This window comes from Nocardia sp. NPDC058176, from assembly GCF_042883805.1.
Lineage (GTDB): Bacteria > Actinomycetota > Actinomycetes > Mycobacteriales > Mycobacteriaceae > Nocardia.
In genome coordinates this window covers 146,333-377,018 of sequence record NZ_JBHVVA010000002.1, presented here as the reverse complement: position 1 = coordinate 377,018, position 230,686 = coordinate 146,333, and the positions used below count along the sequence as shown (strand labels likewise).

Sequence of the window (230,686 nt, the reverse complement as noted above, 5' to 3'; positions counted from 1 at the left end):
GGAGCGCGAGGCCGTCACCGACGGTGAGCGCGCCCTGACCTACCGGGAGCTGGACCGGGCGTCCTCGCGCCTGGCCCGAGTGCTCATCGACGCCGGTGTCGGCCCCGATGACGTGGTCGCGGTGGGCATTCCGCGTTCGGTCGAATCGGTGCTCGCGATCTGGGCGGTCGCGAAGGCCGGTGCGGCCTGGCTGCCGGTGGATCCGAGCTATCCCCGCGATCGGATCTCCCATATGGTGACCGATTCCGGTGCGCGACTGGGTCTTACGGTGTCCGAGGTGCAGTCCGCGCTGCCCGGTCCGATCGACTGGCTGGCACTCGACGAACTCAAGCTGATGGCCGAATGCGCCTTGCGCGCCAGCGATCCCGTCACCGATCTCGACCGGGTGCGCCCGCTGCTCGCCCAGCACCTCGCCTACGTCATCTACACCTCCGGTTCCACCGGTCTGCCCAAGGGTGTGCTGGTGACCCAGGCCGGGATCGCCGGTTTCGCCGCCGAGGAGACCGACCGCATGTTCGGCACGCCCGACGCGCGGGTGCTGCAGGTCGGATCGCCGTCGTTCGACATCTCGGTGATGGAGTTCCTCCTCGCCGTGAACTCCGCCGCCACCCTGGTGATCGCCCCGGTCGGCCGGCACGTGGGTGCCGAACTGGCGCAACTGCTTTCGGAGCAGCGCGTCACCCACGCCCTGATGACCCCGTCGGGCCTGGCCGTGCTCGACCCCGACCAGCTCGACGACCTGCGCATGGTGATGGTCGGCGGCGAGGCCTGCCCGCCCGACCTGGTCGCCCGCTGGACCACCGGCGCGGTCCCGCGCGCCTTCGTGAACGCCTACGGCCCATCCGAGACCACGGTCGCCACCAATATCAGCGCCCCCCTGACCGCCGATGCCCCGCTGACCCTTGGTACACCCCTGCGCGGCATCACCCAGTGGGTCCTCGACAACCGCCTGCGCCCGGTCCCCGCCGGGGTCGCCGGTGAGCTCTACGTCGCCGGTGCCCAGCTCGCCCGCGGCTACCGCGACCGCTCCGCCCTCACCGCGACCCGCTTCGTCGCCTGCCCCTGGGCGCCCGGCCGGCGCATGTACCGCACGGGAGACCTGGTCCGCTGGACCCCCGATGGCACCCTCGACTACCTGGGCCGCAACGACGACCAGGTCAAACTCCGCGGCTTCCGCATCGAACTCGGCGAGATCGAAACCGCCCTGCTCGCCCAGCCCGCGGTCCGCCAGGCTGTCGTGCTGGTCCGCTCCGACGCCCACCGTGGTGATCAACTGGTCGCCTACCTCGTCCCCGACGCGGACGGTGTCGCCACCGCGGACCGGCTGGATGTCGTCGCGAACGCCACCGGCCGCCGCGCCGCCGCCGTCGCTATCGGTACCGGCGCCGTCCAGCGTGCCGTCTCCGACATCGCTGCCGAGGACGCGCCCACCGGTCGCGGCGAGACGATCTCCGGCGCAGCCGCTCAGCCGGTCGGCGCGACCGGCGACGCGGACTCCGTCGCTCCGCACGGCGTCATGACGCCGGATACCGTGGGCGCCGCGACGGGGCCGATCGCGATCGATGTCGACGAGATCGCGCTGGCGCTGCGCGGCACGCTCGCCGCGCACATGGTGCCGTCGGCGTTCGTCGTAATCGACGCGCTGCCGCTCACGCCCAACGGCAAGCTCGATCGCAGGGCGCTGCCCGAACCGGTGTTCGCCGCGCGGGAGTTCCGCGCGCCCGCCGAGGGTGCCGAGGCCGTGGTGGCGCGGGTGTTCGGTGAGGTGCTCGGGGTCGAGCGGGTCGGTGCCGATGACGATTTCTTCGAACTCGGCGGGAACTCCCTGGTCGCCACGCAGGTCGTGTCGCGGCTCGGGGCCGCGCTCGGTGTGGCGGTGTCGCTGAAGACGCTGTTCGAGGCGTCGACGGTCACCGCGCTGGCCGCCGCGCTCGGCGAGAGCGAGGTCACCGTGGGCAGGCTTCCGCTGGTGGCCGGTGCACGGCCGCAACGGATTCCGCTGTCCTACGCGCAGCAGCGCATGTGGTTCCTCAACCAGTTCGACGGCGACTCGGTGGCCGACAACATCGCCGCCGCGGTCCGCCTCACCGGCGACCTCGACCACGCGGCCCTCGCTGCCGCCGCCACCGCGGTCTTCGCCCGGCACGAGGCGCTGCGTACCCGCTACCCGGCCGTCGACGGCATCCCCTTCCAGGAGGTGCTCTCCGCCGACCAGCTCACCATCACCCTCGAGCCCGAGCCGATCGACCCCGCCACCCTCCACGACCGCGTCCGCGCTCTCGCCGCGGTGCCGTTCGCGGTCGACAGCGAGCCGCCGGTGCGCCTGCACCTGCTGCGGACCGGCGCGGTCGACGGGAGCGTGTCCGAGGCTTCCGTGGTCGCCCGCGCCGTGCCCGTCGGTCGTGCCGCTGGGATCAGTGACGATGCATCCGAGGCGTCGGCACGTTCTGCGCTCGCCGATCGCGCGGTTGTCGGCGGCGATGATGCTTCCGACGCTGCCGCCCGGTCGCGGTCCGATCGCGCTGACGAGTACGTGCTCGTGCTGGTGGTGCACCACATCGCCGCCGACGGCTGGTCCGTCGCGCCACTCACCCGCGACCTGATGCTGGCCTATGCCGCGCATCTGGCCGGGACCGCACCGCAGTGGACACCACTTCCGGTGCAGTACGCCGACTTCGCACTGTGGCAGCGCGAGGCATTGGGCGCCGAGGACGACCCGGAGTCACTCATGGCGCGGCAGATCGCCTTCTGGACAACGGAACTCGCTGATCTGCCCGATCTGCTCGCCCTCCCCACTGATCGCCCCCGTCCGGCAATTGCTTCGGGCCGCGGCGCGCGCCACGCGTTCACCATCCCCGCCGCCGTCACCGATCGGCTCCGCGCTCTCGCCGCCGACACCCAGTCCTCGCTGTTCATGGTGCTGCACGCCGCCTTCGCCACGACTCTGGCGAAACTGTCCGGCCAGCAGGACATCTCGATCGGCACGCCGGTCGCCGGTCGCGGCGATCAAGCCCTCGACGACCTCGTCGGCATGTTCGTCAACACCCTCGTACTGCGCACCCTGGTCCGCCCCGACGCGACCTTCACCGACCTGCTCGGCACGGTCCGCGACGGTGACCTGCGCGCTCTCGCCAACACCGAGGTCACCTTCGACCGCCTCGTCGAGGTGATCGACCCCGAGCGCTCGACCGCGCGGCACCCGCTGTTCCAGGTGATGCTCGACTTCCAGAACACCGCGCACACCGAACTCGCGCTGGCCGGGATCACCGCCTCGGAAATCGAGATCGACACCCGCTCGGCGAAATTCGACCTCCAGCTGACCCTGCGCGAGACCACCGACGGCCTGCTCGCCCGCTTCGAGTACGCGACCGACCTGTTCGACGCGCAGACCATCACAGATTTCGGCATCCGCCTTGTGCGGCTGCTGGATACGGTGACCGCCGATCCCAGCGTCGTGATCGGCGACATCGACCTGCTCGGCGCCGCGGAGCGCACCCGCCTGCTCGACACCTGGAACGACACCGCCTACCCGGTCGACGAGCGCATGACGCTGGTCTCGCTGTTCGCGGCCCAGGCCGCGCGCACGCCGGACGCGATCGCGCTGACCTTCGAGGACGAGTCGCTCACCTACGCCGAGTTCACCGCCAGGGTGAACCGCCTTGCCCGCCTGCTGATCTCGATCGGCGTGCGACCCGATCGCACCGTCGCCATCGGTATGCGCCGATCGACGGATCTGGTCGTGGCCACCTACGCGGTGCTCGCCGCGGGTGGCGCCTACGTGCCGCTGGACCCGGATCACCCGGCCGAGCGCATCGCCCACGTCATCGATGCCGCGGCACCGGTGTGCGTGCTCACCCGCGCGGTCGACGAACTCGACTTCGCCACCGGGGATTCGGCCGACCACCTCGCCGTCCTCGACCTCGAAGAGCTCGACACCACCGACTACTCGCCCGCCCCCCTCACCGACGCCGACCGGCTCGCCACCCTCACCCCGGCCAATGCCGCCTACCTGATCTTCACCTCCGGCTCCACCGGCAAGCCCAAGGGCGTCGTCGTCTCGCACGCCGCGATCGTCAACCGCCTGATCTGGATGCAGGACACCTACCGCCTCACCCCCGCGGACTCGGTCCTGCAGAAGACCCCGGCCACCTTCGACGTCTCGGTCTGGGAGTTCTTCTGGCCCTTGCAGATCGGCGCCCGCCTGGTCCTGGCCCGCCCCGACGGCCACCGCGACCCGGCCTACCTGGCCGACCTCGTCGACGCCGAGTCGATCACCGTCGCGCATTTCGTCCCGTCGATGCTGGCGGTCTTCGTCGGCGCGCTCGCCGCGCGGACTGCCGAGCGCACGGCGAACGTGGCCGCGGTCGTCGATCCCACAGGTCGGTGCTCCTCGCTGCGCCTGGTATTCGCCTCGGGCGAGGCCCTGCCGCCTGACCCCGCACACCTCCTGCGTCGGCTCACCGGGACGGCTGTGCACAACCTGTACGGCCCCACCGAAGCGGCCGTCGACGTCACTTTCCACGAGGTCGTCGATGCCGACCTGCTCACCGTGCCGATCGGTGAACCTGTGCACAACACGCAGGTGTACGTCCTCGACGGTCGCCTGCGCCCGGTCCCCGCCGGTGTCCCCGGTGAGCTGTACCTGGCCGGTGCGCAACTCGCCCGCGGCTACGCGGGCCGCACGGACCTGACCGCGGACCGTTTCGTCGCGAACCCGTTCGCCGACGGCGAGCGCATGTACCGCACCGGTGATCTCGTCAGGTGGACCGCGGTGTTCGACGGTGCCCCTGAGGACGCCACGACGTCAGATGAAGGAAGCATCCCGCGCGGCGAACTGGAGTACCTGGGCCGCACCGACTTCCAGGTGAAGCTGCGCGGCCTGCGCATCGAACTCGGCGAGATCGAAGCGTCCCTGGCCGGGATGCCCGAGATCGCGCAGGCTGCCGTCGTCGTGCACGACGGTGACACCCTGGTCGCGTATGTCGTCGCGGCACAGGAACTCGACGTGGACACAGTGAAGTCCGCACTCGCCCGCACCCTGCCCGCCTACATGGTTCCCGCCGCCTTCGTCGTGCTCGACGAGTTCCCGCTCAATGCCTCGGGCAAGCTCGACCGCAAGGCCCTGCCCGCCCCCGTCTTCGAGACCGCCGTCTTCCGTGCCCCGGTCACCGAGGTAGAGCAGATCGTGGCCACCACCTTCGCCACCGTCCTCGGCTTCCCCGCCGACCGCGAAGTCGGCCTCGACGACGGCTTCTTCGGCCTCGGCGGCAACTCCCTCAACGCCACCCAGGTCGCGGCCCGCCTCGGCGCCGCCCTCGACACCAAGGTCCCGGTGCGCCTGCTGTTCGACACGCAGACCGTCCAGGGCCTCGCCGAACGGTGCGCGGAACTGCGCGGCACCGGCGGTCGGCTCGAACTCGCCAAGCGCGAACGCCCACAGCGAATTCCGCTCTCGCCCGCCCAGCGGCGGATGTGGTTCCTCAACCGCTACCTCGCCGACGCCGACGGCATCGGCGACGCCGTCGACAACATCCCCGTCGCGCTGCGCCTGACCGGCGACCTCGACCTCGCCGCACTCGACGCCGCCCTCCGCGATGTCATCGCCCGGCACGAAACCCTGCGTACCAGCTACCCGGAGGGCCCGGACGGCGCCGAACAGTCCATCGCCGACGCCGTCGACATCACGCTGCGAGCCGAGCCGATCACCGAGGCGGAACTGCCCGCCCGCCTGCTGTCCTGCGCCGCTGTCCGTTTCGACCTGACCACCGAGATCCCGCTGCGCGCAGCACTGTTCGCGGTGGGCGCCGAGCATGTCCTCGTCCTGGTGATCCACCACATCGCCGCCGACGGCTTCTCCCTCGGCCCGCTGGCCGCCGACCTGATGACCGCCTACGCCGCCCGCACCGCGAGCACGGCCCCCGGCTGGGCGCCCCTGCCCATCCAGTACGCCGACTACGCCCGCTGGCAGGACGAGAACCTCGGCGACCCCACCGATCCCGCCTCGCTCGCCCACACCCAGCTGTCCTTCTGGCGCCGCGGCCTGGCCGGTCTGCCCGAGCAGCTCGAGCTGCCGACCGATCGGCACCGCCCGGTCGAGTCCAGCTTCCACGGCGGCGTGCACCGCTTCCAGATCGACTCCGATCTGCACAGCGAGCTGCGCGAACTGGCCCGCAAGCACGAGGCCACCCTGTTCAGCACCGTGCACGCGGCACTGGCCGTGCTGCTGGCCCGCCTGTCCGGCGGCAGCGACATCGCCATCGGCACCCCGGTCGCCGGACGCGGTGAGGCCGCGCTCGACGGGCTGATCGGCATGTTCGTCAACACCCTGGTCCTGCGCACCCAGATCGACCCGCGCGCGGAGTTCGAGACCACCCTCGACGCCGTCCGCGCCGGTGACCTCGACGCACTGTCGCACGCCGACATCCCGTTCGAGCAGGTCGTCGAGGCCATCGACCCGGCGCGGGCCCGCAACCGGCACCCGCTGTTCCAGGTGGCGCTGGTCCTGCAGAACTTCACCGTTCCCGAGCTGGCCGCGGCCGGCCTGCGCGCGACACCGGTCGACTTCGACGCGGCGGTGGCGAAGTTCGACCTGCAGTTCACCGTCACCGAATCCGACGACATCGACGGCCGCGCCGACGGCATGGGTATCGAAATCGCCTATGCCACCGACCTGTTCGACCCGGCAAGCATCTCGGTGCTGGCTCGCCGATTCACCCAGGTGCTGGCCGCGGTTGTCGCCGATCCGACCGTGGTCGTCGGTGACATCCAGCTGCTCAGCGCCGAGGAACAGCAGCGCACCCTGCACGACTGGGCCACCACGGGCGCCTCGGTGGCCGACAGCGCGGAGACCATGGTCGACCGCTTTGCCCGTGCCGCGGCGCTCGACCCGGACGCCGTCGCGGTGAAGGCGGGCAGCGACACGCTCACCTACGCCGAACTCGACGCCTGGTCCAACCGTCTCGCCCGCCGCCTCGTCGGCGCCGGGGTCGGGCCGGAATCGCTGGTGGCCGTGGCACTCCCGCGCACGGTGGAACTCACCGTCGCCCTGCTGGCCGTGCTCAAGGCGGGCGGCGGGTACCTGCCGATCGACCCGAACTACCCGGCCGACCGCATCGAGTACATCCTCGACGACGCCCGCCCGCTGTGCGCCATCGCGAGCGCGGGCACCGGCCTGGCCCGCGACTGGTTCGGCGGCCCGGTGCTCGATCCCACCGCCGACAATCTGATCGACTTCGCCGCCGACGCCCTCACCGCCGCCGATCGACGGGCACCGCTGGTTCCGGCGCACGCCGCCTACGTCATCTACACCTCCGGCTCGACCGGACGGCCCAAGGGCGTGGTGATCCCGCACGCGAATGTGCTCGCGTTGCTGGACAATTCGGCCCGCCATTTCGCGTTCGGCCCCTCGGACGTGTGGACGATGTTCCACTCCTACGCCTTCGACTTCTCGGTGTGGGAACTGTGGGGTGCCCTGCTGCACGGCGGCTCGGTGGTCCTGGTCGACTACTACACCTCGCGTTCACCCGAACAGTTCCGTGAGCTGCTGCTCGCCGAGCGCGTGACCGTGCTCAACCAGACGCCGTCGGCGTTCTACCAGCTCATCGCCGCCGATCTGGCCACCGAGCCCGCGGACTACCCGCTGCGCACGGTGATCTTCGGCGGTGAGGCGCTCGAACCGCAGCGGCTGGCAGGCTGGTTCGCCCGCTATCCGGAGTCCCCGCGCCTGGTGAACATGTACGGCATCACCGAGACCACGGTGCACGTCTCCTACCGCGAGATCACTCCGGACACCGGTTCGGCCAGCGTGATCGGCGGCGCCATCGCGGGATTGACCGTGCGCGTGCTCGATTCGCGCCTGCGCCCGGTCCCGGTCGGCGTGCCCGGCGAAATCTATGTCTCCGGTGCGCAATTGGCGCGCGGCTACCTCGCCCGTCCCGACCTGACCGCGAGCCGGTTCGTCGCCGATCCCTACGGTGCGCCCGGCACCCTCACCTACCGCTCCGGTGACCTGGCGCGCTGGACCGTCGACGGCGATCTCGAATACCTCGGCCGGGCCGATCAGCAGGTCAACCTGCGCGGCTTCCGCATCGAGCTCGGCGAGATCGAGGCCGCGCTGCTGGGCAGTTCGGTGGCCCCGCGCGAGGTCGCGGTGCTGGTGCGGACCGACCTGGTGGACGAGCCGCGCATCGTGGCCTACCTGGTCGCCGGTCCGCAGATCGTCGACGCCGCCGCGCTGCGGCAGGAACTGGCCCGCACCCTGCCCGAGCACATGCTCCCGGCCGCGGTGGTGCCGGTCGAGCGCATTCCGCTGACCGTCAACGGCAAGCTCGACCGTGCCGCACTGCCCGCGCCGGTCTTCGAGACCACCACCTACCGCAAGCCCGCCACGGTCACCGAGGAGATCATCGCCGCGGTCTACGCCGAGGTGCTCGGCCATGATCAGCCGATCGGCGCCGACGACGACTTCTTCGCCCTCGGCGGCAGCTCACTGCTGGCCGCCAAGGCCGGCGCCCGCATCGGCGCGGCACTGGACCGGCGAGTCGGCGTGCGGACCCTGTTCGAGGCGCCGCGCGTGGGTGAACTGGCCGCCGCGGTGGATGCCAAGGCGAAGGTCGACCGGCCCGTTCTGGTCGGGCGGGCCCGTCCCGAGCTGCTGCCGCTGTCTCCGGCGCAGCAGCGGATGTGGTTCCTCAACCGTTTCGACCGTGCCTCGGTGGCCTACAACATCCCGTTCGCGCTGCGTCTCTCGGGCGATCTCGATGTCGCCGCGCTGCGGGCGGCGATGGCCGATGTGGTCGCCCGTCACGAGTCGCTGCGGACGGTCTACCCGGAGGCCGACGGCGCTCCCGTGCAGGCGATCGTCGCTCCCGCCCAGGCCATCCCGGTGCTGGAGCCGATCGCGGTCACCGAAGACGAACTGCCGCAGGCAATCCGCGAGCTGGCCGAAACCACCTTCGACGTCACCACCGAGATCCCGGTGCGGCTGCGCCTGTTCCAGGTGCGCGACACCGAGTTCGTGCTCGCCGCCGTGCTGCACCACATCGCCGCCGACGGCTCCTCGATCGCGCCGTTCGTCGCCGATCTGATGCGGGCCTACACCGCCCGCCTCGCCGACACCGCGCCCGGCTGGGCCCCGCCCGCCGTGCAGTTCGCCGACTACGCGCTGTGGCAACGCGACCTGCTCGGTGACGAAGCCGATCCCACGTCGATCGCCGCCCAGCAGGTCGCGTACTGGTCGACCCAGCTGGCTGGACTCCCGGACCAGCTGGCCCTGCCGACCGATCGCCCGCGTCCCGCGCGCCAGAGCCTGCGCGGCGACAAGGTGAGCTTCACCGTCGACGCGGACCTGCACGCCGCGCTGCTCGCCCTCGGTCGCGGCAACGGCGCCACGCTGTTCATGGTGGTGCACGCGGCCTCCGCGGCCCTGCTGGCCCGCCTCTCGGGAACCGAGGACATCGCCGTCGGCACCCCGAACGCGGGCCGTGGTGAAGCCGAACTCGACGAGGTCATCGGCATGTTCGTCAACACGCTGGTCCTGCGCACGCGGGTCGCGGGGGACCAGCCGTTCGCCGAGCTGCTCACCGCGGCGCGCACCGCCGACATCGCGGCGTTCTCGCACGCCGACGTGCCCTTCGAACGACTGGTCGAGGTGCTCAACCCGGCCCGCTCCACCGCCCGGCACCCGCTGTTCCAGGTCGGCTACTCGTTCCAGAACCACGAGCGCGGCCGGCTCGAGCTGCCCGGGCTCACCGTGTCCGACATCGAATTCGATTCCGGTGTGGCGCAGTTCGATCTGCATCTGTTCGCCCTCGATCACTACACCGAGACCGGGACACCGGCCGGCATCGAGATGGCGCTGGGTTACGCCACCGATCTGTTCGACGCCGAGACGGCCGAGCGGTTCGCCACCCAGCTTCGACGAGTGTTCGAATCCGTCGTCACCGCACCGGAAACGATCGTCGGCGATCTGGATCTGCTCGGCGCGGACCGCGCACTGGTGCTCGACACCTGGAACGCCACCGCGCACCCGGTCGGGCCCACGACGCTGGCCTCGCTCGGTGCGCGTCAGGCGGCGCGCACGCCGGAGGCTCTCGCCCTGGTGGACGCGGAGACCGGCGAGTCCCTCGACTATGCCGCCTTCGAGGCGCGCGTCAACCGCATCGCCCGGCTGCTCATCGCCGAGGGCGTCGGCCCGGAGCGCACTGTCGCGCTGGCCATGCGGCGCGGTGTCGACCTGGTGATCGCGATGCACGCGGTGGTGCGGGCCGGTGGCGCGTACGTGCCGATCGATCCCGATCATCCGGTCGACCGGATCGCCTACATCCTGTCGACGGCCGCCCCGCTGTGCGTGCTGACCACCGCCGCCGACAGGCTGCCGATCACCGTCGACGTGCCGGTCTTCGAACTCGACCACCGCGCGCTGGACGGACTCTCGACCGAGGTGGTGACCGATGCCGAGCGCATCGCACCCCTTCGCCCCGAGCATCCCGCGTACATCATCTTCACCTCCGGCTCCACCGGCCTGCCCAAGGGCGTCACCGTGCCGCACGCGGCGATCGTCAACCAGCTGGCCTGGCTGCACGACCGCTTCGCCATGACCGGTGCCGACCGGGTCCTGCTGAAGACCCCCGCCACCTTCGACCTGTCGGTCTGGGAGTTCTGGTCGCCCCTGACCTCCGGCGGAGCACTGATCGTCACCCGCCCCGGCGGCGAACGTGATCCGGATCGCCTGCGCACCATCATGACCGAGTACGGCGTCACCGTTCTGCACGCGGTGCCTTCTCTGGTCGCCATGCTGCTGGCCGCCGAATCCGCTCCCGCTCTGCCGGATTCACTGCGCGCGGTCCTCGCCATCGGCGAAGCGCTGCCTGCTGCGACGGCCACCCAGTTCCGCGCCAGCGGCACCAACGCCGTCTTGCACAACCTGTACGGCCCGACCGAAGCCGCAGTATCCATCACCGAATACGAAGTGACGCAGGATCCGTCGCACGTGGTGCCCATCGGCGCCCCGGCCTGGAACAGCGCACTCTACGTCCTCGACGCCCGCCTGCGACCGGTCCCGATCGGTGTGGCAGGAGAGCTCTACCTGGCTGGTGACCAACTTGCCCGCGGCTACCACGGCCGCCACGCCCTCACCGCCGACCGCTTCGTCGCCAACCCCTTCACCGCAGGCACTCGGATGTACCGCACCGGCGACATCGTCCGGTGGCGTGCGGACGGGGCGTTGGAGTACCTGGAGCGCGCCGACTTCCAGGTGAAGATCGGCGGCTTCCGGATCGAGCTCGGCGAGGTGGAGACGGCCTTGCTGCGCTGCACCGATGTCCGCGCGGCGGTCGCCGTGGCCAAGACCGACGAGCGGGCCGGTGCCCGGTTGATCGCCTACGCCGCAGTGGCCGATCTCGAGCCCGGCGACGAACCCGCCGTCGCGGCCCGGCTGCGTGGTGAACTCGCCGCCGACCTGCCCGCCTACATGGTGCCCGCTGCGCTGGTCGTCCTGGATGCCCTGCCGCTCAATGCCAACGGCAAGGTCGACCGGGCTCGGCTGCCCGAACCGGAGTTCGCGGAGGCGGCCTTCCGCGCCCCGGTCACCGCCATCGAGCAGCTGGTCGCGCAGACGTTCGTCGAGGTGATCGGTTGCGCGAGTGCCGGTCTCGACGACGACTTCTTCGCCCTCGGCGGCAACTCGCTGATGGCGACCCGCCTGGCCGCCCGCCTCGGTGCCGCACTCGGCGCCCAGGTGCCCGTCGCCGCGGTCTTCGACGCACCGACCGTGGCGGCCCTCGCCGAGCGCCTCGGTGCGGCCGATCGCGCAGGCGCCCGCCCGCCGCTCACCCGCCGCGTCGACGACGGCCCGGCCGTCCTCTCGCCCGCCCAGCAGCGCATGTGGGTCCTGCACCAGCTGTCCCCGCAGTCGGCGGCCTACCACATCCCCGCCGCCATCCGGCTCACCGGCGACCTCGACCTGCCCGCCCTCCAGTCGGCCATCGGCGACCTGCTCGGCCGCCACGACACCCTGCGCACCCGCTACCCCGACACCGCGAACGGCCCGGTCCAGCAGGTCATGCCGGCCTGGTCGGCGGCGGTCGACCTGACCCCGATCCCGGTCGCCCCTGACGAGGTCGAGGCCAGGATCGCCGCACTGGTCGCCCAGCCGTTCGACATCACCGCCGCCCCACCGGTGCGCGTCGCGCTCTACGGTCTCGGCGCCGGCGAACACGTGCTCGTCGTGGTGGTGCACCACATCAGCGCCGACGGCTACTCCATCGCCCCGCTCACCCGGGACCTGGTGCGCGCCTACGTCGATCGCAGCGAAGGCCGCGAACCCGGCTGGGCTCCACTGGACATCCAGTACGGCGACTTCAGCGTCTGGCAGCGCGAGCTGCTCGGCGCCGCCGACGACCCGGACAGCGTCCTCGGCCAGCAGCTCACCTACTGGACCCGCGAACTCGCCGGCGTGCCGGAACTGCTCGCCCTGCCCACCGATCGCCCCCGGGCGACTCGCCGCGAGATGCGGGGCGCGGCTGTGGAATTCGAGATCGACGGCGAACTGACCCGCCGCCTCGACGAGATCGCCCGCACCAACGGCACCACGCTGTTCACCCTGGTCCACAGCGCGCTGGCGGTCCTGCTGGCCAAGCAGTCCGGCAGCGCCGACATCACGATCGGCGCCCCGGTGGCCGGGCGCGGCGCCCGCGAACTCGACGACCTCGTCGGCATGTTCGTCAACACCGTGGTGCTGCGCACCGAGGTGGACTCGCGCGCGCCGTTCACCGACCTGCTCGCCCAGGCCCGCCGCCGCGACCTCGCCGCCCTCTCGCACGCCGACGTGCCGTTCGAGCAGATCGTCGATGCGATGGGCCGCAACAGATCCGGCGCCTACACCCCGCTGTTCCAGGTGATGCTCACCTTCCAGAACATGCCACCGGGCGGTGTCGAGCTACCGGGCTTACGGGTGCAGACCCTTGACCCGGGACTGGGGGAAGCCAAGTTCGACCTGCACCTGACCGCCCTGCAGCGCTACGCCACCGACGGCACCCTCGACGGTCTCGACCTGCACTTCGGCTACGCGACAGACCTTTTCGACGTCTCGACCGTCCGCGCGCTGACCGAGCGACTGGGCAAGATCCTCACCGCCGTCGCCGCCGACCCGACCGTGGTGGTGCGCGCGATCGACGTGCGCACCGACGCGGAGAAGGCGCCGCGACCGCGCACCTACACCATCGCCGATCTGCCCGGCCTGGTCGGTTCCGCCGCCCGGCTCGCCCCGGCGACAGTGGCCTTCGCCCACGGCGAGCACGCCATCTCCTTCGGCGCGCTCGACGCCAAACTCACCGCGGTGAGCCGGGCGATGGGCGCCAAGATGAAACCCGAAGCGCTGGTGAACGTCGCGCTGGCCGGGCTCGTGCCCGGCGTGCTCGCCGCTCTCGGCGCGTCGGGGCTCAGCACCACGTTGCACACACTGGTGACCGATGCCGCCGCGGTGATCGCCGGGTCGGGATCGGCCGACGACTCGGAAGGACAACTCTGATGTCGCATACGGATTCGGTCACGGCCGCTGTCTCACTCGACGCGCTGCTCGCCGACCCGGCGGGCGAACGCCCGCGTGACCCGGCGACCCTGCTCGCCGCGTTCACCCACCACACCAGGCACGACCCCGATGCCGTCGCGGTCGTCGACGGCGCGGACCGGCTCACCTACGGTGCGCTGGCCGAACGGGTCGACGCGCTGGCGGCCACCCTGGCCGAGCGCGGGGTCGGCCCCGAGACCACCGTCGCGGTGTCGCTGCCGCGTTCGACCGAACTGGTCGTCGCCCTGCACGCGGTGCTCGCCGCGGGCGGCGCGTTCGTCCTGCTCGATCCCGAAGCACCCACCGACCTGCAGCGCCGCACCGTCACCCTGGCCGCGCCGGTGCTCATGCTCACCATGCCGGGCGCGCCCCACCCGACCGGCACCGGCGTCCCGGTCCTGCGCACCGACACCGCGGCCACCGATCCGGAGCCCGACGAGCTGCCGGGACCGGGCGCCGACAACCCGGCCTACCTGGTGGTCGACATCGCCGCGTCCACCGCCGTGGTGGTCGGACACCGTGCCGCACAGGCCAATTCGATCTGGCGGCAGCGACTGTGTGGCATCGGACCCGGCGACTCGGTGCTCTGGCACGCGCCGCTCACCGGCCAGGCCGCCGTGGGAGAGATGCTGCTCGCCCTGCAGACCGGCGCCGCACTCGTCCTCCCGACCGGTGCGACCCTCGCGAAGTCCATCGCCGAAACCGGCGTCACCGCAGCCTGTTTCGACCCCGGCCAGCTCGCAGAGTTGGCCGCGCTGCCCGATGCCGAGGAGCGCCTCGATTCGTTGCGCGTCGTCCTCAGCTGCGGTGCCCCGCTGCCCGCGAAGACCGGCGCCGCCCTGCGCGCGGTGAGCGGCGCGACCCTCTGGCACGTGTACGGCAGGCCGGAGACCGCCGGTGAGGTCGTCGCGCACGAGGTCACCGGCGCCGATCTCGAGGTGGTGCCGATCGGCTCGGCCGCCGACGACGTCGAACTGCTGATCCTCGACGAGCACCTGCGCCCGGTCGCCGACGGCGAGATCGGCGAACTCTACGTCTCCGGTGTGCAACTGGCGCGCGGGTACGTCGGCAGGCAGGCCACCGCCGCCACCTTCCTCGCCAACCCCATCGGCCCGGTCGACGACCGCATGTTCGCCACCGGTGACCTGGTCCGGCGCAGGCCGCCGGGCGCGGACTGGACCGCCGAGATCGAATTCGTCGGCCGCGTCGACGACCGGCCCGACCGGCTCGTCACCGAACCCCGCCACGGCGGCCTGCCCGGTGAACTCCTGCTCGACGAGTTCGAGGCCCAGGCGGCCGCGACCCCTTTCGACCCCGCGGTCGTGCACGCTCCCGGCGCGGCGGGCACGACCGCGATCATCACCTATGGTGACCTCGACCGGCGGACCAACCAGCTGGCCCGGCACCTGAGCGCGCTCGGCGTCGGACCGGAATCTGCCGTGCTCATCGACATTCCGCGCTCGGTCGAACTGGTCGTGGCGATGTACGCCGTGCTCAAGGCGGGTGGCGCGGTGGTTCCGGTCGACACCGGCACGCCTGCCGTACTCCCGCCGGTCGCCGACCCGGCGCTCGTGCTCACCGTCGCCGACCGCAATCACGGTGCCGTGTACGACATTCCCACCGTCGTCGTCGACGCGGTGCCGCTGTCGGACTACTCCGACGAGCCGATCCTGCGCACCGAACGCCGCGCGCCCGTGCTGCCGCAGCACCCGGCCTTCGTGCTGTACCCGTACGGCGCCACCAAGGGCATCACCGTCAGCCATGCCGCCGCGGTACACCGGGTGACCGGCATGCAGGGCCGCCACGGGTTCACCGGCCGCGATGTCTACCTGCACCAGGCGGGCGCGGGCGAAGTCACCGAATGGCACGGCTATCTGCTGCCGTTGCGGGTCGGCGCCACCGTGGTGCTGGCCGAACCACCCGACCCGGCGACCCAGGCCGAGATCATCGCAGACTATGGCGTCACCGCCGCCGACTTCACCCCGCAGCGTCTCGCCGCGTTCACCGACCATGTCGAGCGGGCGGGGCTGCGGACCGAGATCGCTTCGCTGCGTAGCGTTGTCGTGCTCGGCGCTCCCTTGTCCGCCGCCGAGGTCCGGGCGTTCGGGGCTGTCGTCGGTGCGCGACTGCATCACGATTACGGTCGCGCCGAGGCGACCGTCACCCTGACCTATCCGGTCGCGCCTCGTCCCGACGCGCCGGAACCCGCTGTGCGGGTGCGCGAATGGAATCGGCGCGTCTACGTACTCGACCGGCGGCTGCGGCCGACGAGTCCCGGCGCCGCCGGTGAGCTGTACCTGGCGGGCGCCCAGCTGGCCCGCGGCTACCGCGACGATCCGGCCCCGACCGCGGATCGCTTCGTCGCCAACCCCTTCGGCATCCCCGGCGAACGCATGTTCCGCACCGGCGAACTCGCGCGCTGGGAGATCGACGGCACCACCGCGGCCCTGGTCCGCCTCGGTCAACTGGTGAAACCCGTTGCCGTGGAATCGGTGCGAGGACGTAGCGCGAGCATGCGCGCCAGGGTCGGTGCCGGAATCGGGGCGCGAATCGCGGAACTGGCCCGCCGGCACGCGGTTCCGCCGTTCGCCGTCGTCCGGGCCGCGGTGACGGTCCTGCTGGCCTGGCAGGCGGGCGCCGCCGTCGCGGGTGCCACCACCCTCGCCGAGATCCTCTGCGCCGAACCCGATCCCATGGTGTCCGCGACCGCCGCGGCCACCAGCGAGGCCTGCGCGCTCGCCGGCCCGCTCGGCCCGGTGACCCTGAGCTACCTCGACACCGGCGCCGACACGTTCACCGTCCCCGGCCTCGAACTCACCGCGATGCGCTTCGACACCCCGCGCCCCACCGACGGCGTGCACTTCATCGTCTCCGCACCCGCCGACCCCGACGGGCACCTCGGCCTCGAACTCGAGTACAGCACCGACCGTTTCGACGACGACACCGCGGCCACCCTGCTCCGCCGCTTCTCCCGCACCCTCGGTCTGCTCACCGCCGACCCCGACGCACCGAGCGACTCCTTCGACCTGAGCACCCCCGCCGAGCGCGCGGCCCACTGAAAGGCACCCCCATGAGCAACCCCTTCGACGACGACAACGCCCAGTTCTACGTCCTGGTCAACACCGAAGGCGAACACTCCCTCTGGCCCACCTTCGCCGCCGTCCCGGGCGGCTGGACCGTAGCCTTCGGCGCCGCCCCCCGCACCTCCTGCCTCCACTACGTCGAATCCCACTGGCTCGACATGCGCCCGAACTCCCTCATCGCAGCCATGGCCAACGAACCCTGACCATGTCGATCAGGGCCGTGGCCGGGCGTTGCCCAGCCGTATCCCACTGAAGCCGACGGTGCTGGTGGTCGCCGCGTCCCAGAACTGCCAGAGATTGGCGAGGACACGGAGTTGGACGCCTGCCTGCTCGTGGAGCTGTAGGAGGTCGCCGACCGGCTCGGCTGGTCCGAGCGGTTCGACCGGTTCGGTGGCGACGTGGGCGTGCGGTGTGGGTGTGCCGAACGGCCGGAAAGGCGCCGCGGGAAGCCGGTAGGCGAACAGAGTGACCGTCCGTAACGCGTCCAGCCAGCCGTACTCGATGGCGTGGACACGGTGTCCGCTGCCGCTGCCGATGATCCGTTCCCGGTCGGCGTCGGTGGTGGACGGCGTGGCCCAGGCCATCGCCCGCGGGCACTGACGGGGGAACCAGTAGTCGGGGCAGCGCGCGGCGTCGACCGCCCAGACATACGGTTCCGGCTGCCGCGCGGTCGTCGCGACCCGGGGCGCGAAGCGGGTGATCGTCGGGTCTTCGGAGAAGTGCAGCACCTGGCCGGGTTCGGGTCGCATGAGTTCGTTGTATCAACACCGCATCGAGCTAGGAGTGTCACACTCTCGCGGACGAGATCCGTACAGCCTATGACCCTCTTCATTCTGCATAAATAGCGAGTGCGTTGGGATGGCTGGAGACGCACCTGGCTGTGCCGCTTGGGGTCAATACTGGACCACGAAGTGAGTTCAATAAGATCAAGAAATATGGTGACCGCGCCTGGCAGAATCCGAACTAGAGAATTGGCGACATTGTGATGGCTGAGATCTACGTGGTTGATCATTGGTATGAGCTCGAAGATGGGGAAGACATCGTTCGAACGATAGGACTGTACTCGTCGGAGTCGAAGGCATTGGAGGCGATAGAACGCGCTACGCGGTTGCCTGGATTCTGCAATCGTCCGGAAGATTTCTGTGTGAATCGATTTGATATCGGAAAGGACAACTGGACCGAAGGCTTCATTACCATGGGAGGATGACCGGGTGATCCTGTTGAGGTGCTATGAATTCTGTATTTCTTCTCGAGCATTCCTATCGAACCGTCGATGGGGTAGATGAACAGAAACGTATCGGCGTTTATGCATCGGAAGAAGATGCCCGCGCTGCGATTGATCGTCTGATTTCCCAGCCGGGGTTCCGTGACCATCCTGACGATTTTGTCATCGAACGCTATGTGGTCGATGCCGACCGTTGGACCGGAGGCTATGACGACAGCGACGATGAGCGCTGACAATCCGCCGCGCCGACCAGTGCTGTTGACCTCGGACGGTGGCTCGGTCAGGCGTCGAAGAGCAGGTACAGCCCCAGGAAGGTGAAGCCGACCATCACCAGCATCAGGGCGAGTTGGCCGGTGAGGCGGTGGGATGGGGGGAGTAGGCGTAGGCAGCGGTCGTGGGCGGCGGCTACGCCGAGGATGTGGCCGGTGAGGACGGCCAGGACCTTGATGGTGGCGAGGAGACCGGGGTGTTCGGACAGGACGTAGGAGACTTCGAGGTCGGCCAGGCCTGCGAGGTTCCAGCCGCGGCCGAAGGGGTCGGCGCAAAGAACGAGGGTGGTCTGGCCCTTCTCGACCAGGAAGCTCAGGTAGTGGGCGACGATGTAGCCCGCGATGATGGGGGTCAGGCTGTGTGCCAGGCGGATCGGGAGCAGGGCTCGTTCGGTGCGGGTGACGCCGCCGGTGGCGCGGGTGGCCAGTTCGAAGAGTCCGGCGACCACGGCGACGAAACCCAGGAGCCCGGCGGTGCGCACCAGCGTCGCGGTGCTGCCGCCGCCGGTGCTGTCCACCAGGTCGCGCCAGACGGGGAACATGGAGAAGCTGTCGAAGGCGGTCGAACCCAGCAGGGTCGCGGCCACGGCTACCGAGCCGACCAGTGCGGGAGTCCCAGCGAGATTGTCCAGCGGCCAACGCAGTACGGGTTCCCCGGACGTCCGCCTGCTGAGGGGACTCAGCCGTCCCAGCAGGCTGCTGTAAGCCTCCATCGGATCACCGCGTTCGGCCCACGTGGTGCCGAAGGCGATCGTGCCCGCCAGGGTGACCAGCAGGTAGGCCGACAGCCAGATCGTCACCGCGCGTACCGATCCCGGTTCCGGCGACGCCAGTTCCAGCCAGACGAAGCTGAGCAGACCCAGTGCGGCAGGGCGGTACCCCCAGGACTTCGGATACGGCAGGAACCCCTGTGCCGGTGAGCGTTTCGCGATCCGGCACAGCACACGATGCACGGCCCGCGTCGGCGACAGCACCTTCCACAGCGGCCCCACCACCAGCGACGCGACCATCACGCCGACCCACAGGTAGATGTAGACGATCCCGGGCACGGGACTGCGCGACGGTTCGTCCGGTCCGAAGAACCCCGACGCCAGCACGGCCAGCGTGAACACCACGCTCAACGCCGCGAGCACGATGCGCAGGACTCGCGAGTCGATCACCGCCCGCACGCCACGGCCGAGGAGCACGCCGGGCGTATCGGCGTCCAATCGCGGTGTGCGCCAGGCGAAGGCGAGGATCGCGAAGGAGAACGTCAAGGCCCACGCCGCGCCGATCAGGGCGTAGGTCAACGGGATCGGCAGGTCGGTCGCGCCGCCGATGCCATGCGCCAGCACGGTCACGGACGGACGAGGATGGTCGCCACGGTGCGGTGCGAGCCGTGCAGTTCGATCTCCACCCGGCCCGGCACCTCGACCGTGAACCGGAACTCCTGGCCGGTGGTCGGCGCCACCGCGAAGGTGTGTTCGGGTGTGGCGTGCACGTGCAGTTCCTCGGTGACGTCGCTGTCGACCCGAAGCACGAGTTCCTGGCCGACCTTCGCCTCGAGGCGGTCATTGGCCGGGGTCACCGAGGAACCCGCGATGCGGACATCGATGACCAGCGCGTCCGTGGCGGGCGCGGCCGGTTCCTCGGCGCTCGTGGTGGTCGCGGTGGCGGGCGTCGCGGGTTCCTCGGCCGACGAGCAGCCGAGAACGGCCACCCCGGCGGCCAGTACGAGCACGCCGAGTCGGGTGCGGATCATGGATTCTCCTCGTCGAGAGCGGATTCCGGCGCGACCGACCCCTCCTCGCTCTCGCGCTTCTCCGCACGCCGATCGCGCACGGCGATGAACACGATGATGCCGACCACCACCAACGCGGGCGCGAAGGCGGGCACGGCGAGGATCAGTGGATGATCCGCGAGGATGTCGACGTCGGCCGGAACCGAGTTCATGGGGTGGACGTGGGTTCGGGCGTCGCGGCGGGCGGTGTCGTCGGGTAGCGCTCGTTGATGCGGGCCGCGCCCCACGACAGCGCCCAGATCAGAATGAGGCTGCACACCAGCACCACCAGCGACGCGGCGGCGAACAGCCAGTCCGGGTGGTCGAAGTTGCGCTCGCGCTGCAGGACGGTGATCTCGGCGACGAACGGCCGGGTGAACTCGGCGGGCGCGGCGACCTCGGTGGCGCCGATCCCCGGGTCGGCGGGCATGAAGATCGGCAGCGCCGTGAGCGTGCGACCGTCGTGGACCCGCAGCACCGTCTTCCACGTGCCGTGTGCCGGAACGGGTGTGGTGGAGCGGTAGTGGCCTTCGCCGACGCGCTCGAGCTGGTCGACGATCAGGCCGCGGCCGGGAGTCTGGGTGTCGGCGCCGCCCTGCCAGGCCAGGATCTGCACCCATTCGGGGTCGCCGCTCACCAGGTCGTCGGGGGAGAGACGGATGTCGGCATCGACCATACGGCCGCCGGGGACAGGCTCGGCCTCGGTCAGCGTGACGGTCGCGGTGGCGTTCTCGGGCACCGTCACCATGAGGCCGTTCGCCACGGCCGCGGAGACGATCAGCACCGAGGCGACCATGATGCCCCGCCGAATCGGCGGCCGCGGCAGCTTCTCCCCACGCAGGACGATGCCGAGCAGCGCGCCGACCACACCACCCGCGATACCGACCGGCACACAGGTGAGCAGGAGTTCGGGCCACAGGGCGGTGGGCCACGGATCGACGAACATGGCCTCGACCCACAGCGATTCGAGCCACAGACCAACGGTCGCGATGCCGAGACCGGCGAGGGCGCCCCACAGGATCGGGCGACGGGCCAGCGGGAGCAGCGCGAGCAACTCCACCACCACCGCCGCGCCGAGGTAGAACGGGAAGACGTTGTAGGGCGCCTCGAAGGGCACGCTGACCAGCCACGCGGTCAGCGTGCGCACGGCGGCGGCGAACAGGACCACCACGATGGTGCTGAACGGGCCGAGCACCGAACGCGCCGCGACCAGGGTGATGGTCGCCGCGATCACGATCAGCAGCGGCTGGAAGAGCAGGCTGAACTGCGCGACACCGAAGTCGAACTCGACCTGGAACACCGACATGCCGATGATCAAGCCGCCGAAGATGAAGCAGCGCAGCCACCAGATCGCGGGACCGTTCGTGTGATCCGGATCGACCGGATTACGGCTGCCCTCGAACCACAGCAGCGCGATGGCGATCAGCGAGAGTCCCGCGCCGCCGATGAGCATGAGGTGCGTCGGCCCCCACAGCGTGACGTCCTGGCCGAACAGCCGGTGCCAGATGTCGTCGAGCGGGAAGCCGATCAGCGCGTAGAGGCCGGCGCCCGCGATGAGGATGCCGCTGACCGGGGCGTACCAGGTGCGGGTGATGCGCACGGCCGCCGGGCCCGGCTTCTCGTCCAGCGGCAGCACGACCGCGGCCATACCGCCGGTGAACAGGAAGAACAGCCCGACCAGGATGAAATAGTGCGCCGGATTGGCCAGCGGACCTTCGTCGCGACCGTCACCGATGTGCAGGCTGACATCCCAGATGAAGCCGAGGAACGCGGTGAGGATGGTGCCGATGAAGATCAGGATCGGCAGTCCGACCCAGCCCGGCATGTTGACCAGCCCGCCGACCCGGTCCGCGAACCTGCCGAGCCAGGTGATCTTGCGCGTGCGGTGCAGGTACCCGACCCACAGCAGCACCAGCGCCACCACCCCGGCAGCCCCGGTCATGATCGCGACCTGATCGAGCGCCGCGCCGCCCCCTTCACCGCCGGACTGCGCGAGAACACCGCTCGCTCCATGGATCGTGTCGACCACGAGAACCTCCAGTCGAACTGAGTTTACACCTACGCCCAATTAAGTGTGACGAAAAGTATCATACAAGTCCGACGAGTGGGGTAGCTACGATTCCGTCCCGATATCACCGCAGTTCATCAGCGCTGAACTGCGGATGTCGCTCGCCCGCTACGCGATGTCGGCTGAGGGTTCATAGATTCTTGGAGAAGTGTACAAGTGTTCACTGGAAACCTCGTTGAGTGAACAATCTTGGTCTATGCCCCTCGGTCGGCGCTAAAGTAGCGCTATAATAGCGCCGTGGCTACGATTCAGATCAGGGATCTACCGGACGAGGACGCTGAGGTGTTTCGTCGGCGGGCCGAGGCCGCGGGGATGTCGTTGCAGGCCTACATGCGCCGCGAGTTGATCGCGACAGCCAGGCGCCGGTCGAAGGCCGAGACCATGGCGGCCATCCGTGAGGCGCTCGAGCGTGACACCAAGCCCGGTGCTGACCGGGACTCGATCCTGGCGGCGTTGGAAGATGCCCGTGGCGAGTGACGAGTATGTCATCGACGCATCGGCGGCATCGACTGCCATCCTGCGTAAAGACGCGGTCGGCAAGGCGGTCGGGCGTCTGATCGAAACCGCGACCTGCCATGCTCCGCATCTCATCGACGCCGAGGTCGGGAATGTCCTGCGGCGCCATGAACGCAAAGAACTCGTCGACCCCGCGACGGCCGCCATCGGCCAGCGCATGCTGGCAACGATGATCGACCGTCGTTACGCCATCCACGGATGGTTGTCCGAGGAGGCGTGGAAACTACGTCACACCATCTCCTTCTATGACGGTCTGTATGCCGCATTGGCTGCGCGGCTCGATGTGCCTCTGCTGACCAGCGACGCGAAATTGAGCAGAGCGCGTGGGCTCCCATGTCGAGTCGAACTGATCGACTGAGGTCGAACCTTCCCGCAACTCCTGCCGCCATTACGTCGAATCGCGCTGGCTCGACATGCGTCCCAACTCCCTCATCGTCGCCATGACCAACGAGCGCTGACCGACCGCACTCCTACTTCACGGGGCGCAGGAAGGGATCGGACCCGGGAGCATGGACGGGCGCCAGCAACGTATCCGGCTTGACGATCTTGGTCCGTGAGGTCATGAAGTCCAGATCGCGGTCATTCGGATAGAACCAGTGAACCGCCTGTACGGGCTTCTGCTCGCGAACGAACAGATAGTAGGCCGCATGCGGTGTGTCGTCACCGTACGGTCCGGGCAGATTCTCCCAGCAGACGGCGGATATGCCGCCGTCCTTGTTCAAGGCATCGGCCTTGGTTCCGGGAAATACGACGATGATCTGGTCCCAGTCATCCTTCAGTCCCGCGGCCCTGGTTACATCCATCATGGAGACGGGTTCGCCCCCGGTCGCTGCATGCCGCGCAGCATTGCGCAGCCCGCTGCCATCGCCGAGAGGTGTTGCCGACGCCTTCAAGTCGAACGTCTCCGAACAGTCTGAGCTGCCCTTCTCTCCCTCTTGGCCGCATCCAGAAGCCCATGTTGCGGCAACCAACACCGAACCGAGAACCAGCCGGGTAATTCTTTGTGCACTCTCGCTCGCGATTTCACTATGCACCAATGCTTGAAGCCCCTAGGAACGAGTCAGCCCCAGGCGGCCAACTGATTACGAACATTAGGCGTGAGATCTCTCAGGTGAGTCCAGGGAAGGATGTTCTTGTGCTGTAGTCGCCCGACGATGAGCCCTGGATGCACACCGAGTGTTGATGCGCGGTCGAGCACGGCCCTCTTCGATATCGGCGGCTCGAGGCCCAGTTGTGGGGGCAGGGCCCAGCGCATCGCCAGCCTGTCGGCCTCACGCTCGGTGGCATTCTCGGTTGCCGCGCAGACATCGGTATCCAAAGTCATGCCGGCACTCAGGTGTCCGAGATGAATATGGGCGAGTTCGTGTAGCAGTGTGAACACGACACTGTCGATGCGGGGCACGCGACCCGAGATCGCGACAACAGGCGTGCCCATATCATCGATATAGGCACCGCCGTCGATCTTTCCTGACTTGAAGTGCGCGACGTAGACAAGTCGGATCCCATAGGCAGCGAAGACTTCCGGCAGTCGCGTGAGCGCTTCGGGGTTTCGCGACAGCGATACCACGTCTGCGGCGAGGTCCGGTATCGCACCGCTACGTGGGACCAGCGATCCGGCTGCCGTGGCAGCTTTCCGGACCGACGCGATCCATGCCAGTTGGGGAGGCGAGACAGGGTCGCTCTCGTTCGATCTACGCGCGGCAAACACGAAAGGTGGCTGCTCGGAGAAGTCGGAGATTTCGAGTAGATCGAGTACGGCAGCTTCTTCGGTATCGATGTCGGCGCCCGGTGGGATCAGGCTGCGCTTGCGCAATTCGGACATGGGGAGTAGTTGCGCCAGTCGTGCTCTTCGCGCAACCACCGCCGTGCGACTGGCATCAGCGGTTCGGGACAACTTCCAAAGTCGGTAGGTGTCCTGCAAGCGAAGCCAGGTTGCGGCCTCAGTATCAGTTGCGGCGGCGATCTCCATCGCGGTCTCCGGCGTGATCTCCTTACGTCCGTTCAGGATCTCGGAGACAGCCTGAGGCGGCCTGCCCAGTATGCGAGCGAATTCGACGACACTCCATTCCCGTGCCTCGAGCTCGTCCCGCAGGTATTCACCGGCCGGAAACGCCTGCGCAGGCAGCCCAGTGTTCTCGTTCATGTCCAGGCCTCCCTTCACGGCATATCAGTGGTAATCGCAAAGCTCCACTATCAGAACTGTGCGGCCCTCGTCATCGGTGTGAAATTTGAGGATGAGGCGCCATTGTCGGTTCAGTCTGATCGAGTATTGACCCTCACGATCACCCTTGAGCTTCTCCAGGTTGAGCGACCGAAAGTTTCGCAACTCCTTCTCGCTGGTCGAGTCCCGAAGGAGTTGGACCTTTTTGCGGAAGGCTCTCACCACCTCGGCGTCCAACCCGCGAATCCGGAATGTCTCATCCATCCACAGGGAGCGAAGTTCGGCCTTCGCGAACTCGAGACGCACTCTGCTCCCCTCTCATCACCCTACAGGTGATGATGAGCATACACACGAGCATTGCTGAGATGAAACCGAATCTCCACCTGCGGTGACGCCACCTTTGCGAGGAGGAATCGCAGCGTGGAGGCGCCCGGGTGATCGGACAGCAATCTGCTGAGGTCAGGGCGAAGCCCGCTTCCTGATGTGTGGAAGCGGGCTTCGGTTGGGGGTCAGGACTGGGCTGCTCGTACCCCCTGTTCGATCCGGTCACCCACTTCGGTGTCGATGTTTCTCCAGTAGTCGAAGGCGCGGACGAGGACTGGTTCGGTTACTCCGTTGAGGAGGTGGCCTACTACGTTGCTGACGAGGCGGTCGCGGGCCGCGTCGTCGAGTACTTCGCGGACGAGGGTGTGGGCTTGGCCGAAGTCGCTGTCGTCGGGGCGCAGGGTGTAGGCGGTGCGGACCATTTCGCCGTCGGTGTGCCAGCCGACGACCGGACCCGAGGCCTTTTCGTCGGCGTGGGGGCCGCCCTTGGAGTTGGGGACGTAGACCGGGTCGGTGACGTTGGTGTAGCGCATGGCGCCGTCCTTGGTGTAGGTGTGCACCGGGGCGGCGTGGGGGGAATTGACCGGCAGCAGGGTGTAGTTGGCGCCGATGCGGTGGCGGTGGGCGTCGGGGTAGGAGAACCAGCGGCCGAGCAGCATCTTGTCGGGGCTGGGTCCGGTGCCGCGCACCGCGTTGCTCGGTTCGAAGGCGGCCTGCTCGATTTCGGTGTGGTAGTCGGCGGGATTGCGGTTCAGGGTCATGCGGCCGACCCGGATGAGCGGATAGTCGCCGTGCGGCCAGACCTTGGTCAGGTCGAAGGGGTTGAAGCGGTAGGTCTTGGCCTCGTCGAACGGCATGATCTGCATGTGCAGTGTCCAGCTGGGGAATTCACCGCTCTTGATGTGCTCCCACAGGTCACGCACGTAGTGGTCGCCGTCCGCGGAGGCGTAGTGGTCGCCCTCTTCCTGGGTGAGGAATTCCACGCCCTGATCGGACTTGAAGTGGTACTTCACCCAGAAACGTTCGCCGCTCGCGTTGTACCAGAGGTAGGTGTGGCTCGAGTAACCGTTCATGTGCCGCCAGGAGCGCGGGATTCCGCGATCGCCCAGCAGCCAGGACACCTGATGGGCCGATTCCGGCGACAGGGTCCAGAAATCCCACTGCATGTCGTTGTCGCGTAAGTTGTTGTCGGCCCGGCGTTTCTGCGACCGGATGAAATCCTGGAACTTCATCGGATCGCGCATGAAGAACACCGGCGTGTTGTTGCCGACCATGTCGAAATTGCCCGCGGTGGTGTAGAACTTCAGCGCGAATCCGCGCGGGTCACGCCAGGTGTCCGGGCTGCCACGCTCGCCGGCGACCGAGGAGAATCTGGCCAGCATCTCGGTCTTCGTACCGGGTTGGAAGACATCAGCGCAGGTGTAGGCACTGACATCGTCGGTGACCTCGAAGATCCCGAAAGCCCCACCGCCCTTGGCATGTGGCTGCCGCTCCGGCACGCGCTCCCGGTTGAACTGCGCCATCTTCTCGATCAGATAGGCATCGTGCAGCAGAATCGGGCCGTCCGGCCCCACTGTCAACGAGTGTTCGTCACTGGGAACCGGAATTCCCGCGTCCGAAGTAGTGAAATTGCTGTCGCTCATGCCATCTCCTAATCGTCGCTACTGCACGGGAACCATCGGTGGTGGAACCCACTTTCCTTCCAGGGCAGCCTCTTGCGGTGCGTAGAGGCGGAGGGCGAGGGAGAAGTCGCCGGAGGCGGGGATGGGCAGCCAGTTGCCGGTGGCGACGGCGGGGCGGGGGTCCTCGTATTGGAGGACGATGTCGACCGAGCCGTCGGCGGCGCGAGTGACCGGCGGATGGTGGCCGACGGAATAGATGTCGGCGGGGTTGGGGATCAGGAAGCCGTCGGGGTCATAGGCGGTGATCGAGGAGAAGGCGTCGGCAGGCGGCCACTGACCGGGGTCGAAGCGGATGCGGTAGCGCAGGGCCCGGCCCTGGTCGTCGACGGCGGGGGCACTCCAGAGCACGGCGTAGAGGACGTTGCGGATGGGGGAGAAGCCGGGCGAACTCATGGTCATCGCGGCTCGGCGCAGGTAGTCGGTGCCGAAGTTGCCGACATCGGTCGGAATCTCCCACCCGTTGACCTCGCGCGAGGTGGGATCGTCCCAGTCGGTGATCCGGCGATGGGCCTGGCGGACCGCCTCGTCGAGGATCTCGGTCGGTTGACCGTCGACCGAACCGCCCGGCTGCACCCCGATCGTGGCCAGCTGCTCGGCCAGCGGGGCGTCGGCGGGTGTGGGCGGCGAGGTCAGCATCAGTCGGCACAGCCGGTTGAGATAGGTGCGCCCGTCCAGCCCCGCGATCCGCTTGACCGGCGGCTCCGGCCCGCGGTCGATCGCGTGCACCCGGCTGACCGTGCTGTCGCGATCCCCGCGCTGCCAGGCGCCCAACCCGATCAGCTTCATCTGCTCCTGGAAGCGGTTGACCTGCGGTGCGTCCTCGACGCCGTTGATCTGGACCCGGCCGACGATCGTCGCCATCGTCGACGGCATGTGCAGCAGCGTCGACTGCTCCGGAGTCGGCCCCGACCACCCCGGCCCGGTGATGACGTAGGTATACGGCGGCCCCTCGGCCCCGGCCGTGATCCGCGGCTCCTTGCTGGTCAGATCGTGCACCGTATTGCCCCAGCCGTCGAGCACCTGGAACAGCCAGTAGCGGTCGAGTTCGACCTCGGGGATCTGCAGCACCAGCGGATCGTCGAGGTTGAGCCAGGCCTGCGAATACACCATGTCGTGGCTGAGCCGGGCCACTCCGCGGTCGAGCGGGTCGGGCAGGACGCTGTGGTCGAGGGTGTTCGTCGCCGCGCTCGCCGCGCGCATCATGTCGAGCATGATCATCGGATAGCCGAAGACGTAGGCGTCGATGGCGCGGGCGAGCACGTCCGGTGGCTCGGTGGACCCGGCCGGACCGAACGGCGTCTCGTCGCCACGACCACACCCCGGCAGGACCACCGCCACGGTGGCCGCCGCGCCGAGACCCAGCAGAGATCGCCTGGTCAGACCGCGGTGGTCGTTCGCGCGATGGCCCATCCACTCTCCGTTCGACGCCCGTCGCCGCCGAGCCTAGGTCCGGCCCGGCGCGCGCCGCCTCACACACAACGGGTGAGATCGCCGCTCAGCCGAGCAGTACCCGCCGCATCAGGAAACCAACCCGGGCCCGGCAGGCGATCGGATCGTCGCCGAAGGCCTGTCCGAGGTCGATCACCATCGCGAAGGCCGCGTGCACCAGGAATCGGGCCTCGGCGGCGGACAGTTCCGGGCGCACCTCGCGGGTCAGGCGTGCCCATTCCTGCACGCTGAGCCGCTGGATGTTGCGCAGCACCGCGCGCTCCTCGGCGGGCACGTGGCCGAACTCGGCGTAGTAGACGACCGCGAGGGCTCGCTCGTCGAAGGTGTCGGTGACGAACTGCTCGATCAGTACGTCGAGCGCGGCGGCGCTGTCGGGTGTGCCCGCGACGGCGGGACCGATCGCGCCGGAGACCCGGTCGGCGGCGCGGCGGAACGCGGCCGCGAGCAGGTCGCTCTTGCCGCGGTAGAACCGGTACACCGCCGAGGCCGCCGAGAGCCCGGCCGCCGAGGCGATGTCCTCCACGCTGACGTTGGGATACCCGTGCTCGTGGAAGAGCTCGACCGCTTTGCGCAGCAGCAGTTCGTGTTTGAACGAATCCGGGATCTCGACCGGCGTCGCCTGTTCCGAAACCGTTGCCGCGGGCGGCAATCCGGCCTCGGACAGCGACATACACGCGGCGCCGAGCAGCCTGGTCAGGCTGCGCGCGGGCAGCGCTGCGTGATGGTCGGCGATGCTGGTGATCACGCCGAGCATGCCGGTGGAGACCAGCCGTAGGTCCGCCGCGGACAGTTCCGGCCGCAGCACCGCGAGCTGTTCGTCGAGTGCGTCGAGCACCGAGGCGAGCTGCTCGTCGAGCACCAGCCGGTCGGCGGGTTCGAGATAGCGGCCCTCCCAGCGCACCAGCGCGACGGTGGCCCGGTTCGCCACCGTCGAACCGAGGAGTCCGGTGAGCATGTGCCGCAACCGCTCTGCCGCGGACTCCTCGCTGTCCGCGACGGCGATCGAGGTGGTGAACGACTGCCCGACCCGTAACAGTTCCTCCCGGAACAGCGCGTACTTGCTCGGGTAGTGCCGGTACAGCGCCGCCGAGCTGATCCCGAGCCCGGCCGCGATGTCCTCCATGCTCACACCGTGATATCCGGCCGCTCCGAACGCCACGGCCGAGGTGGCCGCGATCTGCGCCCGGCGGTTCTTCGGCCGCCGCCGCACACCCTCCCCGGTGACTCCGACCATCGATCCACGTGCCCCACGAGACTCGCCGACATTCATGCTCGAAGTGTATTAGGCCTTGTGGGGCGGGGTGATCCGGGCATACCAGTCGAGCAGGGCCGGGTCGTCGACGGCGCTGCGTTCGACCACGCGGGCCGGGTCGGCGCCCTGGAAGAGCTTCTTGATCGGCACTTCCAGCTTCTTGCCGGTGCGGGTGTGCGGGATGCCGGGGGTCTCGCGGATCTCGTCGGGGACGTGGCGCGGGGAGACCTCGGTGCGGATCGCGGTGCAGAGCCTGGTCTTCAGGTCCTCGGTGAGTTCGGCGCCGGGCGCGAGGACGACGAACAGCGGCATCCAGTAGCCGCCGTCGGGCTGTTCGGCGCCGATCACCAGCGCCTCGGCGATCTCGGGGAACTGCTCGACGACCTGGTAGATGTCGGCGCTGCCCATCCGGATGCCGTGGCGGTTGAGGGTGGAATCGGAGCGGCCGTGCACGACGATGCTGCCGTGCTCGGTCAGCGTGATCCAGTCGCCGTGGCGCCAGACGCCGGGGTAGGTGTCGAAATAGGCGTCGTGGTAGCGCTTTCCGTCCTCGTCGCGCCAGAAGCGCACCGGCATCGACGGCATCGGCTCGGTCACCACCAGTTCGCCGACCTCGCCGCGCACCGGCGCGCCCTGCTCGTCGTAGGCGTCCAGGGCGACGCCGAGATACGGCGCCGACAGCTCGCCCGGCCACACCGGCACGGTCGGCGCGCCGCCGATGAACGCCGACACCACATCGGTGCCGCCGCTGATCGAGTTCACCTGCACGTGCTCGCCCGCGTTCTCGTTCAGCCACAGCGCACTCGACACCGGCAGCGCCGAACCGGTGATGCCGACGGTGCGCAGCGCCGAGAGGTCGTGGTCGGTGCGCGGTACGGCGCCCGCCTTGATGCAGGCGAGCACGTAGCCGGGACTCGTGCCGAGCACGGTGGCGCCGACTTGAGCGGCCAGGCGCCACAGCGCATCCGGTGAACCCGCGGTCGGGCTGCCGTCGTAGGTGACGATGGTCGAGCCGGTGAGCAGCCCGGCGACCTGGAAGTTCCACATCATCCAGCTGGGGCTGGTGAACCAGAAGAAGGTGTCGTCCGGCCCGATATCGGATTGCAGCGCCACGGCTTTGAGGTGTTCGAGCAGTACGCCGCCGTGCCCGTGCACGATGCCCTTGGGCAGGCCGGTGGTGCCGGAGGAGAACACGATCCACAGCGGATGATCGAAGTCGACGGCGGTGGTCTCGATGATGCCGAGATCCGCGTCGGCCACCGTGTCCGCCCAGGGCAGGGCATCGGGGACGTCGAGTCCGAGCTGGAAGACCGCGACCGTCGCGCGCAGGCCGGGCAGACCGTCCTGGAGGGCCGCGATGTCGGCGCGCTTGTCGTGGTCCTTGCCGCCGAATCGGTAGCCGTCGGCGGTGACCAGCACCGTCGGATCGAGCTGACCGAGCCGGTCCAGCGCGGCCTTCGCCGAATAGTCCTGTCCGCAGGCGCTCCACACCGCGCCGATGCTCGCGGTGGCGAGGAAGGCGACCACCGCCTCCGGGATATTGGGCAGATAGCCGATCACCCGGTCGCCTGCCTCGACGCCCTGTTCGCGCAGGGTGCGGGCGAAGACGGTGACCTGCTCGATCAATTCGGCCCAGGAGATCTCGCGCGGTTCGGCGTCCTCGCGCAGGGCGATGATCGCGGGCCGGCCCGGCTGGGCCATCCGGATGATCTGGTCGACGTAGTTCAGCCGGGTGCCGGGGAACCACTGCGCGCCCGGCATCTCCCGGCTGCCGAGGACCTCGCCCGCGGTCTCACCGAGCGTGAAGTAGTCCCACAGTGCCTGCCAGAAACCGGCGACATCGTCGACCGACCACTGCCACAGCGCCTGGTAGTCGGGGTATTCATCGCCCGTTCGCGCGCTGACGAAGGCGGCGAAGTCGGTGATCCGTGCCGATGCGATGTCCTGCGCGGTCGGTTCCCATTGCGGTTGCACCGGTTGTCCTCCTCGTACTGGGTTGCGCGGGCCGGAACTGCCCGGTCGATGATTACCCCGGCGCGCGAGCCCTACGCGACGGGTGGTGCTCAGCCGAGCGGCTCGGCCCGGCGCACGATCCGCTCCGCGTGCCGCAGCACCGGCGCGTCGACCATGCGCCCTTCGAACGCGAAGACGCCCCGATGGTTCGGTACCTCGGCGAGCACCCGGCGTGCCCAGTCGAGTTCGCCGGGATCGGGGGCATAGCCCGCGCGGATCACCGGGACCTGGCTGGGATGGATGGCCACCTTGGCATCGAAGCCGACGGCCACCGCGTCGAGTGTCTCCGCCGCGAGGCCATCCAGGTCCTTGATGTCGAGATACACCGAGTCCAGGGCGAACCGGCCGAAGGCCTTGGCTGCCAGCAGACTCGTCGCGCGCACGTGCCGGGCGACATCGCGGTAGCTGCCGTCGGCGTGCCTGCTGGAGTTGCCGCCCAGCCCGGCGACCAGGTCCTCGGCACCCCACATCACGCCGATCGCATTCTCGGCGGCGATCGAGTCGGTGACCCGGACCGCGCCCAGCGGGGACTCGACCAGTGCGATCACCTCGTAGCCGGTCAGGCTCCGAACCTGCTCGGCCGATTCGCATTTGGGGAGCATGACGCGGCGGTAGGCGGTCTGCGCGAGGGCGGCCAGGTCGGCCGCGTGCTCGTCGGTGTCGGCCGCGTTCACCCGGATGACGGTGTGCTGCGGGTCGAGTGGGGTCTCGAGCAGGGCCTTCCTTGCCGCGTCTTTGTCCGCGGCGGCCACCCCGTCCTCGAGGTCGAGGATCACCACGTCGGCGGCTGCGGCGGCCTTGGCGAAACGCTCGGGACGGTCGGCGGGGCAGAAGAGCCAGGCCGGTCCGGTGGGTTCCCAGGCGCGCGGACTGTCTCCGGTCATCGTCATGCCGCTCATGCCGGTGGCGCCTTCCTGACCAGCGTCTGGCGAACCGCCGTCGCCACGATCACGCCGTCCTGGTTGCGGGCGGTGTGGGTGAGGCTGACGATGCCCTCACCCGGACGGCTCTTGGACTCGCGCTTGTCGGTGACCAGCGTTTCGGCGTACATGGTGTCGCCGTGGAACAGCGGGGCGGGCAGCGACATCTCCGAGAAGCCGAGATTGGCCACCAGCGTGCCCTGGGTGAGCTGGGCGACCGAGAGTCCGATCAGCGTGGACAGGGTGAACATCGAGTTCACCAGCCGCTGGTTGAACGGCGGCTGCGCGTCGGCGAAGGCGGCGTCGAGGTGCAGGGCCTGGGTGTTCATCGTCAGCGTGGTGAACAGGACATTGTCGGCCTCGGTGATGGTGCGGCCCGGCCGGTGCTCGTAGACCGTGCCGATCTCGAACTCCTCGAACCACAGTCCCCGCTGCACCACACGACGGGACTCGCTCACAGACCCAGCTCCCGTGCGATCAGCATCAGCTGCACCTCCGTCGTGCCCTCACCGATTTCCAGGATCTTGCTGTCACGGTAGTGCCTGGACACGGGGTACTCGTTCATGAAGCCGTTGCCGCCGAAGATCTGGGTGGCGTCGCGGGCATTGTCCATGGCGGCCTCGCTGGCGACCATCTTGGCGATGGAGGCGGCCTTCTTGAACGGCTTGCCCGCCAGCATCAGCGCGGCCGCGTCGTAGTAGGCGGTGCGGGCCACGTGGGCGCGCGCCTCCATCCGGGCGATCTTGAACGCGATGGCCTGATTGCGGCCGATCGCCTGCCCGAAGGCCTGCCGCTCATTGGCGTAGCGCACGCTCTCGTCGACACAGCCCTGCGCGGCGCCGACGGCCAGCGCGGCGATGGCGATGCGGCCCTCGTCGAGGATCCGCAGGAAGTTGGCGTAGCCGCGGCCGCGCTCGCCGAGCAGGTTCTCCCGCGGCACGCGCACATCGGTGAAGCTGAGCGGATGGGTGTCCGAGGCGTTCCAGCCGACCTTGTTGTAGGCGGGTTCGGCCACGAAACCCGGGGTGGAGGTCGGCACCAGAATGGTGGAGATCTCCTTCTTGCCCCCGTTGGTTCCGGTGACCGCGGTGACGGTGACCAGCCGGGTGATGTCGGTACCGGAGTTGGTGATGAACTGCTTGGCGCCGTTGATCACCCAGCTCTCGCCGTCCTCGATCGCGGTCGTGCGGGTGCCGCCCGCATCGCTGCCCGCGTCGGGTTCGGTGAGGCCGAATCCGGCCAGCGCCTGCCCGCTGGTGAGCTGGGGCAGCCATTCGGTCTTCTGCTTGTCGTCGCCGAAGCGGTAGATCGGCATGGCGCCGAGCGAGACACCGGCCTCGAGGGTGATGGCCACGCTCTGGTCGACCTTGCCGAGCTCCTCGAGCGCGAGACACAGGGCGAAGTAGTCCCCGCCCATGCCGCCGAACTCCTCGGGGAACGGCAGGCCGAACAGGCCCATCTCGGCCATGCCCGCCACGACCTCGTACGGAAAGCTGTGCTCGGCATCGTGTTTCGCCGAAACCGGGGCGACGACCTGCTGGGCGAAATCGCGCACGGTCAGGGCGAGCTGGCGGTACTCGTCCGGCAGGGATCCGGTCGACAGGTAGTCGGTCATGCTGGGGTTCCTTCGCGTTCGGTGTCCGCCGCGGCGGCGGCGTTGTCGGGATGGGCGAGCACACGGACCAGCACCTGGTCGAGTTTCACCTGCGCGCCCGGCTGGACCAGCAGCTCGATCGTGCCCGCGACCGGCGCGGTGAGCGCGTGCTCCATCTTCATGGCCTCGATGACCACCACCGGGTCGCCGACCGCGACGGTCGCGCCGTCGGCGACCGGGGCCGCGATCACCGAACCCGGCATGGGACTGCGGATCTCGGCGTCGCCGACGTGTGCGGCATCGCCACGCACGCTGGCCTCGGCCACTTCGCGCAGTACGGCGACGCTGCCGCCGGTGCTCACCCACACCTGGCCCTCGGCCTCGGCGACGCGATGCACGCGCCGGAGTCCGTCCACGGTGAGGGTGAGGCGGTCGCCGTGCAGGGCGGCGGTGAGCGAGCGGCTGTCGGCGCTGTCGGACGCGAGTCGCACCGTCGCGGATTCCGGTGTGCCCGTGAGGTACACATGGCGCACCTGGTCGCCCGCCGCGAGCCGCAGCACGGTCGGTGCCGGTGCGCCGAGCCGCCAGCCCGAGGGGACCGACCACGGGTCGGCGCTCGTGGCGGGCCACCGGCGCAGCCAGTGATAGGTCGCGGCGGCGATGAATTCGTCGTCGGTGACGGTGGCGGGCCGGAAATCGGCGACGCGGCGGTCGAGCAGGGCGGTGTCGAGGCGCCCGGCCTGGACGTCGTCGTCAGCGAGCAGGAAGCGCAGGAACTCGATATTGCTCGTCACCCCGAGCAGCACGGTCTGGGCCAGCGCGCGATCGAGCGCGGCGAGGGCATCGGCGCGGGTGTCGCCGCGAGCGATCACCTTCGACAGCATGGGGTCGTAGTCGCTGCCGACCACGGTGCCCTCGGCCAGACCCGAATCCACCCGCACGCCTTGGCCACTCGGCTCGTCGAGCGCGAGCACCGTGCCGCCGGTGGGCAGGAAGCCGCGACCCGGGTCCTCGGCGTAGACGCGCGCCTCGACGGCGTGCCCGACCAGATGGATTTCGTCTTGGCTCTTGGCCAGCTTCTGTCCCGCGGCCACCCGCACCTGGCATTCCACCAGATCGACACCGGTGACCAGCTCGGTCACCGGATGCTCCACCTGCAGCCGGGTGTTCATCTCCATGAAGAAGAACTCGTCGGGCCGGTCGGCGGAGACGATGAACTCCACCGTGCCCGCACCGACATAGTCGACACTGCGCGCGGTATTGCAGGCCGCGGTGCCGATCCTGGCCCTGGTCTCGGCGTCGAGCAGCGGCGATGGCGCTTCCTCGATCACCTTCTGATGCCTGCGCTGCAAACTGCATTCGCGTTCGCCCAGATGCACCACATTGCCGAACTTGTCGGCCAGGATCTGCACCTCGATGTGCCGGGGCCGGGTGACGAACCGCTCGAGGAACAGGGTGTCGTCACCGAAGGCGGCACCGGCCTCGCGGCGCGCGCTGACCAGGGCGGCGGGCAGATCCTCGGCCCGCTCGACCCGGCGCATGCCCTTGCCGCCACCACCGGCGGAGGGCTTGACCAGCACGGGGTAGCCGACTTCGGCTGCGGCGGTGACCAATTGCTCGTCGGTGAGGCCGGGTTCGGCGATGCCGGGAACCACGGGAACGCCGAACGCGGTGACCGTGTTCTTGGCGGTGATCTTGTCGCCCATCACCTCGATCGCCTTCGCGGGCGGACCGAGGAACACGATGCCCGCATCGGCCAGCGCGGCGGCGAACGCCGAATTCTCCGACAGGAAGCCATAACCGGGGTGCACGGCCTGCGCGCCGGAGCGCACGGCGGCATCGACGACCTTCTCGATCGACAGGTAGCTCTCGCGCGCGGACGCCGGGCCCAGGCGCACCGCGACATCGGCTTCGCGCACATGACGGGCATCGGCGTCGGCATCGCTGTACACCGCGACCGAGCGAATACCCATGGCGCGCAAGGTCTTGATCACGCGCACCGCGATCTCGCCGCGATTGGCGACCAGGACGGTGTCGAACTCGACGGGGGTGGAGTTGTTCAGCATGTCGCTCACATCCGGAAGACGCCGTAGGAAACGGGTTCGAGCGGCGCTTGCGCGCACACCGAAAGGGCAAGGCCGAGCACGGTTCTGGTGTCCGATGGCGCGATCACGCCGTCGTCCCAGATGCGCGCGGTGGCGTAGTAGGGGTTGCCCTGGGTCTCGTACTGCTCGCGGATCGGGGCCTTGAACGCCTCCTGATCCGCTTCCGACCACGGCTTGCCCGCGCTGTCGAGCTGATCGCCGCGCACCGTCGACAGCACCGAGGCGGCCTGCTCGCCACCCATCACCGAGATGCGGGCGTTCGGCCACATCCACAGGAAGCGTGGCGAATACGCGCGCCCGCACATGGAGTAGTTGCCCGCGCCGTAGGAACCGCCGATCACCACGGTCAGCTTCGGCACCCGCGCGCACGCCACCGCGGTGACCATCTTCGCGCCGTGCTTGGCGATGCCGCCCGCCTCGTAATCGCGCCCGACCATGAAGCCGGTGATGTTCTGCAGGAACAGCAGCGGGATCTTGCGCTTGTCGCACAGTTCGATGAAATGCGCGCCCTTCATGGCGGATTCGCTGAACAGCACGCCATTGTTGGCGACGATGCCCACCGGATGGCCGTGGATGCGGGCGAAACCGGTGACCAGGGTCTTGCCGTATTCGGCCTTGAACTCGTGGAAGCCGTTCTCGCCGTCGATGATCCGGTCGATCACCTCGCGCACGTCGTAAGGGGTGCGCGGGTCGACGGGGACGACGTCGTAGAGCTCGTCCTCCGGCTTCGCGGGCGGGGTGGTGGGCAGTACCTCCCACGGCGCTTCGGGGCGCGGGCCGAGGGTGGCGACGATATTGCGCACGATGCGCAGGGCGTCGCGGTCGTCCTCGGCCAGATGGTCGGTGACACCGGAGGTGCGCGAATGCAGCAGGCCGCCACCGAGATCCTCGGCGGTGACGACCTCGCCGGTCGCCGCCTTCACCAGCGGCGGGCCGCCGAGGAAGATGGTGCCCTGGTCGCGCACGATCACCGCCTCGTCGGCCATCGCGGGGACATACGCGCCGCCCGCGGTGCACGAGCCGAGCACGGCGGCGATCTGGGCGATGCCTCTGGCGCTCATGTTCGCCTGGTTGTAGAAGATGCGGCCGAAGTGCTCGCGGTCGGGGAACACCTCGTCCTGGTGCGGCAGGAACGCGCCCCCGGAGTCCACCAGGTACACACACGGCAGATTGTTCTGCGCGGCGACCTCCTGCGCGCGCAGGTGCTTCTTCACCGTGATCGGGTAGTAGGTGCCGCCCTTGACCGTCGGGTCGTTGGCCAGGACGAGGCACTCGCGACCGGCGATGCGGCCGATGCCCGCGATCGCGCCCGCGCTGGGGCACTGGTCGTCGTACATGCCGTTGCCCGCCAGCGGGGCCAGCTCGAGGAACGGGCTGCCGGGGTCGAGCAGCTCGTCGATCCGCTCGCGGGGGAGCAGCTTGCCCCTGGCCACGTGCCGTTCCCGCGACTTGAGCGGGCCGCCGAGCGCGACCGTGGCCAGCCGCTGACGCAGGTCGTCGACCAGCGCGGCGTGCGCGGCCCGATTGCCGGTCGCGGTCTCGGTGCCCAGATCGTGCGTAACCGTCATCACGTCATCCTGTCGCCCGGTTAATCGCCAATAACTGAAATTCAGGTTAATCTGGACTAACCGAGTTGTCCAGACCGGGTGGAGGGAGATTCGCTGTGGCCACCGTCGAGCCAGTCCCCGTGACCCGTCGCGAGCAGCTGAAAGCCGAGCGTCGCGCGCAGCTGCTGGACGCGGGTGCCCGGCTCATCGCCGATCGCGGTTTCCTCGGCGTGCGCCTGGACGACCTCGGCGCGGCCGTCGGCATCAGCGGTCCCGCCGTCTACCGGCACTTCGCGAACAAAGAGGCACTGCTCGTCGAGCTGCTCGTCGGGATCAGTGAGCGGCTGCTCGCGGGCGGCCACGCCGTCGTCCACGAGTCCGATACCCCCGCCGCCGCCCTGGAAGGCCTGGTCGACTTCCACCTCGACTTCGCCTTCGGCAACCCCGAACTCATCCGCATCCAGGACCGCGACCTCGACAACGTCCCCACCCCCGACCGCCGCACCCTGCGCCGCACCCAGCGCCAGTACGTCGAGATCTGGGTCGGCGTCCTGCGCGACCTCGACCCCGACCTGGCCGAGGAAACCGCCCGTATCCAAGCCCACGCCGCCTTCGGTCTGATCAACTCGACTCCGCACAGCGCAAGCCAGGCCACCGCGATCAGGGCGCGTCCGGTTCTTCGTGAGATGGCGCTGGCGGCCTTGACAACAGACTCGCACCGCCAGCCCTTGGAGCGCCTGCGTCAACAGGGCCGGGTTCAGCGTGCGAGTGAAGCCGAGCGCGCCGCAGTCGAGCCGGTCGAGGGTGGTGGCACCGTCACCGACCTGATCGAGGGCAACCGCCGGTAGACGCGGTCAGTCCAACTGGCTCCACAGCCAGCTGGGCCCGACGGTCTCGGCGCCGTGATCGTGGACGCGGGAACGAAGTTCGCGGTCGGCGGTGACGACCGTGATCTGGTCGAAGTCGCTCGCCTGCGCGACCACCTCGACGATCCTGTCGTCGCCCGACCGTTCGGCCAGGACGACCGTCATCCGCGGGGCAGCGGGTTCGGTGCCGTCGGCTCCGGCCTTGGCCGCGCCCTCGAGGATGACGGCGATCGAGGTGGTCTCGGGCAGTCGAGCGCTCAGCCCCGCCAGATCCGCGAGCAGTCGCCGCGCGGCCCCGGCCCGATCCTTCCACCAGCCATTGGGTCGGGAGCCGATCACATTCGCGGCATCGACGACGATCAGCTGCCTCGGCTCGGTCATCGGTTCAGTGTGCCTTGTAAGCGCTGATCACTTTCGACAAGCGATTGGGTGAAGCGGCGGAAGCGGCTGGTCTGAACTGGGTGTCGCCGGGCGCGTCGTAGCCCGACGTTCAGCGTGTTCGGTCGAGCTCGGCGCGGCGGGCGACGAGGAATTTCCGCATCGGCGCGTCGACGGTGAGGGCGATCGCGCGGTCGTAGGCCGGGGCGGCGTTCTGGCCGGCGCGGGCCTGGAGGTGGGCGCGGGCGGCCCAGGCGGGTTGGAAGCGGTCGGTGTTCGCGGCCAGGGTGTCGAGGTGGTGGAGGCCGGCGGCGGGGCCGTGTACCTCGCCGAGGACGACGGCCAGTGAGACCATCGAGCCGAGGGTCGGCGCGGTGGCCACCAGGGCGCGGTAGATCGTTTCCAGGGCCTTCCAGTCCGTGGTGCCGGATGTTCGGCGATGGCAATGGACCGATTGGGCGGCCGCTTCCAATTGGAATCTGCCGATTCGGCCCTGCGTGTGCGCCCGTGCGAGCAGCGCCTCGCCTTCGGTGATCAGTGCCCCGTCCCATCGGGAGACGTCCTGTTCGTCGACGGGGATCAGGACGCCGTCGGCGCTGAGCCGGGCCGGTCCACGGGCGACGGACAGGTCGATGAGGGCGGCCAAGCCGAGGACCTCCGCCTCGGTCGGCAGGAGTTCGGCGAGTGTGTGGGCGAGGTGGGTGGCCTCGCCGGCCAGGCTTTCCCGCTCCGACATCCCGGCGATACCCTGCCAGTCGATCGCGTACGCGCCGTAGACGGCCTCGAGCACCGCGTCGAGCCGTTCGGGCAGCGCGTCGGGCTCGGGGACGGCGAAGGGGATCGCGGCGTCACGGATCTTGCGTTTCGCGCGGACGAGCCGCTGCGCCATCGTCGTCGCCGGAATGGCGAAAGCCGTTGCGATTCGGGCGGATTCGACACCGAGCACCGTGTGCAGCATGAGCGGTGTGCGGATGGCGGCGGCGATCGCCGGGTGGGCGCACACGAACAGCAGGTCCAGGCGCCGGTCCGGCAGCACCGCTTCCTCGCTCACCTGTGTGGTGCTGCTCGGGTCGTCGGTGACGGAGTCCAACGGCACGGATGTCCGGAACGCGGCCGATCGGTAGCTGTCGCGCAGCCGGTTGCGTGCCACGGTCAGCAGCCACGCTTCGGGATTGGCCGGAATTCCGTCGCGTACCCAGCGGTCGAGTGCGCGCTCCAACGCATCCGAGAGCGCGTCCTCGGCCGCCGCGATGTCGCGGGTCGGCGCGGCGAGCAGCGCGAGCAGCCGACCGTACGAGCGGCGGGTCACCTCGGCGACCCGCCGTCGCACGGCGTCGGTCAGCTCTCCAGCCGGCACGAGTCGGTCCACTGCCCGCCGATGATCGAGGTGGCGACCGGCCGCACCTCGATGACCCCGTACTGCGCCGCCGGGCACTTCTCCGCCCAGGCCAGCGCCGCGTCGAGATCGGGCACCTCGATCACGAAGACGCCGGCGAGCATCTCCTTCGATTCGGCGAACGGACCGTCCTGGACCTCGAGCGCGCCCCCACGCAGCGTCACCTGCGTTGTCGCGGCGCTCTGCTGCAGGATCTCCGCCCCGACCAGCACGCCCGAGGACACCAGGTCCTCGGCATAGCGGGCGAACGCGGCCTGCGTCTGCTGGATCATCTCCTCGGGGATGTCGCCGGGAGCGGGTTCGCCGTGGTTGAGCACGAGTGCGTAGCGCATGATCTGTCCTCTCGTCGAGTCCGGCTCGGTGGATGTTCGCCGGACACCATGATGACGATTCATCTCGCGTCCGATCGACACGGCCGGTGACCGAGGTTCTGGTCGATGCTTCAGGTCGCTTGGCGCACTCGTGTGGTCAGGTGGCCGTCGACCATGCGGTAGACGGCGTCCATGCGGTGTAGGTGGGTGGGGTCGTGGGTGACCAGGATGGTGGCGGCGCGGTGGGTGCGGGCGATGGTGGTGATGAGGTCGATGATGGCGGCGCCGCGTTCGGAGTCGAGGGCGGAGGTGGGTTCGTCGACGACGAGTAGGGCGGGGTCGTTCATCAGGGCGCGGGCGATGTTGACGCGTTGGCGTTGGCCGCCGGAGAGTTGGGCGGGGCGTTTGTGTGCCTGGTCGGCGAGGCCGACGGCGTCGAGCAGTGTCAGTGCGCGAGTGTGGGTTTCGCCGCGTGGTGTGCGGGTGCGTCCGCCGAGGTGCGCGGTGACCTCCAGTTGTTCGGCGGCGGTGAGGGCGGGGATCAGGTTCGGTTGCTGGAACACGATGCCCATCGAGGATCGGCGCACGGTGGCTGCGGCGCGCCTGCTCAGGGTGGCGAGATCGACTGTGCCCGAATCGGTGTCGAGGACGACGGTGCCCGAGTCGGGGCGGATCAGCGTGGCTGCCACCGCGAGCAGGCTCGACTTGCCTGAGCCCGAGGGGCCGGTCACGGCGGCGATGGTGCCGCCGGGGACGTGCAGGTTCACCCGGTCGAGTGCGGTCAGGCGGTCGGTGCCGTCGGGGTAGGTGAGGGTGACATCGGTGAGAGTGAGCATGGCGGGGTCCTTCAGCGGGTCGCGCCGAGCGCGGTCAACGGGTCGGTGGTGAACAGGAAGCGCAGGGCGACGGCGGCACCCGCCAGGCCGAGCACGATCAAGGCCAGCGCGGGGACGAACGTGGTCGCGGGCGAGAGCACGAGCGGCACGGCGTCGCCGATTGCCAGCGCGGCGGCCGCGGTGATGCCGAGGCCGAGGGTGACGCCGGTGACCAGCACGATCGCGGCCTGGGCGAGGGCGTCGAGGACCAGCGAACCGGTGGTGGCGCCGAGCGCCTTCAACGTGGCGACATCGGGCTGGCGCTGCACGGTCCAGACGGTGAAGAACGCGCCGATCACCAGTGCCGAGATGGCGAACAGCAGCATGGTCATCAGGGTGAGCGAGCTGTTCTCGGCCTGGTAGGAGCCGATCGCCTCGACGGCCTCATTAGCCGCGACGGTCTGCGTGCCCGCCTCGGAGTCGAGACCGCCGTGTTCGGGCGAACCGGTCACCGCCAGGACGGTCGCCGCGCCGGAGCGCGGGCTCGCCGCCTGCCAGTCCGCCAGGCTCGTCCAGATCACCGGGATGTGGCTGTACCAGTCGTCGGTGGACACGTCGGCGACCCTGAACTCGTGGCCGGCGAGTACCACGGTGTCGCCCGGGCTCGCCGAGAGTTCGCGTGCCGCACCGGCACTCAGCACCACCGCACCGGATTCGGTAGCAGGATGATTGCCGAATGCCGACGGATCACCGCCGAACAGTGCGACCTGGACCGGGGCGGAACCGGGGTGTTCGGCGCGGATGCGCGAGATACCGATCGGTGTGACGGTCGCGCCCTCGGCCGCCGACGTCCACTGGTCGAGCTGCCGGTCGGTGAGCACCGAGGAGTCGAACGACGGATCGGTGCCGGTTTCGGCGAACACGATCTCGTCGGCGTCGATGTTCTCGACCGCGGAGATGTTCTGGTGCGCCAGGCCCGCGGTGAGGCCGCTGAGGAAACTCACCAGCACCGCGACGAGCAGGACGACGGTGGTGATGAGCAGGAAGCGGCCGCGGGCGGCCCGCAGATCTCGGAGTGCTACGAACATGACTCCACCCTCGCCGCGCGAAGCCCGTTCGCCATCGCACCGGCGCTGGAATCGCGCTCCACCGTAGGGGCGAGCGTGTTTACACCTTTCGATGGATGCCGGCGCGGTTGCCGCACATAAGCTGGTCGGCGTGCACTCGTCCCCCCTGACCCCGGTGGTCACCACACTGCGGCTCGGCCTGCACGTGCTGGTGACGGTGCTGGCCGTGGTGGTCGCGGTGCGGGCGGTGGTCGATGGCGGACACGGCGCCGCGGTGGTCGCGCTGACCGCCGTCTGGCTGGTCGTCTACTTCGCGGGGGCCGAGATGCCGCGGCGTTTCGGGCGCCGTGGGCCGGTGGGCGGTCGCGGACTCGGGACGGGTTCGGCGGCCCGATCCGAGGTCGTGTGGATGTGGCTGGGCGTGCTCACCGTCCTGTGGCTCGTCCTGCTGGCGTTGACGCCCGACGCTGTCTATCTCGCGTTCGGTCTGTTCTTCCTCTATCTCCATCTGCTGCCGCGCCCGTGGAATCTGCTCGCCGTGGTGCTGGCGACGGCGGTCGGGGTGTTCGGGTTCGCGGCGCATCGCGGGTGGTCGGTGGGGGCGGTGATCGGGCCGGTGCTCGGGGCGGCGGTGGCGATCGGGATCGGGCTGGGGTATCAGGCGCTGTATCGCGAGGCGGTGGAGCGGGAACAGCTGATCGACGAATTGATCAGCACCAGAGCGGTTCTCGCCGAACAGGAACGCACCGCGGGCAAGCTGGCCGAACGCGAGCGTCTCGCCAAGGAGATCCACGACACCGTCGCCCAGGGGCTGAGCAGTATTCAGCTTCTCCTGCACGCCGCCGAACAAGCCGCACCGGATTACCCTGCGCTGGAACGCATTCAGCTCGCCCGCGAGACCGCCGCGGAAGATCTGGCCGAAACCCGCAGGCTCATCGACGAACTCTCGCCCGCCGCGCTGGACGGGCAGTCGCTCGCCGAAGCGCTGGAACGGATCTGCGGGCGCGCGCAGTCGGCGACGCTGGCCACGCAACTGCTCGTCGAAGGGGAACCGGAACGGTTGCCGATGGCGGTGGAGGCGGCGCTGGTGCGGATCGCGCAGAGCGCGGTCGCCAATGTCGTCCAGCATGCCGAGGCCGGACGGATGCGGGTCACGCTCACCTACGACGACACCGACGTGCACCTCGACATCGTCGACGACGGCATCGGCATCGACCCCGGCGTTCTGCGCGGATCGCGCGCGTTCGGCCTGGCCGCCATGCGCAGTCGCGTCGAACAGCAGGGCGGGGCGATGAGCGTCGAATCCGAACCGGGCCACACCGCTGTCACCGTGTCCTTTCCGCTGGGAGCCGCCTCGTGATCCGCCTCCTGCTCGCCGACGATCACGCCATCGTCCGCGCCGGGCTGCGCGCCCTGCTCGAGGCCGTGGCCGACATCAGCGTGGTGGGCGATGTCGCCGACGCCGACGCGGCGGTCGCCTTCTGCGCCGCGCACCCCGTCGACCTGGTCCTGATGGACCTGCGCTTCGGCGACGGTCCCTCCGGCGCCTCGGCCACCGCCGACCTGCGCGCGCTGCCCACCCCACCGAATGTCCTCGTCGTCACCAACTACGACACCGACGCCGACATCCTCGGCGCCATCGAAGCGGGCGCGGTGGGTTACCTCCTCAAGGACACTCCGCCCACCGAACTCCTCGCCGCCGTCCGCGCCGCCGCCGCGGGCGAGAGCGTCCTCTCACCCACCGTCGCCTCCCGCCTGATGACCAGGGTCCGCCGCGCCGACACCACCCTCAGCGCCCGCGAGGTGGAGGTCCTGCGCCTGGTCGCCGCGGGCCTGTCCAACCGCGACATCGCCAAACAACTCTTCCTCAGCGAGACCACCGTGAAGTCCCACCTCGTCCACATCTACGCCAAACTCGGCGTCAAATCCCGCACCTCCGCCGTCGCCACCGCCCGCGCCCAGGGCGCGATCTGACCGGACTCGATCGACGTTCGTGATACCTGGCGGTATCATCGACGTATGGCTATGACACTTCGGTTGTCCGAAGAGCAGACGGCCGCACTGCGGCGCCGCGCGGAGGCCGAACACACCTCGATGCAGCAGGTTGCTTTGACCGCGATCGACAACTACATAAACCAGCCGACAGAGCTCGGTCGACGCCGCGCTGTGCCGGTCGACGAGTTGTTCGCGATGTTCGGTGACCTTCCGCCGATGGACCCTGAGCGGTTCAGGGCGGATCAGGACGATCATGTCGACGGATCTGCTCATTTCGACGCCTATCTCCGGGCGGCGCGGTCCGGAGAAGCTGAGTGACCGCCAAGCATCTGCGAGGTCTTGCCGACACCAATATCCTGATCTACCTGGAGCGATTGCCCAGGGAGTCGCTGCCTGGCGAGTTGTTGACCAGTACTGTCACCTTGGCGGAACTGTCGGCAGGTGTGCACCAGACCGACGATGCGGTAGAGCGGGCGCGGCGAATCGCTCGCCTGCAGCGCACGGAGGCGGTGTTCGATCCCTTGCCGTTCGATGCGGAGGCCGCACGGCATTACGGACTGATCGCAGCGGGCGTGATCGCCCACGGTCGCAAACCTCGACGCCGAGAAGCGGGCCTGATGATCGCGGCAGTCGCTGCCGCACGCCGACTGCCGCTGTTCACCACCAACCCCGATGACTTCAAAGGCACCGAAAACATCGTGACGGTCGTTCCAGTACAACGCCCGTAGGTAGGCCTACCCTTGGCACATGGCTTCCCTGTCGGATCCTCAGGTACGTGAGTTCCTCACCCATGGCACGCGGACGGGCAAAGTCGCCTTCACCGCGGCCGACGGCCGTCCGCTGGTGACCCCGATCTGGTTCATCGTCGAGGGCGACGAACTGGTCTTCAACACGGGCGCGAACACCGCGAAGGGGCGGGCGTTCGCGCGCGATCCGCGGGCCGCGCTGTGCGTGGACCTCGAAGAGCCGCCCTACGCCCTTGTCGAGGTGCAGGGCACGGTCACGCTGTCCGAAGATCTCGACGAACTCGTCCGCACGGCTACCGCCATTGCCGCCCGCTACATGGGCGCGGACAAGGCCGAAGAATTCGGCAAGCGCAACGGTGTCCCCGGCGAGCTCGTCGTCCGCCTCCGGCCGACCAAGATCATCGCCCACTTCGACATGACCGGCTGAGCGGTCCTACCGGACGTCTCCGTCCGCGTCCGAGCGCGGTGCCGTTTCCGGAACCGGATCGGCGATGAGCCGACCACACGGCGGACCACCACCGGCGAACGCGGCTAGCGGGTCGCGAGGACGAAGCGTTTGCCCGGGTCGACCATTTTTCGGACGGTCGCGCCCTTCGAGTACTCGCCGAGGGCGGTCATGTTCCAGCTGTGCGCGTCGCGGGTGAGGACGCAGAGGAAGACGCCGGTGGTCGGTTCGCCGCCGGACAGTTCGTAACGCACCAGCTCGGCACCGGTGTGGTCGTCGATCAGGCGGCAGTGGGCTCGGGCGACCTGGTCGAATTTGTGGCCCGCGAAGGAGTTGACGGTGAAGACCAGGGCATGGACCTGCGGGGGCAGGGCGGTCAGGTCGACGGAGATGACCTCGTCGTCACCGTCGCCGTGGCCGGTCAGGTTGTCGCCGGAGTGCTTGATGGCGCCGTCGAACGCCTGCTGCCGCATGAACCACACGTTGATCAGCTTCTTCGCCCGGTCGTCGTAGGCGATGACCGAGGCGTCGAGGTCGACATTGCTGCCGTGCTTCGCCGGGTCCCAGCCCAGGCCCATGCGCACCCGGCTCAGCGGCGGTTCGCCGTGCTTGGTGAGCGAGACCGTCTCGTTCTTGCGCAGCGTGACGCGGCCCTTGGTCAGGTCGATCGTCGGTGTCCCGAATCTCGGCTGCTCGACGGGCGGCCCAGAGTCCTGCGGTGGGGCGGCAGGTGTCTGCGACTGCTGTGGCGGGGCAGTCGGCGGTAGTGAGTCCTGCGGTGGGCCGGCGGATATCGGCGAGTGCTGTGGGGCGGCCGGTGGCGGCGAGTGCTGAGGCGAGGCGGCGGGCGGCGGGGTGAAGGGCGCCGGCGCGTGTTGCGGCGCGGTCGCGGGCTGGAGGACCGGTTCCGGGCTCGGCTCGTCGTCGACGGTGATCCCGAAATCGGTGGCGATCCCGGCCAGTCCCTGCGCGTACCCCTGGCCGACCGCGCGCACCTTCCATCCACCATTGCGCCGGTAGAGCTCGCAGGCGATCAACGCCGTCTCCGGGCCGAGGCCGTCCGGTGCGAAGGTGGCGAGCAGTCCGCCGGTCGAGGCGTCGGTGACTGTGATCCGCAGCGGTCCGGCCTGGCCCCAGTCGGCGGGACCGGTGCCGTCGAGGCTGGCGGTGAGGACGATCTTGTCGATCTCGGCGGGCACCGCACCAGGGATGACGCTGATCGCCTCGGGCCCGAGCACCTCGACGCCGGGTGCGATCGGCTGGTTGTAGAACACGAAATCGCTGTCGGAGCGCACCTTTCCGCTCGCGGTGAGCAGTAGCGCGGCGATGTCGACCGTCGTCGCGGCCGCTACCGCGATCCGCACCTCGCTCGCGGAAATCGGCGCGTTCGCACCCTTCGTCAACTCCATGGGATCCCCCTCCGTACGTCGCGACCACCCTACGTTGCGGCCCGCCGTCCGCGCGGCTGTCCGCTCGTCGCCGCGGGCTGGGTTCGTCCGCACTCGACGATCTGATCGGGTGGCGCTACGACATCGGGAACGCGTCCGGCCCGGGCGGGCTGGGGTCGTAGGGCGGCGGATTGTCGCGGTCGAACAGGGGAGACGAGCAGGTGGCCCCGGGTTCCGGCGTGGTGTACGGGTTTTCGCGCAGCGCGACGATGAACTGGTCGATGCGCGCGTCGTCGGCATTGTCGGGGACCAGTTGGTGTCCCCAGGACTGCACGGAGAGGGGAACGGACATGTCCGGGATCGGTGACATCAGCATGTACGGCTTGTTCTCGACCTTCGCGCGCAACGTCGCCTGCTCCTCGGCACCGACGCGCGCGGGGTCGTAGGCGATCCACACCGCGCCGTGCTCCAAGGAGTGCACCACATTCTCGGTGCGTAGGGCCTTGTCATAGACGACACCGTCGCAGGCCGCCCACCGCGCGTCGTGCGGTCCACCCATCGGCGGAATCGCGGGGTACGCGACGCGCTGCGAAGCCGTCACGTGCAGCCCCGGCGGAATCTCGACGGTGACGATCCCGGGTATCCCACGCGCCGGATCCTGATTGCTCACCGACGGCACATACCCGTCGAGCGCGACCGTGGCATGCCCATCGACGGTGCCGCCCGCACATCCCGCCGCGCACGCCGCCGCCACGACCCCCACGACCATCGCCGCGCCTGCCCTACCCGAAACCCGCACCCCAACCCCTCTCGTCGCGCCGACCCGTACCCCAGAACCTACGTGCCCACCCCCTCGCCCGTGCGGTCGATTCAAGATCACCACGCTCTGGTGGCGGACCGCTCTCGACCGATGCCGCCACCAGAGCGGTGGTGATCAACTGTCCAGGGCGCTAGGGCTGTGCGGGCGCGATCTACGCTGCTGGTATGACTGTGCACTTCATCGGGGCGGGGCCCGGGGCGGCGGATCTGCTCACGGTGCGGGCGGCGACGTTGCTGCGGGAGAGCGCGGTCTGTTTGTACGCGGGGACCTATCTGGATCCCGAGGTGCTGGCGCACTGTGCGCCGGGGACCGAACTCATCGATACCCAGCGGCTGGATCTGGATCAGATCACCGAGCATCTCGTGCGCGCGCATGCGGCGGGCCGGGACGTGGCGCGGTTGTGCTCGGGCGATCCGTCCCTCTATTCCGCGCTCACCGAGCAGACCCGCCGCCTCGACGCCAACGGCGTGCCCTGGGACATCACCCCCGGTGTCCCGGCCTACGCGGCAGCCGCGGCGGCCCTCGGCACCGAGTTGACCGTCCCCGAGGTGGTCCAATCTGTGGTCCTCACCCGCACCCAGGCACGTTCGACCGCGATGCCCGAGGGCGAGGCACTCGCGAACTTCGCCGCGACCGGCGCCACCCTGGTCCTGCATCTCGCCATCACCCGGATCAGGGTGCTCGCGGAGGAACTGATCGACGAGTACGGCCCCGACTGCCCGGTGGCCGTCGTCTACCGCGCGAGCCAGCCCGAACAACTCGTCCTGCGCGGCACCCTCACCGACATCGCCGACCAGGTCGAATCCGCCGACCTCCGCCAAGCCGCGGTGATCCTGGTCGGCCGCGCGATGACCCCCGCGATCGACTGCGTCCAATCCCACCTCTACGACCCGGCCCGAGTCCGCGCGGTGGCCGAACGCGACGGGTAGCCGAGGAGCAGACCGGGCGGTGTGATCCATGCCTCAGTCGCTGCGGGCTCAGCGGGGGTCCGGTGAGGATGTGAGAACGCAGACAAGCGTCAGCAAACTCGGGGCGGGGGGCTCACCTGGTCCGATGCCGCGTCGCTATGGATGTGGTTGGTTGCGGGGCGGGCACACCGGTAGATTGGTGCGATGGTTTGCGACGAGCACACCGGCGCTGGCGGCCGGACGATCACGAGCATGGTCTCGGCCGTGTAACGAGATCGGTCGAGCCGACAGATAGTGCCAATGGACATTTTTGCCTGATTGATTTCGAGAACTGAACCCGAGACGCAGGCGCCACGCTAGTTCTGGCTGGGGCGCCTGCGTTCCGGTGTCGTCGGGGAGCGCTGACTAGGTGTTCCGGAAGCGAGGTTTGGGTTGGACCGGCTGGATTTCGGCGGAAACGGCGAAACTGGTGACGGACGTGGAGACTCTGCGGAGTACTTCCCGCTCTCGCCCGCTCAGCTCGGTATCTGGTACGCGCAGCACGTCGACCCACAGGTGCCGATCAATATCGCCCAGTACGTCGATCTGCGTGGACACCTCGATGTCGCCGCACTCGAGCGCGCGAGCGCGGGCGCGGCGACCGACCTGGAGTCGGGCTGGCTGCGCATCGTCGAGGTGGACGGCGAGCCGAAGCAGACGATCGATCCGTCGCAGGACGCGACGCTGATCTATGTCGACCTGCGTGGCGAAGCCGATCCCGAGGCCGCCGCCGCCGAGTGGATGCGCGCGGAGTACAGCCGCCCGCTCGACATCGTCGCCGACCGCCTCGTGCAGGCCGCCGCGCTACAGCTCGACGACGAGCACTGGTACTGGTACGCCCGCGTCCACCACATCGTGCTCGACGGTTTCGGCGCCAACAATTTCGTCAACCGCACGGCACAGCTCTATACCGCCGAGGTCACCGGCACGCCCGCGCCGGAGAACAAGGCCACCGATCTGCGCTCGCTCTACGAGACCGAGATCGCCTACCGCGACAGCACCCGCTTCGAATCCGACAAGGCGCACTGGGCCCAGCGCGTGGCCGGACTGGAAGAGGGCAGCAGCCTCACCGGTCGGTCCGCGCCGCCCTCGCCGGTCAACGACATCACCAGCGCGGCCCTGACCCAGGCCCAGGACGACCTGCTCGCCGCGGCCATCGCTCGCCACGACAGCACCGCCGCGCCGCTGCTGATCGCCGGTTTCGCCGCCTACCTGGCCCAGATCACCGGCGCCGAGGACGTCATCCTCAGCCTCCCGGTCACCGCGCGCACCACCGCGGTCATGCGCCGCTCCGGTGGCGCGACCTCCAATATCGTGCCGCTGCGCCTGCGCGTCGGCCACGACACCACCGTGGCCGAGCTGCTGCGCTCGGTGACCACCGAGGTCTCCGGTGCGCTGCGCCACCAGCGCTACCGCCACGAGGACATCCGCCGTGATTCGGCGGGCGACGGCATGGTCTCCACCGAGTTCTTCGGTCCGTGGGTCAACATCATGCTGTTCGACAACCATCTGCGCTTCGGTGACATGGAGGGCACGCTCAACGTGCTCTCCACCGGCAGCATCGAAGACCTGGGCGTCAACTTCTATCAGTCGCACGGTGGCACCCGCTCCCACATCGACTTCGAGACCAACCCGAACCTGTACTCGGCCGCCGACGCGCGGACCCATCACGCCCGGTTCCTCGAGTTCTTCGATCGTTTCCTGGCCGCCGATGCCACCGAGCCGGTCTGGCGCCTGCCGGTCACCGGCGCGGCCGAGCTGGAACGCTCGCTGACCGAGTGGAACGACTCGGCGCACGAGGTCCCCGCGACCACCCTGCCCGCCCTGCTCGACGCCCAGTTCCCGCTGACCCCGGGCAGTATCGCCCTGGACTTCGAGGGCGAGACACTCACCTACGCCGAGTTCGGCAAGCAGGTCAACCGCCTGGCCCGCTTCCTGATCGCCGACGGCGTCGGCCCGGAATCGCTGGTCGCCCTTGGTATGCGGCGCTCGCTCGAGCTGGTCGTCGGCATGCACGCGGTGCTGCGAGCCGGTGGCGCGTACGTGCCGATCGACCCGGATCATCCGGCCGACCGCACCGCCTACATCCTCGAATCCGCGGCACCGGTCTGCGTATTGACCACCACCACCGACGATCTGGACCTCCCGGAGTCGGTGGCCAGGGTCGAGATCGACACCCTCGACACCTCCGCCTTCGCCGACACCCCGATCACCGACGACGAGCGCCTGTCCCCGCTGCGCCCGGACAACACCGCCTACGTCATCTACACCTCGGGGTCGACCGGCCGCCCCAAGGGCGTCGCGGTGACCCATCACGCGATCGTCAACCAAGAGCTGTGGATGCTCGACGAGTACCGGTTGACCGCCGACGACGTCTACCTGCAGAAGACCGCCACCACCTTCGACGTGTCGCTGTGGGGCTACTTCCTGCCGCTGATGGTCGGCGCGAAGCTGGTCATCGCCTCGCCCGACGGGCATCGCGACCCGCTCTACGTCGCGGACATGATCGAGCGGCACGGCGTCACCGTGACGGACTTCGTGCCGTCCATGCTCACCGTGTTCGTCTCGCACGCCACCGCGGCCCAATGTGCCACGCTGCGTGCGGTTTTCGTGATCGGTGAGGCACTGCCCCCGGAGACCGCCGCCGGGTTGCGCGCGATCTCCGATGCCGGTCTGCACAACCTGTACGGCCCCACCGAAGCCGCGGTCTCGGTGACCTACTGGGAGGCCACCGAAGCCGACACCGTGACGGTGCCGATCGGTATCCCCGAGTGGAATGTCGAAGTCTACGTACTGGATTCGCGCCTGCGTCCGGCCGCGATCGGTGCCCCGGGTGAGCTGTATCTGGCGGGCCGACAGCTGGCCCGCTGCTACCGCGGCCGCCCCGACCTGACCTCGGACCGCTTCGTCGCCAACCCCGTCGGCGGGCCGGGCGAGCGGATGTACCGCACCGGTGACCTGGTGCGCTGGAACGCCGAGGGCGTCCTGGAGTACATCGGCCGCACCGACTTCCAGGTGAAGTTCCGCGGTCAGCGCATCGAGCTCGGCGAGATCGAGACCGACCTGCTCGCGCATCCCAGCGTCAGCCAGGCCGCGGTGCTCGTGGTCGACACCGCCACCGGCCAGCAGCTCGTGGCCTACGTGGTGCCCGCGCCCGGCCAGTCCGCCGATCCGGCGACGCTGACCCGTTTCGTCGGCGAGAAGCTGCCCACCTACATGGTGCCCGCGTCGATCATGGTGCTCGCCGCGTTCCCGCTCAACACCTCGGGCAAGCTCGACCGCAAGGCCCTGCCCGAGCCCGTGTTCACCGCCGCCGCAGGCGGTTTCCGCGCCCCGCGCACCCCCGCCGAGCAGATCGTGGCGGGCATCTTCGCCGATGTGCTGAGTCAGGAGCGGGTCGGCGCCGACGACAACTTCTTCGAACTCGGCGGCAACTCGCTGGTCGCCACCCAGGTCGTCGCCCGCATCGGCGCCGCCTTCGGCATCCAGCTCGGTGTGCGCGCGCTGTTCGAGACCCCGACCGTGGCCGGACTGGCCGCGCGGGCCGAATCCGTCACGCCCGCCGAGGTTTCCACCCGGCCGCCGCTGGTCGCCCAGCCGCATCCCGAGCAGGTGCCGCTGTCGCTGGCCCAGCAGCGGATGTGGTTCATCAACCAGTTCGATCCCGCCGCGCCGACCTACAACCTGCCCTTCGTGGTGCGGATGAAGGGTCGCGTCGACGTCGACGCGCTGATCGACGCGCTCAATGACGTTGTGGTGCGCCAGGAATCGCTGCGCACGATCTTCCCCGACGCCGACGGCGGCTTCCAGCACGTGCTCGGCGCCGACGAATTCGACCTCGGCATCACGGTCACCCCGATCGAGCAGCAGCTGCTGCAGGCCGAGCTGATCGACTTCGCCTCCACCGGTTTCGACGTCACCCTGGAACTGCCGATCCGCGTGCGGATCTACCAGGTGACCGGCGGAACGACCAATGGCACACCGGAATTCGCGGTCGCCTTCGTGGTGCACCACATCGCGGCCGACGGCTTCTCCTTCGGCCCGCTGGCCCGCGATGTCGCCACCGCCTACCTGGCCCGCTCGGCGGGCGAGGCCCCGGCCTGGGCGCCGCTGCCGGTGCAGTACCGCGACTACACGCTGTGGCAGCGCGAACTGCTCGGCCTCGAGTCCGATCCGGCCTCGATGGCCGCGCGTCAGCTCGACTACTGGCAGCGCGCGCTGGACGGCCTGCCCGACCAGCTCGACCTGCCCAGCGACCGCCCGCGCCCGCAGCAGCAGAGCTTCCGCGGCGCGCGCGTCGGCTTCGAGATCGACGCCGACACCCACGAGCAGCTGGCCGCGCTGGCCCGCGCCAACGGCGTCACCCTGTTCATGGTCGTGCACGCCTCGCTGGCCGTGCTGCTGGCGCGGCTGTCGGGCACCACCGACATCGCCGTCGGCACCCCCATCGCGGGCCGCGGTGAGCAGGCGCTCGACGACCTGATCGGCATGTTCGTCAACACCCTGGTGCTGCGTTCCGATGTCGACCCGACTCAGCCGTTCGCCGAGTTCCTCGCCAGCACCCGCGACACGGACCTGTCGGCGTTCGCCAATGCCGACGTGCCGTTCGAGCGGCTCGTCGATGTGCTCAACCCCTCGCGCTCGCAGGCCCGTCACCCGCTGTTCCAGGTGGTCCTGTCGTTCCAGGAGATGTCGCACGGCACGCTCGAGTTGCCCGGTCTCACGGTCAATGCCGACGAGGTCGAGGTCGACATGGCCAAGTTCGACCTGCAGTGGACCCTGACCGAGGAGCACACCGGCACCGGCGCGCTGTCGGGCATGACCGGCGTGCTCACCTACGCGATCGACCTGTTCGATCAGTCCACCGTCGAGGAGCTGCTGCTGCGCTGGCGGCGCGTGCTCACCGCGATCCTGGCCGACCCGGCCGTCACCGTCGGCGCGATCGACGTGCTCGACGACGCCGAACGCGCCGACCTGGTCACCCGCGTGGGCGCGCCCGCCGCGGTCGCGCGCACCCTGCCGCAGCTGATGGCCCAGGCCGCCCGCGACACCGAGGCGACCGCGGTGGTGTTCGAGGGGACAGCTGTGTCCTACGGCGAGCTCGATCGCCGCTCGAACCAGTTGGCCCGCTTGCTGATCCAGCAGGGTCTCGGCGCCGAGGACTTCGTCGCCGTCGCGGTGCCGCGTTCGCTGGAGTCGGTGCTGGCGGTGTGGTCGGTCGCCAAGACCGGTGCCGCGTTCGCGCCCGTCGACCCGAACTACCCGGCCGACCGCATCGCGCACATGGTCACCGATGCCGGTGTGTCGGTTGGTCTCACGGTCACCGCCGAGGCGGGCGAGCTGCCCGGCTACGGCGAGGAGTCCGGCGTGCGCTGGCTCGAGATCGACGACATCGATCTCGACGACTTCTCCGACGCCCCCCTCGCGCCGCGGGAACTGGTGCGCCCCACCGATCCCGCGCAGCCCGCGTACCTGATCTACACCTCCGGTTCCACCGGTGTGCCCAAGGGCGTCGTGGTCACCCATGCCAGCGTGGCCAACTTCTGCGCCGAGCAGATCGACCTGTACTCGCTCGACTCCGACACCCGCGCACTGCATTTCGCCTCGCCCTCGTTCGACGCGTCGGTGCTGGAACTGCTGCTGGCGCTGGGTCGTGGCGGCACGCTCGTCGTGGTCCCGCCGGGCGTCTACGGCGGTGAGGAACTGCGCGACATCCTGATCACCGAGGAGGTCACGCACGCGTTCGTGACCCCGGCCGCGCTGGCCACCTTCGACGCGCGCGGCCTCGATCACCTGCGGGTGCTCGCGGCCGGCGGCGAGGCGGTCCCGCCGGAGCTGGTCGCCAAGTGGGCGGTGCGCCTGCCCAGTGGCTCGCGCCGCATGCTGGGCAACGTCTACGGCCCCACCGAGACCACCATCGCCTCCAACCTCAGCGAGGGCCTGATCCCGGGGGAGCGCGTCGTCATCGGCGGTCCCATCCGCGGCGCCCACTCGCTGATCCTGGACGATCGCCTGCGCCCGGTTCCGGCCGGTGTCGCGGGTGAGCTCTACATCGCCGGTGTCGGCATGGCGCGCGGCTACCACGCGCGGCCCGCGCTGACCGCCGACCGTTTCGTCGCCAACCCGTACGTGCCCGGTGAGCGGATGTACCGCACCGGTGACGTGGTCCGCTGGACCGCCGACCGCAATGTCGAGTACGTCGGCCGCTCCGACTTCCAGGTCAAGGTCCGCGGTTTCCGCATCGAGCTCGGCGAGATCGACTCGGCACTGGCCTCGCACGAGACCGTCGACTTCGCGGTCAGCATCGGCCACAAGAACAAGGGCGGCAGCACCTCGCTGGTGTCCTATGTCGTTGCGGTGCCGGGTCGTTCGATCGATGTCACCGAGCTCACCGACCACGTCGCGCAGCGCCTGCCCGCGTACATGGTGCCCTCGTCGATCATGGTGCTGGCCGCGGTCCCGCTGACCGTCAACGGCAAGCTCGACCGCCGCGCGCTGCCCGCGCCGGTGTTCGAGGTGCGCGAGTTCCGCGCGCCGACCACGCCGATCGAGCAGATCGTCGCGCAGGTCTTCGCCGACGTGCTCGAACTCTCGCGCGTCGGTGTCGAGGACGACTTCTTCGAGCTGGGCGGCAACTCGCTGATCGCCACCCAGGTCGCTTCCCGCATCGGCATCGCGCTGGACACCCGTGTCCCCGTGCGCATGCTCTTCGAGGCCCCCACCGTCGCCGCGCTGGCCGCGCGGGTGGAGTCCCAGGCCGGTGACGGCGCGCGCAAGGCGCTGGTCGCCCGCGAGCGGCCCGAGCGGGTGCCGCTGTCGCTGGCCCAGCAGCGGATGTGGTTCCTCAACCGGTTCGACACCGGGTCCGCGGTCAACAACATCCCGGTCGCGATCCGGCTGTCCGGCGAGCTCGATGTGGCCGCGCTGCAGGTCGCCGTGATCGACGTGATCGACCGGCACGAGTCGCTGCGCACCGTGTTCCCCGAATCCGGTACCGGTCCCGTGCAGGTGGTGCTGGACGCGGCGCAGATCGTGCCCGACCTCACCCCGTACCGGGTCACCGAGGACAACCTCATCGACCACCTGATCGACCTGGCGTCGATGGCCTTCGACGTGACCAGCGAAGTCCCGCTGCACGCCCGGCTTTTCGAGATCAGCGAGACCGAGTACGTGCTCGGCATGGTGGTGCACCACATCTCCGCCGACGGCTGGTCGATGGCGCCGCTGTCGCGCGATGTGATCGTCGCCTATGCGGCGCGCACCTCGTGGGAGGCGCCGACCTGGGCCGAATTGCCGGTCCAGTACGCCGATTACGCGCTGTGGCAGCGCGAGGTGCTCGGTTCCGAGGACGATCCGACCTCGCTGATCTCCTCCGAGATCGACTACTGGGCCCGCGAACTCGCCGATCTGCCCGACGAACTGGTGCTGCCCGCCGACCATCCGCGCCCGCCCGCGGCCACCTATCGCGGCGGCACCTACAGCTTCGTCATCGCCAGCGAGACCCAGCGCGCCCTGGTCGAGTTGGGCCGTCGCTACAACGCCTCGCTGTTCATGGTCATGCACTCCGCGCTGGCCGTGCTGCTCGCCCGCGCCAGCGGGACCGCCGACATCGCCATCGGCACCCCGGTGGCAGGCCGTGGCGACCAGGCGCTCGACGATCTGGTCGGCATGTTCGTCAACACCCTGGTGCTGCGCACCGAGGTGGACGGCGCCACCGGCTTCGCGACGCTGCTCGACCAGGCCCGCGAAACCGACCTGCAGGCGTTCGCGCACGCCGATGTGCCGTTCGAGCGGCTCGTCGAGGTGCTCAACCCGGCCCGCTCGCAGGCGCGTCATCCCCTGTTCCAGGTGATGCTGTCGTTCCAGAACACCAAGCAGGCCTCGCTGCAGCTGCCCGGCCTCTCGGTCAGCGGCATCGACTACGACGCCCAGCTGGCCAAGTTCGACCTCCAGCTCACGCTCACCGAGGTGCAGGACACCGACGGCGAGGCCGGCGGCATGTCGGCCGAGTTCTCCTACGCGCTCGACCTTTTCGAGGAATCGACCATCGCGGCGTTCGCCCGCAGGCTCGACAACATCTTCGCCGCGATCGTCGCCGATCCCGAGGTGGCGGTCGGCGACATCGACCTGCTCGCCCCCGAGGAGCACGCGCAGGTCCTGGTCGACTGGAACGACACCGCCCGCGCGGTGCCGGAGGCGACTCTGGTCTCGCTGTTCGACGCCCAGGTCGAACGCACCCCGGACGCCGTCGCGCTGGTCTTCGAGAACGAGACCCTGACCTACCGCGACCTGCAGGAGCGGGCCAACCGTATCGCCCGCAGGTTGATCGCCGACGGCGTCGGCCCCGGTTCGCATGTGGCGCTGGCGATCCGGCGCTCGACCGAGCTGGTCGTCGCCATGTACGCGGTGCTGCAGGCGGGCGCGGCGTACGTGCCGCTCGATCCCGATCAGCCCGCCGATCGCATCGGCCACATCATCGAGACCGCGCAGCCGCGCCTGGTGCTCACCAGCCGCCGCGACAACTTCGAGGCCGACGGTGTCACCGTGCAGGCGGTCGAGAACATCGAGAACCCCGCCGATTTCAGCGGTGCCCCGATCACCGATGCCGAGCGCGTCAAGCCGCTGCGGGCGACCAATACCGCCTACGTGATCTTCACGTCGGGTTCGACCGGCCGTCCCAAGGGCGTCGCGGTCGATCACGCCGCGATCGTCAACCGGTTGCTGTGGATGCAGCACGAGTACCCGATCGACGCCGCCGACGCGGTGCTGCAGAAGACCCCGGCCACCTTCGACGTGTCGGTGTGGGAGTTCTTCTGGCCCTTGCAGACCGGCGCGCGCCTGGTCGTCGCCAAGCCCGACGGCCATCGCGACCCGGTGTACCTGGCGCAGGTCATCTCCGAACGTGGCATCACCACCGCGCACTTCGTGCCGTCGATGCTGTCGGTGTTCGTCTCTACGCTGGGCAGCAACGGCAATGGCAGCGCGGTGCGGCTGCGTCAGGTGTTCGCCTCCGGTGAGGCGCTGCCCGCGCCCACCGCGCAGCGCCTGCGTGAGCTCACCGGCGCCCGCCTGCACAATCTCTACGGCCCCACCGAGGCCGCGGTCGACGTCACCTATCACGAGGTCGTCGACACCGATGTGGAGTCGGTGCCGATCGGCCGTCCGGTGTGGAACACCAAGGTGTTCGTGCTGGATTCGCGGCTGCACCCGGTGGCCCCCGGTGTCGCGGGTGAGCTGTATCTGGCGGGCGATCAGCTCGCCGTCGGTTACCTCAACCGGGCCGACCTCACCGCCGACCGTTTCGTCGCCAACCCCTACGGCGCGGCCGGTTCGCGCATGTACCGCACCGGTGACCTGGTTACCTGGACTCGCGACGGTGAACTGAACTACCTGGGCCGCACCGACTTCCAGGTGAAGCTGCGTGGTCTGCGCATCGAGCTCGGCGAGATCGAGGCCACCCTGCTGGCCCAGCCGGGTGTCGCACAGTCGGTCGTCGTGGTGCGCGCCGACGCGCATGCCGGTGACCAGCTCGTGGGTTACCTGGTGCCGCAACCGGATTCGGGTCTGGATGTGGCCGCGGTGAAGGCGGGCGTCACCGCCGAGCTCCCGGCCTACATGGTGCCCTCGGCACTGGTCGTGCTGGATGCCTTCCCGCTCAACGCCTCCGGCAAGCTCGATCGCAAGGCGCTGCCCGCACCGGTGTTCGAGGCCAAGCAGTTCCGCGCGCCCTCGACGCCGATCGAGGAGATCGTCGCCGAGATCTTCGCCGATCTGCTCGGCGCCGACCGGGTCGGCGTCGACGACGACTTCTTCGCCCTCGGCGGCAACTCGCTGGTCGCCACCCAGGTGGCCGCGCGGCTGAGCAAGGCGCTCGACGCCGAGGTCGGCGTGCGCACCCTGTTCGAGGCGCCGACCGTCGGGGCGCTCGCGGCCCGCGTCGAATCGCACGCGGGCACCGGTGTGCGCACCGAGCTGACGGCCCGGCCGCGCCCGGAGCATCCGCCGCTGTCGCTGGCCCAGCAGCGGATGTGGTTCCTCAACCGCTTCGACCTCGCCGACGCCGGGGACACCGGCACCTACAACATCCCGGTCGCGGTGCGCCTGCAGGGCCTGCTCGACCTGCCCGCCCTGCGCGGCGCGGTCGCCGATGTCATCGCCCGGCACGAGTCGCTGCGCACCGTCTACCCCTCCCATGACGGCACCGCCTTCCAGAAGGTGCTCGCCGCCGCGGTCTCGATCCCCGATGTCGAACTCGTCGAGGCCGACGAGACCGACATGGCGGCCTCGCTCTACGAGTTCGCCCGCCGCGGCTTCGACGTCACCGCGAACGCGCCTGTGCGCCTTCGGGTCTACGAACTGAGCGAGCGCGAGCATGTCCTGGTGATGGTGGTCCACCACATCGCCGCCGACGGTTTCTCGCTGCGCCCGCTGGTGCGCGACCTGATGACCGCCTACGTCGCCCGCACCGGCAATGCCGAGCCGGGCTGGCCGCCACTGGCCGTGCAGTACGTGGATTACGCGCTGTGGCAGCGCGAAACCCTCGGCGACGAGGACGATCCCACCTCGCTGATCTCCGAGCAGCTCGACCACTGGCGCGGCGCGCTGGCCGATCTGCCCGACGAACTGCGCCTCGGCCACAAGTCGCGGCCCGCGCAGGCCAGCTACCAGGCGGGCACACACCGCTTCGAGGTGCCCGGCGAGCTCGTCGAGGCACTGAACCGGGTCGCGCACGAGCACGGCACCACCCTGTTCATGGTGGTACACAGCGCCTTCGCCGCGCTGCTGTCGCGGCTGTCGGGTACCTCCGACATCGCCGTCGGCATCCCCGTCGCGGGTCGTGGTGAGCAGGCGCTCGACGACCTGGTCGGCATGTTCGTCAACACCCTGGTGCTGCGCGCCCAGGTCGATCCGGCGGCGGCCTTCACCGAGCTGCTCGGTCAGGTCCGCGAGAACGATCTGGCCGCCTTCGCGCACGCCGACGTGCCGTTCGAGCGCCTCGTCGAGGTGCTCAACCCGGCCCGTTCGCAGGCGCGCCACCCGCTGTTCCAGGTGATGCTCTCGTTCCAGAACCTGGGCCGCACCACCCTGGAACTGCCGGGCCTGACGGTCTCGGAGCTGGGCATCGACCAGCACACGGCCAAGTTCGACCTGCAACTCGCGCTGAGCGAGGTCCCGGCCGACGACGACAGCCACATGGACGCCGAACTCGTCTACGCCACCGACCTTTTCGACGCCGGATTCGCCGCCACCTTCGGCGCGCGTCTGCTGCGCGTGCTCACCGCCGTCGTGGCCGATCCCACGGTCGCCGTCGGTGACATCGACCTGCTCGATCCCGCCGAGCGCACCCTGGTGCTCGACCGCTGGAACGACACCGAATTCGCCGTCGACGCCGCGCTGAGCACCCCCAGCGACGACGACCCGGCCACCCTCAACGCCCTGTTCGAGGCGCAGGTCGCGCGCACGCCCGACGCGACCGCGCTCACGTTCGAGGGGACGAGTCTGTCCTACGCCGAGTTCGCGGTGCGGGTGCGTCAGCTGGCGCGCTGGCTCAAGGACGCCGGGGTCGGCCCGGAATCGTATGTGGCACTGGGTATGCGGCGCTCGATCGACCTGCTGGTCGGCATGTACGCCGTGTCCGCGGCCGGTGGCGCGTACGTGCCGCTCGATCCCGATCACCCGGCCGAGCGCATCGAGCACATCCTCGAGACCGCGCAGCCGGTGTGCGTGCTGACCGCCGGGGAGTCGCTGCCCGCGGCCGCCGGGCGCGAAGTGCGCATCGACGAGCTCGATCTGTCCGGTCATTCGAGCGCGCCGGTCACCGATGCCGACCGGCATCGTCCGCTGCGCTCGGACAACACCGCCTACGTCATCTTCACCTCCGGGTCGACCGGTCGGCCGAAGGGTGTGGCGGTCAGTCACGCGGCGATCGTCAACCGCCTGGTGTGGATGCACGCCGCCTACGGCCTGGCCGCCGACGACGTGGTGCTGCAGAAGACCCCGGCCACCTTCGACGTGTCGGTGTGGGAGTTCTTCTGGCCCCTGCAGGTCGGCGCGCGCCTGGTCGTCGCCAAGCCCGACGGGCATCGCGATCCGGCCTACCTGGCCCGGCTGATCGCGGCCGAGCAGGTCACCACGGTGCACTTCGTGCCGTCGATGATGGCCGTGTTCGTCACCGAACCCCTTGCCGCGGACTGTGTCTCGCTGCGCAATGTGTTCGCCTCCGGTGAGGCGCTGCCCGCGCCCACCGCGCAGCGCCTGCGCGAGCTGACCGGCGCCGCGCTGCACAACCTCTACGGCCCCACCGAGGCCGCGGTCGACGTGACCTATCACGAGGTCACCGACGCCGACACCGACACGGTGCCGATCGGCGCCCCGGTCTTCAACACCCGGCTCTACGTGCTGGATTCGCGCCTGCGCCCGGTTCCGGTGGGTGTCGCGGGTGAGCTCTATCTGGCGGGCGTGCAGCTGGCGCACGGGTACGTCGGTCGACCCGACCTCACCATGGACCGCTTCGTCGCCGACCCGTTCCACGCCGGCGAGCGCATGTACCGCACCGGCGACCTGGTCACGTGGACCGTCGACGGCGAGCTGGAATACCTGGGCCGCACCGACTTCCAGGTGAAGCTGCGCGGTCTGCGCATCGAACTCGGTGAGATCGAGTCGGCGCTCACCGCGCTGCCGTCGATCGCCCAGTCGGTGGTCGTGGTCCGCGCCGACGAGCACACCGGTGATCAGCTGGTGGCCTACGTGATCCCGCAGCCCGGTGCCACCATCGACACCGATGCGGTCAAGGACGCGCTCGGCACCGAGCTGCCCGTGTACATGGTGCCCGCGGCCTACGTGGTGCTGAACGCGTTCCCGCTCAACGCTTCCGGCAAGCTCGATCGCAAGGCGCTGCCCGCGCCGGTGTTCGCCGCGAAAACCTTCCAGGCGCCGGTCACGCCCGTGCAGCAGATCGTCGCGGCCACCTTCGCCGAGGTGCTCGGCGTCGGTCAGGTCGGCCTCGACGACGACTTCTTCGAACTCGGCGGCAACTCGCTGATCGCCACCAGGGTGGCGGCCCGGCTGTCGGAGGCACTCGACACCCAGGTGCCGCTGCGCGCGCTGTTCGAGGCTTCGACGGTGGGCGCGCTCGCGACCCGCGTCGAGACCTCCACCGGTCGCGGCGGTCGCATCCCGCTGACCCCGCGTCCGCGCCCGGAGCTGGTGCCGCTGTCGCAGGCCCAGCAGCGGATGTGGTTCCTCAACCGCTTCGACAACCGCACCGCGGTCAACAACATCCCGGTCGCGATCCGGCTCACCGGCGAGCTCGATGTCGCCGCGCTGGAAGCGGCCATCGCCGACGTCACCGCCCGGCACGAGACCCTGCGCACCTTCTACCCGGAGGTCGAAGGCGCCGGGTACCAGCAGATCCTGCCCGCCGACGAGGTCCGCTTCGCGCTGCCCGCCCAGCCGGTCGCCGCCACCGATGTGGTCGACCGGGTGGTCGAGCTGGCCGGTGTGCACTTCGACGTCACCCGCGAGGTGCCGTTCCGCGCGAGTCTGCTGCGCATCGAGGAACGCGGCGCCGTCGCCGGTCGCACCGAACACGTGGCCGTGCTGGTCATGCACCACATCAGCGGTGACGGTTTCTCGCTGCGGCCGCTGCTGCGTGACGTCGTCGTCGCCTACACCGAGCGCGCCCGCGGCGAGGTCCCGGCGTGGGCCCCGCTCGAGGTGCAGTACGCCGACTACACGCTGTGGCAGCGCGAGATGCTCGGCGAGGAGACCGATCCCGAGTCCGTCGCGGCGAGCCAGATCGCCTACTGGACCGAGCAGCTGCGTGATCTGCCCGACCAGCTGGAGCTGCCCGCCGACCGGCCGCGCCCGGAGATCGCCACCAATGCCGGTGACCTGCACCGGTTCACCATCGACGCCGAGCTGCACCGCGGGCTCACCGAGATCGCCCGCGCCCGCGGCGTGACCCTGTTCATGGTGATGCACGCGGCGCTGGCCACCTGGGCCGCGCGCCTGTCCAACAGCACCGACATCGCGATCGGCACCCCGATCGCCGGTCGCGGCGAGCGCACCCTCGACGACCTGGTCGGCATGTTCGTCAACACCCTGGTGCTGCGCAGCGAGGTCGACCTGGGCGGGCGCTTCGGCGATCTGCTCGAGCAGGTCCGCAAGGTCGACCTGTCGGCCTTCGCCAACGCCGACGTGCCGTTCGAGCGGCTCGTCGACGTGCTCAGCCCCACCCGCTCGCAGGCGCACCACCCGCTGTTCCAGGTGGCGCTCACCTTCGAGGCGGCCACCGCCGCCGACACCGGCACCGTCGCGCTGCCCGGTCTCGACCTCGATGTCGTCGACTTCGACCCGGGCACAGCCAAATTCGATGTGCAGCTCACCGTGGGCGAGGCCGCCGACGGCTCGCTGGCCATGTCGTGGAACTACGCCACCGATCTGTTCGACGTCGAGACCGTCGCCGCCTTCGGTGACCGCCTGGTGCGCATCCTGCGCAGCGTGGCCGAGGACCCGGACGTGATCGTCGGCGACATCGACCTGCTCGGTGAGGCCGAACAGCGCGATGTCGCCCAGCGCTGGGTGTCCTCGGGCGCCGACGCCATCGCCCTGCCGGTGATCCACGACGCCAGCACCCCGGCCGGGCACCGGCGCGGGCTGTTCGGCAACAAGCACACCACCCTGGTCGACCTGTTCGACGCCGCGGCCGCCGCCCATCCGGACCGCATCGCCGCCAAGTTCGGGGTCGAGTCGCTGACCTACGCCGAACTCGACCGGCGCGCGAATGTTCTGGCGCGCAGGCTGATCGACGACGGCGCGGGCCCGGAGTCCTTGGTCGCGGTGATCCTGCCGCGCTCGCTGGACCTGGTCGTCGCGCTGCTCGCCGTGGTCAAGACCGGTGCGGGTTATGTGCCGGTCGACCCGACCTACCCGGCCGAGCGCATCGCCTACGTGCTCGAGGACTCCCGGCCCACCAGCGTGGTCCTGGATTCCACCGTCCAGGTGACGGTGCCGACGCACCTGCCCTCGGTCGTGCTCGACGGTTTCGCCGTGGAGACCGGCAACATCGAGGACGCCGACGACGCGCCGATCACCGACGCCGACCGGCTGGCCCCGCTCTCGCCGGACAACGTCGCCTACGTCATCTACACCTCGGGTTCGACCGGCCGCCCCAAGGGCGTCGCGGTCGCGCACCGCAACGTGGTGCGCCTGTTCGCCAACACCGACCGCGATTTCGGCTTCGGCCCGCGCGATGTGTGGACGCTGTTCCACTCCTACGCCTTCGACTTCTCGGTGTGGGAGCTGTGGGGCCCGCTGCTGTTCGGCGGCTCGCTGATCGTGGTCGACTACTACACCTCGCGCTCGCCCGAGCAGTTCCTGGAACTGCTGCGCGTCGAGCAGGTCACCGTGCTCAACCAGACGCCCTCGGCGTTCTACCAGCTGGCCGAGGCCGACCGGAACGCCGGACCCGGCCTCGAGCCGCTGGCGCTGCGCTACGTGGTGTTCGGTGGCGAGGCGCTCGAACTGCGTCGCCTCTCGGATTGGGTCGCCCGCCACGGCGACAGCTCGCCGACGCTGGTCAACATGTACGGCATCACCGAGACCACGGTGCACGTGTCGTTCCGCGCGCTGGACGCGAAAACCATTGCCGCCGCGGCCGGTTCGGTCGTCGGCCGGGCCATCGCGGGCCTCGGTGTCTACGTGCTCGACAACCGGCTGCGCCCCGTGCCGGTCGGTGTCGCGGGTGAGATGTATGTCGCCGGACCGCAATTGGCGCGCGGCTACCTCGGCCGTCCCGACCTGACCGCCACTCGCTTCGTCGCCAACCCCCTGGCCGGCCCGAACCAGGGCGGCTCGCGGCTGTACCGCTCCGGCGACCTCGCACGCTGGAACCGCTTCGGCGAGCTCGAATACCTCGGCCGCGCCGACGATCAGGTCAAGGTCCGCGGCTTCCGCATCGAGCTCGGCGAGATCGAAGCCGCCGTGCTCGCGCAGCCGGGCATCGCCCAGGCCGCGGTCATCGTGCGTGAGGATCTGCCGGGTGATCAGCGGATCGTCGCCTACGTCGTAGCCGAGGGCGAGCTCGTCCCCGATCTCGACGTGGTGCGCACCGGTGCGGCCGAACAGCTGCCCGCCTACATGGTTCCGGCGGCGCTCGTGCGCCTGGAATGGATCCCGCTGACCGTCAACGGCAAGCTGGATCGCCGTGCCCTGCCCGCCCCGGCCGTGCAGGCGCGGGCCTTCCGCGCCCCGGTCACGCCGGTGCAGGAGGCCGTCGCGGCGGTCTTCGCCGATGTGCTCGGTCTGGACCGGGTCGGCGTCGACGACGACTTCTTCGACCTCGGCGGCAACTCGCTCATCGCCACCCGCGTGGTGGCCCGCATCGGCGCCGCGCTCGGCGCGACCGTGCCGGTGCGCGCGCTGTTCGAAGCCTCGACCGTGGAAGCCCTTGCGGCACGGGTGGAATCGCACACCGGTGGCACCGCCCGCGCGGCGCTGGTCGCTCGCGAGCGCGCCGAAGGTGAACTGGTTCCGCTGTCGTTCGCGCAGCAGCGGATGTGGTTCCTCAACAAGTACGACACCACCTCCGCCGCCTACAACCTGCCCGTCGCGATCCGCCTCACCGGCGAACTCGACATCGAGGCACTGTCGTTGGCGCTGGCCGACCTCGTCCGCAGGCACGAGTCGCTGCGTACCCGCTACCCCGAACATGGTGGCACCCCGGTGCAGCAGATCGTCGCGGCCGAACGCATCTCGCTGGATCTGCGACCGGTCGCGGTCGCGCAGGACGAGCTGTTCGGCACGGTCACCGAGTTCGTCTCCACCGGTTTCGATGTGGCCGAACAGGTTCCGCTGCGTGCCCGGCTGTTCCGCGTCGCCGCGGCCGAGAACGGCGCGGACGGATCAGGCGCCAACGAGTCCGGGACGGCCGGTCGCATTGCGGCCACCGGATCCGCTGCGGCCACCGAGCACGTTCTCGTCGTCGTCGTGCACCACATCGCCGCCGACGGTTTCTCCATCGCACCGCTGACCCGCGATGTGATGCGCGCCTACACGGCCCGCGCTCAGGGCACCGCCCCCGGCTGGGCTCCGCTGCCGGTGCAGTACGCCGATTTCGCCATCTGGCAGCGCGCTGTGCTCGGCACCGAGGACGACACCGACTCGCTGATGTCGCGCCAGGTCGGCTACTGGCAGTCCCAGCTCGCCGGCGTCCCCGACGAACTGACCCTGCCGTTCGACCGGCCGCGTCCGGCCATCGCCTCGCTGCGCGGCGCGACCGTGCACCGCGAACTCTCGCCCGAGCTGATCGCCAAGCTCGACGAAGTGGCCCGCCGCCAGGGCGCGTCGCTGTTCATGGTCATGCACACCGCGCTGGCGGTGCTGCTGGCTCGCCTGTCCGGCTCCGACGACATCGCCATCGGCACCCCGATCGCGGGCCGTGGCGAGCAGGCCCTCGACGACCTGGTCGGCATGTTCGTCAACACCCTGGTGCTGCGCACCGGTGTGCGCCCGGCCGAGTCGTTCACCGACCTGCTCGAGCAGGCCCGCAAGACCGACCTCGACGCCTACGGCAATGCCGATGTCCCGTTCGAGCGCCTGGTGGAACTCCTCGCGCCCGAGCGCTCGCAGTCGCGCAACCCGCTGTTCCAGGTGATGCTGGCCTTCCAGAACCTGGACCGCACCACCCTCGAACTGCCCGGCCTCGCGGTCTCCGCGCTCGACCTCGACGAGAGCGTGGCCCGCTTCGATCTGCAGTTCACGCTGTCGGAGCTGGGTGAACCCGGCAGCGGCGGTATGGCGCTGGCACTGAACTACGCCACCGAACTGTTCGACGAGGACACCGTCGCCGGCATCGCCGTGCGCTGGCAGCGCGTGCTCGAAGCGGTGGCCGCCGATGCCGCGATCACGGTCGGCGCGATCGACGTCCTCGATGCCGCCGAGCGGTCCGACCTGGTGTTCCGCGTCGGCAAGCCGCCGGTGCCCGCGCGCACCCTGCGTCACCTCCTGACCGAGGCCGTCGACCGGAACCCGACCGGTCCGGCCGTGGTGTTCCAGGGGACGAGCGTCTCCTATGCCGAGCTCGACGAACGCTCGAACCGCCTGGCGCGCTTGCTGATCGCCGAGGGCATCGGTGCCGAGGACCTCGTCGCGATCGGCGTTCCCCGCTCGGCCGACTCGGTGCTGGCCGCCTGGGCGGTCGCCAAGACCGGTGCCGCCTTCGTCCCGGTCGACCCGACCTACCCCGCCGACCGCATCGCCCACATGGTCACCGACTCCGGTTCGCCGCTCGGCATCACCGTCGCGTCGGTGCTCGGCGGACTGCCCGACATCGCACCGCGTGCCGCCGACAGCTCGGATGCTCCCGCGGCAGGCTGGCTCGTGCTCGACGAGCTCGACCTCGCCCGCTTCGACGGCGGCCCGATCGCCGACTCGGAACTGGTCCGCGAGACCAGCCCCGAGCAGCCCGCCTACGTCATCTACACCTCCGGCTCCACCGGTGTGCCCAAGGGCGTCGTGGTCACCCACGCCGGTCTGGCCAACTTCGGCGAGGAACAGGCCAAGCGCTACGCCCTCGACACCGACACGCGCGCACTGCATTTCGCCTCGCCCTCGTTCGACGCCTCCATCCTGGAACTGCTGCTGGCCCTGGCCCGCGGCGGCGCGCTGGTCGTGGTCCCGCCGGGCGTCTACGGCGGCGACGAGCTGTCGGAACTGATCCGCACCGAGCGGGTCACCCACGCCTTCATCACCCCCGCCGCCCTGGCCACCTTCGACCCCAGCGGCCTCGACTCGCTGCGGGTGCTGGTCGCCGGTGGCGAAGCGGTACCCGCCGATCTGGTGTCGAAGTGGGCGGTTCCGTTGGCGGACGGCACGACTCGTGCCTTCCACAACGGTTACGGCCCCACCGAGACCACGATCATGACCAACATCAGCGACGCGCTGACGCCGGGCGAGCTGGTCACCATCGGTGGCCCGACTCGCGGCATGCGCTCGCTGATCCTGGACGCCCAGCTCCAGCCCGTCCCGGTGGGTGTCGCGGGTGAGCTGTACCTGTCGGGCATCCAGCTGGCCCGCGGTTATCACGCCCGTGCCGGGCTCACCGCCGACCGGTTCGTCGCCGACCCGTTCGTCCCGGGTGAGCGGATGTACCGCACCGGTGACGTCGTCCGCTGGACCGCCGAACGCACGGTCGAATACGTCGGCCGCTCCGACTTCCAGGTCAAGATCCGCGGCTTCCGCATCGAACTGGGCGAGATCGACTCCGCCCTCGCCGCGCACGAGACCGTCGACTTCGCCACCACCCTCGGCCACAAGAGCACCGCGGGCGCGGTTTCGCTGGTCGCGTATGTGGTTGCCACGCCGGGCCATTCGATCGATGTCGCGGCGCTCACCGCGCACGTCGAGGATCGCCTGCCCGCCTACATGGTGCCGTCCTCGATCATGGTGATCGACCGGGTGCCGCTGACCCCGGTCGGCAAGCTCGACCGCAAGGCGCTGCCCGAGCCGGTGTTCGCCACCGAGGTCACCTTCCGGGCCGCGCGCACCTCCATCGAACAGACCATCGCCGAGGTGTTCGCCGAGGTCCTCGGCGTGGAGCGGGTCGGTGTCGACGACTCGTTCTTCGCCCTCGGCGGCGATTCGATCGTCTCCATCCAGCTCGTGTCCCGGGCCAAGGCGCGCGGCGTGCTGTTCACCCCGCGCCACGTCTTCGAGCAGCGCACCGTCGCCGGACTGGCCTCGGTGGCCGAAACCGCCGATGTGGCAGCGGCTTCCGCGGCCGCGCTGGCCGAGCTGCCCGGCGGCGGCGTAGGTGAGATGCCGCTGACCCCGGTGGTCCGGTTCATGGCCGAGCGGCCCGGGTCGTTCGACCGGTTCAACCAGACCATGGCGCTGGAACTGCCGGTCGGCATCGATCGCGCGGGCATCGCGGCCACCGTCGGCGCGGTCATCGACCGCCACGACATGCTGCGGGCGCGCCTGCACCGGGTCGACGGCCGCTGGATCGTCGACACCGCACCGGCCGGTGCTGTCGACGCCGACGCGCTGATCGACCACAGCACCTTCGACGCGAACGTCACCGACGCCGAACTCGTCGAGATCGCCTCGGCCGCACTGGATGCCAGCCTGGACCGGCTCGATCCGGCCGCGGGCATCGTGGTCCGCTTCGTGTGGCTCGAGCCCACCGCGGCCAGTTCCGCGCCGGCGGTCTCGCTGCCCGGCGCCGAGGACACCGCGGCGAAGACCACCGACTCGGCGCGGGCCGGGCGACTGATCGTCGTCGCCCACCACCTCGTGGTCGACGGCGTCTCCTGGCGCATCCTCGTTCCCGACTTCGTCGCCGCCTGGGGTCAGCTCTCCGCCGGTCAGCAGCCCGAGCTGGTCGCCCCGGCCACCTCCATGCGGGCCTGGGCGCACGCGCTGGCCGACGAGGCCCGCGCTCCCGAGCGCGCCGCCGAACTCGACTTCTGGCGCGCGGTCGTCGACACCCCCGATCCGCTGCTCACCGAGCGGCCGATGGACCCGGCCGTCGACGTCTCCGGCGTCATCGAGAAGCTGCCGGTCGAGGTGTCCGCCGAGGTCACCAAGGCCCTGCTCACCACCGTCCCCGCCCTGTTCCACGGCGGCGTCAACGACGGCCTGCTCACCGCGCTGGCCCTGGCCGCCGCCAAGTGGCGCGCCACCCGCACCGGTACGGCCAACGCATCGGGCAACGGTCGCCGCGACTCGCGGACCGACAGCGACGCGCTGCTGGTCCGGCTCGAGGGCCACGGTCGCGAGGAGGAGATCGCGCCCGGCGCCGATCTGTCCCGCACGGTCGGCTGGTTCACCGCGATCTTCCCGGTCCGCCTCGACCTGGCCGGGATCGATCTCGACGCCGCGCTCGCCGGTGGTCCGGCGCTGGGCCAGGCCGTCAAGGCGGTCAAGGAACAGCTGCTCGCCGTGCCCGACAAGGGCATCGGCTACGGCCTGCTGCGCTACATGAACGCCGAGACCGCCGCGGAGCTGCCCGCCCAGCTGCCCGGCCAGATCAGCTTCAACTACCTCGGCCGCGTCGCCGATTCCGATGTGCCCGACGCCCTGCGCGGCTTCGGCTGGATCCCCGCGCCCGAACTGGCCGCCCTCGGCGGCGCCTACGACGCCGACATGCCCGCCATGGCGCCGCTGGACGTCAACGCGATCGTGGTCGGCGACAAGCTCAGCGCCAACATCGGCTACCCGAGCACGCTGCTCGGCGCGGCCGAGGTGCGCGAGTTCGCCGACCTGTGGGTCACCGCGCTGGAAGCCGTTGCCCGCCATGCCAACTCCGCGGGCGTCGGCGGTCACACGCCGTCGGACTTCGCGCTCGTGCGCGCCACCCAGCGCGATATCGACGGCTGGGAGCAGCGCTACCCCGAGCTGACCCAGGTGTGGCCGCTGGCCGCCCTGCAGGCCGGTCTGTTCTTCCACGCCCGCCTGGCCGCCACCTCGGTCGACGTCTACACCGCGCAGGCGGTCCTGACGCTCACCGGCCGCGTCGACGCCACCCGTCTGCGCGCCGCCGCCCAGGCCCTGCTCGACCGGCACGAGACCCTGCGCACCGCGTTCGTCACCGACCACGACGGCAATGCCGTCCAGGTCGTCCTCGACACCGCCCGGGTCGCCTGGACCGAACACGACCGCACCGAATCGGGCGAGTTCGCCGACCTCGTCGAGGCCGACCGCAACGCCCGCTTCGACCTGGCCGCTCCGCCGCTGATCCGGTTCACCCTGATCCAGGTCGCCGAGCACGAGTGGCGCTTCGTGGTGTCCAACCACCACATCCTGCTCGACGGCTGGTCGACGCCGCTGGTCATGCGCGACCTGCTCGCGCTCTACGCCCTGCACGGCGACACCAGCGCGCTGCCCGCCGTGCGCTCCTACCGGCACTTCCTGGAATGGGTTGCCCAGCAGGATCATTCGGTCTCGGTGGCCGCCTGGTCCGAGGCGCTGCGCGGGGTCACCGAACCGACCCTGCTGGCCCGCCCCGACGCGAGCCGCGAGATCGCCGCCCTGTCCGAGGAGTACCTGTTCGACCTCGACGAGCCGACCACCGCGCGCCTGGTCGCGCTGGCCGCCGACCTCGGCGTCACCCCGAACACCGTGCTCCAGGTGGCCTGGTCGATCGTGCTCGGCCGGATGACCGGCCGCGACGACGTGCTCTTCGGCACCACCGTCTCCGGCCGCCCCGCCCAGCTGTCCGGCGTGGAATCCATGGTCGGCCTGTTCATCAACACCGTCCCCGTGCGGGTGCGCTTCGACGCCGCCGAATCGGTGCGCGAGGTGCTCACCCGCACCCAGGGCGAGCAGGCCGACCTGCTCGACCACCACTACATCGGCCTGGCCGAGATCCAGTCGGCCGCCGGAATCGGTGGGCTGTTCGACTCGCTGGTGGTCTTCGAGTCCTACCCGGTCGACGCCGAGGGCATCAAGGCCCAGGCCGCCGACATCGACGGCATGGCCGTCACGGGCCTCGACGCCGCCGACGCCACCCACTACCCGCTGTCGCTGATCGCCCAGCTGGACACCCAGCTCCGTATTCGGGCCGGGTACCTGAGCGACCTCTTCGACGCCGCCACCGTGCACCGCATCGCCGAGCGCCTGGTCCGGGTGCTCACCGCGATCACCACGGAACCGGCTGTCGCCGTGGGCGATATCGAGCTGCTCGACACGGCCGAACGCGACCTGGTCGTGCGCGACTGGAACGCCACCGCGCACGAGGTCGACACCACCGCCACCCTGGTCTCGCTGTTCGAGGCCCAGCTGGCGCGCACCCCGCAGGCCACCGCCCTCAGCTTCGAGGGGACGAGTCTGTCCTACGCCGAGTTCGCCCAGCGGGTCTACCGCCTGGCGCGCTGGCTCGTCGACCGCGGTGTCGGCCCGGAAACCTATGTGGCACTGGGCATGCGCCGCTCGATCGACCTGGTCGTCGGTATGTACGCGGTGAGCGTGGCCGGTGGCGCGTACGTGCCGCTCGATCCCGATCACCCGGCCGAGCGCACGGAATACATTCTGGCGACGGCGGATCCGGTGTGTGTGCTCACCTCCGGTGTCGATCTGGAGACCGATACCGCGCAGGTCCGCATCGACCTGCTCGACCTGGACGGCTACACCGACACCCGCGTCACCGATACGGAACGCACTGTGCCGCTGCGTCCGTCGAACACCGCGTACGTGATCTTCACGTCGGGTTCGACGGGTCGCCCGAAGGGTGTCGCGGTCAGTCACGGCGCGATCGTGAACCGTCTGGTGTGGATGCAGGCCGCCTATGGCCTGACCGCCGAGGACGTGGTCTTGCAGAAGACGCCTGCCACGTTCGACGTGTCGGTGTGGGAGTTCTTCTGGCCCTTGCAGATCGGCGCTCGCCTGGTGGTGGCGAAGCCGGATGGTCATCGTGATCCGGCGTACCTGGCCGAGATCATCCGCGCCGAGGGTGTCACCGTCACCCACTTCGTGCCGTCGATGCTCGCGGTCTTCGTCGCTGATGCCGCTGCCGCGCAGTGCGCCTCGCTGCGGATGGTGTTCGCCTCCGGTGAGGCGTTGCCGCCCAAGCCCGCCCACCGGTTGCGCGAGCTCACCGGCGCGGCCCTGCACAACCTGTACGGCCCCACCGAGGCCGCGGTCGACGTCACCTTCCACGAGGTCGTCGACACCGATACCGATACCGTCCCGATCGGCGCGCCGGTCTTCAACACCCAGGTCTACGTCCTCGACGCGCGCCTGCGGCCCGTCCCGGTGGGTGTCGCGGGTGAGCTGTACCTCGCGGGCGTCCAGCTGGCGCGCGGCTATGTCGCACGTCCCGACCTCACCGCCGACCGCTTCGTCGCCGACCCGTTCGGCGAGGACGGCGAGCGCATGTACCGCACCGGCGACCTGGTCGCCTGGACCGAGCACGGCGAACTGGAATACCTGGGCCGCACCGACTTCCAGGTGAAGCTGCGCGGCCTGCGCATCGAACTGGGCGAGATCGAGGCCGCGCTCAACGGCCTCGACGAGGTCGCCCAGTCGGTGGTCGTGGTGCGCGGTGACCAGCACACCGGTGACCAGCTGGTGGCCTACGTCATCCCGGCCACCGGGCGCAGCGTCGACATCGAGGACGCGCGCGAGCAGCTGGGCGAGAACCTGCCCGCCTACATGGTGCCCGCGGTGCTCATCGTCCTCGACGAGTTCCCGCTCAACGCCTCCGGCAAGCTCGACCGCAAGGCGCTGCCCGCGCCGGTGTTCGAGGCCGCGGTGTTCCGTGCACCGACCACCCCGGTCGAGGAGATCGTCGCCGCCACCTTCGCCGGGGTCCTCGGCCTCGACCGCGTCGGCCTCGACGACGACTTCTTCGCCCTCGGCGGTAACTCGCTGACCGCCACCCAGGTCGCCGCCCGCCTGTCCGCGGCGCTGGAAACCGATATCGGCGTGCGCGAGCTGTTCGAGTCGTCCACCGTCGCCGGGCTGGCCGCCCGCGCCGAGACGCACTCCGGCACCGACCGGCGCGCGCCGCTGGTGCCGCAGCAGCGCGGCGAGCGGGTGCCGCTCTCGCTGGCCCAGCAGCGCATGTGGTTCCTCAACCGCTTCGATCCCGAGTCGGCGGTCGACAACATCCCGGCCGCCGTGCGGCTCTCGGGCCTGCTCGACCGGCAGGCGCTGCAGGTGGCCGTGGCCGATGTGCTGGCCCGCCACGAGTCGCTGCGCACCTACTACCCGGAGGTCGCCGGCGCGGCCCACCAGGTGATCGTCCCGACCGGCAAGGTCATTCCCGACCTGGCGCCGATCGAGACCACCGACACCGAACTGCCGCAGCGGCTCTCGGCGCTGGTCCGCACGGCCTTCGACGTCACCGCCGAGGTACCGTTCCGGGCCGCGCTGTTCGAGGTGAGCCCCACCGAACACGTGCTCGCCCTTGTCGTGCACCACATCTCGGCCGACGGCTTCTCCATGGGCCCGCTGACCCGCGACGTGATGACCGCCTACAGCGCCCGCGTCGAAGGCGCCGAACCCGCCTGGCGTCCGCTGGAAGTCCAGTACGCCGACTTCGCGCTGTGGCAGCGCGCCGTGCTCGGCTACGAGGACGACGCGAAATCGGTGATCGCCCAGCAGATCTCGTTCTGGGGCGAGCGCCTGCGCGGCCTGCCCGAGCAACTGGACCTGCCCGCCGACCGGCCGCGTCCCGCGGTCGCCAGCGGTCGCGGTGCCACCCACACCTTCGAGATCGACGCCCGCACACACGCGGCACTGACCGAACTGGCCCGCAGCCGCGGCGCGACCCTGTTCATGGTCGCCCACGCCGCACTGGCTCTGCTGCTCTCGCGACTGTCCGGTGAACGCGACATCGCCATCGGCACCCCGATCGCGGGCCGCGGCGAGCGTGCCCTCGACGACCTGATCGGCATGTTCGTCAACACCCTGGTGCTGCGCACCGAGGTCGACGGCGAGGCGGGCTTCACCGAGCTGCTCGGCCAGGTCCGCGCCGCCGACATCGCCGCGTTCGGCCATGCCGACCTGCCGTTCGAGCGGCTCGTCGAGATCATCAACCCGGCCCGCTCGCAGGCGCGGCATCCGCTGTTCCAGGTGATGCTGGCCTTCCAGAACACCGGGCAGAACAGCCTTGAACTGCCGGGCCTCACGGTCAGCGGGGTCGACCTGCCGATCGACGTGGCCAAGTTCGATCTCCAGGTCGTGCTCACCGAGAAGCCCGCCGATTCGCCGTCGGGCATCGTCGCCGAGCTGATCTACGCCACCGACCTGTTCGACGCGGCCACCATGGACCGCTTCGGCACCCGTTTCGCCCGCCTGCTCACCCAGATCGCGGCGGCTCCGGAGCGTCCGGTCGGCGATATCGCGCTGCTGGATGCCAGCGAGGCGGCGCTGGCCGTGCGCGGGTGGAACGACACCGCGCGTGCGCTGCCCGAAGCGGGCACGCTCGTCGACGAGTTCGCCCGTCAGGCTGCGGCCACTCCGAACGCGGTCGCCCTGGTCGACCCGGCCACCGGTGAGACGCTCACCTACGCCGAATTCGCCTCGCGCGTCAATCGTTTGGCGCATCGCCTGATCGATGCCGGAGTCGGCCCGGAGGCGCTGGTCGCGCTCGGCCTGCGCCGCAGCATCGACCTGGTCGTGGCCGCGTACGCCGTGCAGGCGGCCGGTGGCGGTTACGTTCCGCTCGACCTCGACCAGCCCGCCGATCGCATCGCGTATGTGCTGGAGACGGCCGCGCCGGTCGTCGTCCTCACCACGACGCGCGACGGATTCGCGCTCGGGGACATCTCGTCCGCTGCCGTGGCCGAGCACGCTGCACCGGTCGGCGATGTTGCCGAGACCGGCCACGCCGTCCTGTCCGGGGAGGCAGGCGCGACCGAGCAGGCTGCGGTCTCCGGTGGTGCCGCTGGGACCGGCGAACCGGCGGCCAGCCCGCTGACCCTGGTCATCGACGCGCTCGATCTCTCCGCCTACCCGGAGACCCCGGTCGCCGATGCCGACCGCATCGCCCCGCTGCGCCCGCAGCATCCGGCCTACGTCATCTTCACCTCCGGCTCGACCGGCCGCCCCAAGGGCGTCGCCGTGCCGCACGCCGCCGTGGTGAATCAGATCCGTTGGATCACCGGCGAATACGGCATCGGTGCCGATGATGTGGTGCTGTTCAAGACGCCCGCCACCTTCGACGTGTCGGTGTGGGAGCTGTTCGGTCCGCTGAGCACCGGCGGCCGACTGGTCGTCGCCAGTGCCGACGGTCACCGCGACCCGCAGTACCTCGCGGATGTCATTGCCGCACAGCGGGTCACGATGACCTCGTTCGTGCCCTCGATGCTCACCGTCTTCGCAGGCAGCATCGATGAAGCCGCTGTCCAGGGCGGAGCTCTGTCCTCGCTGCGTGCCCTGCTGATCGCCGGTGAGGCCTTCACCGGTGATGCGGTCACGGCGCTGCGCCGGGTGAGCGACGCCGCCCTGTTCAACCTGTACGGCCCCACCGAGTTCACGGTGCACGCGACGCACGGCCCGGTCGCCGACCAGGTCGACGGTGCCGTCCCGATCGGCGCGCCGGTCTGGAACGCCAAGGCGTATGTGCTGGATTCGCGCCTGCACCCGGTCGCCGCCGGGGTCGCCGGTGAGCTGTACCTGGCCGGTGACCAGCTGGCGCGCGGCTACTTCGGCCGCCCGGATCTCACCGCCGACCGCTTCGTCGCCGACCCGTTCGGTGACGACGGCGCCCGCATGTACCGCACCGGTGACCTGGTGCGCCGCGACGCGCACGGTGTCATCACCTACCTGGGCCGCACCGACTTCCAGGTGAAGCTGCGCGGCCTGCGCATCGAGCTCGGCGAGATCGAGGCTGCGCTCACCGCGCACGACTCCGTCGCCCAGGCCGTGGTGGTCGTGCGCTCGCACGCGGGCACCGGTGACCAGCTCGTCGGCTACGTCGTGCCCGCCACCGCCGGGCGACCGGCCGACAAGGAGTCGGGAACGGGCGCCGCCCAGACCGTCGAGATCGACACGCTCCGTGCGCATCTGGCCGCGCAGCTGCCGTCCTACATGGTCCCGGCTGCGTTCGTCGTCCTCGACGAGATGCCGCTGTCGGCCAACGGCAAGCTGGACCGCCGCGCCCTGCCCGATCCGGTGTTCGAGGCGCGCGAGTTCCGTGCGCCGCGCACGCCGATCGAGGAGATCGTCGCCACCACCTTCGGCGAGGTGCTCGGCCTGACCGGGGATCGCGCCGTCGGCCTGGACGACGACTTCTTCGACCTCGGCGGCAACTCGCTCATCGCCACCCAGGTCGTGGCCCGCCTCGGCGCCGCCCTCGACACCCGCGTCCCCGTGCGCGTGCTGTTCGAGGCGCCCTCGGTGGCCGCGCTGGCCGCGAAGGTGGAGACCCACGCGGGCAGCGGTAGCCGCCGCGAGCTCGTCGCCGGACCGCGCCCCGAGCAGATCCCGCTCTCGCTGGCCCAGCAGCGCATGTGGTTCCTCAACCGCTTCGACAGCGCCACCGCGGTCAACAACATCCCGCTGGCCGTCCGCCTGACCGGTGCCCTCGATGTCGACGCGCTGCGTCAGGCCGTGGCCGATGTGGTCGAGCGACACGAGGTGCTGCGCACCGTCTACCCCGAGACCGCCGAGGGCCAGGGCGTGCAGGTGGTCCTGCCCGCGAGCGCCGCGCCGATCTCGCTGGACCCGATCACCGTCGACGAGGACGAACTGCCCGACCGCATCAGCGAACTGGTGCTCACCGGCTTCGACGTCACCGCCGAGGTGCCGGTGCACGCCGCGCTGTTCCGCATCGCGGGTTCCATGGACGGCTCGCACCCCGACACCCACGTGCTGGTCTTCGTCGTGCACCACATCTCCGGCGACGGCTGGTCGGTGCGCCCGCTGGCCCGCGACGTGATGATCGCCTACGCGGCCCGCTCGCGGCGCCAGGCGCCGGGCTGGGCGCCGCTGCCGGTGCAGTACGCCGACTTCGCGCTGTGGCAGCGCGAAACCCTTGGCGCCGAGGACGATTCGTCGTCGATGATCGCCCAGCAGGTCGCGTACTGGTCGCGGCACCTGGCCGGGCTGCCGGATCAGCTCGACCTACCGACCGACCGGCCGCGCCCCGCCGTCGCCTCCAACCGCGGTGGCGTGCACGAGTTCTCGATCGACCCGGCCCTGGCCGCGAGCCTCAACGCGCTGGCCCGCGAACACGGCGCCAGCCTGTTCATGGTGGTGCACGCCGCGTTCGCCGCCCTGCTCGGCCGCCTGTCCGGCACCGACGACATCGCCATCGGTACCGCCGTCGCCGGTCGCGGTGAAGCGGTGCTCGACGATGCCATCGGCATGTTCGTCAACACCCTGGTGCTGCGCACCGCGGTCGACCCGGCCCAGCCGTTCACCGACCTGCTCGCGCAGACCAGGGAGAACGACCTGGCCGCCTTCGGCCACGCCGACCTGCCGTTCGAGCGGCTCGTCGAGATCCTCAACCCGGCCCGTTCGCAGGCGCGGCATCCGCTCATCCAGGTGATGCTGTCGTTCCAGAACACCGGCGAGGCCTCCTTCGAGCTCCCCGGCCTCGAGGTCGCCGGCGTGCCGCTGGACGTGGTGACCGCCAAGTTCGATCTGCACCTGAACCTGACCGATCGCCACCGCCCCGACGGCTCGGCCGACGGCATGACCGCCGAATTCGCCTACGCCACCGACATGTTCGACGCCTCCACCGTCGCCGCGCTCGCGCAGCGCCTGGTGCGGATGCTGACCGCGGTGGTGGCCAAGCCCGCCCGCGCGATCGGCGAGGTCGACCTGCTCGATGCGGCGGAGCGGCGCACGGTGCTCACCGACTGGAACGCGACCGCGCATCCGGTCGACCAGGACGCGACGCTGGTCTCGCTGTTCGAGGCGCAGGCCGCGACCTCGCCGAACGCCACCGCGCTCACCTTCGAGGGGACGAGTCTGTCCTATGGCGAGTTCACCAGCCGCGTGAACCGTCTGGCTCGCCATCTCATTGCCCAGGGCGTCGGACCGGACACCATGGTTGCGCTCGGCATGCGCCGTTCGCTGGACTTGGTGATCGGTATGTACGCGGTGAGCGTGGCCGGTGGCGCGTATGTGCCGCTCGACCCCGATCACCCGGCCGACCGCACCCACTACGTGCTCGCGACCGCGGCGCCGGTGTGCGTGTTGACCACCGCCGCAGATGAATTCGATTCGGGCGCCACGACCGCGCTGGACATCGCGAGCCTGGATCTGTCGGACTACTCCGACGCACCGGTCACCGATGCCGATCGGATCGCGCCGCTGCATCCGTCGAACACCGCCTACGTGATCTTCACGTCGGGTTCGACCGGCCGCCCGAAGGGCGTCGCGGTCAGCCACGGCGCGATCGTGAACCGTCTGGTCTGGATGCAGGAGCAGTACGGTCTGACCGCTGACGATGTGGTCTTGCAGAAGACGCCTGCCACCTTCGACGTGTCGGTGTGGGAGTTCTTCTGGCCCTTGCAGATCGGCGCTCGCCTGGTCGTCGCGAAGCCGGACGGTCATCGCGACCCGGCCTACCTCGCCGAGATCATCCGCACCGAAGGCGTGACCACCGCGCACTTCGTGCCGTCGATGATGTCGGTGTTCGTCGCCGAGCTGGCCGAGTCCGCCGCCGTCGCCCTCGCCGACGGCCAGGAGCCGAGCGCGAGCAGCCTGCGCCTGGTCTTCGCCTCCGGTGAGGCGCTGCCCGCGCCGACCGCCCAGCGCCTGCGCGCCCTCACCGGCGCGGCCCTGCACAACCTGTACGGCCCCACCGAGGCCGCGGTCGACGTCACCTTCCACGAGGTCACCGACGCCGACACCACCTCGGTGCCGATCGGCGCCCCGGTGTTCAACACCCAGGTGTACGTGCTGGATTCGCGCCTGCATCCCGTGCCGGTCGGTGTTCCCGGCGAGCTGTACCTGGCCGGTGTGCAGCTGGCGCGCGGCTATGTCGCCCGTCCCGACCTGACCGCCGATCGCTTCGTCGCCGACCCGTTCGCCACTGTCTCCGATGGCGGGGCGGTCGCAGGTCCGGCGGGCGCACGGATGTACCGCACCGGTGACCTCGTCGCCTGGACCGAACACGGCGAGCTGGAATACCTGGGTCGCACCGACTTCCAGGTGAAGCTGCGCGGTCTGCGCATCGAACTCGGCGAGATCGAGTCGGCGCTCACCGCGCTGCCCTCGATCGCTCAGTCGGTGGTCGTGGTCCGCTCCGACGAGCGTCTCGGCGACCAGCTGGTCGGCTACCTCATCCCGGCGGCGGGCGCGAGCATCGACCTCGATGCCGTGCGCACCGAACTCGGCGCCGACCTGCCGACCTACATGGTCCCCACCGCGTTCGTCGTGCTGGATGCCTTCCCGCTCAACGCTTCCGGCAAGCTCGATCGCAAGGCGCTGCCCGCGCCGGTGTTCGAGGCCAAGCAGTTCCGCGCGCCCTCGACCCCGATCGAGGAGATCGTCGCGGGCACCTTCGGCGACGTGCTCGGCGTGACCCGCGTCGGCGCCGACGACGACTTCTTCGAACTCGGCGGCAACTCGCTGCTGGCCACCCAGGTCACCGCCCGCATCGGCGCGGCACTGGATACCCAGCTCTCGGTGCGCGACCTGTTCGAAGCCTCGACCGTGTCCGCCCTGGCCACCCGGGTCGAGCACAATGCGGGCTCGGGCCGGACCCGTCCGCGTCTGACCGCGGGGGAGCGGCCCGCCCGCATCCCGCTCTCGCCCGCCCAGCAGCGCTACTGGTTCCTCAACCAGTTCGACACCTCCACCTCCGCGGTGGACAACATCCCGCTGGCCGTGCGCCTCACCGGCGATCTCGACGTGCCCGCGCTCGAACAGGCCATCGGCGACGTGTTCGCCCGGCACGAGATGCTGCGCACCACCTACCCGCGCTCGGCCGAGGGCCCGCACCAGGTGATCCTGCCGGTCTCGCAGAGCCGGGCGGAGGTGCACCACATCGAGGTCGCCGAGGCCGATCTGCTCGGCACGGTCATCGAATTCGCGATGACCACCTTCGACGTCACCGAAGAGGTGCCGCTCAAGGTCGCGCTGTTCAAGCTCAGCGATACCGACCACGTGCTCGCCTTCACCGTGCACCACGTCTCCGCCGACGGCTCCTCCATGGGCCCGCTGGCGCGCGACATCATGGCCGCCTATGTGGCCCGCGTGCAGGGCGAGGCGCCGCATTGGGCGCCGCTGCCGGTGCAGTACGCCGATTACGCGCTGTGGCAGCGTGAGGTCCTCGGCGACGAGGTCGACCCGGAATCGCTTGCGGCCAAGCAGGTCTCGTACTGGGCCAAGGCGCTGGCCGGGCTGCCCGATCAGCTCGAACTGCCCGCCGACCGGCCGCGCCCGCCCGCGCAGTCGTTCCAGGGCAAGGCGATCCGCTTCGAGATCGACCCGCAGCGTCACGCCGCGCTGCACGATCTGGCCAGGGCCAACAACGCCTCGCTGTTCATGGTCGTGCACGCCGCTCTCGCGGTGCTGCTCGCGCGCCTGTCGGGCACCGACGACATCGCCGTCGGCACCCCGATCGCGGGCCGTGGTGAGCGCGAACTCGACGATCTGATCGGCATGTTCGTCAACACCCTGGTGTTCCGCACCGCCGTCGACCCCGGCGCCACCTTCGCCGACCTGCTGGCCGACGTGCGCGAACGCGACCTGGAAGCCTTCGCCAACGCCGACGTGCCGTTCGAGCGCCTCGTCGAGGTGCTCAACCCGGTCCGCTCCACCGCGCGCAACCCGCTGTTCCAGGTGGGCCTGTCGTTCCAGAACCTGGCCGACACCACCTTCGAACTGCCCGGCCTGACCGTCAGCGCGGTCGACTACGACTCGCAGCTGGCCAAGACCGACCTGCACGTCACCCTCTACGACCGCTACACCGACGACGGCGCACCGGCCCAGCTGGTCACCGAATTCGGCTACGCCATCGACCTGTTCGACGAGTCGACGGTGCAGAGCTTCGCCGACCGCTTCCTGCTGGTCCTCGACGCGGTCGCCGCCGACGCCACCATCCCGGTCGGCGACATCGACCTGCTCACCGCGCCGGAATCCGCGCAGATCGTCGAGGCCTGGAACGACACCGCGCACGCGATCGACACCGATGCCACCCTGGTCTCGCTGCTCGACGCGACGGTGGCGGCCACCCCCGACGCGGTCGCGCTGGTTGTCGACGAATCCGCCGGCGTCACGTCCGGCGATGCCGCGCTGGTTGTCGACCTGCCTGACGGCGTTACGTCCGGCGATGCCGCGCGGTCGGTCGGCCTGTCGGCTGAGCGAAACGGTCTGACCGCCGAGGGTGCTGCCGGTTCCGCGGGTGGGGACGGTGTGTCCGTCGGACGCGCCGCCGAGGACACGGCCGTCGCCGGTCGCCGCGAGCTGACCTATGCCGAGCTCGATGCCGAAGTGAACCGCCTCGCACGGCACCTGATCTCGCTCGGCATCGGCACCGAGGACCGCGTGGCGCTGGCCATCCGCCGCTCCGCCGAGCTGATCATCGCGATGTACGCGGTGGCCCGCACCGGCGCGGCTTACGTGCCGATCGACCCTGATCAGCCTGCTGAGCGCACCGACTACATTTTGGAAACGGCTGCGCCAGCAGTCGTGCTGACCACGGCGAGCGCCGAATTCAGCACGGCGGCAGCTGAAGTGGTCGTCCTCGACGAGCTCGACCTGAGCGGTGTGAGCGCCGCGGCGATCACCGAGCGCGGCGCACTCGTGCCCGCGAACACGGCCTACGTGATCTTCACGTCGGGTTCCACCGGCAAGCCCAAGGGTGTCGCCGTCTCGCACGGCGCCATCGTCAACCAGTTGCTGTGGGAGACCGCCGAATTCGGTATCGGCGCCGAGGACGCGGTGCTGCTCAAGACGGCAGCCACCTTCGATCTCTCGGTCTGGGAGTTCTGGACCGCCGCCGTCGCCGGTGCCCGCCTGGTGGTCGCCACCGCCGACGGCCACCGCGATCCGGCGTACCTCAACGACCTGATGCGGGCCACCGGCGTCACGACGCTGCACGTGGTCCCGTCGATGCTCGACGCGCTGCTCACCGAATCCGGTGCGGCCCTGCCGCGCACGCTGCGCCGCGTCCTCGCCATCGGTGAAGCCCTGCCCGCCGCCACCGCACAGCGCTTCCGCACCGCCAACACCGCCGCGCTGTTCAACCTCTACGGCCCGACCGAGGCCGCGGTCTCGATCACCAGCCACCCGGTCACCGACGCCGACCAGGTCTCGGTGTCGATCGGTTCGCCGGAGTGGAACAGCCGTGTGTACGTGCTGGATTCGCGCCTGCGCCCCGTCCCGGTGGGTGTCTCGGGTGAGCTGTACCTGGCCGGCGCCCAGCTGGCCCGTGGCTACTACGGCCGCCCGGATCTCACCGCCGACCGCTTCGTCGCCGACCCGTTCGGCGCCGACGGCGAGCGCATGTACCGCACCGGTGACCTGGTGGCCTGGAACGCCGACGGCGAACTCGACTACCGCGGCCGCACCGACTTCCAGGTGAAGATCCGCGGCTTCCGCATCGAACTCGGCGAGATCGAGGCCGCCCTGCTGCGCCAGCCGGGCATCACTTCCGCCGCCGTGCTCGCCCACACCGATCCGGTGGTCGGCGACCGCTTGGTCGCCTACGTCGTCGCCAACGCGACAGGTGGTGCCGCCGCCGGTGGCGTTGTGACCGGTGGTGCCGGGACTGATGGCGCCGTGGCTGGCGGTGCCGGGACTGATGGCGCCGTGGCTGGCGGTGCCGTGACCGATGGCGGCGTGACCGATAGCGCTGCAGCCGATGGTGCTGTGGATCGGGCCGTGACCTCGGGTGCCACCGCCGATCACGTCGGAATCGACAAGTCCGTCTTGCGTGCCGCGCTGGCCGCCGAACTGCCCTCGTACATGGTCCCGACCGTGTTCCTGCAGCTCGACGCCCTGCCGCTGAACGCCAACGGCAAGCTCGACCGCAAGGCTCTCCCGGAGCCCGAGGTCGAGAAGGCCGTGTTCCGCGCGCCGGTGAGCCCGAGCGAACAACTCGTCGCGGCCACCTTCGCCGAGGTCCTCCGCCTCGACGCCGACAAGCGCTTCGGCCTCGATGACGACTTCTTCGCCTGGGGCGGCAACTCGCTGCTGGCCACGCAGGTCGCCGCCCGTCTCGGCGAGGCACTCGACACCCGTATCCCGGTGCGCCTGCTCTTCGAGGCGTCCACGGTGGCCGCCCTGGCCCAGCGGGTCGAGCAGCATTCGGAGACCGGTGACCGCAAGGCGCTCACCGCCGGACCGCGCCCGGAGCACATCCCGCTCTCCCTGGCCCAGCAGCGGATGTGGTTCCTCAACCGCTTCGACACCCAGTCCGCGGCCTACAACGTGCCGGTCGCGGTCCGCCTCACCGGCGACCTCGACGTGGCCGCGCTGCGTGCCGCGGTCACCGACCTGGTGTCCCGCCACGAGATCCTGCGCACGGTCTACCCGCAGACCGAATCCGGTGCGGCACAGGTGATCCTGTCGCCCGCCCAGGCCGCGCCCGAACTGCTCGAGCGCACCGTCGCCGCCGACGAGGTGGAGACGGCGGTCGCCGAACTGCTCGGCACGATCTTCGACGTCACCGTCGAGGTGCCGTTGAAGGTCGCGCTGTTCCGGGTCGAGAACACCGACGAGTTCGTCCTCGCCATGGTCGTGCACCACATCTCCGGTGACGGCTCCTCGGTCGCACCGCTGACCCGCGACCTGATGACCGCCTACGCGGCCCGCGCCACCGGCCACGAGCCCGGCTGGGCCCCGCTGGCCGTGCAGTACGCGGACTACAGCATCTGGCAGCGTGACCTGCTCGGCAGCGAGGACGACCCGGACTCGATGGCGTCCAAGCAGGTCGCGCACTGGAAGCAGGCACTGGCCGAGCTGCCCGATCAGCTCGACCTGCCCGCCGATCGCCCGCGTCCCGCTGTGCAGACCTTCGCGGGCAGCAAGGTCGACCTCCAGATCGACGCCGACACCCACCGCGCGCTGGTCGAACTGGCCCGCGCCGAGGGGGCGACGCTGTTCATGGTCGTGCACACCGCCCTCGCGGTGCTGCTCGCGCGCCTGTCGGGCACCGACGACATCGCCATCGGCACCCCGATGGCCGGTCGTGGCGAGGCCGCCCTCGACGACATGATCGGCATGTTCGTCAACACCCTGGTCTTCCGCACCAGGGTCGATTCCGGCGAGGCGTTCACCGAGCTGCTGGCCCGCCAGCGCGAGGACGACATCGCCGCCTTCGCCAATGCCGACGTGCCGTTCGAGCGCCTGGTCGAGGTGCTCAACCCGGTCCGCTCCACCGCGCGCCACCCGCTGTTCCAGGTGGGCCTGTCGTTCCAGAACCTCAGCCGCACCACCCTGGAACTGCCCGGCCTGACGGTCTCCGGACTCGACATCGACTCGAACCTGTCGCAGTTCGACCTGCACCTGATCGCCACCGACCGCTACGGCGACGCCGGTGAGCCCGAAGGCATTTCGGGCATCTTCACCTATGCCACCGACCTGTTCGACCACGCCACGGTCGAAGGCTTCGTGGCGCGGTTCGTCCGGCTGCTCGGCGCGATCGTCGACACCCCGCGCACCGCGGTCGGCGACATCGAACTGCTCGCCCCGGCCGAACGCACCCAGGTGGTCGAGGCCCGCAATGCCACCGGCTACGCCGTCGACACCGAGGCCACCCTGGTCTCGCTGCTCGACGCGACCGTGGCGGCCGATCCGAAGTCGACCGCACTGGTCACCGACGACGGCGCCCAGCTCACCTACGCCGAACTCGATGCCAGGGTGAATCGCCTCGCGCGGCACCTGATCTCGCTCGGTGTGGGCCCGGAGGCCCGCGTCGCGCTCGCGCTGCGCCGCTCGGTGGACCTGGTCGTCGCGATGTACGCGGTGGCCAAGTCCGGTGGCGCGTACGTCCCGGTCGACCCGGATCAGGCGGCCGAGCGCACCACCTACATCCTCGAGACGGCGGCACCGGTCTGCGTGCTCACCAACGCCGAGGCCGAGTTCGACACCGAGGTCGCGCCGCTGGTGCGCATCGACGAACTCGAGCTCGACGAGGTCAGTGCCGCAGTGGTTTCCGATGCCGATCGCATCGAACCGCTGCGTCCGGACCACACCGCGTACGTCATCTTCACCTCCGGCTCCACCGGCCGGCCGAAGGGCGTCGCGGTGCCGCACGGCGCCATCGCCAACCAATTGCAGTGGAAGCTGATCGAATTCGGCCTCGACGCCGCCGACGCGGTACTGCTCAAGACCGCCGCCACCTTCGACCTCTCGGTCTGGGAGTTCTGGTCGGCCGCCGTCTGCGGTGGTCGCCTGGTGATCGCCGCGCCCGACGGTCATCGCGATCCGGCCTACCTCAACGAGCTGATGGCGCGGGAATGGGTGACCACCCTGCACGTGGTGCCCTCCATGCTCGACGCGCTGCTCGCCGCGGGCATGCCCGATTCGCTGTGGCGGGTGCTGGCCATCGGTGAGGCGCTGCCGGGCTCGCTGGCCCAGCGGTTCCGCGCCGAGTTCAAGCGCACCGAACTGTTCAACCTGTACGGCCCCACCGAGGCCGCGGTCTCGATCACCTCGCATCGGGTGAACGCGGCCGATCAGGTGTCGGTCTCCATCGGTTCGCCCGAGTGGAACAGCCAGGTCTACGTGCTCGACGAGCGCCTGCACCCGGTGCCCGACGGTGTCGCCGGTGAGCTGTATCTGGCCGGTGCCCAGCTGGCGCGCGGCTACTTCGGCCGCGCAGACCTCACCGCCGACCGCTTCGTGGCCAACCCGTTCACCCCCGGTACCCGCATGTACCGCACCGGTGACCTGGTGGCCTGGCACAACGGCGAACTCGACTACCGGGGCCGCACCGACTTCCAGGTGAAGATCCGCGGCTTCCGCATCGAGCTCGGCGAGATCGAGGCCGCGCTGCTGGCGCTGCCCGAGATCGCCCAGGCCGCGGTCATCGCCAAGTCCGACCCGCGCACCGGCGACCGCCTGGTCGCCTACCTGGTCGGCACGAATATCGATGTGACACAGGTGAAGTCGACCCTGTCGGATGGCCTGCCGTCCTACATGGTGCCCGCCGCGTTCGTCGTGCTCGACGAGCTGCCGCTCAATGTGAACGGCAAACTCGACCGCAAGGCGCTGCCGGAGCCGGAGTTCGAGGCGCAGGTCTTCCGCGCGCCCTCGACTCCGATCGAGGAGATCGTGGCGGGCGTGTTCGCCGAGGTGCTCGGCGCCGAGCGCGTCGGCGCCGACGACGACTTCTTCGCCCTCGGCGGCAACTCGCTGCTGGCCACCCAGGTCGCCGCCCGGCTCGGCGCGGCCCTGGACAGCCGGGTGCCCGTGCGCCTGCTGTTCGAGGCCTCGACCGTGGCCGGACTCGCGGTGAAGGTCGAACAGGGCGCCGGTGCCGGTGGGCGGCGCGCGCTGGTCGCCGGACCGCGCCCGGACCAGGTGCCGCTCTCGCTCGCCCAGCAGCGCATGTGGTTCCTGAACCAGTTCGACACCGGCTCCTCGGTGAACAACATCCCGGTCGCCGTCCGCCTGTCGGGCGCACTGGATGTCGAGGCGCTGCAGCTGGCCGTCGCCGATGTGCTGGCCAGGCACGAGACCCTGCGCACGGTGTACCCGTCGGCCAACGGCACACCGCACCAGGTGATCCTGCCGGTCGAGGGCAACGTTCCGGATCTGACGCCGGAAACCGTTGCCCCCGAACAGGTCCGCGACAAGATCGCCGAGGTCATCGCCACCGGCTTCGACGTGCTCGCGGAAGTTCCGTTGCGCGCCAAGCTCCTTCATGTCGGCACCGACGAATACGTGCTCGTCTTCGTCGCCCACCACATCAGCGCCGACGGCTGGTCGATGGGTCCGCTGACCCGCGACGTGATGGTGGCCTACGCCGCCCGCGCGGCCGGGGAACGCCCGGGCTGGGCGCCGATGCCGGTGCAGTACGCCGACTTCAGCGTCTGGCAGCGCGAGGTGCTCGGCTCCGAGACCGACGAGACCAGCCTGGTCTCCCAGCAGGCCGACTACTGGAAGCGCGCGCTCGCCGGTGTCCCCGACGAACTGAACCTGCCCCTCGACAGGCCGCGTCCGAGCACGCAGTCCTTCGCCGGTGGCCGGGTCCTGTTCCCGATCGACACCGAGATCCACGCCGGACTCACCGCCATCGCCCGCGAGCAGAACGCGACGCTGTTCATGGTCGTGCACACCGCGCTCGCGGTGTTCCTGGCCCGCATGTCGGGCACCGAGGACATCGTCATCGGCACCCCGATCGCGGGACGTGGCGAGGCCGAACTCGACGACGTGATCGGCATGTTCGTCAACACCCTCGCCCTGCGCACCCAGGTCGACGGCCAGCTCGGCTTCACCGAACTGCTGGCCCATGCCAAGGAAGCCGACCTGGCCGCCTTCGCGCACGCCGACATCCCGTTCGAACGCCTGGTGGAACTGCTCAACCCCGAGCGCTCCACCGCGCGGCACCCGCTGTTCCAGGTGGCGCTGTCGTTCGAGAACCTGCCCGACGCCAGCTTCGAGCTGCCCGGCCTGTCGGTCTCGGCCGTCGACTTCGACGTCGACACCGCCAAGTTCGACCTGCTGCTCACCGTGCGTGAAGCGGGCGCGGGTGACGACGCGGGCGCCTACGCCGAGTTCTCCTACGCCAGTGCGCTGTTCGATCAGTCCACGGTGGAGAAGTTCGCGCAGCGCTTCCAGCGTCTGCTCGCCGAGGTCGTCGCCGACACCAGCACCCCGATCGGCGATCTGGAACTCCTCGACGGCACGGAACGCACCGAACTGCTCACCCGCACCGGCGGTCCCGCCGCGTCGACGAGCACCCTGCCCGAGCTGCTGGCCCAGGCCGTGGCGACCAACCCGACCGGTCAGGCGATCGTCGCGCCGGGCGAGTCGATCGACACCGGACTGGTCGGCGCGCTCACCGCGACCACCACGTCGGCCGAGGCGCGGCACGCGGCCACGGCTTCGGGTGAGGTCGTGCGCGCGGGTGAGTCCGGCGGGCTCGCGGCGCGGCCGGACCGGGTTCGCTCCCTGACCTATGCCGAGCTCGACGCGGCCTCCTCGCGGCTGGCGCGGTTGCTCATCACGCGTGGCGCCGCACCGGAGACGGTCGTCGCCATTGCCATGGAGCGTTCGCTCGAGACCACGCTCGCCATCTGGGCCGTGGTCAAGTCGGGTGCCGCGTTCCTGCCGGTCGATCCGAAGTACCCGGCCGAGCGCATCGCGCACATGATGTCGGATTCGGGTGCGGCACTGGGTATCACGGTGTCGGCCGAGGTCGGGCATCTGCCCGTGCCCGCGCTGGGTGAGTGGCTGGTCCTCGACGACGCGGACCTGCACGCCGAGGCCGCCGAAAAGTCCGCGGCGCCGATCGCCGACGCGGACCGTCGTGGCTCCGTTCGCTCCGGCAACACGGCCTACATGATCTACACCTCGGGTTCGACGGGTCTGCCCAAGGGCGTCGTCGTCTCTCACACCGGTGTGGCCAACTTCGCCGCCGCCCAGGTGGCGCAGTTCGGCCTCGGCGAGGACGCGCGCACCCTCGCGTTCGCGTCGCCGTCGTTCGATGCGTCGATCCTTGAGTTCCTGCTCGCGGTCGGCTCGGCGGGCGCGCTGGTGATCACGCCGGTCGGCGTGGTCGGCGGCGAGGAACTGGCCGACATCATCGTCGGCCAGCAGCTCACCCACGTGTTCCTCACCCCGCTGGTCGCGGCGTCGATGGACCCCGCGGCGCTGGCGGGGCTCGAAGCGCTGATCGTCGGTGGCGACAAGGCCCCCGTCGACCTGGTGGCGAACTGGCACAGTGCGGGCGTCGACCCGGCGCGGCACCGGTTCTACAACGCCTACGGCCCGACCGAGGCGACCATCGCGACCAACCTGTCCGATGCGCTGCTGCCCGGCGACACCATGAACATCGGCGGCCCGATCGCCGGTGCGACCGTGCTGGTGCTCGACAGTCGCCTGCGCCCGGTGCCCGAGGGTGTGGCCGGTGAGCTGTACCTGGGCGGCCTCCCGCTGGCCCGCGGCTACCACGCGCGCCACGGCCTCACCGCCGAGCGTTTCGTCGCCAGCCCGTACGTCGAGGGCGAGCGCCTGTACCGCACCGGTGACGTCGTCGCCTGGCGCACCGTCAACGGCAAGCCGGTCGTGGAATACGTGGGCCGCAACGACTTCCAGGTGAAGATCCGCGGCTTCCGCATCGAACTGGGCGAGATCGACGCGGTCCTCACCGCGCACGACGACGTCGAGTTCGCCGCCACCATCGGCCGCACCACCGACGCGGGCGCCACCATCCTGGTGTCCTACGTCCGTGCCACCCCCGGCACCGCCGCCGACCCGGCCGCCCTGGTCGAGTACGCGGCCGGACAGCTGCCCGCGCACATGGTGCCCGCCGCCGTCATGGTGCTCGACGAGATCCCGCTGACCCCCGCGGGCAAGCTGGACCGGCGCGCCCTGCCGGAGCCGGTCCTCGCCCCGCGCGAGTTCCGCACCCCGACAAGCGAAGTCGAGGCGATCATCGCCGCCGTCTTCGCCGAGGTGCTCGGTGTCGACGCCGTCGGCCTGGACGATTCGTTCTTCGCCCTCGGCGGTGACTCGATCCTGTCCATCCAGCTGGTCTCGCGCGCCAAGGACCGCGGTGTGCTGTTCAAGCCGCGTGACGTGTTCGACAAGCGCAGTGTGGCCGGACTGGCCGAGATCGCCGTGCTCGCGGGCGATGCCGACCAGATCGTGCTCGAGGAACTGCCCGGCGGCGGCGTCGGCGACATCCCGATGCTGCCGATCATGCGCCAGATCCTGGCCGGTGGTTCCACCTACGACCGGTTCTCCCAGTCGATGGTGCTGCGCCTGCCGGAGCGCATCACCGATGAAGTCCTGCACGCCACCATCGGCGCGGTCTTCGACCACCACGACGTGCTGCGCTCGCGGGTCGCGCGCGGTGAAAGCGGTTGGGTCTTCGAGGCATTGGCGCCGGGCGAGGTCGATGTGACCGCGCTGGTTCGCCGCGTCGAGGTGCCGGGCGAGATCGGTGACGAGCAGCTGTCCAAGCTGGCCAGCGTCGAATACGACGAGGCCATGGGTCGCCTCGACCCGGCGAACGCCGCCATGGTGCAGTTCGTCTGGTTCGCCTTCGGCGAGTCCACCGACGGACCGCGCCGCCGCGACGTGCTGCTCGTCGTCGGCCACCACTTCGTGATCGACGGCGTCTCCTGGCGCATCCTGATCCCGGATCTCGGCATGGCCTGGGGTCAGATCGCGGCCGGTCAGCCGGTCGCGCTGCCCGCCAACGGCACCTCGATGCGGCGCTGGGCGCACAGCCTGGTCGAGCAGTCGCAGGACCGGCGCGCGGAACTGCCGTTCTGGCGCGAGGTCTCGGCCACCGCCGATCCGCAGCTGGGCGCGCGGGCGTTCGACCCGCAGGTCGACACCTTCGCCACCGTCGACCGGGTGCAGGTCACCCTGTCGCCCGAGGTCACCGACGCGGTGCTCACCGCGATCCCGGGTCTGTACCACGGCGGTGTCAACGACGGTCTGCTCACCGCGCTCGCGCTGGCCGTATCCCGTTGGCGCGGTGACGAATCCGGTCGCGCGGCGCTGATCAAGCTGGAAGGCCACGGCCGCCAGGAGGAGATCGTCGCCGGTGCTGACCTCTCGCGCACCGTCGGCTGGTTCACCACCGCCTTCCCGGTCCGGCTCGAGCTGGCCGGTGCCGATCTCGACGACGCCTTCGCCGGCGGCGCCGTGCTCGGCGAGGTGATCAAGTCGGTCAAGGAGCAGATGCTCGGCGTGCCCGACAAGGGCATCGGCTACGGCATGCTGAAGTACCTGACCGGTGAGGGCGCGGACCTGCCGAGCGTCGGCCAGATCAGCTTCAACTACCTCGGCCGCGCGACCGCGGGCGAGATCCCCGCCGAACTCGCCGAGCTCGGCTGGGTGCCGGTGGCGGATCTGGGTCAGCTCGACGCCGAGATGGACCTGGACATGCCCGCCAACGCGACGCTGGACATCAATGCCATCGTCAACGACGGTGACGAGGGCCCGCAGCTGGGCGCCAACATCGCCTTCCCGACCGGGCTGCTCACCGCCGAGCAGGCGCAGGAGTTCGCGGATCTGTTCGTGGCCGCGCTCACCGCGCTGGCCACCCACGCGCAGCGCGTCGACGCGGGCGGTTTCACACCGTCCGACATGCCGCTGGTGCGGGTCGAGCAGTCCGATATCGAGCTGTGGGAGCGCGATTACCCCGCGCTGTCGGAGATCTGGCCGCTCTCGCCGCTGCAGGCGGGCCTGATGTTCCACGCCATGCTCAGCTCGGCGACCGTCGACGTGTACACCGTGCAGGCCGTACTCGACCTGACCGGCACGCTCGACACCGAGCGGCTGCGCAACGCGGCCCAGGCCGTGCTCGACCGGTACCCGAACCTGCGGACCGCGTTCGTCACCGATTCGGCCGGTCAGCCGGTGCAGGTGGTGCTGTCCGAGCTCGAGGTGCCGTGGCGCGAGGTCGACCTGACCGACCTGCCCGAAGACGAACGCATGCCGCGGATGCGCCAGCTGCTGCAGGCCGACCAGGCCGACCAGTTCGACATGGCCACCGCGCCGCTGATCCGCTTCGGCCTGTACACGACCGGCGAGGGCACGGCGCACCTGGCGATCACGGTGCACCACATCCTGGTCGACGGCTGGTCCATGCCGCTGCTCATGCGCGACCTGCTCGTCCTCTACGCGGTGCACGGTGACCTCACCGCGCTGCCGCGGGTGGCCTCCTACCGCAACTTCCTGTCCTGGCTCTCCGGCTGGGACCGGGAACAGTCGCTGCAGGCCTGGTCGGAGGCGCTGGCCGGGGTCGAGAGCCCCACCCAGCTCGCACCCGCGCCGCGCGCCGCGGAGCGCTACGAGCTCGAGAAGGTCATCGTCGAGATCGACAGCGACCGGACCAGGGCGCTCGGCAAGTTCGCCGGTGAACTCGGTGTCACCGTGAACACGCTGCTGCAGACCGCGTGGGGCATCGTCGTCGGGCGTCTCACCGGCCGCGACGACGTGGTGTTCGGCGCGACCGTCTCCGGTCGCCCGGCCGAGCTGCCCGGGGTCGAGTCGATGGTCGGCCTGTTCATCAACACCCTGCCGGTGCGGATCCAGATCGACGACCGGATCAGCGCGGCGGAACTGACCAAGCGGGTCCAGTCCGAGCAGGCCGAACTGCTCAGCCACCACTTCGTCGGCCTGTCCGACATCCAGCGGGTGGCCGGGATCGGGTCGCAGTTCGACACGCTGGTGGTGTTCGAGTCCTACCCGATGGACAAGGACGCCGTCACCGCGGCGAGCTCGATCGACGGCATGCAGGTCACCGGTGTGGGCCTCGACGACGCCACCCACTACCCGCTCACGCTGGTGGTGATGGCCGAGTCGACCATCGAGATCACCATGAAGTACCTGACCAGCACCTTCACCGGTGACGAGGTCCGCACGCTGTCGCAGCGCCTGTTGCGGGTGCTCGACGAGCTGCTCGACAACCCGACCGGCCTGGTCGGCGACATCGACATCCTCGACGCGGGTGAGCGCGCCAAGCTGCTCGCCGAATCCGGTGTGACCGCGGCGGTTTCGGCGCCGGTCGTCGGTGCCGGGGTGGGTGCGCAGACGGTGGCCAAGGTGCTGGGCGAGGTCGTCGAAGCCGATCCGCAGGCACCCGCCCTGCTGCGCGGTGACAGCGAAATCGCCTACAGCGCACTGGATCGCAAGTCCTCGCAGCTGGCCAGGGTCCTGATCGACCGCGGTGCGGGCCCCGGCGACGTGGTCGCGATCTCGCTGCCCCGCAGTGTCGATTCGGTCCTGGCCGCCTGGGCGGTCCAGAAGGCCGGTGCGGCAGTCCTGTTCGCCGGTGACCTCACCGGCGTCGAGATCGCCGCCGCGGGCGCGTCGTTCGGCATCAGCGCCGCCCCCGTGGCGGGTGCCGCCGGAACCTGGCTGATCCTGCCCGACCTGGAGACCGAGATCGCCGCCGCCGCAGCACATCCCGTCTCCTACGCCGACCGGGTCCGCCCCCTGTCCGAAGACCACCCGGCCTTCGTCCAGGTCACCGGCGAACACACCTCGACACTCACCCAGAGCGCCGCGGTAGCCCTGGCCGAACGTCTCCGCGACGACCACGGCATCGACTACGAGTCCACGACCTACACCGTCCATGCCTCCGGCCCGGCCGCCATCCAGGAATTCCTGGCCGCGTCCACCGCAGGAGCCCTGTCGGTCCTCCCCGCCACCACGGTCGAAGACGACCTGGCCGACGGCGAGGTCACCCACTGGTTCGTGCTCTCCGGAGACGCGACGGCCGCAGCCGACGACGAGACCACGGTGATCGTCGCCGAGTAGTCTTGTGCTGCCCGCCTACCTCGTTTTCCCTGGTAGGCGGGCAGCATCAACACTCCGTGATCGTCCGGGAGACGCTAGAATCGAACCATTCGGCGCGAGCGGCGCGCTGTGATCGGACGAGTCGGAGGTGTTCGTATGGCGATGCCGTCACCACGCTCCGATCACTGGACTGCCGCGGATCTCGACCACATGCCCGACGACGGACTGCGATACGAGGTGTTGAATGGCCAGCTCGTCGTGAATGCCGCACCCAAACCGAAGCATCAGTGGTTGATCCAATCGCTGTTTCTGGCGTTGCAGCCGGTCGTCCCGGCCGACATGGCCACTTTGTTGGGCATCGGTGTGCTGATCGGTTCCGACGAGCCTGTCCCTGACCTGGTTGTTGTCACCCGGCCCATCGATATGGAGAGTCGGGGTGTGCCGGCCGCGCAGGTCCAAGTCGCTGTCGAGGTGGTCTCGAAGTCGACCACTTTCCCCGACCGCATGGTGAAGCCGGTGATCTACGCCTCCGCGGGAATCCCGCACTACTGGCGGTTCGAGATCAACCCGTTCAAAGGCCAGCTTCCCGGCGAGACCCTCCCGGTTCTCTTCGCCTATTCGTTGGGATCCGATGGCAACTACGAACAAACACACCGAATCTCGGCTGGACAACCTGTGAAGGTGTCCGCGCCCTTCGAGTTCACCATCGAAACCGGTTCACTGTTGCCCTGACCCCGCCCGAGCCCGCGCTCGCTCGGGCGCGTCCCTCGATCCGGGACTATCCTGGTGGTGGAAAAAGGGGGAGAACATGACCGATCAGCACAATGATCAAACCGACCCGCGGGCGCGGTGGCGGCAGCTTCCGCCCGCGCCTACGGAGTTGGTCGAGGAGACCGCTGTCGACACCAGCGCTACCGATCACGGGCTGCCTGCGATCGATCTCACCCAGGAGTTCGTCCGTAAATACGGTCTGTGACGCGGGTGTGAGGCCGGTCGGCTCCGCGTAGAGCGGGACGTGACGTGCAGGCTTTCGTTCCGAAATGTGCGTGACGCCGAATCGGGTTATTGTCCGGTTCTCTACGGGAACGGGAAGGGTGCGGTTGTCATAACGCTTCGGATTTGGCTGAGCAGTGCGGGGGCGGCGACGGTCCAGGTCATGCGGTTGTTGCGGGAGAACCCGGACGGGGTCGATGTCACCGTGTACGCCAGCAATGTGGATCCGGACGCGGTCGCACTCTCGGTGTGTGATGTCTCGGCGATCGAACCTCGCCATGTCGGCAACGACGAGTACGCGCAGTTCGCGTTGGACTTCTGTCGCACGCATCGCATCGATGTGATGATCCCGCCGCGCCGGCTCGACGCGCTGGCGGGGCGGGTGGCGGACTTCGCGGCGGTCGGCACCAGCCTGATGTGTTCGCCGGTGTCGGCGGTGACGGCGCTGACCAGCAAGGTGCGCACCTATGAGATCGCGGGCGCGGCGGGGATTCCGGTGCCGCCGTGGCGGGAGGCGACCGATGCCGACGAGTTCTGCGCGGCGGTCGAGGAGCTCTCGCGCGACGGCGAGACGCTCTGCATCAAGCCGAGCGGCGAGTACTCGGCCTTCGGGTTCCGCATCCTGGACGACCGGCCGCTGACCATGGCGTGCCTGCGGGCCGCACCCCGCCCGGTGGCCTCGGTCGCGGCGGTGGCGGGGGCGATGCGGCGGGCAGCGGACGAGGGCGAATACGTGCCGCCACTGCTGGTGATGCCGTTTCTCGACGACCCGGAGATCAGCATCGACTGCCTCTCCGCGCCGGGAGGCGAACTGCTGGTGGGTATTCCACGCGCCAAGCAGGGCCGCTTCCGCCTGCTGCTCGACGATCCGACCGCGGTCGAGATCGCCCGCAAGCTGGTCCGGCACTTCGAACTGGCGTATCTGACCAATGTCCAATTGCGTTATCGCGCTGGGGAACCGGTACTGCTCGAGGCCAACCCGCGGCCGTCGGCCGGGCTGTTCCACACCGCCTTCGCCGATGTGAATCTGCCCTGGGCCGCGATTCGCCTACTGCTGGAACGAGATTCGGGCCTGCGGACCCCACCGCGACTCGGCGCCAGGCTGGCCGTGGCGGAAGCGGTCATGGAGGTCGCCCCGCACTGGGAGGATCAGGTCGCGCGCCGGAGCTCGGACCTGGTCCCGGGCTGATCGAGCCCGGCGCTGGGCATTCAGCCGAGCGCCGGGACCCCGGCGGTGGTCTCGATGGCCGCCTCGATGAACGCGCGGACCATCGCCGTCGCGCCGGTCGTCGGCCAGACGAGCCCGTAGGTGAGTGGCGGCGAGTCGGTGAAGGGCAGGTACACGAGGGTGGGCCGGGGGTAGTAGCGCGCACCCTGCGCCGCGCACACGGTGACACCTTTGCCCGCGGCGACCAGCGTGAGCAGCTCCTGCCAGTAGGTGGTCGTCTGCAGCGGTCGACTGGCTGGGCTGTGCGCCGGAACGAGGTCGTCGAGGAAGTAGTCCGACAGCCCGGCGATCGCGAGGATGGTCTCCCCGCGGAGGTCCTCGGCGCAGACGGCCTCGCGGCCCGCGAGCGGGTGCAGGCTCGACACGGCGAGCACTCGCGGGTCGCGGAAGATCACCGGTCCGGTTACGAGATCGGGCTCACACACCGGGAATTCGAGCAGCGCGAGGTCGAGTTCGCCGCTGCGCAGCGGACTGTAGCGATCCGACAGGTGGAGCTCCCGAATGTCGACTTCGCAGTCGGCGTGGCGAGCGCGAAAGACATCCGCGATGCGCATGACCGCTTCACCCGCCATGGGACTCGAGAAGCCCACCGTCAGCGTGCCGCCGATACCGCGTGCCGCGTCGGACGCGCGCGCGAACGCCGCCACGATGCCGAGCTGATGCGGTGCCAGGTCGTCGAGCAGCTGCCTGCCGATCGGGCTCAACGCGACCCGTCGGCTGGTCCGATCGAACAGCGGCGCGCCGACCCGCCGCTCCAGCGTCCGGATCAGCTGACTCACGCGAGCCCGCGAGAGATGCAGCCGCTCGGCGGTACGGCCGAAATGCAATTCGTGCGCGAGGGTCCGAAAAGCCTCCAGCTCTTGCCAATCCATCGTCACCCTCACCTACCGGTAAGCGCGCCTTACCGATAGGTGAGCACTTTACCGTTGTTCCCGGCATCTGCCCTGGTCGAAGCTGATTCCGGCCACCTGATCAAGCGGTGGCCATCTCGCTCACCACGGGGTGACGTGTCGAAGAACGGACAGAAAAAGTGTTGCAAGTAGCCGAGAGCGACCGGATGACCGGTCGCGTGTGGGGAATGCTGCTCGTGTTGTGCGCAGCGATCTTCCTCGAGGGCGTGGATGTATCGATGATGGGCGTCGCGCTGCCCGCCATTCAGGCCGATCTGGGAATGACCACCGGCGAACTGCAATGGGTGGTCAGCGCCTATGTGCTCACCTATGGCGGATTCATGCTGATGGGTGGCCGGGCCGCCGACCTGCTCGGGCGGCGGCGGATGTTCCTGTTCTGGCTGGCGGTGTTCATGGTCTTCTCCGGCCTCGGCGCCTTCGCCGGGGAGGGCTGGGTCCTGATCCTGTCCAGGCTGGTCAAGGGTGTCGCCGCGGCGTTCCTCACGCCCGCGGGCCTGTCGATCATCACCACCAGCTTCCCGGAGGGCAGGCTGCGCAACAAGGCGCTGCTCGTCTACGCCGGAACCGCCGCCGCGGGCTTCTCGCTCGGCCTGGTCGTGGGTGGTCTGCTGACCACGATCAGCTGGCGGTGGGTCTTCATCGCGCCGGTGATCCTGACCGCGGCGATCCTGGCCGCCGCCATCGTGCTGGTGCCGAAGGACGAACCGCTGGAACGTTCCTCGGGCGGGTTCGACCTGACCGGGGCGATCAGCGTGACCGCCGCCGTCCTGCTGCTGGTACTCACGGTGGAGCGGTCGACGCACGTCGGCGCCGCCCAGACCATCGGCCTGCTGACGCTCAGCGCGGCGCTGCTCGTCGTGTTCGTGATCACCGAGCGGCGTTCACGGTCGCCGCTGGTCCGGCTGGGGATCTTCGCCTCGGGTCCGCTGGTGCGCGCCAACCTCGCCGCGATCCTGTTCTCCGGGTCGTTCTTCGCCTTCCAGTTCATCGTGGTGCTGTACCTGCAGCAGCTGCGTGGCTGGTCGCCGTTGCAGACCGGGCTGGCGCTGCTGGCCATCGGTATCGACGCCGTACTGGCGCCGACGCTCACACCCTGGCTGGTGAATCGGTACGGCAATGTGCGGGTGATCCTCGGCGGGCTGGTCATCGCCGCGCTGGCCTACGCGCTGTTCCAGCCGATGGCCCTTGACTGGACCTATGCCGCGATGTTCCCCAGCATGATCCTGCTCGGACTCGCCTTCGCGCTGGTGTACGGACCGCTCACGATCGCCGCGACCGACGGCGTCGACGGGGCCGAACAGGGGCTGGCCGGTGGACTGCTCAACACCTCGTTCCAGTTCGGCGCCGGTGTCGGGCTGGCGATCGTCACCGCGGTGAGCACCGCGGTCATCGGTGGCGCCACCACCCCGGACGCGATCCTGGACGGCTATCGCGCCGCCCTGCTCGTGCCGGTCGGCGCGGCCGTCCTCGGTGCGCTCGTGATCGCCGCAGGCCTTCGCCGGACCTCGGCGCTGGAGCCGGCATGACGACAAGAGTGACCGCGTTCGCCGCGATCGAGGACGAGTTCAATGCCTACGTGGGCAGCATCGTGTCGGCCACGATGGTCACCGTCGATGCCAAGGGGCGCCCGCGAACTCGCGTCCTGATCCCGGTCTGGGAACTGGTCGACGGCGTCCCGGTGGGTTGGCTGGCGACCTACAAGACCAAGGTCAAGGCGGCGCACATCGCGGGCAATCCGTACACGAGCTTCTCGTACTGGGCCCGCGGGAACAACTCCGCCGCCGTCGACGCCCACGCTGCCTGGGTCGACGACCTGGACCTGAAAGCCCATGTCTGGCGGCTGTATCGCAAGACCAGCCCGCGCGGCGCCGGATACAACCTCGGTCAGTTCTGGAACTCGCCGAGTGATCCGCTGCTGCACGTCCTGAAGCTGACGCCGTGGCGGGTCCAGGTCATCCGGGGCAGAGATCTGCGCTCCCGGATCTGGCAGCCCGCGTCGGCCTGATGTTGCGGTCCACCCCGGCGGTCCGGCCGGGGTGGACCTATTTCTGCTGAAGCAGGCGGTCGAGACCGTCGAGGAGGAGGTCGAGTCCGAAGGTGAAATCGGCGGTGCCGGAGTGGGTTCCGTTGATCACCTGGGTGGAGAGCGCGTGCATGTGGGGATGGGTCTCGGGCGGAATGAGCGGCAGGAATCGCGCTGCCGCCGAGGCGAATTCAGTGGGTTCGAGGGGAAAGTTGATGGCCTGGAGGGTGAAACCGTAGATGTGGGAGTCGATGGCATTCCACGCGCGGTCGGCCTGCTCGTAGGTGAAGCCCGCGGTGACCAGGCAGCCGAGGGTGGCCTCGACATAGCGGAGCATGGCGGGACCCACATTCACGCGCGAGCCGATGAGCGCGGTGGCCCAACGGTGGGTGAGCAGGACCTCGTGCGCCGAGGTGGCGCGCCTGCTCAGCTCGGCTCGCCAGTCACCGCCCGGGCGGGGGACGTAGATCTCGGCGACGACCAGGTCCACGATGCCGTCGAGCAGGTCGTCCTTGTTGGCGACGTGGTTGTAGAGCGACATGGCCTCCACGCCGACCGCCTTGGCGAGCTTGCGCATCGACAGCGCCGTGGCCCCTTCCCGATCGGCCAGTTCGACGGCGGCGCGCAGGATCCGTTCCCTGGTGAGCGGGGTGCGTGGGGGCATGGGATTCCTGACTGTCGCTTGACCTACTTACAGCGTAAGCGTACCGTCTCGCGGTAGATACTTACGCTGTAAGTGCATGGCTGGTGAGGAACGCTCATGACCGAGGTGGAAACAACCACGATGACCGCGGTGGTCGCGCCCCGCTATGGCGGCAGTGAGGTGCTGCGCCTCGACATCGTGCCGCGGCCCGTGGCGGGGGAGCGCGAGGTCGTGGTGCGGGTGCGCGCGGCGTCGCTGTGCCGTGGGGATGTGCATCTGCTGAACGGGACGCCGTATCTGATGCGGCTCGGGTTCGGGTTGCGCAGGCCCAAGCGGCCGAGAATCGGGCAGAACTTGGCGGGCGAAGTCGTCGCGGTGGGTTCGCAGGTGACCGAATTTCGCGTTGGTGACCGGGTTTTCGGTGAGATTCCCGGTGGCGCCTTCGCCGAGTACGCGTCCGCGGCGGTCGAAGCGCTCGTCCTCGTTCCCGCGGGTCTGAGTATGGAAGACGCAGCGGCAATACCGGATTCGGGGATGACGGCTCTGCAGGGTCTGCGCGACATCGGTTCGGTCGAGCCGGGGCAGCGGGTGCTGATCAATGGCGCCTCGGGCGGGGTCGGCACCTCCGCGGTGCAGATCGCGAAAGCGCTCGGCGCCCACGTGACCGCCGTGTGCAGCACTCGACACGTCGAGATGGTGCGCGGTATCGGCGCCGATGTCGTCATCGATTACACGACAGACGATTTCACCCGCACCGAGACGCCCTACGACTCGATCCTCGACCTGGTGTGCAACCGCTCGCTGCGCGATATCCGTCGGGCACTCACGCCCGACGGGGTGTTCATCTCCTCGGCCACCCCGCCCGGTGCCGACTGGTTCGGCCCGATCCGCTGGCTCGCCGCGGTCGCGGTCACCGACCTGTTCACCCGGCAGACGATGAAGACACTGTTCGCGCGCCCCTCGGCCACCGACCTCGCCCATCTGGCCGATCTGGCCGCCGACGGACGCCTGCGTCCGGTGATCGAACGTCGGTTTCCGCTGGCCGAAACACCCGCCGCCATCGAAGCGTTCGCGCTCGGTCATGCCTCAGGCAAGACGGTACTGACCGTGGCCGGATGAGCACCGGCCACGGTCACCTCGACGGAGGCCCGCCGATTCGATCCACGGCTCGACGACCTGACGACGGTCGACATGTCGTCGAGCGTGTCCGTGCTCACTTGGTCGGTGCGGGTCGGTCTTTCGGGTCGAACAGTGCGGTGATGTCGACCGTCCCGGCCATCGCGGCGGCACCGGCATCGTTGAGGTGCATGCCGTCCCCGCTGTCGAACCCGGGGCGGATGAAGCCGGGCCGATCGGGATCGGCCACCGCGCGATCGACATCGAAGACCGAGTCGAAAACCTCGGTGGTGCGCAGCCATTCGTTGACTTCGGCACGGGTCGGCTGGGTTTCGACCAGCGGCATGTCCGGATAGACGCATCCCGCGTACGGCCCGATGGTCGCGGCGTGGACGCGCAGGCCCGCCGCGTGGGCGCGCTGCGCGAGATCGGTGAAGGCGGCGATCAGTTCCTCGGCGGTGGCCGACGGCTGCCCGCCCATGGCGCCGAGAATCAGGTCGTTGATGCCGAAATTCAGCAGGATGTCGGTGACGCCGGGGACGAGGCGGGCATCGGAATCGAAACGCGCGAGCCCGGATTCGCCGATCTCGCGGGCGGTGAGACGGTTGCCGGCGATGCCGTTGTTGACCACCCAGCCGTGCGAGAGCCGGGCATTGAGCGCGTCGACGGAGCGGCGGTTGGTGCTCGGTGTGGTGCCGACGCCCTCGAACCACGAGTCACCGAAGGCGACGGCGACCGGGGTGCCGGCGGGGGCGAGCACATCGATGCCGGTGACGAAGAATCGTGCCGGAACCTCCTGTGTGTCAGCCAGTTCCGTAGCTCCGACATGATTCCCCGCCGCGACGTAGGCGATCTCGCCCGGCTGGTGGGAGTAGGTCGCCAGGCCGGTGGGTCCGGGCAGGTACAGGCTCAGTACCAGGTCATCGCCCGCCTCGACCGGTATGTCGACCGGATCGCTCATGACGTCGGCGCCCGGGGCGATGACCACGCCGTCCGCACCGTCGAAACGCACCACCTGCGCGGTGTCGGGGGTGATCGCCGAACCGGCTTTGCGCCGCGCGACCCCGGCGGCCGCGATGGTCAGCGGCGCGATGCCGTAGCGGTTGGTCAGCCGCACGCGCACCGCACTGCCACCACCGGCCAGGTGCAGGATCTGGCGCACGGTCTCGTCGCCGAACTCCCGCGATTCGGCGAGCTTGATCTGTTCGTAGGGGCTGATCACTCCGGTCCGGAAACCGGCGACCCAGGTGCTGTGCTGCATGATCACTCCATTAGTTGCTGTGAGGAATATTGCGTAAGCATAGGTTTACTCGGAGGTATTCCTCGTGTCAACTATCCGCGTAGCAACAATCGGTTAGAGTGGGAGGTATGCAAGAACTGTTCGACGACCCCCGGCTGACCGTCTCCGGCCTGCTCTTCGAAGCGTCCAGCGGTCTGGTGGCCAGACTCGAACCCACCTGGAAAGCGCACGGGCTTTCCGGCCTCGACCTCAACGCCCTCCTGCGCCTGAGCCGCTCGCCCGGTCGCCGCCTGCGCATGTCCGACCTTGCCACGCAGACGCAACTGTCCACCAGCGGCGTCACCCGCCTGGTCGACCGCCTGGCCCGCGAGGGCCTGGCCGAACGTCAACTCGACCCCACCGACCGACGCGGCGCCTACGCGGCCCTGACCGAGGCCGGTGCTCACCGCATGGAACAGGTCCTCCCCGACTACCTGGCCGCCCTCGACCAATGGCTGACAGGCCTCCTGACTCCCACCCAACTCGACGGCATGGTCACCGCCCTCCGCATCATCCGCGACGTCACCAACCCCGCCGCCACCGCGATCGCCGCCGCCCAGCAGCTGGACAGTTGATCACCAGGTTCTGGTGCGAGCATCGCCCGAGTAGCGACCTGCACCAGAGCCTGGTGATCTTTATCAGGTGGTGGCTTCGGTGAAGCGGGTGGCGAGGGCGCGGAGGTGGGTGATGAGTTCGGGGGGTTCTTCGACGTGGAAGGGGAAGTCGAAGGTGGCCACGTAGATCGCCAGTTCGGTGAGGTCGTTGGAGCCGGTGTGTAGGAGGCAGGTGTCAGGGGTGCGGGGTTCGATGAGGCCGACGGTGGGGGCGATGCGGTCGGCGGCGACGGTGGCGGGGACCGCGAGGGTGATGACGGCCTGGTACCGGTAGGCGGCGGTGGTGATACCCCGGGTGAGGTAGCCGCCGAGGTCGAGGTCGGGGGCTTCGCGCGGGGTGAAGCGGGGGCCGGTGGGGATGCGGGGCGTGAGGCGGTCGACGCGGTAGGTGCGCCAGTCGGCGCGGTCGGTGTCCCAGGCGATGAGGTACCAGTGGCGGCCGGTGTGGACCAGGCGGTGGGGTTCCGCGGTGCGCGATGTCGTTGTGCCGTCGTGGGTTCGGTAGTCGAAGCGGAGGCGGTGGTTGTCGCGGATGGTGGCCGCGACGGCGGTGAGGACATCGGGGTCGACCGGAGTCGCGGCGGCGGGGACCGTGACGGTCACCGAGTGCAGCAGGCTCACGCGGTGGCGCAGGCGCGAGGGGAGAACCTGCTCGAGTTTGGTCAGCGCGCGCAGGGAACTGTCCTCGATCCCGGCGACGGTGCCGCCCGCCGCGGTGCGCAGGCCGATGGCCACGGCCACCGCCTCGTCGTCGTCGAGCAGCAGCGGGGGCAGCTTGGCGCCCGCGCCGAGCCGGTACCCGCCGACGCCGGGTGTCGCGTCGACCGGATAGCCGAGGCCGCGCAGCTTCTCGATGTCGCGGCGCACGGTGCGGGCGTCGACCTCGAGGCGTTCGGCGAGTTCGTTGCCGGTCCAGTCGCGCGGAGTCTGCAGCAGCGACAGCAGGCGGAGCAGGCGGGCCGAGGTTTCCAACATGCCTGAATTCTCTCGCACAGCTAGGGCGGAAGCTGTCCTAGGTGGCTCGTAGGGTTGATCTCATGAGCAACGAGATCCAGACCTTCCGTCTCGACATCCCGCAGCAGCAGCTCGATGACCTGCGCAATCGGCTCGACAACGCGCGCTGGCCCGCCGCGCTGCCCGGCGACGACTGGGACACCGGCGTGCCGACCGGCTACCTGCGCGAGCTCGTCGACCACTGGCGCACCGGCTACGACTGGCGGGCCGAGGAGGCGAAACTCAATGCGCACGAACAGTTCACGACGGAGATCGACGGGCAGAACATCCATTTCCTGCACGTGCGCTCGCCCGAACCCACGGCGGTGCCGCTGCTGCTCACGCACGGCTGGCCGGGCTCGGTCGCGGAGTTCCTCGATGTGATCGGCCCGCTGACCGATCCGCGTGCGCACGGTGGGGATCCGGCCGACGCCTTCCACGTGGTGATCCCGTCGCTGCCGGGCTTCGGCTTCTCCGGTCCGGTGACCGAGGGGTGGTCGGTGCGCCGGATCGCCGAGGCGTGGGTCGAGCTGATGACCCGGCTCGGGTACGAGCGCTTCGGGGTGCAGGGTGGCGACATCGGGGCGGCGGTGAGTCCGGAGGTCGGGCGGGTCGCACCGGACCGGGTGATCGGGGTGCACGTCAACGGTGGTGCGGGCTCGTTCCCGCAGCTGCCGCTCTCGGAAGAGGACATGGCGAGCCTGACCGACCTCGAACGCGACCGCATCGCGCGGATCGAGGCGTTCATGAACGAGGAGTTCGGCTACATCGCCGTGCAGTCCACCCGTCCGCAGACCCTGGCCTACGGGCTGGTCGACTCCCCGATCGGGCAGCTGGCCTGGATCCTGGACAAGTTCCGGGAGTGGACGCATCCCCGGGAGACGCTGCCCGACAAGATCATCGATCGCGATCGGCTGCTGACCAACGTGATGATCTACTGGCTCACCGGCACGGCGGGCTCGGCCGGGTACATCGGCTACGCGCAGCCGGGGGAATGGGGTGCGGTGCCGGAGAATTCGGGCGTGCCCACCGGTGTGCTCGTCCTCGCCCATGATGTCGCGATCCGCCGCTTCGACGAGGCGGAGAACACGATCGTGCGGTGGAACGATGTGGATCGGGGCGGGCACTTCGCGGCGCTGGAGGAACCGGAACTGCTCGTCACCGATGTGCGCGAGTTCTTCGGCTCGCTGCGCTGATCAGTCGAGTTCGCCCGCCGAACGCCAGGATTGGCGTTCGGCGGCGAACGCGTCGGCCTGGACGGCGCGGAAGTCGGCGATCGAGTGCGCGTTGTCGGTGAGGAACCGGCGGTAGTCCGCGAGATTGAACTCGCCGTCTTCCACGGTGATGTCGACCTTGCCCGCGGCGAAATCCGCACGCAGATCGAGGAGTTCGCCGGCCTCGACCGGATGCCAGCGGATGCGGTCGAAATAGCGCAGCAGCCAGGGTGTTTCGGCATCGGTGGCGAAGCGGTCGACGCCGGGGCCCGCGGCGCCGACCGGCCGGGCACGGTGGTTCCAGACCTGGGTGGTGCGGCCGACGAACTGGTAGCCGCCGGGGCCCTCCATGCCGTAGATGCACAGGTAGGCGCCGCCGATGCCGACCGCGTTCTCCGGGGTCCAGGTGCGGGCCGGGTTGTATTTGGTGGTGACCAGACGGTGGCGGGGGTCGGTGGGGGTGGCGACGGGGGCGCCGAGGTAGACGTCACCGAGGCCGAGGACGAGGTATTCGGCGTCGAAGACGGTGCGGTAGACGTCGTCGACCGAGGTCAATCCGTTCATGCGCCGGATGAATTCGATGTTCCACGGGCACCACGGCGCATCGGCGCGCACGCCGTGCATGTACCGGGTGATGGCCTCGCGGGTGGACGGATCGTCCCAGGACAGGGGAAGGTGCACGGTGCGGCTGGGGACCACCAACTCGGCCGAATTCGGCAGGTGCGCTTCGGCTTCGGCCAGGAGGTCGAGCAGCCGGGCGATCGGCAGGACCGCCGGGTCGACCCTGATCTGCAGGGAACGGATGCCGGGGGTGAGTTCGATGACGCCGCGCAGGCCGATCGCGATCAGATGCTGGTGCAGGGCGTGCACTCGGGCCCGCAGGCCGAGATCGAGTGTGAGCGTGCCGTATTCGACGAGGACACCGTCGTCGCCCTGTCTGCGGTAGGTCACGCCGGTCTCGTCGTCGACGTCGGAGCGGCGCAGGACGCCGTCGTCGCCGTCGCGGCCTGCCGAGAGCACGGTGCCCAGGGACGCGCGCCTGCTCGCGCCGAGTGCGGCGGCGGGTGCGGCGTGTTCGGCGCGGACGGGGACGAAACGCACCTTGTCGCCGGGGGTGAGCTGGCCGAGTTTCCAGCGGTCGGCGGCGACCACGGTGACCGGGCAGACGAAGCCGCCCAGACTGGGGCCGTCGGGGCCGAGCAGGATCGGGGTGTCGCCGGTGAAGTCGAGCGCGCCGATCGTGTACGCGTTGTCGTGGATGTTGGACGGGTGCAGACCCGCCTCGCCGCCGTCGGTGCGCGCCCACTCCGGCTTCGGGCCGATCAGGCGGACGCCGGTGCGGTCGGAGTTGAAGTGCACCTCGTAGTCGGTGCCGACGATGGTGTCGAAGTCGGTGCGGGTGAAGAACTCCGGTGCGCCGTGCGGGCCCGCGGTGACGGCCAGTTCCCAGCGGTGGCCGAAGGCGGGGAGGTCGGCCATGGGGACTGCGGGGGCGATGCGGGTCCGCGGGGTGCCGAGCGGGAGGGTGTCGTCTGCGCGTAAGGCCGCGCCGGTGCCGCCGCCGAACTTGCCGAGGGTGAAGGTGGCTGCGCTGCCGAGGAATTCGTCGATGTCGAGGCCACCGGAAACCAAGATGTAGGTGCGCATTCCCGGTCCACGGATCGCACCGACATCCAACACCCCACCGGCGGGCACCTCGACCGTGCGCCACTGCTCGATCAGAATGCCATTCACTCGCACATCGGCGACCGCGCCGGTCACGCACACCCAGGTGGCCGTGCTGAACCGCAGGGCCGGGCCACCGAGGGTGCACTCCAGTCCCGCCATGCCTTCCGGATTGCCGAGCACCCGGTTGCCGAGCCGGAACGACAGGTCGTCCATCGGGCCCGACGGTGGAACGCCGATGTGCCAGTAGCCGATTCGACCCGGCCAGTCCTGCACGGTGGTCTGCATTCCGGGGCGCACGACTTCCACCCGCCGCGCGGGCGGGTGTAGCGGCTGCTGCGAATCATCGGAGGTCGCGTCCACGATGATCGGGCCGGTATCGACGGCAGTGGGCGCACCCGTGGCCGAGTCGACAGCGCTCGCGATGACGTCGGTGGCGCTCATCGGGTCACCACCATGCGGACCGGGGTGGGGTCGAAACCGTTGCAGGGGTTGTTGATCTGGGGGCAGTTCGAAACCAGGACCAGGGTGTCGATCTCGGCGCGGAGGGTGACCTTCTTGCCGGGGGCGGACAGACCGTCGACGATGCCGAGGGTGCCGTCGGCCTCGACGGGGACGTTCATGAACCAGTTGATGTTCGAGACGAGATCCCGCTTGCCCAAACCCCATTCGAGAGCGGCGGTGAGGAAGTTCTCGACGCAGGCGTGCTGATGGCGGGTGTGGTGGCCGTAGCGCAGGGTGTTGGACTCCTGGGAGCAGGCGCCCGCGATGGTGTCGTGATTGCCGACCTCGTCGGCCACGACCGTCATCAGCGCGGTGCCCGCCTCGGTCAGCAGGACGCTGCCGGTGGTGAGGAAGATGTTGCGCTGGGCGGCGACGGTGGCCTGGGCGCTGTAGCGGTCGGTGTGGTCGGCGGCGGAGTAGAGCAGGCAGTCGACGGCCTGATTGCCGTGCAGGTCGATGATCTCGAGCTGCTCGCCCGCGCGCACGATCGCCGACCACGGCGCCTGGGCGGGGACGGTCTCGTCGCGGACGACGGTGCGGGTGGTCGCCGTGGTCATGCCAGGACCTCCGTGGTCGATGCGGCCGCCCATGCGGCTTCGGTGTTGTCGACGGCCCGCAGGTACTCGGGCTCGTCATTGGGGGTGGTGTTCAGCTCGGCGGGGGCGGACCAGGCGAGCAGGTCGAGGTCGCCGGTGGGGCGGTCGTCGAGGGGATGGGCGGCATTGGCGACCAGCAGGGTGATCGGCAGGTGCACGATCAGATCGATGGTGGCGCCCGCCGGGCCGTTGCCGGTGGGGATCAGGGCGCCGTCGGGGGCGACCGTGGCGCCGCGGAAGAGGGCGATCGACGGGCCGATGTCGCGGGGTTCGAGGCCCTGTTTGGCGCCGGCCAGGTGGAGCTGGTGGCGGGCTTCGGCGGTCGGGCCGCAGAGGGTGTCGTGGTGGCCGGTGGAGGTGAGAACCGTGGCGAGGACTCGGCCCTGATCGGAGAGGAGGGGGTGGCCTTGGCTCAGGTAGGCCTGCCACGGAACCTTCACGGTGTCGGCGACATTGAGTCGCTCCCAAGGAGATTCGGCGCGCAGGAGGAACAGGTGCGCGCACGTGGTGCCCGCGGGGTCGCCGAGTCTGACGTGGGTGCCGCGGCCGAGGACGATGTTCGCGTAGCCGCCCGGTGGGATGCGTTGCGCGAGAACGACTGCTGTCGGGTCGATGCCGGGCGGTATGGCCGGGCGAGCGATGTGCGCTGACGCGGCCTGAGCGCGTGCGTGGGCACGGGCGCCGTCGGTGGACTGGGTGTTCGTCATCTTGGCTCCTCGGCGAGTGCTGGATGTGAGCGGACTCCGTGCTGGACTGCCCCGCGGCGGATTCCGACGAATCCGCCGCGGAGTCGAATCAGACCGCGGCCGTCTCGTCGACCGGTTCGGTCTCCTTCGCGGAGACCACGAAGCGGTAGATGATGGCGCCGGTGGTGAGGATGACCAGGACCGAGAGGGGGCCTGCCCACTGTTGCCACCAGCTGCCGCCCTCGGGGATGTAGACCTCCGGGCGGGGCCAGGCGAGGTTGACGACCATGGCGATGCCCCAGGCGACGGCGAGGGCGTTGACGGGGATGCCCCAGCGGCCGAGGTTGAACAGGGTGGGGTCGTCGGTTTCGGCGGCCCAGCCCTTGAGCCTGCGGAACAGCAGGGGGACGGTGACCAGCAGGTAGGCGAGGTACAGGCTGACGATGCAGACGCTGGCCAGGGTGGCGAAGATGGCGGGGTTGCCCAGGTTGAGGACCAGCAGGCCGATGCCGAGGGCACCGATCACGACGGCGGGCCAGACGGGGGTGCCGAAGCGGGGGTGCACGGTGGCGAGGGCCTTGGCGAAGGGGAGTTTGCCGTCGCGGGCCATCGAGAACATCAGGCGGGAGCCCGCGGTCTGGATCGCCAGGGTGCACACGATCACGGCGACGGCGACGCAGGCGAGCAGTACGGTGCCCGCGGGGCTGTTCAGCTTCGCGGTGATCACGTAAGCCAGTCCACCGGAGGCCAATTCGCCGTCGGACAGGCTCGGTGCGGCCATCAGCGCGCCGAGCATCATGAGGCCGCCACCCAGCGCGGAGGCCGAGAGGGCGAGCAGGATGGTGCGCGGGGCGACCCGGCGCGGATTCTTGGTCTCCTCGGAGAGCTCACCAGCGGAATCGAAGCCGACCATCACATAGGCGGCCATCAAGCCCGAGACCAGGAACGCCGCCCAGTACGGGCCGGGGGAGGCCTGGTCGGTCTGGAACACCACGTCGGGACCACGTTCGGTACCGGCGAAGAACAGGCCGATGATCGCCAGCACGCCGACGATCTCGATGGTGACACCGATCGAGTTGATCCGCGCCATCAGGTCGATCCCGATCACATTGATCGTGGTGGTGATCACCAGCAGCACACTGCCCAGCAGCACCGCGTTCATCGCGCCGTCGCGGGAGGTGAGCGCGATATCGGTGCCGATGATCTGGAATCCGCTCCAGATCGATGGCAGTACCACCTGCAGCGCGATGGCGGCCGCGGCGGCGGTGACAACCTGGGCGATCACCATCATCCACCCGGCGAACCAGCCGATCAGCCCGCCCGCGAGGCGGCGCGACCACTGATAGATACAGCCCGAGATGGGATACCGCGCGGCCAGTTCGGCGAAGTTCAGCGCGACCAGGAACTGTCCGGCGAACACCAGCGGCCAGGTCCAGAAGAACGCGGCGCCACCGAACGAATAGCCGAAGCCGAAGAACTGGAAGATCGTGGTGAGGATGGAGACGAACGAGAAGCCTGCCGCGAAGGACGCATAGCGTCCCAGCTTGCGGTGCAGGACCGGCTGATAGCCGAACTGTGCCAGGTCGGCACTGTCGCGGCTGGTTTGCGGCGGGGCGGCGGGGGAGTCGAGCGTGGTGGCCATATCGGTGTCCTTCGGCGGTGCGGCCAATATCTATCAGTCGATAGTTTTGCGGCCGCGATCGCTCGAACGGTGTCGTGGATGTATCGACTGTGCGGCCCGCGGTAACTTCTGCGTTGCCCAGGTTTCTGTCAAATGACAGGAATTCGACCGTCCGGCATTTTCGCTGGTGAGCTGCCCGCTGACGGCCAGGTCAGGGGCCGATGACAGAATCGGGGCGTGGCAAACCTCGGTCCCGGGCGTCCCCGGCTGGAACAGCGGCGCAGGCAGGGGACCACGCCGCGCGCGGAGATCCTCGACGCGGCGGCGGAACTGTTCACCACCAAGGGCTACGCCAACACCTCGACCAGGGCGGTGGCCGATGCCGTCGGCATCCGGCAGGCCTCGCTGTATCACCACTTCTCGGCCAAGGACGACATCCTCGACGCGCTGCTGGCCGAAACCGTCGCGGGCCCGGTCGAATTGGCGCAGCGGATGGTCGCCGAACCCGACGCGGCCGTGGCCAAGCTGTACGCGCTGGCACTGGCGGATGTGCGCCAATTGCGCACGGCGCGCTGGAATCTGGGCGCGCTGTACCTGCTGCCCGAGCTGCGCACCGAGCGCTTCGCCGCGTTCCGGCGGCGCCGTGACGAACTACGCGAGCACTACGAACGCCTCGCCGCCGAATCCTCGGCTGCCGCAGGGCTATCCGACGACGCCAAGATCCTGCCGTTCCGGCTGGTCGAAACCGTGATCGGGATCAGATCCGACGAAGGTGCCGCGCCCGCCGACACCGAGCGCGTCATCCCGGACGCGATCGTGCGCATCGTCGGGCACGGCGCCGAAATCGGCCGGGTGCGAATCGTGGCCGAGCAGTTGCTCACGCGGATGGGCGAGGTCGGCGCCGAACCGGCCCAGGTCGCGCAGGGTGACGAACTCACCTGAGCCGTCGGCGTCAACCCGCCCGGCTGATCGGCGCGTCGCGAACCGGCTGGAGTTCGTCAGCGCGCGGTAGGCGGCGCGATCTGCCAGTGCTGGTTCAGCGCACCGGCGATCTCGGGCAGCACGGTGATCGGGATCCGCTTGGCGCGCAACATCTCCCGGATCTCGGTCACCTGCTCGCGCTTGCGCATGTCGTAAGCGCCGGACACGGGACCGCTGACCGGCGGGATCGACAGCAGGACCAGTTCGTCGGTGGTGTCGCCGGTGAGGTCGAGTGCCAGTGCCCAGCGGCCGTGCTCGTCGAGGGTGAACCGCCCCGCGACCACGCGATCCCACGGCACCGTCGCCGAGCGGAACGGCGTGCGCGCGTAGATCGCGTGCTCGGTCAGCTCGGTGACATCGCGCACGAACAGCGCGACGCCCGCCGCGATCCCGCCGACGATGCCGACCAGCACCCCGGCCACAACCCGGTTCACCCCGAACATCGCCACGGTCAGACCGGTGATGCCGGTGGTGACCAGCAGCCCGATCAGGATGTAACCCAGGCTCCGGCTGGCAGGCACCACACCGGCACGCACGACCGCCATGCGAACCTCCTCTTCACGCTCTGCGGCTCACCCTAGGCGGTACGGACCGCCGCCGGGCTCATGACCCGAGCGATACCGCGGCTTCGGAGGTCTCGACGAGGAAGGTGAAGGTCTCCTGGAAGTACAGCTCCACGGTGTCGGCGTTGTGGCTGAGGTAGCCGATGGACAGGTCTTGGCCGAGCGCCAGCTCGAAATCGCCACCGCGGGTGGTGAGGGCGAAACCGCCGGTGATCGCGGGCGCCCAGATGATCTCGCCGTCGATCAGGCGCTCGATGTGGGTGCGGATCGGGTGGCCGTGATCGGAGGTCTCGCTGACCTGCGTGTACAGGTCGGCGCTGAGCACCACCGAGTACGGGCCCTGCACGCCCGCCAGGCGCAGCCCGGTCAGCGCGTGCGAGATCGCGTCGGGGATGTCGACCACATTGCCCGGGATGGCGACCGGGTCGTTGGAGGCGGCCGCCCGTATCCCGGTGATGCCCGCGGCGGCGTAGCTCTCGAAGATCGCGCGGTCCTCGGCGAAGGCGATCTTCTGGGCCGCGTCCTTGAGGCTGTCGAAGTCGGCGTCACCCGCGCCGCGCTCGATGTCGTCGAGCTCCGCGCGCTTCAGCGTGAACGGCACCCGTAGTTCGACCAGCGGCTGCACCACCCGCTGATGGGCCTGCACGCCCTCGTCCGGCGAGGCGATCGAGGTCAGCCTGCCGCGGTTGAGCGCCGAGTAGGCGACACCGTGCGGGCCCGACACGTCGACCACGCGACGGCCCGCGATATTGCGCTTGAACGTGCGGGTCGCCTCCTCCTCGATCTGCGCCCATGCCTCGTCGGTGATCGGCGCGAGCTCGCGGTGCAGGTTGTTCATTGATTGCTCCTTTTCATCGTGCCGATGGCGAGTGAACCGTCGTAACCGGTGCCGGTGGCAGTCTTGGGGGCCGCGGCCTTCTCGGCGGCCGCGTTGGCTTCGATCACCGGTTCGAATTCGGGGACGCTGACCAGCCTGCCGTCCTCGGACCCGGCCGGTGCGTCGGGCAGATCGTCGAAGAAGTCCGCCGCGGGGGTGAAGAACAGGGTGCCGGTGATCGCTACGGAGAAATCGAGGATGCGGTCGTAGGCGGCGTCCTCGGTGCCGAGGAACATCCGCTCCAGCATGCGTTCGGTCACCGACGGGGTGGCGCAATAGGCGATGTAGTAGGTGCCGAGCCTGCCGTCGCCGACGGTGCCGAACGGCATGTTGGCGCGCAGGACATCGCGCTCGGTGCCGTCGGCGTCGGTGATCGTGTTGATCGTGACGTGCGAGTTGGGCGGCTTCACGTCGTCGGGCAGTTCGTAGTCGCTGAGCTTGGTGCGGCCGATCACCCGCTCCTGCTCCTCGACCGTCAGCGCGTTCCACTCGTCGAGCGGGTGGGTGTACTTCTGCACGATCACGTAGCTACCACCGGCGAAGTCGGCGTCCTCGTCGCCCACGAAGACCGCCGCGGCCGCCGCGCTGCCCTCGGGGTTGGCGGTGCCGTCGACAAAACCGAGCAGGTCGCGCTGCTCGAAGTAGCGGAAGCCGGAGGTCTCGTCGACGAAGGTGGCCGCGCCGCGCAGCCGGGTCGCGATGGCCATCGCGAGTTCATAGCAGGCGCCCGTCGTCTCGGCCTTGATGTGGAAGAGCAGATCGCCGGGAGTGGCCGGACACGAGTGGACCGCGCCCCGGTAGCCCGGAAATTCGTGCAGCTCAGCGGGTTTGGCACCGGCGAACAGCCGGTCCCAGCCGCTGGAGCCGATCGAGGTGACGCAGCTCAGGCCCTGCCCCGGCGTGCGGAATCCGACGGATTTGCGCAGGTCGTCGACCTCGCCGAGCAGCTCCCGAACGGCCGCCTCACCGCCGACGTCGATGGTGGCGACGAGGAAAATCGCGGCCGGCGTGAGTGGATCGAGGATCGGCTGTGGCTCACCCATGGCGTCCAGCGTACGGCTCCCCGCCGACAGGTTCGTTCAGCCACCTGGTGTGTCAGCGCATTCCGGGCAATCCGCCCGCGCTACTTGGCGACGGTGAGCAGGAACGTCACGTTGTCGACGGCTTTGACGCTGTGGCGGGCGCGCGGGACGACGATGAGGTCACCGGCCGAACCCTTCCACTCGTCGGTGCCCGCGATCAGCACCAGCGTGCCGGTGAGGACCTGGATGGTGGCATCACCGGCATTGTCGTGTTCGGCCAGGCTCTGACCCTCGGCGAGCGCGACGACGGTCTGGCGCAGCGCATGGGTGTGACCGCCGATGACGGTCTGCGAACTCCGGCCGCTCGTGGAGGTGGCCGCCAGCTTCAATTGTTGGCGGGCCACCGCCGTCAGCGATTTCTTGTCCATGACATCGCGCCTTTCGCAGGCTTCTCGCGGGCTGGTTGCCCAGGAGTATGCCCGAGGAGGCGGCGGCTTTCGGGCGTTTCGCGCCGACCGTTAGCCAGGCGTTGTCAGGTGCGGGTGTAGCGGCGAATGCGATAGCGCAGGCCGGTTTTCGAGGTCAGCCATGGGGTTTCGGGGGCCGACCACTCCGGGCCGATGGGCGGGGCGAAGGCATCGCCGGGCACGGTGGTGTCGACCTCGGTGACCTGCAGCGTCGTGGCGAGGGGGAGCGCCTCGCGGTAGATCTCGCCCCCGCCGCCGATCCAGAGGTCGACCTCGCCCGCCAGTGCCAGCGCGTCCGGCACCGAGGCGGTGCGCTCGGCGCCCTCGGCCGCCCAATCGGTCTGCCGGGTGACCACGATGTTGCGGCGGCCGTCGAGCGGCCGGAAACGCGGTGGCAGCGAATCCCAGGTGCGCCTGCCCATGATCACCGGGTGACCCATGGTGGTGTCCCGGAAATTGGCCATGTCCTCGGGGATGCGCCACGGGATCTTGTTGTCGACGCCGATGACGCCGTCGTTGGCCTGCGCCCAGATCAGGCCGATCAGTCGGCTCACACCGCCACCGGCGCCTTGATGGTCGGGTGGTGGCGGTAGTCGGCCAGTTCGATGTCCTCGTAGGCGTAGTCGAACAGGCTCGTCGCCGGGCGCAGGTGCAGCTGGGGGAAGGGATAGGGCTCGCGGCTGAGCTGTTCGCGGGCCTGCTCGACGTGATTGTCGTAGACGTGCACATCGCCGCCGGTCCAGATGAACTCGCCGGGTTCGAGTTCGGTCTGCTGGGCGACCATCAGGGTGAGCAGGGCGTAGCTGGCGATGTTGAACGGCACGCCGAGGAACAGGTCGGCGCTGCGCTGATACAGCTGGCAGGACAGTTTGCCGTCGGCGACGTAGAACTGGAAGAACGCGTGGCAGGGGGCCAGCGCCATCTTGTTCAGGTCGGCGACGTTCCAGGACGAGACGATCATCCGGCGCGAATCCGGGTCGGTGCGCAGGGTGTGCAGGACCTGGGCGACCTGGTCGATGTGGGTGCCGTCGGGGGTGGGCCAGGAGCGCCACTGCACGCCGTAGACCGGGCCCAGCTCGCCGTCGGCGTCGGCCCATTCGTCCCAGATGCTCACGCCGTGTTCCCGCAGCCAGGAGACGTTGGAGTCGCCGCGCAGGAACCACAGCAGTTCGTAGGCGATGGACTTGAGATGGACCCGCTTGGTGGTGATCAGCGGGAAGCTCTCGGCGAGGTCGTAGCGCAACTGATGACCGAAGATGCTGCGCGTTCCGGTCCCGGTGCGGTCGGCCTTCGGCGTGCCGTTCGCCAGAACGTGCCGGAGCAGATCCTCGTACTGGGTGTCAGGGGTGGCCACGGCTGCCGATTCTACGTGGCCGGGCACCTGGCAAGCTCGAGCGCATGCGTGAGCTCTACGTGATCGGCATCGGTGCGGGCGACCCCGACCAGGTGACGATGCAGGCGGTCAAGGCCATGCGCCGGGCCGAGGCGTTCTTCGTGATCGGCAAGGGTGACCGGAAGCGGGAACTGGTCGAGGTGCGGACCGCGATCCTGGCCGAGCACGTCGAGGGGCCGCACCGGATCATCGAGATCGCCGACCCGCCGCGCGACCGTACGCCCGACGACTACACCGGGGTGGTCCAGGACTGGCACGAACGCCGCGCCGAACTCCTGGAAGCCGCGTTCGAGCAGGTCGACGGCGTCGGCGCGATCCTGGTCTGGGGTGATCCGGCGCTCTACGACAGCACCATGCGGATGATCGAGCACGTGCTGGCTCGCGGGCGGGCCGAGTTCGATTACGCGGTGATTCCCGGCGTCACCAGCATCGCCGCGCTGGCCGCCCGGCACCGCATGGTGCTGCACCGCATCGGTGAGCCGGTGCATGTCACCACCGGACGCAATCTGCGCGAGACGGGACTCGGTGGCGGGTCGACCGTGGTGATGCTCGACGGCGACTGCTCGTTCACCGAGATCCCCGGCGACGACATCCACATCTGGTGGGGCGCCTACCTCGGCATGCCCGACGAGACGCTGATCGAAGGCAATCTGCGCGCGGTCGAGCAGGAGATCGTGACCCGTCGCACGCGGCTGCGCGCCGAAAAGGGCTGGATCATGGACGTCTACCTGCTGCGAGCCGGCTGATCCTCAGCGGTTGCGCGGAAGGATCCGCAGCGCGATGACGAGGCCGCCCGCGAGGGCCACGCTGGCCAGGACCGCGGCGACGGCGGAATGCGACAGGGCGGCGATCCCGATGGTTAACACCGCGCAAATCGTCAGGGCCAGGATGGCCGTGCCCGAATCCATACCGGCCACCCGGGCCTGCCGATCTTCCGTTGTGGTCATGACGAGCTGACTTTCGTTGGTGAGCGACACAGTCGAACCTCCATGGTTTGCCGCGCGCCGTTTCGGGCGCGCTTGCCAGTACAGACCCGACGCGGCCGCGATCCTCACGCAGCAAACTGTGAGACACCGGTCACTCCGGTGTTCGACCGGGCACGCGTCCGGACCCGCGGTGTCGTACCGGATGGCTAAACTGGCAACCGTGCCCGAGCTACCCGAGGTAGAGGCGTTGGCGCAGTTCCTGCGGGATCATGCGGTCGGCGCGGTCGTGGGGCGAGTCGATGTGGCGGCGTTGAGCGCGGTGAAGACGTTCGATCCGCCGGTCACCGCCCTGTCCGGTCGCGACGTCACCGGTGCCGGACGGTGGGGGAAGTTCCTCGGGATGGATTGCGGCGGGCTGTGGTTGATCACCCATCTCTCGCGCGGCGGCTGGCTGCGCTGGGTCGACGAGCCGAACCCGTTGCCGCCCAAGCCAGGTGGGAAGAGTCCGCTGGCCCTGCGCGTGCACTTCTTCACTCCCGAGGGCGCGACGCCCGCGATCGATCTGACCGAGGCGGGGACGAAGAAGCGGCTGGCGGTGTACGTCGTCGAGGATCCGATGATCGTGCCCGGCATCGCGCGTCTTGGTCCCGACGCGCTGGCCGTGACCGAGGACGAGTTCGCCGCGGTCCTGCGCGGTACCTCGCAGCGGATCAAGACCGCGCTCGTCGATCAGACCCTGCTCGCGGGTATCGGCAACGCGTACTCCGACGAGATCCTCCACACCGCGAAGATCTCGCCGTTCGCGAATACGAAAACGATGTCGGCGGAGAAGGTCTCACAGCTCTACACGGCCATGCGGACGGTGCTGCTCGACGCGGTCGAGCGCTCGGTCGGGCAGGACGCGGCCCGGTTGAAGGGTGAGAAGCGGTCCGGGATGCGGGTGCACGCGCGGACGGGGCAGCCGTGCCCGGTGTGTGGTGACACTGTGCGTGAGGTGTCGTACGCGGAGCGCTCGTTCCAGTACTGCGCGACGTGCCAGACCGGCGGCAAGGTGCTCGCCGACCGGCGGATGTCGCGACTGCTCAAGTAGCTCGACACTCAGCGTTCGCGCCAGGCTTCCAGCAGGCGCAACCAGAACTCGCTGACCGTGGGAAACGCGGGGACGGCGTTCCACAGTGTTTCCAACGGCACCCGGCCGACCACCGCGATGGTCGCCGCGTGGAGTTGTTCGCCCATGTCGGGGCCGACGAAGGTGGCGCCGAGCAGCCGGTCGGCGGCGGTGTCGAGGACGAGTTTCGCGCGGCCGTGGAAATCGTCGCGGGACAGTGACGAGCCCGCGACCTCGATGTCGAGCTCCACGGTGTCGACGGCGTGGCCTGCCTCGCGGGCCTGCTGTTCGGTGAGGCCGACGGCAGCGAGTTCCGGTGCGGTGTAAACGACCTGGGGCACCTGCTGGTGGTCGGCGCTCGCGGTGTAGCGGGGGAGGTCGAGAGGTTTGCCCTCGGCGCGGGCGGCGATCACGTCACCGCACACCCTGGCCTGGTACTTGCCCATATGGGTCAGTGCCGCACGGTGATTCACGTCGCCGACGGCGTAGAGCCAGTCGCCGGGCACGCCGCGTGCGGTGAGCTGATCGTCGACCTCGACATAGCCCGCGGGCAAGCCGACGGTGTCGAGACCGAGGTGCTCGGTGGCCGGCGCGCGACCGGTGGCGACGACGAGTTCGTCGACCTCGAGTTCGCCGTCGTCGAGCACAATCGTGACCGGTCCGCCGTGGATGCGGCCCACGCCGGTGTCGGCGGGATCGCGGCGTGAGACCAGGTGCGGTTCGGTGTGCAGCCGCACGGTGACCGCCCCGGTGTCGCGCAGGCCGCGCAGGATCAGATCGGCGGCGAAGGGCTCGACTCGGGGGAGCAGGCGGTCGCCGCGCACCAGCAGGGTCACCTCCTCAGCGCCCAGTTCGGCCAGCCAGGTCGCGGTCTCGCAGGCCACGACGCCGCCACCGATGACGGCGACGCGACGCGGGACGACGGCCAGGTTGGTCGCGTCGCGGGAGATCCACGGCAGTGCCTCGCGGACGCCGGGGATGTTCGGGATCGCGGCGGTGGTGCCGGTGGCGAGGACGACGGCGTGCCGGGCGCGCAGGACCCGGACGCCGTCGCCGGTGTCGACCTCGACCAGCTTCTCTCCGGCGAGGCGGCCCGCGCCGCGAATCGGGTCGATGCGCGCCGATTTCGCCCACTCGACCTGGGAGCTGTCGTCGTGGTCGTGCACGAAGGCATTGCGGCGGGCCAGCACGTCGGCGACCTGCGGACCGCTCACCGTCACCCCGGGCATCGACTCGCCCAGGTCGAGGACGGCGCCCGGCCGCAGCAGTGCCTTGCTGGGGATACAGGCCCAGTAGCTGCACTCGCCGCCGAACAGCTCCCGCTCGACGAGCGCGGCCGTGCGATCGCTGCCCGCGATGGCGTAGGCGGCGGCGTTCTCACCCGCCGGTCCGGCGCCGATGACGATGACGTCGTATTCGGCGTCGGTCACTGCAGATAGCCCTCGACTTCCCGGGGCGAGCGCAGTTCGGCGTCGTCGGGTGACCCGTCGGAGCGTGCGCGGCGCTGCCGCAGCAGATCCCAGGCCTGGTCGAGCATCACTTCCAGCTGTGCCAGCTGCTGACGCTCGGCGACCGGGTCGATCTCGCCCGCCGTGGCCTTGGCCCGCAGCGCGTGCTCATCGTCGACGAGTTGCTTGATTCGCGCCAGAATGTCCTGTTCGGTCATGTGCTCACCACTTCGATGCTCGGAGGGGTAGTGCCGGACGAACTGCGACCCGCGCGGGCCACGCTCCATGCTACGACCGAACCGGGGCCGTCGGCGGTGGGCGGAGGGCGGTGGCGAGGCTGGTGGCGGCGATCGGGACGGCCGTGGCGAGGTCGGTGGTGGGGAGGGCGGTGTAGCCGATGGCGATGCCGAAGCGGTGGGGGTCGGCGAGGTGGTGGCGGGCCAGGCCGTCGAGGAGGACGCCGTGGGTGCGGGCCACGGCGACAGCGCGCTGTTCGGTGGCGGCGTCGGGGAGTTCTACGACGACGTGGGAGCCCGCGTCGTCGCCGAGGACGGGCAGGCCGTGGTGGGCGAGCGTGTCGACGACGAGGGCGCGGCGTGGCGGCACCACCCGGCGGAGGCGGCGCAGGTGGCGGGCCAGGTCGCCGTGGCGGGCGAACTCGCTGAGGATCCGCTGGCCCGCCGGGCCCGGGGTGGTGCCGGTCTGGGTGCGGTGGGTGAGGACCGCCTCGGTGATGTCGGGGCGGGCGACGAGCCAGCCGACGCCGAGGGTGGTGGTGATGATCTTGCTGGTGGTGCCGAGGTGGACGACCACGTCGGGGGCCATCGAGGCGAGCAGTGGCAAAGGCGCGGTGTCGTAGCGGAGTTCGCCGTCGTAGTCGTCCTCGATGACGAAGATGCCGGTGGCCCTGGCGAATTCGATCAGTTCGACGCGGCGCGCGGCGGGCATCCGCGCGCCGAGCGGAAACTGGTGTGCGGGTGTGCAGTACACCGCGCGGACCCCGGCCGGAATCCGGTCGACGCGCAGACCGTCGGCATCGACCGGTACCGGGAGCACCCGGATCCCCGCGGCCTCGAACGCGCCGACGGCACGCTGATAGCCGGGATCCTCCATGGCGACGGTGTCGCCGGGCAGGAGCAGTGCCGAGGCCAGCTCGCCGACCGCCGAGCTGGTGCCCGCGGTGGCGAGCACCACCGATCCGGCACCGGCGGCGAGTCCACGATGACGCAGCAGGTGGTCGGCGACGGCGGCGCGGAAATCGGGTTCACCGGCGCGGTCCTTGCGGGCATCGGCGGGGTGATCGCCCGCCGCGCGCCAGGCCCGGCGCCAGGCGGCCGGGTCGACCGCCTCGACGCACGGTGCGCCGGGGCCGAGGTCGAGCAGTCCGGTGCCGGGATCGGTGACGGTGCCGGTGTCGATGTTCGCCGGCGCGGCCGCGGGGGCGGTGCTCAGGTAGGTGCCCGAACCCCGTCGACCGGCGATCCAGCCCTCGGCGTGCAGCTGGTCGTAGGCGGTCGACACCACGGCGCGGCTCACCCCGAGCCGTTCGGCGAGTGCCCGCGAGGACGGCAATCGCTCGCCGACCCGCACCACGCCACCGGTCGCCGCGGTGCGCAGGGCATCGGCGACCTGCACCGACAGTGGTTCGGCGGCGGTTCGGTCGAGCGGGATGGGGAGATCGTCGAGCACGGCCCCTCCTCGAAGTGGACTGGTGATTTACCGCTAAATTGGCTCTATATCAGGTCCACTTCATCGGCGAAGCTCATCTTATGACCACGCACGACACCACCCGCGTCCCCCTCTCACCGACCCCGCGCAGCACCCTGACCCGCATCAAGGAGCGGGGCGTCGACGATCGCGCCGCACTCGACGCGGTGCTCGACGCGGGCCTGGTCTGCCACCTCGGTGTGCTGCTCGGCGGTTCACCGGTGGTGCTGCCGACCGTCTACGGCCGCGAGGGCGACACCCTCTATCTGCACGGCTCCACCGGGGCGGGCAACCTGCGCGCGGCGATCGGTACCGACATCTCGATCGCCGTGACCCACGTCGACGGTGTGGTGTACGCCCGCTCGGCCATGCACTTCTCGATGAACTACCGCTCCGCGGTGATCCGTGGCCAGGCGGTGCTGGTCACCGACGAGGCCGAGCGCACCGAGGCCCTTCGGCTGATCGTCGAGCACGCGGCGCCGGGCTCGTGGGACCGGGTGCGCCCGCCCAGCCGCAAGGAGATGGCGGCCACCATGGTCCTGGCGCTCGACCTCACCGAAGCCTCGGTGAAGGTGCGCACGGGCGGCCCGGGCGACGACGCGGAAGACATCGAAACCGGTGGCGTGTGGGCGGGCGTGCTGCCGCTGCGCCAGGTCTGGGGCGAACCGATCCCCGCGGACGACTTGGAGCCGGGGGTCGATGTGCCCACCGAGGTCGCCGCGCGCGTGACGTCGGAATCGGTCGCGGTGGGCTGATATCGCGCGGGTCTACTCAGCGCGCCGACGCGCCCAGTGCCATCAGGTCCTTGGCCGACACTTCGGGTAGATACGCCTTCGTCAGCGCGATGCCGATGCGCGGTAGATCCGCTTCGTCGCGGTAGCACAGGTAGACCGGTTCGTGGCGGGGCTGGAACTTGGCCTTGAACGTGTGCAGGGAGCGGAAGCCGTAGTACGGCTCCATGGCGGCGCCGAGCCCTTCGAGCAGGCGGTCGATCGGTTCGGCGTCGTCGGTGCCCGCGCTGCGGGCGAGCGGGGCGCCGGAGAGCGAAACGATCTCGGCGCCTTCCTCTTTGAACGCCTGGCAGGCCGAGGCGATGAGGAACTCGACCACCGGCCGGAAGCCGTCGGGACGACGGCGCATCACGTCCAGGGTCCAGCCGCGGATCTCGCCGCCGGGGGCGTACACGGGCAGCCAAGAGGTGACGCCGTGCACGCTGCCCTCGGCGTCGACCGCGAGGCCGACCCGCACGGCGGGATCGAGTGCCTCTTCGACGCCGCCGAGGGTGAATCCCATTTCCGGCAGCCCTTTTTCGCCGACCCACTCCTCGGAGATGGCGCGCACCTGCGCGAGCACCGCGAAGGGCTGGTCGGCGAGGTGCACCAGCCGGAACTCGATGCCCTCCTTGGTGGCCCGGTTGATGGCCGAGCGGATGTCCTGCCACGGCTTGCCCTTGAACTCGAGCTGGGGCAGGTCGACGATGGTGTCCTCGGCGATCTGCACACTGCGCCAACCGAGTTCGCCCGCCAGATCGGCGACGGCCTGGGTGGTGGAGAACAGGCAGGGCAGCAGGCCGTCGGCCTCGCAGCGGTCGGTGAAGGCGGCGATGGTGTCGGGCAGCCGCTCCGGTGGGCCGATCGGATCGGTCAGCGCGATGACGGTGCCCGCGTGCCGCTGATAGGCCACGCAGCGTTCACCGTCGGCGGGGAACCAGTACTTGTTCTCGGGCCAGGTGGTCATCCACGACATGGTGGAGCCGCCGTAGCGGGTCAGCAGGGTGCGCACCGCGTCGCCGGGTTCGGTGCCCGAGAGCGCGCCCTCGGTGATCTTGCGCCGGGCGGGCACGCGGAACGCGCCGCGACCGCCGTAGAGCAGCGCCACCTCGCCCGCCCACAGCAGCGCCATGCCGACGGTGACCGCGCCGGTGGTCTCGACATCGGTGCCGATGGCGACGCCGAGCAGGACCAGCGTGAGCACCACGTGCAGGGTGCCGTAGCCGAGGGCGACCCACCAGGCCCACCGCTTGCCCTTGCGCAGCTGATCGGCGACCACCGCGATCACCGCCACCGTGATGAGCGTGCTCCACAGCGAGCCGCGTTCGTCCCCGGTCGCCCCGAGCAGGCTCTCGCCGGGGAAGAAGTACACCGCCACCGAGGCCGCCGCGATCACCAGCAGCCCGGCGAAGGCCAGCATCCGCACCTCACGACGGGTGCGCGGCCAGAAGCCGTGTTCGCTTCGGCTGAACAGCTTCTCGCCCAGCGGCAGCCACACCGCGGCGGCGATCAGGTGCATCAGATCGGCGAAGGTCGACTCGAACAGGAAGGTGATCGCCACATACGCCACCAGCGCGGCGCGCACCCGCAGCCGCCACGGTGAGCGCAGGGTCGCCGAGACCGCGGCCAGCGCGGCGATCGCGGCCGTGGTGAAGCCGACATCGCGCACGTCCGCGAGACGATCGGCCCAGCCGAGGTGGGTGTGGGCCAGCAGCCCGACCGTCACCGCGGCCACCAGGACGCCGATCAGCTGACCGCTGAGGCAGACCAGCACGGTGCGCGCGGTGCCGAGGCGCCACTCCGCCCAGCCGACCGCCGCCGCGAAAAGGATTGCCATGGTGACGTACTGGGCGGGCGTGAGGCCGAAGAACCAGCCCGACAACGGCGTCCACCACTTGCCCTCCTGGAGGGCGGGCCAGCCGTAGGCGATGTCGGCGAACCACGATCGCGCGTCGAGCCTGCGCCACAGCCCGCCACTGGCGATGCCGAGGATGGTGACGACGACGAGGAAGCCGACGGTGAACGGCACCCGCCGGAGCACGGTGCCCACGGCGGCGATTCCGCTCGGCGTGGTCTGTTCGGTGGCAGCTGTGTTGTCGTCCATCGATCCACCCTTTGCTGCGAGTGCGCCGTCCCGACGCGGGGAAGTCGTCTGTGTACCGTATGTCATCACGGTGGCCGACGGACCCGATGTGGGCGCCCGGGGTGGCCGACGTGGCATCTGTGGAGGTCAGTGATGACGCGATTCACCGATCTGTCGTTGCTCACGGGATGGCTCCCGGTGGCGCTGACGCTGCTCGGCGTGGCGGGTGCGGTGTGGTTGCTGTTCCCGCGCGCACGCCGCTATGTCACGACGACCGTACCGATCACCTTGCTCGCCGCGACCGTGCTGACCGCCGCCGCGTACCTGTTCGTCGAGGAGGTGTGGCAGCCGTTCCCCGACCCGATCGCCGAGTCGGTGTACGTGCTGATCGGCATCGGCGTGGCGGCGGTGCTGCTCGTCGTGCCGCGAATCCTGGTGCGCCGCACCGTGTGGACCGCGGTGGTGACGGTGCTGGCGGCGGCGGCCGTGCTGGTCGCGGTGGGGACACGGGTGAATCTGGTGTACGCGTCGTATCCGACGGTGGGCACTGCGCTCGGGATCGCGGAGGTCGACCGGATCGACGTCGCAGAGCTGACCCCGCGCGCACAGGTGGTCACGGGCCGACCGCTCGACTCGGTGTGGCGGGAGCCCGCCGGGCTGCCCGACGGCGGCAAGGTGCTGACGGTCTCGGTGCCGCCGACGGCGTCCGGCTTCACCGCGCGCGATGCCGAGATCTATCTGCCACCCGCCTATTTCGCCGATCCGCGGCCGCTGCTGCCGGTGCTGGTGCTACTGGCCGGCCAGCCCGGCGCGCCGGACGACTGGTTCGTCGGCGGACAACTGGCTGAGACCATGGACGAGTTCGCCCGCGCGCACGGCGGTCTCGCGCCGGTGGTCGTGGTCGCCGACGGCACCGGCACCGAGCTGGCCGATCCGCTGTGCCTGGATTCGCGACTGGGCAAGGTCGCCACCTATCTCGCGGTCGACGTGCCCGCGTGGACGCGGTCGCGGTTGCAGGTCGACCCCGATCCGCGGGCCTGGGCCATCGGCGGGTTGTCCTACGGCGGAACCTGCGCGCTGCAGCTGGCCACCAACCATCCGGAGGTCTACCCGACCTTCCTCGATCTGTCCGGCGAGGACGAGCCGACCCTCGGCGATCGGCAGCGCACGGTCGACGCGGCCTTCGGTGGTGACAACGACGCGTTCGTGCGGGTCAACCCGCTGGACCTGCTGCACAGCCGCACCTACCCGGATTCGGCGGGCGCGTTCGTCGTCGGCGCCGACGACGAGACCTATCGCCCGCAGGTCGAGCGCATGTACGAGGCGGCCAAGGCGGCGGGGATGGATGTGCGATTGCAGGTGCTGCCGGGCGGGCACAGTTTCGCGGTGTGGTCGGCGGGGTTGCGTGATCAGTTGCCGTGGTTGGCGACTCGGCTCGGGATCACCTCGTAGGCGGCCGAGGACGTGTTGCCGAGTCGAGGTCGACAGGCGGTGGTCGCATCGGGGTTCCGGGCTGGTGTGGGGGTAGCGTCTGCGGCATGTCGGAGGCTGAATCGCCAGGTCAGCGGGCAGGCGCGAAGCGGTCGTTCACGGAGTTTCAGGTGATCGACACCGCGCTCGCGCTGCTGGACGAGGGCGGGACGAGCGCGTTGTCGATCGGGGCCGTGGCCGCGCGGCTCGGGGTCGAGGCGAGCGCGGTGGCCGACGCTGTCGGTAGCCGGGTCGAGTTGGAGCGGGCCGTGATCGAGCGGGTGCTCTCGGCGGTGCCGTTGGGGCCGCTGTCGGATCCCGGCGTCGAGTGGACCGCGGCGGTGATCCAGTTCGCGCTCGGGCTGCGTGATCAGTTGCTGGCGCATCCGGCGGTCTGCCCGTTGATGATGGCGGGGCCGCAGGACGGACCCGCGGCGGACGGTCCGGCGGCACGCGACATCAGCGAGGCGCTGTTCATCTGTCTCGCCCGGGGCGGGCTGCCCGCCCAGTCCCGCGCGCACGGGGTGTACGCGGTGCTCGTGCAGGTGCTCGGCGCGATCGCCCTCGACATCGCCGAAACCGACGGAAAGCCGCCGCTGCCACCGGAATCCGAGCGGGTCCGGCAGCGGCGCGCGGCGCTCGACGACATCGACTCCGTGCGCTGGCCGCGCACGACGGCGCACCTGGACGAGATCGCCGCGTGGAATTCGGTGGACCAGTTCGTCTGGGCATTGCGAACGCTGCTCACCGGAATGGTCGCCGTCTGAGATCGGGCGAGTCAGTGAAGCTCGAGCCTGTCGCAGGGCGCGAGCTGGCGGCCGGGTGATGGGCGGCGGAGGCGGCCACGCTGTATACGGGCCGCATCTGCCAGCTGGTGCAGACACGGCTCGGCTGGACCGGTCGCCAGGCGATGCTGGGGCTCGACCCACGGCCGAGGCTGGACCGACAGCTGGGTGACAGGCCAGCTGGGTCGATGGTCGGGCGGGGCTGGCTGGATCGACGGGCTGAGTGGTGTAGCGGGTTGAGGCGACTACCAGGGGGCGGGGTGTACGCCGGTCTCCTTGCAGGCGCGACCCGTAGCGGTGATCAGTGTTTCGCGGTCGCCCGCCAGGCTCACCAGGGCGAGGGTGTAGGTGTCGCCGAGGCGGGACAGGTAGCCCGAGAGTCGGGTTCGCGGGAATGTGGTGATGCCGGGGTGGATGGCGCGGGCGGCGACGCGGTCGCAGTGGTGGGTGCCGACGGTGCGGAGGGTGTCGGGCAGGGTTCCGATGTTGGAGCACAGGATGTCTCGCTCACCGGCGCCCTTGCTGAGCGCGTACGCCCAGCGGTCCGGGATCACCTGCAGGATCTCCTCCGGCAGGCCGTCGGGGCTCGACATCCGATGCTGGTAGGCGGCGCGTGCCTTTTCGCGGATGGTCGCGGGCGTGTCGGCGCGGGTGATGGCGATCTCGGTGACGGCCAGATCGTTGTCGACCCGGGGTTCGTCGCGGGTGTCCACCGGCAGGCTCGCGGCGATGCGGTCCGCCGGAAAGCCGCTCTCCCACAGGATGCTCGCCACCAGGTGGATGAACAGGCTGTTCGGTGTCGCGCCGGTCGCCGCGGCGGTACCGTCCCAGGCGGCGACATCGAAGGTGAGCAGGACACTGTGGACGGCACGGTCCGGAGTCAACGCGGGGTTCGCCGTAGAAGGCGGTCGCGGGATGCCGTTGCGTAGTGCGCGGGCGGTGCCGGTGAGGATGACAGTCCACTGGGTGAGCGCATCGGCCCAGTCCGAAGTTGGTGTACGACTGCTCTGTTCGTCCTGTGGCGGCAGCGCCCCCGGTGCGTCATCGGGCGCGGGACCGCCCATGACGTTCGTGGGCGAGAGTTCGGCGAGGGCGGCGGCGACAGCGTGGATGAGGCCGCGGGCGTCGGCGAGGGCATGGGAACAGGTCAGGGCCACAACGGTTCCACCGTCGTGCAAGGGCGCGGAGGACAGTCGCCACCCGGGGCCGAACTCGGGGTCGAGGTCCGTGCCGAGGGTGTCGGCCCAGGGGAGGATTGCGCTCTCGCCGAGGGGTTCGGAGGTGGTGTCGAGTGGGTGCGCGCAAGAGTTGGGTTGCCAAGCTCGACGCGCGCCGGGAACTCGAGGGCGAACCACCCTGCGGCCCAGCGCTCCGACCCGCAACTGCTCGTGAATGGCCTGGAGCAGTGCAGGTTCCATCGGATCGGCGGTACGCCACAGTCCTTGCAGGGCGATGGGTGTGCCCATCCCGCGATGGGTACGCAGGAAGATCTCGTCGACGACGGTGAGGCGGTCCATCAGCGGGGGTCGGGGCGTCCGCTCCGGCCCGCGCCCGCGGCGAAGCGGGCGGCGCCGTCGAGCGCGCCACCGGCCAGTGCCGTCATGCCGTGCTCGAATTCGATGCGCAGCGCCTCTTCCTCGGTGTGCCCGTACTGGTCGAACAGCGCGGCGCGGTCGGTGCGCAGGCAGGTCTGCGGGAGGGCGGCCAGCTGGCCGGCGAGCTCCTCGGCGACCCGGCGGGCATCGCCGGTGGGGACGACGCGGGTGACCAGGCCCATCTGCAACGCCTCGGGCGCGCTCACCGGCCTGCCGGTCAGGATCATGTCCAGGGCCCTGCCCTCGCCGACGATCCGTGGCAGCCGCACGGTGCCGCCGTCGATCAGCGGCACGCCCCAGCGGCGGCAGAACACGCCGAAGGTGGCGTCCTGCTCGGCGACGCGCAGATCGCACCACAGCGCCAGTTCCAGCCCGCCCGCCACCGCGTAGCCGGCGACGGCCGCGATCACCGGCTTGGACAGCCGCATGCGGGTGGGACCCATCGGGCCGTCGCCGTCCACGCTGACCTGATTGCTGGTCTCGGTGCCGAGCGCCTTCAGGTCCGCGCCCGAACAGAAGGTGCCGTGTTCGCCCCACAGCACCGCCACCGAGGCGGTCGGATCGGCGTCGAAGGCGCGGAAGGCGTCGGCCAGCGCGCGGGCGGTCGGGCCGTCGACGGCATTGCGGGCGTGGGGTCGGTCCAGGATCACGGTGGTGATCGGACCCGCGTGTTCGACTCGTACGGCCATGCCTCGACCATACGGCTCCGGCTCTTGCGTGAAGCGGTGAATCAGTGGTTCACTTCTTCACATGGTGTACCGCAGGACCCCGGCCGTCCAGGCCCGGCTCGACGCCCAGCGCGCGCTGATCGTGCAGGGTGCCACCGCTGTGCTGTCCCGGGACGGGTTCGCCGGATTGTCGATGGCCGCCGTCGCCGCGCAGGCCGGGATCGCGACGGGAACGGTCTACAAGCAGTTCGAGAACAAGGCCGTCCTGGTCGCCGCGGTGTTCGAGACGGTGGTCGCCCGCGAGGTCGACGCGGTGCGGGCCGCGGTGGCCGAGGGCGACGTGCTCGAGCGGGTCACCGCGGCGGTGGAGACCTTCGCCGGACGCGCGCTCAAGAACCCGAAACTGGCCTACGTGCTGCTGGCCGAGCCGGTCGACCCCGGCGTCGACGCGCAGCGCCTGGAATTCCGGCGCGCCTTCGCCGCCTCGTTCGAGACCGCGATCGCGCACGGTGTCGCCCAGGGCGTGCTGCCCGCGCAGGACGCGAGCCTCAGCGCCGCCGCGCTCGTCGGCGCCATCGGCGAAGTGCTGGTCGGCCCGCTCGTCGCCGCGCCGCACGCCGAGACCGTCATCCCCGAATTGGTCGCTTTCGCCGTGCGCGCGCTGGGCGTGCACCCGGAATCGTTGTAGTCGAAGGAGTTTCGTCAATGCTGACGCACGAAGTGTTCAACCAGGTCCCGCCGCTCGTCCCCTTCGACGCCGCACGTAACCCCGCGCTGCTCGAGGGCCTGCACCGCGAAGGCGCGGGCTGGGCCGAGGCCGAGGTGCGTGAACTCGGCGTGCTTGCGGGCGGTTTCGCCGCGCAGGAGTGGGGCAGGCTGGCCAACGAGTACCCGCCGGTGCTGCACACCCACGACCGCTGGGGCAACCGGGTCGACGAGGTGGAGTTCCATCCGCACTGGCACGACCTGATGACCGTCGCGGTCGAACACGGCCTGCACGGTTCGCCGTGGCTCGACGACCGCCCCGGCGCGCACACCGCCCGCGCCGCCAAGTTCTACACCTGGGGCGCCGCCGACGCCGGGCACATGTGTCCGATCTCGATGACCTACGCGGTGGTGCCCGCGCTGCGCCACAATCCCGAACTCGCCGCCCGCTTCGAACCGCTGCTCGGTTCGCGCACCTACGATTTCGGCCTGCGCGAGCCCTCGACCAAGGCCGGGCTCATCGCCGGCATGTCGATGACGGAGAAGCAGGGCGGCTCGGATGTGCGAGCCAACACCACCACGGCCGCACCGCAACCCGACGGTTCGTACCGCATCGTCGGGCACAAGTGGTTCACCTCTGCGCCGATGTCGGACATGTTCCTGACGCTGGCCCAGGCGCCCGGCGGGCTGTCGTGCTTCCTGCTGCCGCGCGTACTGCCCGACGGCACCCGCAATCCGATCCGCATCCAGCGGCTCAAGGACAAGCTGGGCAACAAGTCGAACGCGTCCTCGGAGATCGAATACGAGAACGCCACCGGCTGGCTCGTCGGCGCCGAGGGCGCGGGCGTGAAGACGATCATCGAGATGGTCAACATGACCCGCCTGGACTGCGTGATCGGCTCGGCCACCGGTATGCGGGTCGGCGCGGTCACCGCGGTGCACCACGCCCGGCATCGAGAAGCATTCGGCGCCAAGCTGATCGACCAGCCCGCCATGCGCAATGTGCTCGCCGACCTGATCGTCGAGTCCGATGCCGCGACCACGGTGATGATGCGCCTGGCCGGGGCCACCGACCGGGCGGGCAGCGATCCGGGCGAGGCCGCGCTGCGCCGGATCGCGCTGGCCATCACCAAGTACTGGGTGTGCAAGCGCGCGCCGAGCCACGCCGCCGAAGCGCTGGAGTGCCTGGGCGGCAACGGTTATGCCGAGGAGTCCGGGATGCCGCGGCTGTATCGCGAGGCGCCGCTCATGTCGATCTGGGAGGGGTCGGGCAATGTGGCCGCGCTGGACGCGTTGCGCGCCATGGGGCGTCAGCCGGAGACGGTCGAGGCCTACTTCAACGAGGTCGGCCTCGCACGCGGCGCCGACCCGCGCCTGGACGACGCGATCGACCGGGTCGGCAAGGAACTCACCGACCTGTCCGACATCGAGTACCGGGCGCGGCGCGTGGTGGAACTGATGGCGCTGGTCCTGCAGGGCGCGCAGCTGGTGCGCCACGGGCACTCGGCCGTCGCCGACGCCTTCTGCGCGACCCGGCTCAGCGGGGACTGGGGGATCGCCTTCGGCACCCTGCCGGTCGGGGTCGACACCGGCGCGATCCTCGAACGGGGCTTCGTCGATCCGAGCTGAGTGCAGCGGCGGGGCCTGCCGTGTCGGCTGGAGCGGCACCGGGATCTGGTGAGCGCCCGATAGGCTGAGTCGGTGAGCCGGGCGAGTGGGGTGCTGACGGTGGGCGGGCTGGCCGAGTTCGTGCCCGAGGTGCCGGGGCGGCGCTGGATTCTCGGGATCGCGGGGCCGCCCGGAGCCGGGAAATCCACTCTCGCGCAGCGCCTTCGCGACGAGCTCGCGCGCGCGGGCCGGGCGGCGGTGGTGGCGCCGATGGACGGATATCACCTGCGCAACGAAGCGCTGCTGGCTCGCGGTGCGTTGGCCCGGAAAGGGGAGCCGGACACCTTCGACGCGGCCGGATTCGTCGCCGATCTACGAACGCTGCGGGAGACGCCGGTCGGTGGACCGGTGCCGTGGCCGCTGTTCGATCGTGCCCTCGACGAGCCGACCGTCGCGGGGGTGATCGTGCGGGACGAGACCGTGGTGATCGTCGAAGGCAACTACCTGCTGCTCACCGACGACGAGGCACCCGGCTGGGCCGAGGTGCGCGGGCTGCTCGACGCCTGCTGGTATCTCGACGCGCCCCGCGCGGTGCTCACCGAACGACTGCTGGACCGGCACATCGTCGGCGGTCGCACGTGGACCGAGGCGAACGTCAAAGTCACCGACAGCGATCTGCGCAATGCCGATCTCGTCGCGGGCAGCAGGCACCGCGCCGACCGAGTGCTCACCGCGGTCGGGACCGGCTACCGCGTTCGCTGATCGCCCGGCGCGGGTGCCGGGATATCCGCGTCGCCGCGGCGATCATGGACCGATGACGCGACGTCGACGGTTCCGGGTGGCCGGGCATGTGCTGCGCAACGGCTCGGCGGCACTGTGCGCGCTGCTGTTGTACTACAGCGTCCCGGTCGCCTGGGCGTTCGACCTCGACGCGTGGCCGGGGCGCACGGTCGGGGTGATCACGTTCCTCGTCGGTGTCGTCGGCCTGGCCTGGCTGGTGTGGCGTCGCGTCGAGCGTTTCCTGCGGACTCCCGGTTCGACCGGCGCGCGCATCGACAGCGTGTTGATGGTGGTCTGCGTCGTGTGCGTGGTCTTCGCCCTGTACTACTTCCGGCTCCAGCAACTCCAGCCGGACCAGTTCGACGGACTGAACACCCGTACCGACGCCCTGTACTACACGCTGATGACCCTGGGCACCATCGGCTACGGCGACGTGCACGCGGTGGGCCAGGTGGCGCGGATCGCCACGATGGTGCAGGTGGTCTTCGACCTCGTCGTCCTCGGCACACTGCTCGCCATCATCACCACCAGCGTCACCGGCCGGATCGAGGAGGCCGCCCGCGTCGCCCGCGCGCTCAGCGATGCGACCGATACCAAGCGATGAGCGCATCGGTCGACGAATCACCCGCCGACGCGGGCTCTTCCGGGTCGCTGAGCAGCGGCGCCAGGGCCAGGGCCTGCTGCTTGCCCAGCTCCACACCCCACTGGTCGAAGCTGTCGATACCCCAGATGATGCCCTCGACGAAGACCTGGTGTTCGTAGAGCGCGATCAGCTGACCCACCGTCGACGGCGTGAGCTCCGGCGCCAGAATGGTGGTGCTCGGCCGGTTGCCTGGCATCACCTTGTGCGGCACCAGCTTCGGATCGGTGCCCTCGGCGGCGATCTCCTCGGCGGTCTTGCCGAAGGCGAGCACCTTGGTCTGGGCGAACAGGTTGCTCATCAGGATGTCGTGCATGCTGCCGGTGCCGTCGCGGGTCGGCAGGTCGTCGGTGGACTTGGCGAAGCCGAGGAAATCGGCGGGGATCAGCCGGGTGCCCTGGTGCAGCAGCTGGTAGAAGGCGTGCTGGCCGTTGGTACCCGGCTCGCCCCAGAAGATCTCGCCGGTCGAGGACGTCACCGGAGTGCCGTCGGCGCGCACCGATTTGCCGTTGGACTCCATCGTCAATTGCTGGAGATAGGCGGGGAATCGGGCCAGATCGTTCGAATACGGCAGCACCGCACGCGATTCCGCGCCGAAGAAGTTCGAGTACCAGACGCCGAGCAGGGCCAGCAGGACCGGGCCGTTCTCGGCCAGCGGCGCCGTCGCGAAATGCCGGTCGACAGCGTGCATTCCGCTGAGGAACTCGCCGAACTGCTCCTTGCCGATGGTCACCATCACCGACAGGCCGATCGCGGAGTCGACCGAGTAGCGGCCGCCGACCCAGTCCCAGAAGCCGAACATGTTCGCGGTGTCGATCCCGAACTCGGCCACCCGCTCCGCGTTGGTCGAGACCGCGACGAAGTGCTTGGCGACCGCGTCGGTGCCCAGCGCGGCGACCAGCCAGCGCCGGGCCGCCGTCGCGTTGGTGAGCGTCTCCAGTGTCGAGAACGTCTTGGACGCGACGATGAACAGCGTCGTCGCGGGGTCGAGGCCGGCGAGCTTGGCGACCAGGTCGGTCGGGTCGACATTGGAGACGAACCTGGCCTCGATCTCGGCGTCGGCGTAGTGGCGCAGCGCGCGATACACCATGTCGGGGCCCAGATCCGAGCCGCCGATCCCGATGTTCACGACGGTCCTGATGCGCTCGCCGGTCGCGCCCTGCCACTTGCCCGAGCGCACGGAATCGGCGAACTCGCCCATCCGGCGCAGGACGTCGTGCACCTCGGCGTCGGCGTCGGTGCCGTCGATCTCGAGCTGATCGCCCACCGGCAACCGCAGGGCGATGTGCCCGACCGCGCGGTCCTCCGAGGTGTTGATGTGCTCGCCCGAATACATCTGGTCGCGCTGCTCCGGCACGCCTGCCGTGCGCGCGAGATCGACCAGTAGGCGCAGGGTTTCGCGGGTCACGCGATGTTTGCTGTAGTCGATGTGCAGATCGGCCACCTGCAGCGTCAGCTCCCGGCCGCGCGCCGGATCCTCGGCGAACAGCTCCCTGAGATGACGTGGTGCGACCTTGCGGTGATCGTCGTCCAGTGCCTGCCAGGCCGCCGACGCGGTGATGTCGCTGCTCACGTGGCCTACGGTACCGCGTCGTCGGAAACCGGGCGGAGCATGTGTTCACTGAGTGGGAGGTCGGGTTGCGGTAGCGGGAGTGCGGTCCCCGACGCGCGTGGTGCGGTGTGGCCGGGAGCGAGGAGGTGGCGGTTTCCCGCTGCGGTTCGGTGTGCGGGGCGGGGTGTCGGCTTAGGCTGGCGGCATGGTGTCTGAACGTGACGTACTCGAATTCGTACCGAACGGTTTGTGGATCGGTTCCGGGCCGGTGCAGGCGAGCGGGGGTGGCACATTCGACGTGCGCAACCCCGCCGACGGAACGGTGATCGCGCAGGTCGCCGACGCGACGCCGGAGGACGCGAAACGGGCCCTCGACGTCGCCGTGGCCGCGGGTGCGGAGTGGGCGGCGACGCCCTCGCGCGAGCGCGGCGAGATCCTGCGGACGGTGTTCGAGCAGCTGAGCGCGCGGGCCGAGGAGTTCGCGCTGCTGATGACGCTCGAGATGGGCAAGGCGTTGGCGGAGAGCCGCAACGAGGTGCGTTACGGCGCCGAGTTCTTCCGCTGGTTCAGCGAGGAGGCGGTGCGGGTGCACGGCCGGTATCTGCGCGCGCCCTCGGGGAACGGGCGGATCATGGTCGACAAGCAGCCGGTGGGGCCGTGCCTGGCGATCACCCCGTGGAACTTCCCGCTCGCCATGGGCACGCGCAAGATCGGGCCCGCGCTCGCCGCGGGCTGCACGATGATCGTCAAGCCCGCCTCGGCGACGCCGCTGACCATGCTGGCGCTGGCCAGGCTCTGTAGCGAGGCGGGGTTGCCCGACGGGGTGCTGTCGGTGATCACCACCCGGCATTCGGGGGCCGTCACGGGCCCGCTGATCGACGATCCGCGCCTGCGCAAGCTCACCTTCACCGGCTCCACCGAAGTCGGTAAGAAGCTCGTCGCGGCCTCGGCGAACCGGTTGCTGCGCACGTCGATGGAACTCGGCGGCAACGCGCCGTTCGTGGTGTTCGACGACGCCGACATCGATGCCGCGGTCACCGGCGCGATGCAGGCGAAACTGCGCAACGGCGGCGAGGCGTGCACGGCCGCCAACCGGTTCCACGTCCAGCGCGGCGTGGTCGCCGAGTTCACCGAGAAACTGGTCGCGGCGATGACCGACACCGTGGTTCTCGGGCCGGGTACCGATTCGGACACAACTCTCGGTCCGCTGGTCAGCGAGGACCAGCGCGAGATCGTCAGCGACCTCGTCGACGACGCCGTCGGCAAGGGCGCGCGCTGCCTGATCGGCGGCAAGGTGCCCAGCGGACCGGGGTGGTTCTACCCGGCCACCGTCCTGGCCGACGTGCCGGAAAGCGCGCGCATCCTGCGTGAAGAGGTCTTCGGTCCGGTCGCGCCCATCGTCGCCTTCGACACCGAGGACGAAGGCGTCGCCGCCGCCAACGACACCGAATACGGCCTGGTCAGCTATGTCTACACCCGCGACCTCGACCGCGCCCTTCGCGTCTCCGAAGCCGTGGAAACCGGCATGGTCGGCGTGAACCGTGGCGTGATCTCCGACCCGGCGGCCCCGTTCGGCGGCGTCAAGGAATCGGGCTTCGGCCGCGAAGGCGGCACCGAGGGCATCGAGGAATACCTGAACACGAAGTACATCGCCCTGACCTGAGCGAGTCCGGAGATGACACCGCCCCGGGGATGTTGTTGCACCCGGGGCGGCTTTCTGGAAGCGGCGAACTGGATGGTCGCCGCGTGGATTGTGGGGGTCTAGCGGCCGAGGCGGCCGCGACCGAGGCGCAGCAGGAGCATGGCGAGGGTGTGGCCCTCCTGGCCGAGCTCACTGAAGCGTTCGAGCACCTTCATCTCGCGACTGTGGACCAGGCGCGGACCGCCCGAAGCCATCCGGGTGCGGCCGATGATCCGCGAGATCTCGCTCCGGCGTTTGATCGCGGCGAGAATCGTGGCATCGAGCTGGTCGATCTCGAGGCGAAGCTTTTCGATCTCCGCCTCGGATTGCGGCAGTGCCGAATCGGACCCGGTGGTCGTAGCAGGGGTGCTCATCATTCATCTCCTCGTGTCAGAACTTGGATCGGTTGGACTGGACGCCCTGTTACCCGATCTGTTCCTTCACCCTGAAACTTTCCCGATGGGCGGTACTGGATCCCCCCGGGAGTGCGCAAATGGCAACGCCCTCTGCCACGATATCGGATCGTACGCCGATCCGGACATGCGAAGAAGGGCTGACCATGCGCCCCAGTCTGCCACGGGCCCGTAGGTATGCAAAACAGTTGTGTTTGTGAATCTGCTGAGAACGTTCACACGACTGTCGCCGGATCGTCAACGGCGCGGTGGCAGTGCGGCACCTGTCGGTGGGCGCCGGTAGCGTGGACAGACGATGGATATCACGGTCGCTCCCCACGCCTCAGCCGCCGATCCCAGCGATCCCGCACCCGCGCCCGGTGGCGCCGCGCTACCGCATCGTGACGGGGGTGGAAGCGCCGTGTCCGGTGGCGGTTTGGCCGAGGCGGCCGCCCGGCACGGCGCCGAACAGGAGCAGCGGCGCAAGGAGCGTGAGCAGCGGCGCGCGGAGGAGACCGAGCGGCTGCTCGACGGGCTCAATCCGCAGCAGCGCGCCGCGGTGATGCACGCGGGTTCGCCGCTGCTGATCGTGGCCGGGGCGGGCTCGGGCAAGACCGCGGTGCTCACCCGGCGCATCGCGTATCTGCTCGCCGCGCGCGGGGTGCACACCGGGCAGATCCTGGCGATCACCTTCACCAACAAGGCCGCCGCGGAGATGCGCGAGCGGGTGGCCGGGCTGGTCGGGCCGCGGGCGGCCAGCATGTGGGTGTCGACTTTCCATTCCAGCTGTGTGCGCATTCTGCGGATGCAGGCGGCGCTGCTGCCGGGGCTGAACTCGAATTTCTCCATCTACGACGCCGACGATTCGCGCCGGTTGCTCACGATGATCAGCCGCGATTTCGACATCGATACGAAGAAATATTCGGCGCGATTGCTGGCGACCGCTATTTCCAACCTGAAGAACGAACTCATCGGTCCGGAACAGGCCGTCGGCGACGCCGAATCCGACGAGACCGAACTGCCCGCCCTGGTGGCCAGGGTCTACACCGAGTACCAGCGGCGGCTGCGCACGGCCAACGCCATGGACTTCGACGATCTCATCGGCGAGACGGTCGCGCTGCTGCAGAACCACCCGCAGGTCGCCGAGTACTACCGGCGCCGGTTCCGGCACGTGCTCGTCGACGAGTACCAGGACACCAACCACGCCCAGTACGTGCTGGTGCGCGAGCTCGTCGGGCACCACAGCGAACCGGCCGACGAGAGTGCCGAGGCCGGGGTCGAGCCGAGCGAGCTGTGCGTGGTCGGTGACGCCGACCAGTCGATCTACGCCTTCCGCGGCGCCACCATCCGCAACATCGAGGAATTCGAACGCGATTTCCCCGACGCGGAAACCATCCTGCTGGAACAGAACTACCGCTCGACCCAGCACATCCTGTCCGCCGCCAACGCGGTGATCGCGCGCAACGAGGGCAGGCGCGAGAAGAAGCTGTGGACCGATTCCGGCGAGGGCGAGCTGATCACCGGCTACGTCGCCGACAACGAGCACGACGAGGCGTCCTTCGTCGCCAAGGAGATCGACCGGCTCGTCGACACCGGCGAGGCCAACTACGGCGATGTCGCGGTGTTCTATCGCACCAACAACAATTCGCGTGCGCTCGAAGAGATCTTCATCCGGATGGGCCTGCCCTACAAGGTGGTCGGCGGCGTGCGGTTCTACGAGCGCAAGGAGGTGCGCGATGTGGTCGCGTACCTGCGCGTGCTGGAGAACCCCGACGACGCGGTGAGCCTGCGCCGCATCCTCAACACCCCGCGCCGCGGGATCGGTGACCGCGCCGAGGCGTGCGTGGCGGTACACGCCGAGCAGCGCGACATCGGTTTCGCCGCGGCCCTGCGCGATGCCGCCGAGGGCAAGGTCGCGCTGCTGAACACCCGTGCGCAGCGGGCCATCGCCGGATTCGTCGACCTGCTCGAGGAGATCCGCGCGGCCGGGCGGCGGGCCGACAGCGAGTACCCCGATGTGGGCAATGTCGTCGACGCGGTGCTCGACCGCACCGGCTACCGCGCCGAACTGGAAGCCTCTGACGATCCGCAGGACGGCGCCCGGCTCGACAACCTCAACGAATTGGTCAGCGTCGCCAGGGAATTCAGCTCCGAGGCGTTCAACAACGCCGAGGCCGCGCGCGAGGAAGGGCTGGTGCCCGAGGCGGGCGACGGTGAGCCCGAACCCGGTTCGCTGGCGGCCTTCCTCGAGCGGGTCTCGCTGGTGGCCGACACCGATCAGATCCCGGACGAGGGCACCGGAGTGGTCACCATGATGACCCTGCACACCGCCAAGGGCCTGGAGTTCCCGGTGGTCTTCGTGACCGGCTGGGAGGACGGGCAGTTCCCGCACATGCGGGCACTGGGCGATCCGACCGAGCTGGCCGAGGAACGCCGGCTGGCCTATGTGGGCATCACCAGGGCGCGGCAGCGGCTCTACCTCTCGCGCGCCGTGGTGCGCTCGGGCTGGGGACAGCCGGTGTCGAACCCGGAATCGCGGTTCCTGCAGGAGATCCCGCAGCACCTGCTCGACTGGCGCAGGCTGGAGCCGGTGGTCTCGCCGGTGCAGCGCGGTCGCAGGCGCGGCGAGGACAGCGGCTTCGACCGGGATTGGACCCGCGGCGACGGCTGGGACCAGCGCCCCGGCGTGCGCGGCGGCTCGGGGGAGCGCAGGCCCGCCCCCGGCGGCGCGGTCAAGCGCAACAATACCGATCTCGTGCTCGCCGTGGGCGACCGGGTCAGCGACGACAAGTACGGCCTCGGCCGTGTGGTCGCCGCCGACGGTGTCGGCCCGCTGGCCACGGTCACCATCGACTTCGGCACCGCGGGCAAGATCCGGCTGATTCCCCAGTTCAGCCGGACCATCGTCAAGCTGTAGGGAACAGGTCGGTCAGCGCCTCGTCGAGGGTGGGGTAGCGGAATTGGAAGCCCGCCTTGGGCAGGATTTCCGAGGTGGCGTGGCGGCCGGTGAGGCCTAGGGCGGGGTCGGTGCGGAGGAAGACCGCGCCGACGGTGAGCATCGCCGTGGGGGTCGGCGGTGCGGGCGGGCGGCGCAAGGTGCGGCGCAGGGTGGCCATGAGCTCGCTGTTGCGGACCGGGAATTCGGTGGCGGCGACGAGGATTCCGTCGGGGAGGGTGAGTTCGGGGTCGAGGCCGAGGGCCCCGCGCACGATGGCGAGCCAGTCCTCGATGTGGATCCAGCTGAACCACTGGTCACCGGGGCCGACACGGCCGCCGAGCCCGGCTTTGGTGAGCTGACCGAGGCGCTTGAGCGCGGGCGCGTCGGGGTCGAGGACGATGGAGGTGCGCAGGATCGTCCAGTGCGCGGCGCGCGCCGGGTCGAACGCCTCCTCCCACGGCTGGGCGACGCCGGTCATCTGCGGCAGGCCCGTCGGCAGGGGAGTGGTTTCGGTGCAGCGGGTTTCGCCCGCGTCCGACCAGATGGCGGTGGTGCTGGCCTGGATCCAGTAGTCGACCGGGGTCTCGCGCAGGCCCGCCGCGGCGACCAGGGCGGTGGTGGAATCGACCCGGCTGCTGCGCAGTTCGGCGACATTGCGCTCGGTGGGCCTGCAGTCGACCAGCTTGCCCGCGAGGTTGATCACCGCGAGCCGACCGGGTTCGCGCAGTTCGGCGGCCCAGGCGCCGATCGAGCGGCCGTCCCATTCGGTCTGCCGGAACGGCAGGGCCCGATTGCGGCGGCGGGTGAGTAGGGTGACGCGCTGACCACGGCAGGTCAGATCGGCGGCGACCTGGAGGCCGAGTGCCCCGGTGCCACCGGCGATGACCACGGTGAGCGCGTCGTCGGCGGGGACGAGTCCGGCCAGCCGCGCCAGCCGGGAGAAGTTCACGCGCGCATCGGTTTCGATGAAGGGGCGAACGACCGCCCGGGCCGCGCCGGCCGACGGGCCGGTGAAGCGGAGTTCCTGGGTGAGCTCGGTGCCGCCGTCGACGGGCGTCAACCGCCAGGTGAGATGCATGGTGCCCGCGGGTTCGGGCTGCTCGATGCTCAGTTCCCGATTCGGGTCGACGGTCGTGACGGTGAAGGGCTCGCCGAACCGGCCGTGGATGCGCGCCGAGAGATTTCCGTTCGGCAGATAGTCACCGGTGGCGCCGACGGCGACCGGCCCGTGCATCCGCACGTCCCGCACCCCCGGATTCCACTCCGGCCACTGCTCGAGATCCCCCAGCACGCCCCACACCAATTCCGGTGCGAGGGCGATGAACTGCGTGTACTTCGTCGTACCAGCCATGACTGCACGCTATCCCCGCGACCTGCGCAGCGGAAGCGTGCTACTCGTCACCCACTAATCGCGCTGGTAGCCCAAGCTGATGCCGCGGGTGGCCAGCCACGGGACCGGGTCGATCTTGTCGGTGCCGTTGAGCCAGACCTCGAAGTGGCAGTGCGGGCCGGTGGAGAAGCCGCGGTTGCCCATGGTGGCGATCTGGTCGCCGGCCAGGACGCGCTGGCCCTCGGAGACGGTCGCGGTGTCGATGTGGCCGTAGACCGTGACGGTGCCGTCGTCGTGCAGGACGCGCACCCACATACCGAAGCCGGAGGCCGGGCCCGCCTCGATGATGGTGCCGTCGGCGACGGAGTAGATCGGCGTACCGATCGGACCGGCGACGTCGATACCGAGATGCTGAACGCCCCAGCGGGCGCCGAAACCGGAGGTGTAGCTGCCCGCCGCGAACTTGGCGAACAGCGGTCGTAGCTTGGCCGATTCCTGTGCGGCGAGGTCCTCGGCGAACTTGGCGCCCTTGGCGAGGATGTCGTCGAAGTGGTTCTTGTCGGCGATGGCCGTGGCCTCGAGCACCTGCGGCGAGGAGCCGGTGGTGGCGCCTTCGACCTCGGCGGTGCTCATGGACTGGGCGGCGATCTCGTGGATCTGGCCCGCGGCCTCGTAGTCGACGCCGTGGCCCGCTTGGCCGGGCGAGGCCACCGCGGCCTGACCGGCGGCGACGACCGCGCCCGCGGCGACGGCGATGACCGCGGCGCGGCCCTTCAGCGCGGCGGGCGGAGCGGGGACGCGATGCGCGCCACCACGGCGTTCGGCGCGGCGCGGCGGTTCGTCCGCGGCGGGCTGCTCGGCCCCGGCGGGCTGCCAGGTGTTGTCGTAGGTGCCGGAGTCATAGGTGTCGGACTCGTCGGCGGTCCACTCGTCCGCGGCGGGCGTCCAGGCCGAGTCGGCGGACCAGCTGTTCTGGGCGTGCCAGGAATCGGTCTGCGGCCACGCGGGCTGCGGCGGCGCGGCCGCGGCGGCCGTGCGACGGCCCTGCGGGTGCGAGGTGAACTCGTCGGCATACCGGTAACGGTGTCCGGATGCGGCGCGATTTTCGACTGTGAAGGTGGAGCGGTGGTTCATCGGATGCGCCGAATCGCCGACGGCTGCTGCAAGCGAGTGCTGACGTGCCTCAAGCTTGTCGTCCTCCTCAGTCCTGACTTGCCAGTCGTGACCTGGTTGTCGTGACCTGGTTGTGACTTCGACCGCATTGACGGTAACGAAGCGATTGCAGAGTGGCAAGCGCTGGTCGGAAACCTACACTCGCGTGTGAGATTCGTCACGGTAACGCGGCGGAATATCTCACCGTATTTCGGGGCCTCGGGTGAGGTCCGTCGACGACATAACGTAGTAGATGTCGGGGCGCCCCGGCTTTAGGTGTCCCGACCTGCCACAGCGTTCGAAAACTACTCGCCAGTAGCCTTGGCCAGCGGTTTTCCGGACCTCCCGTTACCCGTCGTGACCTGCGCCACTTAGGATGAATGTGGCCGTTTGGCCCTCCATGTGACTGGTTAGAGTCCGACCCGACCCGCTACCGACGTCGGGCCGCCAACAAAGACGTTGTCATAGCAACGCAGACGAGACGGTGAGTACATGGATCTCTTCGAATATCAGGCGAAGGAGCTCTTCGTTAAGCACGGAGTGCCTTCGTCGGAGGGCCGGGTTTGCGACACGGCCGAAGAAGCGCGCGCGATCGCCGAGGAAATCGGCAAGCCGGTGATGGTCAAGGCGCAGGTCAAGGTGGGCGGTCGCGGTAAGGCGGGTGGCGTCAAGTACGCCGCCACTCCGGAGGACGCGTTCACGCACGCGCAGAACATCCTCGGCCTCGACATCAAGGGCCACATCGTCAAGAAGCTCCTTGTCGCCGAAGCCAAGGACATCGCGGAGGAGTACTACATCTCCTTCCTGCTCGATCGCTCGAACCGCACCTACCTGGCGATGTGTTCGGTCGAGGGCGGCATGGAGATCGAAGAGGTCGCGGAGAAGACTCCCGAGCGCCTCGCCAAGATCCCCGTCGACGCCGTCAAGGGTGTCGACCTGGCCTTCGCCCGTGAGATCGCCGAGAAGGGCCACCTGCCCGCCGAGGTGCTCGACGCCGCGGCTGTGACCATCCAGAAGCTGTGGGACGTCTTCACCAAGGAAGACACCACCCTGGTCGAGGTCAACCCGCTGGTGCGTACCCCCGGCGACGAGATCCTCGCCCTCGACGGCAAGGTCACCCTGGACGAGAACGCCGAGTTCCGTCAGCCCGGCCACCTCGAGTTCGCCGATGTCGACGCGACCGACCCGCTCGAGCTCAAGGCCAAGGAGAACGACCTCAACTACGTCAAGCTCGACGGCGAGGTCGGCATCATCGGCAACGGCGCCGGTCTGGTCATGTCGACCCTGGACGTCGTCGCCTACGCCGGCGAGAACCACGGCGGCGTGAAGCCGGCCAACTTCCTCGACATCGGCGGCGGCGCCTCGGCGGCCGTGATGGCCGCGGGCCTGGACGTCATCCTGGGCGACTCGCAGGTCAAGAGCGTGTTCGTCAACGTCTTCGGCGGCATCACCGCGTGCGACGCGGTCGCCAACGGCATCGTGGGCGCCCTCGAGGTGCTCGGTGACGCGGCCACCAAGCCGCTGGTCGTCCGTCTCGACGGCAACAAGGTCGAGGAGGGCCGCAAGATCCTCGCCGACGCCAACCACCCGCTGGTGACCCTGGCCCAGACCATGGACGAAGGCGCCGACAAGGCCGCCGAACTCGCCTTCACCGCCAAGTAAGGAACACACTGACATGTCCATCTTCCTGAACAAGGACAACAAGGTCATCGTCCAGGGCATCACCGGCGGCGAGGGCACCAAGCACACCGCGCTGATGCTGAAGGCGGGCACCAACGTCGTCGGCGGCGTGAACGCGCGCAAGGCCGGCACCACGGTCACCCACACCGACAAAGACGGCAACGAGATCGAGCTGCCCGTGTTCGCCTCGGTCGCCGAGGCGATCGAGAAGACCGGCGCCGACACCTCCATCGCGTTCGTGCCGCCCGCCTTCTCCAAGGACGCCATCATCGAGGCCATCGACGCGGAGATCCCGCTGCTCGTGGTCATCACCGAGGGCATCCCGGTGCAGGACTCCGCCTTCGCGTGGGCCTACAACGTCGAAAAGGGCGAGAAGACCCGCATCATCGGCCCGAACTGCCCCGGCATCATCACCCCCGGCGAGGCGCTGGTCGGCATCACCCCGAACAACATCACCGGCAAGGGCCCGGTCGGCCTGGTGTCGAAGTCGGGCACCCTGACCTACCAGATGATGTACGAGCTGCGCGATTTCGGTTTCTCGACCGCGATCGGCATCGGCGGCGACCCGGTCATCGGCACCACCCACATCGACGCCATCGAGGCGTTCGAGAAGGACCCCGAGACCAAGATCATCGTGATGATCGGCGAGATCGGTGGTGACGCCGAAGAGCGTGCCGCGGCCTACATCAAGGCCAACGTGACCAAGCCGGTCGTCGGCTACGTCGCCGGTTTCACCGCGCCCGAGGGCAAGACCATGGGCCACGCCGGCGCCATCGTCTCCAGCGGCGGCGGTACCGCGCAGGCCAAGCAGGAAGCGCTCGAGGCCGCCGGTGTGAAGGTCGGCAAGACGCCGTCGGCCACCGCCGCGCTGGCGCGCGAGATCCTGGAGAAGGCGTCGATCGCTTCGGCGTGATCGGACACTTCTGACAGATCTCACACCGACGAAGGCCGCCTCCAGGTTTGACGGAGGCGGCCTTCGGCGATTCCTCCACAGGCCGGGTTTATCCACAGCCCGATCGGTTTGGTGATGACCGGGGACGTGACGTGCAGTAGCGTCAGGTATCGGATCAGCGCCAGTCAGTTCGACGCGACCGTCGCGCACGACTCGACAAGGAGACGACGACATGTCATACCCGACCGGGGGCTCCGGGTACAACACACCCGGGCAACCCGCCGCGCCCAGCCAGGCTCCGAACACCGGAGCCGCCGCGGCTGCGCCATCGACTCCGGCCGGTTCGGAAGGTAAAGGGCTGCCGTTCATCCTGACGGCCGCGACCGCCGGACTCGGTGTGCTGACCTTCCTGCTCGGCTTCCTGCCCTTCGTCGGCATCAAGCCGGTCAGCATCGGCGGAACCACTGTGAGCAGCGACGAGACCAACAATCTGTTCGCGTTCGCCGGTGGCCCGGCGATCGTCGCGATCGTGCTGCTGGCCGGTCTGCTGGCCGCGGTGTCGTTGCTGCCCAAGCAGAATCTGCTCGGCGCGGCCGCTGCCACCTCGGTGGCCGGGTTGCTCGGCCTGCTCGCACTGACCTTCACGCTCCCCGAGGGTGTCGAGCTGGAGATCGGTGCCTTCGTCGTCATCGCGTTCGCGCTGCTGACCGTCGTCGCCGCGGTCGTGACGCTGCTGTTCCAGCTGGGCATCATCACCCCGCCCGCGCCCAAACCCGCCCAGCCGCAACAGCAGCCGGGTCAGTACGGCCAGTACGGTCAGCCGGGCCAGCAGCAGGGTTACGGCCAGCAGCCGGGCGGCTACGGCCAGCCGGCTCAGCAGCCCTACGGCCAGACCGGTTACGGCCAGACCACCGGCGGGCAGTACCCGGCGCAGTCGCCGTACGGGCAGCAGAGTCAGCCGTCGGTGCCGCAGGCGCAGCCGTCCTACGGTCAGCCGGGCCAGCAGCAGGGCTATGGCCAGCCGGGCCAGCCGCAGCAGTCGCCGTACGGCCAGCAGTACGGTGCGCCGCAGCAGCAGTCGCCGTACGGTTCCGCCCCGCAGGCGCAGCCGGGCGAGGGCGCGACCCAGGCCTTCGGTGGTCAGCAGGGCCAGCCGTTCGGTGGACCGACCTACGGTGGCGCCCAGCAGGGCGCGCCCGCCCAGCCGGGTCAGACCGGCGGTCAGGCCCAGCCGTTCGGCGGCGAGCAGACCGCCGATCCGGCCGCGGACGCGACCACCGCGTTCCGACCGAACGACGACCAGAAATAGGAACACGGCCGCCGCGCGTGGCTCAGGTTCGATCGCGAGCCCACAGGTGTGCCTGTGGGCTCGCGGCGCGCCTGACCCGTGCCCGCCGGGGAAGCTGCCACGCTGAATTGTCATGAGCTCCCGTAACGCCCTCGTGCGCCGGACCTCCGGGTCGCCGGGCGCCGGGGAATCCGCCGACACCGGGTCCGCGCGCGAACCCGGTTGGTGGGCGCCGCCCTCGCCCGAGCGCGCGCGGACGCTGCTGCTGGTCGCGGCCCGGCCGACGATCTGCGCGCTGGCGGCGACGGTCCTGCTCGTGCTGCTGGTCATGCTCACCACCGACACCGATCTGACCAGCGCGCCGGGCGCGGTCGGGGCCACCTGGCTTGCCGCGCATCAGATTCCGCTCACCGTCGGCAAGACCACATTGGGCCTGCTGCCGCTCGTACCGACCGCCGTTCTGGTGCTGGTCGCCGCCCGCGAATGCGCGCGCGCCGTGCCGAACCGGCCGACCCCGATCGAACTGGCCTGGCTCACCGGCGCGGTGCTGGCCGGACCGCTGCTGATGACGTCGGTGTGCCTGGCCGTCGTCGGTGACGCCGCGGGGGTCACCCCGCTCGAACCGCCCGGCGCGCTCACCGCGTTCGGCTGGGTGATCGTGCTGTATCTGGGCGCCGCCGCCGCCGGAATCGGCAGCCGGGCCTGGCGTTCGCTGTGCGCGTCGGTGCCGATCGAGATCCCGGACTGGGCGGTGCTCGGTGCCCGCACCGCGCGCCGCACCGTGCTGCGGATGCTCGGCTGCGCCGCGGTGGCCACGCTGATCTCGTTCTTCGTGCACCTGTCCCGTCTCGACGGCGCGTATCAGCAGGCGCACAACGTCACCGATGTGCTCGGCATGACGCTGTTGTCGCTGCTCTACCTGCCGAACGCGGTGATCGCCGCGGCCGGGCTGCTCAGCGGGGCGGCCGTGCAGTTCGGCACCGGATCGGTCGGGCTGTTCGGGGTCACCGGCGCGCAGGTGCCCGCGGTCCCCGCGCTGATCCCGGTGCCGGAGGGACCCGCCGCGGCGTGGTGGCCGGTACTGCTGCTGATTCCGCTCGCGGTCGGTGTGCTCGGCGGGATCGAACTGGGCCGCACCAGCGACGACCGGCCGGGCGCGCCCTGGGCCACGCTCACCTCCGCCGCGCTCGCCACGCTCACCTTCCTCGTCCTCGCCGTCCTGGGTGGCGGGGTGCTCGGCGCCGTCGGCCGGGTCGGGGTGGACCTGCTGATGCTGGTTGTCCTGATGGTCACCTGGTTCGGGTTCGGCGGCTTCGTCGGCATGGTGTTCGCTCGCCGCTTCCTCGCCCCCGCCGAACCCGCCGAACCGGCCGGGGAGCACGACGACGAATACGACGACTACTACGACGATGACGACGATTACTACTACGACGATGAAGACGACGAGGACGACTACGACGACGATCCCGAACCCGAGGTCGAAGTGGACGCCGAACTGGTCACCGACATCGACGACGACGTCGAGGTGAGCATCGCCGCGCCCGGCTCGGCGGAGCAGCCCGAATCCGACATCGTCGACGCCGAGGTGGTCGAGCCGGACCTGCCGGAAGGTGGCAAGGGTACCGGTCGTTAAGCTCGACCCGGCGGTATCGCCGATCACCGCCCCGCCGAACCACACGCAGGAGTAGAGCGCTGACGTCCTCGTTTGCCCAGTGGCTGCCCGCCGGGGCGCCCGCCACCGTCGTCGTCCTGGCCTCGGGCACCGGCTCGCTGCTGAACGCGCTGCTGACCGCGGCGCGTGAACCCGGCTTCCCGGCGAAGATCGTCGCGGTCGGCGTCGACCGGGTCTGCCAGGCGACCGAGCACGCCGAAGCCGCGGGCATCGAGCACTTCCGGGTCGCGCTGAAGGACTACCCCGATCGCGCCGCGTGGGACGTGGCACTGACCGAGGCCATCGACGCCTACCAGCCCGATCTGGTCGTTTCGGCCGGCTTCATGAAGATCGTCGGCCCCGCGTTCCTGGAACGCTTCGGCGGCCGGGTCATCAACACCCATCCCGCCCTGCTGCCGTCGTTCCCCGGCGCGCACGGGGTGCGCGACGCGCTCGCCTACGGCGCCAAGGTCACCGGCTGCACGGTGCACTTGGTCGACGCCGGGGTCGACACCGGTCCGATCCTCGCGCAGGAGGCGGTCACGGTGCTGCCCGACGACGACGAGGCCACCCTGCACGAGCGCATCAAGGTTGTCGAGCGACGGTTGCTGGCGGAGGTCATCGCCGCCGTCGCGACGCGAGGCATTGTCTCCGACGGACGAAAGGCAGTAATTCCAGATGAGCGAGCACGCCGGTGAGTGAACGTAAGGCGATCCGCAGGGCGCTGGTGAGCGTCTACGACAAGACCGGGCTCGTCGAGCTGGCCACCGGACTGCACGCCGCGGGCGTGGAACTGGTGTCGACCGGCTCGACCGCGGGCAAGATCGCCGAGGCGGGCATCCCGGTCACCAGGGTCGAGGACCTGACCGGTTTCCCGGAGACCCTCGACGGCCGGGTCAAGACGCTGCACCCGCGCGTGCACGCCGGCATCCTCGCCGACACCCGGCGTCCCGAGCACGTCGAGCAGCTCGTCGAACTCGGTGTCGATGCCTTCGAGCTGGTGGTGGTGAACCTCTACCCGTTCACCCAGACCGTGGCCAGCGGCGCGAGCGTCGACGAGTGCGTCGAGCAGATCGACATCGGCGGCCCGTCGATGGTGCGCGCCGCCGCCAAGAACCACCCCTCGGTGGGCGTGGTCGTCGACGTCACCGACTACGACGACGTGCTCGCCGCGGTGAAGTCCGGCGGGTTCACCCTCGCCGAGCGGACCGGGCTGGCCGCCAAGGCCTTCCAGCACACCGCGAGCTACGACGTGGCCGTCGCGAGCTGGATGGGTTCGGTCGCCGTGCCCGCCGTCACCGAGGAGACCGAGCAGTTCCCGAACTGGGTCGCCGGTTCCTGGGCGCGTGCCGCGGTGCTGCGCTACGGCGAGAACCCGCACCAGGCCGCCGCGCTGTACACCAGCAACGACGGCACGGTCGGCATCGCGCAGGCCGAGCAGTTGCACGGCAAGGAGATGTCGTACAACAACTACACCGACGGTGACGCCGCCTGGCGCGCCGCCTTCGACTTCGACGAGCCCGCCGTCGCGGTGATCAAGCACGCCAACCCGTGTGGCATCGCCGTCGGCGCCGACATCGCCGAGGCGCACCGCAAGGCCCACGCCACCGACCCGGTCAGCGCCTACGGCGGCGTGATCGCGGCCAACCGCGAGGTCAGCGTGGAGATGGCCGAGCAGGTCGCCGAGATCTTCACCGAGGTGATCGTGGCCCCCGGCTACGCGCCCGGCGCGGTCGACGTGCTGCAGCGCAAGAAGAACGTGCGCGTGCTCGTCGCCGAGCCGCCGCAGCGCAAGGGCGTGGAGCTGCGCCCGATCAGCGGCGGTGCGCTGCTGCAGGACCGCGACGTCCTCGACGCCGCGGGCGACGACCCGGCCAACTGGACCCTCGCCGCGGGCGACCCGGCCGACGCCACCACCCTGGCCGACCTCGAATTCGCCTGGCGCGCCTGCCGTGCCGTGAAGTCGAACGCCATCCTGCTGGCCGAGGACGGCGCCGCCGTCGGCGTCGGCATGGGCCAGGTCAACCGCGTCGACTCCTGCAAGCTCGCCGTCGAGCGCGCGGGCGAGCGCGCCAAGGGCTCGGTCGCCGCGTCCGACGCCTTCTTCCCGTTCTCCGACGGCCCGCAGATCCTGGTGGCCGCCGGCGTGCGCGCGATCGTCCACCCCGGTGGCTCGATCCGCGACAAGGACACCATCGAACTCTGCAAGGAAGCCGGCGTCACCCTGTACCTCACCGGGGCACGTCACTTCGCGCACTGATCTCGGGCTCGAACCGACGGGTGCCGCACCAATACCTTGGTGCGGCACCCGTTTTCGTCGGCTAGGTCGCGTCGAGGACCTGGCGGTCGCCGAGGGGGGAGTCGAGGGTGAGTTCCATGGTGCCGAGGATGGCGTCCATGGTGCACATCTTGCCGACGGCGTCGGCGCGGGTGCCCGAGCGCAGGGCGATGCTGACCGCATCGGAGGTTTCGGTGACCGTGGCGTCCACGGCGAAGCACGCGGGGTTGCCGGTCTGGAAGTTGACGGCGATGGTGTCCTCGCCGAGACGGGTCCACGAGGTGAAGGACAGGGGATTGGGGTTGACCAGGGTGGGGTCGGCGACGAAGCGGTGACCGAGGCTGGTGGCGTTGTCCTCGGGACGGGCGGCGGCCGACGTATCGTGTTGGGGCGCCGCGTCTTCGGTGGAAGAGCAGGCCGTGAGGGGGCTGAGCAGGACGGCCAGTGTTGCCGCGGCGGCGGTGAAACGCGACGTCGTTCTCATGCCGACCACCCTAGACGCCGGGCCGGGCGGGTCCCGGGCGCGAGGTGGCATTCTAAACGCGACGCGGCCCACAGTGAACTTTCCGCGAACCGTGCGCGTAACTCACCCATTTCCGCTCTGCGGGGACTACATTCGGCTGCGATGCGCCGCCGTAGCTTACGGCGAGCATCGCATAGTTGGATGCTCTGCAACTGGATCTTCGAAAGGAACAACGTGGGCGACACGCTGCGCGTAGGCGAAGAACTGGGACTGGGACAGTCCCTGACCGGCGGTGCGTACACCCTGGCTCTGCAGCCGGACGGCAACCTTGTGCTGACCGAGCCCGACGGCAACGTCGTGTGGGCCGCGCAGACTCATGGACAGGGCGTGCAGCGCGCGACCCTGCAGAACGACGGCAACTTCGTCGTCTACAAGGGCGACGGTTCGGCCGCTTGGTCGACCGAAACCAACGGCAAGAACGTCGAGCGGCTCGTGGTGCAGCCCGACCGCAACGTCGTGATCTACGGCAACGACAACTCGGTCGCGTGGGCCTCGGCCACCAAGACCGACAACCCGCTGCCCGCTCCGGAGCCGGTGGCCGCGGCCCCCGTCGCCGAAGAGGTTCCCCCGCCGCCGCCCGCCGCGCAGACCTACACGGTCGAGCCGGGCGACACCCTGTGGGCGATCTCCGAGCGCTTCTATGGTGACGGCAACCGCTACCAGGAAATCGCTGCCGCTTCCGGCATCGCCAACCCGGATCTGATCAACGCGGGCCAGGTTCTCACCATCCCGTAATCCGCACAACGAAAGTGGCCCCGAGGCAACAGCTTCGGGGCCACTTTCGCGTTCGGGCTACTTGGTGGTGGTGAAGGGCAGCAGCGCCATCTCGCGCGCGTTCTTCACCGCGACGGCGACCTGACGCTGCTGCTGCGGGGTCAGGCCGGTGACGCGGCGGCTACGGATCTTGCCGCGGTCGGAGATGAAGGTGCGCAGCAGGTTCACGTCTTTGTAGTCGACGTATTCGATGCCCGCGGCGATCAGCGGGTTCTTCTTCGGCTTGCGGCCCTGCTCGGCGCGTGCCTTCTTGGACGGTGCTCGCTTCACTGCCATGGGATTTTCCTTCTCACGAGATCAGTGGGTGTCTCTACCAGCTCGATTTGTGGACCCCAGGGAGCTCGCCCCGGTGGGCCATCTCGCGCACACGTATACGGGAGAGGCCGAACTTCCGGAGATGACCACGTGGTCGGCCATCAGCAGCATCCCGATTGCGCAATCGTACCGGACTGGCATCGCGGGGCTGGGCGCGCAGTTCGGCCTGCGCCGTCGCGCGCTCGTCGTCGCCGGTGCTCGGCTTGCGGATGATCTCCTTGAGCTCCGCGCGCCGGGCCGCGTAGCGCGCGACGATCTCGCGGCGCTGTTCGTTGCGGGCGATCTTCGACTTCTTGGCCATCAGCGCTCCTCGCGGAAGTCGACGTGCTTGCGCACGACGGGGTCGTATTTGCGCAGGACCAGCCGGTCGGGGTCGTTGCGGCGGTTCTTGCGGGTGACGTAGGTGTAGCCGGTGCCCGCGGTGGACTTCAGCTTGACGATCGGCCGGAGTTCGGTCGATTTCGAGGCCATGGGTGCTCCTAGATCTTGTCGCCGCGGGCGCGGATGCGGGCAACTACGGCCTCGATCCCGTCGCGGTCGATGGTCTTGATGCCCTTGGCGGAGACCGTCAGCGTCACGCGGCGGCCCTCGCTGGGCAGGTAGTAGGTCTTGCGCTGGATGTTGGGGTTCCAGCGCCGGTTGGTGCGCCGGTGCGAGTGGGAGACGGCTTTTCCGAAGCCGGGCTTGCGACCGGTGACCTGGCAGTGGGCCGACATGCGACCTCCTTCCACGGTTATGACAACCATTTTCGACAACGAGTATTCCGCACTGTACCGTTGCCCAGAAGTAAATGAAAATCATTACCGAAAGGGGTGTCGGGTGCTGGACCAGTCCGACCGGAGAACGCCCGTGGTGCTGCTGGCGGGCTTCGCCGGACCAGCCATGACCGGCGTCGAGCACATCGCGGCCACGCTGAGCGAGGACGCGGGCACCGTCGTCGTGCACCACGACCTCGCCGAACTGCGTGAAGGGGTGGTGCGCCGCACGGTGCGCACCGCGGGCAACGTCACGACCACCGTGCTCGAACTGGCGCACGGCTGCGTCTCGTGCACGCTGCGCGCCGACCTGCTGCCCATGCTGTGCACGCTGGCCGCGCGCGAACCCGTGCGCCGCATCGTGCTGGCGCTCGACCCGGCCATCGAGGCCGAGGCGCTGTGCCACGCGATCGAAACCGTCGTGGTGAGCGGGGTGGCCGACCGCGTGGACGGGCCCGCCGCGCGCAATGTGCGGATCGAGGCCGTGCTGACCTGCCTCGACGGCGCCGAATGGCTCGCCGACGCCACCGGTGACGAGGCGCTGGCCGACCGCGGCCTGGCCGCCGCCGACGACGAGCGCACGGTCGCGCAGGTGGCCGTGGGCCAGGTCGACTTCGCCGATGCGCTGGTGGTGCTCACCGCCGGGGTCGAGCCCCTGGAGCGGGAACGCCTCGACGCCGTGCTCGCCCGGCTCGCCCCGTCGGCGCCGGTGGCCTGGCTCGACGAGCTGCCGGGCTTCGACGCGCTCGAGATCGGCGCGCTGCTCACCCGCATGCCCGCCGACTCGCGGCGCGGCCGGATCTTCGGCGCGCACGCGCCGCTGCTGCGCGGTCAGCCGCCGCTGACCACCGACTGCGGTGTCTCGCTGATCGAGTTCGCGGCCCGCCGCCCGTTCCATCCCGTCCGGTTGCACGACGCGCTCGATGTGCTGTTCGACGGCGTCGTCACCGCGCGCGGCCGGATCTGGCTGGCGACTCAGCCCGATCAGGTGGTCTGGCTGGAATCGGCCGGTGGCGGTCTGCGCGTCGGCAGCGCGGGCCGCTGGCTGGCGGCGATGACCCCGGAGGAACAGGCCGAGGTCGACCCCGAGCGGCGTGCCATGGCCGACCTGGGCTGGGACGAGCGGTTCGGTGATCGCGATGTGTCGCTGGTGATCCTGGCGCACGACGTCGACCCGGCCGAGATCCGCCACGCCCTGCACTGGGCGCTGGTCGAGGACGACGAGCTGCTGCTGGTCGACCGCGCACCGGAACGAGTCGCGCTGTGGGAGGACCCCTTCGGCGACTGGCACGAAGACCCCTGCGCCGATCCCGCCGAGGCCACGGCCACGGCGAGTGAGCGCACCAACCCGAGAGGAGAAACATCGTGAAAGCGGGCATTCACCCCGACTACCACCCGGTGGTGATCGAGGACGCGAGCACCGGCAAGCAGTTCCTGACCCGGTCCACCGCGACCAGCGACCGCACGGTCGAGTGGGCGGACGGGAACACCTATCCGCTGCTGACGGTGGACGTGACCTCGGATTCGCATCCGTTCTGGACCGGCGCGCATCGCGTGCTCGACGCCCAGGGCAGGGTGGAGAAGTTCGAGCGCAAGTACGGCAAGCGTGCGCGCGCGGGCAAGGAGGGCTGAGTCATGGCGGTTCCCAAGCGCAGGATGTCGCGCTCGAACACCCGCAGCAGGCGCGCGCAGTGGAAAGCGGAAGTGCCGCAGCTGGTCCCGGTGACCGTGGCCGGGGTGGAGTACAAGGTTCCGCGCCGGATCGTCGGCGCGGTGCGCAAGGGTCTGATCGACCCCGCGCGGATCTGAGCGAACAGCGGCCTGCCGGGTGCTCCGGCAGGCCGCTGCCGTCTCATCCCTCGCGCTCGGCCAGGTCGACCAGTGTCGCGGCGAGCCGGAGGAACTTGTTGCTGCCGAGGTCGGCGATGGTCTTGATCTTCAGTGCTTCGAGCAGCTGTTTGTCGTGCGCCTCGGTGAGCCCGGCCAGTGCCGACGGCGGGGCCGCGAGGATTTCCGCGAGCGTCTTGTTCTCGAACTCCTTGTCGAGAACTTTGTCGAGCACCACATTGACGGCCATTGCGAACTCCTTCGAACGAACCTGGATGGGGCTGGGCGAGACGAAAGCGCCCACCAGCGACGATAACTCGACGACGGCCGCCATGGTGACCGAACTCGCGGTCGGGGCACGGTCGGGTCCGGCCCGTGTCCAGGGGTCTTGCGATGACACTGTCGTGCCTGCTCACGACCGTTTTGTGGGGGTCGGGGCAACCACCCGGTTAACGGTGTGATGCGCACCACTTGGGACAGGCGAACCGGTGAGCTTGCCGGGAGATTGCTGGCGGTCGAATTACCAACTCGCGGTTTGTTTTTCGGCACAGGAAAATTCCTGGATCACTGATGCGCAGTCCTGGACCGGTATGTACTCTCGTGCGGGAGGGCGGGTTCTCCTGAGAAGGAGAACCCGCTCATCGCCACTTCAGGGGTGGTTTTTCGGCCGATGGCCGCCGGTCCCCGCCGCGATGGGGAGCGGGGCGGAAGACGGCAAAGAATCAGGCAAACCGGACGTTAGCTGGTTGACGTCACCGAGACGCGACCGGTACCTGCCGGTGCTGCTGCGCGAGATCGCGCCGGTCCGGCGCCACCAGCACCGCGGTGATCGGCACCGTGAGCCCGAGCGCACCGAGTACGAGCATCGGGAACACCAACTCGAACAGCGTGAACCCGGCGGGCATGCGGTGCCCGGGATCGACCTCGAAGCTCAGCGCGGTGATCGCGGTGTAGTAGACGGCCGCGACGCCGCAGGCGAACAGCACCGCGACGACCGGGCGCAGCCACGCCCGGCGCACCAGGTGGAATGCCTGCAGGATCGCCGTGCACACCACCATCGAGATCAGCACCGCCGCGCCGATCAGCGGCAGCGACTGATCGATGGTGCCACGCACCGCGAGCGCGTCCAGGGTCAGATAGGTCGACAGTCCGGTGCCGAGGCCCATCACCAGTCCGCCGATGATCACCCGCGGCAACTGCGGGTCGCGCCCGGTGATCAGCAGGCCGGCGAACACCGCCACCACCGCGATCGCCAGCGCGGACGCACCGAGCGCCGCGGTGTATCGCATCGGCGCGTCGGGCACCTGAAGTCCCAGCAGCGCCACCGAATTCGCCAGCCACACCCCGACCCCGCCGAGCGAGACCGCGGCCACCGTCAGCCAGAGCACCCGGAACCGCACCGAATACCGGGCGTGCCGCGCGCAGGCGAACGCGACCAGCGCGCCGAGCACCGAGAGCGCGAACGCCAGCAGCGCGACGCCGTAACCGAGCCCGAACGTATCGGCTCCGGTCGCGGCGAGCACCTCAACCACGCCTGCCCGCCCCCTCGAACTGCTGCGGCTCGAGCTGGGCGATGGCGTATTCGGTCACCGCCGCCAGTGCCTGACGGACCTCGACCGCATTGCGCGCATCGATGTCGACGATCGGGATGCCCTCGCGCACCGAGAGCGCCTCGCGCAGTTCGGCGATCGGGAAGCGCGGCGCGTTGGGGAAGCGGTTCACCGCGATCAGGAACGGCAGCCCGCGCGCCTCGAAGAAGTCCACCGCGGCGAAACTGTCCTCCAGCCTGCGGGTATCGATCAGCACCACCGCGCCGATGGCGCCGCGGATCAGGTCGTCCCACATGAACCAGAACCGCTTCTGGCCCGGGGTGCCGAACAGGTAGAGCACCAGGTTGCCCGGCAGCACGATGCGGCCGAAGTCCATCGCGACGGTGGTGGTCTCCTTCTCCGGCGTCTCGGCGAGATCGTCGATGCCGTCGGAGAAATGAGTCACCATCGCCTCGGTGCGCAGCGGCACGATCTCCGATACCGCACCGACGAAAGTGGTCTTGCCCGCACCGAATCCGCCGGCCACAACGATCTTGGTCGACGCGACCCGCTGCTCGGGTGCCGGTGGGCGCATCGGTGCGGCGCCCTCAGAGGCCACGGAGTCCACGCAAAGTCCTCTCCATCAGTGATCGTCGTTCGTCGTAGCTCGCCTGCTCGGTCAGCGTCGAATGCACGCGAAGAATCCCGCCGACTACCAGATCGCCGATCATCACCCGGACCATACCCAGTGGGCGCCCAAGGTATGCGGCAATCTCCGCGACCGAGAGCCGATGTGTGCCGAGTCGCACGATTTCGGTGCGCAGATCACCTGCGGGCCAGTCCATGTGCGCGGTATAGGAGACGGTCTCGACGACCGCCTCCAGCGGTAGCGCGACCGCGGGTTCGGTGCGACCGGAGGTGAGGGCATAGGGCCTGACCCGGGTCGTCGGCCGGTTTTCGGATCCGTAAGGGCTCGACATCTCACCTCAGCCGGCGGAGCGGGCGGTGGCGGTGACCGCCGAGCCCACCCGGTCGACGAGCAACGCCATCTCGTAGCCGATCCGGCCGATGTCGTGACTCTTGTTGGCCAGCACCGCCAGATGCGAGCCGTTGCCCACGCTCATCACCAGCAGATAGCCGCGCTGCATCTCCACGATCGACTGCATCACCTTGCCGCCGTCGAACAGCTGCGCCGCGCCCATCGACAGGCTCGCCAGGCCGGCGGTCACCGCGGCCAGCTGCTCGGCACGGTCCGATGGCAGGTGCGGACTCGTCGCCTGGAGTAATCCGTCGGCCGAGACCAGCACCGCGTGCGAGACGCCGGGCACGTCTCGGGTGAAGCGGGCGACCAGCCAGTTCAGATTCTCGTCTGTGGGGTGCGCGTTGCTCATTCGAGGCCTCCGTCGTTGTACTGGATCTCGGCACGGCCACTGCGGACGCCACTGAGATGTCGGGTCAAGTTGTTGCGGATCTCCTCGGGATCGCGGTCACCCGCTTCCTCGGCGGGGGACAGGCCACCGGGCACCAGCTGGGCGCCCGGCTTACGGATCGGGAGGCCCCCGACGGTGCGTGAGGACGTGGGCGGGTTGTCCGCACTGGCCGCCGCCGACCAGCCCGCGTCACCGGGAGAACTCCACGATGCGCCGTTCCCGCCGGATTCGCCAGGGGCGGTGGCGGGTTCGACGAGCCACTCCGAGACCATCCGCTGGTAGATCGGGGTCGGGGCCGCACCGGTCACCGGCTGCAGCCGGGCGGTCGAGGTGGGCACCGAGTCGGCCTCGGCGGGGTGCGGTGCCCGGTCGGGCTCGACGGGGCGCGGTCCGCGTTCGGGTTCGGTGGGCGGCGCATCGATCGGTTCGTCGAGCAGATCGAAGGGCTGGTCGAAGGATCGACCGAAGGATTGGTCCTCGGGTGCGGTCGGCCGGTCGGCGGGCTCGGCCGGGCGCGGTGGCGTGGCATCGGGCGCGGGCAGTCGCTGCGGCAGGCCGATGGTCCGCGGCGCGGTGGCGTCCGGCGCCCTGGTCGCCGCGACCGGGAGGTCGTCGGTGTCGTGCTCGTGCTCGGCCCACAGGCCGGTCGGTTCGCTCGGCACGTCGAATTCGACGGGCACCGGCTCGGGCCTGCGGACCGGTTCCGGCGCCGGTGTCGGCACGCTCGCGGGGACCCGCTGCGGCAGACCGGCACTGGTGAGCGGGGCCTTGCCGAGCTCAGGCGTACCGGCGGGACCGAGCGCGGACGGGACGAGCGGCGCCGGTCCGGTCGGTGCGGGGACCCGGGGCTGCGGGCCCGTCGGTGTCGGCACGATCGGCTGCGGTCCGGTCGGAGCGGGGGCGAGGGGCTGCGGACCGGTGCCGGAGACGATCGGGTTCGGGCCGGTGATGTCGGCGGGGGTCAGCGCGTGCGGGCCGATCGGGGACGACACCAGCGGATGCGGGCCGGTCGAGACGATCGGATTGGGGCCGGTGACCGGGCCGGCGACCACAGGCGGCGGCGCGACCAGCGCGCTGGGCAGATGCACGCTGGCGGTGATGCCGGGCTGCGGGGTCGCGCCGGAGGTGCGGCGCAGGCTGACCGTGATGGTGTGCCGCTTGGCCAGCCTGCCGACCACGAAAAGACCCATGCGGCGAGCGGTCTCGATGGTGACCTCGCCGCCGGAGGCGAGCCGGTCGTTGGTCGTCTGCAGATCGTCGGCCGACATGCCGAGACCGCGGTCGGTGATCTCGATCAGATAGCCGCCGTCGACCGCGCGCCCGACGATGACCGCCACCGAGGTGCTCGGCGGCGAGTAACGCAGCGCGTTGTCGATCAGTTCGGCGAGCAGGTGCTCGATGTCGACCGCGGACTCACCGGCGACCACACCGTCGGGCACGTTGCCGATCTCGACGCGCTGGTAGTCCTCCACCTGCGAGACCGCGCTCCACAGCATGTCCGACAGCGGCACCGGCGGCAGATGGCCGCGGCGCAGCACGGTACCGGCGAGCACGAGCAGGTTGTCGCCGTTGCGGCGCATGCGGGTGGCGAGGTGGTCGAGGCGGAACAGCGTCTGCAGGCGCGAGGGGTTGTCCTCGTCGTGTTCGAGTTCCTCGATCAGCGCGAGCTGCTGCTCGACCAGCGACTGGCTGCGCCGCGACAGCGTCTCGAACATGTTGCCGATCTGCAGGCGCAGGCGGGCCTGGTCGGCGGCGAGGTTGAGCGCCTGCTCGTGGATCTCGTCGACGGCGCGGGCGAGCTGACCGACCTCGTCGGTGGAATGCACGCCCACCGGGGTGATCTCGGGCGTCGCGCCGCCGCTGCGCACCACCGCCAGTTCGTCGGGCAGCTTCACGTGCGCGACCTCGAGCGCGTCGCGGCGCAGCCTGCGCACCGGCACGACCAGTGTGCGGGCCACCGCGAGCGCCAGCGCGAGACCGGCCAGCAGCATGCCGAGCACCAGGGTGGTCTCGCGCAGGGCGCCGGTCTGGGCGGCGGCGGTGTTCTCGTCCAGCGTCCGGTCGATGTTGTCGAGCAGCGCCGAGATGGTGGCGGCGTAGGTGTCGGCGCTCACCTGCAGGGTGTTGAGCACCGCGGCGTTGGTGGTCGGGTCGCCGTTGTTCTGGCTGAACACGCTGATCCGGGTCTGCACCGCCTCCAGCAGCGCGGCCTGGCTACCCGCGTTCTCGGGCAGGATCATCGCGTAGGTCTTGACCATCGTCGACTCGGAGCCGAGCTCGATCAGCATCTTGGCGCGGGCGCTCTGGCTGCTGCCCGCGTCGGGCTGCACCACCAGCGTGCGCTCGCGGGTGAGCACCCGGCGCGCCTGGTGCAACGCGGTCAGCTGCAGGAAGTAGCGCTGCACGACGAAGTCCTCGACCTGCGGGGTCTTGGCCAGCGCGTTGCCGATCCGCTCGCCGATCTCGTCGGTCTGCTCGCCGACCATGGCGGGCGAGCCGCCGCGCACGGTGTTGCGCAGGGTGGCCCCGGTCGCGGTGGCCGCGGTGAGTTCGGCGGCGACGGCGTCATCGATGCGGGCCGAGCGCAATGCGCTCTGCACCTCGGCGAGGGCCTGGTCGTAGGTGGTCAGCGCGGCGTCGGTCTGCGGGTCGGCGATCGCGCCCCAGTTGGCCGTCGCGGCGACGGCGAGTTGTTCGGTCGCGGTGGCGAATTTGACGACGGGACGGATGACGGCGGCCTGCTCGGAGGCGGCGCCGAGTTGGGTCATGGTCTGCAGCTCGGCGTTGATGCGCAGCACGGCGAAGGCCGTCGCCAGCATCACCGGCAGCACCAGCACCACACCGACCTTGCGCGTTACCGACCAGTTGGACAGGCTGAATTGCCAGGAGCGCGATGCAGGTTCCATCCGCGTGCGTTGCCTCTGCTTCCACGTGTGACCGTCAGGCCCGCGCGGGGGGTCGCGGAACGATGCGAGCGCAGAACCAACTGGAGGTCTTCTTTTACCGCAGGGAAGATACCGTGCTGGGTGGTCAACGGCAATCCGGACCACTCGCGCGGAAATTCGCCGAATATGCGCTGACACAACGATGCTGCCGGGCAACGCGCCGCCCCCTCTCAGTACGTTCTCAGTCGGCCACGGCAAACTGGGCGCATGCGCATTCTGGTAGTCGACGACGATCGCGCCGTGCGCGAATCACTGCGCCGGTCGCTGAGCTTCAACGGCTACACCGTCGAACTGGCCGTCGACGGCATGGACGCCCTGGAAAAAGTGGCCGTGTCCAGGCCCGATGCCCTGGTGCTCGACGTCATGATGCCGCGCCTGGACGGCCTGGAAGTGTGCCGCAGGCTGCGCAGCACCGGTGACGATCTGCCGATTCTCGTATTGACCGCGCGCGATTCGGTCTCCGAACGGGTCGCCGGGCTCGACGCGGGCGCCGACGATTATTTGCCGAAACCTTTCGCGTTGGAGGAATTGCTGGCGCGATTACGCGCGTTGCTGCGCCGACGAACGCCAGATCCTGGCGAAGCGTCGGAGGCGATGGTGTTCGCTGATCTGTCGCTGGACCCGGTGACCCGTGAGGTTTCCCGCGGCGAACGCGCGATCAGCCTCACCCGCACCGAGTTCTCCTTGCTCGAGATGTTGATGGCGAATCCGCGCCGGGTGCTCACCAGAGGGCGGATCCTCGAGGAGGTCTGGGGCTATGACTTTCCCACCTCCGGCAACGCGCTCGAGGTCTACATCGGCTATTTGCGCCGCAAGACCGAGGCCGACGGCGAGGCCCGGTTGATCCACACGGTGCGCGGCGTCGGCTACGTGCTGCGCGAGACCCCTCCGTAGGCGGCGGGCATGGCTCACAAGGAACCGGCGGTCGCGGCCCTGCGTATCTCGCCCGACACGGGGGAGATGCGGCCGCCGATGCCGCTGACCCGCTCGGTCTCGCTGCGGTGGCGGGTCACCCTGCTCGCCGCGTCGGTGGTGCTCATCGCCGTGGCGGTGACCTCGATCGCGGCGTACGCGATGGTGGCCCGCTCGCTCTACGCCGATGTCGACGCCCAGCTCGAGGCGCGCGCGGCGACGATGATCAACAACAATTTCGAGATGCTCGGCTTCCAGTCGATCGTGCTGGCCGGGCTGTTCTCCAACGATGTCGGCGTCGCGCTGATCTACGACGAGCACAAGCCGTACATGCCGCCGCAGCAGACCATTCCGCCGGTGGGCGCGCAGGAACTCGCCGTCGCCGACGGCGAACTCAGCTCCTCGCTGCGCACCGTGGGCGATCAGCGGGTGCTCGCCGCGCGCACGCACAGCGGCGCGACGCTGATCATCTCGCAGAAGCTCTACCGCACCCGTGAGGTGCTCGACCGCCTGGCCTGGCTGCTGTTCGTCGTCGGCGCCTGCGGTGTCGTGCTCGCGGCGGCCGCCGGCACCGCGGTCGGCCGCACCGGATTGCGCCCGATCGCCCGGCTGACCGCGGCCACCGAGCGGGTCGCCCGCACCGACGACCTGACCCCGATCCCGGTCACCGGCGACGACGAACTGGCCAGGCTCACCGACAGTTTCAACACGATGTTGCGCGCGCTGGCCGAATCCCGCGACCGCCAGCGCAGGCTCGTCGCCGACGCAGGCCACGAACTGCGCACCCCGCTCACTTCGCTGCGCACCAACATGGAGCTGCTCATCGCCTCCGGCAGGCCGGGCGCGCCCCGGCTGCCCGACGAGGACATGGCCGAGCTGCGCGCCGATGTGGTCGCCCAGATCGAGGAGCTGTCCACCCTGGTCGGCGACCTGGTCGACCTGGCCCGCGAGGACGCGCCCGAAACCGTCTACGAGCGGGTCGATCTCGGCGAGGTGGCCGAGCGGGCGCTCGAGCGGGCCCGGCGCCGGGGCACCGGCATCACCTTCACCGCCGAACTGCGGCCGTGGTTCGTCTACGGCCACGAGGCCGGGCTGGAACGCGCGGTGCTCAACGTGCTCGACAACGCGGCCAAGTGGAGCCCGCCCGACGCCGAGGTGCGCATCACCATGCGCCCCGCCGGACCGGGTCTGCTCGAGCTCGCGGTCACCGACGCCGGTCCCGGCATTCCGGTGGCCGAGCGCGAACTGGTCTTCGAGCGGTTCTATCGCACCACCGCCTCCCGTTCGATGCCCGGTTCCGGGCTCGGGCTGGCGATCGTCAAGCAGGTGGTGACCAAACACGGCGGCACGATCGTGGTCGACACCTCCGATCGCGGCGGTGCCCTGGTGCGGATCGTGCTGCCCGGTGAGGCGCCCTCGGTGCCGGAGGATCCCGAGTCCGCCGGGTGATCGGCGCACAGTCACGGTGAACTGACGGGCCGATCTCAGGCGCTTCTCAGTAGTCGCCAGCAAGCTGGTCAGCAAGCGTGAGGAGACAGACACCATGACCGACGATCCCCAGCAGCCATCTGCTGATCAGCCCGGCGACGCAGGCATGGGCGGCGCGGATCATCCTGTTCAGCCCCCGCCTGCCTTCGGCCCGGCACAGCAGCCCGGCATGCCGGGACCGGCCGGATATCCGCACGGACCGGCGACGGCCGCGGGCTACGGCGGTCAGCCGCCGTACGGCCCCACCCCGTCCTACGTCCCTGGTCCGGAAACCTACGGCGCCGCACCGGTGGCAGGCCCGCCGCGCAAGCCGTTGCGGCTCGGCCTGGTCGCGGGTGCGACCGCGCTGGCCCTGGTCAGCGGCGGTATCGGTGGTGCCGTCGGAGTACTGGCCGCCGGCTCGGACTCGGCGCAGGTGACCAACGCGCTCGAGGCGCCCAAGCCCGCGGTGAACAATGTCGCCAACGCACCCGCCGGGTCGACCCAGGCGGTGGCGCAGCGGGTGCTGCCCAGCGTCGTGATGATCAAGGTGGCGGGTGCGCGGGCCTCAGGCGAGGGCTCCGGCGTGGTGCTGTCCTCGGACGGGCTGATTCTCACCAACAATCACGTCGCCGCCGGCGCGGGTTCCTCGGCGAAGATGGAAGTGGTCTTCAGCGACGGCAGCACCGCCCCCGCCACGATGATCGGCGCCGATCCGGTCTCGGATCTGGCCGTGATCAAGGTCAGCGGCAAGACCGGGCTCACCCCGATCGAACTCGGCACCTCCGACGGTCTCGCGGTCGGCCAGCCGGTGATCGCGATCGGTTCTCCGCTCGGCCTGGCAGGCACGGTCACCACCGGCATCGTCTCCGCGCTCAACCGCCCGGTCTCCACCAGCGGCGAGGGCACCCCGAGCCAGGTCAACCCGGTGATCGACGCGATCCAGACCGACGCCGCGATCAACCCGGGCAACTCCGGCGGCGCGCTCGTCGACGGCGAGGGCAGGCTGATCGGCATCAACACCGCCATCGCCAGCCTCGGCGGCGAGGCCGCGGGCGCGCAGAGCGGCTCGATCGGCCTCGGCTTCGCGATCCCGGTCGACCAGGCGCGCCGGGTGGCCGACGAGCTGATCAAGACCGGACACGCCACCTATGCCCAGATCGGCATCAAACTGCGACCGCAGGACTCCGCCGCGCGGGTGCTCGAGGCCACCCCGGACGGGCCCGCCGACAAGGCGGGCATCCCGGCGGGCGCGGTCATCACCCGCCTCGACGACCGACCCATCGATACCGGCGACGCGCTGATCGCCGCCGTCCGTTCCCACCAGCCAGGAGACAAGGTGTCACTCACCTATACCGACGAACAGGGCGGTAATCCCAAGACCGTCGAGGTCACGCTCACCGCCGCGGCGGCGGAGGGGGGCCGATGATGCGATCGAACGCGGCACTGTCGTGTGTAGGCGCTACGGTGATGACCATGGACATCGATGCTCCCGTGGCAGGGCGTGCACTGGTTGTGGTCGTCGACGATCGAACGGCCCACGGCGGCGTGGATTCGTTCGGTCCGCTCGTCACCGAACTGCTCAGCGAGGCAGGCTTCCTGGTCGACGCCTCGGTGACGGTGCAGGCCGAAGAGGTCGAGATCCGCAACGCCCTCAACACCGCGGTGATCGGCGGTGTCGACCTGGTGATCTCGGTCGGCGGCACCGGTATGTCCCCGCGTGACGTCACCCCGGAGGCCACCGCACAGGTGCTCGACCGGGAGCTGCCCGGCATCACCGAGGCGCTGCGTGCCTCGGGCCGGGTGGCGGGTTCGCTCGACGCCGGTCTCTCGCGCGGCGTGGCGGGCATCTCCGGCAGCACGCTGGTGGTGAACCTGCCGGGTACCCGCTCGGCGATCCGCGACGGCATGGCGACCCTCGGCCCGCTGGCGAGCCGGGTGATCGGCGAATTGTCGGGGCTCGACGAGTGAGTTCCGAACACGAGCCCGCGACCACCGACGCCGCCGAAGCGCTCCGGCGCAAGGCGGCGGAGGCGGCGCGGGTCGCGCGGATCTTCGGCGAGGTGCTTCCCGAGACCACCGGCGACGAGCGCGGTGGCGACATCAGGGGTGCCGAAGGCGACGAATGGTTACGGTCCCAGGTTCCGCCGCACCACGGGTGATCGCTCCGTTATCTACGTAGCCGCTACGTAATAGAGCTCCGCCGAAATGGCTTTTTCGGCGATATTGCGAATCGATGACAATTGTTCTGGACCACGCGAAAGCGTGGTCCTTTGTCGTGTACGGGTTCGATACTGGTCGGTAGGCATCTCCGGTCCATCCCCGTTGACACACACCTTCGCAACCCCATTTATGCATGTCAAAGCATGTGGCTATGTGCGCACTTGTGCGTATGGGCGATCTGAAATTTACGAACTGTTTCATTGCTACAGCCCCTGCACAGCGTTTAATGTTCGCCATCGAGCCACCAACTATCGGTCCCCGCAGTACCCCACTTCTGTGCGTTGAACCACCCGGTGGAGCCCTGGCTCGGGTTCACCACACCGGCCCCGGTCGTATCGTCGAAATAACAGTTGGTTACGTAACGGCAACAAAGGGGCGACACACTGAGCTGGGCCTGTGAGGTCCACTTGTCCGGTCTCGAAAGTCGAGATCGGCTGTTAGACACTGATGAGGGGAAGTATGAGCGAGAACCGCACCACCGGTGTGCGCCGCGGCGCCCGTGCCGCGGGCGTCGGCGCTGCCGCGGCCGCCATGGCCATCGGCCTGCTGTCGACCGGTGCCGCCAACGCCGATACCTTCGTGCCGTTGCCGGACGGCCAGAAGATCGGACCTTCGGGCGTGACCATCACCCGAACCGGCGAGTCCGCCCTGATTTCGCCGTCGCTGGCCGCCAATGGCGCGGGTCGCGTCGTCTGGGTCTCGGGCTCCGCGATCGCCGAGGTCAATGAAACCCCCGAGGGCGAGGTCGGTCCGTGGAACGGTCCCACCGGTAATCCGGGCACGAACAACTCCTCCACCCACGGCGCCTCCCAGCTGAACACCGGCTACATCGTCGGTTGCCAGGTGAGCATCGCCGACGACGCGATCGGCGCCGGTGTCTCCGGTGGCGTGAGCACCGGTGGCGTGAGCGCCGGCGGCTCGATCGGCGTGAATCTCGGCCCCGGCGAGGTCAAGTTCGTGCAGATCTCCTCGAAGGACATCCTGAAGAAGGGCACCTACGCCATCGATTACCAGGACGCCGAGATCGAGATCCAGGGCTGCGCCGGCTACGCGCAGGCCCGGGCGTACACCGTGGTCGAGATCATCGGCGACCACTACTCGAAGACCACCCTCTACGGCATGCCGTTCAGCATCGGCTGACGTCTTTCGAACTGTACGAATCTTCTTCTCGCTGCGGCGAACTCAATCCTCGAGGGACAAATCCTATGATCAACCGTAAGTTCATGGCGAAGGTGGCTGGCGTCGGCGCCGCGGCCACCGTGGCCGTCGGCCTGTTCTCCACGGGCGCGGCCAATGCCGACACCTTCGTTCCGCTGCCGGGTGGCGACATCACCAAGACGCTGTCCGACGGCACCGTCGTCAACATCAAGCTGGTCGGCGAGTCGGCCAACATCAACCCGTCGCTGGGCTCCACCCCGGTCCACCGCAACGCGTGGGTCTCCGGTAGCGCGCAGGTCACCGTCTCCGACGGCGGCAGCGGCAAGATCTACCCGGGCTACACCGTGGGTTGCCAGGTCAACATCGCCGGTGGCGGTGTCTCCGGCGACGGCTCGGTCGAAAGCGACTGGGAGGGCAACGCCGCCGGCGGCGTCGGCACCGGCGGCGAGCTCTCGCTCGGCCCCGGCCAGGCGGCCTCGTTCTACGTCCTCGACCTGGAGAAGGCCGACGACTACGGCAGCGAATCGCACGGCAAGAGCAACAAGTTCAGCAATGGCAGTGGCTCGGTGACCTGGGCCGACACGACCATCGGCCTGACCGGCTGCGGCGGCTACGCGCAGGCGCGTGCCTTCGTGAGCGTCGAGGTCGAGACCGACAACGTGATCAGCTGGGTGACCCTGTGGGGTCAGCCGTTCAGCCTCGGCTGATCTGTTCGATTCCCGAACCACAACGGGCCGGTCGCTTCTCGCGACCGGCCCGTTGTGTTGCCCGGACATTGTCGCGGCGCTGGACAATGCGGGGCCCGCTCATTATGTTTGTGGCGAATCGACTGCCTCGCAGTCGCTTGTCTTCTCGATCCACCTCCCGGCAGGGCGCGTCTGCCCTGTTGCCAGCGGTGCCTGTCCATGTGACACACCCCAGCTGGGTCCGGGCGCACTACGGATATCGGCCTCGATGGTCGAGGTCACTTTGCGTATACCCGAGGGGAAGAATGAGCGAGAACCGCACCAACCGCATGCGTTCGGGCGCATGGGGCGTTGCTGCCGCCGCGGCCGTGACGATCGGCCTGCTGTCGGCCGGTGCTGCCAACGCGGATACCTTCGTGCCGTTGCCGGACGGCCACAAGAACGGTCCCGGCGTCACGCTGAGTCGTACCGGCGAGCATGCCGTCATCTCTCCGTCGCTGGCCGCCAATGGCGCCGGCCGCGTCGTGTGGGTGTCGGGCAGTGCGCGCGCCGATGTGGAGGTCACGCCGGAGGGCGAGGTCGGCCCGTGGAACGGACCGTCCAACCGGCCCGGTTCCAACAATTCGTCGACACATGGTGCCTCGCAGCTGAATACGGGCTACATCGTCGGGTGCCAGGTGAGCATCGGCGACGACGCGATCGGCGCACAGGCCGCGGTCGGTGCCGCGGTCGACGCCGACGGGATCAGTCCACTGGGTGAGGCTTCGATCGGCCTGAATCTCGGCCCCGGCGAGGTCGCCTTCGTGCAGATCAGTTCCAAGGACATTCTGAAGCCGGGCGTCTACTCGGTGGATTACCAGGACGCCGAGATCCAGATCCAGGGATGCGCGGGTTACGCCCAGGCACGGGCGTACACGGTCGTCGAGATCATCGGTGACCACTACTCGAAGACCACGCTCTACGGAATGCCTTTCAGCATCGGCTGAGTACGGCCGCGTCGACGAAATTCTCGCCAGCTCACACGAATTCACCCTCGAGGGGTCAACTGTGATGATCAATGTTGGAAACATGGCGCGCGCGGCGGGTCTCACCGCCGCGGCGACCATGGCATTGGGCTTGTTCTCCACGGGTGCGGCCAATGCCGACACCTTCATTCCGCTGCCGGGCGGGCACATCAGCAAGACGCTGTCCGACGGCACGGTCGTCGATATCAGCATGGTCGGGGAGTCCGCGAACATCAACCCCTCGATGGGATCTACGCCCGTGCACCGTAATGCGTGGGTGTCGGGCAGCGCGCAGGTGACGGTGTCGGGTGGTGGCGGCGGCAAGATCTTCCCCGGCTACACCGTCGGCTGCCAGGTCAACATCGCGGGCGGCGGCGCGAGCTCCGAGGGAGGTGCCGACGTCGACGGCGCGGTCGGCCTCGGCGGTGGGTCGCTGTCACTCGGCCCCGGCCAGACCAAGTCCTTCTACGTCCTCGACCTCGAGATGCCCGACGACTACGGCGACGAATCCCACAAGACCCGCAACGCTTTTCAGGGCGGGTCCGGCTCGGTGACCTGGGCCGACGAGACCATCGGCCTGTCCGGCTGCGGCGGTTACGCCCAGGCCCGCTCGTTCGTGAGCGTGGAGGTCGAGACCGACAACGTGATCAGCTGGGTGACCCTGTGGGGTCAGCCGTTCAGCCTGGGCTGAGGCGCGAACAACGATCGGGCCCCGCCGTGACGGGGCCCGATCTCGTTGTCCGGCAGCGTTGTTCGCGGGTAGCGCTCAGCCTTCGTGCTTGCCCCCGCCGGTGCGCTGTTGCTCGAGCATCAGGTCGCGGATCTGTTGCAGCAACTGGTTGTCGGTGAAGTCCTCCTTGGAGGAGAACCGCTTCTTCGCCGCGGTCGCGGGCAGGACGAGCACGAAGTACAGGATCGCGGCGATGAGGATGAAGTTGATCGCCGCGGTGATGATGGGGCCGACTTCGATGAACGTCGCGGGTTTGTCGGCGATCAGCTGGAAGCCGAGGCCCATCTCGTTGCTTCCGCCGAAGACCGCGAGCAGCGGATTGATGATGCCGTCGGTGAACGCGGTGACGATCGCGACGAAGGCGGTACCGATGACGACCGCGACCGCCAGGTCGACCACATTGCCGCGGAGCAGGAAATCCTTGAAACCTTTGAGCATTGCCGATGTCTCCTTCGTACAGGAGCTGGCCCGAGGCGCTGCGCTCCAACTCGAATGTGCGAAACGGTCGTGCTTGGTTCGTGTGTGATGCTAACCAGAGTTACGGCAAATTTCGCGCGAACTCCCCGTGAGCGGCCTGATCGGGGCGTTCAATGGAAGACGACGGTGAGCGCGGTCCGCAGCGAGGCACCGGCGACCGCGGTCGCGTATTCGCTGTCCAGCGCGACCAGGACCACCCGTTCCGCACCGCCGCGCCGATCGGCCGTACCGGTGACGAGCACGACGGCGGCATCGGTGGCGAGCGTGCGTGCCGGTCGCGTGGCACCGGGCCCACCGGCATCCTCGACGCCGACCACATCGACCCGATCGCCCGCGCGCAACACCTCGGCCACCGCGGAATCGGCCAGCCGGATCGGCACGATCCGCGCGTCGGCGCTGCCCGCGGCCGCGGCGGCCAGTCGTGGCCCGACCACCCGCAGATCGGTGAAGGTCTCGCCCGCGCGCATCGCGCCGGTCAGCGTCGCTCCGACCAGCTCGGCGGGATCGACGACGAAACCGGTTGGCAGCGAACGGGATTCGTAGTGATCGACACGCAGATCGGTGGCGGTGAGCAGCCTGCCGGGCGCGAGATCGGTGGCGGCGACCACGACCGCGACCCGGGCGCCGCCCGGATCGCCGCGCACGAACAGTGCCAGCGCCACCAGGGCGAGCACCGCGGCGGCGATGCGCCGGGCGAGCAGGGCATCGGCCCAGGACGGACGGTTACCGAGGGCGAAGCGCCACGAGCTGCCGCGGCCCAGATCGGCGAGACTGCGAGTCATGCTCGAAGCCTAGGAACGCGGCGGGGGAGCGGAGCGCTCGAAAGCCCCGCCTGTGGACAACTACGGGGCTGTGGACAAGTCTGCGGGAATCAGCCGGCGGCGGCGGGCGTCGAGCTCGTGCTGGAATCGGTCGACGAGCTGCCGTTGCTCCCGCTGCCGTTCGAGTCCGACGAGGACTTGGCCGGTTCACTGGCGGTGGACGCGCCACCACGGCTGTCGGTGCGGTAGAAACCGCTGCCCTTGAAGACGATGCCGACCGAGTTGAACAGCTTCCGCAGCTTTCCGGAGCACTGCGGGCACACCGTCAGCGCGTCGTCGGAGAAGGACTGAACGATGTCGAAGCGGTTGTCACACTCGGTGCACGCGTACGAATAAGTTGGCACAGGATCCTCCGCAGGTTCTCGTCGATCTAGCACTCTACCGCCGACAGTGCCAACGTCGCCAATCGCGGTTTCATTCCGGCGAAACGCCGAGGTCGTGCCCCAGTTCGCACAGCCCGCCACCCGGGGTGAGTGCCCATCCCATCCTACGGTCGTGTGGCTCCTCGGGCAGCCGGTCGACCAGCTCGGCGTCGCGCACGACCGCGATCAGCCGCGTCTCGGCGCGCGCGGCGCCCAGCGTGCGGTCGTAATAGCCGGCGCCGCGCCCGAGCCGCACCCCGCGCCGATCCACGGCGAGCGCGGGAACCAGGATCGTCGAAGCCTGGGCCACGGTCGCCGGGGGCAAGGTCGGCGTGGTCGGTTCGAGCAGTCCGAACCGGGCCTTGCGCAGGGAATCGGCGCCCTCGTACCGCGCCCAGCACAGCGGTCCCGGCTCGCCGGTGACCGGCAGCAACACTGTGGCACCCGCCACCCGCAACTCGTCGAGCATCCGCAGATCGCCGGGCTCGCCGCGGATCGGCACATAGGCGCACACGACCTCATCGGCCCCGGCCAGCGGGGCTGTTGCCCTCGCCAGCGCGGCCGCTTCGGCGGCGTGTTCGGCCGGACCGACCCGTGCTCGCTCGGCCAGGACCTGGGTGCGCCACGCATATTTCGTGCGCTCACCGGGCATCTCCACAGCGACCACCCTAAGCTCTTGCCGACGCCGGATCGTCGCGAGAGGGCGATCGGACGGCACGCGAAAATGGATAGGGTATGCGCATGACAGACAAGACTTCCGGTTTCCGCACTGCGGTGGTGCCCGCGGCCGGACTCGGGACGCGGTTTCTGCCTGCGACCAAGACGGTGCCCAAGGAATTGCTGCCGGTGGTCGACACTCCCGGCATCGAACTGGTCGCCGCGGAGGCCGCCGATTCCGGCGCCGACCGGCTGGTGATCGTGACCTCGCCGGGCAAGGACGGCGTGGTCGCGCATTTCGTCGAGGACCTGGTGCTGGAGAGCACGCTGGCCGAGCGCGGGAAGTTCGCGCTGCTGGAGAAGGTTCGCAAGGCGCCGGGCCTGCTCGATGTGACCTCGGTCGTGCAAGAGGAGCCGCTCGGGCTCGGCCACGCGGTGGCCCAGGCCGAAGCGGTGCTCGACGCCGATGAGGAAGCCATCGCCGTGCTGCTGCCCGATGACCTGGTGCTGCCGTGTGGTGTGCTCGAGACGATGAACCGGGTGCGCCGCGAGCGCGGTGGTTCGGTGCTGTGTGCCATCGATGTGCCGAAGGACCAGGTCAGCGCCTACGGCGTCTTCGATGTCGAGGAACTGGCCGACGGCGCCGAAGTCGACGTGCTGCGGGTGAAGGGCATGGTCGAGAAGCCCGCGCTGGCCGACGCGCCCTCGACGCTGGCCGCCGCCGGACGCTATCTGCTCGACCGGGTGATCTTCGACGCACTGCGCCGCATCACGCCGGGCGCGGGCGGAGAGCTGCAGCTCACCGATGCCATCGCCCTGTTGATCGCCGAGGGTCATCCGGTCCACGTCGTGGTCCACCGTGGGTCGCGCCACGATTTGGGCAACCCGGGCGGTTATCTTCGAGCTGCCGTGGATTTCGCCCTCGAGCGGGAGGAATACGGTCCGCAATTGCGCGAGTGGCTGAAGTTCCGGCTCAGCCCGGAATGGGACCCGCAGTCCCCGGACGCGTAGGACCCGGCCCGCCGCGATGGTGGAGCGAGACAGCGAAGGAGCGAAGCGACCGATGCGCTCGGTTGAGGATCAGCTGATCAAGGTCACCGCGGCCGCGGTCGCGCCCCGGCCGGTCCGGGTGGCGATCTCCGAGGCCCAGGGTTTGTTGTGCGCGGAGGACGTCGTCACCGAACGGCCGCTGCCCGGTTTCGATCAGGCCGCCATCGACGGCTACGCGGTGCGCAGCGTCGACGTGGCCGCCGCGGGCACCGATGTGCGCGACGAGAACGACGAACTGATCGACCTCACCCTGCCGGTGGTCGGCGAAGTTGTCGCCGGTTCACGCCAGCCGATCCGGTTGCAGCCGCGCCAGACCGTGCGCGTCGACACCGGCGCGCCGCTGCCGACCCTCGCCGACGCCGTCCTGCCGCTGGACTTCACCGACGGTGGACGGGCCAGGATCAAGGTCTTCGAGGCCGTGCGTTCCGGCGACTACGTGCGCCGCGTCGGTGACGACGTGCAGCCCGGCGACGTGGCCGTGCGCGCGGGCACCATCATCGGTGCCGCCCAGGTGGGTCTGCTCGCCGCGGTCGGCCAGGACAAGGTGCTCGTGCACCCGCGCCCCCGCCTGTCGGTGATCTCCATCGGCGGCGAGCTGATCGATATCGACCGCACCCCCGGTCCCGGCCAGGTCTACGACGTGAACTCCTACGCGCTGGCCGCGGCCGCGCGCGACGCCGGTGCCGATGTGAACCGCGTCGGCATCGTCAGCGCCGACCCGCGCCGCCTGCGTGATGTGGTCGAAGGCCAGCTGGTGCGCTCGGAAGTGGTGGTGATCGCGGGCGCGGTCGGCGGCTGGGCCTCGGATCAGGTGCGCGAGGCGCTCGACGGGCTCGGCGAGCTCGAGGTCGACCGGGTGGCGATGCATCCGGGGTCGGTGCAGGGTTTCGGGCGGCTCGGCCGCGACGAGGTGCCGACCTTCCTGCTCCCGGCGAATCCGGTGAGCGCGCTGGTGGTGTTCGAGGTGATGGTGCGTCCGCTGATCCGGATCGCGCTGGGCCGTCGGCAGCCGATGCGCCGGATCGTCAACGCCCGCACCATCACCCCGATCTCGTCCATGCCGGGCCGCAAGGGCTACCTGCGCGCGCAACTGCTGCGGGACGAGGCGACCGGTGATTACCTGGTGCAGCCGCTCGGCAACGGCAACGGCGGCTCCTCGCATCTGCTGGCGACGCTGGCCGAGGCCAACAGCCTGATCGTGGTCGATCCCGAGGACACCGAATTCCGTACCGGCGACGAGGTTCAGGTCGCGTTCCTGGCGCAGCGCGGCTGAAACGTGGAGTCGATGAACGTATTCCGGGCCGGACAGCATCCCGGTTGGCCCGCACGGCTCGGTCCGGTGATCGTGGCCGGTGGACAGGTCACCCTGCGGCCGGTGCGCTTTCGCGATGCCGCCGCCTGGAGCCGGATCCGGCTGCGCGACCGCGATCACCTGGAGCGCTGGGAACCCACCGGGCGCGGGGCGTGGGAGGCGCGTAATCACGCCTCGAACTGGCCCGCGCTGTGGACCAGTCTCAAGGCCGAGGCGCGCCGTGGCGCGATGATCCCGCTGGTCATCGAGGTCGACGGGCAGTTCAGCGGGCAGCTGACCATCGGCAACATCGTGCGCGGCGCGTTGCGCTCGGCGTGGATCGGCTACTGGGTCGCCAAGGACCTCGGGGGGCAGGGCGTGGCGACGGCCGCGCTCGGGCTGGGTCTGGACCACTGCTTCGGCCCGGTCGGCCTGCATCGCGTCGAGGCGACGGTGCGGCCGGAAAACCTGGCCAGCCAGGCGGTCCTGCGCAATGTCGGCTTCCGGGAAGAGGGCATGCTGCGCCGCTACCTCGATGTGGACGGTGCCTGGCGCGATCATCTGCTGGTGGGCTTGACGGTCGAAGAGGTCATGGGCACGGTGGTGGACCGCCTGGTCAGGGAGGGTCGAGCGGCGCTGCCGTGAAAATTCTGTTACTCATGTGGCAGGTGTGCACGGCGCGCCTGCCACATGGGCGGGCGCGCGCGAATTAACCTACGGACGTCGGTGGTGCGTCCACGGATGGACAACACGCAGGCGGGGACGGGAGGTGATGACCGCGATGCCGAATTCGATCCTGTGGATCGGACTCGTAGTGCTGTGGGTCTTCGTCCTGTTCCCGATTCTGGCGGACCGGCACCCTCGGATCCGCCGCACCACCGATGCCGCACTCGCCACGCGCGTGCTGCACCGTGGCGGGGCCGAACGACGGATTCGCATCGGGGCGGCCGGCGGTCACGAGAGTGACCCCGACTACCGCCCCCGTGTGCTGACCAAGCACCCCCACCGTACTGATTCGGAGGATCGGATGACGACCGATGAGCCCGTCACCGAAGACGAAGACGAAAAGCTGACCGCCACGGCCGAACTCGACGCCGCGCCCGAGCCCGGCGACGATCCGCCGATCGATGTGGATCTCGAAGAGCCCGACACGGCAGCCGATCTCGCCGATGACAAGGCCGATGACGCTGCGGCGGAGCCGATCTCGGCAGCGGCGGACGACCCGCCCGTCGCCGCCCGGATCCCGCCCGCGCCCCCGGCCCGGCTCGACGACATCGACCTCGACCCCGACTCCGACCAGGCCGACTTCGACGACGAGGACTTCGTGCCCTCGCGCCGCGGCCGCGGCGGCTACGACCCCGAGGCCGACGCCATCGCGCGCGCCGCCCGCTACAGCTTCCGGCAGCGTGCCGTCCTCGGCCTGATCATCGCCAGCACCCTGTTCGCCGCCTTCGGCCTGCTGCTCAACGCGCTGTTCTGGTGGGCCTTCGGCCTCACCGCCGCCGTGCTGGTCGGCTACCTGGCCTACCTGCGCAGGCAGGTCCAGGTGGAGGAGGAGATCCGCCGCCGCCGCGCGGCCCGGCTGACCCGCGGCAAGCGTCGCGAGGCCACCGCCGCGACCCCCGAGGCGGCGACCACCCGGCGCACCATGGACCGCGACACCGCCCGCGCCCTGCGCCGCCGCTCCACCCTGCTCGACACCGACGACGAGGATCCGGTGTTCGAGTACCTCGAGACCTTCGATCCAGCCACCTCCCGCGCCCTGCGCACCCGGGTCGAAGACCTCGGCCGCGCCGTCGGCGAGTAACTGGCGCAACCACGCAGAACAGCAGGTCAGAGTACCGATTCGGTATCGGAGCGGAACGCCTGATACAGTGTCACAGCGCGGTTCGCCAGAGCCGCACGGGGCTATAGCGCAGTTGGTAGCGCGTCTCGTTCGCATCGAGAAGGTCAGGGGTTCGATTCCCCTTAGCTCCACAGTATGCGCAGTTCAGGCCGGTTTCGGGATCATCCGAAACCGGCCTGATGCGTTTCGTCGGTCGGCGATATCGATCAGTCACGGCGTCCCCGCGGTGACGGCTCGGTTCGGCGGTGTGCGGACGGGTCGATGGCGGCGGTGCTCGAGCGGGTGCCGACGACCCGGCGCAGGATCTCGCCGACGATGCCGAGGGCGGCCAGCGCCGCACCGACCGCCGCTCCACTGGAGTTTCCCTCGGCCAGGCAACCGGCCACCATGAACACCGCGGAACCGATGAAGGTCCAGCACAGCACCGCGACCATTCCCGGCCCGACGGAACGCGGTGCGGTCTGTCGGGCCGTCGGGACCGCATCGGGTGGGTTCGGCGTCCTGGTTTCCATGGCTCCGAGCTGCCCGGGCAGCTGCACCACCTGCTGGCCCAGCTGCGAGTAGGTCGCCACGGTCGCGACCTGCTGAATCATTCCCTCGCGGGCGGTCGTCGCCGCGGCCCGGGGGCGTGCGGATCTGACGGCTCGGCCGAGAAACGCCATGTACATCGAATCCTTCGCCAGCGCAGAACTATTCGCACGACCATCATGCGGCAGGATCCGGTCGGCTGCCAGCCTGGTGTTCATCGACCGCTGTCAGGTCGATCGCTCAACCGTCCAAGCTCGGTGCGATCACCGCGAAGGCGCGGTCGGTCAGGTCGGCGGGGTCGGTGGCGCCGTCGCTCCAGCGTTGCAGGACCGTGTTGAAGGCGGTCAGTGCCATGGCGGCCGACATCGACGGGAGCAGGTCGCGGTCGGGGTCGCGGCCGGTGCGGCGGGCCAGTTCCTCGGTCAGGTCGGCGCGCCAGCGGATCTGGCGTTCCAGGAAGCGGGCGTGCAGAGCCGGGGTGCGCAGGATCAGCTGCACCACGCGCAGGGCCCGGTCGGCGTGCGCGCCACAGGCGGCGATCGGGACCCAGATCGCGTGCCGCAGCGCGACGGACGGACGCTCCGCGGCGGGGCGGGCCGCCAGTTCCGCGGTGATACCGGTGCCCATGTCGGCCAGGAATCGGACGACCACATCTTCCTTCGACTCGAAGTACCGGAAGAAGGTGCGCTTGGAAACCCCGGCGGCGGTGGCGATCTCGTCGATGGTCACCGCGTCGAAACCCTTGCTCGCCAGCAGGTTCAGCGCCGCCTCGGTCAGTTCGTCGGTGACGAGCTGGCGTTTGCGCTCGGCCATGGTGATTCGCGTGGTCACCGCACGATCGTGACCGGGGCGGCCAGCGGACTCGGGCTCGCGACCACCGAGGCCCTCGCTCGTGCGGGAGGCCAGGTGATCCTCGCCGTCCGCGACGCGGCCAAGGGGCATCGGGCGGTCGCGGCGATCAGCGCCGCGCAGCCCGGCGCTCGCCTGGAGGTGCGTCGCGTCGACCTGGCCGATCTCGACTCGGTCCACGCCTTCGCCGAAGGACTGCGCGCCGACCATTCGCGCCTGGATGTGCTGGTGAACAACGCCGGAGTGATGGCGCCGCCACGCACGCTCAGCGCCCAGGGGCATGAATTACAGTTCGCCGCGAACCATCTCGGCCACTTCGCCCTCACCGGCCTGCTGCTGGACCGGCTCGCCGACGCCGACGACCCCCGCGTGGTCACCGTGACCTCGGCCAATCATCGTCAGGGCCGCCTGTTCTTCGACGACCTCTCCGGTGAGCGCGCCTACGCGCCCATGCGGTTCTACAACCAGTCCAAACTCGCCAACGCCGTCTTCGGCTGGGAACTGCATCGCCGGCTGAGCGCGGTGGCCAGTCGCGTGCGCAGCGTGCTCGCGCACCCCGGCTACGCGGCCACCAACCTGCAGCACGGCACCCCGGTCGCGCCGATCCGAATGCTGTACGGCCGCATCCTCGCCCCACTCGCCCAGACGCCGGACCAGGGCGCGCGGTCCCAGCTGTATGCCGCCACCGCCCCCAAGGCTCGCGGCGGCCAGCTCATCGGCCCTGGTGGATTCGGCGAGCTGCGCGGCGCCCCGAGACGAGTCCCGCTGTCCGCCACCGCGACCGACGCCGAGACCGGAGACCGGCTGTGGACGGTCTCCGAGAGCCTGACCGGCGTGCGATTCACCGACGGCTGACCGGTCGGAGCCGGCGTGCGGCGATGGCGATTCGAACGACGAGCAGTGCGGTCGAGATGGTCAGGATGCCGAGGACGAGGACCGCGATGTCGGGTGCCCACAGGACGAGCTGGGTGAGTTCGATGCCGAGGGTCCGGGGGAGGGCGATGCCGAAACCGGCGAGGAGGGTGCCGAGTGCGAGCAGCCAGGCGAGCAGGTTAACGATGACACGTCGGCGTGGCGTGGTGGCCGGGCGGATGAGGAGGCGGATGCCGCGGATCAGTGCGGCGATGCCGAGTGCGAGCAGTGCCACCAGGGCGGCCAGGATCGCGGGATAGGTGTATTCCGTTGGGGGAATGGGTGGTTCCAGATCCATGGTGCGGGCGGCGAGCGCGAATCCGATATCGAGAAGGGCGGGCTCGGCGAAGGCTCCGTAGGCGTTGGCGGTGAGGACGATGGCGTGCTCGGGGAGCAGGATGATCTGGGCGAAGTAGCCCGGGGTCGCGCCGCCGTGCCACACCATCGGGATGTCGGTGCCCTCGACGGTCCAGCGGCGCCAGCCGAGGCCGTAGGTCATGTCGCCGTTGGATACCGCCGTGTCGAACACCGGTGGCTCGATGAGGCTCGCCCTGGCGAACGCGGCGAGATCGTCGAGTGCGCCGCCGAGATACCCGTAGGCCACGCCTGCCGGATCGAAGGGGGTGGTGAAGGGGAACGGGTGGCCGAGGATGTAGCGGTGGCCCGGCGGCAGTGACGCGGCGTGGTCGGCGGTGGTGATGGTGTTGCGCATGCCGAGTGGGTCGAGGACGCGTTCGGTCAGCACGTCGGTGAAGGGTCGGCCGGTGACCTCCTCGACGACGGCCGCGAGCAACAGGTAGTTGGTACTCGAATAGTGGTGTGCGGTACCGGGTTCGGTGATCAGCGCCGTATCGGCGAGTTCGGGTACGACGTCACCGGGTCGACGGTTCGCGTCGGTGCGATCGGTGTGCCGGGTCGAGGTGGGCAGTCCACTGGTGTGATCGAGCAAGTGGCGCAGCGTGATTCGCGCTGAACCGCGGTCGCCACCCGACGCGCGCGCGACGTGATCACCCGCCATTCGGAGCGATGGCAGGTAGGTGGTGACGGGCGCGTCGAGTCGCAGCTCGCCGGCGGCGACCATGTCCAGCACCAGCCGCGCGGTGACGGGTTTGGCCACCGAGCCCCACAGGAACGGCGTGTCCGAGGTGACGCTGCCGCCCGATCCGTCGGTACCGAAAGTGCCGGTGTGCCGGACTCCGTCACGATCGACCACCGCGTAGGCGGCGCCGGGAATCCGCGACTCGTCCATCCGTTCGCGCAGGAGCTCGTCCAGGGCCGTGTTCGAACTGTCCGCCGCCGCGCGCGGTGCGGGCGCGCACCCGACAAGCACCAGCAGGGGAAGCAACACGACCAGCGCTTGTTGCAATATGACCATATTGGAACGATAACCATACGGCTATATTGTTGTCCATGCCCCGAGTTGCCGACCACGACCAGCGCCGTGCGTTGATGACGCACGCCTTCCAGCGACTCCTCGCCGCCGAGGGACTGCACCGGGTGTCGTTCACCCGGGTCGCCGCCGAGGCCGGTGTCTCGGTCGGGCTGATCCAGCACTACTTCGCGAACAAGGACGAGCTGCTGCGGTTCTCGTACGAGGACTGCCTGCGCCGCAGCGCCGACCGGGTCGCCACCCACATCCGCGCCGGCGAAGCCGCCGGTCGCCCGATCTCGGCGATGCTGCTCGCGGGCCTGACCGAACTGCTCCCGCTCGATGACGAGCGCACCGTCGAGTTCCGCGTCGAGCGCAGCCTGTGGACGCTCTCGCTGAACAGCCCCGACCTGGCCGAACTCGCCCGCCGAACCGATCTCGAACTGCGTGAACGGATCGCCACCGCGATCGAGAACGGCAAGGAATGCGGTGAGGTGCGCCCCGACACCGACAGCGCCACCGCCGCATCGATGATCAGCGCGACCACCCGTGGCCTGGCCGACTCCCTCTCGGTCGACACGGACCGCGCGGACAGTGCCGGCCTGGTCGACGCCGTCCTGCGTCCGGTGATCGCGATCGTCTTCACCGGCCGGTGCCGTCACTTCGATCGCTGAACCACGCCTCGGAGCGAATCGGACACGCTCCTCGCGGGCGCGCGAGGCCGGGCCGGGCACGCGGCGAGCCATGTTGAGCCCCAGGTAATGTGCCGGAGCTATGGAGGACGACGGTTCGCGGGACGCACGGCGGACGACGGCGGTGTGGGCCGGGGTGACCGTGCTCGGGGTGATCGCGGGGTATGTGGGTGTGCTGCTGGCCAATGCCAGGCACTTCTACACCGATGACACCGAAGCGCAGTATGTCCCGCTGTGGCTGACGGTCGGGCGGCACCTGCGCGACGGGGTGTTTCCCGGTCTCGAACCCGAACGGTGGATGGCGGGCAACTACCTGATCGAAGGTCAGGCGAGTCTGTTCAACCCACCGCAGCTGCTGGTCGCGGCGATCGCGCCCTCGTTCGACAACATGATCGTGCTGGCCACCGTGGTCAAGCTGGCCTATTCGATCATCCTCGCGCTGGGCGTGTTCCGGATCTGCCTGGCCTATCGGGCGCGGCCGCAGTGGGCGGCGGTCGCCGGGGTGGCGTTCTGTTTCTCCGGGTGGCTGCTGTTCCTCGATCAGGCCTCGTGGGCGCTGGGTCTGGCCGGTACCGCCTGGCTGGTGCACGCGTGGGCGTCGGGAGTCCGGTATGCCAGGGGGCAGAGTGGACCGATCCCGGTCTTCGTGTTCCTGTACTTCACGATCACCATCGGCTATGTGTGGCCGGGCGTCGAAGCGGCGGTGATGATCGTGGCCGTCGCGGCCGGGGAATGGGTGTATCAGCGCAAGCCGTGGCCGTCGCTGCGGCTGCTGCTCGCCGCCGGTTGTGCCGGGCTGGCCGGGGCCATCACCTATCTGCCGAGCCTGCTGTCCTCGGATGTGACCTGGCGGGTCGCCGACGGCGCGATCCGCAACGACGGCTTCATGACGGTGCCCTGGTCGGAGTCGCTGAACTCGAGCCTGCCGACGACCCTGCCGTCGTTCAACTCCTGGTTCGGCCTGATCCAGCCGTTCCCGGTCGTCTACATCGCCTGGTTCCTCATCCCGGGGCTGGCCTTCATCGACTGGAAGGCGGCGGCGAAATCCGCCCGCGAGATCAGTGGCATCGCCTTCTTCGCCCTGATCACCCTGGTCTGGACCGCGGGTCCGGCGACGCTGGGACCGCTCCGGTGGCCCGCCCGGGTCCTGCCGATGCTCGCCCTCGCCCTGCTGGTGCTCGGGTGTGTGCTGCTGAGCCGCCACGGCACCCTCGCCGGCTGGCGGACGCGTGCCGCGGTGGCGGTCGGGCTGGTGGCGCTGCTGTGGGTGCGTTCGGTGGCTTCGGCGCCCTACGACCGGATTCGGGTCCACCTCGTCGCGGCGCTCGTCGTGATCGTGCTCGGCGCGATCGTGGCGTTGCTGTACGCGAAGTGGGGCCGGACGGCGGCCTGCGCTGCCCTGCTGGTGACCATCGCGCCGATCGCGTACTACCAGGTGGACGAGTCCCTACCGCATCCGATGTCGTGGAATCTGCCGGACAGCCGGTCCGAGGCCAAGGCCCGATTCCCCGACTTCGACGGCACCACACTGCAATTGGGCAACAGCCAGATCTTCCCCGGTGATGCCAAGAACAGCGACGGCGTCTACACCTCGCTGGTCGTCGGCTTCTCCGCCGAGGTCCCCGGCGTGCGCTACGTCAACGGCTACACCCCGATCGGCCACCGGGCGTTCTCGCAACGCACCTGCATGTTCTGGGAGGGCAGCACCTGCGCCGAGTCCTTCGGCAAGATCTTCGAGATCGAACCGGAGACCGGCAAGCCGATCGTCGACCTGATGAAGGTCGACCGGATCACCCTGATGCGCCTGGTCTACCCCGACGCCCGGTGGCAGCCACCACCGCCCGGATGGCACTGGGTCGACTACCCGCCCAACGACAAGTGGATCTGGGTACTCGAACGCGACGGTGGCCCGATTTCCACCGCCAACGGCCGGATCGCCGACGTCGCCGACGGCGTCACCGCCGAATCGATCGACGAATCCGGCTATACGAGTACGGTCCGGGTCTCCTCCGAAACCGGCGGCCGCGTGACCTTCGCGCGCCTGATGTGGCCCGGTTACCGCGCCACGCTCGACGGCCGCGACGTCGACATCGAAGCCATCGACGACATCTTCGTCTCCGTCACGATCCCCCCTGGCACCGAAAACGCGAACCTCGAGGTGACCTGGCGGCCCGCGGGCATGTACCTGGGCGCCCTGATCTTCGCGATCGGCCTGACCGGAATCGGCGTCCTGCAATGGTGGTTCGTCCGCAACCGCAGGCGAGGCGAGTCCCTTCCGCCCACCGCCGAAGCGCCGGTGCCTGCCGACGTGGAGGACCCGGACCGAGCGGATGGCGAGAACGGAAAGGTGCTGGCCCGGTAGCAGTCCGTCCAGAGGTCCCGACCCGACGAAGCCCCCTGACCTTGCTGGTCAGGGGGCTTCGTCGGCAGGGTGTCAGTGCTTGACGAGCAAGGGAGCGTCGGACTCGTCGGCGGATTCCGGCGTGCCGTGCGGGTTGGCGGCTGCCCGGTTGGGGAGCAGGACCGCCATGACCACGACGATCAGGGACAGGGCGGCCGAGATCAGGAAGGCAAGGCGCATGCCGTCGAGCGTGGCCGTGGTCGGGTCGGTGCCCTCGGCGACGAGACTGGTGCTGCGCGCGGACATCACGGTGACCACCAGGGCCGTACCGAAGGCGGCCGCCACCTGCTGCAGGGTGCCCAGCATGGAGCTGCCGTGCGAGTACAGGTGCATCGGCAGGGCGCCGAGGCCGAGGGTGAAGACCGGGGTGAAGGCCGCCGCGAGCGAGATCATCAGCAGGATGTGCAGCGCCAGCAGCTGCCAGTACGGCATGGTCAGCGAGATCTGGGTGAACCCGGCCAGCGAGACGGTGATGCCGATCGAACCGGGGATCACCAGCAGTCGGCCACCGTACTGGTCGAACAGGCGACCGATGGTGGGGCCGAGCAGGCCCATCGCCAGACCACCCGGCATCACCAGCATGCCGGTCGCCAGCGGGCTCAGATCCCGCAGGTTCTGCAGGTACAGCGGCAGCAGGATCATCGAACCCATCATCGCCAGGAACGCGATGGCCATCAGCACGACCGACTTGGTGTAGGTACCCGACAGCAGGACCCGCAGATCCAGCAGCGGGGTGCCGGTGCGCTGCAGGCGCGTCTGCCGCCACGCGAAGGCGAGCACGAGCGCGAGGCCCGCACCGGCGATCAGCAGGGGCTCGGTGTAGCTGCCGCTCTCGAACCGGCTCAGACCGAAGACCAGACCGCCGAAACCGAGCGCGGCCAGCGCGACACTCAGCAGGTCGATGGCACCGGCCTGCGGTTCACCGACGTTCTCCAGCTGCCGCAGCCCCAGCCACGTGACGACACCGGCGATCGGCAGCATCAGCGCGAAAAGCCAACGCCACGAACCGACCTGCAGCACCAGCCCGGAGATCACCGGACCCATCGCGGGCGCCACCGAGATGGCGAGGGTGACATTGCCCATCACCCGGCCGCGATCCTGCTCGGCCACGACGGTCATCAGCGTGGTCATCAGCAGCGGCATCATCACCGCGGTGCCACCGGCCTGGATGATCCGGCCGATCAGCAGCACCTCGAAGGTCGGCGCGATCATCGACAACGCGGTACCGGCGATGAACACGCCCATCGCGAGCCCATAGGCGCGGCGGGTGGTGACCCGCTGCAGGAACCAGCCCGTGGTCGGGATGATGGCGGCCATCGTGAGCATGAACGCGGTCGACACCCACTGCGCGGCCCGCTCGGTGATCTCGAGATCTTCCATCAAGCGCGGGATGGCGTTGATCATGATCGTCTCGTTGAGGATCACGACGAAGGTCGCCAGCACCAGCACCCGGATGACGATCGGCGTCCGCCCCTTCTTGGTGGGTGCGGATAGATCGACTGACATCGGGGAACCTCCGGGGAGCTGGGAGCGGCAGGGCGGGCTGTGGCCCCGATAGAGAAGACGAGTTCCGTCGGTCCAACTCATCGGGCGCGGGCCAGTATTCCGCTCACCTCCGACAGAAATCACCTGGTTTTTCGCCGATCTAACGGTTTGTGCGCCGGGAAAACAGCAGGTGGGTGAGGTTCGAAGACAAACCGCCGGGCATAACGTGAGGCTGGTCACTCTTCGATTCCCGCTGGCAGGCGGGTCGATGTCGATTCCGGTCGGCGCGCGTGTGCGGCAGACATGACGCCGCGTTCCCGGGGTATACCGGAGGAGTGACTACATCGAGGGTGTGGCTTGCTGTGGTGTGCGCGATCATCGCCGCGCTGGGTGGGGCGAAGGCCGCGGCCGATCCGGGGGCGCATGTCGCGGGGGAGATACCGCTGGGTGGCCGGTCCGCCCAGATCGACGTGTACTCGCCCTCGATGGGCCGGGTGATCCAGAACAAGGTGATCAAGGCGGCGGGTGCCGGGGCGCCGACGCTGTATCTGCTCACCGGTGCCGGTGGCGGCTCCGACGGGATCTCCTGGTGGGACAACACCGATGTGCGCGGATTCTTCGCCGACAAGTTCGTCAACGTGGTGATGCCGGTCGGCGGCGCGTTCACGCTCTACACCGACTGGATCGCCGACGACCCGGCCGCCGGACGCGTGCGCTGGGAGACCTATCTGACCCGGGAACTGCCCGGTGTGATCGACGGCGCCCTCGGCACGAGCGGGCGCAACGCCATCGCCGGTGTCTCGATGAGCGCGGCCTCGGCACTGGACCTGGCGATCCAGAGCGGGCCGCGGTTCAGCGCGGTCGCGGCGCTGAGCGGTTGCCCGTGGGCGTCGGACCCGCTCGGCATCAGCATGGCCAGCGCGCAGGCCGTGCGCGGCGGCGGCAACCCCGGCAACATGTGGGGCATTCCGGGCGGCGCCGGCTGGCAGGAACACGATGTGTTCGCCAACGCCGGACGCCTGGCGGGCAAGACGATCTTCCTGTCCGCGGCCACCGGGCTGCCCGGCGCCTACGATCGCGGCCTGCCGATGCCGCCGCTGGAAACCATCGCGGGCGCCTGCACCGCGGCCTTCGCGGGCAGGCTCGGTCAGCTCGGTATTCCGGCCACCTACGTCCACCGTCCGACGGGCTCGCACACCTGGGGTCAGTTCGAGACCGACCTGTACGAAGCGTGGCCGCACCTGGCCGCCGCCATCGGCGCCTGAGCGCTGGTGGACATTTGTCCAGCTCAGATGGGTTAGGTTGGGGGAGCCACACCTCGGTGATCCACCGCGCCAGGGATCGATGTTGATAGCATGGCGCGACCGAGCCGACCCTTCGAGAGAGTCTTCAATGCAGTTCGAAATCGTCGAGCGGGACGAGACATGGGTGGCCGGTCTACCGGTCCGCAGTCCCAAACGCGCACTCGGTGAGCTGCGCGACCGGGATCTCGAAGCCGCGTGGTCGGCGGTCCTGCACCAGGACCTCGCCGGTCCGCTGGCCAGTGCCTACACCGACTACACCGGTGAGCTGAGCACGTACAACACCCAGATCGTCGGCTATCAGTGCGAATCCCTCGATCAGGTGACCCGGGGCCATCTGGCGGCCCGGCTGCCGCGTGGCACCTACGCGCGCTTCTCCTCGGTCGGTAACTTCCCGCAGGTGATGACGGATCTGTGGACCCAGATCGCCTATGCCGAGGAGCACAACCAGATCAGGCGCACCTTCACCGGCGATTTCGAGTGCTACCCGCACGCCTACAAGATCGACCTCTACCTGGCGGTGGACCCGCGATGACCTATTCGATCGTGGTGCGTGGCGCCGCGCTGTACGGGGGACTCGCGGTGCCCAAGGTGCACCCGAACTTCAAGGTGAGCAACAGCGATCTGATCGAGTTCCTCAAGGACCGGCTGCGCGACCGTCCCGAGGGCGGCGAACCGCTGCACACCGTGTACGTCCCCGACCCGGCAGGTAACTGGAATGCCTTGGTGGCCAGGGAATACGACGCTCCCGGCGATGTCCCCGTCGGCGATCTGATGGTGCGCGTGCCCAAGGGCGTCTACGCGCGCTTCGCCCCCAACGGCGACTATCACGACCCGGTCGAGGACGTCTGGGCCCAGGTCGACGACGCCACCGCCTCGGCGGAGATCTCGCGCGCCTACTGCGAGGAGATCGAGGTCTGGCACGGTCCGGACACGGTCGAGCTGTTCGTCTCGATCACCGTGTGATAGCTAAAAATTAACTCAATGAGTACCGCTCGGTCGGTATTGATCGGCACGTACTGGTGACACCCCCTCTGACCTGGGAATACTTCAAATTCATTCGCCGGTTGCCGGAAGATTTGCCGCTGGCCTGGTGGATTCCTTCCGAATGACGGATACTGCTAGAAAATTATTGACCGGTCGGGTGATCCGACGAGCGTGTAGGTATGGAGTTTTATGAGGGTGTCGGTTCACACCGACTCGACTGACACGGTCGGTGGTACGGATGCGGGCGGGTTGCGGTACTTCGATGAACGGTCGGGATGTCACGTTCTCTTCGCTGCGCCAACGGAACTTCCCGAGCTGTGGCGGCAGTACGTCGACGGTGCGCTGAATGTTTACCAACACTACGGAGTTGAAGTCGTCCTGGATTTGGAGTCCATCGCGGACGGGGATTCGACGGCCGGGTTCTTCGCCGTGATCGATTCCGACGGAACCATGGTGGGCGGGATGCGCGTGCACGGACCGCACCTGACCCCGGACGAGATCGCCGGGTTCCAGCCCTGGATCGGTACGGCGGGCGAAGCCCAGCTGCGTGCGGAGCTCGTCGAGCGAATTCCCCTCGGCGTCGTCGAGACCAAGGGCGCCTGGTCGAGGCGAGAGCCGCGCATTCCCGGAGTCGGTGCCCTGCTGGCTCGCGCCATCCCGCACGCGGCCTGGCTCCTCGACGCGCGCTACGTCTTCGGCGCGAGCCCGCTGCACTGCCTCGACATCTACCGCGCCACCGCCGCGCAAGTGCCGGCGGAGGTTTCGGCGGTCGCCTACCCCGACGAGCGGTATGTCACCGTACCGGTGTGGTGGGACCGCGACGACCTCTCGACGGCGGCGCCGGACCAGCACGAGCTGATCGTGGCCGAACGCGAGCAACTCGTCGCGGCCCGCAAACGCTCGGATGGGCCCGGCCCTACGTGAGTCGAGATCGTGCAGCACACACTGTTTTTCGTCCGCAGATCCTGAACGAACACGACCCCGCCGATGCCGCCGAACTGGCTCGGTTGCGGGCCGACGCGCAGATCGAGGTTGCCGATCTACGGGTCGACATGCGCGCCGAACTCCAGCGGCTGACCAGCGCTCCCGATGCCGATCCCGCCGACGATCGCTGGGTGTACTACCCGTGGCGCTCGACCGTGCTCGGCGTCGTCGGCGCGCGGGCGTTCAACGCGATTCGGCTCGACCGCAATCGCAACAAGCTGACCACCGGTGAGCAGCGTCGGCTACGGGGTGCCACAATCGGTGTGCTAGGTCAGAGCGCGGGCCACGAGATCGCCTATATCGCTGCGCTCGAAGGCATTTGCGGAAAGTTGCGGCTCGCGGATTTCGACACCGTCGAACTGTCGAACCTGAACCGGATTCCCGGCGGACTGTTCGACATCGGGCTGAACAAATGCGTCGTCACCGCGCGCCGGATCGCCGAACTGGATCCCTACCTGCCGGTTGAGGTGTTCGAGTCAGGGGTCGACGCGGAGTCGATCGACCAGTTCCTGCAGGGACTTTCGGTGCTCGTCGAGGTGTGTGACTCGCTCGACGTGAAGATCGTGGCGCGAGAAGCTGCCCGCAGGCACCGCATTCCGGTGCTGATGGAGACCAACGACCGCGGACTGCTGGACGTGGAGCGATTCGATCTGGAACCCGATCGCGCGCCATTCCACGGACTGCTCGGCGAGACCACCGGGGCTGAGCTGCGCGGCTTGGCGACCAAGGACAAGGCGCCGCACGTGATGCGCATCCTCGAGGCGCCGCAGCTGTCGGCGCGGCTGGCCGCGAGCCTGGCCGAAATCGACGAATCTGTGACCACCTGGCCCCAGCTCGGCAGTGACGTCGGGCTCGGGGCGGCCACCATCGCCGCGGCGGTGCGGCGGATCGGGCTCGATCAGCCGCTGCCATCGGGGCGGATACGCGTCGACCTGGACCGGGTGCTGGACGGGCTCGTCGAGCCGGTCCGAATCGAGTCGGTGGCGGGGCCGTCGCCACTGCGCGAGGCCGAGTCGGCCACGGCGATCGACCGGATTCTGCACAGCATCGCGCGGGCACCCTCAGGCGGCAACGCCCAGCCATGGGCAGTGCAGGTCGACGGTGAAGTTGTTCACATCGCGGTGGACCCGGACCGCAGTTCGGCCATGGACATCGGTCTCCGGGGCAGCGCGGTCGCCCTCGGCGCGGCCTTGCACAATGCCCGGGTGGCCGCCGCCGCTGCGGGTTTGCTGGGACCACACGAGATCGTGGTCGACGGGACGAGCCCTGTCGCGGTGACTCTGCGCTTGGGCACCGGCGCGGACCCCGAACTGGCTGCCGACTACTCGCACATGCTGGAGCGCGAGTCCAACCGGCATCTCGGTACCGGTGCGCCGCTGGCCCCGGACGTGCTGGACACCCTCGCGCACGCCGCAGCGGCCGAGGGCGCGCGACTGTACAGCGTCACCGACGCGGCCGGGATCGCGGAGGCGGCGGAACTGCTCGGCGAATCCGACCGGGTGCGGTACCTGACCCCCCGGTTACACACGGAGATGTTCGGTGAACTGCGCGAACCCGACGCCGATCTGCGTACGGGACTGGACGTGCGCAGTCTGGAGCTGGCCGCCGACGAACAAGCCAAAATGCACATCGGCGTGCGCGCGGATGTGATGGCGTATTTGCGGGACTGGTCCGGCGGCCGGGCGCTGGGCGAATACACCCGTGACCGGGTGCTGTCCAGCTCCGCGGTGATCGCGGTCGGCTGCCCGGCGGAGACGGGACTCGCGGGTTATGTGAAGGGCGGCTCCGCCGTCGAACGGGTGTGGATTGCTGCGCAGAAGCTGGGGCTGGCCGTGCAGCCGGTGTCACCGGTTTTTCTCTACGCACGGGATGCCGACGATTTGCACAACGTATCCGCCGCATTCACAGATACACTTGCCTCGGTCCATAAACGGTTCTCCGCACTGATGAGAATCCCCGGGCACGAGACAGTCGCTCTGGTACTGCGACTGAGCTACGCGCCCGCTCCCACAGTGCGGAGTGCCAGGCTCCCGGTACTCGGTTCAGGGAACGACAGATAGCACGATCGGAGAAACGGTGCCTCGGCGAAACCTCGACTCATTGGTGACGCAGGTCGCCTCGGAGTTGATGGGTGTCGACGCCACGACGGTGGTCTCGGCCAGCGAGCAGGTGCTCGCCGGTCTGGTCGCCTACTTCGATGTCGATTTCGCCTACCTGCGCCACACCGACCACGAGCATCGCCGGACCCTCCTGATCGCGGAATGGCCGCGACGGACCGAACCACCCGAACCCGACCCGCTGCGCGTCATCGAGTTCGATCGGGCCGATTCGCTGTTCCGGGCCAGCGAGCACGCCGTCGAACCGATCGTAGTCAGTCGTGGTGGCGAGTACCCCGACTATCAGGAGACCATCAAACAGAGCGCGGGCATGTCCTCGGCGGTCACCGCGTGCGTGCCGCTGGTCTCGCGTGGTCGCTCCACCGGGGTGCTCGGCTTCGTCCGGCGCGGCGACCGCACCTGGACCACCCGCGAACTCAACGTCCTCAAAGCCATCGCCGCCCTGTTCGCCCAGTTACAGGCCAGGGTCGAAGCCGAGGACCGGCTGCGCTACATCGCCTCGCACGACGATCTCACCGGTCTGGCGAATCGGCGGGCCTTACTGGAATACATGGAGCAGCGCCTCGCCCCGGGCAATCCCGGTCCGGTCGCCACCTTCTTCCTCGACCTGGACCGGCTCAAGGCGCTCAACGACTTCCTCGGGCACAACGCGGGCGACAACTTCATCCGCGCCCTCTCGGCCCGGCTCCGCGAGAACTTCGAACCCGATGACATGATCGCCCGGCTCGGTGGTGACGAGTTCGTCATCGTGCTCGCCAAGACCATCGACCCGGTGGCCGCCGAACTGGAGGCCAACCGGATCCAGGAGCTGGTGGGGCGGCGGGTCTCGGTGGGTCAGGAGTCGGTGAGTCGCGGGGTGAGCGTCGGCGTCGCGCTCGGCGTGCCCGGCGAGACCACCGTGTCCGACGTGCTGCGCCGCGCCGACCACGCCCTGCTCTCGGCGAAGTCCGGCGGCGGCAACGGGGTCGCGGTGTTCACCGACGCCATGCGCGTGCAGTTCGAACTCCAGGACGACGTCGAGGTCAATCTGCGCAGCGCGGTCTCCGACGGTTCGATGGTGCTGCACTACCAGCCTGAGGTGGACTTACGGACCGGGCGGATCGTGGCGCTGGAAGCGCTGGTGCGCTGGCAGCATCCGACCAGGGGGCTGCTGCCGCCCGGCGCTTTCGTCTCGGTGGCCGAGGCCACCAATCTGGCCGGTGAGCTCGGTCGCTGGGTGATCCGCTCGGCCTGCTCGCAGTTCGCCGACTGGCGCAGGCGCGGGCTGGCCGCCAATGTGGTGATCCGGATCAATGTCTCGCCGGTGCAGCTGGTGAGCGCCGACTTCGTCGAGCGGATCGAAGACATCCTGCGCCTGTTCGGCATCGACGGCAGCTCGGTGTGCCTCGAGATCACCGAGCATGTGGTGGTGCAGGATCTCGTGCGCACCCGGCTCACGCTGCGCGGGCTCAAGCGGATGGGCGTGCAGATCGCCATCGACGATTTCGGCACCGGTTACTCCTCGCTCTCGCATCTCAAGGCGCTGCCGGTGGACGCGGTGAAGATCGATCGCGGCTTCGTGCAGCGGCTCGGCGACAGCAATGACGACCTGGCCATCGTGAAGTCGATCATCGGGTTGGCCGGGTCGTTCGGGCTCGGCGTGGTCGGTGAGGGCGTGGAGACGCCCATGGCGGCCCGGACCCTGGTCGGGCTCGGTTGCTATCGCGCCCAGGGCTTCCTCATCGCCCGGCCGATGCCCGCCGAGGAAGTCGAAGCGCAGCTGCGGGAAGGGCGCATTCCACTCGACCTCGACCTGCCCCGCGCGGGACGCGGCGCCGCGCCGAGCTGAGCGGTGACGGAATCGGCCGGTGGCTGGTGGCTGGTGGAGACCCTCGACGAGGATCTCGCGCCGACGCTCGTCGCCGTGGACGCGGATGCTCAGCCATGGGCCGGGTCCGCCCGGTTGCGTCGGAAGGTGGGGTCGGCGCGGGCTCGCGTCGTCATCGAGACGGTGCGGCGATGCCATGTGGCCAACACGACGGTGCGGGTGCGTGAGGGTGGGCTGCTGGTTGTGGCCGAACCGGTGTTCTGCGCGTTCGGCGGGGTGCACGGCGTCCAGTTGTGGCTGGGACAGCGGGACGTTCCGGTGGCGCCGAAACGTCAGGTGGCAGCGTGGGACTGGGCGGCCGACACCGAACTGGCCCATCACGGTCCCGGACTGGAGGAACTCGTCTTCGCCCGCGATCCCGCGCAGGTGCGGGTGGTGCGCACACCGCCGGACGCGTTCGGGCGGATGGTGCGCTTCGACGGGCGTATCGACTACTTTGCGATGGTCGCCCAGCTCGAGATGGGCGGATCCTGGCAGGGCGTGGTCGACATGCTCGGCGACGACGACCGTGTGCGCCGGTTCCAGATGATCGCCAGGGCACGGCCGAAACTGCGCCGGATCAGCGCGCTCATGCACGCCATCCCCGAACACGGGCCGGGCGAGGCGATCACCGATCCCGATGTGGCCATGCTGCGCGCGGTCTCTCAGAACAGTGGCGTCGGCGTGGGCATCATCGAACTGACCAGCGCGCTGATCTATGAATGGGCCGGACCGCCGCCACCGCCGCTGCAGCGCTGGGCGGTGGAGCGGCCGACGATCGACCCGCGGGATCTGGCCGTTCTGCGGGCGGCCTGCGTCGAGCTCGCGCGCTGTCCCGGCGCCACCCGCCGGTTGACGCTGCGGGTGCGCTTCACGGCGGGTGGTTGGGTCACCGCGCAGGCCGAACTGATCGCGATCAGCACCACCGTCTCCGGCCACGGGCTGCTGCGGGTCTGGGCCGACCCGGTGACCGGTTAGTCGCCTCTTTCGCGGCTGTTCACACGCTGTTCCACGGCCCGGTTCCGTGGGTAACCCGCGCGGGGCGACGATCGGCGGGTGCGCATCGTGCAGCTCGCCAATTTCTACGGCCCCCGATCGGGTGGGTTGCGCACGGCTCTGCACCACCTCGGGGAGGGGTATGTCGCGGCCGGGCACGAGGTGGTGTTGATCGTGCCGGGCGCGCGCCGCGCGGAGGAGATCCTGCCGACCGGTGCGCTGCGAATCACACTGCCCGCCTTGGGAATTCCCTGGACCGGCGGCTACCGGGCGGCCGACCCGCGGCGGGTGGCCGATGTGCTGGCCGGGCTGGGGCCCGATGTGCTCGAGGTGTCGGATCGGCTGACCCTGCGCGGTTTCGGCCGGTGGGCGCGTCGACGTGGCGTGGCCGGTGTGATGATCTCGCACGAGCGGCTGGACCGGCTGCTCGGCCAGTTCCTGCCGGGGCCGGTCGCCCGGCGCGGCGCCGACATCGCCAACCGGCGCACGGCCGCGGATTACGACATGGTCGTGTGCACCACCGAATTCGCGCGCGCGGAGTTCCTGCGGATCGGTGTGGAGAATGTGGAGCTGGTGCCGCTCGGCGTCGACCTCGAGCTGTTCAGCCCTCGCCGCCGTGACCGCAGGCTGCGCGCCGATCTCGGGGTCGCCGGGCATCCGCTGCTGGTGCACTGCGGCAGGTTGTCGGTCGAGAAGCGGGTCGACCGGAGTATCGAGGCGGTCGGCGCGCTGCACCGGGCCGGTGTTCCCGCGCGACTGGTCGTCGCGGGTGACGGACCGCGTCGGGAATCACTCGAACGCCGCGCCCGCATCCTGCCGGCACTGCCCGGCGGCGCACCGGCGGTCCACTTCACCGGCTTCATCTCCGACCGCGCCATGGTCGCGAAACTCCTTGCCACCGCCGATGTCTCGCTCGCCCCCGGCCCGCACGAGACCTTCGGCCTCGCCGCACTGGAAGCCCTCGCCGCGGGAACTCCCGTCGTCGCCAGCCGCTCGTCCGCACTGGCCGACATCGTCACCGCCGAATGCGGCGCCATCGCCGCCGACCGCCCCCGCGCCTTCGCCCAGGCCGTCACCGACGTCCTGGCCATGCCGACCACCGGCCGCCGCCAGGCCGCCCGCACCCGAGCCGAACAATTCACCTGGCCCCGCGCCGTCGCAGGCATGCTCGCCGTCCTCGGCCGCTGAGGCCGTTCTATTCGCTGCTGCGGGCGGCGAGGACGGCGTCGTAGAGTTCGCGGCGGGAGGCGCCTCGACCCGCGGAGACTTCAGCGCAGGCGTCTTTGAGGCGCAGGCCGCTCGCTACGAGGGTTTCGACCTCGTCGACCAGGTCGGCGGGTTCGGCCGAAACCGGTTGGGCCCCTTCGAGAACCACCGTGATCTCGCCGCGGGCGCCGTCGACGGACCAGGCGGCGAGTTCGGCCAGGGTGCCGCGGACGACTTCCTCGTAGGTCTTGGTGAGTTCGCGGCAGACCGCGGCGCGGCGGTCGGGCCCAAGGACGGTGACGGCGTCGGCCAGGCAGTCGGCCAGGCGGTGCGGTGCCTCGAAGAAGACGCAGGCGCGCTGCTCGGAGGCCAAGGTGCGCAACCACTCCCGGCGCTGGCCGCCCTTGCGGGGCGCGAAGCCGTCGAAGCAGAACCGCTCCACCGGCAGGCCGGACAGGGCGAGCGCGGTGGTGACCGCGGACGGTCCGGGCAGGCAGGTGACCGGCAGATCGCGCTCGACGGCGGCGGCGACCAGGCGATAGCCGGGGTCGCTCACCGAGGGCATGCCCGCGTCGGTCACCAGCAGCACGGTGCGCCCGGCCGCGATGTCGTCGAGCAGGGCGGGGATGCGGGCGGTCTCGACGTGGTCGTAGAAGCTGACCACCCGGCCGGTGATCTCCACCCCGAGCGCCTTCGCCAGTGACTTCGTCCGCCGGGTGTCCTCCGCGGCGACGACATCGGCCGAGCCGAGCGCGTCGCGCAGGCGCTGGGACGCGTCCCCGATCTCTCCCATCGGTGTAGCCGCCAGAACCAACACGGTGTCTCCCGCCTCTCCGGTGTTGTGGCCGTACCGATCGAGTGCGGCGAGGTGCGTGCGGATTCGCTGTTCGGCTGCCCGGTGTCGGGTGCCCGACCATTCTGTCAGGTCGGCACAGTGCCCCGGGCCGGGGCATGTGACCGGAACAAGGGGGACGGTGTCGGCTCGGACTTCGTCGGCGCCACCGCCTACGATCGCAGGCGTGATCCCGGTGACCGAAACGCGCGTGATGCCCCCGTCGCGCCCCGCGTCGGCGTTGGTCAGCCCCGCGCCGTTGCGCCCGGCCCCGGATTTCGGTCCGCTCGACACCGCGCGCGGCTGGGCGGTCACCGCGGTGCTCACCGTGATCGCGGCACTCACCCGATTCATCAACCTGAACTATCCCACCGACGCGCGTACCCCCGTCTTCGACGAGAAGCACTACGCGCCGCAGGCCTGGCAAATGGTCACCGGCGGCGGCGTCGAGGACAACCCCGCCTACGGGCTGGTGGTGCATCCGCCGGTCGGCAAGCAGTTCATCGCGATCAGCGAGGCACTGTTCGGCTACAACGCCTGGGGCTGGCGCGGCACCGCGGCGCTGGCGGGCACGGTGCTGGTGCTGCTGGTGATCCGGATCGTGCGGCGGATGTCGCGTTCGACGCTGATCGGCGCGTTCGCGGGCATCCTGCTCATCGTCGACGGGCTGACCTTCGTCTCCTCCCGCATCGGCATGCTCGACATCTTCATGGCGCTGCTGGTCACCGCCGCCTTCGGCTGTCTGATCGTGGATCGCGACGAGGTACGAGAACGGATGGCCCGGGCCGATCTGGCCGGGCGCGTCGGCCTGACCGACTGGGGACCGCGACTGGGCGTGCGCTGGTGGCGTTTCGGCGCGGGCGTGCTGCTCGGCCTGGCGTGCGGCACCAAGTGGTCGGGCATCTACTACATCATGTTCTTCGGCCTGCTCAGCGTGGCCTTCGACGTGAGCGCCCGGCGCGCGTACGGGGTGCGCAGGCCGTGGGTGGGCACGCTGGTGCGGGATGTGGGGCCCGCGCTGTACGCGCTCACGCTCATCCCGCTGGCGGTGTATCTGTCCTCGTACTGGGCCTGGTTCGCCAGCGAGGACGGGGTGTACCGGTACGCGGTGGGCAATCAGATCGGGAGCGGGGGCGCTTTCGCGTTCCTGCCCGACGCACTGCGCTCGCTCTGGTTCTATCAGGGCGAGACGCTGGCCTTCCATTCCAGCCTCACCAACTCGGCGGGCAACCACCATCCGTGGGAATCCAAGCCGTGGACCTGGCCGATGGGCCTGCGCCCGATGCTCTACTACTACGCCGACGGCACGGTCACCGGCTGCGGCGAGAACCAGTGCGTGAAAGCCGTGATGGCGGTGGGCACTCCGGCGCTGTGGTGGCTGGCGCTGCCGGTACTCGGCTGGGCGATCTGGCGGACCGTGGTGCGCCGGGACTGGCGCTACGCGGCGGTGCTGGTGGCCTACGGCGCCGGTCTGCTGCCCTGGTTCCTCACCCTGGACCGGCAGATGTACTACTTCTACGCGGTGGTCCTCGCGCCGTTCCTGGTGATGGCGGTGGCGCTGGTCCTCGGCGACATCCTGGGCTCGGCCAGACCCGCGGGCATACCGCGCAGTCCCACGGGCACCTATCTGCCCGCCCCGGTGAACGAGCGCTATGCCCTCGGCCTGCTGATCGCGAGCATCTATCTCGGTCTGGTCGTCGCCAATTTCGTCTGGTTGTGGCCGATCCTCACCGCCCAGCCGATCAGCCCCGCCAGCTGGCAGGACCACCTCTGGTTACCCAGCTGGCGGTGAGGACTCAGTCCAGCGCGCGGCGCACGTATTCGAGTGCGTCGGTGTCCTCGACGCCGAGACGGCGGACGGTCGCCACGTAGTCGACGGCCGCGCGGGAGGCGATGTCGCGGGTCGGGTCGCCGGAGGAGGCGATGAAAGAGCCCTGGCGGCCGCGGGTTTCGAGGACGCCGTCGGCCTCGAGTTCGCGATAGGCGCGGGCGACGGTGTTGGGGGCGATGCCGAGATCGGCGGCCAGCGCGCGGACCGTGGGGATCTTGGTGCCCGCGGGGAGCGTACCCGTGCGCACCTGTTCGATCACCGCCATCCGCAGCTGTTCGTAGGGCGGGGAGGTGGAATCGGTGGACAGCTCGACGTGGAACACGACGCTCACACCTCGTCTCGGGCCAGTGGACAGGACATGCAGCGGGGACCGCCCCGGCCGGAGCCCAGCTCCGAACCCTGGATGGTGAGCACCTCGATCCCGGCGTCGGCCAGGCGCGAGTTGGTCATCTCGTTGCGCTCGTAGGCCACCACCACGCCCGGGGCGAGGGCGAGGGTGTTGTTGCCGTCGTCCCACTGCTCGCGTTCGGCGGTGACTCCGTCGCGCCCGGTGTCGATCACCCGCAGCCGGGTGATGCCCATGGCGGCGGCCGCGGCGGGCAGGAACGGTTCGGGGCCGGTGATGCTGATCCGGTCCAGTTCGCTGCGCGCGGAGAAGCCGTCCTCGCGCCGGATCGTGAAGGCCCGCAGCGATTCCCGCACGCCGGGATACATGACGACCGCGTCGGTGTCGACCATGGTGCACACCGTGTCCAGGTGCATGGTCGCGCGGTTCTGCGCGATCGGCACCACCAGCACGGTGTGCGCGAGGTCGTCGTCGAAGAGGCTGCGCGCCAACGCCTCCGCGCCGGCGGGGGACGTGCGTTCGCCCACCCCCACCGCGACGACGCCCGGCGCGAGCAGCAGCACGTCACCGCCCTCGATCGGCGCGGTGTGCGATTCGTAGGCCCGGCGCACGCCGAGGAAGCGCGGGTGGAACGCGTAGACCAGATCGGTGATCGAGGTCTCGCGGATGCGGGCCGGCAGGGCGAGCGAGGTGATCGCGACCTTGGGGCCCACCCAGAACGAGGAATCGCGGGTGAACAGCAGGTTCGGCAGCGGATCGATGACGAAGTCGGCGCCGTGATGCATGCGCCGCACCAGCGAGGTGGTGTCGGGGCCGAAGGGCAGTTCGTCGAAGGTCATCCCCGCCATCAGGATGTCGGCGAGCTCGCGCGCCTCCACCTTGCGCAGCTCGGCGGCCAGCTGGTCGGCCAGGCCGTGGCCGAGCCTGCGGGCGTCCACGGCGGCCGAGATACCCTGGATTCTGGCCGCCCCGCTCACCGCGAGCGTCTCGGCGAGCAGGTCGGCCAGCAACAGCACCTCGACGCCGCGCGCACGCAACACGGCGGCGAAGGCATCGTGCTCGGCCTGCGCGCGCTCCACCCAGGGGATGCCGTCGAAGAGCAGTTGATCGTTGTTGCTCGGGGTGAGACGGCGCAGTTCGTCGCCGGGGCGGTGCAGCAGCACCGTGCGCAGCGTGCCGACCTCGGACGTGACGGCCAGGCGGGTGTCGGGGGCGGTTCCCATGCGCAAACCGTAATCCGAGCGGCGCCCTTCGGCACCTGCCACGCCGAGTCCAGCCGTTTTCGTACACACCACGAATACCTAAAGTATTGTTTAGGTGGAAGTGGGAGGAGAGCACATGACGACGGCCGATTGGCAAACGAAGGAGCTGACCCCCGGGCAGCTTTCCGATCGTAGTGGAGTTGCAGTGTCCGCGTTGCACTTCTACGAACGCGAAGGTCTCATATCGAGTCGTCGAACCAGTGGCAATCAACGGCGCTACGCTCGCGAAACGCTGCGGCGGGTCGCCTTCATCCGGATCTCGCAGCGGGTGGGGATCCCGCTCAGTGAGATCCGCTCGGCGCTGGACCGGCTGCCGGAGGGGCGAACGCCCACCCGGCGGGACTGGGAGACCCTGTCGACCACCTGGCGCGAGGACCTCGACGACCGCATCGTCCAGCTCACCCGGCTGCGCGACAACCTCACCGGCTGCATCGGCTGCGGCTGCCTGTCGCTGGGCTCGTGCAAGCTCGTCAACGAGCACGATCGCCTCGGCGCGGAGGGTCCGGGCGCGCGGGTGCTGGACGTGCAACTGAACTGCCCTCCCAAGTCGGGCTGCGTTTAGGCATCATCGAGGGATGACCTCTTTGGAAGGCAAGGCGAAAACACTCCTCGAACTCCACCGCCCTGGGAATCCGGTGGTGTTACCCACGGTCTGGGACGCGTGGTCGGCGAATACCGCGGTGGCCGCGGGCTTTTCGGGACTCACGCTCGGTAGTCATCCGGTCGCCGACTCGCTCGGTCGCCCCGACGGCGAGGGGATGACCTTCGCCGAGCTGGTCGGCCAGGTGAAGCGGGTCACCGAGGCGGTCGAGGTGCCGGTCTCGGTCGACATCGAATCCGGCTACGGACTCGAACCCGTGCAGCTCATCGACGGCCTGCTCGGCGCGGGCGCGGTGGGACTCAACATCGAGGACACGGTGCACAGCGAGGGCAAACGGCTGCGCGATGCGGCCGAACACGCCGATTTCGTGCGCGGCCTGCGCGAGGCGGCCGACGCGGCGGGCGTGCACGTGGTCGTCAACGCCCGCACCGACCTGTTCCTGCGCGCCGACGGCGACGAGGCCGACCGCCTCGACCGCGCGATCGCCCGGCTGAAGCTGGCCGCCGAGGCCGGCGCCGATGTGCTCTACCCGGTCGGCAAGCACGCCGACGCCGACCTGCGCAGGCTCACCGAGGAACTGCCACTGCCGGTCAACGCCATCGGTCAGCCGGGCACACCGGCCAAGGAGTACTTCGCCGAACTGGGCGTCGCCCGGATCAGCTTCGGTCCGTTCCTGCAGGCCGCACTGGGTGCCGAAGCGAGCAGGCTGCTCGCCGCCTGGGCGTAGACATGACTGTGGCGCACGGTGGATCACCGTGCGCCACAGGACCGTTCGACTATTCCTTGGGCTCGACGTAGCGCGGGAACACCGGTTCCGGCGCGGGCAGGTCGATGCCGGGAACCAGCGGGGTGGCGATGTCGGCGAAGGTGCGGCCGTCCTGGCCCAGCAGGTCCAGGATCTTGGCAGCCGAACCCGGCATCACCGGCTGCACCAGGATGGCCACGATGCGCACCACCTCGAGGGTGACGTAGAGGACCGTGGCCATCCGCGCCAGATCCTCCTCGGTGCCCGACTTGCGCAGGGCCCATGGCGCGTTGGCGGAGAAGTAGCGGTTCGTCTCGCCGAGGGTCAGCCAGATCGCCTCCAGGGCGAGGTGCATCTGCTGGGCGTCGAACTCGGTGCGGCAGCGGTCGAGCAGGGCGTTCGCGCGGTCGAGCAGGGCGCGGTCGTCCTCGGTGAACTCGCCGGGGGTCGGCGCCTTGGCGTCGCAGTTCTTGTTGACCATGGTCAGGCTGCGCTGCACCAGGTTGCCGAACTCGTTGGCCAGGTCGGCGTTGATCCGGCCCGCGATGGCCTCGTTGCTGTAGCTGCCGTCCTGGCCGTAGGAGATCTCGCGCAGCAGGAAGAAGCGCACCTGATCCAGGCCGTAGGTGGACACCAGACCGAGCGGGTCGACGACATTGCCCGTCGACTTCGACATCTTCTCGCCCTTGTTGTACAGGAACCCGTGCACGAACACCCGGTCCGGCAGCGCGATCCCGGCCGACATCAGGAACGCGGGCCAGTACACCGTGTGGAAGCGGGTGATGTCCTTGCCGATGATGTGCACGTTCGCGGGCCAGTACTTCTGGAAACTCGCCGACTCGGTGTCTGGGAAGCCGACACCGGTCAGGTAGTTGGTGAGCGCGTCGACCCACACGTACATCACGTGGTCGGGCTGGCTCGGCACCGGCACGCCCCAGTCGAAGGTGGTGCGGGAGATCGACAGATCCTTCAGCCCGGCCTTGACGTAGCTGACGATCTCGTTGCGCCGGGTCGCGGGCGCGATGAACTCGGGGTGCTCCTCGTAGAGGGCGAGCAGCTTGTCCTGGTACTCGGAGAGCTTGAAGAAGTAGTTCGACTCCTCGGTCCAGGTGAGCGGGGTCTGCGTCTCGGTGGACACGCGGGTGCCGTCGTCGAGGAGGGTGGTCTCCTCCTCGGTGTAGAACGCCTCGTCGCGCACCGAGTACCAGCCGGAGTAGTTGCCCAGGTAGATGTCGCCGTTGGCGAGCATCCGCTGCCAGATGGCGATGCTGGCGGCCTTGTGATCCTCGTCGGTGGTGCGGATGAAGCGGTCGAAGGAGATGTCGAGCGCCTTGTCCATCGCCTCGAAGACGTCGGAGTTGCGGGCCGCGAGCTCCTGCACCGGGATGCCCTCGGTGGCCGCGGTCTGCTGCATCTTCTGACCGTGCTCGTCGGTGCCCGTCATGAAGAAGACGTCATAACCGTCGAGTCGCTTGAACCGGGCCAGCGCGTCGGTCGAGATGTACTCGTACGCGTGTCCGATGTGCGGCGCACCGTTGGGGTACGCGATGGCCGTCGTGATGTAGAAGGCGGGCGCCTCGGCGCCTTCAAGTGCGCTCATGATGCGAACTACTGTAATCCGCGTGGCAAACCAAAATCGTCCGGCTCCGCCTCTTCCGCCGCCGCTCGCACCACTGATCGACGCGCACACCCACCTCGACGCCTGTGGCGCGACCGATGCCGCCTCGACCACGGCGATCGTGGACCGGGCCGCCTCGGTGGGTGTCGGGCATGTGGTGACCGTGGCCGACGATCTGGCCGCGGCGCAGTGGGCCGTGCTGGCCGCGCAGTGGGATCCGCGGGTGTACGCGGCTGTCGCGCTGCATCCGACCAGGGCGAACGCGCTCGATGACAAGGCCAAGGACGAACTGGAACGGCTCGCCACCGATCCGCGCGTTGTCGCGGTCGGGGAGACCGGCCTCGACTACTTCTGGCCGGGCAAGCTCGACGGTTGCGCCGATGTCGAGACCCAGATCGAGGGTTTCCGCTGGCACATCGACCTGGCCAAGCGGGTCCGCAAGCCGCTGATGATCCACAACCGTGAGGCCGATCACGACCTGCTCACCGTGCTGCTCGACGAGGGCGCGCCGGACACGGTGATCTTCCACTGCTTCTCCTCCGACGCCACGATGGCGCAGGCCTGCGTGGCGGAGGGGTATGTGCTCAGTTTCTCCGGGACGGTCAGTTTCAAGAACGCGCACGAGCTGCGCGAGGCGGCGCAGCTGGTGCCCGACGACCAGATCCTGGTGGAGACCGACGCGCCGTACCTGACTCCGCACCCGTATCGCGGGGCGCCGAACGAGTCGTACTGCCTGCCGTACACCGTCCGCGCGCTGGCCGAGGTGCGCGAGCAGGATCCGGCCGAGCTGGCCGAGATCACCACCGCGAACGCGCGACGCCTGTACCGCATCAGGTGAGCGCGCTGCCCTTCCCGCGGGGGAAGGGGGCTGGACATTAAACGTGATGCGCGTCACTTTTCATGGTTGTTTCGTTACTTCACGGCGGCGTCTAGGCCGAATCGTGATCTGCGATCCCCCCGATGGGGGCGCTCGGTGTTGTCGAGTGGGCACCTTGTCGTTATCGTTCTGTAACCATGTCGGCTTTTGCGCGGATCAACTCGTCTCGCTCGCCGCTGCTGTACGCGGCGGTGGCGGCCATGCTGCTGATTCTTCTCGTCGGCGCCTCGCTGGCGATCGTGAACCACAAGACGGTCGCCCTGGTGATCGACGGTGAGCGCACCGAGCTCACCACCATGTCCCGTGACGTGAGTGCCATCCTGGCCCAGGCGGGCTACGAGCTCTCCGAGCACGACGAGGTGAGCCCCGCGGCCGGATCGACGGTCTCCGACGGCGCGACCATCACGCTCAACCGGGGCAGGGAGATCACGATCTCCGTCGACGGCACCGAGCGCAAGGTGTGGACCACCGGCACCACCGCGGGCGACGCGCTCGCCCAGATGCAGATCCCCGCCGACACCCACGTGGTGCCGACCCGCACCGAGAAGCTGCCGCTGGCCGGTGCCGCGCTCAGCGTCTACACCCCGCGCATGATCACCCTCGTCGACGGTGCCACGGCCCCGGTCGACGTGCGCCTCGCCGCCCCGACCGTCGGCGAGTTCCTCGCCGCGGCGGGCGCACCGCTGCGCGACGAGGACTTCGCCGAACCCGCCGCCGAGACCCCGCTGGCCGAGGGCATGCGGGTCACCGTCACCCGGCAGCGCACCGAACAGCGCACCGAGACGCTGCCGCTCGATCCCGCCGAAGTGGTGATCGAGGACGAGACCATGAACATGAGCCGCACCGTCGTCGAGAACCCGGGCGAGCCCGGCCTGCACGAGGCGACCTTCGCGGTGACGCTGGTCAACGGCGTCGAATCCGGCCGCGTCCAGGTGAATTCCAACGTCATCACGCCCGCGCAGCCCAAGACCATCCGCAAGGGCGCCAAGCCGGGCACCGAGGTGCCGGAGGTGCGCGACGGCGCGGTCTGGGACGCGCTGGCCCGCTGCGAGTCGACCGGTAACTGGGCGATCAACACCGGCAACGGCTACTACGGTGGCATCCAGTTCGACCAGAGCACCTGGGAGCGCCAGGGCGGCCTGAAGTACGCCCCCCGCGCCGACCTGGCCACCCGTGAGGAACAGATCGCCATCGCCGAGGTCACCCGCGCGCGACAGGGCTGGGGCGCCTGGCCTTCGTGCACCGGCCGCCTGGGTCTGAGCTGAGCGGATCCGGCCCGTGCGCCGTAGGAGGGCGCGGGTAGTGCCTGTCGGTGGGTGACTACGCCCTGGTCGCGCGGTAGCGTGCTCTCGTTTCGCCGAGTCCGCTGTGCTCGTGCGGTGGGTTCGGCTCGTTGACGAGTCGACGGGTGGTTGGCATGCGTGGGGTTTCGGCTTGGCGGTGTGCGGCCGCTGCGGTGATGTTGTCTGCGGGGGTCGTGATCTCCGTGCCCGGGGTGGCGCAGGCTGCTGAGCCGGGTGGGGTGATCGCGGTGATTCCGCAGGCTGACGGGTTCCATGGGATGTCGGGGGCCCAGGTCATCGACTACTGGACTCGTGGGGTCGGGGGCGTGACGCAACCGGCCAGTGGGGCGCTGTATCTGCCGACGGGGGAGGCGCCGCCCGGTGGATGGCCGGTGGTGGCCTACGACCACGGGACCACGGGGCTCGGGGCCGGGTGTGGTGGGCAGTCCGATCCGGCGGGGGCGCCGTGGCCGGAGTCGCAGGCTCCGCAGGACGAGTTCCTCCGGCATCTGGTGGGGAAAGGGTTCGCGGTCGTCGCGCCGGACTATCTGGGGCTCGGCCGGTTCGACACCGGGCCGCATCCGTATCTGGGGATCGAGACCGAGGCGACCGCGACGCTGGATCTGTTGCGGGCCGCGCGGTCGGTGCGCTCGGATCTGTCGCCGGTGTGGCTGGTGGCGGGGATGTCACAGGGCGGGCAGGCCGCGCTCGGGACCGGGCACCTGCAGGCCAGTTACGCGCCGGAGCTCGACTTCCGCGGGACCATCGCCATCGACCCGGAATCGGATGTGGAGAAGGTGGCGGTGGTGCTCGGGCCGGGTGCGCCGGATCGGGTCAGCGGCGGGATCCTCGGATTCTCGGCGAGCATTCTGGCCGGTCTGCGGGCCGCGCGCCCGGACGCCGAGGTGGACAGCTATCTCACGCCGCTCGGGCGCCAGGTCATCGACGAGATCGGCACGCTGTGTCAGGACGCGATCGACGAGCGCGTCAAGGACCTCTACCTCGGCGATCTGCTCTCGCGCTCGCTGGGCGAGGAGCCGTTGCGCTCGGTGATGGCCGACTACATGACCGTGCCGACCAGCGGGTACGACGCGCCGATCCTGTTGCTGGTCAACGCCACCGACCGCACCGTCCCCTCCCCGCTGCACGCCGCGCTGGCAGCCCAGTTCGCCGCGAACGGAGTCGACTTCCACGCCGTTGTCGGCACCGGCTCGCACTGCGAACTGAACCCGGCGATGCGCGCCGCGATCGGCGACTTCCTCGACACCAGGGGTAAGGTGTGAACGAATGACTCACGGCTGCAACGTGTTTCAGATGACGTTTCCTCTGCCCCGGGGCGAACGAGTTGATCTGTACACTCGTCCAGGAACTTGTCGCCTGGTGGAGAGCTGGATCCGTTGCTGAAGAATCCGATTCGCGCGACGGTCGTCGCCGCCATGACCACCGGCGCGCTGCTGGCCGCGGGCTTCGCCCCCGCCACCGCCGAGGCGCCCGGCTCGATCATCTCGGTGCAGGCCGAACCCGCGGGATGGCGCGGCATGGCCAACGGCTCGGTCGTCGAATACTGGATGACGGATTCGGCCGGCGTCGCACGGCCCGCCAGCGGCGCGGTGTTCGTACCGGAGGGCGACGCCCCCGCCACCGGCTGGCCGATCATCGCCTACGACCACGGCACCTCGGGCTCGGGCCCGGGCTGTGGCGGCCAGTCCGATCCCGAAGCCGGGATGGCGCGCTTCCGCGGCGCCGAGGACGCGCTGATCAAGGGCATGGTCGACCAGGGCTTCGCCGTCGTCGCGCCCGACTACCTCGGCCTCGGCCGCTTCGACACCGGCCCGCACCCGTATCTCGAGGTGCGCAGCCAGGCCACCGCCACGATCGATCTGGTCCGCGCCGCGCGCGCCGCCGACCCCGATCTGTCCAGGACCTGGAGCGTCTTCGGCGTCTCGCAGGGCGGGCACGCCGCGCTCAGCTCGGCCCATGTCCAGTCCTGGTACGCGCCCGAACTCGACTTCCGTGGCACGGTGGCCATCGATCCGGCCTCCGACGTGGAGAAGGTCCTGCCGTTCGGCGGACCGGGCCTGCCCGAGATCCCGCTGCTCTCCGGCGCCACCTCGTCGTTCATCGTGAGCATCCTGGCCGGTCTGCGCGCCACCCATCCCGAGGCCGATGTCGACTCCTACCTGTCCCCGCTCGGCAGGTCGCTGATCGACGCGGCGGGCAGCCAGTGCCTCGACAAGATCTTCGCGGCCACCAAGGGCGTGAACCCCTCGGACCTGCTGGCCAAGCTGCTCGCCCCGCTGCGCGATGTGCTCGCCGCGTACATGGCCCTGCCGACCAGCGGCTACGACGCCCCGATTCTGATGACGATGAACGTCACCGACGTGGTCGTGCCCTCCCCGCTGCACGGCGCGCTGGTCGCGCAGTTCGCGGCCAACGGCGTCGACCAGCAGGTGGTGACCGGCTTCGGCGAGCACGGCACGACCTCCCCGGAGATGCGGGTGGCGATCGACGAGTTCCAGGCCCGCATCCACGCCGCCCCGCCGCAGCGCTGAGCTGCTCGATCGGCGAGGTTGGTAGGTTCTAGCGGTGCCCGAACCCGATAATTCCGCTCGCGGTAGCGCCGCGCTGCTCGGTCCCGCCGAGGTGCGGACGCTGGCCGAACGTTTCGGCGTGCGGCCGACCAAGCAGCTCGGCCAGAATTTCGTGCACGACGGCAACACGGTGCGCCGCATCGTGGCCGCCGCCGGGGTCGGCGCCGAGGACACCGTGCTCGAGGTCGGACCCGGCCTCGGCTCGCTGACCCTGGCCCTGCTCGACGTGGTCGACCAGGTCGTCGCCGTCGAGATCGATCCGGTGCTGGCCGGCCATCTGCCCGAAACCGTCGCCGACCGGGCCCCCGGCCTGGTCGACCGCCTGCGGGTGGTCGAGGCCGACGCGCTGCGGGTGCGCGCCGATCAGCTGCCCGCCGCGCCGACGGCGCTGGTCGCGAACCTGCCCTACAACGTGGCGGTCCCGGTGCTGCTGCATCTGCTGGCCCAGCTGCCCAGCATCATGGTGTCGCTGGTGATGGTGCAGGCCGAGGTGGCCGACCGCCTCGCCGCCGAACCCGGCAATCGGGTGTACGGCGTGCCGAGTGTGAAGGCCGGGTTCTTCGGGAAGGTCCGGCGGGCCGGGCACGTCGGCACCCAGGTGTTCTGGCCGGCGCCCCGGGTCGAATCGGGCCTGGTGCGCATCGATCGCTACGCCGAACCGCCGTGGCCGATCGACGAGACGCATCGCAAACGGGTCTTCGCGGTCGTCGACGCGGCGTTCGCGCAGCGGCGAAAGACCTTGCGCGCGGCCCTGTCCGGCTGGGCCGGTTCGCCCGCCGAGGCCGAGCGCAGGTTGGTCGCCGCCGGAATCGATCCCACCGCGCGCGGCGAGACGCTCGACACCGCGGCCTTCGTCCGCTTGGCCGCCCAGAGCTGACCCGCCAATCGCGGGCTCCCGCAGGCGAACCCGCAGTACACCGCCTGTTCACCAGGGCGGTCTGTGAATGCAATTGTGGACAACTGGTTTTCGCGGACCGGCGAGTTGATCATGGTCGCCACCCGATCTCCCCGGTCGTTCCCGCTTTACCCGGTAGATCACCAGGCGATCCCCGGATGTGGATGACGCTGTGGATGATTCACCAGAGCCCGATAACGGATGAACCGCTGGTGAACGCCACTCCTGCGACTGGGGTGTGACGTGACCACCACCGGTTTTCGGCCGCCTCGCACCCGAAGGGTGAGACGGAACGCCGAAGGCGCAGTATCGCCCTTCGGGTGTGAGGCCCACAGGGCCGAAAACCATGCGGCGCCAGCCGCCGATTACACAGCGAGTTCGTAGCCTGCTTCGTCCACGGCGGCGGCGATGTCGGTGTCGGCCAGCTCGGTCGCGCTGTCGACGCGGACCAGACCGCTGGCGAGGTCGACGTCGACACTGTTCACACCGTCGATCTTGCCGATCTCCTGCTTGACCGAGCTCACGCAGTGTCCGCAGGTCATCCCCGTGACGGTATAGGTGGTGGTGGCCATGGCCGACTCCTTCGCTGTTCGATCATACGGTCCCGGGGTATCCCCCCGACACGAACGAACATACCCCCCATGGGTACCTCGCGCAACCCCCTGCCCCGGCGACGGGCGGCGAGGACCGATTCAGCGCGCGTACTCGTCGGTGTAACCCGTTACGCTTGGTGATCGTGCTGTCAGTTGTGCCCAGCCCGGTCGTCGTGCGCGCGCCTTCGAAGGTGAATCTGCATCTCGGAGTCGGTGATCTGCGCCCGGACGGCTTTCACGATCTGACCACCGTCTTCCAGGCCCTTTCCCTCGCCGACGACCTCGAACTCGCCCCGTCCGCCTCGCTGACGGTGCGGGTCAGCGGCGAGGGCGCCGCCGAGGTGCCCACAGATCGCACCAACCTGGTCTGGAAGGCCGCGGTGCGCCTGGCGCACCTGGCCGGGCGCGCGCCGCTGGTGGAGATCGCCATCGCCAAGGGTATTCCGGTGGCCGGCGGCATGGCGGGCGGCAGCGCCGACGCCGCCGCGGCGCTGGTCGGCCTCAACGAACTGTGGGACCTCGGCATGGGCCGCGACGAACTGTCGGAGGTGGCCGCCGAACTCGGCAGCGATGTGCCCTTCGCCCTGCACGGCGGCACCGCCCTCGGCACCGGCCGCGGCGAACGGCTGCTGCCGGTCCTGTCGCGCAACACCTTCCACTGGGTGCTCGCGCTGGCCAAGGACGGACTGTCCACCCCCTCGGTCTTCCGCGAACTCGACCGGTTGCGCGCCGAGGGCGAGCCGCCGCGCCTCGGCGACCCGCAGAAACTCATGCAGGCGCTGGCCGCGGGCGACCCACGCACGCTGGCACCGCTGCTCGGCAACGATCTGCAGGCCGCGGCCCTGTCGCTGAAACCGGAACTGCGCCGCACCCTGCGCGCGGGCGTCGGGGCGGGCGCGCTGGCCGGCCTGGTCTCCGGCTCCGGCCCCACCTGCGCCTTCCTGTGCGAGACCGAGGAGGCCGCCATCACCGTCGCCGCCGAACTCGCCGGCGCCGGGGTCTGCCGCAGCGTGCGCACCGCGAGCGGCCCGGTGCCGGGCGCCCGGGTGCTCGACACCGAGACCCACGGCAAGCGCTGAGCTCAGCCGATGATGTCGGCGAGCCGGTCGACCTGGTCGGCGTCGCGGCCGTAGCAGTAGAGCATCACCTCGTCGGCGCCGAGGTCGCCGAACTGCGTGATGGCCGAACGGATGTCGGCGGGCGTGGTGAGCATGCGGTCGAGCATGTACTCGGCGCGACCGCTGAACTCGTAATAGGCGCCCATCGACGCGCGGGCATCGGCCACCAGATCGGCGTCGCCGATGGCCACATTGACCTGCGCGACGATCCGCGGCTCGCCGGTGCGCCCGTGGTCCTTCCATGATCGGCGCGCGATGTCGAACAGATCGCCCGCCCACGACGGCGCGGCCGCGGCGAGCAGGCCGCCACCCCAGCGGCCGACCCGGTCCAGCGCGGCGGGCTGGAAACCGCCGAACAGGATCTCCGGCCCGGTGGGGTGCCGTGGTGCGGGGCCGACCGGGCCGCAGTCGGGGCCGAACGGCTCGCCCGACCAGAGGTGGCGCAGCAGCCCGATCTGCTCGTCGAGGCGACGGCCGCGGGTGTGCAGATCGGTGCCTGCCGCGCGGTGGTCGTCGGCTCGCCCGCCGACGCCGACGCCGAGGGTGAACCTGCCGCCGGACAGCACGTCGAGGGTGGCGGCCTGTTTCGCCAGCAGCGCGGTCTCGCGCAGCGGGGCGAGCAGGACTTCGGTCTGCAGCCGGATGCGCCGGGTGGCACCGGCGAGCGCGGCCAGGGTGACCAGCGGTTCGGGGTTGTCGTAGACGAGTCGATCGAGCAAGCCGAGCGTCGAGAAGGGGCCGTCGTCGGCGCGTCGGGCCCAGTCGAGCAGGGCAGGGGGATCGGAGATGGGCAGTCCGATGCCGATGTGCATGAAGTCCTCCAACAGCGTGGAACGGTGTTCGTGACGAACGGTGTTCGATACGAACGACGTTAAGCGAACGGCGTTCGTCGCGCAAGACCGGCGCGGCCGGGGTGATGCCGACCGGGGTGGGTAGGCTCGCCAGGCCGGATAGTCACGCGGAAGGCGGGCGAGCAACACCTATGTCCAACCTGATCAACCTCGAACAGGTCTCCAAGAGTTTCGGCGTCAAGCCGCTGTTGGACGACGTCTCGCTCGGTGTGCACGCGGGGGAGCGGATCGGGGTGGTCGGTCTCAACGGTGGCGGCAAGACCACGCTGCTCGAAGTGCTGACCGGTCTGGAACCGCCCGACAGCGGCCGGGTGAGCCGGGTCGGCGGCCTGCGGATGGCCGTGGTGACCCAGCGCGGTGTGCTGCCCGAAGGCGCCACCATCGGCTCGATCGTGCTCGCCGGCCTGTCCGACGACCTGTCCACCGTCGACATCGCCGAACACGAGTGGGCCGCCGATTCGCGCATCCGCTCGGTGCTCGACGGCATCGGCATCGCCGACCTCGGCCTCGACACCCCCGTCACCAACCTCTCCGGTGGCGAGCGCCGCCGCGTCGCGCTGGCCGCCGCGCTGGTGCGCGACCTGGACCTGCTCGTGCTCGACGAGCCGACCAACCACCTCGACATCGAGGGCGTGCAGTGGCTGGCCGAGCACCTGGTGGCCCGCCGCACCGCGCTGATCGTGGTCACCCACGATCGCTGGTTCCTCGACACCGTGGCCACCCGCACCTGGGAGGTCGTCGGCGGCAAGGTGGAGACCTACGAGGGCGGCTACGGCGACTGGATCTACGCCCGCGCCGAGCGTGCCCGCCAGGCCGACGCCACCGAATCGCGGCGCGCCAACCTGGCCCGCAAGGAACTGGCCTGGCTGCGCCGCGGCGCCAAGGCCCGCACCTCCAAGCCGCGCTACCGCGTGGAGGCCGCCGAGGCGCTGATCGCCGATGTGCCGCCGCCGCGCGACTCGGTCTCGCTGGCCGCGTTCGCGCGCAAGCGGCTCGGGCGCGTGGTGATCGAACTCGAGGACGCCACCCTCACCACGCCGGACGGCCGGGTCCTGGTCGACGACCTCACCTGGCGACTCGCTCCCGGCGAGCGGGTGGGTCTGGTCGGCGTCAACGGCTCGGGCAAGACCACCCTGCTGCGCGCACTGGCCGGTGACGCCGAACCCGCCGCGGGCAAGCGCATCCAGGGCCAGACCGTGCAGATCGGCTGGCTGCGCCAGGAACTCGACGACCTGCCCACCGACATGCGCGTGCTGGAGGCCGTCCAGCAGATCGCGCAGCGCATCATGCTCGGCGACCGGGAGATCTCGGCAGGCCAGCTCGCCGAACGGCTCGGTTTCACCCCGGCCCGCCAGCGCACCCCGGTCGGCGACCTCTCCGGTGGCGAGCGCCGCCGCCTGCAGCTGACCCGCATCCTGATGGCCGAGCCGAACGTCCTGCTGCTCGACGAGCCGACCAACGACCTCGACATCGACACCCTGCAGCAGCTCGAGGACCTGCTCGACAACTGGGCGGGCACGCTGGTGGTCATCAGCCACGACCGCTACCTGGTCGAACGCATCTGTGACTCCACCTGGGCCCTGTTCGGCGATGCCAAGCTCACCAACCTGCCCGGCGGCATCGACCAGTACCTGACCAAGCGCGCCGCCCAGACCACCGCGACCAAGCCCGGCGCCGTGAAAGCCCCTGCCTCGACAACGGATTCGGCCGACCGCCGCGCCGCCCGCAAGGAACTCTCGCGCCTGGAACGCTCCATCGCCAAGCTCGACGACCGCGAACAGAAGCTGCACACCGCCCTCGCCGATGCCGCCACCGACCCGGACAAGCTGGTGAAACTCGGCGCCGAACTCAAAGCGGTCGTCGCCGAGAAGGAAGCGGCCGAAGAGCGCTGGATGGAACTGGCCGAACTGGCCGAGAACTAGGTCGCGGTTTCGCGCCCGTCGCTGATCACGACGGGCAAGCAGGTCTGCACGAAGTCGGCACCGAATTCGGTGAGCAGGATGCTGCGGTAGCTCACCTTGGTGCCGAAACCGCGCTTCATGGCGTCGCGCACCTGCTCCTGGGCCTCGATGAGCTGGTAGCGGTGCGGATTGCCGACCGGTTCGCGGGTGAACTCGATGAGTCCGAGCCTGCGCAGGTTGGGCAGGTACTTGGGCACGCGGTTGGGAAAGCGCAGGCCCGCGTGCTCGCCGAGCATGGTCAGCCCGCTGATCAGGCGTTCGCCGCCGAAGGCGCGCTGGCGGCCGGTGCGCACGTCGATCGAGGGCTGTGGCCCGTCGACGTGCAGGAAGCGCAGGATCCGGGCCTCGTCGGGGGTGATCTCGGCGAGGATGCCCGGATAGGCGGGGTGGGTGTCGGGCTGGGCGGCATGGGTGCTGGCGGACAGGCGCAGCAACTCGGCGCCCTGCTCACGCAGCGTCGGCATGCCGGGCTCGCGGTGGTGCTCGGCGGTGGGCGGCAGGCCGAGCGCGTGCCGGAGCCGGTCGCGCACTTCGGTTTCCGCTTCGGCGAGTACTTCGTTGGGCGGGGTGCCCGCCAGGCTGCCGCGCAGGACGGTGACGGTGACCCCGAGCGCGGTGTCGAGGGTCCACAGCGTCATTCCCGAGGCCGCGGTGAAGGCCACGCGCGCGACACCGGTCGCGGCGCGCACCGTGCGCACCGGTGACACGGGCAGCACGCCACGCTTGTCACCGGTGATCTCGAGCGGCGGTACCGACCGTCGCACCACCTCGGTGGACGGGGTCCCGTCGTCTACATCCATGTCGTCGCCACTCCTGTTCCGAAGACCAGGATGTGAGCGTATCCGGCGAGCAGCCCCAGCGCGCCGCCATGGACGAAAAGCAACCATTCGTCCTGTTTGATGGCCGAACGCAACATGTCCACGAAGTCGTGCGGGGAAAGCGCGGACATTTGCCGGGCGATGTATTCGTTGACCTGTTTGCCCTGCTGGACGTTGAATGCCGGGTCGGCGAAGGCCATCGGCGCGATCGTCATCGCCTCGGTGGTGAGCGTGGACTGCAGCGAGTCGTACTCGCGGCTGCCGAGCATGAATTTCACGGCGGGCCTGGCCGGGCCCAGCGCGCGGTCGGCGGCCGGGCGCAGGGTGTCCTCGAGCATCTGCAGGGTGCGGTCCGAGCGCGGGCCGTTGAGCAGTTCGTCGCCGATGTTGGCGACGGTGACGACCTCGGTCGACACCAGCGCCGCGTAGCCCGCGGTGATCTCGGGCTGGCGCTTGATCAGCAGACCCTGCCGCCAGGGGCACCACCACTTGGGCTCGGCGGGCGCGAAGATCATGTTGAGCCCGACCCAGTTGACCACCCAGCCGATGATGATCCCGCCGACCGGCAGCACGACCAGCGGCGAGAGCCCGGTGGTGTGCAGGGCGAGGACGAGCAGCAGACCGCAGGGCGCGCCGAAGTAGAAGCCGAAATTCTGCATGAAGCGCAGTTCCTTGGCGCCGAGCACCTGGAACAGCTGATTGAGCAGCTGGGGGCGCGCCTGGAAATAGCGGATCACCATCTGCTTCACGTCGAGCAGCTGATCGATATTGGCGCCGAGTTCGGCGGTGAGCTCGCGCAGGATCTCGGGCAGCTGCTGGCGCACGCGCTGATGGATCATTTCCCGGACCTGAACGGGCAGGTTGTACCAGAGCTGCGGATGCTCGCGGCGCAGGATCACCTCGACGATGTCGCGGATCTGCGCGTCGGCGACTTCGGCCAGATGTTCGGCCAGCTTCTCCGGATCGAGCTCGCGATAGAAATCGGAGACGCTGCCCAGTTTGGACAGTCCCTTGTCCACCGCGATGCTGGCCATCTTGTCCGCGCGGGAGGGAACGATGCCCTGCCAGCCGATCCGGCCGTCATAGCTGAGCAGCGGCAACACCTGAATGCGCTTGGGCAGAAAGGGGAACACCGAGCGCAGACCGGGCAGCCGGACACCATGGAATTTGATCGGCTGGAACAGCATCAAAATGCCGGTCCAGTTGGTGATGTAGCCGATGATTCCTGTGAAAAGCGGAATGGTCACAATTTCAAGCAGGAGCGTCGGGTGTAACCCGAACACACTCTCCAACACGACACCCTCCTGCCGATAACCCGGTGACCACCGCCTTCACCGGAACCCAAAATTAGCACCCCCGTGGCGAGGTGACCCTACTGTGAGGTGAGGAACTGGGGCCATTCGTCGTGCGCCAGGCCACAGGGTAGTGTCTGAGACATCAGTCACAGAACCTGTCCCGAATGCCGTACTCGCCCTGGCGAGTCGGAACAATGACCACCACCACAATTCGTGACAGGCCACAATCGACGCGAGCAGGGGCGCGCGTAGTCCGCACTGTGCCTGGAGCGTGGTCGGGCAATAATCTGTGGGCGATCCGTTCACATGGCGAGACTTCGGAGTAGGACGTGACAGACGACAGGACCGGACAGGACCTGGCCCGTGCCGGTACCCGCGCCGTCGAGCGCAGCTCGGATGTCGAGCAGCGACAGATCAGTAATGAAGCACGGCTGATCCGGGGCGTGTTCCGCGCCGCCGGGCTGGCTGCCGGAACCGCGGTGCGCGGCAGCCAGTGGGCTGTCGGCACCACCTACGAGGTGACCAAGGAACTGGCCCAGGCGGCGCTGGACGGTGAGTCCTCGGCCGATATCGCCGAGCGCACCGGCAACGCGCTGCGCTCCATCGCGCGCAGCGCGCTCGGCGTCACCGAGGGGTCGGTGCGCGAGATCGTCAGCTACGTGCCGACACCCAACGGGGCGAGCCAGCAGGCCGTCACCGTCGGCCCGTACCTGCGCTCGGCCAGCACCGACGACCTGCGCCGGCGCGGTGACGCGCTGCTGGCCCGGTCGGCCGATGTGTACTTCACCGAGGACGTGCACCCGGCCTACGACCGCATCCTCGACGAGATCGCGCCCGACGAGGCCCGCATCCTGCGGTTCATGGCCCTCAACGGCCCGCAGCCGGCGGTCGACGTGCGGACCAACCGTCCGCTGGGCATCGGCTCGGAGCTGGTCCAGGGCGACCTGACCTCGGTGCCCGAACAGGCGGGCGTGCGCTACCCGGACCGGGCGCGGTCCTACCTGATCAACCTCAACCGTCTCGGCCTGACGCTCACCTCCGACGACCCGGTGGTGCTGAGCCGCTACATGGTCCTGGAAGTGCAGCCCGTGGTGGAGACGGCCCTCAAGAAGGCGGGCCGCGCGCCGAAGATCGTGCGCAAGAGCCTGCGCCTGTCGGAGTTCGGCGAGGACTTCTGCCGGACCTGCTTCACGATCGGTAGCTGAGACAGCACGCGCCGACCGGGCCGGAGGTCACGCTCCGGTGTCGGCAGTGATAGCGATCTGATACAGATCGGGCAAGGTGCCCGTTTCGGTGGGATCGTGGAGGGATGGAGCAGGGGTCCGGATCCGCCAACGTGCGCGTCGACGAAACCGTCGCGCCCACCTGGGGTCCGCCTGCGCCGTTGCTGCCCGGAGCCGACGAACCGTTGGTCGCCGGGCCCGGCCCGGGGGAGGAACGGATGGCCGAGGCACCGTCCGAGGACGCGAGCGAGGACGAACAGCAGCCACGTCCGGTGGTGCGCCCGCCCGACGATCCCGACGACAGGGTGGCGATCAGCAGGCTCAAGTTCCGCTATCTGCGCACCCTCGACACCAAGTCCTGGGACGAGTTCGCCGACACGCTGATCCCCGAGGCCACCGCCACCTACAGCGAGTACCTGCAGTTCGAATCGCGCGAGGCGTTCCTGGCCTTCCTGCGCAACACCCTCGGACCGCACGTGATCACCGAGCATCGCTGCGACCACCCCGAGATCGATGTCGACGGTGACACCGCCACCGGCACCTGGTACCTGGCCGACACCGTGATCATCCCCGAGCACAACATGTGCCTACGTGGCGCGGCGTTCTACACCGACCGCTACGTCCGCTGCGACGACGGGCACTGGCGCATCGCGCACACCGGCTACGAGCGCACCTACGAGGTGGTGCTCTCGCTCAGCGACCTGCCGAGCCTGCGCCTGACCGCCAGTCGCTGGGGCATGATCGCCCAGGAGAACCACATCTCCTCGGTCGAGCGCAACCCCGGTCCGGCGGCCTGACCCGGTTTCGGGCCGACCCAGACAGCCCCGGCGTCAGTCCGCGGTGGCGACCAGCGGCTCGAGCGTGAGCTTCGGGTGCTCCTTCTCGATGTACTGCAACCGCCACTTGTCACTGAACAGCGCGAGGATCGCGCCGTCGGTGCGGGTGAACACCTCGACGCCGCGCTGGCGATCCAGCTCGGGCGCGGATTCGGCGTCGGTGCGCCGGGCCAGGGTGAAGGGCAGGAAGTCCAGCTGGGTCTCCACGTTGAACTCCGCCTGCATCCGGGCGGTGACCACCTCGAACTGCATCGGGCCGACCGCGGCCAGCACCGGCGAGGCGTCGCCGCGGGCGTCGTTGCGCAGCACCTGCACCACGCCCTCGGAATCGAGCTGGTCGATGGCCTTGCGGAACTGCTTGTACTTGCCCGCGCTCTGCGCGCGCAGCGTCGCGAAGTGCTCGGGGGCGAAGCTCGGGATCGGCGGGAACTCCACCTTCTTGTCCACGAACAGGGTGTGGCCGGGCGCGAGCGCGGTCGCGTTCACCAGACCGACCACGTCGCCCGGATAGGCGGTGTCGACGGTGGTGCGTTCGCGGCCGAACACGGTCAGCGCGTACTTGGTGGCGAACGGGCGACCGGTCTGCGCGTGGGTCACCACCATGCCGCGCTCGAACTCACCGGACACGATCCGCATGAACGCCAGCCGGTCGCGGTGGGCGGTGTCCATGCCCGCCTGCACCTTGAACACCACCGCGCTGAACGGGTCACCGGTCACCCGGTCCTTGCCTGCCACGTCGGCGCGCGCACCGGGCGCGGGCGCCAGGGACACCAGGGTCTCGAGCAGCTGGCGCACGCCGAAGTTCAGCATCGCCGAGGCGTAGATGACCGGCGAGGTCTGCCCGGCCAGGAACATCTCCTGATCGTGGTCCTGCCCGGTCGCCGAGAGCAGCTCGCTCTCCTCGGCGGCGGTGATCCACGGCTCGCCCTCGCGCGCCTCGGCCTCGGCCGGGGTCAGCGATTCCTCCGGGGCGATGGTCGCGCCACCGGCGGTGCGGGTGAAGTGGATGTACTCGTCGGCCGCGCCCTCGGGGCCGCGGCGCAGCAGGCCGCGGAAATCGCCCGCGATGCCGACCGGCAGGAACAGCGGGGTCGGCGTGAGGCCGATGCGCTCGCTGATCTCGTCGAGCAGTTCCAGCGGCGCCTGGCCGGGGCGGTCCCACTTGTTGATCACGGTGATCACCGGGATGCCGCGGTGGCGGCACACCTGGAACAGCTTCAGCGTCTGCGGTTCCAGGCCCTTGGCGGCGTCGATCAGCATGACCGCGGCGTCGACCGCGGTGAGCACGCGGTAGGTGTCCTCGGAGAAATCGGAGTGGCCGGGGGTGTCGACCAGGTTGATCACATTGTCGACATCGGACCCGGCCGCGCGGTAGTTGAACTGCAGCGCGGTCGAACTCACCGAGATGCCGCGCGCCTTCTCCATCTCCATCCAGTCCGACACGGTCGACTTGCGACCTGCCTTACCGTGGATCGCGCCCGCCTCGGAGATCATCCTGGCGTGCAGTGCCAGCGCCTCGGTCAGCGTCGACTTGCCCGCGTCGGGGTGCGAGATCACGGCGAACGTGCGGCGACGGGCCACCTCGGCGGGCAGTCCGCGTGGGGTGGGGGCGACGTTCTCTCCGGACTCGGACAACGCAGAACCTTTCGCAGTGGTCGGCAACCTATCCAGCCTAATCGTCGCGTCCATCGCCAGGTCGCTGGGGTGTTCCCGCAGACCCGGCCTGATTTCGGCGGGCGATACGGGTGCGGTATGGTGGTCAGGTTGTCTCGGCGAGGGTGAGCCCACGTGGTGCTCACCGTGATCGACGCGGCTCGGCTGTCTGGCCGTCCTCGTTCGTTCTTCGTCCGACGAGTAGACCCAGACCCCGGTGGATGGGTCGCCACATGACCAGCCCGGAAGAGCCGTAGGAGCGCATTCAGTATGTCCGACGTCAACCTGATCGAAGCCGCCGTTCGCACCGAATTCGGTAAGGGCGCTGCTCGCCGTACCCGTCGCGACGGCAACGTGCCCGCCGTGCTGTACGGCCACCACGCCGAGCCGCAGCACCTGGCGCTCGACGCCCGTGCCTTCGCCGCCATCCTGCGCGAGAACGGCACCAACGCCATCCTGAACCTCGTGGTCGACGGCAAGCAGCAGCTGGCGATGACCAAGTCGGTCGTGGTCCACCCGATCCGTCGCTACATCGAGCACGCCGACCTGCTGATCGTCAAGCGTGGCGAGCGCGTCGTCACCGACGTCAACGTCATCATCACCGGCGATGCCGCCTCCGGCACCCTGATCACCCAGGAGACCAGCGTCCTGTCGATCGAGGCCGACGCGCTGAAGCTGCCCGAGACCATCGAGATCTCGGTCGAGGGCGTCGAGCCCGGCACCCAGATCCTGGCCGGCACCATCGAGCTGCCCGAGGGCGTCACCCTCGCCGGCGACCCGGAGGCGCTGATCGTCAACGTGATCGCCGCGCCGTCCGCCTCGCAGCTCGACGACGAGGGCGAAGGCTCCGCCGACGCCGCGACCGCGGAGTCCGCGCCCGAGTCCGAGTGATTCGGTAGCGCTACGGTTCGGCGATGACCGAATCCTCCGGGCCCGCACTCGTGGTGGGGCTGGGTAATCCCGGCCCCGACTACGAGCGCACCCGCCACAATGTGGGCTTTCTGGTCGCCGATGTGCTCGCCGAGCGCGTCGGCGGCCGTTTTGCCGTGCACAAGAAGTCCGGCGCCGATCTGCTGCAGGCGCGACTGGACGGCCGCCAGATCCTGATCGCCAAGCCGCGCGCCTACATGAATCTGTCCGGTCGGCCGGTGGCCGCGCTGGCCAAGTTCTTCTCGGTGCCGCTCGACCAGGTGATCGTGGTGCACGACGAGCTGGATCTGCCGTTCGGGACGATCAAGCTCAAGCAGGGCGGCGGCGAAGGTGGGCACAACGGCCTGCGCTCGATCTCGCAGGCGCTGACCACCAAGGACTACCTGCGCACCAGGATCGGCATCGGCCGCCCGCCCGGCCGCCAGGACCCGGCCGACTATGTGCTCAAGCCGTTCGCGGCGCCGGAGCGCAAGGAGGTGCCGGTGATCGTGGAGCAGGCCGCCGACGCGGTGGAGCTGTTGCTGAAGGTCGGCCTGGAAGCCGCGCAGAACAACCTGCACTGACGCCAATTGTCGGCGCGCCGAGGGCAATCGACCTCGGCGCGCCGATCGCGTTTCAGCGCAGGTGTACCGCGGTCGCCGCGCGGCGGAGTTTGCCCGAGGAGGTCTTCGGGAGGGCTCCGGGGCCGAGGACCGCCACGGTGCGGGGGCGGGCGCCCACTTCGGCGAAGACCTCGTGGACGATCTCGCGCTCGATGCGTTTCACCTCGTCGGGTTCCTGGAAGTCGTTGGATTCCACGACCACCGCGAAGCTTTCGCGCTTCTCACCCGCGTCCAGACGCACCGCGACCGCGTTGCCGGGACGTACCCCGACGACCCGCAGGGCCGCGCGTTCGATGTCGGTGGGGTAGATGTTGCGCCCGCCCATGATGATGACGTCCTTCATCCGGCCGCACACCACGATCAGGCCCGCGTCGGTGAAGTAGCCGATGTCGCCGGTGTCGAGCCAGCCGTCCGCGTCCTGCGCCGGGCGGAAACCGTCGACGGTGACATAGCCGGAAGTCACGGCGGGCCCGCGCAATTCGATGACGCCGACCGTGCGCACCGGCAGCGGCTGCCGTTCGGTGTCGACGACGCGACCCTCCAGGTCGTCGACCAGGTGGCCCAGGGTCGGCAGCTTGCGCGGCGTGCCGTGGTGATCGTCCTCGGCGACCGGCACCGCCTTGCCGACCGCCTCGAGCAGATCGGCGTCGATCACGTCGAGTACCTGGCCCTGCCCTGGATCGGGGATGGACACGGCCAGCGTGGTCTCGGCCATGCCGTAGACGGGGGTGAGCGCGCTCGGATTGAGCCCGAACTGTTTTCCCGCCTCCGCGAGCGCGGTCATGGTGTCGGGGTCCACCGGTTCGGCGCCGTTCCACATGTAGCGCACGCTGGACAGATCCATGGTGCCCGGCTCGGCCTGCCGCAGCCGCCGCGCCAGCAGCGAGTACGCGAAATTCGGTGCGGCGGTGACGGTGCCGCGGTACTTGTCGATGAGCTCGGCCCACAGCAGTGGCCTGGCCAGGAAGTCGAGTGGGGTCACGCACACCACTTCGGCGCCGAATTGCATGGGCACGCTGAGGAATCCGACCATGCCCATGTCGTGGAACAGCGGCAGCCAGCTGATCATCACGTCGTCGTCGGTCTGGAACTTGACCCGGTTGAACATGGCGTAGGCGTTGACGTAGAAATTCCCGTGCGTGATCCGCACGGCCTTGGGCGAGCCGGTCGACCCGGAGGTCAACTGCTGCAGCGCGATATCGGACTCGGTGGTCGGCACCGGATCGGTGTCGGCGCCCTGGTGCAGGTCCTCGATGCGCACCACCGCGATACCGCGTTCGCGCAGTACCGGCTCGGCCGCCTCGAACGGCGCGCCGAGCACGACCGCCTTCGCCTCGATCATGGTCAGCACGGTCTCGGTGTCGCGCACCCAGACCGCGAGATCGGTACGCGGGGTGGGCTGATGCAGCATGGTGATCGAGGCGCCACGCATCCAGATGGCCTGGCAGGCCGGGGCGATGTCGACCGGCAGGCCGGCGAGCACGCCCACCGCATCGCCGTGGCCGATCCCGGCGGCGGCCAGACCACCCGCCATCCGCCGTGCGCTGCGATGGATCTCCCCCCAGGTCTGCCGCAACGGCACCCCCGGTTCCCCGGTGACCAGCCCCCGCGAGCTGGACAACGCTGTGGCAAACATTTCGTCGGTGAACCTGCTCAACGTCGGACTCCCTTTGCGCCAACGAACAGTTACGGCCGTGCTACCAACAATCCCGCCCCGCCCACCCGGTGTTAACCCCGATTGACACCCCAGTACCCCGGCCGATCAGCTCTCGACGGCAAAGGTGGCAGCGTAGCGGTCCACATATGGTCTACCCGATAACCTGGCAATTTCCCGCATCAGCAGGTCAGTTGCCACTCTGACCTGGGCCCGGTGTTCGGCGGCCGGATAGTGCCGCGCCGGTTGGACGCTGATGCGCACCTTGGTGAAACGCAACAGTTTCCGACCGCGCGGGTTCATTCGATCCGTCCCGTCCAACACCACCGGCACCACCGGCACCCCTGTTGCCATGGCAACGCGCAGCACCCCGGTCCGACCACGATAGACCCTGCCGTCGACCGACCGAGTCCCCTCCGGGTGAATTGCCCAGACACGCCCCGCATCGAGGATCTTCATCGCCGCCGCGAGCGCGTCGGCCGCGGCGTCCCCACCGGTCCGATCGACCGGCACCTGCCCGGCGGCGGTGAAGAACCACCGCTTGCACCGCCCCCGCAGCCCGGTCCCGGTGAAGTACTCCTGTTTGGCGAGGAAGGTGAGCCGCCGCGGGATCACCAGCGCGAGGTAGAGCGAGTCGATGACGGCGAGATGATTGGCCGCGATGATCACCGGTCCCGCCGCTGGTTCCCCACGCACGCCGCGCTACTCGCCGCGATCGCCGCGCGGGGCTTCGCGGACCTCAACGAGCGGTTCGCGCACTCGTCCGCGATCGACGATCCGCGCTCTCGGCTGTGCCGAATGGCCGGTGACTACGTGGAATTCGCGCTCGCCCGGCCGCAGATGTTCATGCTCATGTTCCGCCACGACCTGCTGGTGGGTTCCGGCGAGAACCTCCGGGCGACGACTCGTCCGCTGTACGGGCAGGTCGAGGCGCTGGTCGCCGCCGCGGGACCGGTGGCCGACGCTCCCGGCCGGGCCCTGTTGCTCTGGACCAATGTCCATGGCCTTGCGACGCTGGCGGCCAACCGCTCGCTCGATGTCATCGCACCAGGGGTGGACCCGCGTGAGCTCGTCGAGCGGGCGGTCGGCACCCATCTGGCACTGGGCGACTGATTCGGGTCAGCCTCGCCCGACGAGTTCGCCGAGCGCGGCGACGAACCGGTCGAGTTCGTCGGGGGCGACGAAGTAGTGCGGTGAGGCGCGGACGACGGCGGCCACGCCGCGCGCGGTCATGTCGAGCAGGGTGGAGCTCGCGTGACTCACCGTGACGGTCACCTCGCGCTCGGCGAGACCATCGCGCAGCCGCACCGGATCGTGGCCGTCGACGGTGAACGAGACGATGCCGCTGTGCTCGGTGCCGAGGTCGCGGACGGTGAGGCCGGGTAGCTCGGGCAGCGTCACACGCAGGTAGCGCGCCCGCTCGGCCACGGCGGCGTAGGCCTGGTCGGGACCGAGGGTCAGCAGGTAGTCGACCGCGGCGCCCAGGCCGAGGCGGGCGGCTACGTCGCATTCCCAGAACTCGAAGCGGCTCGCGTCCTCGGCCAAGCGGTATTCATCCGGACCCACCCACTGCGCGCTGTGCAGGTCTAGCCGGGCAGGTTCCATGGTGCGTGCCAATTCGGCACGGACGTAGAGGAATCCGGTGCCGCGTGGTCCGCGTAGCCATTTGCGCCCGGTGGCCGAGAGCGCGTCGACGCCGAGCGCGCCGACATCGATGGGCAGCTGACCGATCGACTGGCAGGCATCGAGCAGCACCAGCGCACCCACCGCGTGGGCGAGCCGGGTGACCTCGGCGACCGGATTCACCAGACCGCCGTTGGTCGGCGCGTGTTGCAGCGAGACCAGGCGGACGCGTTCGTCCAGCATCGCCGCGAAGGCCTCGGTGTCGATGCGGCCGGTGGCGTCGCTGGGGATGTGCTCGACCACCGCGCCGGTGTGCGCGGCCCGCTGCAGGGCCGCGATCGCGTTGCTGGCGTAGTCGGCGCCCGAGATCAGGATCCGGTCACCGGGACGTAGCGGTACGGAATAGGCGAAATCGGTCCATGACCGGGTCGCACTGTCACTCAGCGCGATGGTGTCGGGGGTGGCGCCGATCAGGGTGGCGATCGAGGTCTTGACCGCGGCCAGGTCGTCGAGACGTTCGTTTGCCGCCCGGTAGCCACCGACCTCGGCTTCGCGCCGCAGATGGGCGATGACGGTGTCGGTGACGACGCGGGGCGGCAGCGAGGAGCCCGCACTGTCGAGGAAGACCCGTCCGGTCGACAATCCTGCGGTGGCGGCCCTGATCGCGGCGAGATCCATCATGGCGACGACCCTAGCGCCAAGGATCGTTCCCCAATTCGTCACTTTTCCTGTCGGTGGGCGTCGCTACTCTGGATTGAACCGCGGATTCACCATCCACCGCGAGAGCACGACGAGCACGCAGGTTCCACGGCAGCACTCAGCACGCGGAGGTTGGCATGGCGGTCACATTGGAACGTTCGAAGTGGCCGGATTCGGCCACTGACCAGGGGGAACTTCAATCCAGGGCGGCCGCGGAGGCCTATGTCGGCGGGGTCTGTTTCAAGCTCGGGCCACCGGCGCTGATCGGCGCCGAACTGGAGTGGCTCACCACCGGGCCAGGCGGTTCGCGCCCCACGCTCGCGGATCTGGCCGCGGCTCTCGGAGTCCACGCTCCCACCGCCATCGCCCCGGCCTCGGTCGCGGCACCCCTGCCCGGCGGCAGCAGGGTGACCATCGAACCCGGTGGTCAGATAGAACTCTCCAGCGCCCCGTTCGCCGACCCGGCGGCGCTGAACCAGAATTTGCGCGCTGACGCGGCCCGTTTGCGGGACCTGCTCGCCGCCAGGGGGATCTCGATCATCTCCGCCGCCGCCGACGCGACCCGCCCCGCGGAACGCCTGCTCCGGCTACCCCGGTACGCGGCCATGGAACGCCACTTCGCCGGCGTCGGCCCGTTCGGCACCCTCATGATGTGCAATACCGCGGCCACCCAGGTCAGCGTCGACGCGGGCGCCGATCCCGCCGAGGTCCAGGCCCGCTGGACCGCCCTCTACGTCCTCGGGCCCGCCCTGATCGCCGCCTTCGCCTGCTCCCCGCGCCTCTACGGCGCCCCACAGGGGCAGTGGGCGTCCCAGCGCATGCGCACCTGGCTACGGCTCGATCCCGCGCGCACCAGGCCGCCGGTGGCCGACTGGGCCGACCCGATCGGCGCCTACGCGCACTGGGCGCTCGACGTGCCGCTGCTGTGCCTGCGGTGCACCGAGTCCGACGCCGACTGGTCGCCCCCACCGGGCGCCACCTTCGCCGACTGGCTCTCCGGCGCCCTCGACGACGAGGTGGGCCGCAGGCCGGGCCGCGCCGACCTCGACTACCACCTGACCACCCTGTTCCCACCGGTGCGCGCCTCGGGCCACCTCGAGGTGCGCTACCTCGACGCCCAGCCCGGTGACAGCTGGACCACCCCCATCCACCTGTTCGACGCGCTGCTGTCGGCACCGGCGGTGGTCGCCGAGGCGACCGCGCTGGCCACACCCGTCGCGGGGGAGTGGCACACGGCGGGCCGCCACGCCCTGCACGATCGGGAGCTGCGCCGCACCGCCGCCGACCTGTTCGACCTGGCGGCCGCGCACGCCCGATCCGGCCACGCCGCAACGGAATTGGCCGCCGCGGCCCGCCGATGTCGCGCCGGTCGCAGTCCGCTCGCCGAATCGGGGCCGGTGCGCAACGGGTCGGGAGGATCGTGATGATCCGCTCCGCCGCCGTTGTCCACCGGCCCGATGTCGTTGTCGCCCCTTCACTTCCGGAGTTCGTCTCGTGACTGTTCCCGCCACCCACATCGACCGCGACCGGATGCGCGCCAGGATCGCCGAGGTGCTCGAGCGCGCCCGCCTGCGCACCGTGTCGCTCACCGACGCTGTCGACGAAGCCGATCTGCTCGCCCAGCATTCGCCGCTGATGAGTCCGCTGGTCTGGGACCTCGCTCATATCGGCAATCAGGAAGAACTGTGGCTGGTCCGCGATGTCGGCGGGCGCGAGGCGGTGCGCGCCGACATCGACGAGCTCTACGACGCGTTCAAACACGCCCGCGTCAACCGTCCGGCCCTGCCGCTGCTCGATCCCGCACAGGCGCGCGGCTATGTCGGCACGGTGCGCGAGAAGGTCCTCGACGTGCTCGGCACCAGCCAGTTGTCCGGTAATCCCTTGGTCGACAACGGTTTCGCCTTCGGGATGATCGCCCAGCACGAACAGCAGCACGACGAGACCATGCTCGCCACCCACCAGCTGCGCGTCGGCGCACCGGTGCTGTCGGCGCCACCCGCGCCCGCCGCGCAGGTGCCCGCCGACGGTGAAGTGATCGTTCCCGCAGGGGAATTCCTGATGGGCACCTCCGCCGACCCCTGGGCACTGGACAACGAGCGCCCCGCCCATCCGGTGCACGTGCCCGCGTTCGCCATCGACGTCGCGCCGGTGACCAACGAGCAGTACCTCGCCTTCGTCACCGACGGCGGCTACGACCGGCCCGAACTGTGGTCGCCGCACGGGTGGGCGCACCGGCAGGAGGCGGGGCTGGTCGCGCCGCAGTTCTGGGAACGCGACGGCGACCGGTGGACCCGTACCGCTTTCGGCGTCCGCGCCCCGCTGCGTCCCCGCCAGCCCGTGGTGCACGTGTGCTGGTTCGAGGCCGAGGCGTACGCCCGCTGGGCGGGCAAACGGTTGCCGACCGAAGCCGAGTGGGAGAAGGCCGCCCGGTTCGACCCGGCCACCGGCGCCTCCCGGCGCTATCCGTGGGGCGAGGACGCACCGGACGAGCGCACCGCCAATCTCGGTCAGCGCCACCTCGAACCGGCCGAGATCGGCGCCTACCCGGCGGGCGCCTCGGCGACCGGCGTGCACCAGCTCATCGGCGACGTGTGGGAGTGGTGCTCCTCGGGTTTCGAGGCGTACCCGGGCTTCCGGGCGTTCCCGTACCGGGAGTACTCGGAGGTCTTCTTCGGCGGTGACTACCGGATCCTGCGCGGCGGCTCCTTCGGCACCGACGAGGTCGCCTGCCGCGGCACCTTCCGCAACTGGGACCACCCGATCCGCAGGCAGATCTTCGCCGGTTTCCGGCTGGCGAGGGACCTGCGCGAGGACGAACGCTGATGTGCCGACATCTCGGCTACGTCGGCCCGCCCGTGAGCGTCGGCGAACTCGTGCTGCGCGGACCACATTCGCTGTTCGTCCAGTCTTGGGCACCGGCGGACATGCGCGCCGGCGGCACGATCAACGCCGACGGCTTCGGCGTCGCCTGGTGGCGCCGGGCCGAGGTGGGTCCGGGCGGTGCCCGCGCGGCCGTCACCCGCTACCGCAACTCCGCCCCCATCTGGACCGACCCCGCGGTCGCCGAGGTTCTCGGCCAGCTGGAATCGCGATCGGTACTGGCCGCGGTCCGGTCGGCAACGGTCGGCATGCCGGTCGAACGCGCCGCCTGCGCACCCTTCATCGACGAACACTGGGCATTCAGCCACAACGGCGTCGTCCCGGATTGGCGGCCGACCCTGCTGGCGGTCCTCGCCGACCTGAACGCCTTGTTCGGTGCCGGGTCGCCGAACATCAACGGCGCCAAGCCGACTGGGTCGTTGGGAGTTGACGGACCCACACCGACCGAGTCGTCAGGGGTCGGCGGTGCCGCACCGGTCCGGCTGCCAGGGATCGGCGGTGCCAACGTGACCGGGTCGTCGGGAATCGGCGGTGCCGAGCCGGCCGAGTCGTGGGCCGGCGGCGGTGTCCCGGCTGCCGGGTTGCCGGGGGTGGCGAGTACTGCGGCTCTGCTCGAAGCCGAGGCGCTCACCGATTCCGCCGTGCTCTGGGTTCTCCTGCGCGGCCTGCTCGCTGCGATCGAGCCCGATGGTCCCGTCACCTCCCCGGCCGACGCACTGCGCCTGCTCGTCACGACAGTGCTGCGGCATCAGCCTGCCGCGCGCCTGAACCTGCTGCTGAGCGACGGTGACCAGCTGTGGGCCACCACCTGCTGGCACGCGCTGTCGGTGCTCGTCGCCGACGACTACACCGTGCTGTCCTCCGAACCGTACGACGACGACCCGCGATGGCAGCCGATCGCCGATCACCAGCTGGTGACCGCGACACCGGGCCACTGCGACATCACCGCTCTCGAACTTCCCGCCACCGAAAGGGTCCGTTCATGACCGCGCCGCTGCTGGACATCCACCTCACCGACGACGATCTCACCACGGCCTTGCGCACCGACGCCCGCACCGGCCTCACCGCCACACCGAAGTCGTTGCCGCCCAAATGGTTCTACGACGCACGCGGCAGCGAACTGTTCGAGCGCATCACCGAACTGCCCGAGTACTACCCCACCCGCACCGAACGGGCCCTGCTGGCGAGTGTCGTCGGCGAGATCGCCGCCGCGGCGCATCCCGAGGTGCTGGTGGAGCTGGGTTCTGGCTCGGCGGCCAAGACCCGCCTGCTGCTGGACGCGCTCACTGCCGAGGGCTCGCTGAAAACCTATGTCCCCCAGGATGTCTCGGCGTCCGCGCTGCGTGGTGCCGCCACCGAGATCGCCGTCGAGTACCCGAATCTGGCGGTGCACGGCGTCGTCAGCGACTTCACCGACACCCTGCACAACCTGCCCCGCGGCGGTCGCCGCATGATCGCCTTCCTCGGCGGCACCATCGGCAACCTGGTCCCCGCCGAGCGCGCCGAGTTCCTGGCAGGCATCAACGAGGTACTCGAACCCGGCGAACTCCTCCTGCTCGGCGCGGGCCTGGTCATCGACCCGGCGATCCTGGTCCCCGCCTACGACGACGCCGCCGGCGTCACCGCCGAGTTCAACCGCAACGTCCTGCACGTCCTCAACCACCGCCTCGGCGCCGACTTCACCCCCGACAAGTTCGACCACATCGCCGTCTGGGACCCCGACAACGAGTGGATCGAGATGCGCCTACGCGCCACCGAACCCATGACCGCCACCATCACCGACCTCGACCTCACCATCGACTTCGCCGCCGGCGAACAGATGCGCACCGAGATCTCCGCCAAATTCCGCCCCGAAGGCCTCCGCACCGAACTCGCCACCGCCGGCTTCACCCCCACCCACACCTGGACCGACCCGGACACCCGCTTCGCCCTCTTTCTCGCTGAGCGCCGGTGATCAAACCGTGCTGCGAGCTCTCTTTCCAGGTGTATAGACGGGCAATACCATGATCGACATGTGACCCAGCTCACACCCCGTTGGTGCGGGCTGCGACGTCGCCGAGCAAAGGAGCTCACATGCCGGATCAGCCTGGTCAGCAGCCCCCGGAATGGTCACCGCAGCCACACGGTCAGCAGCCACCTGGCGGTCAGCCATATGGTCAGCAGCCGCCGGGCTGGCAGCCACCTGGTGGGCAGCAGTACGGGCAGGGCGGATATCCGCAAGGAGGGTTCCCACCTGTCGGATATCCGCCGCCCAAGAAGCGCAAGGTCTGGCCGTGGGTTCTCGGCGGAATCGCCGTGCTGATCCTCGTCTTCTTCGCTGCCTGTATCGCGTTGTTCGGGACCGTGGCGAACGAGATCGACAAGGAAGTGAACCGTCAGGTCCGCGTCACCTACCAGGTCGACGGGACCGGTCAAGCCAGCTCGATCACGTACTCCGGGAGCAATTTGGATATCGCGCAGGACACCGATGTCACCTTGCCCTGGACGAAGGACGTGACCGTCGAGGGATTCATCAAGTCGGTCACGCTGACGGTTTCGGCGGGGTCCGAGGGCGGCCAGATCACGTGCCGAATTCTCGCCGACGACAAGGTGATCGCCGAGCAGACCGCGAGCGGCCCGTTTGCCAGCGCGACATGTAGTGGAGATGCCGGAAACTAGAGGCGCGCCGGAAGTGACCTAGAGGTCGAGTTCGTCGGCGAGGTCTTCGCCGTCGATGCGGTCCTCGTCGCCCTCCAGGTCGCGTTCGGCCTGCGTTCCGGTCACCGAGTCCTCGTAGAGGTCGCCGTCGATGCCGTCCTCGCCGACCACGCGGACGGCGCTGACCTCGGCGGGGCGTTCGTCCTCGGCGAGCGCCTCGCGGGCGGCGCCGCGGGCGGTCCACTCCTCGGCGACCTCCTCGTCGATGCCGAGGAAGCCGTCGTCGTCGGCCTCGTGGTTGCGGATCACGTGGTCCGCGGGTGGGTCCTCGACGTAGCGCTCGTATTCGACGATGTCGTCGGCCTGATCGTCATCGCCCATGTCCATGTCCAGCGGTTCACGGCTCATACCCCCAGTATCTGCCTGCCGCGCACGTGCGTCACGGGACACGCCCCGGACCGCCGGTCAGTCGGTGATGCCCTCGAACACCGCGGTGAACCATTCGACCAGCGGGCGCAGGTCGTTCCACGCGCGGCGCACCTCGGCGACGGTGGCGGGGGTGTCGAGCCACTCCGGCGCGCCGAAGTCGCGGTGGGCGGTGAGCGTCTTGTGCCGCAGCAGCTCGATGCGGGGGTGGTCGATGGAGTAGCCCTTGGGCTTGGTCTTGAGCTTGTCGCCGCCGATGGTGAAACCCGCCGCGGTGGTGGCGGCCAGAACCTGCTCGAGTTCGCCGCCGCGCACCTCGTCGTCGATGGTGGCGCGCAGGGTGGCCAGGGCCGTCGGCGACATCATGTAGCAGCCACCGGCCACGAACAGCCCGCCCGCCCCGATCTGCACGTACCAGCCGACGCCCGGCGCGGTGCCCGCGACAGCGCCCTGATGGGTCTTGTAGGGCGTCTTGTCCGCGGAGAACCGCACGTCACGGTAGGGCCGGAAGATCTTGGCCTGCCCGAACTCCTCGGCCAGTTCGGCGGCGAGCGCGGCCATCGGCGCGCGCACCGCCTCGTCGTAGGTCTGCTTGCGCGCGGCCCAGAACGTCTTCGAGTTGTCGGCCTCGAGATCTTCGTAGAAGTCGAGCCCGGCCAGCGGGAACCCGGTGAACCCGGCCATCAGGCACTGCCGATCAGGACGAACAGCAGCACGATGACGAACGCCGCGAGCGCCGCGACCACCCCGTTCGCGATCGCGGCCCACTTGCCCATCTGCTCACCCTTGCTGTGCCCGACGATCCCGAGCACGATCCCGGTCGGCGCGGTGACCAGCACCGGCAACCCACACAGCATCGCGCCACCGAGCACCGACGCGGCGACACAGCAGAAACTGAGGATCGACCAGATCGGCGTGCTGTCGACATACCCGTACCGCGGCGGCAACTGCTGCGGCGGATAGGGCGGTGGTACGGGAAACCGGGGCGCGCCGTACGCCCCCGGCGACGCGTAGCCCGGCGCGGGAAACACCGGCCCCGGCGGCGGCGGTGGATACGGCGGCAACTCCGCGGGCGGCGTCGCGTGCTCGATCCCGGCCCACGGCAGCTCGGACGACGCGGCGGGCGCGGGCGGCGGCGCGATCATCGTCGGCTCCGCCGCGTCCTGCACCCGAGGCGCGTCCTTACCCAGTTCGACCCGCCGCTCCGGCTCGGTCCCCATCCTGTCCCCCCTCGAATCGCTGGACTCCATGACTACCACGCATCGGTGACAGGAACCAGAAACGGCCCCCCGGCGACGCCAGGGGGCCGTTCATGCGGCTATTTCAAGCGTTGCCGTTGAAAAGTCCCGTGACGGAACCGTTCTCGAAGACCTCGCGAATGGTGCGGGCCAGCAGCGGCGCGATCGACAGCACGGTCAGCGTCGGGAACTTCTTGTCCTCGCTGATCGGCAGCGTGTTGGTGATGACGACTTCCTTGGCACCACAGTTGGCCAGCCGCTCGGCGGCCGGATCGCTCAGCACACCGTGCGTGGCCGCGATGATGACATCGCCCGCCCCGGCTTCCTTGAGCACCTTCACCGCACCCGCGATCGTGCCACCGGTGTCGATCATGTCGTCGATCAGCACGCAGGTGCGACCCTCGACGTCACCGACGACGCGGTTGGACTTCACCTGGTTGGGCACCAGCGGATCGCGGGTCTTGTGGATGAACGCCAGCGGCGTGCCGCCCAGCGCGTCGGCCCACTTCTCGGCGACCTTGACGCGGCCCGCGTCGGGGGAGACCACGGCCAGGTTGTCGGACGGGTAGTTGGTGCGGATGTAGTCCGAGAGCTGCACCAGCGCGTGCATGTGATCGACGGGGCCGTCGAAGAAGCCCTGGATCTGGTCGGTGTGCAGATCGACGCTGATGATGCGGTCGGCGCCCGCGGTCTTGAGCAGGTCGGCGACGAGGCGGGCCGAGATCGGCTCGCGGCCGCGGTGCTTCTTGTCCTGGCGGGCGTAGGGGTAGAACGGCAGCACCGCGGTGATCCGCTTGGCCGAACCGCGCTTGAGCGCGTCGATCATGATGAGCTGTTCCATCAGCCACTGGTTCAGCGGCGCCGGGAAGCTCTGCAGCACGAAGGCGTCGGAACCGCGCACCGACTCCTCGAACCGGACGAAGATCTCGCCGTTGGCGAAGTCACGCGCGGTCTGCGGGGTGATGTCGACGTCCAGTTCCTTGGCGACCTGCTCGGCAAGCTCAGGATGTGACCGGCCTGCGAAGAGCATCAAGTTCTTCTGGTTGTCGATCGAGAACGCGGTCACTGCTGGTTGCCATCCTTTTGCTCGATTGCCTTGTTCGACGTCTCGTCTGCCGCGATGGCTTCCGCCGCCGCGCGCGCCGCAGCGGTTCCTGGACGGTAGCGCTGCACCCAGTTCTCAATGATGCGCTGTGGCCCACCCGACACGGCCAGTGCCCCCGGTGGAACGCTTCTGCGCAGTACAGTACCCGCACCCGTATACGCCCCGTCACCCACCGTTACCGGAGCGATGAACATGGTGTCGCTTCCCGTTCGCACATGCGAACCGACCACCGTGTGGTGCTTGTTCACCCCGTCATAGTTGACGAAAACGCTGGAAGCGCCGATGTTGCTGTACTCGCCGATCGTCGCGTCACCGACATAGGTCAGATGCGGCACCTTCGAGTGCGCGCCGATCGAGGCGTTCTTGGTCTCGACGAAGGCGCCGAGCTTGCCCTCCTCGCCGACGACGGTGCCCGGCCGCAGGTAGCTGAACGGCCCGATGGTCGCGCCGTCGCCGATCTCGGCGCGCTCGCCGTGGGTGCGGATCACGCTGGCGCCGACGCCGACGACGACATCGGTGAGCGTGGTGTCCGGCCCGATCTCGGCGTCCTCGCCGATGTGGGTCTCGCCGAAGAGCTGGGTGCCCGGCCGCAGCACGACGTCGCGGCCGATCCGCACACTCGCGTCGATCCAGGTGGTGGCCGGATCGATGACGGTCACCCCGGCGCGCATGTGCCGTTCGAGGATGTAGCGGTTCAGCGTGGCGCCCGCCTGCGACAGCTGCACCCGGTCGTTGACGCCGGTGACCTTGTTCTGGTCGACCAGCCGGGCGCCGTGCACGGGATGCCCGGCCTCACGGGCCAGCCGCAGCACATCGGTGAGATAGAGCTCGTGCTGGGCGTTGGCGGTGGACAGGCGTCCGATCATCGTGCGCAGCACGGAGGCGTCGAAGGCGTAGACGCCGGAGTTGACCTCTTTGATCTTGGCCTGGGCCGGAGTGGCGTCGGCGTGCTCGACGATCTCGGCGACCTGGCCGTCCTCGTCGCGCACGATCCGGCCGTAGCCGTTGGCGTCGTCGGGGACGAAGGTCAGCACGGTGACCGCGGGCCGCTCGGCGTAGCTGCGGTGCTCGTCGAGCAGCGCGGAGAGGGTGTGCCCGTCGAGCAGCGGCACATCGGCGGTGGTGACGAGCAGATCGCCGGTGAAGTCCGTCGCGATCGCGTCGAGCGCGCACTGCACGGCATGGCCGGTGCCGAGCTGCTGTTCCTGCACCGTGGAGACGATCTCGCGGCCGAGTTCCTTGCCGACCTCGGCGACGGCGGCGCCGACCTTGTCCCGGTCGTGGCCGACCACGGTGATCAGGTAGGTCGGATCGATCTCCGCGCCGGCGTGCAAGGCGTGCGAGAGCATCGATCTCCCGGCCACCGGATGCAACACTTTCGGCGTCTTCGACCGCATTCGCGTCCCGGCCCCTGCTGCGAGAACGACGACGGCGGTCTGCGGTGGCATGGATCTCCCTCGGCTGCCTGTCAGCGAAGCGTGCTGTGGCGGGTTCGGTCGGTCGGTGATGGTGCGGGCCGACGATACGTCACTGTGTGTCCGTGTGGTGTCCGTGTGCTCCGCCGCCAGGACTCGAACCTGAACTATCTGAACCAAAATCAGAGGTGCTGCCATTACACTACGGCGGATCGCCACACCAGTGGGCCGTCAGAGCCCACCACTGTGCTACGGCACGGCCATGATCCTCGCATAGTTCCCGCCTCTCCGGAAATCTTGGCCAGACCTGGGTGCGGGGTGTGTTGGGGACGCGGCAAGCTTCGGGAGTGTGGTGGGTGAGCCCGTTCCCGGTGAGTTACCCATGTGCTCACGAAATCAGTTGTCACGGCGGTCTGCCGGGGTGGGTCCGCCGTTGTGCGGCGCGGTCTGAGACAGTTGTGGGAGTGTCTGTCGGGCGGTAGGAGAGGCGGAATCTGGTGAGTGAGCCGGGTCGGGTCGCTAGGCCGAGGATGACGGGTACCCAGCGGCGGCAGCAGTTGATCGAGATCGGTCGCGCGTTGTTCGCCGAGCGGGGGTATGACGCGACATCGATCGAGGAGATCGCGCAGCGGGCGCAGGTGTCCAAGCCGGTGGTCTACGAGCACTTCGGCGGCAAGGAGGGGCTCTACGCGGTGGTGGTCGATCGCGAGATGTCGATGCTGCTGGACATGATCACCTCCTCGCTGACCCAGAACCGCTCCCGGGTCCGGCTCGAGCAGGTCGCGCTGGCCCTGCTCACCTATATCGAGGAGCGCACCGACGGCTTCCGGATCCTGGTCCGCGACCAGCCCGCACCCAATACCGACGGCCGTTACTCGAGCCTGCTCAACGAGGCGGTCAACCAGGTGGCCCATCTCCTCGCGGGAGATTTCGGTCGCCGCGATCTCGATCCCAGCCTCGCTCCGCTCTACGCGCAGGCGCTCGTCGGCATGGTCTCGACCGCGGCGACCTGGTGGCTCGACGAGCGCACGCCACCGAAAGAAGTGGTCGCGGCCCATCTGGTCAATCTGTGCTGGAATGGATTGAGCCACTTGGAAGCCGAACCCGGGCTCAGCTCCGAATGGAATACGGAGACCGCGCCGACCGGTGGTGGGGTAACCGGACGATAGCGCCCGCTGGTGACGAATCCAGGATTCGGCTGCCGGGTAGCCGCCTGGTGGTACGGTTCACCCATCCTTTTGGGTGCTGCCGGGCGGTATGTCGATCAAATTTCTTCGATGTCGGTCTACTTCAGGATGGCTGGATTATTGGATGACAGGCGGATCTGATGGCTAGGCAAGCGCGCGCGGAGATCACCCGCGACTCCGTCCTTGCTGGCGCTGCCGATGTCTTTCTCCGTTTGGGCTACGCCAACGCGAGCCTCAGCGAAATCATCGCGCAGTCCAATGTGACCAAGGGCGCCTTGTACTTTCACTTCGGCTCCAAGGAGGAGCTGGCCAGGGCGGTGGTCGATCAGGGCAACGAGCGCCTGATCGGTTCCTGTCAGGGTTTCTTCGATTCCCGGGTGCCCGCGCTGGAGGCCTGCATCGGCATCACCTACGTGGTGGCCGACCTGTCGATGAACGATCCGATGGACGGGGCGATGCTCAAGCTCACCCACCAGATCGGTGACTATCGCGGCGCGCAGGGCGACAACATCGCCAAGACCTGGTCGGAGACCTACCGGGTGCT

At 69.5% G+C, this 230,686-nt stretch carries 173 protein-coding genes, 2 tRNA genes and 2 pseudogenes (1 of these 177 only partly in view); 91 read left to right on the top strand and 86 right to left on the bottom strand.

Going from position 1 to position 230,686, the window contains the following annotated elements:
• The 3 genes in view from ACFVVM_RS14155 to ACFVVM_RS14145 are tightly spaced (at most 11 nt apart) and all read left to right on the top strand, a layout consistent with a single transcriptional unit that may run on beyond the window.
• Positions 1-13,528: the 3' portion of a non-ribosomal peptide synthase/polyketide synthase gene (locus ACFVVM_RS14155; RefSeq protein WP_387617442.1), read on the top strand. The gene continues 4,838 nt to the left of window position 1, outside the view; 13,528 of the gene's 18,366 nt are visible here — the last part of the coding sequence; the start codon falls outside the window, past its left edge; the stop codon is at positions 13,526-13,528.
• The gene (locus ACFVVM_RS14150) at positions 13,528-16,626 is read left to right on the top strand and encodes an AMP-binding protein (RefSeq protein ID WP_387617440.1); all 3,099 of its coding nucleotides are present in this window, start codon (positions 13,528-13,530) and stop codon (positions 16,624-16,626) included. The genes ACFVVM_RS14155 and ACFVVM_RS14150 overlap by 1 nt, the downstream gene beginning before the upstream one ends.
• Before the next feature lie 11 nt (positions 16,627-16,637).
• Entirely contained in the window at positions 16,638-16,853 is a 216-nt protein-coding gene (locus tag ACFVVM_RS14145; protein WP_387617438.1) for an MbtH family protein, read from the top strand.
• A gap of 9 nt (positions 16,854-16,862) precedes the next feature.
• On the opposite strand, the gene ACFVVM_RS14140 is transcribed toward ACFVVM_RS14145, so the two are convergent.
• Positions 16,863-17,399, bottom strand: a complete 537-nt coding sequence (locus tag ACFVVM_RS14140) for a DUF6886 family protein (protein WP_387617436.1) — start codon at positions 17,397-17,399, stop codon at positions 16,863-16,865.
• 481 nt (positions 17,400-17,880) lie between these two features.
• Here ACFVVM_RS14140 and ACFVVM_RS14135 point away from each other — a divergent pair, with 481 nt between their 5' ends.
• Positions 17,881-18,108, top strand: a complete 228-nt coding sequence (locus ACFVVM_RS14135) for a hypothetical protein (protein ID WP_387617434.1) — start codon at positions 17,881-17,883, stop codon at positions 18,106-18,108.
• A gap of 47 nt (positions 18,109-18,155) precedes the next feature.
• Here ACFVVM_RS14135 and ACFVVM_RS14130 read toward each other — a convergent pair whose 3' ends face one another.
• From ACFVVM_RS14130 to ACFVVM_RS14115, 4 genes are read right to left on the bottom strand one after another with little or no spacing between them, the layout of a single operon-like run.
• A complete protein-coding gene (locus tag ACFVVM_RS14130) occupies positions 18,156-19,484 on the bottom strand; it encodes a hypothetical protein (protein ID WP_387617432.1) in 1,329 nt (442 codons plus the stop codon).
• Complete coding sequence (locus ACFVVM_RS14125; protein ID WP_387617430.1) at positions 19,481-19,885, bottom strand: hypothetical protein; 405 nt, start codon at positions 19,883-19,885, stop codon at positions 19,481-19,483. Before ACFVVM_RS14125 ends, ACFVVM_RS14130 begins: the two co-directional genes overlap by 4 nt.
• Positions 19,882-20,076 carry a hypothetical protein gene (locus tag ACFVVM_RS14120; protein ID WP_387617428.1) on the bottom strand — a complete coding sequence of 65 codons (195 nt, stop codon included), beginning with the start codon at positions 20,074-20,076 and terminating at the stop codon, positions 19,882-19,884. Before ACFVVM_RS14120 ends, ACFVVM_RS14125 begins: the two co-directional genes overlap by 4 nt.
• Positions 20,073-21,845 (bottom strand): hypothetical protein, encoded by a 1,773-nt coding sequence (locus ACFVVM_RS14115; protein ID WP_387619198.1) that lies wholly within the window; start codon positions 21,843-21,845, stop codon positions 20,073-20,075. The genes ACFVVM_RS14120 and ACFVVM_RS14115 overlap by 4 nt, the downstream gene beginning before the upstream one ends.
• 363 nt (positions 21,846-22,208) lie before the next feature.
• Here ACFVVM_RS14115 and ACFVVM_RS14110 point away from each other — a divergent pair, with 363 nt between their 5' ends.
• Together ACFVVM_RS14110 and ACFVVM_RS14105 are read left to right on the top strand one after the other, a co-directional pair.
• Positions 22,209-22,448, top strand: a complete 240-nt coding sequence (locus ACFVVM_RS14110; RefSeq protein WP_387617426.1) for an antitoxin — start codon at positions 22,209-22,211, stop codon at positions 22,446-22,448.
• The gene (locus ACFVVM_RS14105) at positions 22,438-22,845 is read left to right on the top strand and encodes a type II toxin-antitoxin system VapC family toxin (RefSeq protein WP_387617424.1); all 408 of its coding nucleotides are present in this window, start codon (positions 22,438-22,440) and stop codon (positions 22,843-22,845) included. The genes ACFVVM_RS14110 and ACFVVM_RS14105 overlap by 11 nt, the downstream gene beginning before the upstream one ends.
• A gap of 112 nt (positions 22,846-22,957) precedes the next feature.
• Here ACFVVM_RS14105 and ACFVVM_RS14100 read toward each other — a convergent pair whose 3' ends face one another.
• From ACFVVM_RS14100 to ACFVVM_RS14045, 12 genes are all read right to left on the bottom strand, one after another.
• Positions 22,958-23,380, bottom strand: coding sequence for a hypothetical protein (locus ACFVVM_RS14100; RefSeq protein WP_387617422.1), 423 nt, complete (start codon positions 23,378-23,380; stop codon positions 22,958-22,960).
• A 167-nt stretch (positions 23,381-23,547) separates the two neighbouring features.
• Positions 23,548-24,630: a HigA family addiction module antitoxin gene (locus tag ACFVVM_RS14095; protein WP_387617420.1), complete on the bottom strand. Its 1,083-nt coding sequence runs from the start codon at positions 24,628-24,630 to the stop codon at positions 23,548-23,550.
• A 24-nt stretch (positions 24,631-24,654) separates the two neighbouring features.
• Entirely contained in the window at positions 24,655-24,954 is a 300-nt protein-coding gene (locus tag ACFVVM_RS14090; RefSeq protein ID WP_387617418.1) for a type II toxin-antitoxin system RelE/ParE family toxin, read from the bottom strand.
• 203 nt (positions 24,955-25,157) lie between these two features.
• Positions 25,158-26,615, bottom strand: coding sequence for a catalase (locus ACFVVM_RS14085; RefSeq protein ID WP_387617416.1), 1,458 nt, complete (start codon positions 26,613-26,615; stop codon positions 25,158-25,160).
• An 18-nt stretch (positions 26,616-26,633) separates the two neighbouring features.
• The gene (locus ACFVVM_RS14080; RefSeq protein ID WP_387617414.1) at positions 26,634-28,064 is read right to left on the bottom strand and encodes a DUF1254 domain-containing protein; all 1,431 of its coding nucleotides are present in this window, start codon (positions 28,062-28,064) and stop codon (positions 26,634-26,636) included.
• 85 nt (positions 28,065-28,149) lie between these two features.
• Positions 28,150-29,373 carry a TetR/AcrR family transcriptional regulator gene (locus ACFVVM_RS14075; protein WP_387617412.1) on the bottom strand — a complete coding sequence of 408 codons (1,224 nt, stop codon included), beginning with the start codon at positions 29,371-29,373 and terminating at the stop codon, positions 28,150-28,152.
• Positions 29,374-29,385: 12 nt separating this feature from the next.
• The gene (locus ACFVVM_RS14070) at positions 29,386-31,329 is read right to left on the bottom strand and encodes an acetoacetate--CoA ligase (protein WP_387617410.1); all 1,944 of its coding nucleotides are present in this window, start codon (positions 31,327-31,329) and stop codon (positions 29,386-29,388) included.
• Positions 31,330-31,418: 89 nt separating this feature from the next.
• On the bottom strand, positions 31,419-32,267 hold the full coding sequence (locus ACFVVM_RS14065) for an HpcH/HpaI aldolase/citrate lyase family protein (protein ID WP_387617408.1): 849 nt from the start codon (positions 32,265-32,267) through the stop codon (positions 31,419-31,421).
• Positions 32,264-32,746: a MaoC family dehydratase gene (locus tag ACFVVM_RS14060; RefSeq protein WP_387617406.1), complete on the bottom strand. Its 483-nt coding sequence runs from the start codon at positions 32,744-32,746 to the stop codon at positions 32,264-32,266. Before ACFVVM_RS14060 ends, ACFVVM_RS14065 begins: the two co-directional genes overlap by 4 nt.
• A complete protein-coding gene (locus ACFVVM_RS14055) occupies positions 32,743-33,903 on the bottom strand; it encodes an acyl-CoA dehydrogenase family protein (RefSeq protein WP_387617404.1) in 1,161 nt (386 codons plus the stop codon). Before ACFVVM_RS14055 ends, ACFVVM_RS14060 begins: the two co-directional genes overlap by 4 nt.
• Positions 33,900-35,948: an acetyl/propionyl/methylcrotonyl-CoA carboxylase subunit alpha gene (locus ACFVVM_RS14050; RefSeq protein ID WP_387617403.1), complete on the bottom strand. Its 2,049-nt coding sequence runs from the start codon at positions 35,946-35,948 to the stop codon at positions 33,900-33,902. The genes ACFVVM_RS14055 and ACFVVM_RS14050 overlap by 4 nt, the downstream gene beginning before the upstream one ends.
• A 5-nt stretch (positions 35,949-35,953) precedes the next feature.
• Positions 35,954-37,555, bottom strand: coding sequence for a carboxyl transferase domain-containing protein (locus ACFVVM_RS14045; RefSeq protein ID WP_387617401.1), 1,602 nt, complete (start codon positions 37,553-37,555; stop codon positions 35,954-35,956).
• 65 nt (positions 37,556-37,620) lie between these two features.
• Here ACFVVM_RS14045 and ACFVVM_RS14040 point away from each other — a divergent pair.
• Positions 37,621-38,238, top strand: a pseudogene (locus tag ACFVVM_RS14040) (TetR/AcrR family transcriptional regulator); the annotation flags it as partial.
• A 150-nt stretch (positions 38,239-38,388) separates the two neighbouring features.
• Here ACFVVM_RS14040 and ACFVVM_RS14035 read toward each other — a convergent pair.
• The 5 genes from ACFVVM_RS14035 to ACFVVM_RS14015 form a co-directional block, all read right to left on the bottom strand.
• The gene (locus ACFVVM_RS14035; protein ID WP_387617399.1) at positions 38,389-38,781 is read right to left on the bottom strand and encodes an NYN domain-containing protein; all 393 of its coding nucleotides are present in this window, start codon (positions 38,779-38,781) and stop codon (positions 38,389-38,391) included.
• Between the two features lie 109 nt (positions 38,782-38,890).
• Positions 38,891-40,135 (bottom strand): RNA polymerase sigma factor, encoded by a 1,245-nt coding sequence (locus ACFVVM_RS14030; protein WP_387617397.1) that lies wholly within the window; start codon positions 40,133-40,135, stop codon positions 38,891-38,893.
• On the bottom strand, positions 40,117-40,506 hold the full coding sequence (locus ACFVVM_RS14025; protein ID WP_387617395.1) for a YciI family protein: 390 nt from the start codon (positions 40,504-40,506) through the stop codon (positions 40,117-40,119). Before ACFVVM_RS14025 ends, ACFVVM_RS14030 begins: the two co-directional genes overlap by 19 nt.
• A 110-nt stretch (positions 40,507-40,616) precedes the next feature.
• Positions 40,617-41,321, bottom strand: a complete 705-nt coding sequence (locus tag ACFVVM_RS14020) for an ABC transporter ATP-binding protein (RefSeq protein WP_387617393.1) — start codon at positions 41,319-41,321, stop codon at positions 40,617-40,619.
• Positions 41,322-41,332: 11 nt separating this feature from the next.
• A complete protein-coding gene (locus ACFVVM_RS14015; RefSeq protein WP_387617391.1) occupies positions 41,333-42,388 on the bottom strand; it encodes an ABC transporter permease in 1,056 nt (351 codons plus the stop codon).
• A gap of 130 nt (positions 42,389-42,518) precedes the next feature.
• Here ACFVVM_RS14015 and ACFVVM_RS14010 point away from each other — a divergent pair, with 130 nt between their 5' ends.
• Genes ACFVVM_RS14010 through ACFVVM_RS13990 form a run of 5 tightly spaced genes read left to right on the top strand, consistent with a single transcriptional unit; the run spans position 42,519 to position 45,535 of the window.
• On the top strand, positions 42,519-43,727 hold the full coding sequence (locus tag ACFVVM_RS14010) for a sensor histidine kinase (RefSeq protein WP_387617389.1): 1,209 nt from the start codon (positions 42,519-42,521) through the stop codon (positions 43,725-43,727).
• Positions 43,724-44,341 (top strand): LuxR C-terminal-related transcriptional regulator, encoded by a 618-nt coding sequence (locus tag ACFVVM_RS14005; RefSeq protein ID WP_387617387.1) that lies wholly within the window; start codon positions 43,724-43,726, stop codon positions 44,339-44,341. Before ACFVVM_RS14010 ends, ACFVVM_RS14005 begins: the two co-directional genes overlap by 4 nt.
• A gap of 45 nt (positions 44,342-44,386) precedes the next feature.
• Positions 44,387-44,680, top strand: coding sequence for a hypothetical protein (locus ACFVVM_RS14000; RefSeq protein WP_387617385.1), 294 nt, complete (start codon positions 44,387-44,389; stop codon positions 44,678-44,680).
• Entirely contained in the window at positions 44,677-45,090 is a 414-nt protein-coding gene (locus ACFVVM_RS13995) for a type II toxin-antitoxin system VapC family toxin (protein WP_387617383.1), read from the top strand. Before ACFVVM_RS14000 ends, ACFVVM_RS13995 begins: the two co-directional genes overlap by 4 nt.
• 19 nt (positions 45,091-45,109) lie before the next feature.
• Entirely contained in the window at positions 45,110-45,535 is a 426-nt protein-coding gene (locus ACFVVM_RS13990) for a PPOX class F420-dependent oxidoreductase (RefSeq protein ID WP_387617381.1), read from the top strand.
• A gap of 104 nt (positions 45,536-45,639) precedes the next feature.
• On the opposite strand, the gene ACFVVM_RS13985 is transcribed toward ACFVVM_RS13990, so the two are convergent.
• Positions 45,640-46,962: a TerD family protein gene (locus ACFVVM_RS13985; protein WP_387617379.1), complete on the bottom strand. Its 1,323-nt coding sequence runs from the start codon at positions 46,960-46,962 to the stop codon at positions 45,640-45,642.
• Positions 46,963-47,077: 115 nt separating this feature from the next.
• The gene (locus ACFVVM_RS13980; RefSeq protein WP_387617377.1) at positions 47,078-47,710 is read right to left on the bottom strand and encodes a DUF3105 domain-containing protein; all 633 of its coding nucleotides are present in this window, start codon (positions 47,708-47,710) and stop codon (positions 47,078-47,080) included.
• Positions 47,711-47,925: 215 nt separating this feature from the next.
• Between ACFVVM_RS13980 and cobM the strand changes: the two genes are divergently transcribed.
• The 5 genes from cobM (at position 47,926) to ACFVVM_RS13955 (ending at position 95,728) form a co-directional block, all read left to right on the top strand.
• The gene (cobM, locus tag ACFVVM_RS13975) at positions 47,926-48,690 is read left to right on the top strand and encodes a precorrin-4 C(11)-methyltransferase (RefSeq protein ID WP_387617375.1); all 765 of its coding nucleotides are present in this window, start codon (positions 47,926-47,928) and stop codon (positions 48,688-48,690) included.
• 411 nt (positions 48,691-49,101) lie between these two features.
• On the top strand, positions 49,102-93,567 hold the full coding sequence (locus ACFVVM_RS13970) for a non-ribosomal peptide synthase/polyketide synthase (protein WP_387617373.1): 44,466 nt from the start codon (positions 49,102-49,104) through the stop codon (positions 93,565-93,567).
• Positions 93,568-93,702: 135 nt separating this feature from the next.
• Positions 93,703-94,278, top strand: coding sequence for a Uma2 family endonuclease (locus tag ACFVVM_RS13965; protein ID WP_387617371.1), 576 nt, complete (start codon positions 93,703-93,705; stop codon positions 94,276-94,278).
• Between the two features lie 76 nt (positions 94,279-94,354).
• Positions 94,355-94,522, top strand: coding sequence for a hypothetical protein (locus ACFVVM_RS13960; protein WP_387617369.1), 168 nt, complete (start codon positions 94,355-94,357; stop codon positions 94,520-94,522).
• A gap of 180 nt (positions 94,523-94,702) precedes the next feature.
• Entirely contained in the window at positions 94,703-95,728 is a 1,026-nt protein-coding gene (locus ACFVVM_RS13955) for an ATP-grasp domain-containing protein (RefSeq protein ID WP_387617367.1), read from the top strand.
• 20 nt (positions 95,729-95,748) lie between these two features.
• On the opposite strand, the gene ACFVVM_RS13950 is transcribed toward ACFVVM_RS13955, so the two are convergent.
• Entirely contained in the window at positions 95,749-96,639 is an 891-nt protein-coding gene (locus tag ACFVVM_RS13950; RefSeq protein WP_387617365.1) for a LysR family transcriptional regulator, read from the bottom strand.
• A 185-nt stretch (positions 96,640-96,824) separates the two neighbouring features.
• On the opposite strand from ACFVVM_RS13950, the gene ACFVVM_RS13945 reads away from it, so the two are divergent.
• Together ACFVVM_RS13945 and ACFVVM_RS13940 are read left to right on the top strand one after the other, a co-directional pair.
• The gene (locus ACFVVM_RS13945; RefSeq protein WP_387617363.1) at positions 96,825-98,204 is read left to right on the top strand and encodes an MFS transporter; all 1,380 of its coding nucleotides are present in this window, start codon (positions 96,825-96,827) and stop codon (positions 98,202-98,204) included.
• Complete coding sequence (locus ACFVVM_RS13940) at positions 98,201-98,683, top strand: pyridoxamine 5'-phosphate oxidase family protein (protein ID WP_387617361.1); 483 nt, start codon at positions 98,201-98,203, stop codon at positions 98,681-98,683. Before ACFVVM_RS13945 ends, ACFVVM_RS13940 begins: the two co-directional genes overlap by 4 nt.
• A gap of 37 nt (positions 98,684-98,720) precedes the next feature.
• Here the strand turns inward: ACFVVM_RS13940 and ACFVVM_RS13935 are convergent, their stop codons facing one another.
• Entirely contained in the window at positions 98,721-99,365 is a 645-nt protein-coding gene (locus ACFVVM_RS13935; protein ID WP_387617359.1) for a TetR/AcrR family transcriptional regulator, read from the bottom strand.
• A gap of 96 nt (positions 99,366-99,461) precedes the next feature.
• Here ACFVVM_RS13935 and ACFVVM_RS13930 point away from each other — a divergent pair, with 96 nt between their 5' ends.
• A complete protein-coding gene (locus tag ACFVVM_RS13930; RefSeq protein WP_387617358.1) occupies positions 99,462-100,463 on the top strand; it encodes an NAD(P)-dependent alcohol dehydrogenase in 1,002 nt (333 codons plus the stop codon).
• Positions 100,464-100,557: 94 nt separating this feature from the next.
• Here the strand turns inward: ACFVVM_RS13930 and ACFVVM_RS13925 are convergent, their stop codons facing one another.
• Complete coding sequence (locus ACFVVM_RS13925; protein ID WP_387617356.1) at positions 100,558-101,721, bottom strand: GDSL-type esterase/lipase family protein; 1,164 nt, start codon at positions 101,719-101,721, stop codon at positions 100,558-100,560.
• 107 nt (positions 101,722-101,828) lie between these two features.
• Here ACFVVM_RS13925 and ACFVVM_RS13920 point away from each other — a divergent pair, with 107 nt between their 5' ends.
• The gene (locus tag ACFVVM_RS13920; RefSeq protein WP_387617354.1) at positions 101,829-102,314 is read left to right on the top strand and encodes a MarR family winged helix-turn-helix transcriptional regulator; all 486 of its coding nucleotides are present in this window, start codon (positions 101,829-101,831) and stop codon (positions 102,312-102,314) included.
• 63 nt (positions 102,315-102,377) lie between these two features.
• Here the strand turns inward: ACFVVM_RS13920 and ACFVVM_RS13915 are convergent, their stop codons facing one another.
• Positions 102,378-103,328: a helix-turn-helix transcriptional regulator gene (locus tag ACFVVM_RS13915; protein WP_387617352.1), complete on the bottom strand. Its 951-nt coding sequence runs from the start codon at positions 103,326-103,328 to the stop codon at positions 102,378-102,380.
• A 62-nt stretch (positions 103,329-103,390) separates the two neighbouring features.
• On the opposite strand from ACFVVM_RS13915, the gene ACFVVM_RS13910 reads away from it, so the two are divergent.
• Positions 103,391-104,542: an epoxide hydrolase family protein gene (locus ACFVVM_RS13910; RefSeq protein ID WP_387617350.1), complete on the top strand. Its 1,152-nt coding sequence runs from the start codon at positions 103,391-103,393 to the stop codon at positions 104,540-104,542.
• Here the strand turns inward: ACFVVM_RS13910 and ACFVVM_RS13905 are convergent, their stop codons facing one another.
• From ACFVVM_RS13905 to ACFVVM_RS13890, 4 genes are all read right to left on the bottom strand, one after another.
• Positions 104,543-106,669, bottom strand: coding sequence for a 5-oxoprolinase/urea amidolyase family protein (locus tag ACFVVM_RS13905; RefSeq protein ID WP_387617348.1), 2,127 nt, complete (start codon positions 106,667-106,669; stop codon positions 104,543-104,545).
• Positions 106,666-107,286, bottom strand: coding sequence for an urea amidolyase associated protein UAAP2 (locus ACFVVM_RS13900; RefSeq protein ID WP_387617346.1), 621 nt, complete (start codon positions 107,284-107,286; stop codon positions 106,666-106,668). The genes ACFVVM_RS13905 and ACFVVM_RS13900 overlap by 4 nt, the downstream gene beginning before the upstream one ends.
• Positions 107,283-108,032 carry a DUF1989 domain-containing protein gene (locus ACFVVM_RS13895; RefSeq protein WP_387617344.1) on the bottom strand — a complete coding sequence of 250 codons (750 nt, stop codon included), beginning with the start codon at positions 108,030-108,032 and terminating at the stop codon, positions 107,283-107,285. The genes ACFVVM_RS13900 and ACFVVM_RS13895 overlap by 4 nt, the downstream gene beginning before the upstream one ends.
• Before the next feature lie 88 nt (positions 108,033-108,120).
• On the bottom strand, positions 108,121-109,653 hold the full coding sequence (locus ACFVVM_RS13890; RefSeq protein ID WP_387617342.1) for an amino acid permease: 1,533 nt from the start codon (positions 109,651-109,653) through the stop codon (positions 108,121-108,123).
• A gap of 216 nt (positions 109,654-109,869) precedes the next feature.
• Here ACFVVM_RS13890 and ACFVVM_RS13885 point away from each other — a divergent pair, with 216 nt between their 5' ends.
• Positions 109,870-110,574, top strand: coding sequence for a TetR/AcrR family transcriptional regulator (locus ACFVVM_RS13885; protein ID WP_387617340.1), 705 nt, complete (start codon positions 109,870-109,872; stop codon positions 110,572-110,574).
• A gap of 56 nt (positions 110,575-110,630) precedes the next feature.
• Here the strand turns inward: ACFVVM_RS13885 and ACFVVM_RS13880 are convergent, their stop codons facing one another.
• From ACFVVM_RS13880 to ACFVVM_RS13855, 6 genes are all read right to left on the bottom strand, one after another.
• On the bottom strand, positions 110,631-111,158 hold the full coding sequence (locus ACFVVM_RS13880) for a hypothetical protein (RefSeq protein WP_387617338.1): 528 nt from the start codon (positions 111,156-111,158) through the stop codon (positions 110,631-110,633).
• 58 nt (positions 111,159-111,216) lie between these two features.
• A complete protein-coding gene (locus ACFVVM_RS13875; protein ID WP_387617336.1) occupies positions 111,217-112,014 on the bottom strand; it encodes a family 1 encapsulin nanocompartment shell protein in 798 nt (265 codons plus the stop codon).
• Positions 112,011-113,096: a Dyp-type peroxidase gene (locus ACFVVM_RS13870; protein WP_387617334.1), complete on the bottom strand. Its 1,086-nt coding sequence runs from the start codon at positions 113,094-113,096 to the stop codon at positions 112,011-112,013. Before ACFVVM_RS13870 ends, ACFVVM_RS13875 begins: the two co-directional genes overlap by 4 nt.
• Positions 113,097-113,176: 80 nt before the next feature.
• Complete coding sequence (locus ACFVVM_RS13865; RefSeq protein WP_387617333.1) at positions 113,177-113,503, bottom strand: cupin domain-containing protein; 327 nt, start codon at positions 113,501-113,503, stop codon at positions 113,177-113,179.
• Between the two features lie 104 nt (positions 113,504-113,607).
• A complete protein-coding gene (locus tag ACFVVM_RS13860; RefSeq protein WP_387617331.1) occupies positions 113,608-114,096 on the bottom strand; it encodes a dihydrofolate reductase in 489 nt (162 codons plus the stop codon).
• A complete protein-coding gene (locus tag ACFVVM_RS13855) occupies positions 114,093-114,896 on the bottom strand; it encodes a thymidylate synthase (RefSeq protein WP_387617329.1) in 804 nt (267 codons plus the stop codon). Before ACFVVM_RS13855 ends, ACFVVM_RS13860 begins: the two co-directional genes overlap by 4 nt.
• Before the next feature lie 44 nt (positions 114,897-114,940).
• Here ACFVVM_RS13855 and cobF point away from each other — a divergent pair, with 44 nt between their 5' ends.
• The gene (cobF, locus tag ACFVVM_RS13850) at positions 114,941-115,681 is read left to right on the top strand and encodes a precorrin-6A synthase (deacetylating) (RefSeq protein WP_387617327.1); all 741 of its coding nucleotides are present in this window, start codon (positions 114,941-114,943) and stop codon (positions 115,679-115,681) included.
• A gap of 3 nt (positions 115,682-115,684) precedes the next feature.
• On the opposite strand, the gene ACFVVM_RS13845 is transcribed toward cobF, so the two are convergent.
• A complete protein-coding gene (locus ACFVVM_RS13845) occupies positions 115,685-115,912 on the bottom strand; it encodes a hypothetical protein (protein WP_387617325.1) in 228 nt (75 codons plus the stop codon).
• Between the two features lie 169 nt (positions 115,913-116,081).
• Here ACFVVM_RS13845 and ACFVVM_RS13840 point away from each other — a divergent pair, with 169 nt between their 5' ends.
• The gene (locus ACFVVM_RS13840) at positions 116,082-116,951 is read left to right on the top strand and encodes an Fpg/Nei family DNA glycosylase (protein WP_387617323.1); all 870 of its coding nucleotides are present in this window, start codon (positions 116,082-116,084) and stop codon (positions 116,949-116,951) included.
• 8 nt (positions 116,952-116,959) lie between these two features.
• On the opposite strand, the gene ACFVVM_RS13835 is transcribed toward ACFVVM_RS13840, so the two are convergent.
• The 3 genes from ACFVVM_RS13835 to ACFVVM_RS13825 all read right to left on the bottom strand — a co-directional run bounded on the left by ACFVVM_RS13835 (position 116,960) and on the right by ACFVVM_RS13825 (position 120,106).
• Positions 116,960-118,399 carry a dihydrolipoyl dehydrogenase family protein gene (locus ACFVVM_RS13835; RefSeq protein ID WP_387617321.1) on the bottom strand — a complete coding sequence of 480 codons (1,440 nt, stop codon included), beginning with the start codon at positions 118,397-118,399 and terminating at the stop codon, positions 116,960-116,962.
• The gene (locus tag ACFVVM_RS13830) at positions 118,396-118,635 is read right to left on the bottom strand and encodes a DUF2630 family protein (protein WP_387617319.1); all 240 of its coding nucleotides are present in this window, start codon (positions 118,633-118,635) and stop codon (positions 118,396-118,398) included. Before ACFVVM_RS13830 ends, ACFVVM_RS13835 begins: the two co-directional genes overlap by 4 nt.
• 70 nt (positions 118,636-118,705) lie before the next feature.
• The gene (locus ACFVVM_RS13825; protein ID WP_387617317.1) at positions 118,706-120,106 is read right to left on the bottom strand and encodes a PLP-dependent aminotransferase family protein; all 1,401 of its coding nucleotides are present in this window, start codon (positions 120,104-120,106) and stop codon (positions 118,706-118,708) included.
• An 80-nt stretch (positions 120,107-120,186) separates the two neighbouring features.
• Between ACFVVM_RS13825 and ACFVVM_RS13820 the strand changes: the two genes are divergently transcribed.
• Positions 120,187-120,879, top strand: coding sequence for a pyridoxamine 5'-phosphate oxidase family protein (locus tag ACFVVM_RS13820; RefSeq protein WP_387617315.1), 693 nt, complete (start codon positions 120,187-120,189; stop codon positions 120,877-120,879).
• A gap of 16 nt (positions 120,880-120,895) precedes the next feature.
• Here the strand turns inward: ACFVVM_RS13820 and ACFVVM_RS13815 are convergent, their stop codons facing one another.
• On the bottom strand, positions 120,896-122,998 hold the full coding sequence (locus tag ACFVVM_RS13815) for a bifunctional lysylphosphatidylglycerol flippase/synthetase MprF (protein WP_387617313.1): 2,103 nt from the start codon (positions 122,996-122,998) through the stop codon (positions 120,896-120,898).
• Between the two features lie 132 nt (positions 122,999-123,130).
• Between ACFVVM_RS13815 and ACFVVM_RS13810 the strand changes: the two genes are divergently transcribed.
• The gene (locus ACFVVM_RS13810) at positions 123,131-124,429 is read left to right on the top strand and encodes an alpha/beta hydrolase (RefSeq protein ID WP_387617311.1); all 1,299 of its coding nucleotides are present in this window, start codon (positions 123,131-123,133) and stop codon (positions 124,427-124,429) included.
• 149 nt (positions 124,430-124,578) lie between these two features.
• Positions 124,579-125,214: a TetR/AcrR family transcriptional regulator gene (locus ACFVVM_RS13805; RefSeq protein WP_387617309.1), complete on the top strand. Its 636-nt coding sequence runs from the start codon at positions 124,579-124,581 to the stop codon at positions 125,212-125,214.
• Between the two features lie 263 nt (positions 125,215-125,477).
• Here ACFVVM_RS13805 and ACFVVM_RS13800 read toward each other — a convergent pair whose 3' ends face one another.
• Positions 125,478-126,749: a hypothetical protein gene (locus tag ACFVVM_RS13800; protein WP_387617307.1), complete on the bottom strand. Its 1,272-nt coding sequence runs from the start codon at positions 126,747-126,749 to the stop codon at positions 125,478-125,480.
• On the bottom strand, positions 126,749-127,516 hold the full coding sequence (locus ACFVVM_RS13795) for a crotonase/enoyl-CoA hydratase family protein (protein WP_387617305.1): 768 nt from the start codon (positions 127,514-127,516) through the stop codon (positions 126,749-126,751). The genes ACFVVM_RS13800 and ACFVVM_RS13795 overlap by 1 nt, the downstream gene beginning before the upstream one ends.
• A 61-nt stretch (positions 127,517-127,577) precedes the next feature.
• On the opposite strand from ACFVVM_RS13795, the gene ACFVVM_RS13790 reads away from it, so the two are divergent.
• From ACFVVM_RS13790 to ACFVVM_RS13775, 4 genes are all read left to right on the top strand, one after another.
• The gene (locus ACFVVM_RS13790) at positions 127,578-128,183 is read left to right on the top strand and encodes a TetR/AcrR family transcriptional regulator (RefSeq protein WP_387617303.1); all 606 of its coding nucleotides are present in this window, start codon (positions 127,578-127,580) and stop codon (positions 128,181-128,183) included.
• 17 nt (positions 128,184-128,200) lie between these two features.
• Positions 128,201-129,829, top strand: coding sequence for an acyl-CoA dehydrogenase family protein (locus tag ACFVVM_RS13785; protein WP_387617301.1), 1,629 nt, complete (start codon positions 128,201-128,203; stop codon positions 129,827-129,829).
• 72 nt (positions 129,830-129,901) lie between these two features.
• Entirely contained in the window at positions 129,902-130,570 is a 669-nt protein-coding gene (locus ACFVVM_RS13780; RefSeq protein ID WP_387617299.1) for a nucleoside triphosphate hydrolase, read from the top strand.
• A gap of 52 nt (positions 130,571-130,622) precedes the next feature.
• Complete coding sequence (locus tag ACFVVM_RS13775; RefSeq protein ID WP_387617297.1) at positions 130,623-131,192, top strand: potassium channel family protein; 570 nt, start codon at positions 130,623-130,625, stop codon at positions 131,190-131,192.
• On the opposite strand, the gene pgi is transcribed toward ACFVVM_RS13775, so the two are convergent.
• Positions 131,164-132,801 carry a glucose-6-phosphate isomerase gene (pgi, locus tag ACFVVM_RS13770; protein WP_387617295.1) on the bottom strand — a complete coding sequence of 546 codons (1,638 nt, stop codon included), beginning with the start codon at positions 132,799-132,801 and terminating at the stop codon, positions 131,164-131,166. The two genes, ACFVVM_RS13775 and pgi, sit on opposite strands and share 29 nt — an antisense overlap.
• Before the next feature lie 184 nt (positions 132,802-132,985).
• On the opposite strand from pgi, the gene ACFVVM_RS13765 reads away from it, so the two are divergent.
• On the top strand, positions 132,986-134,443 hold the full coding sequence (locus ACFVVM_RS13765; RefSeq protein ID WP_387617293.1) for an NAD-dependent succinate-semialdehyde dehydrogenase: 1,458 nt from the start codon (positions 132,986-132,988) through the stop codon (positions 134,441-134,443).
• Positions 134,444-134,541: 98 nt separating this feature from the next.
• Here the strand turns inward: ACFVVM_RS13765 and ACFVVM_RS13760 are convergent, their stop codons facing one another.
• Positions 134,542-134,835 (bottom strand): chorismate mutase, encoded by a 294-nt coding sequence (locus ACFVVM_RS13760; RefSeq protein ID WP_022566231.1) that lies wholly within the window; start codon positions 134,833-134,835, stop codon positions 134,542-134,544.
• A 334-nt stretch (positions 134,836-135,169) separates the two neighbouring features.
• Here ACFVVM_RS13760 and pcrA point away from each other — a divergent pair, with 334 nt between their 5' ends.
• On the top strand, positions 135,170-137,770 hold the full coding sequence (pcrA, locus tag ACFVVM_RS13755) for a DNA helicase PcrA (protein WP_387617291.1): 2,601 nt from the start codon (positions 135,170-135,172) through the stop codon (positions 137,768-137,770).
• Here pcrA and ACFVVM_RS13750 read toward each other — a convergent pair.
• On the bottom strand, positions 137,760-139,142 hold the full coding sequence (locus ACFVVM_RS13750; RefSeq protein WP_387617289.1) for a DUF1731 domain-containing protein: 1,383 nt from the start codon (positions 139,140-139,142) through the stop codon (positions 137,760-137,762). The two genes, pcrA and ACFVVM_RS13750, sit on opposite strands and share 11 nt — an antisense overlap.
• Positions 139,143-139,196: 54 nt before the next feature.
• The gene (locus ACFVVM_RS13745) at positions 139,197-140,255 is read right to left on the bottom strand and encodes a M23 family metallopeptidase (RefSeq protein WP_387617287.1); all 1,059 of its coding nucleotides are present in this window, start codon (positions 140,253-140,255) and stop codon (positions 139,197-139,199) included.
• A gap of 510 nt (positions 140,256-140,765) precedes the next feature.
• On the opposite strand from ACFVVM_RS13745, the gene sucC reads away from it, so the two are divergent.
• The 6 genes from sucC (at position 140,766) to purH (ending at position 148,044) form a co-directional block, all read left to right on the top strand.
• Positions 140,766-141,935 carry an ADP-forming succinate--CoA ligase subunit beta gene (gene sucC / locus ACFVVM_RS13740; RefSeq protein ID WP_387617285.1) on the top strand — a complete coding sequence of 390 codons (1,170 nt, stop codon included), beginning with the start codon at positions 140,766-140,768 and terminating at the stop codon, positions 141,933-141,935.
• A gap of 13 nt (positions 141,936-141,948) precedes the next feature.
• A complete protein-coding gene (sucD, locus tag ACFVVM_RS13735) occupies positions 141,949-142,866 on the top strand; it encodes a succinate--CoA ligase subunit alpha (RefSeq protein WP_387617283.1) in 918 nt (305 codons plus the stop codon).
• 211 nt (positions 142,867-143,077) lie between these two features.
• Positions 143,078-144,154 (top strand): DUF5336 domain-containing protein, encoded by a 1,077-nt coding sequence (locus tag ACFVVM_RS13730; protein ID WP_387617281.1) that lies wholly within the window; start codon positions 143,078-143,080, stop codon positions 144,152-144,154.
• 112 nt (positions 144,155-144,266) lie between these two features.
• Positions 144,267-145,766, top strand: coding sequence for a DUF6350 family protein (locus tag ACFVVM_RS13725; protein ID WP_387617279.1), 1,500 nt, complete (start codon positions 144,267-144,269; stop codon positions 145,764-145,766).
• 83 nt (positions 145,767-145,849) lie between these two features.
• Positions 145,850-146,482 carry a phosphoribosylglycinamide formyltransferase gene (purN, locus tag ACFVVM_RS13720; RefSeq protein WP_387619195.1) on the top strand — a complete coding sequence of 211 codons (633 nt, stop codon included), beginning with the start codon at positions 145,850-145,852 and terminating at the stop codon, positions 146,480-146,482.
• Positions 146,479-148,044, top strand: a complete 1,566-nt coding sequence (gene purH, locus ACFVVM_RS13715; RefSeq protein ID WP_387617277.1) for a bifunctional phosphoribosylaminoimidazolecarboxamide formyltransferase/IMP cyclohydrolase — start codon at positions 146,479-146,481, stop codon at positions 148,042-148,044. The genes purN and purH overlap by 4 nt, the downstream gene beginning before the upstream one ends.
• A 61-nt stretch (positions 148,045-148,105) precedes the next feature.
• Here the strand turns inward: purH and ACFVVM_RS13710 are convergent, their stop codons facing one another.
• Positions 148,106-148,546 carry a hypothetical protein gene (locus ACFVVM_RS13710; protein WP_387617275.1) on the bottom strand — a complete coding sequence of 147 codons (441 nt, stop codon included), beginning with the start codon at positions 148,544-148,546 and terminating at the stop codon, positions 148,106-148,108.
• 213 nt (positions 148,547-148,759) lie between these two features.
• Between ACFVVM_RS13710 and ACFVVM_RS13705 the strand changes: the two genes are divergently transcribed.
• Positions 148,760-149,320, top strand: coding sequence for a LysM peptidoglycan-binding domain-containing protein (locus tag ACFVVM_RS13705; protein WP_387617273.1), 561 nt, complete (start codon positions 148,760-148,762; stop codon positions 149,318-149,320).
• Between the two features lie 57 nt (positions 149,321-149,377).
• Here the strand turns inward: ACFVVM_RS13705 and rpsR are convergent, their stop codons facing one another.
• The 4 genes from rpsR to rpmB are packed head-to-tail and all read right to left on the bottom strand — an operon-like array spanning position 149,378 to position 150,390.
• Complete coding sequence (gene rpsR, locus ACFVVM_RS13700; RefSeq protein ID WP_067979995.1) at positions 149,378-149,635, bottom strand: 30S ribosomal protein S18; 258 nt, start codon at positions 149,633-149,635, stop codon at positions 149,378-149,380.
• Positions 149,636-149,669: 34 nt separating this feature from the next.
• Positions 149,670-149,975, bottom strand: a complete 306-nt coding sequence (rpsN, locus tag ACFVVM_RS13695; RefSeq protein ID WP_387617271.1) for a 30S ribosomal protein S14 — start codon at positions 149,973-149,975, stop codon at positions 149,670-149,672.
• Positions 149,975-150,145, bottom strand: a complete 171-nt coding sequence (rpmG, locus tag ACFVVM_RS13690; protein WP_387617269.1) for a 50S ribosomal protein L33 — start codon at positions 150,143-150,145, stop codon at positions 149,975-149,977. The genes rpsN and rpmG overlap by 1 nt, the downstream gene beginning before the upstream one ends.
• 8 nt (positions 150,146-150,153) lie before the next feature.
• The gene (gene rpmB, locus ACFVVM_RS13685; protein WP_067485415.1) at positions 150,154-150,390 is read right to left on the bottom strand and encodes a 50S ribosomal protein L28; all 237 of its coding nucleotides are present in this window, start codon (positions 150,388-150,390) and stop codon (positions 150,154-150,156) included.
• Positions 150,391-150,493: 103 nt separating this feature from the next.
• Here rpmB and mrf point away from each other — a divergent pair, with 103 nt between their 5' ends.
• The 3 genes from mrf to rpmF are packed head-to-tail and all read left to right on the top strand — an operon-like array spanning position 150,494 to position 152,238.
• Positions 150,494-151,798: a ribosome hibernation factor-recruiting GTPase MRF gene (mrf, locus tag ACFVVM_RS13680; RefSeq protein ID WP_387617266.1), complete on the top strand. Its 1,305-nt coding sequence runs from the start codon at positions 150,494-150,496 to the stop codon at positions 151,796-151,798.
• Entirely contained in the window at positions 151,795-152,061 is a 267-nt protein-coding gene (locus ACFVVM_RS13675) for a type B 50S ribosomal protein L31 (RefSeq protein WP_387617264.1), read from the top strand. The genes mrf and ACFVVM_RS13675 overlap by 4 nt, the downstream gene beginning before the upstream one ends.
• A gap of 3 nt (positions 152,062-152,064) precedes the next feature.
• Entirely contained in the window at positions 152,065-152,238 is a 174-nt protein-coding gene (gene rpmF / locus ACFVVM_RS13670) for a 50S ribosomal protein L32 (protein WP_387617262.1), read from the top strand.
• A 43-nt stretch (positions 152,239-152,281) separates the two neighbouring features.
• Here the strand turns inward: rpmF and ACFVVM_RS13665 are convergent, their stop codons facing one another.
• From ACFVVM_RS13665 to ACFVVM_RS13640, 6 genes are all read right to left on the bottom strand, one after another.
• A complete protein-coding gene (locus ACFVVM_RS13665) occupies positions 152,282-152,506 on the bottom strand; it encodes a hypothetical protein (protein ID WP_387617261.1) in 225 nt (74 codons plus the stop codon).
• A 502-nt stretch (positions 152,507-153,008) separates the two neighbouring features.
• Entirely contained in the window at positions 153,009-153,788 is a 780-nt protein-coding gene (locus ACFVVM_RS13660; protein WP_387617259.1) for an MHYT domain-containing protein, read from the bottom strand.
• Positions 153,781-154,380, bottom strand: coding sequence for an ATP/GTP-binding protein (locus ACFVVM_RS13655; RefSeq protein WP_071931970.1), 600 nt, complete (start codon positions 154,378-154,380; stop codon positions 153,781-153,783). Before ACFVVM_RS13655 ends, ACFVVM_RS13660 begins: the two co-directional genes overlap by 8 nt.
• Before the next feature lie 13 nt (positions 154,381-154,393).
• On the bottom strand, positions 154,394-154,765 hold the full coding sequence (locus ACFVVM_RS13650) for a DUF742 domain-containing protein (protein WP_302875459.1): 372 nt from the start codon (positions 154,763-154,765) through the stop codon (positions 154,394-154,396).
• A gap of 6 nt (positions 154,766-154,771) precedes the next feature.
• On the bottom strand, positions 154,772-155,176 hold the full coding sequence (locus ACFVVM_RS13645; protein WP_071930394.1) for a roadblock/LC7 domain-containing protein: 405 nt from the start codon (positions 155,174-155,176) through the stop codon (positions 154,772-154,774).
• Positions 155,173-158,121 carry an ATP-binding protein gene (locus ACFVVM_RS13640; RefSeq protein ID WP_387617256.1) on the bottom strand — a complete coding sequence of 983 codons (2,949 nt, stop codon included), beginning with the start codon at positions 158,119-158,121 and terminating at the stop codon, positions 155,173-155,175. The genes ACFVVM_RS13645 and ACFVVM_RS13640 overlap by 4 nt, the downstream gene beginning before the upstream one ends.
• 246 nt (positions 158,122-158,367) lie before the next feature.
• Between ACFVVM_RS13640 and ACFVVM_RS13635 the strand changes: the two genes are divergently transcribed.
• The 9 genes from ACFVVM_RS13635 to ACFVVM_RS13595 all read left to right on the top strand — a co-directional run bounded on the left by ACFVVM_RS13635 (position 158,368) and on the right by ACFVVM_RS13595 (position 166,301).
• Entirely contained in the window at positions 158,368-159,054 is a 687-nt protein-coding gene (locus ACFVVM_RS13635; RefSeq protein ID WP_387617254.1) for a response regulator transcription factor, read from the top strand.
• A gap of 9 nt (positions 159,055-159,063) precedes the next feature.
• Positions 159,064-160,521: an ATP-binding protein gene (locus ACFVVM_RS13630; RefSeq protein WP_387617252.1), complete on the top strand. Its 1,458-nt coding sequence runs from the start codon at positions 159,064-159,066 to the stop codon at positions 160,519-160,521.
• Between the two features lie 94 nt (positions 160,522-160,615).
• The gene (locus tag ACFVVM_RS13625; RefSeq protein ID WP_387617250.1) at positions 160,616-161,968 is read left to right on the top strand and encodes a trypsin-like peptidase domain-containing protein; all 1,353 of its coding nucleotides are present in this window, start codon (positions 160,616-160,618) and stop codon (positions 161,966-161,968) included.
• On the top strand, positions 161,968-162,510 hold the full coding sequence (locus ACFVVM_RS13620; RefSeq protein WP_206045929.1) for a molybdenum cofactor biosynthesis protein B: 543 nt from the start codon (positions 161,968-161,970) through the stop codon (positions 162,508-162,510). Before ACFVVM_RS13625 ends, ACFVVM_RS13620 begins: the two co-directional genes overlap by 1 nt.
• The gene (locus tag ACFVVM_RS13615; RefSeq protein WP_387617248.1) at positions 162,507-162,701 is read left to right on the top strand and encodes a hypothetical protein; all 195 of its coding nucleotides are present in this window, start codon (positions 162,507-162,509) and stop codon (positions 162,699-162,701) included. The genes ACFVVM_RS13620 and ACFVVM_RS13615 overlap by 4 nt, the downstream gene beginning before the upstream one ends.
• Positions 162,702-163,221: 520 nt before the next feature.
• Positions 163,222-163,902, top strand: a complete 681-nt coding sequence (locus tag ACFVVM_RS13610; RefSeq protein ID WP_387617246.1) for an MspA family porin — start codon at positions 163,222-163,224, stop codon at positions 163,900-163,902.
• Positions 163,903-163,967: 65 nt separating this feature from the next.
• Entirely contained in the window at positions 163,968-164,627 is a 660-nt protein-coding gene (locus ACFVVM_RS13605) for an MspA family porin (protein ID WP_387617244.1), read from the top strand.
• Between the two features lie 284 nt (positions 164,628-164,911).
• Positions 164,912-165,592, top strand: coding sequence for an MspA family porin (locus ACFVVM_RS13600; RefSeq protein WP_387617242.1), 681 nt, complete (start codon positions 164,912-164,914; stop codon positions 165,590-165,592).
• 64 nt (positions 165,593-165,656) lie between these two features.
• The gene (locus ACFVVM_RS13595; RefSeq protein WP_387617240.1) at positions 165,657-166,301 is read left to right on the top strand and encodes an MspA family porin; all 645 of its coding nucleotides are present in this window, start codon (positions 165,657-165,659) and stop codon (positions 166,299-166,301) included.
• Positions 166,302-166,376: 75 nt separating this feature from the next.
• Here the strand turns inward: ACFVVM_RS13595 and mscL are convergent, their stop codons facing one another.
• From mscL to ACFVVM_RS13575, 4 genes are all read right to left on the bottom strand, one after another.
• Positions 166,377-166,778 (bottom strand): large conductance mechanosensitive channel protein MscL, encoded by a 402-nt coding sequence (gene mscL, locus ACFVVM_RS13590; RefSeq protein WP_387617238.1) that lies wholly within the window; start codon positions 166,776-166,778, stop codon positions 166,377-166,379.
• Positions 166,779-166,927: 149 nt separating this feature from the next.
• Complete coding sequence (locus tag ACFVVM_RS13585) at positions 166,928-167,599, bottom strand: SAF domain-containing protein (RefSeq protein WP_387617236.1); 672 nt, start codon at positions 167,597-167,599, stop codon at positions 166,928-166,930.
• 89 nt (positions 167,600-167,688) lie between these two features.
• On the bottom strand, positions 167,689-167,982 hold the full coding sequence (locus ACFVVM_RS13580) for an FmdB family zinc ribbon protein (protein ID WP_387617234.1): 294 nt from the start codon (positions 167,980-167,982) through the stop codon (positions 167,689-167,691).
• A 70-nt stretch (positions 167,983-168,052) separates the two neighbouring features.
• A complete protein-coding gene (locus tag ACFVVM_RS13575; protein ID WP_387619191.1) occupies positions 168,053-168,652 on the bottom strand; it encodes a 5-formyltetrahydrofolate cyclo-ligase in 600 nt (199 codons plus the stop codon).
• An 89-nt stretch (positions 168,653-168,741) separates the two neighbouring features.
• Between ACFVVM_RS13575 and ACFVVM_RS13570 the strand changes: the two genes are divergently transcribed.
• From ACFVVM_RS13570 to ACFVVM_RS13550, 5 genes are all read left to right on the top strand, one after another.
• Positions 168,742-169,668: a UTP--glucose-1-phosphate uridylyltransferase gene (locus ACFVVM_RS13570; protein ID WP_387617232.1), complete on the top strand. Its 927-nt coding sequence runs from the start codon at positions 168,742-168,744 to the stop codon at positions 169,666-169,668.
• Between the two features lie 52 nt (positions 169,669-169,720).
• On the top strand, positions 169,721-170,980 hold the full coding sequence (gene glp, locus ACFVVM_RS13565) for a gephyrin-like molybdotransferase Glp (RefSeq protein ID WP_387617230.1): 1,260 nt from the start codon (positions 169,721-169,723) through the stop codon (positions 170,978-170,980).
• 12 nt (positions 170,981-170,992) lie between these two features.
• Positions 170,993-171,643: a GNAT family N-acetyltransferase gene (locus ACFVVM_RS13560; protein WP_302875437.1), complete on the top strand. Its 651-nt coding sequence runs from the start codon at positions 170,993-170,995 to the stop codon at positions 171,641-171,643.
• 136 nt (positions 171,644-171,779) lie between these two features.
• The gene (gene glpR / locus ACFVVM_RS13555) at positions 171,780-172,805 is read left to right on the top strand and encodes a gephyrin-like molybdotransferase receptor GlpR (protein ID WP_387617227.1); all 1,026 of its coding nucleotides are present in this window, start codon (positions 171,780-171,782) and stop codon (positions 172,803-172,805) included.
• Between the two features lie 97 nt (positions 172,806-172,902).
• A tRNA-Ala gene (locus ACFVVM_RS13550) sits at positions 172,903-172,975 on the top strand.
• Between the two features lie 75 nt (positions 172,976-173,050).
• On the opposite strand, the gene ACFVVM_RS13545 is transcribed toward ACFVVM_RS13550, so the two are convergent.
• Positions 173,051-173,506 carry a hypothetical protein gene (locus ACFVVM_RS13545; RefSeq protein ID WP_387617225.1) on the bottom strand — a complete coding sequence of 152 codons (456 nt, stop codon included), beginning with the start codon at positions 173,504-173,506 and terminating at the stop codon, positions 173,051-173,053.
• Between the two features lie 106 nt (positions 173,507-173,612).
• On the bottom strand, positions 173,613-174,203 hold the full coding sequence (locus tag ACFVVM_RS13540) for a TetR family transcriptional regulator (RefSeq protein ID WP_387617223.1): 591 nt from the start codon (positions 174,201-174,203) through the stop codon (positions 173,613-173,615).
• 9 nt (positions 174,204-174,212) lie between these two features.
• Here ACFVVM_RS13540 and ACFVVM_RS13535 point away from each other — a divergent pair, with 9 nt between their 5' ends.
• The gene (locus ACFVVM_RS13535) at positions 174,213-175,076 is read left to right on the top strand and encodes an oxidoreductase (protein WP_387617221.1); all 864 of its coding nucleotides are present in this window, start codon (positions 174,213-174,215) and stop codon (positions 175,074-175,076) included.
• Here ACFVVM_RS13535 and ACFVVM_RS13530 read toward each other — a convergent pair.
• Positions 175,063-176,508, bottom strand: a complete 1,446-nt coding sequence (locus ACFVVM_RS13530; protein WP_387617219.1) for a serine hydrolase domain-containing protein — start codon at positions 176,506-176,508, stop codon at positions 175,063-175,065. The genes ACFVVM_RS13535 and ACFVVM_RS13530 overlap by 14 nt on opposite strands.
• Positions 176,509-176,543: 35 nt before the next feature.
• Between ACFVVM_RS13530 and ACFVVM_RS13525 the strand changes: the two genes are divergently transcribed.
• Positions 176,544-177,176: a TetR/AcrR family transcriptional regulator gene (locus ACFVVM_RS13525; protein ID WP_387617217.1), complete on the top strand. Its 633-nt coding sequence runs from the start codon at positions 176,544-176,546 to the stop codon at positions 177,174-177,176.
• Between the two features lie 100 nt (positions 177,177-177,276).
• Positions 177,277-179,556 carry a hypothetical protein gene (locus ACFVVM_RS13520; protein WP_387617215.1) on the top strand — a complete coding sequence of 760 codons (2,280 nt, stop codon included), beginning with the start codon at positions 177,277-177,279 and terminating at the stop codon, positions 179,554-179,556.
• Positions 179,557-179,628: 72 nt separating this feature from the next.
• Here ACFVVM_RS13520 and ACFVVM_RS13515 read toward each other — a convergent pair whose 3' ends face one another.
• Complete coding sequence (locus tag ACFVVM_RS13515; protein ID WP_387617213.1) at positions 179,629-181,101, bottom strand: DHA2 family efflux MFS transporter permease subunit; 1,473 nt, start codon at positions 181,099-181,101, stop codon at positions 179,629-179,631.
• A 314-nt stretch (positions 181,102-181,415) separates the two neighbouring features.
• On the opposite strand from ACFVVM_RS13515, the gene ACFVVM_RS13510 reads away from it, so the two are divergent.
• The 8 genes from ACFVVM_RS13510 (at position 181,416) to ACFVVM_RS13475 (ending at position 190,499) form a co-directional block, all read left to right on the top strand.
• Complete coding sequence (locus ACFVVM_RS13510; RefSeq protein ID WP_387617211.1) at positions 181,416-182,345, top strand: alpha/beta hydrolase; 930 nt, start codon at positions 181,416-181,418, stop codon at positions 182,343-182,345.
• A 127-nt stretch (positions 182,346-182,472) separates the two neighbouring features.
• The gene (locus tag ACFVVM_RS13505; protein WP_387617209.1) at positions 182,473-182,916 is read left to right on the top strand and encodes a GyrI-like domain-containing protein; all 444 of its coding nucleotides are present in this window, start codon (positions 182,473-182,475) and stop codon (positions 182,914-182,916) included.
• Positions 182,913-183,347 (top strand): AraC family transcriptional regulator, encoded by a 435-nt coding sequence (locus ACFVVM_RS13500; protein ID WP_387617207.1) that lies wholly within the window; start codon positions 182,913-182,915, stop codon positions 183,345-183,347. Before ACFVVM_RS13505 ends, ACFVVM_RS13500 begins: the two co-directional genes overlap by 4 nt.
• Positions 183,348-183,752: 405 nt before the next feature.
• Complete coding sequence (locus ACFVVM_RS13495; protein WP_387617205.1) at positions 183,753-184,292, top strand: hypothetical protein; 540 nt, start codon at positions 183,753-183,755, stop codon at positions 184,290-184,292.
• The gene (locus tag ACFVVM_RS13490) at positions 184,289-186,412 is read left to right on the top strand and encodes an Rv1355c family protein (RefSeq protein ID WP_387617204.1); all 2,124 of its coding nucleotides are present in this window, start codon (positions 184,289-184,291) and stop codon (positions 186,410-186,412) included. Before ACFVVM_RS13495 ends, ACFVVM_RS13490 begins: the two co-directional genes overlap by 4 nt.
• A gap of 43 nt (positions 186,413-186,455) precedes the next feature.
• On the top strand, positions 186,456-188,297 hold the full coding sequence (locus ACFVVM_RS13485; RefSeq protein ID WP_387619189.1) for an EAL domain-containing protein: 1,842 nt from the start codon (positions 186,456-186,458) through the stop codon (positions 188,295-188,297).
• Between the two features lie 3 nt (positions 188,298-188,300).
• A complete protein-coding gene (locus ACFVVM_RS13480) occupies positions 188,301-189,293 on the top strand; it encodes a GAF domain-containing protein (protein ID WP_387617202.1) in 993 nt (330 codons plus the stop codon).
• A 78-nt stretch (positions 189,294-189,371) separates the two neighbouring features.
• Entirely contained in the window at positions 189,372-190,499 is a 1,128-nt protein-coding gene (locus ACFVVM_RS13475; RefSeq protein ID WP_387617200.1) for a glycosyltransferase, read from the top strand.
• A gap of 7 nt (positions 190,500-190,506) precedes the next feature.
• Here the strand turns inward: ACFVVM_RS13475 and rsmI are convergent, their stop codons facing one another.
• Positions 190,507-191,334, bottom strand: coding sequence for a 16S rRNA (cytidine(1402)-2'-O)-methyltransferase (gene rsmI, locus ACFVVM_RS13470; protein WP_387617198.1), 828 nt, complete (start codon positions 191,332-191,334; stop codon positions 190,507-190,509).
• A 229-nt stretch (positions 191,335-191,563) separates the two neighbouring features.
• Between rsmI and ACFVVM_RS13465 the strand changes: the two genes are divergently transcribed.
• Positions 191,564-193,141: a dolichyl-phosphate-mannose--protein mannosyltransferase gene (locus ACFVVM_RS13465; protein ID WP_387619186.1), complete on the top strand. Its 1,578-nt coding sequence runs from the start codon at positions 191,564-191,566 to the stop codon at positions 193,139-193,141.
• A gap of 4 nt (positions 193,142-193,145) precedes the next feature.
• Here the strand turns inward: ACFVVM_RS13465 and ACFVVM_RS13460 are convergent, their stop codons facing one another.
• Together ACFVVM_RS13460 and arcA are read right to left on the bottom strand one after the other, a co-directional pair.
• Entirely contained in the window at positions 193,146-193,511 is a 366-nt protein-coding gene (locus ACFVVM_RS13460) for a GntR family transcriptional regulator (RefSeq protein WP_387617196.1), read from the bottom strand.
• Complete coding sequence (gene arcA / locus ACFVVM_RS13455) at positions 193,508-194,749, bottom strand: arginine deiminase (RefSeq protein WP_387617194.1); 1,242 nt, start codon at positions 194,747-194,749, stop codon at positions 193,508-193,510. The genes ACFVVM_RS13460 and arcA overlap by 4 nt, the downstream gene beginning before the upstream one ends.
• Before the next feature lie 115 nt (positions 194,750-194,864).
• On the opposite strand from arcA, the gene soxR reads away from it, so the two are divergent.
• The gene (gene soxR / locus ACFVVM_RS13450; protein ID WP_387617192.1) at positions 194,865-195,350 is read left to right on the top strand and encodes a redox-sensitive transcriptional activator SoxR; all 486 of its coding nucleotides are present in this window, start codon (positions 194,865-194,867) and stop codon (positions 195,348-195,350) included.
• 13 nt (positions 195,351-195,363) lie between these two features.
• Positions 195,364-196,116 carry an isocitrate lyase/phosphoenolpyruvate mutase family protein gene (locus tag ACFVVM_RS13445; protein ID WP_387617190.1) on the top strand — a complete coding sequence of 251 codons (753 nt, stop codon included), beginning with the start codon at positions 195,364-195,366 and terminating at the stop codon, positions 196,114-196,116.
• Between the two features lie 49 nt (positions 196,117-196,165).
• Here ACFVVM_RS13445 and metG read toward each other — a convergent pair whose 3' ends face one another.
• Positions 196,166-197,734: a methionine--tRNA ligase gene (gene metG, locus ACFVVM_RS13440; RefSeq protein WP_387617188.1), complete on the bottom strand. Its 1,569-nt coding sequence runs from the start codon at positions 197,732-197,734 to the stop codon at positions 196,166-196,168.
• A gap of 1 nt (position 197,735) precedes the next feature.
• Here metG and ACFVVM_RS13435 point away from each other — a divergent pair, with 1 nt between their 5' ends.
• The 5 genes from ACFVVM_RS13435 to rsmA all read left to right on the top strand — a co-directional run bounded on the left by ACFVVM_RS13435 (position 197,736) and on the right by rsmA (position 203,380).
• On the top strand, positions 197,736-198,590 hold the full coding sequence (locus ACFVVM_RS13435) for a TatD family hydrolase (protein WP_387617186.1): 855 nt from the start codon (positions 197,736-197,738) through the stop codon (positions 198,588-198,590).
• Positions 198,591-198,766: 176 nt separating this feature from the next.
• Positions 198,767-199,894 carry a transglycosylase family protein gene (locus tag ACFVVM_RS13430; RefSeq protein WP_387617184.1) on the top strand — a complete coding sequence of 376 codons (1,128 nt, stop codon included), beginning with the start codon at positions 198,767-198,769 and terminating at the stop codon, positions 199,892-199,894.
• 194 nt (positions 199,895-200,088) lie between these two features.
• A complete protein-coding gene (locus ACFVVM_RS13425) occupies positions 200,089-201,195 on the top strand; it encodes an alpha/beta fold hydrolase (RefSeq protein WP_387617182.1) in 1,107 nt (368 codons plus the stop codon).
• A 114-nt stretch (positions 201,196-201,309) separates the two neighbouring features.
• Entirely contained in the window at positions 201,310-202,464 is a 1,155-nt protein-coding gene (locus ACFVVM_RS13420; RefSeq protein WP_387617181.1) for a lipase family protein, read from the top strand.
• Between the two features lie 34 nt (positions 202,465-202,498).
• The gene (gene rsmA / locus ACFVVM_RS13415; protein WP_387617179.1) at positions 202,499-203,380 is read left to right on the top strand and encodes a 16S rRNA (adenine(1518)-N(6)/adenine(1519)-N(6))-dimethyltransferase RsmA; all 882 of its coding nucleotides are present in this window, start codon (positions 202,499-202,501) and stop codon (positions 203,378-203,380) included.
• 383 nt (positions 203,381-203,763) lie between these two features.
• Here the strand turns inward: rsmA and ACFVVM_RS13410 are convergent, their stop codons facing one another.
• Positions 203,764-203,970, bottom strand: coding sequence for a heavy-metal-associated domain-containing protein (locus ACFVVM_RS13410; protein WP_387617177.1), 207 nt, complete (start codon positions 203,968-203,970; stop codon positions 203,764-203,766).
• Between the two features lie 164 nt (positions 203,971-204,134).
• On the opposite strand from ACFVVM_RS13410, the gene ACFVVM_RS13405 reads away from it, so the two are divergent.
• Positions 204,135-205,070 carry a 4-(cytidine 5'-diphospho)-2-C-methyl-D-erythritol kinase gene (locus ACFVVM_RS13405; protein ID WP_387617175.1) on the top strand — a complete coding sequence of 312 codons (936 nt, stop codon included), beginning with the start codon at positions 204,135-204,137 and terminating at the stop codon, positions 205,068-205,070.
• Positions 205,071-205,072: 2 nt separating this feature from the next.
• On the opposite strand, the gene ACFVVM_RS13400 is transcribed toward ACFVVM_RS13405, so the two are convergent.
• Positions 205,073-205,921 (bottom strand): LLM class flavin-dependent oxidoreductase, encoded by an 849-nt coding sequence (locus ACFVVM_RS13400; protein ID WP_387617173.1) that lies wholly within the window; start codon positions 205,919-205,921, stop codon positions 205,073-205,075.
• Between the two features lie 170 nt (positions 205,922-206,091).
• Here ACFVVM_RS13400 and ACFVVM_RS13395 point away from each other — a divergent pair, with 170 nt between their 5' ends.
• Positions 206,092-207,882 (top strand): ABC-F family ATP-binding cassette domain-containing protein, encoded by a 1,791-nt coding sequence (locus tag ACFVVM_RS13395; RefSeq protein WP_387617171.1) that lies wholly within the window; start codon positions 206,092-206,094, stop codon positions 207,880-207,882.
• Here ACFVVM_RS13395 and ACFVVM_RS13390 read toward each other — a convergent pair.
• Together ACFVVM_RS13390 and ACFVVM_RS13385 are read right to left on the bottom strand one after the other, a co-directional pair.
• A complete protein-coding gene (locus tag ACFVVM_RS13390; protein ID WP_387617169.1) occupies positions 207,879-208,721 on the bottom strand; it encodes an Abi-alpha family protein in 843 nt (280 codons plus the stop codon). The two genes, ACFVVM_RS13395 and ACFVVM_RS13390, sit on opposite strands and share 4 nt — an antisense overlap.
• Positions 208,712-209,986, bottom strand: coding sequence for a hypothetical protein (locus ACFVVM_RS13385; protein WP_387617168.1), 1,275 nt, complete (start codon positions 209,984-209,986; stop codon positions 208,712-208,714). Before ACFVVM_RS13385 ends, ACFVVM_RS13390 begins: the two co-directional genes overlap by 10 nt.
• Before the next feature lie 377 nt (positions 209,987-210,363).
• Between ACFVVM_RS13385 and ACFVVM_RS13380 the strand changes: the two genes are divergently transcribed.
• Entirely contained in the window at positions 210,364-211,239 is an 876-nt protein-coding gene (locus ACFVVM_RS13380; protein ID WP_387617166.1) for an Abi-alpha family protein, read from the top strand.
• Between the two features lie 293 nt (positions 211,240-211,532).
• Complete coding sequence (locus ACFVVM_RS13375; protein ID WP_387619183.1) at positions 211,533-212,054, top strand: nuclear transport factor 2 family protein; 522 nt, start codon at positions 211,533-211,535, stop codon at positions 212,052-212,054.
• Positions 212,055-212,087: 33 nt separating this feature from the next.
• On the opposite strand, the gene ACFVVM_RS13370 is transcribed toward ACFVVM_RS13375, so the two are convergent.
• Positions 212,088-213,782, bottom strand: a complete 1,695-nt coding sequence (locus tag ACFVVM_RS13370) for a peptide chain release factor 3 (RefSeq protein ID WP_387617164.1) — start codon at positions 213,780-213,782, stop codon at positions 212,088-212,090.
• Positions 213,783-214,016: 234 nt separating this feature from the next.
• On the opposite strand from ACFVVM_RS13370, the gene ACFVVM_RS13365 reads away from it, so the two are divergent.
• Both ACFVVM_RS13365 and pth read left to right on the top strand, forming a co-directional pair.
• Positions 214,017-214,637, top strand: a complete 621-nt coding sequence (locus tag ACFVVM_RS13365) for a 50S ribosomal protein L25/general stress protein Ctc (RefSeq protein ID WP_387617162.1) — start codon at positions 214,017-214,019, stop codon at positions 214,635-214,637.
• A gap of 23 nt (positions 214,638-214,660) precedes the next feature.
• Positions 214,661-215,239: an aminoacyl-tRNA hydrolase gene (gene pth / locus ACFVVM_RS13360; RefSeq protein WP_387617160.1), complete on the top strand. Its 579-nt coding sequence runs from the start codon at positions 214,661-214,663 to the stop codon at positions 215,237-215,239.
• A 52-nt stretch (positions 215,240-215,291) separates the two neighbouring features.
• Here the strand turns inward: pth and ACFVVM_RS13355 are convergent, their stop codons facing one another.
• A complete protein-coding gene (locus ACFVVM_RS13355; RefSeq protein WP_387617158.1) occupies positions 215,292-216,935 on the bottom strand; it encodes a fatty acyl-AMP ligase in 1,644 nt (547 codons plus the stop codon).
• A gap of 105 nt (positions 216,936-217,040) precedes the next feature.
• Positions 217,041-217,601 carry a lysophospholipid acyltransferase family protein gene (locus ACFVVM_RS13350; protein ID WP_387617156.1) on the bottom strand — a complete coding sequence of 187 codons (561 nt, stop codon included), beginning with the start codon at positions 217,599-217,601 and terminating at the stop codon, positions 217,041-217,043.
• Here ACFVVM_RS13350 and ACFVVM_RS13345 point away from each other — a divergent pair.
• Positions 217,581-218,045, top strand: coding sequence for a TetR-like C-terminal domain-containing protein (locus ACFVVM_RS13345; RefSeq protein WP_387617154.1), 465 nt, complete (start codon positions 217,581-217,583; stop codon positions 218,043-218,045). The two genes, ACFVVM_RS13350 and ACFVVM_RS13345, sit on opposite strands and share 21 nt — an antisense overlap.
• Positions 218,046-218,051: 6 nt before the next feature.
• Here the strand turns inward: ACFVVM_RS13345 and ACFVVM_RS13340 are convergent, their stop codons facing one another.
• On the bottom strand, positions 218,052-219,236 hold the full coding sequence (locus ACFVVM_RS13340; protein ID WP_387617152.1) for an aminotransferase class V-fold PLP-dependent enzyme: 1,185 nt from the start codon (positions 219,234-219,236) through the stop codon (positions 218,052-218,054).
• A 155-nt stretch (positions 219,237-219,391) separates the two neighbouring features.
• Between ACFVVM_RS13340 and egtA the strand changes: the two genes are divergently transcribed.
• The 5 genes and pseudogenes from egtA (at position 219,392) to ACFVVM_RS13315 (ending at position 224,792) form a co-directional block, all read left to right on the top strand.
• Positions 219,392-220,678 carry an ergothioneine biosynthesis glutamate--cysteine ligase EgtA gene (gene egtA / locus ACFVVM_RS13335; RefSeq protein WP_387617150.1) on the top strand — a complete coding sequence of 429 codons (1,287 nt, stop codon included), beginning with the start codon at positions 219,392-219,394 and terminating at the stop codon, positions 220,676-220,678.
• A 106-nt stretch (positions 220,679-220,784) separates the two neighbouring features.
• Positions 220,785-222,077 (top strand): ergothioneine biosynthesis protein EgtB, encoded by a 1,293-nt coding sequence (gene egtB / locus ACFVVM_RS13330; protein WP_387619180.1) that lies wholly within the window; start codon positions 220,785-220,787, stop codon positions 222,075-222,077.
• Positions 222,077-222,496 (top strand): annotated as a pseudogene (locus tag ACFVVM_RS13325) (class II glutamine amidotransferase); the annotation flags it as partial. The gene egtB and the pseudogene ACFVVM_RS13325, both read left to right, overlap by 1 nt.
• 620 nt (positions 222,497-223,116) lie before the next feature.
• Positions 223,117-224,088 carry an L-histidine N(alpha)-methyltransferase gene (gene egtD / locus ACFVVM_RS13320; protein ID WP_387617148.1) on the top strand — a complete coding sequence of 324 codons (972 nt, stop codon included), beginning with the start codon at positions 223,117-223,119 and terminating at the stop codon, positions 224,086-224,088.
• A gap of 341 nt (positions 224,089-224,429) precedes the next feature.
• Positions 224,430-224,792, top strand: coding sequence for an MmpS family transport accessory protein (locus tag ACFVVM_RS13315; RefSeq protein ID WP_387617146.1), 363 nt, complete (start codon positions 224,430-224,432; stop codon positions 224,790-224,792).
• A gap of 18 nt (positions 224,793-224,810) precedes the next feature.
• Here ACFVVM_RS13315 and ACFVVM_RS13310 read toward each other — a convergent pair whose 3' ends face one another.
• The 6 genes from ACFVVM_RS13310 to ACFVVM_RS13285 all read right to left on the bottom strand — a co-directional run bounded on the left by ACFVVM_RS13310 (position 224,811) and on the right by ACFVVM_RS13285 (position 229,167).
• The gene (locus tag ACFVVM_RS13310) at positions 224,811-225,179 is read right to left on the bottom strand and encodes a hypothetical protein (protein WP_387617144.1); all 369 of its coding nucleotides are present in this window, start codon (positions 225,177-225,179) and stop codon (positions 224,811-224,813) included.
• Positions 225,180-225,236: 57 nt separating this feature from the next.
• Positions 225,237-225,881 (bottom strand): DUF2461 domain-containing protein, encoded by a 645-nt coding sequence (locus tag ACFVVM_RS13305; protein ID WP_387617142.1) that lies wholly within the window; start codon positions 225,879-225,881, stop codon positions 225,237-225,239.
• Complete coding sequence (locus tag ACFVVM_RS13300; protein ID WP_387617140.1) at positions 225,881-226,417, bottom strand: hypothetical protein; 537 nt, start codon at positions 226,415-226,417, stop codon at positions 225,881-225,883. Before ACFVVM_RS13300 ends, ACFVVM_RS13305 begins: the two co-directional genes overlap by 1 nt.
• Before the next feature lie 103 nt (positions 226,418-226,520).
• On the bottom strand, positions 226,521-227,501 hold the full coding sequence (locus tag ACFVVM_RS13295; RefSeq protein ID WP_379223888.1) for a ribose-phosphate pyrophosphokinase: 981 nt from the start codon (positions 227,499-227,501) through the stop codon (positions 226,521-226,523).
• Positions 227,498-228,988 (bottom strand): bifunctional UDP-N-acetylglucosamine diphosphorylase/glucosamine-1-phosphate N-acetyltransferase GlmU, encoded by a 1,491-nt coding sequence (gene glmU, locus ACFVVM_RS13290; RefSeq protein ID WP_387617137.1) that lies wholly within the window; start codon positions 228,986-228,988, stop codon positions 227,498-227,500. The genes ACFVVM_RS13295 and glmU overlap by 4 nt, the downstream gene beginning before the upstream one ends.
• A 108-nt stretch (positions 228,989-229,096) precedes the next feature.
• Positions 229,097-229,167: transfer RNA gene (locus ACFVVM_RS13285), tRNA-Gln, on the bottom strand.
• A 318-nt stretch (positions 229,168-229,485) separates the two neighbouring features.
• Between ACFVVM_RS13285 and ACFVVM_RS13280 the strand changes: the two genes are divergently transcribed.
• Both ACFVVM_RS13280 and ACFVVM_RS13275 read left to right on the top strand, forming a co-directional pair.
• A complete protein-coding gene (locus ACFVVM_RS13280) occupies positions 229,486-230,124 on the top strand; it encodes a TetR/AcrR family transcriptional regulator (protein WP_387617135.1) in 639 nt (212 codons plus the stop codon).
• A gap of 158 nt (positions 230,125-230,282) precedes the next feature.
• Positions 230,283-230,686: TetR family transcriptional regulator (locus tag ACFVVM_RS13275; RefSeq protein WP_387617133.1), on the top strand; the 404-nt coding region annotated here is incomplete at its 3' end.

Bases quoted from the DNA above. Each gene is read 5' to 3' on its own strand.
- ACFVVM_RS14150 (WP_387617440.1), top strand. From the start codon at position 13,528: ATGTCGCATACGGATTCGGTCACGGCCGCTGTCTCACTCGACGCGCTG.
- ACFVVM_RS14145 (WP_387617438.1), top strand. From the start codon at position 16,638: ATGAGCAACCCCTTCGACGACGACAACGCCCAGTTCTACGTCCTGGTC.
- ACFVVM_RS14140 (WP_387617436.1), bottom strand. From the start codon at position 17,399: ATGCGACCCGAACCCGGCCAGGTGCTGCACTTCTCCGAAGACCCGACG.
- ACFVVM_RS14135 (WP_387617434.1), top strand. From the start codon at position 17,881: ATGAATTCTGTATTTCTTCTCGAGCATTCCTATCGAACCGTCGATGGG.
- ACFVVM_RS14125 (WP_387617430.1), bottom strand. From the start codon at position 19,885: ATGATCCGCACCCGACTCGGCGTGCTCGTACTGGCCGCCGGGGTGGCC.
- ACFVVM_RS14120 (WP_387617428.1), bottom strand. From the start codon at position 20,076: ATGAACTCGGTTCCGGCCGACGTCGACATCCTCGCGGATCATCCACTG.
- ACFVVM_RS14115 (WP_387619198.1), bottom strand. From the start codon at position 21,845: ATGACCGGGGCTGCCGGGGTGGTGGCGCTGGTGCTGCTGTGGGTCGGG.
- ACFVVM_RS14095 (WP_387617420.1), bottom strand. From the start codon at position 24,630: ATGAACGAGAACACTGGGCTGCCTGCGCAGGCGTTTCCGGCCGGTGAA.
- ACFVVM_RS14085 (WP_387617416.1), bottom strand. From the start codon at position 26,615: ATGAGCGACAGCAATTTCACTACTTCGGACGCGGGAATTCCGGTTCCC.
- ACFVVM_RS14080 (WP_387617414.1), bottom strand. From the start codon at position 28,064: ATGGGCCATCGCGCGAACGACCACCGCGGTCTGACCAGGCGATCTCTG.
- ACFVVM_RS14075 (WP_387617412.1), bottom strand. From the start codon at position 29,373: ATGAATGTCGGCGAGTCTCGTGGGGCACGTGGATCGATGGTCGGAGTC.
- ACFVVM_RS14065 (WP_387617408.1), bottom strand. From the start codon at position 32,267: ATGAGCGGCATGACGATGACCGGAGACAGTCCGCGCGCCTGGGAACCC.
- ACFVVM_RS14055 (WP_387617404.1), bottom strand. From the start codon at position 33,903: ATGACCGACTACCTGTCGACCGGATCCCTGCCGGACGAGTACCGCCAG.
- ACFVVM_RS14050 (WP_387617403.1), bottom strand. From the start codon at position 35,948: ATGCTGAACAACTCCACCCCCGTCGAGTTCGACACCGTCCTGGTCGCC.
- ACFVVM_RS14045 (WP_387617401.1), bottom strand. From the start codon at position 37,555: ATGACGGTTACGCACGATCTGGGCACCGAGACCGCGACCGGCAATCGG.
- ACFVVM_RS14035 (WP_387617399.1), bottom strand. From the start codon at position 38,781: ATGACCGAGCCGAGGCAGCTGATCGTCGTCGATGCCGCGAATGTGATC.
- ACFVVM_RS14025 (WP_387617395.1), bottom strand. From the start codon at position 40,506: ATGCGCTACGCACTCGTGCTCAACCACGGCGAACCCGCTCCCGGCGAC.
- ACFVVM_RS14020 (WP_387617393.1), bottom strand. From the start codon at position 41,321: ATGCTCACTCTCACCGATGTCACCCTCACCTACCCCGACGGCACCGAC.
- ACFVVM_RS14015 (WP_387617391.1), bottom strand. From the start codon at position 42,388: ATGTTCGTAGCACTCCGAGATCTGCGGGCCGCCCGCGGCCGCTTCCTG.
- ACFVVM_RS14000 (WP_387617385.1), top strand. From the start codon at position 44,387: ATGGCTATGACACTTCGGTTGTCCGAAGAGCAGACGGCCGCACTGCGG.
- ACFVVM_RS13990 (WP_387617381.1), top strand. From the start codon at position 45,110: ATGGCTTCCCTGTCGGATCCTCAGGTACGTGAGTTCCTCACCCATGGC.
- ACFVVM_RS13985 (WP_387617379.1), bottom strand. From the start codon at position 46,962: ATGGAGTTGACGAAGGGTGCGAACGCGCCGATTTCCGCGAGCGAGGTG.
- ACFVVM_RS13980 (WP_387617377.1), bottom strand. From the start codon at position 47,710: ATGGTCGTGGGGGTCGTGGCGGCGGCGTGCGCGGCGGGATGTGCGGGC.
- cobM (WP_387617375.1), top strand. From the start codon at position 47,926: ATGACTGTGCACTTCATCGGGGCGGGGCCCGGGGCGGCGGATCTGCTC.
- ACFVVM_RS13965 (WP_387617371.1), top strand. From the start codon at position 93,703: ATGGCGATGCCGTCACCACGCTCCGATCACTGGACTGCCGCGGATCTC.
- ACFVVM_RS13960 (WP_387617369.1), top strand. From the start codon at position 94,355: ATGACCGATCAGCACAATGATCAAACCGACCCGCGGGCGCGGTGGCGG.
- ACFVVM_RS13955 (WP_387617367.1), top strand. From the start codon at position 94,703: ATGCGGTTGTTGCGGGAGAACCCGGACGGGGTCGATGTCACCGTGTAC.
- ACFVVM_RS13950 (WP_387617365.1), bottom strand. From the start codon at position 96,639: ATGGATTGGCAAGAGCTGGAGGCTTTTCGGACCCTCGCGCACGAATTG.
- ACFVVM_RS13945 (WP_387617363.1), top strand. From the start codon at position 96,825: ATGACCGGTCGCGTGTGGGGAATGCTGCTCGTGTTGTGCGCAGCGATC.
- ACFVVM_RS13940 (WP_387617361.1), top strand. From the start codon at position 98,201: ATGACGACAAGAGTGACCGCGTTCGCCGCGATCGAGGACGAGTTCAAT.
- ACFVVM_RS13935 (WP_387617359.1), bottom strand. From the start codon at position 99,365: ATGCCCCCACGCACCCCGCTCACCAGGGAACGGATCCTGCGCGCCGCC.
- ACFVVM_RS13930 (WP_387617358.1), top strand. From the start codon at position 99,462: ATGACCGAGGTGGAAACAACCACGATGACCGCGGTGGTCGCGCCCCGC.
- ACFVVM_RS13925 (WP_387617356.1), bottom strand. From the start codon at position 101,721: ATGCAGCACAGCACCTGGGTCGCCGGTTTCCGGACCGGAGTGATCAGC.
- ACFVVM_RS13920 (WP_387617354.1), top strand. From the start codon at position 101,829: ATGCAAGAACTGTTCGACGACCCCCGGCTGACCGTCTCCGGCCTGCTC.
- ACFVVM_RS13915 (WP_387617352.1), bottom strand. From the start codon at position 103,328: ATGTTGGAAACCTCGGCCCGCCTGCTCCGCCTGCTGTCGCTGCTGCAG.
- ACFVVM_RS13910 (WP_387617350.1), top strand. From the start codon at position 103,391: ATGAGCAACGAGATCCAGACCTTCCGTCTCGACATCCCGCAGCAGCAG.
- ACFVVM_RS13905 (WP_387617348.1), bottom strand. From the start codon at position 106,669: ATGAGCGCCACCGACGTCATCGCGAGCGCTGTCGACTCGGCCACGGGT.
- ACFVVM_RS13900 (WP_387617346.1), bottom strand. From the start codon at position 107,286: ATGACCACGGCGACCACCCGCACCGTCGTCCGCGACGAGACCGTCCCC.
- ACFVVM_RS13895 (WP_387617344.1), bottom strand. From the start codon at position 108,032: ATGACGAACACCCAGTCCACCGACGGCGCCCGTGCCCACGCACGCGCT.
- ACFVVM_RS13890 (WP_387617342.1), bottom strand. From the start codon at position 109,653: ATGGCCACCACGCTCGACTCCCCCGCCGCCCCGCCGCAAACCAGCCGC.
- ACFVVM_RS13880 (WP_387617338.1), bottom strand. From the start codon at position 111,158: ATGGCGGTCGTGCGTGCCGGTGTGGTGCCTGCCAGCCGGAGCCTGGGT.
- ACFVVM_RS13875 (WP_387617336.1), bottom strand. From the start codon at position 112,014: ATGAACAACCTGCACCGCGAGCTCGCGCCGATCACCGACGAGGCATGG.
- ACFVVM_RS13870 (WP_387617334.1), bottom strand. From the start codon at position 113,096: ATGGGTGAGCCACAGCCGATCCTCGATCCACTCACGCCGGCCGCGATT.
- ACFVVM_RS13865 (WP_387617333.1), bottom strand. From the start codon at position 113,503: ATGGACAAGAAATCGCTGACGGCGGTGGCCCGCCAACAATTGAAGCTG.
- cobF (WP_387617327.1), top strand. From the start codon at position 114,941: ATGCGTGAGCTCTACGTGATCGGCATCGGTGCGGGCGACCCCGACCAG.
- ACFVVM_RS13830 (WP_387617319.1), bottom strand. From the start codon at position 118,635: ATGACCGAACAGGACATTCTGGCGCGAATCAAGCAACTCGTCGACGAT.
- ACFVVM_RS13820 (WP_387617315.1), top strand. From the start codon at position 120,187: ATGACCACGCACGACACCACCCGCGTCCCCCTCTCACCGACCCCGCGC.
- ACFVVM_RS13815 (WP_387617313.1), bottom strand. From the start codon at position 122,998: ATGGACGACAACACAGCTGCCACCGAACAGACCACGCCGAGCGGAATC.
- ACFVVM_RS13810 (WP_387617311.1), top strand. From the start codon at position 123,131: ATGACGCGATTCACCGATCTGTCGTTGCTCACGGGATGGCTCCCGGTG.
- ACFVVM_RS13800 (WP_387617307.1), bottom strand. From the start codon at position 126,749: ATGGACCGCCTCACCGTCGTCGACGAGATCTTCCTGCGTACCCATCGC.
- ACFVVM_RS13795 (WP_387617305.1), bottom strand. From the start codon at position 127,516: ATGGCCGTACGAGTCGAACACGCGGGTCCGATCACCACCGTGATCCTG.
- ACFVVM_RS13790 (WP_387617303.1), top strand. From the start codon at position 127,578: ATGGTGTACCGCAGGACCCCGGCCGTCCAGGCCCGGCTCGACGCCCAG.
- ACFVVM_RS13785 (WP_387617301.1), top strand. From the start codon at position 128,201: ATGCTGACGCACGAAGTGTTCAACCAGGTCCCGCCGCTCGTCCCCTTC.
- ACFVVM_RS13775 (WP_387617297.1), top strand. From the start codon at position 130,623: ATGACGCGACGTCGACGGTTCCGGGTGGCCGGGCATGTGCTGCGCAAC.
- ACFVVM_RS13765 (WP_387617293.1), top strand. From the start codon at position 132,986: ATGGTGTCTGAACGTGACGTACTCGAATTCGTACCGAACGGTTTGTGG.
- ACFVVM_RS13760 (WP_022566231.1), bottom strand. From the start codon at position 134,835: ATGAGCACCCCTGCTACGACCACCGGGTCCGATTCGGCACTGCCGCAA.
- pcrA (WP_387617291.1), top strand. From the start codon at position 135,170: ATGGATATCACGGTCGCTCCCCACGCCTCAGCCGCCGATCCCAGCGAT.
- ACFVVM_RS13750 (WP_387617289.1), bottom strand. From the start codon at position 139,142: ATGGCTGGTACGACGAAGTACACGCAGTTCATCGCCCTCGCACCGGAA.
- ACFVVM_RS13745 (WP_387617287.1), bottom strand. From the start codon at position 140,255: ATGAACCACCGCTCCACCTTCACAGTCGAAAATCGCGCCGCATCCGGA.
- sucC (WP_387617285.1), top strand. From the start codon at position 140,766: ATGGATCTCTTCGAATATCAGGCGAAGGAGCTCTTCGTTAAGCACGGA.
- sucD (WP_387617283.1), top strand. From the start codon at position 141,949: ATGTCCATCTTCCTGAACAAGGACAACAAGGTCATCGTCCAGGGCATC.
- ACFVVM_RS13730 (WP_387617281.1), top strand. From the start codon at position 143,078: ATGTCATACCCGACCGGGGGCTCCGGGTACAACACACCCGGGCAACCC.
- ACFVVM_RS13725 (WP_387617279.1), top strand. From the start codon at position 144,267: ATGAGCTCCCGTAACGCCCTCGTGCGCCGGACCTCCGGGTCGCCGGGC.
- ACFVVM_RS13710 (WP_387617275.1), bottom strand. From the start codon at position 148,546: ATGAGAACGACGTCGCGTTTCACCGCCGCCGCGGCAACACTGGCCGTC.
- rpsR (WP_067979995.1), bottom strand. From the start codon at position 149,635: ATGGCAGTGAAGCGAGCACCGTCCAAGAAGGCACGCGCCGAGCAGGGC.
- rpsN (WP_387617271.1), bottom strand. From the start codon at position 149,975: ATGGCCAAGAAGTCGAAGATCGCCCGCAACGAACAGCGCCGCGAGATC.
- rpmG (WP_387617269.1), bottom strand. From the start codon at position 150,145: ATGGCCTCGAAATCGACCGAACTCCGGCCGATCGTCAAGCTGAAGTCC.
- rpmB (WP_067485415.1), bottom strand. From the start codon at position 150,390: ATGTCGGCCCACTGCCAGGTCACCGGTCGCAAGCCCGGCTTCGGAAAA.
- rpmF (WP_387617262.1), top strand. From the start codon at position 152,065: ATGGCGGTTCCCAAGCGCAGGATGTCGCGCTCGAACACCCGCAGCAGG.
- ACFVVM_RS13665 (WP_387617261.1), bottom strand. From the start codon at position 152,506: ATGGCCGTCAATGTGGTGCTCGACAAAGTTCTCGACAAGGAGTTCGAG.
- ACFVVM_RS13655 (WP_071931970.1), bottom strand. From the start codon at position 154,380: ATGCGCCCACCGGCACCCGAGCAGCGGGTCGCGTCGACCAAGATCGTT.
- ACFVVM_RS13650 (WP_302875459.1), bottom strand. From the start codon at position 154,765: ATGTCGAGCCCTTACGGATCCGAAAACCGGCCGACGACCCGGGTCAGG.
- ACFVVM_RS13645 (WP_071930394.1), bottom strand. From the start codon at position 155,176: ATGAGCAACGCGCACCCCACAGACGAGAATCTGAACTGGCTGGTCGCC.
- ACFVVM_RS13640 (WP_387617256.1), bottom strand. From the start codon at position 158,121: ATGGAACCTGCATCGCGCTCCTGGCAATTCAGCCTGTCCAACTGGTCG.
- ACFVVM_RS13635 (WP_387617254.1), top strand. From the start codon at position 158,368: ATGCGCATTCTGGTAGTCGACGACGATCGCGCCGTGCGCGAATCACTG.
- ACFVVM_RS13630 (WP_387617252.1), top strand. From the start codon at position 159,064: ATGGCTCACAAGGAACCGGCGGTCGCGGCCCTGCGTATCTCGCCCGAC.
- ACFVVM_RS13625 (WP_387617250.1), top strand. From the start codon at position 160,616: ATGACCGACGATCCCCAGCAGCCATCTGCTGATCAGCCCGGCGACGCA.
- ACFVVM_RS13620 (WP_206045929.1), top strand. From the start codon at position 161,968: ATGCGATCGAACGCGGCACTGTCGTGTGTAGGCGCTACGGTGATGACC.
- ACFVVM_RS13610 (WP_387617246.1), top strand. From the start codon at position 163,222: ATGAGCGAGAACCGCACCACCGGTGTGCGCCGCGGCGCCCGTGCCGCG.
- ACFVVM_RS13605 (WP_387617244.1), top strand. From the start codon at position 163,968: ATGATCAACCGTAAGTTCATGGCGAAGGTGGCTGGCGTCGGCGCCGCG.
- ACFVVM_RS13600 (WP_387617242.1), top strand. From the start codon at position 164,912: ATGAGCGAGAACCGCACCAACCGCATGCGTTCGGGCGCATGGGGCGTT.
- ACFVVM_RS13595 (WP_387617240.1), top strand. From the start codon at position 165,657: ATGATCAATGTTGGAAACATGGCGCGCGCGGCGGGTCTCACCGCCGCG.
- mscL (WP_387617238.1), bottom strand. From the start codon at position 166,778: ATGCTCAAAGGTTTCAAGGATTTCCTGCTCCGCGGCAATGTGGTCGAC.
- ACFVVM_RS13585 (WP_387617236.1), bottom strand. From the start codon at position 167,599: ATGACTCGCAGTCTCGCCGATCTGGGCCGCGGCAGCTCGTGGCGCTTC.
- ACFVVM_RS13575 (WP_387619191.1), bottom strand. From the start codon at position 168,652: ATGCCCGGTGAGCGCACGAAATATGCGTGGCGCACCCAGGTCCTGGCC.
- ACFVVM_RS13570 (WP_387617232.1), top strand. From the start codon at position 168,742: ATGACAGACAAGACTTCCGGTTTCCGCACTGCGGTGGTGCCCGCGGCC.
- glp (WP_387617230.1), top strand. From the start codon at position 169,721: ATGCGCTCGGTTGAGGATCAGCTGATCAAGGTCACCGCGGCCGCGGTC.
- ACFVVM_RS13560 (WP_302875437.1), top strand. From the start codon at position 170,993: ATGAACGTATTCCGGGCCGGACAGCATCCCGGTTGGCCCGCACGGCTC.
- glpR (WP_387617227.1), top strand. From the start codon at position 171,780: ATGCCGAATTCGATCCTGTGGATCGGACTCGTAGTGCTGTGGGTCTTC.
- ACFVVM_RS13545 (WP_387617225.1), bottom strand. From the start codon at position 173,506: ATGGCGTTTCTCGGCCGAGCCGTCAGATCCGCACGCCCCCGGGCCGCG.
- ACFVVM_RS13530 (WP_387617219.1), bottom strand. From the start codon at position 176,508: ATGGTCATATTGCAACAAGCGCTGGTCGTGTTGCTTCCCCTGCTGGTG.
- ACFVVM_RS13525 (WP_387617217.1), top strand. From the start codon at position 176,544: ATGCCCCGAGTTGCCGACCACGACCAGCGCCGTGCGTTGATGACGCAC.
- ACFVVM_RS13520 (WP_387617215.1), top strand. From the start codon at position 177,277: ATGGAGGACGACGGTTCGCGGGACGCACGGCGGACGACGGCGGTGTGG.
- ACFVVM_RS13515 (WP_387617213.1), bottom strand. From the start codon at position 181,101: ATGTCAGTCGATCTATCCGCACCCACCAAGAAGGGGCGGACGCCGATC.
- ACFVVM_RS13505 (WP_387617209.1), top strand. From the start codon at position 182,473: ATGCAGTTCGAAATCGTCGAGCGGGACGAGACATGGGTGGCCGGTCTA.
- ACFVVM_RS13500 (WP_387617207.1), top strand. From the start codon at position 182,913: ATGACCTATTCGATCGTGGTGCGTGGCGCCGCGCTGTACGGGGGACTC.
- ACFVVM_RS13465 (WP_387619186.1), top strand. From the start codon at position 191,564: ATGCCCCCGTCGCGCCCCGCGTCGGCGTTGGTCAGCCCCGCGCCGTTG.
- arcA (WP_387617194.1), bottom strand. From the start codon at position 194,749: ATGGGAACCGCCCCCGACACCCGCCTGGCCGTCACGTCCGAGGTCGGC.
- soxR (WP_387617192.1), top strand. From the start codon at position 194,865: ATGACGACGGCCGATTGGCAAACGAAGGAGCTGACCCCCGGGCAGCTT.
- ACFVVM_RS13445 (WP_387617190.1), top strand. From the start codon at position 195,364: ATGACCTCTTTGGAAGGCAAGGCGAAAACACTCCTCGAACTCCACCGC.
- metG (WP_387617188.1), bottom strand. From the start codon at position 197,734: ATGAGCGCACTTGAAGGCGCCGAGGCGCCCGCCTTCTACATCACGACG.
- ACFVVM_RS13435 (WP_387617186.1), top strand. From the start codon at position 197,736: ATGCGAACTACTGTAATCCGCGTGGCAAACCAAAATCGTCCGGCTCCG.
- ACFVVM_RS13430 (WP_387617184.1), top strand. From the start codon at position 198,767: ATGTCGGCTTTTGCGCGGATCAACTCGTCTCGCTCGCCGCTGCTGTAC.
- ACFVVM_RS13425 (WP_387617182.1), top strand. From the start codon at position 200,089: ATGTTGTCTGCGGGGGTCGTGATCTCCGTGCCCGGGGTGGCGCAGGCT.
- ACFVVM_RS13410 (WP_387617177.1), bottom strand. From the start codon at position 203,970: ATGGCCACCACCACCTATACCGTCACGGGGATGACCTGCGGACACTGC.
- ACFVVM_RS13400 (WP_387617173.1), bottom strand. From the start codon at position 205,921: ATGCACATCGGCATCGGACTGCCCATCTCCGATCCCCCTGCCCTGCTC.
- ACFVVM_RS13395 (WP_387617171.1), top strand. From the start codon at position 206,092: ATGTCCAACCTGATCAACCTCGAACAGGTCTCCAAGAGTTTCGGCGTC.
- ACFVVM_RS13390 (WP_387617169.1), bottom strand. From the start codon at position 208,721: ATGGATGTAGACGACGGGACCCCGTCCACCGAGGTGGTGCGACGGTCG.
- ACFVVM_RS13370 (WP_387617164.1), bottom strand. From the start codon at position 213,782: ATGGACGCGACGATTAGGCTGGATAGGTTGCCGACCACTGCGAAAGGT.
- ACFVVM_RS13365 (WP_387617162.1), top strand. From the start codon at position 214,017: ATGTCCGACGTCAACCTGATCGAAGCCGCCGTTCGCACCGAATTCGGT.
- pth (WP_387617160.1), top strand. From the start codon at position 214,661: ATGACCGAATCCTCCGGGCCCGCACTCGTGGTGGGGCTGGGTAATCCC.
- ACFVVM_RS13345 (WP_387617154.1), top strand. From the start codon at position 217,581: ATGATTGGCCGCGATGATCACCGGTCCCGCCGCTGGTTCCCCACGCAC.
- ACFVVM_RS13340 (WP_387617152.1), bottom strand. From the start codon at position 219,236: ATGATGGATCTCGCCGCGATCAGGGCCGCCACCGCAGGATTGTCGACC.
- egtA (WP_387617150.1), top strand. From the start codon at position 219,392: ATGGCGGTCACATTGGAACGTTCGAAGTGGCCGGATTCGGCCACTGAC.
- egtB (WP_387619180.1), top strand. From the start codon at position 220,785: ATGCGCGCCAGGATCGCCGAGGTGCTCGAGCGCGCCCGCCTGCGCACC.
- egtD (WP_387617148.1), top strand. From the start codon at position 223,117: ATGACCGCGCCGCTGCTGGACATCCACCTCACCGACGACGATCTCACC.
- ACFVVM_RS13310 (WP_387617144.1), bottom strand. From the start codon at position 225,179: ATGAGCCGTGAACCGCTGGACATGGACATGGGCGATGACGATCAGGCC.
- ACFVVM_RS13305 (WP_387617142.1), bottom strand. From the start codon at position 225,881: ATGGCCGGGTTCACCGGGTTCCCGCTGGCCGGGCTCGACTTCTACGAA.
- ACFVVM_RS13300 (WP_387617140.1), bottom strand. From the start codon at position 226,417: ATGGGGACCGAGCCGGAGCGGCGGGTCGAACTGGGTAAGGACGCGCCT.
- glmU (WP_387617137.1), bottom strand. From the start codon at position 228,988: ATGCCACCGCAGACCGCCGTCGTCGTTCTCGCAGCAGGGGCCGGGACG.
- ACFVVM_RS13280 (WP_387617135.1), top strand. From the start codon at position 229,486: ATGACGGGTACCCAGCGGCGGCAGCAGTTGATCGAGATCGGTCGCGCG.